201 protein-coding genes, 1 tRNA gene and 3 pseudogenes (2 of these 205 only partly in view) are annotated in these 227912 nt (G+C 66.6%); 83 read left to right on the plus strand and 122 right to left on the minus strand.

The window, feature by feature from the left end; all coding sequences use genetic code 11:
- Together AC5JCN_RS22540 and AC5JCN_RS22545 are read left to right on the plus strand one after the other, a co-directional pair.
- Window positions 1-757, plus strand: partial view of a Gfo/Idh/MocA family protein gene (locus AC5JCN_RS22540; RefSeq protein ID WP_495757330.1) — the 3' portion only. Its footprint begins 251 nt before the window's first position; the window shows 757 of its 1008 coding nt (coding positions 252-1008); its start codon lies off the left edge, out of view; it ends in the stop codon at window positions 755-757.
- Between the two features lie 46 nt (window positions 758-803).
- Window positions 804-1400: an SCO family protein gene (locus AC5JCN_RS22545; RefSeq protein WP_495757331.1), complete on the plus strand. Its 597-nt coding sequence runs from the start codon at window positions 804-806 to the stop codon at window positions 1398-1400.
- Here the strand turns inward: AC5JCN_RS22545 and AC5JCN_RS22550 are convergent.
- A complete protein-coding gene (locus AC5JCN_RS22550) occupies window positions 1345-3246 on the minus strand; it encodes a glycosyltransferase (protein ID WP_495757332.1) in 1902 nt (633 codons plus the stop codon). The genes AC5JCN_RS22545 and AC5JCN_RS22550 overlap by 56 nt on opposite strands.
- 266 nt (window positions 3247-3512) lie before the next feature.
- Here AC5JCN_RS22550 and AC5JCN_RS22555 point away from each other — a divergent pair, with 266 nt between their 5' ends.
- From AC5JCN_RS22555 to AC5JCN_RS22575, 5 genes are all read left to right on the plus strand, one after another.
- Entirely contained in the window at window positions 3513-4220 is a 708-nt protein-coding gene (locus AC5JCN_RS22555) for a transporter substrate-binding domain-containing protein (RefSeq protein ID WP_495757333.1), read from the plus strand.
- Window positions 4221-4328: 108 nt separating this feature from the next.
- A complete protein-coding gene (locus tag AC5JCN_RS22560) occupies window positions 4329-6059 on the plus strand; it encodes a lysine--tRNA ligase (RefSeq protein WP_495757334.1) in 1731 nt (576 codons plus the stop codon).
- A 181-nt stretch (window positions 6060-6240) separates the two neighbouring features.
- Window positions 6241-6540, plus strand: a complete 300-nt coding sequence (locus tag AC5JCN_RS22565) for a hypothetical protein (RefSeq protein WP_495757335.1) — start codon at window positions 6241-6243, stop codon at window positions 6538-6540.
- Window positions 6541-6674: 134 nt separating this feature from the next.
- Window positions 6675-7754 carry a ligase-associated DNA damage response exonuclease gene (locus AC5JCN_RS22570; RefSeq protein ID WP_495757336.1) on the plus strand — a complete coding sequence of 360 codons (1080 nt, stop codon included), beginning with the start codon at window positions 6675-6677 and terminating at the stop codon, window positions 7752-7754.
- Complete coding sequence (locus AC5JCN_RS22575) at window positions 7751-9436, plus strand: cisplatin damage response ATP-dependent DNA ligase (RefSeq protein WP_495757337.1); 1686 nt, start codon at window positions 7751-7753, stop codon at window positions 9434-9436. Before AC5JCN_RS22570 ends, AC5JCN_RS22575 begins: the two co-directional genes overlap by 4 nt.
- 33 nt (window positions 9437-9469) lie before the next feature.
- Here the strand turns inward: AC5JCN_RS22575 and AC5JCN_RS22580 are convergent, their stop codons facing one another.
- On the minus strand, window positions 9470-11101 hold the full coding sequence (locus AC5JCN_RS22580; protein ID WP_495757338.1) for a hypothetical protein: 1632 nt from the start codon (window positions 11099-11101) through the stop codon (window positions 9470-9472).
- A gap of 204 nt (window positions 11102-11305) precedes the next feature.
- Between AC5JCN_RS22580 and AC5JCN_RS22585 the strand changes: the two genes are divergently transcribed.
- Window positions 11306-11971: a response regulator transcription factor gene (locus tag AC5JCN_RS22585; protein ID WP_495757339.1), complete on the plus strand. Its 666-nt coding sequence runs from the start codon at window positions 11306-11308 to the stop codon at window positions 11969-11971.
- A 3-nt stretch (window positions 11972-11974) separates the two neighbouring features.
- On the opposite strand, the gene AC5JCN_RS22590 is transcribed toward AC5JCN_RS22585, so the two are convergent.
- Complete coding sequence (locus AC5JCN_RS22590; protein ID WP_495757340.1) at window positions 11975-12919, minus strand: alpha/beta hydrolase; 945 nt, start codon at window positions 12917-12919, stop codon at window positions 11975-11977.
- A 108-nt stretch (window positions 12920-13027) separates the two neighbouring features.
- On the opposite strand from AC5JCN_RS22590, the gene AC5JCN_RS22595 reads away from it, so the two are divergent.
- Together AC5JCN_RS22595 and AC5JCN_RS22600 are read left to right on the plus strand one after the other, a co-directional pair.
- Window positions 13028-13294, plus strand: a complete 267-nt coding sequence (locus AC5JCN_RS22595; RefSeq protein WP_495757341.1) for a DUF6460 domain-containing protein — start codon at window positions 13028-13030, stop codon at window positions 13292-13294.
- Entirely contained in the window at window positions 13291-14634 is a 1344-nt protein-coding gene (locus AC5JCN_RS22600) for an MATE family efflux transporter (protein ID WP_495757342.1), read from the plus strand. Before AC5JCN_RS22595 ends, AC5JCN_RS22600 begins: the two co-directional genes overlap by 4 nt.
- Before the next feature lie 3 nt (window positions 14635-14637).
- Here AC5JCN_RS22600 and AC5JCN_RS22605 read toward each other — a convergent pair whose 3' ends face one another.
- Both AC5JCN_RS22605 and AC5JCN_RS22610 read right to left on the minus strand, forming a co-directional pair.
- The gene (locus AC5JCN_RS22605; protein WP_495757343.1) at window positions 14638-15729 is read right to left on the minus strand and encodes a quinone-dependent dihydroorotate dehydrogenase; all 1092 of its coding nucleotides are present in this window, start codon (window positions 15727-15729) and stop codon (window positions 14638-14640) included.
- Window positions 15726-16079 carry a DUF952 domain-containing protein gene (locus AC5JCN_RS22610; RefSeq protein ID WP_495757344.1) on the minus strand — a complete coding sequence of 118 codons (354 nt, stop codon included), beginning with the start codon at window positions 16077-16079 and terminating at the stop codon, window positions 15726-15728. Before AC5JCN_RS22610 ends, AC5JCN_RS22605 begins: the two co-directional genes overlap by 4 nt.
- A gap of 147 nt (window positions 16080-16226) precedes the next feature.
- Between AC5JCN_RS22610 and AC5JCN_RS22615 the strand changes: the two genes are divergently transcribed.
- From AC5JCN_RS22615 to pdeM, 3 genes are read left to right on the plus strand one after another with little or no spacing between them, the layout of a single operon-like run.
- The gene (locus AC5JCN_RS22615) at window positions 16227-16859 is read left to right on the plus strand and encodes a S24 family peptidase (RefSeq protein WP_495757345.1); all 633 of its coding nucleotides are present in this window, start codon (window positions 16227-16229) and stop codon (window positions 16857-16859) included.
- A 59-nt stretch (window positions 16860-16918) separates the two neighbouring features.
- Window positions 16919-19474 carry a ligase-associated DNA damage response DEXH box helicase gene (locus tag AC5JCN_RS22620; RefSeq protein ID WP_495757346.1) on the plus strand — a complete coding sequence of 852 codons (2556 nt, stop codon included), beginning with the start codon at window positions 16919-16921 and terminating at the stop codon, window positions 19472-19474.
- A complete protein-coding gene (gene pdeM / locus AC5JCN_RS22625; protein WP_495757347.1) occupies window positions 19471-20202 on the plus strand; it encodes a ligase-associated DNA damage response endonuclease PdeM in 732 nt (243 codons plus the stop codon). Before AC5JCN_RS22620 ends, pdeM begins: the two co-directional genes overlap by 4 nt.
- A gap of 7 nt (window positions 20203-20209) precedes the next feature.
- Here pdeM and AC5JCN_RS22630 read toward each other — a convergent pair whose 3' ends face one another.
- From AC5JCN_RS22630 to AC5JCN_RS22645, 4 genes are all read right to left on the minus strand, one after another.
- The gene (locus tag AC5JCN_RS22630; protein WP_495757348.1) at window positions 20210-20710 is read right to left on the minus strand and encodes a DUF3429 domain-containing protein; all 501 of its coding nucleotides are present in this window, start codon (window positions 20708-20710) and stop codon (window positions 20210-20212) included.
- Between the two features lie 17 nt (window positions 20711-20727).
- Window positions 20728-21486, minus strand: a complete 759-nt coding sequence (locus AC5JCN_RS22635; protein WP_495757349.1) for a TIGR02186 family protein — start codon at window positions 21484-21486, stop codon at window positions 20728-20730.
- Entirely contained in the window at window positions 21483-22409 is a 927-nt protein-coding gene (locus AC5JCN_RS22640; RefSeq protein WP_495757350.1) for a sulfite exporter TauE/SafE family protein, read from the minus strand. The genes AC5JCN_RS22635 and AC5JCN_RS22640 overlap by 4 nt, the downstream gene beginning before the upstream one ends.
- 154 nt (window positions 22410-22563) lie before the next feature.
- A complete protein-coding gene (locus AC5JCN_RS22645) occupies window positions 22564-26070 on the minus strand; it encodes a hypothetical protein (protein ID WP_495757351.1) in 3507 nt (1168 codons plus the stop codon).
- A 239-nt stretch (window positions 26071-26309) separates the two neighbouring features.
- Here AC5JCN_RS22645 and AC5JCN_RS22650 point away from each other — a divergent pair, with 239 nt between their 5' ends.
- From AC5JCN_RS22650 to AC5JCN_RS22660, 3 genes are all read left to right on the plus strand, one after another.
- The gene (locus tag AC5JCN_RS22650) at window positions 26310-28088 is read left to right on the plus strand and encodes an acyl-CoA dehydrogenase C-terminal domain-containing protein (protein ID WP_495757352.1); all 1779 of its coding nucleotides are present in this window, start codon (window positions 26310-26312) and stop codon (window positions 28086-28088) included.
- 76 nt (window positions 28089-28164) lie between these two features.
- Window positions 28165-29373, plus strand: a complete 1209-nt coding sequence (locus AC5JCN_RS22655) for an acetyl-CoA C-acetyltransferase (RefSeq protein WP_495757353.1) — start codon at window positions 28165-28167, stop codon at window positions 29371-29373.
- A gap of 2 nt (window positions 29374-29375) precedes the next feature.
- Window positions 29376-31583 (plus strand): FAD-dependent oxidoreductase, encoded by a 2208-nt coding sequence (locus AC5JCN_RS22660; protein ID WP_495757354.1) that lies wholly within the window; start codon window positions 29376-29378, stop codon window positions 31581-31583.
- A gap of 217 nt (window positions 31584-31800) precedes the next feature.
- On the opposite strand, the gene AC5JCN_RS22665 is transcribed toward AC5JCN_RS22660, so the two are convergent.
- From AC5JCN_RS22665 to mscL, 12 genes are all read right to left on the minus strand, one after another.
- The gene (locus tag AC5JCN_RS22665; RefSeq protein ID WP_495757355.1) at window positions 31801-32319 is read right to left on the minus strand and encodes a VOC family protein; all 519 of its coding nucleotides are present in this window, start codon (window positions 32317-32319) and stop codon (window positions 31801-31803) included.
- 276 nt (window positions 32320-32595) lie between these two features.
- A complete protein-coding gene (locus tag AC5JCN_RS22670) occupies window positions 32596-33090 on the minus strand; it encodes a YciE/YciF ferroxidase family protein (RefSeq protein WP_495757356.1) in 495 nt (164 codons plus the stop codon).
- 88 nt (window positions 33091-33178) lie between these two features.
- Window positions 33179-33436: a hypothetical protein gene (locus AC5JCN_RS22675; protein ID WP_495757357.1), complete on the minus strand. Its 258-nt coding sequence runs from the start codon at window positions 33434-33436 to the stop codon at window positions 33179-33181.
- Between the two features lie 316 nt (window positions 33437-33752).
- Window positions 33753-34031 carry a hypothetical protein gene (locus AC5JCN_RS22680; RefSeq protein ID WP_495757358.1) on the minus strand — a complete coding sequence of 93 codons (279 nt, stop codon included), beginning with the start codon at window positions 34029-34031 and terminating at the stop codon, window positions 33753-33755.
- A 3-nt stretch (window positions 34032-34034) separates the two neighbouring features.
- Complete coding sequence (locus AC5JCN_RS22685) at window positions 34035-34184, minus strand: hypothetical protein (RefSeq protein ID WP_495757359.1); 150 nt, start codon at window positions 34182-34184, stop codon at window positions 34035-34037.
- A 60-nt stretch (window positions 34185-34244) separates the two neighbouring features.
- The gene (locus AC5JCN_RS22690) at window positions 34245-36431 is read right to left on the minus strand and encodes a CHASE2 domain-containing protein (RefSeq protein ID WP_495757360.1); all 2187 of its coding nucleotides are present in this window, start codon (window positions 36429-36431) and stop codon (window positions 34245-34247) included.
- An 82-nt stretch (window positions 36432-36513) separates the two neighbouring features.
- The gene (locus tag AC5JCN_RS22695; RefSeq protein ID WP_495757361.1) at window positions 36514-37239 is read right to left on the minus strand and encodes a Crp/Fnr family transcriptional regulator; all 726 of its coding nucleotides are present in this window, start codon (window positions 37237-37239) and stop codon (window positions 36514-36516) included.
- 180 nt (window positions 37240-37419) lie between these two features.
- Window positions 37420-37758, minus strand: coding sequence for a response regulator (locus AC5JCN_RS22700; protein WP_495757362.1), 339 nt, complete (start codon window positions 37756-37758; stop codon window positions 37420-37422).
- A gap of 145 nt (window positions 37759-37903) precedes the next feature.
- On the minus strand, window positions 37904-38533 hold the full coding sequence (locus AC5JCN_RS22705; RefSeq protein WP_495757363.1) for a response regulator transcription factor: 630 nt from the start codon (window positions 38531-38533) through the stop codon (window positions 37904-37906).
- A gap of 27 nt (window positions 38534-38560) precedes the next feature.
- The gene (locus tag AC5JCN_RS22710) at window positions 38561-39760 is read right to left on the minus strand and encodes a two-component system sensor histidine kinase NtrB (protein WP_495757364.1); all 1200 of its coding nucleotides are present in this window, start codon (window positions 39758-39760) and stop codon (window positions 38561-38563) included.
- Between the two features lie 68 nt (window positions 39761-39828).
- A complete protein-coding gene (locus tag AC5JCN_RS22715) occupies window positions 39829-41037 on the minus strand; it encodes a pyridoxal phosphate-dependent aminotransferase (RefSeq protein ID WP_495757365.1) in 1209 nt (402 codons plus the stop codon).
- A gap of 118 nt (window positions 41038-41155) precedes the next feature.
- Window positions 41156-41578, minus strand: a complete 423-nt coding sequence (mscL, locus tag AC5JCN_RS22720) for a large conductance mechanosensitive channel protein MscL (RefSeq protein ID WP_495757366.1) — start codon at window positions 41576-41578, stop codon at window positions 41156-41158.
- A 233-nt stretch (window positions 41579-41811) separates the two neighbouring features.
- Between mscL and AC5JCN_RS22725 the strand changes: the two genes are divergently transcribed.
- The gene (locus tag AC5JCN_RS22725) at window positions 41812-45318 is read left to right on the plus strand and encodes a PAS domain-containing hybrid sensor histidine kinase/response regulator (protein ID WP_495757367.1); all 3507 of its coding nucleotides are present in this window, start codon (window positions 41812-41814) and stop codon (window positions 45316-45318) included.
- Between the two features lie 144 nt (window positions 45319-45462).
- Here the strand turns inward: AC5JCN_RS22725 and pncA are convergent, their stop codons facing one another.
- The 8 genes from pncA to AC5JCN_RS22765 all read right to left on the minus strand — a co-directional run bounded on the left by pncA (window position 45463) and on the right by AC5JCN_RS22765 (window position 51894).
- Window positions 45463-46092 (minus strand): bifunctional nicotinamidase/pyrazinamidase, encoded by a 630-nt coding sequence (gene pncA, locus AC5JCN_RS22730; RefSeq protein WP_495757368.1) that lies wholly within the window; start codon window positions 46090-46092, stop codon window positions 45463-45465.
- A 106-nt stretch (window positions 46093-46198) separates the two neighbouring features.
- Window positions 46199-46648: an arsenate-mycothiol transferase ArsC gene (locus AC5JCN_RS22735; RefSeq protein ID WP_495757369.1), complete on the minus strand. Its 450-nt coding sequence runs from the start codon at window positions 46646-46648 to the stop codon at window positions 46199-46201.
- A gap of 2 nt (window positions 46649-46650) precedes the next feature.
- Entirely contained in the window at window positions 46651-47148 is a 498-nt protein-coding gene (locus AC5JCN_RS22740; RefSeq protein WP_495757370.1) for a UPF0262 family protein, read from the minus strand.
- 12 nt (window positions 47149-47160) lie between these two features.
- Complete coding sequence (gene hisD / locus AC5JCN_RS22745; protein WP_495757371.1) at window positions 47161-48456, minus strand: histidinol dehydrogenase; 1296 nt, start codon at window positions 48454-48456, stop codon at window positions 47161-47163.
- A gap of 124 nt (window positions 48457-48580) precedes the next feature.
- The gene (locus AC5JCN_RS22750) at window positions 48581-49012 is read right to left on the minus strand and encodes a DUF2948 family protein (RefSeq protein ID WP_495757372.1); all 432 of its coding nucleotides are present in this window, start codon (window positions 49010-49012) and stop codon (window positions 48581-48583) included.
- Between the two features lie 96 nt (window positions 49013-49108).
- The gene (murA, locus tag AC5JCN_RS22755) at window positions 49109-50404 is read right to left on the minus strand and encodes a UDP-N-acetylglucosamine 1-carboxyvinyltransferase (RefSeq protein ID WP_495757373.1); all 1296 of its coding nucleotides are present in this window, start codon (window positions 50402-50404) and stop codon (window positions 49109-49111) included.
- 125 nt (window positions 50405-50529) lie between these two features.
- Window positions 50530-50715, minus strand: coding sequence for a hypothetical protein (locus AC5JCN_RS22760; protein WP_495757374.1), 186 nt, complete (start codon window positions 50713-50715; stop codon window positions 50530-50532).
- Between the two features lie 168 nt (window positions 50716-50883).
- Window positions 50884-51894 (minus strand): Lnb N-terminal periplasmic domain-containing protein, encoded by a 1011-nt coding sequence (locus AC5JCN_RS22765; RefSeq protein ID WP_495757375.1) that lies wholly within the window; start codon window positions 51892-51894, stop codon window positions 50884-50886.
- 327 nt (window positions 51895-52221) lie between these two features.
- Between AC5JCN_RS22765 and AC5JCN_RS22770 the strand changes: the two genes are divergently transcribed.
- On the plus strand, window positions 52222-52734 hold the full coding sequence (locus AC5JCN_RS22770; protein ID WP_495757376.1) for a GFA family protein: 513 nt from the start codon (window positions 52222-52224) through the stop codon (window positions 52732-52734).
- Between the two features lie 52 nt (window positions 52735-52786).
- On the opposite strand, the gene AC5JCN_RS22775 is transcribed toward AC5JCN_RS22770, so the two are convergent.
- From AC5JCN_RS22775 to iolE, 6 genes are all read right to left on the minus strand, one after another.
- Window positions 52787-53881, minus strand: a complete 1095-nt coding sequence (locus AC5JCN_RS22775) for a Gfo/Idh/MocA family protein (RefSeq protein WP_495757377.1) — start codon at window positions 53879-53881, stop codon at window positions 52787-52789.
- A gap of 24 nt (window positions 53882-53905) precedes the next feature.
- Window positions 53906-54727 (minus strand): ATP-binding cassette domain-containing protein, encoded by an 822-nt coding sequence (locus AC5JCN_RS22780; RefSeq protein ID WP_495757378.1) that lies wholly within the window; start codon window positions 54725-54727, stop codon window positions 53906-53908.
- Complete coding sequence (locus AC5JCN_RS22785) at window positions 54727-55848, minus strand: ABC transporter permease (protein WP_495757379.1); 1122 nt, start codon at window positions 55846-55848, stop codon at window positions 54727-54729. Before AC5JCN_RS22785 ends, AC5JCN_RS22780 begins: the two co-directional genes overlap by 1 nt.
- 58 nt (window positions 55849-55906) lie before the next feature.
- A complete protein-coding gene (locus AC5JCN_RS22790; RefSeq protein ID WP_495757380.1) occupies window positions 55907-56893 on the minus strand; it encodes a rhizopine catabolism ABC transporter substrate-binding protein in 987 nt (328 codons plus the stop codon).
- A gap of 78 nt (window positions 56894-56971) precedes the next feature.
- Window positions 56972-57820: a polysaccharide deacetylase family protein gene (locus AC5JCN_RS22795; RefSeq protein WP_495757381.1), complete on the minus strand. Its 849-nt coding sequence runs from the start codon at window positions 57818-57820 to the stop codon at window positions 56972-56974.
- Complete coding sequence (gene iolE, locus AC5JCN_RS22800; RefSeq protein WP_495757382.1) at window positions 57813-58724, minus strand: myo-inosose-2 dehydratase; 912 nt, start codon at window positions 58722-58724, stop codon at window positions 57813-57815. The genes AC5JCN_RS22795 and iolE overlap by 8 nt, the downstream gene beginning before the upstream one ends.
- 122 nt (window positions 58725-58846) lie before the next feature.
- Between iolE and mocR the strand changes: the two genes are divergently transcribed.
- On the plus strand, window positions 58847-60298 hold the full coding sequence (gene mocR / locus AC5JCN_RS22805; protein WP_495757383.1) for a rhizopine catabolism transcriptional regulator MocR: 1452 nt from the start codon (window positions 58847-58849) through the stop codon (window positions 60296-60298).
- A gap of 218 nt (window positions 60299-60516) precedes the next feature.
- Complete coding sequence (locus AC5JCN_RS22810; RefSeq protein ID WP_495757384.1) at window positions 60517-60873, plus strand: DUF3140 domain-containing protein; 357 nt, start codon at window positions 60517-60519, stop codon at window positions 60871-60873.
- 91 nt (window positions 60874-60964) lie between these two features.
- On the opposite strand, the gene AC5JCN_RS22815 is transcribed toward AC5JCN_RS22810, so the two are convergent.
- Window positions 60965-61765 carry a PfkB family carbohydrate kinase gene (locus AC5JCN_RS22815; protein WP_495757385.1) on the minus strand — a complete coding sequence of 267 codons (801 nt, stop codon included), beginning with the start codon at window positions 61763-61765 and terminating at the stop codon, window positions 60965-60967.
- Between the two features lie 6 nt (window positions 61766-61771).
- Window positions 61772-62782, minus strand: coding sequence for an SIS domain-containing protein (locus tag AC5JCN_RS22820; RefSeq protein WP_495757386.1), 1011 nt, complete (start codon window positions 62780-62782; stop codon window positions 61772-61774).
- 147 nt (window positions 62783-62929) lie between these two features.
- Between AC5JCN_RS22820 and AC5JCN_RS22825 the strand changes: the two genes are divergently transcribed.
- Entirely contained in the window at window positions 62930-63679 is a 750-nt protein-coding gene (locus AC5JCN_RS22825; RefSeq protein ID WP_495757387.1) for a GntR family transcriptional regulator, read from the plus strand.
- Window positions 63680-63711: 32 nt separating this feature from the next.
- Here AC5JCN_RS22825 and AC5JCN_RS22830 read toward each other — a convergent pair whose 3' ends face one another.
- From AC5JCN_RS22830 to AC5JCN_RS22850, 5 genes are all read right to left on the minus strand, one after another.
- Window positions 63712-64419, minus strand: a complete 708-nt coding sequence (locus AC5JCN_RS22830) for an amino acid ABC transporter ATP-binding protein (protein ID WP_495757388.1) — start codon at window positions 64417-64419, stop codon at window positions 63712-63714.
- Between the two features lie 98 nt (window positions 64420-64517).
- Window positions 64518-65492, minus strand: a complete 975-nt coding sequence (locus tag AC5JCN_RS22835) for an amino acid ABC transporter permease (RefSeq protein WP_495757389.1) — start codon at window positions 65490-65492, stop codon at window positions 64518-64520.
- 17 nt (window positions 65493-65509) lie between these two features.
- Window positions 65510-66793 carry an NAD(P)/FAD-dependent oxidoreductase gene (locus AC5JCN_RS22840; RefSeq protein ID WP_495757390.1) on the minus strand — a complete coding sequence of 428 codons (1284 nt, stop codon included), beginning with the start codon at window positions 66791-66793 and terminating at the stop codon, window positions 65510-65512.
- Window positions 66794-66901: 108 nt separating this feature from the next.
- A complete protein-coding gene (locus tag AC5JCN_RS22845) occupies window positions 66902-67726 on the minus strand; it encodes a transporter substrate-binding domain-containing protein (protein ID WP_495757391.1) in 825 nt (274 codons plus the stop codon).
- Between the two features lie 940 nt (window positions 67727-68666).
- Window positions 68667-69026, minus strand: a complete 360-nt coding sequence (locus AC5JCN_RS22850) for an SWIB/MDM2 domain-containing protein (RefSeq protein WP_495757392.1) — start codon at window positions 69024-69026, stop codon at window positions 68667-68669.
- A 445-nt stretch (window positions 69027-69471) separates the two neighbouring features.
- Between AC5JCN_RS22850 and AC5JCN_RS22855 the strand changes: the two genes are divergently transcribed.
- From AC5JCN_RS22855 to AC5JCN_RS22910, 12 genes are all read left to right on the plus strand, one after another.
- On the plus strand, window positions 69472-70776 hold the full coding sequence (locus AC5JCN_RS22855) for a porin (RefSeq protein WP_495757393.1): 1305 nt from the start codon (window positions 69472-69474) through the stop codon (window positions 70774-70776).
- A gap of 205 nt (window positions 70777-70981) precedes the next feature.
- Window positions 70982-71632 carry an alpha/beta hydrolase family protein gene (locus AC5JCN_RS22860; RefSeq protein WP_495757394.1) on the plus strand — a complete coding sequence of 217 codons (651 nt, stop codon included), beginning with the start codon at window positions 70982-70984 and terminating at the stop codon, window positions 71630-71632.
- A gap of 134 nt (window positions 71633-71766) precedes the next feature.
- Window positions 71767-73497, plus strand: a complete 1731-nt coding sequence (locus AC5JCN_RS22865; protein WP_495757395.1) for a DeoR family transcriptional regulator — start codon at window positions 71767-71769, stop codon at window positions 73495-73497.
- Between the two features lie 22 nt (window positions 73498-73519).
- Window positions 73520-74755 (plus strand): ABC transporter substrate-binding protein, encoded by a 1236-nt coding sequence (locus AC5JCN_RS22870; protein ID WP_495757396.1) that lies wholly within the window; start codon window positions 73520-73522, stop codon window positions 74753-74755.
- 66 nt (window positions 74756-74821) lie between these two features.
- Window positions 74822-75724 (plus strand): carbohydrate ABC transporter permease, encoded by a 903-nt coding sequence (locus AC5JCN_RS22875; RefSeq protein WP_495757397.1) that lies wholly within the window; start codon window positions 74822-74824, stop codon window positions 75722-75724.
- Window positions 75725-75734: 10 nt separating this feature from the next.
- The gene (locus AC5JCN_RS22880; RefSeq protein ID WP_495757398.1) at window positions 75735-76562 is read left to right on the plus strand and encodes a carbohydrate ABC transporter permease; all 828 of its coding nucleotides are present in this window, start codon (window positions 75735-75737) and stop codon (window positions 76560-76562) included.
- Between the two features lie 15 nt (window positions 76563-76577).
- Window positions 76578-77363 carry an enoyl-CoA hydratase/isomerase family protein gene (locus AC5JCN_RS22885; protein ID WP_495757399.1) on the plus strand — a complete coding sequence of 262 codons (786 nt, stop codon included), beginning with the start codon at window positions 76578-76580 and terminating at the stop codon, window positions 77361-77363.
- A complete protein-coding gene (locus AC5JCN_RS22890) occupies window positions 77363-78133 on the plus strand; it encodes an SDR family NAD(P)-dependent oxidoreductase (protein ID WP_495757400.1) in 771 nt (256 codons plus the stop codon). Before AC5JCN_RS22885 ends, AC5JCN_RS22890 begins: the two co-directional genes overlap by 1 nt.
- Before the next feature lie 2 nt (window positions 78134-78135).
- Entirely contained in the window at window positions 78136-79209 is a 1074-nt protein-coding gene (locus AC5JCN_RS22895; RefSeq protein WP_495757401.1) for an ABC transporter ATP-binding protein, read from the plus strand.
- Window positions 79206-80108, plus strand: coding sequence for an SMP-30/gluconolactonase/LRE family protein (locus AC5JCN_RS22900; protein ID WP_495757402.1), 903 nt, complete (start codon window positions 79206-79208; stop codon window positions 80106-80108). Before AC5JCN_RS22895 ends, AC5JCN_RS22900 begins: the two co-directional genes overlap by 4 nt.
- Entirely contained in the window at window positions 80105-81298 is a 1194-nt protein-coding gene (locus AC5JCN_RS22905) for an ABC transporter substrate-binding protein (protein WP_495757403.1), read from the plus strand. Before AC5JCN_RS22900 ends, AC5JCN_RS22905 begins: the two co-directional genes overlap by 4 nt.
- Window positions 81295-82497 carry a CaiB/BaiF CoA transferase family protein gene (locus AC5JCN_RS22910; protein ID WP_495757404.1) on the plus strand — a complete coding sequence of 401 codons (1203 nt, stop codon included), beginning with the start codon at window positions 81295-81297 and terminating at the stop codon, window positions 82495-82497. The genes AC5JCN_RS22905 and AC5JCN_RS22910 overlap by 4 nt, the downstream gene beginning before the upstream one ends.
- A gap of 116 nt (window positions 82498-82613) precedes the next feature.
- Here AC5JCN_RS22910 and AC5JCN_RS22915 read toward each other — a convergent pair whose 3' ends face one another.
- Entirely contained in the window at window positions 82614-82859 is a 246-nt protein-coding gene (locus AC5JCN_RS22915) for a BrnA antitoxin family protein (RefSeq protein WP_495757405.1), read from the minus strand.
- A 128-nt stretch (window positions 82860-82987) separates the two neighbouring features.
- On the opposite strand from AC5JCN_RS22915, the gene AC5JCN_RS22920 reads away from it, so the two are divergent.
- The 3 genes from AC5JCN_RS22920 (at window position 82988) to AC5JCN_RS22930 (ending at window position 84260) form a co-directional block, all read left to right on the plus strand.
- Entirely contained in the window at window positions 82988-83311 is a 324-nt protein-coding gene (locus tag AC5JCN_RS22920) for an ArsR/SmtB family transcription factor (protein WP_495757406.1), read from the plus strand.
- Window positions 83308-83766, plus strand: a complete 459-nt coding sequence (locus AC5JCN_RS22925; protein ID WP_495757407.1) for an SRPBCC family protein — start codon at window positions 83308-83310, stop codon at window positions 83764-83766. Before AC5JCN_RS22920 ends, AC5JCN_RS22925 begins: the two co-directional genes overlap by 4 nt.
- Before the next feature lie 77 nt (window positions 83767-83843).
- Entirely contained in the window at window positions 83844-84260 is a 417-nt protein-coding gene (locus AC5JCN_RS22930; RefSeq protein ID WP_495757408.1) for a GFA family protein, read from the plus strand.
- A 66-nt stretch (window positions 84261-84326) separates the two neighbouring features.
- On the opposite strand, the gene AC5JCN_RS22935 is transcribed toward AC5JCN_RS22930, so the two are convergent.
- On the minus strand, window positions 84327-85271 hold the full coding sequence (locus AC5JCN_RS22935; RefSeq protein WP_495757409.1) for a shikimate dehydrogenase family protein: 945 nt from the start codon (window positions 85269-85271) through the stop codon (window positions 84327-84329).
- A gap of 36 nt (window positions 85272-85307) precedes the next feature.
- Window positions 85308-85931, minus strand: a complete 624-nt coding sequence (locus AC5JCN_RS22940) for a glucose-6-phosphate isomerase (protein ID WP_495757410.1) — start codon at window positions 85929-85931, stop codon at window positions 85308-85310.
- Between the two features lie 273 nt (window positions 85932-86204).
- Between AC5JCN_RS22940 and AC5JCN_RS22945 the strand changes: the two genes are divergently transcribed.
- From AC5JCN_RS22945 to AC5JCN_RS22985, 9 genes are all read left to right on the plus strand, one after another.
- Window positions 86205-87173 carry a sugar ABC transporter substrate-binding protein gene (locus tag AC5JCN_RS22945; protein ID WP_495757411.1) on the plus strand — a complete coding sequence of 323 codons (969 nt, stop codon included), beginning with the start codon at window positions 86205-86207 and terminating at the stop codon, window positions 87171-87173.
- A 79-nt stretch (window positions 87174-87252) separates the two neighbouring features.
- Window positions 87253-88758, plus strand: coding sequence for a sugar ABC transporter ATP-binding protein (locus AC5JCN_RS22950; protein ID WP_495757412.1), 1506 nt, complete (start codon window positions 87253-87255; stop codon window positions 88756-88758).
- Window position 88759: 1 nt separating this feature from the next.
- The gene (locus tag AC5JCN_RS22955) at window positions 88760-89746 is read left to right on the plus strand and encodes an ABC transporter permease (protein ID WP_495757413.1); all 987 of its coding nucleotides are present in this window, start codon (window positions 88760-88762) and stop codon (window positions 89744-89746) included.
- A gap of 13 nt (window positions 89747-89759) precedes the next feature.
- Window positions 89760-91262 (plus strand): xylulokinase, encoded by a 1503-nt coding sequence (locus AC5JCN_RS22960; RefSeq protein WP_495757414.1) that lies wholly within the window; start codon window positions 89760-89762, stop codon window positions 91260-91262.
- A 123-nt stretch (window positions 91263-91385) separates the two neighbouring features.
- Window positions 91386-92402 carry a galactitol-1-phosphate 5-dehydrogenase gene (locus AC5JCN_RS22965; RefSeq protein ID WP_495757415.1) on the plus strand — a complete coding sequence of 339 codons (1017 nt, stop codon included), beginning with the start codon at window positions 91386-91388 and terminating at the stop codon, window positions 92400-92402.
- A 20-nt stretch (window positions 92403-92422) separates the two neighbouring features.
- The gene (locus AC5JCN_RS22970) at window positions 92423-93949 is read left to right on the plus strand and encodes an FGGY-family carbohydrate kinase (RefSeq protein ID WP_495757416.1); all 1527 of its coding nucleotides are present in this window, start codon (window positions 92423-92425) and stop codon (window positions 93947-93949) included.
- A complete protein-coding gene (locus AC5JCN_RS22975) occupies window positions 93939-94937 on the plus strand; it encodes a sugar-binding transcriptional regulator (protein WP_495757417.1) in 999 nt (332 codons plus the stop codon). The genes AC5JCN_RS22970 and AC5JCN_RS22975 overlap by 11 nt, the downstream gene beginning before the upstream one ends.
- Window positions 94938-94968: 31 nt before the next feature.
- Window positions 94969-95988, plus strand: coding sequence for a deoxyribose-phosphate aldolase (gene deoC / locus AC5JCN_RS22980; RefSeq protein ID WP_495757703.1), 1020 nt, complete (start codon window positions 94969-94971; stop codon window positions 95986-95988).
- A gap of 10 nt (window positions 95989-95998) precedes the next feature.
- Window positions 95999-98389 (plus strand): aldehyde dehydrogenase family protein, encoded by a 2391-nt coding sequence (locus AC5JCN_RS22985; RefSeq protein WP_495757418.1) that lies wholly within the window; start codon window positions 95999-96001, stop codon window positions 98387-98389.
- 3 nt (window positions 98390-98392) lie between these two features.
- Here the strand turns inward: AC5JCN_RS22985 and AC5JCN_RS22990 are convergent, their stop codons facing one another.
- A complete protein-coding gene (locus AC5JCN_RS22990) occupies window positions 98393-99244 on the minus strand; it encodes an SIS domain-containing protein (RefSeq protein WP_495757419.1) in 852 nt (283 codons plus the stop codon).
- A gap of 346 nt (window positions 99245-99590) precedes the next feature.
- Between AC5JCN_RS22990 and AC5JCN_RS22995 the strand changes: the two genes are divergently transcribed.
- From AC5JCN_RS22995 to AC5JCN_RS23020, 6 genes are all read left to right on the plus strand, one after another.
- Window positions 99591-99953 (plus strand): MmcQ/YjbR family DNA-binding protein, encoded by a 363-nt coding sequence (locus tag AC5JCN_RS22995; protein ID WP_495757420.1) that lies wholly within the window; start codon window positions 99591-99593, stop codon window positions 99951-99953.
- Complete coding sequence (locus tag AC5JCN_RS23000; protein ID WP_495757421.1) at window positions 99950-101161, plus strand: adenylate/guanylate cyclase domain-containing protein; 1212 nt, start codon at window positions 99950-99952, stop codon at window positions 101159-101161. The genes AC5JCN_RS22995 and AC5JCN_RS23000 overlap by 4 nt, the downstream gene beginning before the upstream one ends.
- Window positions 101162-101303: 142 nt before the next feature.
- On the plus strand, window positions 101304-102260 hold the full coding sequence (locus AC5JCN_RS23005; RefSeq protein WP_495757422.1) for a metallophosphoesterase family protein: 957 nt from the start codon (window positions 101304-101306) through the stop codon (window positions 102258-102260).
- Window positions 102261-102389: 129 nt separating this feature from the next.
- Window positions 102390-102749 (plus strand): cupredoxin domain-containing protein, encoded by a 360-nt coding sequence (locus tag AC5JCN_RS23010; RefSeq protein WP_495757704.1) that lies wholly within the window; start codon window positions 102390-102392, stop codon window positions 102747-102749.
- A gap of 241 nt (window positions 102750-102990) precedes the next feature.
- Entirely contained in the window at window positions 102991-103719 is a 729-nt protein-coding gene (locus AC5JCN_RS23015; RefSeq protein WP_495757423.1) for a sigma-70 family RNA polymerase sigma factor, read from the plus strand.
- Window positions 103716-104516: an anti-sigma factor family protein gene (locus AC5JCN_RS23020; protein WP_495757424.1), complete on the plus strand. Its 801-nt coding sequence runs from the start codon at window positions 103716-103718 to the stop codon at window positions 104514-104516. Before AC5JCN_RS23015 ends, AC5JCN_RS23020 begins: the two co-directional genes overlap by 4 nt.
- 76 nt (window positions 104517-104592) lie before the next feature.
- Here AC5JCN_RS23020 and AC5JCN_RS23025 read toward each other — a convergent pair whose 3' ends face one another.
- The 8 genes from AC5JCN_RS23025 to AC5JCN_RS23060 all read right to left on the minus strand — a co-directional run bounded on the left by AC5JCN_RS23025 (window position 104593) and on the right by AC5JCN_RS23060 (window position 111748).
- On the minus strand, window positions 104593-105528 hold the full coding sequence (locus AC5JCN_RS23025; protein WP_495757425.1) for a PfkB family carbohydrate kinase: 936 nt from the start codon (window positions 105526-105528) through the stop codon (window positions 104593-104595).
- 12 nt (window positions 105529-105540) lie between these two features.
- Window positions 105541-106311 carry a glutamine amidotransferase gene (locus tag AC5JCN_RS23030; RefSeq protein WP_495757426.1) on the minus strand — a complete coding sequence of 257 codons (771 nt, stop codon included), beginning with the start codon at window positions 106309-106311 and terminating at the stop codon, window positions 105541-105543.
- A gap of 13 nt (window positions 106312-106324) precedes the next feature.
- Window positions 106325-107392, minus strand: coding sequence for a phosphotriesterase family protein (locus AC5JCN_RS23035; RefSeq protein ID WP_495757427.1), 1068 nt, complete (start codon window positions 107390-107392; stop codon window positions 106325-106327).
- An 18-nt stretch (window positions 107393-107410) separates the two neighbouring features.
- On the minus strand, window positions 107411-108364 hold the full coding sequence (locus AC5JCN_RS23040) for an ABC transporter permease (protein ID WP_495757705.1): 954 nt from the start codon (window positions 108362-108364) through the stop codon (window positions 107411-107413).
- Window positions 108365-108429: 65 nt separating this feature from the next.
- On the minus strand, window positions 108430-109227 hold the full coding sequence (locus AC5JCN_RS23045; RefSeq protein ID WP_495757428.1) for an ATP-binding cassette domain-containing protein: 798 nt from the start codon (window positions 109225-109227) through the stop codon (window positions 108430-108432).
- An 88-nt stretch (window positions 109228-109315) separates the two neighbouring features.
- Window positions 109316-110251, minus strand: coding sequence for a substrate-binding domain-containing protein (locus AC5JCN_RS23050; protein WP_495757429.1), 936 nt, complete (start codon window positions 110249-110251; stop codon window positions 109316-109318).
- A 117-nt stretch (window positions 110252-110368) separates the two neighbouring features.
- The gene (locus AC5JCN_RS23055) at window positions 110369-110911 is read right to left on the minus strand and encodes a helix-turn-helix domain-containing protein (RefSeq protein ID WP_495757430.1); all 543 of its coding nucleotides are present in this window, start codon (window positions 110909-110911) and stop codon (window positions 110369-110371) included.
- A 408-nt stretch (window positions 110912-111319) separates the two neighbouring features.
- Window positions 111320-111748 carry a winged helix-turn-helix transcriptional regulator gene (locus AC5JCN_RS23060; RefSeq protein WP_495757706.1) on the minus strand — a complete coding sequence of 143 codons (429 nt, stop codon included), beginning with the start codon at window positions 111746-111748 and terminating at the stop codon, window positions 111320-111322.
- A gap of 91 nt (window positions 111749-111839) precedes the next feature.
- On the opposite strand from AC5JCN_RS23060, the gene AC5JCN_RS23065 reads away from it, so the two are divergent.
- The gene (locus AC5JCN_RS23065) at window positions 111840-112559 is read left to right on the plus strand and encodes an SDR family NAD(P)-dependent oxidoreductase (protein ID WP_495757431.1); all 720 of its coding nucleotides are present in this window, start codon (window positions 111840-111842) and stop codon (window positions 112557-112559) included.
- A 390-nt stretch (window positions 112560-112949) separates the two neighbouring features.
- Here AC5JCN_RS23065 and AC5JCN_RS23070 read toward each other — a convergent pair whose 3' ends face one another.
- Window positions 112950-114692, minus strand: coding sequence for a methyl-accepting chemotaxis protein (locus AC5JCN_RS23070; protein WP_495757432.1), 1743 nt, complete (start codon window positions 114690-114692; stop codon window positions 112950-112952).
- Window positions 114693-115109: 417 nt separating this feature from the next.
- Between AC5JCN_RS23070 and AC5JCN_RS23075 the strand changes: the two genes are divergently transcribed.
- The gene (locus AC5JCN_RS23075) at window positions 115110-116132 is read left to right on the plus strand and encodes a hypothetical protein (RefSeq protein WP_495757433.1); all 1023 of its coding nucleotides are present in this window, start codon (window positions 115110-115112) and stop codon (window positions 116130-116132) included.
- Window positions 116133-116162: 30 nt separating this feature from the next.
- A complete protein-coding gene (locus tag AC5JCN_RS23080) occupies window positions 116163-116306 on the plus strand; it encodes a hypothetical protein (RefSeq protein ID WP_495757434.1) in 144 nt (47 codons plus the stop codon).
- 174 nt (window positions 116307-116480) lie between these two features.
- On the opposite strand, the gene AC5JCN_RS23085 is transcribed toward AC5JCN_RS23080, so the two are convergent.
- The 5 genes from AC5JCN_RS23085 to AC5JCN_RS23105 all read right to left on the minus strand — a co-directional run bounded on the left by AC5JCN_RS23085 (window position 116481) and on the right by AC5JCN_RS23105 (window position 124291).
- Window positions 116481-117845, minus strand: coding sequence for a sigma-54-dependent transcriptional regulator (locus AC5JCN_RS23085; RefSeq protein WP_495757435.1), 1365 nt, complete (start codon window positions 117843-117845; stop codon window positions 116481-116483).
- Window positions 117842-119644, minus strand: a complete 1803-nt coding sequence (locus AC5JCN_RS23090) for a sensor histidine kinase (protein ID WP_495757436.1) — start codon at window positions 119642-119644, stop codon at window positions 117842-117844. The genes AC5JCN_RS23085 and AC5JCN_RS23090 overlap by 4 nt, the downstream gene beginning before the upstream one ends.
- On the minus strand, window positions 119641-120861 hold the full coding sequence (locus AC5JCN_RS23095) for an amino acid ABC transporter substrate-binding protein (RefSeq protein ID WP_495757437.1): 1221 nt from the start codon (window positions 120859-120861) through the stop codon (window positions 119641-119643). The genes AC5JCN_RS23090 and AC5JCN_RS23095 overlap by 4 nt, the downstream gene beginning before the upstream one ends.
- Window positions 120862-120980: 119 nt before the next feature.
- Window positions 120981-122594, minus strand: coding sequence for a hypothetical protein (locus AC5JCN_RS23100; protein WP_495757438.1), 1614 nt, complete (start codon window positions 122592-122594; stop codon window positions 120981-120983).
- Window positions 122591-124291, minus strand: coding sequence for an Hsp70 family protein (locus AC5JCN_RS23105; protein ID WP_495757439.1), 1701 nt, complete (start codon window positions 124289-124291; stop codon window positions 122591-122593). The genes AC5JCN_RS23100 and AC5JCN_RS23105 overlap by 4 nt, the downstream gene beginning before the upstream one ends.
- A gap of 548 nt (window positions 124292-124839) precedes the next feature.
- On the opposite strand from AC5JCN_RS23105, the gene AC5JCN_RS23110 reads away from it, so the two are divergent.
- The 4 genes and pseudogenes from AC5JCN_RS23110 to AC5JCN_RS23125 all read left to right on the plus strand — a co-directional run.
- Window positions 124840-125631, plus strand: a complete 792-nt coding sequence (locus AC5JCN_RS23110; protein ID WP_495757440.1) for a hypothetical protein — start codon at window positions 124840-124842, stop codon at window positions 125629-125631.
- A complete protein-coding gene (locus AC5JCN_RS23115) occupies window positions 125628-125768 on the plus strand; it encodes a hypothetical protein (protein WP_495757441.1) in 141 nt (46 codons plus the stop codon). The genes AC5JCN_RS23110 and AC5JCN_RS23115 overlap by 4 nt, the downstream gene beginning before the upstream one ends.
- Window positions 125769-125783: 15 nt before the next feature.
- Window positions 125784-126749, plus strand: coding sequence for a TAXI family TRAP transporter solute-binding subunit (locus tag AC5JCN_RS23120; protein ID WP_495757442.1), 966 nt, complete (start codon window positions 125784-125786; stop codon window positions 126747-126749).
- Between the two features lie 85 nt (window positions 126750-126834).
- Window positions 126835-127125: pseudogene (locus AC5JCN_RS23125) on the plus strand (winged helix-turn-helix domain-containing protein); the annotation flags it as partial.
- Between the two features lie 88 nt (window positions 127126-127213).
- On the opposite strand, the gene AC5JCN_RS23130 reads toward AC5JCN_RS23125, so the two are convergent.
- From AC5JCN_RS23130 to AC5JCN_RS23160, 7 genes are all read right to left on the minus strand, one after another.
- Complete coding sequence (locus tag AC5JCN_RS23130) at window positions 127214-128218, minus strand: rhamnose ABC transporter substrate-binding protein (protein ID WP_495757443.1); 1005 nt, start codon at window positions 128216-128218, stop codon at window positions 127214-127216.
- A gap of 19 nt (window positions 128219-128237) precedes the next feature.
- Window positions 128238-129284, minus strand: a complete 1047-nt coding sequence (locus AC5JCN_RS23135; RefSeq protein ID WP_495757444.1) for an ABC transporter permease — start codon at window positions 129282-129284, stop codon at window positions 128238-128240.
- Window positions 129281-131872, minus strand: a complete 2592-nt coding sequence (locus AC5JCN_RS23140; protein ID WP_495757445.1) for an ATP-binding cassette domain-containing protein — start codon at window positions 131870-131872, stop codon at window positions 129281-129283. The genes AC5JCN_RS23135 and AC5JCN_RS23140 overlap by 4 nt, the downstream gene beginning before the upstream one ends.
- Window positions 131873-131961: 89 nt before the next feature.
- Window positions 131962-133194, minus strand: a complete 1233-nt coding sequence (locus AC5JCN_RS23145) for an ROK family protein (RefSeq protein WP_495757446.1) — start codon at window positions 133192-133194, stop codon at window positions 131962-131964.
- 181 nt (window positions 133195-133375) lie between these two features.
- On the minus strand, window positions 133376-134980 hold the full coding sequence (locus tag AC5JCN_RS23150; RefSeq protein ID WP_495757447.1) for an MBL fold metallo-hydrolase: 1605 nt from the start codon (window positions 134978-134980) through the stop codon (window positions 133376-133378).
- A 28-nt stretch (window positions 134981-135008) separates the two neighbouring features.
- The gene (locus tag AC5JCN_RS23155; protein ID WP_495757448.1) at window positions 135009-135395 is read right to left on the minus strand and encodes a DUF302 domain-containing protein; all 387 of its coding nucleotides are present in this window, start codon (window positions 135393-135395) and stop codon (window positions 135009-135011) included.
- A gap of 120 nt (window positions 135396-135515) precedes the next feature.
- Entirely contained in the window at window positions 135516-136907 is a 1392-nt protein-coding gene (locus tag AC5JCN_RS23160) for an FAD-binding oxidoreductase (protein ID WP_495757449.1), read from the minus strand.
- 151 nt (window positions 136908-137058) lie between these two features.
- On the opposite strand from AC5JCN_RS23160, the gene AC5JCN_RS23165 reads away from it, so the two are divergent.
- Window positions 137059-138117, plus strand: a complete 1059-nt coding sequence (locus AC5JCN_RS23165; RefSeq protein WP_495757450.1) for an AraC family transcriptional regulator — start codon at window positions 137059-137061, stop codon at window positions 138115-138117.
- Between the two features lie 79 nt (window positions 138118-138196).
- Here the strand turns inward: AC5JCN_RS23165 and AC5JCN_RS23170 are convergent, their stop codons facing one another.
- The 8 genes from AC5JCN_RS23170 to AC5JCN_RS23205 form a co-directional block, all read right to left on the minus strand.
- The gene (locus AC5JCN_RS23170) at window positions 138197-139201 is read right to left on the minus strand and encodes an ABC transporter ATP-binding protein (RefSeq protein WP_495757451.1); all 1005 of its coding nucleotides are present in this window, start codon (window positions 139199-139201) and stop codon (window positions 138197-138199) included.
- A gap of 14 nt (window positions 139202-139215) precedes the next feature.
- Window positions 139216-140046 carry a carbohydrate ABC transporter permease gene (locus AC5JCN_RS23175; protein ID WP_495757452.1) on the minus strand — a complete coding sequence of 277 codons (831 nt, stop codon included), beginning with the start codon at window positions 140044-140046 and terminating at the stop codon, window positions 139216-139218.
- Between the two features lie 2 nt (window positions 140047-140048).
- Window positions 140049-140915, minus strand: coding sequence for a carbohydrate ABC transporter permease (locus AC5JCN_RS23180; protein WP_495757707.1), 867 nt, complete (start codon window positions 140913-140915; stop codon window positions 140049-140051).
- Window positions 140916-141135: 220 nt separating this feature from the next.
- A complete protein-coding gene (locus AC5JCN_RS23185; RefSeq protein WP_495757453.1) occupies window positions 141136-142434 on the minus strand; it encodes an ABC transporter substrate-binding protein in 1299 nt (432 codons plus the stop codon).
- 853 nt (window positions 142435-143287) lie between these two features.
- Window positions 143288-143785 (minus strand): hypothetical protein, encoded by a 498-nt coding sequence (locus AC5JCN_RS23190; RefSeq protein WP_495757454.1) that lies wholly within the window; start codon window positions 143783-143785, stop codon window positions 143288-143290.
- On the minus strand, window positions 143782-144477 hold the full coding sequence (locus AC5JCN_RS23195; RefSeq protein ID WP_495757455.1) for a LysR family transcriptional regulator: 696 nt from the start codon (window positions 144475-144477) through the stop codon (window positions 143782-143784). The genes AC5JCN_RS23190 and AC5JCN_RS23195 overlap by 4 nt, the downstream gene beginning before the upstream one ends.
- A gap of 344 nt (window positions 144478-144821) precedes the next feature.
- Window positions 144822-145220 carry a RidA family protein gene (locus AC5JCN_RS23200; RefSeq protein WP_495757708.1) on the minus strand — a complete coding sequence of 133 codons (399 nt, stop codon included), beginning with the start codon at window positions 145218-145220 and terminating at the stop codon, window positions 144822-144824.
- 24 nt (window positions 145221-145244) lie between these two features.
- Entirely contained in the window at window positions 145245-145673 is a 429-nt protein-coding gene (locus AC5JCN_RS23205; RefSeq protein WP_495757456.1) for a hypothetical protein, read from the minus strand.
- A 143-nt stretch (window positions 145674-145816) separates the two neighbouring features.
- On the opposite strand from AC5JCN_RS23205, the gene AC5JCN_RS23210 reads away from it, so the two are divergent.
- Window positions 145817-146533, plus strand: a complete 717-nt coding sequence (locus AC5JCN_RS23210) for a winged helix-turn-helix transcriptional regulator (RefSeq protein ID WP_495757457.1) — start codon at window positions 145817-145819, stop codon at window positions 146531-146533.
- Between the two features lie 531 nt (window positions 146534-147064).
- On the opposite strand, the gene AC5JCN_RS23215 is transcribed toward AC5JCN_RS23210, so the two are convergent.
- Window positions 147065-148042, minus strand: a complete 978-nt coding sequence (locus AC5JCN_RS23215; RefSeq protein WP_495757458.1) for an adenylate/guanylate cyclase domain-containing protein — start codon at window positions 148040-148042, stop codon at window positions 147065-147067.
- A 400-nt stretch (window positions 148043-148442) separates the two neighbouring features.
- Between AC5JCN_RS23215 and AC5JCN_RS23220 the strand changes: the two are divergent.
- Window positions 148443-148693 (plus strand): annotated as a pseudogene (locus AC5JCN_RS23220) (GFA family protein); the annotation flags it as partial.
- A gap of 119 nt (window positions 148694-148812) precedes the next feature.
- Here the strand turns inward: AC5JCN_RS23220 and AC5JCN_RS23225 are convergent.
- The 10 genes from AC5JCN_RS23225 to AC5JCN_RS23270 all read right to left on the minus strand — a co-directional run bounded on the left by AC5JCN_RS23225 (window position 148813) and on the right by AC5JCN_RS23270 (window position 161789).
- Window positions 148813-150186 carry a class-III pyridoxal-phosphate-dependent aminotransferase gene (locus AC5JCN_RS23225; RefSeq protein ID WP_495757459.1) on the minus strand — a complete coding sequence of 458 codons (1374 nt, stop codon included), beginning with the start codon at window positions 150184-150186 and terminating at the stop codon, window positions 148813-148815.
- 17 nt (window positions 150187-150203) lie between these two features.
- The gene (locus tag AC5JCN_RS23230) at window positions 150204-151322 is read right to left on the minus strand and encodes a M20 family metallopeptidase (RefSeq protein WP_495757460.1); all 1119 of its coding nucleotides are present in this window, start codon (window positions 151320-151322) and stop codon (window positions 150204-150206) included.
- A gap of 36 nt (window positions 151323-151358) precedes the next feature.
- Window positions 151359-153407, minus strand: a complete 2049-nt coding sequence (locus AC5JCN_RS23235; protein WP_495757461.1) for a hydantoinase/oxoprolinase family protein — start codon at window positions 153405-153407, stop codon at window positions 151359-151361.
- Window positions 153408-155168 carry a hydantoinase B/oxoprolinase family protein gene (locus AC5JCN_RS23240; protein WP_495757462.1) on the minus strand — a complete coding sequence of 587 codons (1761 nt, stop codon included), beginning with the start codon at window positions 155166-155168 and terminating at the stop codon, window positions 153408-153410.
- A complete protein-coding gene (gene groEL, locus AC5JCN_RS23245; protein ID WP_495757463.1) occupies window positions 155165-156763 on the minus strand; it encodes a chaperonin GroEL in 1599 nt (532 codons plus the stop codon). The genes AC5JCN_RS23240 and groEL overlap by 4 nt, the downstream gene beginning before the upstream one ends.
- 77 nt (window positions 156764-156840) lie before the next feature.
- A complete protein-coding gene (locus AC5JCN_RS23250) occupies window positions 156841-158169 on the minus strand; it encodes an ABC transporter substrate-binding protein (protein ID WP_495757464.1) in 1329 nt (442 codons plus the stop codon).
- A 51-nt stretch (window positions 158170-158220) separates the two neighbouring features.
- Window positions 158221-159099 carry an ABC transporter permease gene (locus AC5JCN_RS23255; RefSeq protein WP_495757465.1) on the minus strand — a complete coding sequence of 293 codons (879 nt, stop codon included), beginning with the start codon at window positions 159097-159099 and terminating at the stop codon, window positions 158221-158223.
- 9 nt (window positions 159100-159108) lie between these two features.
- On the minus strand, window positions 159109-160032 hold the full coding sequence (locus AC5JCN_RS23260; protein ID WP_495757466.1) for an ABC transporter permease: 924 nt from the start codon (window positions 160030-160032) through the stop codon (window positions 159109-159111).
- Between the two features lie 3 nt (window positions 160033-160035).
- On the minus strand, window positions 160036-161118 hold the full coding sequence (locus AC5JCN_RS23265; protein ID WP_495757467.1) for an ABC transporter ATP-binding protein: 1083 nt from the start codon (window positions 161116-161118) through the stop codon (window positions 160036-160038).
- Window positions 161119-161501: 383 nt separating this feature from the next.
- The gene (locus AC5JCN_RS23270) at window positions 161502-161789 is read right to left on the minus strand and encodes a DUF1330 domain-containing protein (RefSeq protein ID WP_495757468.1); all 288 of its coding nucleotides are present in this window, start codon (window positions 161787-161789) and stop codon (window positions 161502-161504) included.
- 208 nt (window positions 161790-161997) lie between these two features.
- Between AC5JCN_RS23270 and AC5JCN_RS23275 the strand changes: the two genes are divergently transcribed.
- The 3 genes from AC5JCN_RS23275 (at window position 161998) to AC5JCN_RS23285 (ending at window position 164517) form a co-directional block, all read left to right on the plus strand.
- A complete protein-coding gene (locus AC5JCN_RS23275) occupies window positions 161998-162120 on the plus strand; it encodes a hypothetical protein (RefSeq protein WP_495757469.1) in 123 nt (40 codons plus the stop codon).
- Between the two features lie 493 nt (window positions 162121-162613).
- Window positions 162614-163264 carry an adenylate/guanylate cyclase domain-containing protein gene (locus tag AC5JCN_RS23280; RefSeq protein WP_495757470.1) on the plus strand — a complete coding sequence of 217 codons (651 nt, stop codon included), beginning with the start codon at window positions 162614-162616 and terminating at the stop codon, window positions 163262-163264.
- On the plus strand, window positions 163198-164517 hold the full coding sequence (locus AC5JCN_RS23285; protein ID WP_495757471.1) for a tetratricopeptide repeat protein: 1320 nt from the start codon (window positions 163198-163200) through the stop codon (window positions 164515-164517). Before AC5JCN_RS23280 ends, AC5JCN_RS23285 begins: the two co-directional genes overlap by 67 nt.
- A gap of 174 nt (window positions 164518-164691) precedes the next feature.
- On the opposite strand, the gene AC5JCN_RS23290 is transcribed toward AC5JCN_RS23285, so the two are convergent.
- On the minus strand, window positions 164692-165303 hold the full coding sequence (locus tag AC5JCN_RS23290) for a ParB-like protein (RefSeq protein ID WP_495757472.1): 612 nt from the start codon (window positions 165301-165303) through the stop codon (window positions 164692-164694).
- A 268-nt stretch (window positions 165304-165571) separates the two neighbouring features.
- Between AC5JCN_RS23290 and AC5JCN_RS23295 the strand changes: the two genes are divergently transcribed.
- Both AC5JCN_RS23295 and AC5JCN_RS23300 read left to right on the plus strand, forming a co-directional pair.
- Window positions 165572-166018 (plus strand): DUF2147 domain-containing protein, encoded by a 447-nt coding sequence (locus AC5JCN_RS23295; protein ID WP_495757473.1) that lies wholly within the window; start codon window positions 165572-165574, stop codon window positions 166016-166018.
- Between the two features lie 650 nt (window positions 166019-166668).
- Window positions 166669-168258: an alkaline phosphatase D family protein gene (locus tag AC5JCN_RS23300; protein WP_495757474.1), complete on the plus strand. Its 1590-nt coding sequence runs from the start codon at window positions 166669-166671 to the stop codon at window positions 168256-168258.
- A 187-nt stretch (window positions 168259-168445) separates the two neighbouring features.
- Here AC5JCN_RS23300 and AC5JCN_RS23305 read toward each other — a convergent pair whose 3' ends face one another.
- The 3 genes from AC5JCN_RS23305 to AC5JCN_RS23315 all read right to left on the minus strand — a co-directional run bounded on the left by AC5JCN_RS23305 (window position 168446) and on the right by AC5JCN_RS23315 (window position 171781).
- On the minus strand, window positions 168446-169318 hold the full coding sequence (locus AC5JCN_RS23305; protein WP_495757475.1) for a polysaccharide deacetylase family protein: 873 nt from the start codon (window positions 169316-169318) through the stop codon (window positions 168446-168448).
- 115 nt (window positions 169319-169433) lie between these two features.
- Window positions 169434-170567: a phenylacetaldoxime dehydratase family protein gene (locus tag AC5JCN_RS23310; protein WP_495757476.1), complete on the minus strand. Its 1134-nt coding sequence runs from the start codon at window positions 170565-170567 to the stop codon at window positions 169434-169436.
- A gap of 305 nt (window positions 170568-170872) precedes the next feature.
- Entirely contained in the window at window positions 170873-171781 is a 909-nt protein-coding gene (locus AC5JCN_RS23315; RefSeq protein ID WP_495757477.1) for an aldo/keto reductase family oxidoreductase, read from the minus strand.
- A gap of 97 nt (window positions 171782-171878) precedes the next feature.
- On the opposite strand from AC5JCN_RS23315, the gene AC5JCN_RS23320 reads away from it, so the two are divergent.
- From AC5JCN_RS23320 to AC5JCN_RS23330, 3 genes are all read left to right on the plus strand, one after another.
- Window positions 171879-172781, plus strand: coding sequence for a LysR family transcriptional regulator (locus AC5JCN_RS23320; protein ID WP_495757478.1), 903 nt, complete (start codon window positions 171879-171881; stop codon window positions 172779-172781).
- Between the two features lie 490 nt (window positions 172782-173271).
- Complete coding sequence (locus AC5JCN_RS23325) at window positions 173272-173634, plus strand: hypothetical protein (RefSeq protein ID WP_495757479.1); 363 nt, start codon at window positions 173272-173274, stop codon at window positions 173632-173634.
- Entirely contained in the window at window positions 173631-175769 is a 2139-nt protein-coding gene (locus AC5JCN_RS23330; protein WP_495757480.1) for a pyrroloquinoline quinone-dependent dehydrogenase, read from the plus strand. The genes AC5JCN_RS23325 and AC5JCN_RS23330 overlap by 4 nt, the downstream gene beginning before the upstream one ends.
- 956 nt (window positions 175770-176725) lie before the next feature.
- Here AC5JCN_RS23330 and AC5JCN_RS23335 read toward each other — a convergent pair.
- The gene (locus AC5JCN_RS23335; RefSeq protein WP_495757481.1) at window positions 176726-177286 is read right to left on the minus strand and encodes an iron transporter; all 561 of its coding nucleotides are present in this window, start codon (window positions 177284-177286) and stop codon (window positions 176726-176728) included.
- 216 nt (window positions 177287-177502) lie between these two features.
- On the opposite strand from AC5JCN_RS23335, the gene AC5JCN_RS23340 reads away from it, so the two are divergent.
- The 3 genes from AC5JCN_RS23340 to AC5JCN_RS23350 are packed head-to-tail and all read left to right on the plus strand — an operon-like array spanning window position 177503 to window position 179485.
- Entirely contained in the window at window positions 177503-177874 is a 372-nt protein-coding gene (locus AC5JCN_RS23340; RefSeq protein ID WP_495757482.1) for a hypothetical protein, read from the plus strand.
- A gap of 53 nt (window positions 177875-177927) precedes the next feature.
- Entirely contained in the window at window positions 177928-178419 is a 492-nt protein-coding gene (locus AC5JCN_RS23345; protein ID WP_495757483.1) for a DUF1236 domain-containing protein, read from the plus strand.
- Between the two features lie 7 nt (window positions 178420-178426).
- Complete coding sequence (locus AC5JCN_RS23350; RefSeq protein ID WP_495757484.1) at window positions 178427-179485, plus strand: AI-2E family transporter; 1059 nt, start codon at window positions 178427-178429, stop codon at window positions 179483-179485.
- A gap of 151 nt (window positions 179486-179636) precedes the next feature.
- On the opposite strand, the gene cax is transcribed toward AC5JCN_RS23350, so the two are convergent.
- The 7 genes from cax to AC5JCN_RS23385 form a co-directional block, all read right to left on the minus strand.
- Window positions 179637-180719, minus strand: a complete 1083-nt coding sequence (cax, locus tag AC5JCN_RS23355) for a calcium/proton exchanger (RefSeq protein ID WP_495757485.1) — start codon at window positions 180717-180719, stop codon at window positions 179637-179639.
- The gene (locus AC5JCN_RS23360; RefSeq protein WP_495757486.1) at window positions 180716-181669 is read right to left on the minus strand and encodes a YihY/virulence factor BrkB family protein; all 954 of its coding nucleotides are present in this window, start codon (window positions 181667-181669) and stop codon (window positions 180716-180718) included. The genes cax and AC5JCN_RS23360 overlap by 4 nt, the downstream gene beginning before the upstream one ends.
- A 53-nt stretch (window positions 181670-181722) precedes the next feature.
- On the minus strand, window positions 181723-182016 hold the full coding sequence (locus AC5JCN_RS23365; RefSeq protein ID WP_495757487.1) for a hypothetical protein: 294 nt from the start codon (window positions 182014-182016) through the stop codon (window positions 181723-181725).
- A gap of 46 nt (window positions 182017-182062) precedes the next feature.
- Complete coding sequence (locus AC5JCN_RS23370; RefSeq protein WP_495757488.1) at window positions 182063-182527, minus strand: hypothetical protein; 465 nt, start codon at window positions 182525-182527, stop codon at window positions 182063-182065.
- Window positions 182528-182779: 252 nt separating this feature from the next.
- The gene (locus AC5JCN_RS23375; protein WP_495757489.1) at window positions 182780-182953 is read right to left on the minus strand and encodes a hypothetical protein; all 174 of its coding nucleotides are present in this window, start codon (window positions 182951-182953) and stop codon (window positions 182780-182782) included.
- Window positions 182954-183156: 203 nt separating this feature from the next.
- Window positions 183157-183756 carry a DUF421 domain-containing protein gene (locus tag AC5JCN_RS23380; RefSeq protein ID WP_495757490.1) on the minus strand — a complete coding sequence of 200 codons (600 nt, stop codon included), beginning with the start codon at window positions 183754-183756 and terminating at the stop codon, window positions 183157-183159.
- A gap of 57 nt (window positions 183757-183813) precedes the next feature.
- On the minus strand, window positions 183814-185703 hold the full coding sequence (locus AC5JCN_RS23385; protein WP_495757491.1) for a DUF4142 domain-containing protein: 1890 nt from the start codon (window positions 185701-185703) through the stop codon (window positions 183814-183816).
- Window positions 185704-187120: 1417 nt separating this feature from the next.
- On the opposite strand from AC5JCN_RS23385, the gene AC5JCN_RS23390 reads away from it, so the two are divergent.
- Window positions 187121-187852, plus strand: a complete 732-nt coding sequence (locus tag AC5JCN_RS23390) for a DUF4396 domain-containing protein (protein ID WP_495757492.1) — start codon at window positions 187121-187123, stop codon at window positions 187850-187852.
- A gap of 173 nt (window positions 187853-188025) precedes the next feature.
- On the opposite strand, the gene AC5JCN_RS23395 is transcribed toward AC5JCN_RS23390, so the two are convergent.
- From AC5JCN_RS23395 to AC5JCN_RS23415, 5 genes are all read right to left on the minus strand, one after another.
- Window positions 188026-189171 (minus strand): hypothetical protein, encoded by a 1146-nt coding sequence (locus tag AC5JCN_RS23395; protein ID WP_495757493.1) that lies wholly within the window; start codon window positions 189169-189171, stop codon window positions 188026-188028.
- Between the two features lie 492 nt (window positions 189172-189663).
- Window positions 189664-190080 carry a hypothetical protein gene (locus AC5JCN_RS23400; RefSeq protein ID WP_495757494.1) on the minus strand — a complete coding sequence of 139 codons (417 nt, stop codon included), beginning with the start codon at window positions 190078-190080 and terminating at the stop codon, window positions 189664-189666.
- Between the two features lie 51 nt (window positions 190081-190131).
- On the minus strand, window positions 190132-190482 hold the full coding sequence (locus AC5JCN_RS23405; RefSeq protein ID WP_495757495.1) for a DUF1850 domain-containing protein: 351 nt from the start codon (window positions 190480-190482) through the stop codon (window positions 190132-190134).
- Between the two features lie 32 nt (window positions 190483-190514).
- Window positions 190515-192914: a TRAP transporter permease gene (locus tag AC5JCN_RS23410; RefSeq protein ID WP_495757496.1), complete on the minus strand. Its 2400-nt coding sequence runs from the start codon at window positions 192912-192914 to the stop codon at window positions 190515-190517.
- Window positions 192911-193900, minus strand: coding sequence for a TAXI family TRAP transporter solute-binding subunit (locus AC5JCN_RS23415; protein ID WP_495757497.1), 990 nt, complete (start codon window positions 193898-193900; stop codon window positions 192911-192913). Before AC5JCN_RS23415 ends, AC5JCN_RS23410 begins: the two co-directional genes overlap by 4 nt.
- A 200-nt stretch (window positions 193901-194100) precedes the next feature.
- Between AC5JCN_RS23415 and AC5JCN_RS23420 the strand changes: the two genes are divergently transcribed.
- On the plus strand, window positions 194101-195129 hold the full coding sequence (locus tag AC5JCN_RS23420; protein WP_495757498.1) for a mechanosensitive ion channel family protein: 1029 nt from the start codon (window positions 194101-194103) through the stop codon (window positions 195127-195129).
- Window positions 195130-195461: 332 nt separating this feature from the next.
- Here the strand turns inward: AC5JCN_RS23420 and AC5JCN_RS23425 are convergent, their stop codons facing one another.
- The 4 genes from AC5JCN_RS23425 to AC5JCN_RS23440 all read right to left on the minus strand — a co-directional run bounded on the left by AC5JCN_RS23425 (window position 195462) and on the right by AC5JCN_RS23440 (window position 198602).
- Window positions 195462-196178, minus strand: coding sequence for a cytochrome c biogenesis CcdA family protein (locus AC5JCN_RS23425; protein ID WP_495757499.1), 717 nt, complete (start codon window positions 196176-196178; stop codon window positions 195462-195464).
- Window positions 196179-196181: 3 nt separating this feature from the next.
- Window positions 196182-196580: a thioredoxin family protein gene (locus tag AC5JCN_RS23430; protein WP_495757500.1), complete on the minus strand. Its 399-nt coding sequence runs from the start codon at window positions 196578-196580 to the stop codon at window positions 196182-196184.
- Window positions 196581-196879: 299 nt separating this feature from the next.
- Window positions 196880-197338, minus strand: a complete 459-nt coding sequence (locus AC5JCN_RS23435) for a hypothetical protein (protein WP_495757501.1) — start codon at window positions 197336-197338, stop codon at window positions 196880-196882.
- 37 nt (window positions 197339-197375) lie between these two features.
- Window positions 197376-198602: a D-alanyl-D-alanine carboxypeptidase family protein gene (locus AC5JCN_RS23440; protein WP_495757502.1), complete on the minus strand. Its 1227-nt coding sequence runs from the start codon at window positions 198600-198602 to the stop codon at window positions 197376-197378.
- Between the two features lie 198 nt (window positions 198603-198800).
- Here AC5JCN_RS23440 and sorA point away from each other — a divergent pair, with 198 nt between their 5' ends.
- The 3 genes from sorA to AC5JCN_RS23455 all read left to right on the plus strand — a co-directional run bounded on the left by sorA (window position 198801) and on the right by AC5JCN_RS23455 (window position 201621).
- Entirely contained in the window at window positions 198801-200009 is a 1209-nt protein-coding gene (gene sorA / locus AC5JCN_RS23445; protein WP_495757503.1) for a SorA family sulfite dehydrogenase catalytic subunit, read from the plus strand.
- 10 nt (window positions 200010-200019) lie between these two features.
- Window positions 200020-200328 (plus strand): SorB family sulfite dehydrogenase c-type cytochrome subunit, encoded by a 309-nt coding sequence (gene sorB, locus AC5JCN_RS23450; RefSeq protein WP_495757504.1) that lies wholly within the window; start codon window positions 200020-200022, stop codon window positions 200326-200328.
- A 444-nt stretch (window positions 200329-200772) separates the two neighbouring features.
- Entirely contained in the window at window positions 200773-201621 is an 849-nt protein-coding gene (locus AC5JCN_RS23455) for an MFS transporter (RefSeq protein WP_495757505.1), read from the plus strand.
- A gap of 102 nt (window positions 201622-201723) precedes the next feature.
- On the opposite strand, the gene AC5JCN_RS23460 is transcribed toward AC5JCN_RS23455, so the two are convergent.
- Together AC5JCN_RS23460 and AC5JCN_RS23465 are read right to left on the minus strand one after the other, a co-directional pair.
- Complete coding sequence (locus AC5JCN_RS23460) at window positions 201724-203322, minus strand: arylsulfatase (RefSeq protein WP_495757506.1); 1599 nt, start codon at window positions 203320-203322, stop codon at window positions 201724-201726.
- 266 nt (window positions 203323-203588) lie between these two features.
- Window positions 203589-205956 (minus strand): annotated as a pseudogene (locus AC5JCN_RS23465) (arylsulfatase).
- 182 nt (window positions 205957-206138) lie between these two features.
- Here AC5JCN_RS23465 and AC5JCN_RS23470 point away from each other — a divergent pair.
- Window positions 206139-206834 carry a Crp/Fnr family transcriptional regulator gene (locus AC5JCN_RS23470; protein WP_495757507.1) on the plus strand — a complete coding sequence of 232 codons (696 nt, stop codon included), beginning with the start codon at window positions 206139-206141 and terminating at the stop codon, window positions 206832-206834.
- A gap of 129 nt (window positions 206835-206963) precedes the next feature.
- Here AC5JCN_RS23470 and AC5JCN_RS23475 read toward each other — a convergent pair whose 3' ends face one another.
- From AC5JCN_RS23475 to AC5JCN_RS23485, 3 genes are all read right to left on the minus strand, one after another.
- Window positions 206964-208532, minus strand: a complete 1569-nt coding sequence (locus AC5JCN_RS23475; RefSeq protein ID WP_495757508.1) for a DUF6538 domain-containing protein — start codon at window positions 208530-208532, stop codon at window positions 206964-206966.
- A gap of 71 nt (window positions 208533-208603) precedes the next feature.
- Window positions 208604-208678 (minus strand) — tRNA-Thr (locus AC5JCN_RS23480).
- A gap of 198 nt (window positions 208679-208876) precedes the next feature.
- Entirely contained in the window at window positions 208877-209641 is a 765-nt protein-coding gene (locus AC5JCN_RS23485) for an ArsR/SmtB family transcription factor (protein ID WP_495757509.1), read from the minus strand.
- Between the two features lie 223 nt (window positions 209642-209864).
- Between AC5JCN_RS23485 and AC5JCN_RS23490 the strand changes: the two genes are divergently transcribed.
- Window positions 209865-210185: a DUF1127 domain-containing protein gene (locus tag AC5JCN_RS23490; RefSeq protein ID WP_495757510.1), complete on the plus strand. Its 321-nt coding sequence runs from the start codon at window positions 209865-209867 to the stop codon at window positions 210183-210185.
- An 846-nt stretch (window positions 210186-211031) separates the two neighbouring features.
- On the plus strand, window positions 211032-211439 hold the full coding sequence (locus tag AC5JCN_RS23495; protein ID WP_495757511.1) for a hypothetical protein: 408 nt from the start codon (window positions 211032-211034) through the stop codon (window positions 211437-211439).
- Window positions 211440-211593: 154 nt separating this feature from the next.
- Here the strand turns inward: AC5JCN_RS23495 and AC5JCN_RS23500 are convergent, their stop codons facing one another.
- The 8 genes from AC5JCN_RS23500 to AC5JCN_RS23535 all read right to left on the minus strand — a co-directional run bounded on the left by AC5JCN_RS23500 (window position 211594) and on the right by AC5JCN_RS23535 (window position 222623).
- Window positions 211594-212199, minus strand: coding sequence for a trimeric intracellular cation channel family protein (locus tag AC5JCN_RS23500; protein ID WP_495757512.1), 606 nt, complete (start codon window positions 212197-212199; stop codon window positions 211594-211596).
- Window positions 212200-212447: 248 nt separating this feature from the next.
- A complete protein-coding gene (locus AC5JCN_RS23505) occupies window positions 212448-214253 on the minus strand; it encodes a methyl-accepting chemotaxis protein (RefSeq protein ID WP_495757513.1) in 1806 nt (601 codons plus the stop codon).
- Between the two features lie 177 nt (window positions 214254-214430).
- Entirely contained in the window at window positions 214431-216371 is a 1941-nt protein-coding gene (locus tag AC5JCN_RS23510; RefSeq protein WP_495757514.1) for a beta-galactosidase, read from the minus strand.
- Window positions 216371-217471, minus strand: coding sequence for an ABC transporter ATP-binding protein (locus AC5JCN_RS23515; RefSeq protein WP_495757515.1), 1101 nt, complete (start codon window positions 217469-217471; stop codon window positions 216371-216373). Before AC5JCN_RS23515 ends, AC5JCN_RS23510 begins: the two co-directional genes overlap by 1 nt.
- Entirely contained in the window at window positions 217468-219549 is a 2082-nt protein-coding gene (locus AC5JCN_RS23520) for an alpha-galactosidase (RefSeq protein WP_495757516.1), read from the minus strand. Before AC5JCN_RS23520 ends, AC5JCN_RS23515 begins: the two co-directional genes overlap by 4 nt.
- On the minus strand, window positions 219546-220397 hold the full coding sequence (locus AC5JCN_RS23525; protein ID WP_495757517.1) for a carbohydrate ABC transporter permease: 852 nt from the start codon (window positions 220395-220397) through the stop codon (window positions 219546-219548). The genes AC5JCN_RS23520 and AC5JCN_RS23525 overlap by 4 nt, the downstream gene beginning before the upstream one ends.
- Window positions 220397-221311, minus strand: a complete 915-nt coding sequence (locus tag AC5JCN_RS23530) for a carbohydrate ABC transporter permease (protein WP_495757518.1) — start codon at window positions 221309-221311, stop codon at window positions 220397-220399. The genes AC5JCN_RS23525 and AC5JCN_RS23530 overlap by 1 nt, the downstream gene beginning before the upstream one ends.
- Window positions 221312-221393: 82 nt before the next feature.
- The gene (locus AC5JCN_RS23535; RefSeq protein ID WP_495757519.1) at window positions 221394-222623 is read right to left on the minus strand and encodes an ABC transporter substrate-binding protein; all 1230 of its coding nucleotides are present in this window, start codon (window positions 222621-222623) and stop codon (window positions 221394-221396) included.
- Between the two features lie 142 nt (window positions 222624-222765).
- On the opposite strand from AC5JCN_RS23535, the gene AC5JCN_RS23540 reads away from it, so the two are divergent.
- The 3 genes from AC5JCN_RS23540 to AC5JCN_RS23550 all read left to right on the plus strand — a co-directional run bounded on the left by AC5JCN_RS23540 (window position 222766) and on the right by AC5JCN_RS23550 (window position 225393).
- Window positions 222766-223704 (plus strand): helix-turn-helix domain-containing protein, encoded by a 939-nt coding sequence (locus AC5JCN_RS23540; RefSeq protein ID WP_495757520.1) that lies wholly within the window; start codon window positions 222766-222768, stop codon window positions 223702-223704.
- Between the two features lie 122 nt (window positions 223705-223826).
- Entirely contained in the window at window positions 223827-224279 is a 453-nt protein-coding gene (locus AC5JCN_RS23545) for a BLUF domain-containing protein (RefSeq protein ID WP_495757521.1), read from the plus strand.
- Window positions 224280-224487: 208 nt separating this feature from the next.
- Entirely contained in the window at window positions 224488-225393 is a 906-nt protein-coding gene (locus tag AC5JCN_RS23550) for an NAD-dependent epimerase/dehydratase family protein (RefSeq protein ID WP_495757522.1), read from the plus strand.
- Between the two features lie 11 nt (window positions 225394-225404).
- Here the strand turns inward: AC5JCN_RS23550 and msrB are convergent, their stop codons facing one another.
- A complete protein-coding gene (gene msrB / locus AC5JCN_RS23555) occupies window positions 225405-225812 on the minus strand; it encodes a peptide-methionine (R)-S-oxide reductase MsrB (protein WP_495757523.1) in 408 nt (135 codons plus the stop codon).
- A gap of 107 nt (window positions 225813-225919) precedes the next feature.
- A protein-coding gene (locus AC5JCN_RS23560; protein ID WP_495757524.1) for an FdhF/YdeP family oxidoreductase crosses the window boundary here: on the minus strand, window positions 225920-227912 show its 3' portion. 317 nt of this gene lie beyond the right edge of the window; the window shows 1993 of its 2310 coding nt (coding positions 318-2310); its start codon lies off the right edge, out of view — the gene reads right to left on this strand; it ends in the stop codon at window positions 225920-225922.

Here is a 227912-nt window from a genome sequence, read left to right on the forward strand (position 1 = left end):
GATCCAGGCCATGGAGGCGGGCAAGCACGTCCTCTGCGAGAAGCCGGTGGCTCTCAACGCCGAGGAGGCGCGCCAGCTGGTGGACGCGCGCGAGCGGACCGGCAAGATCGTCGCCGAGGCGTTCATGGTGCGCTTCCACCCGCAGTGGCAGAGGGCGCGCGAGATCGCGATGAGTGGGCGCATCGGCGAGGTGCGGTCCATCCAGACCTTCTTCAGCTATCACCTCACCGATCCCGACAACGTCCGCAACAAGGCCGACATCGGCGGCGGCGGTCTCTACGACGTCGGCTGCTACGCCATTCTCACCGCGCGCTACATCTTCGGGGCCGAGCCGCAGCGCGTGGTCGGCGTCTTCGACCGCGACCCCGTGATGGGGATCGACCGCGTCACGAGCGGTCTCGCCGAGTTCCCGGGCGGGCGCCAGCTCAGCTTCTGCTGCGCGACCCAGCTGGTGCCCTACCAGCGCGTCCAGATCTGCGGCACCCGGGGCCGGGTGGAGGTGCGCATTCCGTTCAACGCCCCGCCGAATGCCGTCACGCGGCTGTTCGTCGACGATGGATCCGATCTCGAGGGCGGCGGCATCGTCACCGAGGAAATCGCGCCCTGCGACCAGTATACGCTGCAGGGCGACGCCTTTTCGCGCATGGTGCTGGGCGAGGCGCAGCAGGACTGGCCGATCGAGGATGCTGTCCAGAACATGCGCATCATCGACGCGTTTTTCCGCTCCGGCGAAAGCGGACGCTGGGAGGCGCCGTGACTCGGCCGTGCTGGCCTGGTGCATGTGACCGCCGGATGGAACCGACATGACCTCGCGTGCCGCCCGCCTCGCCCTTCCGCTCCTCGCCTTCCTGTTCGGCGTGGTGGCGCTCGGGCTCGCCATTTACGTCGTCTTCGCGCCGTCAGGTCCGGGCGCGACCCATGTCAGCGCCGTGGGTGGCCCGTTCACACTCGTCGACCAGGACGGGAAGACGGTGACGGAAAAGGACCTGGCCGGGTCGCCATCGTTGGTCTTCTTCGGATTCACCCATTGCCCGGACGTGTGCCCCACGACGCTTCAGGACATCACGCTCATCTACAAGGCGCTGGGACCGAAGGCCGACGGCCTGAAGACCTTCTTCGTCACTGTCGATCCCGAGCGCGACACTGTCGCGGATATCAAGGCCTATCTGTCGAGCTTCGACCCGCACATCCGGGGCCTGACCGGGGATCGGGCCGCACTCGATCCGATGATGAAGGCCTACCGGGTGTTCTCCAAGAAGGTCCCGACCGAAGGCGGTGACTACACCATGGACCATACGGCCCTGGTCTATCTGATGGACAAGAACGGGCAGTTCGTGAACGGCTTCAACCTCTCGCAGCCGCCGGCCGACGCGGCGAAGCAGCTGGAACAGATGATGTGAGGTGCGCCGGGCCGGTGCTTGCTGCCGGGGCGTGGTCGGTCTTGCGCCAGTGGGATGGCGCGGTGAAGAGTTCGACCAGCGCCGTCCACGCCGCCGCCGAGACCAGCAGGTAATACGGTATCAGGAGCAGCGCGTCCGTAACGCCAAAGCGCAGCCCGCGGCGCCGTGCTGCGAGCCATGGCGGCCATATCATCGCGAAGAAGCCGAGCAGCGGCACCGTGCAGGCGAGCGACACCGAGACCGCGTGGAGCACCCGCCCTTCGTCCGCTGATGTTTCCTCCATGAGCCAGAGTGGCAGGGCGACGGTACCGATCGGAAAGAAGAGAGCGGTGCCCGCCGTTCCTGCGGCATGGCTCAGCACGGTGAGGCGATCGGCCAGCCGGTAGCCGCCGAGGCTCTGCCCGGGAGCGAAGCCGTGCACCATCGCCGTCTGCATCCAGCCCTTCAGCCAGCGCGTCCTCTGCCAGAACCAGACGCGCAGGCGGGCCGGCGCGGCTTCCCGCGTCACGGAGGCGAGCGTTTCCGTCCGCAGGCCGAGCCGCGCCAGCCGGAGGCCGAGGTCGGCATCCTCGGTCACGTTCCAGGCGTCCCACGCTCCGGCCTGTTCCAGGACCGCACGCCGGAAGTGGTTCGAGGTGCCTCCCAGCGGCAGCGGAAGCCCGCGCGCCGCAAGGCCGGGCAGGAGAACGTCGAAGAGGACGGCGTATTCCAGGGCAAACATCCGGGCGAGCCATCCGTCGCCGGGATTGTCGATGATCAGCGAGGCCTGGAGGCATGCCAGATCGGGATCCGAGGCGAAGCGTTCCGCCGCCAACCGCAACTGGCCCGGGTCGGGCCGGTCCTCCGCGTCGAAGACACAGACAAGTGTGCCCCGGGCGCTGGCGAGGCCGATGTTGAGGGCGCGCGGCTTGGTGCGCGGTACGCCCGGCGGGCACACGACCACCTCGATGAAGCCGGGGAGACGCATCGCGCGAACCGCGGCGAGGGTCGGCCGGTCGTCCTCTTCCAGCAGGAGCTTCACGTCGAGCCGGGCGCGCGGGTAATCCAGCTCCCGCAGCGCGGCGATGAGCTGCGGCACGATCTCGACTTCCCGGAACAACGGGACGAGGACCGTGTAGTCCGGCAAGTCCCGATCCTTCAGGCGGGCCGGGATCCAGGCTGAACGCGGGGTCACGACGCCGATGATCCGCAGCAACGCCGTCGACAGCAAAAGCAGCGCAAAGAACGCCGCGACGATGTCGCCGACTGCCGGCCAGCGGACGGCGGTCAGCACCAGCGCCAGCATCACGGCGGGAAGGATCATGAACGTGTAGGTCCTTGGCCGGCCGCGGGCAGACAGGCTTGGCGAACGTCCCGCCACCGTCCGCGCTGCGCTGCGCGCGATGCGGCGCTCGTCGCTTTGCCTCAGGGCGGCGGAAAAGGCGGATGGGGTGGATACCGCGATGCGGGCGCCCGGCGGCATGGCCTCCCGGAGCGTGTCGAGCAGGAGCGCGAGCGCACGGCCGCGCGGCGCCAGAACGATGTCGAACCCGGCCTCGCGCGGGTTGCTGCAAGGTGCCGAGCCGGCGGTGCGGGCGGCGCTGGGATCGCCGGGCGGTGCAAGGCGGGGGCACTCGGGCAGGAAAGTCAGCCGCAGCAGCGAAGCGACGGCCCTGTAAAGCCGCTCTTCCGACACGATGCCCTCGTTGACAAGAACGACGTCGAGAGGAACACGAAGAGATGCCGCCAGCGACTCGGCGCGGGCAAGTCCCGGCAGGGAAGCACCGGCGGCGATGGCAGCTGCCTTCAGCGCCGGCGAGGACGCAGGACCGGATTTTCGACGCGAGCCGACCGCCCAATGCAACATGCTGGTCTCCGCTGGCTGGCGGAACGAGGCCCCGGAATGAACGGAACCTCTCGATGATGCGCCGAGTGAGAGCCGCCTTCCACCAACCCGCTCGGAACTGGCGCGCGCATCGGCGCGTGCGCCGGGCTGCCGTAGCGGCCATCGTGCTCGCCGGGATATTTGCGTGGCACGGCAATGCGTTCGCTCCGCGCGCACTCGCCTCGGAATCGGCTTCTCCCGCGATTCCCAACTTCTGGGACCCGTCGCTCCGGCCGGAGAAGCCCGACATGGCGGGCCTGCGTGTCATCCGCTTCATGACCGAGGACGAGTATCCGCCGCTCAATTTCCAGACCGAGGATGGCCGCCTCGCCGGTTTCAACGTCGACCTCGCGCGTGCCGTCTGCGATGTGCTGAACGTGGCCTGCACCATCCAGGCACGGCGGTGGGACACGCTGTTCGAGGCGCTGAAGGAGGGCAGGGGCGACGCGGTGATCGCCAATGTGCGGCCAAGCCCGGCCCTGCGGAAGGACTTTGCCTTCACCTCGCCCTATCTGCGCACGCCGGCCCGCTTCGTCATCAAGAAAGGCGTGCAACTCGATCCGACACCGGAAGGCCTTGCGGGACGCAAGGTCGCGGTGTTGGGCGGCAGCGCGCACGAGGCGTTCCTTGCGTCGTTCTTCCCCAAGGCAGTCGTCGTCGCCTTCCCGGACCTCGAAAAGGCACGCGGAGCCGTGGTGGCGGGCGAGGCCGATGCGGTCTTCGCGGACGGGCTGACGCTGGCGATCTGGCTCAACAGCGACCAGGGCGCGGGCTGCTGCGCCTTTGCAGGCGGTCCCTACACCGAAAGCCGCTACTTCGGCGAGGGCGTCGCCGTCGCCATGCGGCGCAACGAGCCCGTCCTGCGACGGGCCGTCGACTACGCCCTGCAGAAGCTCGCGGAGAAGGGCACGTTCGCAGAAATCTACCTGCGCTACTTCCCGGTCGGCTTCTACTGACGCGTTGTGGCCTGTTGCGCGATTGATTCCCGCGCTTTCGCTTCCTAGTGTGCGCCGCTTCCGCCGGAACGGGTCCGGCGGTCCAACTTCCGTGCGAAAGCCAAACCGATGACCGCGCCCCACGCCTCCCCTGACATGCTCGCGCCCGCAGACCTCGCCGCCGCCGTGGCCGAGTCGCAGGCCTGGCCGTTCGAGGAAGCGCGCAAATTGGTGGCGCGGGTGGAGAGGACCGGCCAGAAGCAGGTGCTGTTCGAGACGGGCTACGGCCCCTCCGGCCTGCCGCATCTCGGCACGTTCGGCGAGGTGGCGCGCACCACCATGGTCCGCCACGCCTTTCGCGTGCTGACGCAGGACCGCATTCCGACCCGCCTCGTCGCGTTTTCCGACGACATGGACGGGCTGCGGAAGGTACCCGACAACATCCCCAACAAGGAGATGGTCGCCAGGTACCTGAACCTGCCGCTGACCAAGGTGCCGGACCCGTTCGGAACCCACCCGAGCTTCGGCGAGCACAACAATGCCCGCCTGCGCACCTTCCTCGACCGTTTCGGGTTCGAATACGAGTTTCTCTCGGCAACGCAGTGTTACCGCGCCGGCCTGTTCGACAAGACGCTGCTGCTGATGCTGGAGCGCTACGACGAGGTGATGGCGATCATGCTGCCCTCGTTGCGCGAGGAGCGGGCGCAGACCTATTCGCCTTTCCTGCCCCTCCACCCTGTGACCGGCCATGTGATGCAGGTGCCGATCGAGGAGCGCGATGCGAAAGCGGGCACGGTGACGTGGCGAGACCCTGCCACGGGCGAGCGTTACGAGACGCCGGTGACGGGCGGGCACTGCAAGCTGCAGTGGAAGCCCGATTGGGCGATGCGCTGGGTCGCGCTCGGCGTCGACTACGAGATGGCCGGCAAGGACCTGATCGACAGCGTCAAGCTCTCCGGCGAGATCTGCCGCGCGCTCGGCGCCGCACCGCCGGAGGGGTTCAACTACGAACTCTTCCTCGACGAGAAGGGCCAGAAGATCTCCAAGTCGAAGGGCAATGGGCTCACCATTGACGACTGGCTGGCCTATGCCAGCCCCGAGAGCCTCGCCCTCTACATGTTCAACAAGCCGCGCGAGGCGAAGAAGCTTTATTTCGACGTCATTCCGCGGCAGGCGGACGACTATCTCTCGTTTCTCGAGCGCTATCCCGGCCAGGCCGTGAAGGAGCGGCTCGGCAACCCGGTCTGGCACATCCATACCGGCAATCCGCCTCTCCCCGAGACGTTGCAGGCCGCAGGGGGCGAGGCGCCGGCGACCAGCGTGTCCTTCGCGATGCTGCTCAACCTCGTGGCAGTGGCGAATTCCGAGGATCCGCAGGTGCTGTGGGGCTTCATCCGCCGTTATGCGCCGGGCGTGTCCCCGGCGGACCATCCCCGCCTCGACCAACTCGTCGGCTACGCGGTCGCCTATTTCCGCGATTTCGTACGCCCGTCGAAGGTCTACCACATGCCCGACGACGAGGAGCGGGCGGCACTTGCCGACCTGTCCGCGACGCTCGCCCCCCACGAGGGCTCGACCGACGCGGACGCGCTGCAGGCCGTCGTCTACGAGGTCGGCCGCCGCCACTTCCCGGACACGAGCGGAAAGTCGAAGAGCCCTGACGGACGGCCCGGCGTGTCCCAGCGCTGGTTCCAGACGATCTACAAGGTGCTGCTCGGCGCCGAGCGCGGCCCGCGATTCGGCTCGTTCATCGCGCTCTACGGCGTGGCAGAGACCCGCGCGCTGATCGAGAAGGGCCTGTCGGGCGACCTGGCCCGCGAGCACGAGGCATTCCTGTCGCAACGCAAGCCTGCTGCGTGACAGCGCACGGCCGAGGCTGCGAGGCAGCGGCGTTCGAGATAGAACGCTGCATGCCGCACGCCTGACTTGTGCCGGTTCAACCCCTGCAATGTGCGGTGCCGCACAGCCCGTTCTTGCCGGACCCCTCATGATCGATCACATGGCCGGATGAGCCGGCCAAGAGATCGACGAGAGGCGCCGCATGACAGCGCAGCACTCCGTGACCGGCTTTTACCGCCGCAGCGCCCCCGGCCTGGTGGCCGCCGTGGTGCTCGCCGCAGCAGCGCTCGCCGCCTGCGGCCCGGCTGAGGCGAGGTGGCAATCCGAATATGGCTGGGGGGTCGCGGGGGTCGCCGCCGGAGCGCTTGCGCTTGGTGCCATCGCAGAAGCCAGCCGCGAGCCCACGCTGATCCAGGAGCCGGCCGAAGAGTGCTACCAGGTCCGCCGCAAGGTCTGGACCGGCAACGCCTGGCGCATCGAGCGGCGCACCATCTGCGAGTAATCGAGTTCGGGCGGTCCCCTGTCCCAGCCCTCCCGACCGCCCGTTCAGGCCCCGCCGTGCCCCGGCGGGGCCTTTTTCTGTCCGGTGCCACGCCTCGCGTGGAAAGCTGCCGCAGGCCGCCCTATGTTGGGTGGATGCGGCCGAGCGACCTCCTCACGCCCACGCCGGCGGGCCTTTATTGCCCTGTCGCGGACGTCCACATCGATCCCGTCCGTCCCGTCGCGCGAGCGCTGATCACGCACGGTCACTCGGACCATGCCCGCTCCGGCCACGGCGCCGTTCTCGCCACGCGCGAGACACTCGCCATCATGGCGGTCCGCTACGGCGAGGATTTTGCCGGTTCGACCCAGGTGGCCGAGTTGCGGCTCCCCATCGGCCTGGGCGGCGTCACGGCCACGTTTCATCCCGCGGGACACGTGCTCGGCTCGGCGCAGATCGCCATCGAGGCGGCCGGGCTGCGGATCGTCGTGTCGGGTGACTACAAGCGCGCGCCGGACCCGACCTGCCTGCCGTTCGAGGTGGTGCCCTGCGACGTGTTCATCACCGAGGCGACCTTCGGCCTGCCGGTGTTCCGGCACCCCGACACGCGCGCCGAAGTCGCCAAGCTGCTCGCCTCGGTCCGGCTCTTCCCGGAGCGCACGCACATCGTCGGCGCGTATGCGCTTGGAAAGGCGCAGCGGCTGATGGCGCTTCTGCGCGAGGCGGGATGGGACCGGCCCATTCACATCCACGGCGCGCTGGAGAAGCTGACCGCCTACTACCAGTCGGAGGGGATCAACCTCGGCGAAGTCACCAAGGTTGGGCTCCGTGAACGGGCCGGGCTGGCGGGCGCCATTGTCGTCTGCCCGCCCGGCTCGATCCAGGATCTCTGGTCGCGCCGCTTCCCCGACCCCGTGACCGCCTTCGCGTCCGGCTGGATGCGCGTTCGCGCCCGGGCGCGCCAGCGGGGCGTCGAGCTTCCGCTCGTCGTCTCCGACCATTCGGACTGGGACGACCTCACCCGCACCATCCTGGAGACCGGGGCAGGAGAGGTGTGGGTGACGCACGGCCAGGAGGATGCCCTGGTGCACTGGTGCATCCAGCGTGGGATCCGCGCCCGGCCGCTGCACCTCGTCGGCTATGGCGACGAGGGCGAGGCGGAGCCGGAGGGCACGCCCGGCGACGCCGCCGCGCCGGGGGCCGATCTCCTCTCGGAGCGTCCGGCCACCCCATGAACCGGTTCGCTGCCCTCCTCGACCGCCTGGCCTACGAGCCCGGCCGCAATGCCAAGCTGCGGCTCATGACGGATTACTTCCGCACGACGCCCGACCCGGAGCGCGGCTTCGCCCTTGCCGCGATGGCCGGCGGACTGAGCTTCGCCAACGCCAAGCCGGGGCTGATCCGCGCGCTGATCGCGGAACGGACGGATCCCGTTCTGTTCGGCCTCTCCTACGACTACGTGGGCGACCTCTCCGAAACGGTCGCGCTGCTATGGCCTGCTCCGTCCGAGACCCCCGGCCCGGGTCACAACCTTCCGCCGCCCAGCCTCGCCGAGGTGGTCGAGCGCTTGCAGACGGTCGGCAAGTCGGAGCTGCCCGGGCTGCTCGCGCGCTGGCTCGACGGGCTGGACGAGACCGGCCGCTGGGCCCTCCTGAAGCTCATCACCGGGAGCCTGCGCATCGGCGTCTCCGCCCGCCTCGCCAAGAGCGCGGTGGCGGCGCTGGGGTCGCTGGTGCCCGACGACGTCGAGGAGGTCTGGCACGGACTCGAGCCACCCTACGAGACGCTGTTCGCCTGGGCGGAGGGTCGCGGTCCGCAGCCCGAGGCGAGCGACCCGGCGCCCTTCCGCCCGCCCATGCTGGCGCACGGGCTGGAAGAGAGCGACTTCGACACCCTCGACCCCGCCGCCATGACGGCCGAGTGGAAGTGGGACGGCATCCGTGTGCAGGCCGTCGGCGGCACGCGGCCGGACGGCAGGCGCGTGGCGCGGCTCTACTCGCGCACCGGCGAGGACATCTCCCGCAGCTTTCCCGACGTCGTGGAGGCCATCGATTTCGACGGCGCGCTGGATGGCGAGTTGCTGGTCGTGCGCGAAGGCCGGGTGCAGAGCTTCAACATCCTGCAGCAGCGGCTGAACCGGGTGGCGGTGTCGCCCAAGATGCTGGTCGAATTCCCCGCCCATGTCCGGGCCTACGACGCCCTGACGCTGGGCGGCGAGGACCTGAGGGCGATGCCGTTCCGCGCGCGCCGGGAACGTCTGGAGGCCTTCTTCGCGCAACCACGCCCGCGCTTCGACGTGTCGCCTCTCATTCCCTTCTCGACCTGGGACGATCTCGCCGCGGCGCGCTCGGATCCGGCCGGAGCCGGGGCGGGCGACGACGCGGCGGCCGTCGAGGGCTGCATGGTGAAGCGGGCGGACAGTCCCTACGTGCCCGGGCGGCCGAAGGGGCTCTGGTACAAGTGGAAGCACGATCCGCACGTCGTCGACGCCGTGCTGATGTACGCCCAGCGCGGCCACGGCAAGCGCTCTTCCTTCTACTCCGACTTCACCTTCGGCTGCTGGCGGGACACGGAGGGAGACGCCGAGCTCGTCCCGGTAGGGAAGGCTTATTTCGGCTTTACCGACGCCGAGCTCGCCGAACTCGACCGCTTCGTCCGGCGCAACACGGTGAACCGCTTCGGCCCCGTGCGCGAGGTGGTGCATGAGCCAGAGCGCGGGCTGGTGCTGGAAATCGCCTTCGAGGGCATCGCCAAATCGTCCCGCCACAAGTCGGGTGTTGCCATGCGCTTTCCCCGTGTCGCCCGCATCCGGTGGGACAAGCCCCCTGCCGAGGCCGACCGGCTCGAGACGCTCGAGCGGCTGATCCGGCGCATTGAGCAGAGCCGCGTGCAAACCGCAACGGCCGACGGCACGTAGACCTCCCGTCCCGGCGGGAGAGCAACCATGGTCCTACGCGTTCTGTTCCTTGTTGCGGCCCTCGCCCTCGGCGCTTCGATCGTCTGGGCCAGTCTCGGCCCGACCGGGCTCCTCGACGCCGTTGCCATCGTGGCCCGCGAGCGCTGGGGCACGGTCATGCTCGTCGACCTCTATGCCGGGTTTCTCGCCGCCGCCGCGCTCTTCTTCCTGGTCGAACGCCCTCTCGTCGCGCTCGCCCTCGTCGTTGCCTTGATGATCCTCGGCAATGTCGTGACGCTGGTCTGGCTCGCCCTGCGCGGATGGAGCCTCCTCTCGCGGGGCCTCGTCAAAGCCGCCTGAGGCCATGCCGGAGGGGCGGATCGCTGCCATGGTCAGGCCTGCGGCGAGCCCGGCGGCGGCTCCCCAGACACCGGCCAGCGGCGCGCCGCCGGGCAGGACGACCCAGCCGGCCTGGACGGCAGCGCCAACCGCGCCTCCCGCGACGAGCGCCGCCCAGGCGGCGGACGGCCCCGCACGGGCTGATAGCAGGCCCGTGAAGACAGCCGGAAGTACAGCGGCGAGCAGCACGGTTCCGGCAGGGTCCCACGCCAGCTGGGCGAGGTCCGGGCGCAGTCCGCCGATGGCCGACGCGGCAACCGCTGCAAGCAGCGTCGCCAGGCGCAACGCAGCGAAGCGGCGTGACAGCGGCGTGTAGCGCGCCGGCGGCCCGGGCAGGTCGCGCGAAACCGCGGCGCCCGCGGCCAGGCAGAGGCCGGCGACCGCGGTGAATGTTCCGGCGAAGGCGAGCACGGCAGGGGCGGCAGCGCCGATGAGCCCGGCGCCGGTGGTCGGCGTCACAAGGTCGAGGATCAGCACCAGCAGCGCCGCGCCGAGCAGGCCGCGGCTCGCGGCGCCCGCGTTGCGTGCCGTGCCGACCGCCATGGCCGTCGACGGAAGCATCGCCGCGAGCAGCGCCGGGACGATCCAGTCCGCGCCCGAGAAGACGGCCGTCAGGTCGGTGCCGCGCAGCACGCCGGCCCTGACGGCGACCGCCGTGAGGATGATGCCGCAGGCGAGCCCGATGATGCCCGACATCAGCGCGGAGCGAACGAGCCCCTTGGCACCGCCGGGAACCACCACGACCGCAACGATGGCGGCGCAGGCGATGGCCGCGACGCCGCGCGAGATGCCGGTGGCGGCACTGACGAGGTCGACGAGGCGCGCCGCGCCGGCGCAGGCGATACCGAGCGCCGCCGCGGCGACGAGCAGCGCCACCAGGGCGGAAAGCGGGCGATGGCCGAAGCGAATGCGCACATAGTCCGCCCAACCCGCCGCCCCGCTCGCCTGCAGGATCCGTCCGCCGGCCACCGCAAGGAGCACGAGGCCCACCGCGACCGGCGCGCCGGAACCGAGGCCGAAGGCGGGTGCGGCGACCATGGCGAAGACGAGCGAGCCGCTCGAGCCGCTGATGCCGCGACCCGCGTCGAGAAAATCAGGGAAGCGCATCGTGCCGCCGGTGATCCCGGCGAGGAGGACGCAGCCGGTCGCGATGATCGTGGCGAGCGTCGCCAGCAGCAGCGGCGAAACGCCGATGCGGTCGAGCACCAGCCCCAGCACCGACGACAGCGCCACGACGAACAGGCCGAGCCCGGCCAGCCTGGCGTGCCCTGATCCCGGCGGGGGCATCACGCTTCTCTCGACTCATGTCCCATGCGGCGCACCTTGGGAGCGCCGGACGACGGGCGCAAGCGGCCGACCTTGCGCAGCATCGGCAAAAATGCGCAGGCGCATACGGGCAAACACGGTTGCGGGACCTGTGCCTTGCGGAACATAAGAAAGAAAAATGCGAAAGCTCAGCGCGCAGACCTGCAGGGGACAACGGGGGAAACCTTGGCCGACGCAAGCGACATCTCGATCCTGATTGCCGACGACCATCCCCTGGTGCGCGGCGCTCTCCGCGAGGCGGTGACGGGCGTGGTCGCCGGCTCCGACGTGCTGGAAGCAGGGACTTTTGAGGAAGTGGCGGGCCATCTCGGCCGCGGCTCGGATGTCGATCTCGTGCTGCTCGACCTCAGCATGCCGGGCGTGCAGGGCTTTTCCGGCCTGATGTACCTGCGGGCCCAGCACCCGGGCACCCCGGTTATCGTCGTGTCCGCCAACGAGGATCGTGGCGTCATCCGCCGCTGCATCGAGTTCGGTGCGTCGGGATTCATTCCGAAGTCCGTGGACGTCGAGACCATGCGCGGCGCCATCCGCACCGTGCTGGACGGCGGTGCCTGGACCCCGCCGGACGTGGATCTCAACGGTCCCGTGGACCGGGAGACGACAGACCTCGTGAAGCGGCTGGGCAGCCTGACGCCGCAGCAGGTGCGCGTGCTGATGATGCTGTCCGAGGGCCTCCTCAACAAGCAGATCGCCTACGAGCTCAGCGTCTCGGAGGCAACCATCAAGGCGCACGTCTCCGCCATCCTGCAGAAGCTCGGGGTGGAGAGCCGGACGCAGGCCGTGATCGCGGCGTCGAAGATCGCCGCGGGACAGCCGGTGCCGCTCGCCTGAGCCTCACGCCGCCGCCAGGAAATCCGTGATCCTGCGTCGCGCTTTCCGGGAGAGCCCGGTCTCGAACGTCGTGAAGACGTGCGCGCCGCCCGGCCACACGGCCAGGTCGGCCCGGTTGCCGGCCGCGGTCCAGCGCGCCGCCATAAACAGGCTGTCGTCGAGCAGCGGATCATTCGTGCCCACCGTAAAGAGCGCAGGCGGCAGGCCCGCAAGGTCCGCGTAGAGGGGCGAAACGTCGGGATCGCGCAGGTCGCCCCCGGCCCGGAGGTAGAATGCCGCGAACTGGAAGATGTCGCGCGTGTTCAGCACCAGCTTGTCGCTGCCCCAGCGCCGGGCGCTGGGAGTGCCAGCGAGGTCGTAGCACCCGGCGTTGAGGTTGGCGGCTGCGAAGGGAACGATCCCGTGCCGGTCGCGCAGGCGCAGCAGCGTGACGACCGAAAGGTGCGCACCGGCCGACTCGCCACCGATGAGCAGGCGTGTGGTTCCGAAACGGGATTGCGCTTCCCGCACCAGCCAGAGTGCCGCAGCCTCGCAGTCGTCTGGCCCGGCGGGGTAGGGGTCCTCCGGCGCCAGCCGGTACTCCACGGAGATGCTGGCGAGATTGCAGGAGGTCGCAAACTCCTCGAGCATGTCGTCATGGAGTTCGGCGCTGCCCACGGTCCAGCCGCCGCCATGGATATGGAGATAGGCCCCCGACGGCTTTTCAGGCGCGACGACACGCAGCGGAATCGGGCCGCCCTTGCCCTCGATCTCGATCATCTGCGCGCGAGGGCTCTTGGGCGCGAACGGGAAAGGGCCGATCCCTTTTTTGCGATTGTCCCTTACAACCTGCGGCGGTACCGACCACATGTCGGGCAGTTTCTTCAGCGTGGCCAGCAGGTCTGCGTTGAAGGCGGCCGTCTCGGCGTCGATAGCGTCGGGCCGGAACGGTTCGGGATCGAGGGACATCGGAGACTCCGGTCGGCGAGGTTGCGTTCGTGGCGGCAACTTGCCATGAAAATCGCGACGGGCGCGACCGGCCGTCTCCGAACCTGAAAGCATGCGGGAAGACGAGGAATGTCGAACACGCTGACGCGCTTGCTGGGCGGACCGCCTGCCGCCGTGGCCATGAAGCTGATCTTCATGTCCATCGTGGTCGGCGCATTCCTGGCCCTGTTCGGCCTGACGCCGCCCGATCTGCTGCGCGGGATCCGCGAGCTCGCCGAACACCTCTACAATCTCGGCTTCGGCGCCATCCGCACAGTCGGCACCTACTTCATCTATGGCGCGGTGATCGTCATCCCCGTCTGGCTCGTGCTCAGGCTGATGAGCGGCCGGAAGTGATTCAAGCGGACACCGGCGCGCCCACACGGGCGCGCAAGGTCGACGCACGCCTCGTCCGGATCGTCACGATCGCGCTGCCGATGATGGCTGCGCATGTCACCGAGCCGCTGCTCGGGATCGTCGATTCCGCCGTCATCGGCCGGCTCGGCTCGGTGCCCCTGCTCGGCGCCGTCGCCATCGGCGCCGTGGTCTTCGACCTGCTGTTCTGGGGCCTCGGCTCGCTGCGCATGAGCACTGCGGGGCTGACCGCGCAGGCCCACGGTGCCGGCGACGACCGGGAGGTTGCCCGCGCGCTGGCCCGGGCCCTGGCGCTCGCCGGAGCCCTCGGCGTGGTGCTCATCGCGCTGCAGGCTCCGATCATGGCGATCGCGTTCCGGCTGATGGACGCCAGCCCTGAAGTGACCGAGGCGGCGCGCACCTACATCGGCGTGCGGATCTGGGCGGCGCCCTTTGCGCTGGCCAACTATGCCGTGCTCGGCGCCCTCATCGGCCGGGCGCGGACGGACCTCGGGCTGATGCTGCAGGTCGGCATCAACGTTGCCAAGATCGGGCTGACGCTGATCGCCGTTCCCGTGCTCGGGCTCGGCATCGCCGGCACGGCGCTGGCCACGCTGATCGCCGAGATCCTGGGAGCGGTCGCCGGTCTCCTGCTGGTGCGGCGCATCGGCGGCTTCTCGCTGGGGTTGTCGTCGGCCGAGATCTTCGACTGGCGGGCGATGCGGCGCATGCTGGCGGTGAATCGCGACATCGCCATCCGCACGGTCACGCTGCTCGTCGCCTTCGGCATCTTCACGTCGAAGGGCGCCCGCGCCGGCGACCTCACGCTCGCGGCCAACGCAGTGCTCTACAACCTCTTTCTCGTCTCGAGCTATTTTCTCGACGGCTTCGCCACTGCGGCCGAGCAGATCTGCGGGCAGGCCGTCGGCGCGCGGGACCGCGCGGGCTTCCACAAGGCAGTTCGATTGGTGCTGGCGCTCAGCGTCGGCACGGGCCTCGCCATTTCGGCGCTGGCCTATGGTTTCGGCGGACTGTTCATCGACGCGCTGACGACGAGCCCCGAAGTGCGCGAGGCGGCGCGGGTGTTCCTGCCATTCGCGGCTGCCGCGCCGATCGCCGGGGCGGCCGCCTTCGCCTTTGACGGCATCTATATCGGCGCGACGTGGACTCGGGCCATGCGCGACCTGATGCTCCTCAGCTTCGCGCTCTACGCGGCCGTGCTGTTCTCGCTCAATGGACTCGGCAATGCCGGGCTCTGGACGGCGTTCCTGGCCTTCCTGGCGGTCCGCGCCATCGGCCAGGCAGCGTTCTTCCCGCGGCTGGCGCGTACTTCCTTCGCCTGAGATTCAGACCGTTTCGGGCGCAGCGGCGAGGGCGGCAGCCCGCCGTCCGACGACCGGGGCGAGGCTGTCGAGCCCTTCGTCCGCGAGCCGCCGCGAAAGGCCGGCGGCGATGTCGCCGGCGAGGCCCGGCCCCTTGAACACCAGCGCGGTGTAGAGCTGCACCAGCGTCGCCCCCGCCTCGATCTTCGTGAAGGCGGTGTCGGCAGAGTCGATGCCGCCGACGCCGATCAAGGGGAATGCGCCCTCCACGCGCACGTAGGTCTGCGCCAGCATGCGTGTGGCGAGCGGGAAGAGGGGCCGCCCGGATAGACCGCCCGTCTCGCCCCTGGCCTCGCCGCGCAATCCGGCGGGACGCCCGATGGTGGTGTTGGAGACGATAAGGCCGTCGACCTTGCGGCGCCGCGCCACGGAGACCACCGCGTCGAGGTCCGACAGCGCGAGGTCGGGTGCGATCTTGACGAGGACGGGCGTTCCCGGTGCCGAACGCTCACGCTCCTCCATGCAGCGGGCGAGGAGATCGTCGAGCGCCGCCTCGTGCTGCAGGTCGCGAAGACCCGGCGTGTTCGGCGAGGAGACGTTGACGGTGAAATAGGAGGCGAGGCCGGCGAAGGCGGCGATGCCGTTCACATAGTCCGCGGCCCGGTCCGTGCTGTCCTTGTTGGCCCCGATATTGACCCCGACGACCCCCTTGGGCCGGGCGGACCTGAGCCGGCGCGCCGCGGCGGCGTGGCCCTCGCTGTTGAAGCCGAAGCGGTTCACGACTGCCTCGTCCTCGGGCAGGCGGAACAGCCGAGGGCGCGGGTTGCCGGGCTGCGGCAGAGGCGTCACGGTGCCGATCTCGACGAAGCCGAAGCCGAGCGAGAGCAGCGCCGCAGGCGCCTCGGCATGCTTGTCGAACCCCGCGGCGAGGCCGACCGGATGCGGGAAGTCGAGCCCGAAAGCGCTGACACGCAGCCGACGGTCGGCCGGGCCGGGTGGGACGGGCGGCATGGCGGCCAGCGCGCGGATGGTCAGGCCATGGGCGGTCTCGGGATCTAGCCGGCGCAGGACCGGCAGCGCCAGGCCGCCCAGGGCGGCCGCGAGCCTCCCGCTCACGCCGCTCCGCCCGGGATGAGATCGGCGGGGAAGGCGTGTTCGCCGTCCGGGCCGAGCGGCAGCGGATCGGTCCGCATGACGGCGCTGATCGGGAGCGGACCGTAGAGGTGCGGAAAAGGTTCGCCGCCGCGCGATTTTTCCCATTTCAGCGCCGGGCCGAGACCAGCAGCTTCGACCGTGACGAGCACGAGATCGTGCTGCCCGGCAAAGTGGCGGCGCGCCGTTTCCGCCACCTGGGTCGCTGTGGAAAAGTGGATGAACCCGTCCGCAAGATCGACGGGGGCTCCGTAGAACACCCGCGCGGCGACGGCCTCTTCCCACAGGCTCTTCGGACAGATTTTAAAGATCATGGTGACCAGACGCTCCCGAATCCGGTTTAAGCGGCCGGAACCGCGGCTGCAACGGCGATTTCCCGGCGCGGCGCACAACCCGGTTGCAATTTGTCAGGAAAGGCTTTAATTCCTTTCTCCGGGACATTGATCCTTCCGGAGTGGTCCATGCTTTCTCACGATCAGATCTGGAGCGCGCTCGACACGCTCGCGTCGCGGTACGGCCTGAGCGCATCGGGCCTGGCCAAAAAGGCAGGCCTCGACCCGACCACATTCAACAAGTCCAAGCGCGTTTCGCCCGACGGCAGGCTTCGATGGCCCTCGACGGAGTCGGTGGCCAAGGTGCTCGAGGCCACGGGTGCGAGCCTGGACGAGTTCATGTCCATCGTTTCCGCGGGAGCCCAGCGCCTCGCGGGCCGGTCGATCCCGCTCCTCGGCTTCGCCCAGGCCGGACAGGGCGGCTTCTTCGACGACGGGGGCTTCCCGGTCGGCGAGGGGTGGGACGAGGTGGTGTTCCCCGAATTGCCCGACGGCAACGTCTACGCGCTCGAGGTCACCGGCGATTCGATGCTGCCGCTCTATCGCGACGGCGACCGCATCATCTGCTCTCCCTCTGCCGCCGTTCGGAAGGGTGACCGCGTCGTGGTGAAAACCACCGAGGGCGAGGTGCTGGTCAAGGAACTGGCGCGCCGGACCGCAAAGGTGATCGAGCTCACCTCCCTGAACCCGCTGCACGAGCCGCGCACCATCCCATTACAGCACGTGACGTGGATCGCGCGCATCCTTTGGGCCAGCCAGTAGCCATGCTGCCCAGCGCCTGCGGGGATGACAGTCAGCCACCGCCGCGCTAGCTCTGGCGGGTGTCAGACGCCGCTGCCGCTTTCGCCAACGACGAGGACGAACTCCCGCCGCTGTTCGCCGACTGGTTCGCGAGCCGGGGCTGGGAGCCCAGGCCACACCAGCGCACCCTGCTGGCCCATGCGCGGGCAGGGCGGTCGGCGCTGCTGGTCGCTCCCACCGGCGCGGGCAAGACGCTGGCGGGCTTCCTGCCGAGCCTCGTCGAGCTGGCCGGCGGCAGGCGCCAGGAAAGCGGGCGGAAGGTCGCGAAGCCCGGCCTCCATACCCTCTACATCAGCCCGCTCAAGGCCCTCGCGGTGGATGTCGCCCGCAATGTCGAGGCGCCCGCCCGCGAGATGGACCTGCCGGTCCGAATCGAAACGCGCACGGGCGACACCCCCGCCCACAAGCGCACGCGGCAGATGGAGCGCCCGCCGGACATCCTGCTGACCACTCCGGAGCAGCTGGCATTGATGCTGGCTCACCGCGAGGCTGCGGACGTGTTCTCCAGCCTCAGGCGGGTGGTGCTGGACGAGCTGCATGCGTTGGTCACGTCGAAGCGGGGCGATCTGCTGGCGCTCGGCCTCGCACGGTTGCGGGCACTGGCGCCGGGCCTGTCCTGCGTCGGTCTCTCCGCCACCGTCCGCGAGCCGGACGAGCTGCGGCGGTGGCTCGTGTCCCAGGTGCCCGGCGTACCCGGGGACGCGCAGCCGATGGGCGATCTCGTCACGGTGGTCGGCGGCGCCAGGCCCGACATCCGCATCATGGAAGGTGCTAACAAGCTGCCGCTGGCGGGCCATACGGCCCTTCACGCCATGGCCGCCGTCTACAGGGCCATCCTCGCGCACCGCACGACGCTGATCTTCGTCAACACCCGCATGCAGGCGGAGTTCATGTTCCAGGAGCTCTGGCGCATCAACGAAGAGGCCCTGCCGATCGCGCTGCACCATGGCTCTCTCGACGTCGGCCAGCGCCGCAAGGTCGAGGCGGCGATGACGGCCGGGCAGTTGCGCGCCGTCGTCTGCACCTCGACGCTCGACCTCGGCATCGACTGGGGCGACGTCGACCTCGTCGTCAACATCGGCGCGCCGAAGGGTGCAAGCCGGCTGATGCAGCGCATCGGTCGCTCCAACCACCGCCTCGACGAACCGTCCCAGGCGCTGCTCGTCCCCGCCAACCGGTTCGAGATCATGGAGTGCCGCGCAGCGCTCGATGCCGTCGAAGCCGCCGCGCAGGACACGCCTGAGCCGCGCACGGGCGGCCTCGACGTGCTGGCCCAGCATGTGCTCGGCATGGCCTGTGCGGGTGGCTTCGACGCGGACGCGCTCTACGCCGAGGTGGCCTCCGCCGCACCCTATTCCGGGCTCGAGCGCGAGGACTTCGACGACGTCGTCCAGTTCGTGGCCACGGGCGGTTACGCGCTGCGAAGCTACGAGCGCTTCGCCAAGATCCGGAAGGGACGCGACGGGCTCTGGCGCGTGGCGAACCCACGTTTTGCCCAGCACTACCGCATGAATGTCGGCACCATCGTCGAGGAGCCGATGCTCAAGGTGCGGCTGGGCCGAGGCCGCCCTGCCCGGGCCGGAATGCCCGCCGCCCCGATCCGCGGCGGACGGGTGCTCGGCGAGGTGGAGGAGTACTTCGCCGAGACGTTGCGGCAAGGCGACACCTTCATCTTCGCCGGCGAGGTGCTGCGCTTCGAGGCGCTGGCGGAAACGGACGTGCTCGTCTCCCGGGCTTCCCCGGGCACCGACCCGATGATCCCCTCCTATGCCGGCGGCAAGTTCCCGCTGTCCACCTTCCTCGCCGACCGCGTGCGCGGCATGCTCGCCGATCCACGCGAGTGGGGCCGCATGCCCGGCGGCGTCTCCGACTGGCTGGAGGCACAGCGGCGAAAGTCGGTGCTGCCGCGGCGCGAGGAGATGCTGGTCGAGACGTTTCCGCGCAGCGGACGGTACTACCTCGTCGCCTACCCCTTCGAGGGCCGCCTCGCGCACCAGACGCTGGGCATGCTGCTGACGCGGCGGCTGGAGCGGGCGCGGCTGAAGCCGATGGGCTTCGTCGCCACCGACTACGGCATCGCGGTCTGGGGCCTGTCGGACATCTCGCTCGCCATCGAGAAGGGCCGGCTGTCGCTGTCCGCGCTGTTCGGAGAGGACATGCTGGGAGACGACCTGGAGGAGTGGCTGGCGGAGTCCGCGCTGATGAAGCGCACCTTCCGGCACTGCGCCATCATCGCCGGGCTGATCGAGCGCCGCTTCCCCGGCCAGGAGAAGACGGGTCGGCAGGTGACGATGTCGACCGACCTTCTCTACGACGTGCTGCGCAGGCACGAGCCCCAGCACGTTCTTCTGAAGGCGACGCGCGCCGACGCCGCCACCGGCCTCCTCGATCTGCGGCGTCTCGCCGCAATGCTCTCGCGCATCAGGGGACGAATCGTGCACAAGGCTCTGGACCGGGTCTCGCCGCTCTCGATCTCGGTGATGCTGGAGATCGGCCGGGAGACGGTTTACGGCGAAGCCTCCGACCAGATTCTGGCCGAGGCCGAGGCCGTTCTGATGGAGGAAGCTGGCGCGTGACGGTGTGGCCCGGACGGATCGGAGACGGCACGGCAGGCACGGAGCCTCCGGTGCGCTCGCTCGCCGTGGGCGGGCTCGAATTCGTCGCCGACGCCGCGGGGGCGCTGTACCTGGAAAGCGAGAGCCTGCTGCTCGTCGCCGACCTGCACCTCGAGAAAGGCTCCGCCTACGCGGCCCGCGGCCAGATGCTGCCGCCCTATGACAGCCGCGCAACCCTCGCGGCGCTCGCCCGCGTGGTCGGCATCTACAACCCGTCCCTCGTCTGCGTGCTCGGCGACAGTCTGCACGACCGTGGCGCCATGGCACGCATGGATCAGCAGGATCTCGCCGCTCTGCGCTCGCTTCAGACGGGACGGGACTGGATCTGGCTCGCCGGCAACCATGATCCCGAGCCGCCGGTGGAACTGGGCGGCAGTGTCTTCGAGATCCTCAGCCTGGCCGGCGTCACCTTCCGCCACACCCCGGGATCGCGGGCGGATGGCCCGGAGATTGCCGGCCACCTGCACCCCGCAGGCAAGGTGCGCGGGCGGGGCAGGGCCGTGCGCCGCCGCTGCTTCGTCTCGGACGGGCGGCGCTGCGTCATGCCCGCCTTCGGCAGCTATGCCGGCGGGCTGAACGTGCTCGACGACGCCTTCGCGCCACTCTTCCCCGGCCGCGACTTCATTGCCCACATGCTCGGCGACGGACGGGTCTACGCCGTTGCCGGCCGCCAGCTCTGGCCTGATTGAGCGCCGTTCAGTACTGCGACAGCGGCAGCATCGCGAGGGCGAAGATCAGCACGGCAACAACCAGCGCCGTCAGTATCAGCCGGAGCGAGCCGTACCAGCGCGGTGTCGTGCCGCGCGAGGCCAGCGCCACGTCGGAGACGCCGAGCACCAGGAAGCAGCCGATCAGCACGACGAGGTCGAGCGGGCGCGGCATGAACAGGGCCAGCCACGCAACCAGCGGCGCCAGCACCGACATCCCGAGCAGCCAGGCCCTGCGGCCGTGATCCCCGTGCATCAGGCCCACGCCCCAGCGCACCCCGCCGAGGAAGGACGCGATGGCCACGCCATAGGCGACCAGGCCGGCGCGTGCGGCGCCCGGCGGCAAGCCCGCGTGCCGCTCCCATTCGAACCAGGCTACGATTGCGAGGGCGGCGAAGGGCACGACGCCCCCGAGGCCGAGCAGCAGCGCCACGGCCGGGATCGTGCGGTCGTCCTTCGGGTCGATATGTCCGGGATGGGTGTGGGTCATGCGGATCTCCGGAAAGGTCAGTCGCGGCGGAAGATGATGCTGGCGAGCCAGCCGAAGGCGATAGCCATCGCGGCGGTGGCGATGCCGTAGACCACGGGGTTGCTGCGCGCGCTGCGCACCACGAGGGCCTCGAATCCCGCCTTGTCGACGAAGAACGCCGTATCGGCTCGCGCCACCTGCACCCCGCCGGCCAGCAGCGAGATGTCGACCGCATACCGACCCACCGGCGCCGTCGCCGGCACCGGGACGGTGGCGCGGAACACGGTAGGCGTGAGGAACCGCACTCCCTCGCCGTCCTCGCGGTAAAGCCCCGCCTCCTTCTTCAGCCGGATCAGGGCCTCCTGGAACTGGACGTCGGGGGAGTCGGTGGCGGTGCTCTCGATGATCGGCTCGATGCCCAACCGGAAGCGGCGCCGGAACTCGATGGTGGTCATCTCCGGCAGGGGCCGGGAGGCGAGCACCGCGATGATCGACGGCACGTCGAAGAACTTGCGCTGGTTGAGGTTGACCCACACCGGCCCGACGCGCTCCTTCTGGCGCACGACGGCGCGCACGCTCGGGCCTATCGACGTGACGACGACGTCGTAGGGCTCGACGCGCGGCCCGCTGGCGCTGTCGCGCTCGATGACGCCGAACACGACGAGCTCCGATCCCGTATAGGTGGAAGTGATGTGCACCTGGTCGCCGGACAGGGTCACGATCATCCGCTCGGCCCGCGCGCCGGAGGCATGCGCCAGGATGAGCCCGGCGGCCAGAAGCAGTGCCCGCAGCCTCATGAGCGCGGGTCCACGATGCCGACGGAGAACAGGTCGTCTGGCCGCACCACGATTTCGGCGACGAAGCGAACGCAGACGGCGAGCACGATGAGCGCGAGCAGCAGCCTGAACTGCTCGCCGCTGATGTTGCGGCCGGCCCGCGCACCGAACTGCGCGCCGAAGACGCCGCCGATGACGAGCAGCATGGCCAGCACCACGTCGACCGAGGCATTGGTCGCCGCGTGCAGGATGGTGGCGGCCACCATCGTGAACAGGATCTGGAACAGCGACGTGCCTACCACCACGGCGGTCGGGACGCGGAACATGTAGATCAGCGCCGGCACCATCATGAACCCGCCGCCGATGCCGAGAACGGCGCCGGCGAAGCCCACGGAGATTGACAGGGCGAGCAGCGGAATGACGCTGACATAGAGCCGGGAGCGATGGAACCGCATGCGCAGCGGAAGGCCGAAGTACCAGGGCCTGGGCCCGGCGCGCCGCCGCGGGGGCACGACGCCCCGCCTCGCCGAGAGGATCGAGCGAAGGCTTTCCACCAGCATCATGCCGCCGACGGTACCGAGCAGCGTGATGTAGGACAGCACGATGACCAGTTCGAGCTGGCCGACGCGCCGCATCGCGTTGAAGAAGAGCACGCCGAGCACGGTCCCGGCGATGCCGCCGGCCAGCAGCACCGTGCCGAGCTTGAAGTCGAGCGCCAGCCTGCGCCAGTAGGCGATGGCGCCCGTCATCGAGGAGGCCGCGATCTGCGCCGCCTCGCTGGCCACGGCCACCGCCGGCGGGATGCCGATGAAGATCAGCAGCGGCGTCATCAGGAACCCGCCGCCGACGCCGAACATGCCGGAGATAAACCCGACCGCGGCCCCGAGCCCCAGGACGAGGAAGATGCTGACGGGCAGGTCGGCTATCGGCAGGTAGATCTGCACGCCATCAATCCGGGTCTCCCGCCCTCCGCAGGAGGTCCTGGCGTGGCGGAACAGCTACACGTCGGCGCGACGAGGCCGCCGCGACGCTGAAGGCATCAACCCCGGCGGGCAGGGCAACGTCAATGCCGCAGAGTGAAGCGTGTCCGGCGCTGCGTCACAGGCGCGCCGACTTCGGCTTATCCTTACGCGCGTCGCCGGTCTGCTCGCGGTCCCAGCCGCCGGGCGGCACGGCGACTTCGTTGGCTGCCGGATCCGGCTTCATGGCGACAAAGCCGTCGACAGCCGCCTTGGCCTTGGCGAGGCTGTCGGGGTCGAGCCGGCTGCCGACTTCGTCACGCTTGCGGGCAGCGTCCGTGTCGCCCTGCACGGCGGCGAGGGCGAAGAACGTCCAGGACTGAGCGAGATCCTTCTCCATGCCGAGCCCGCGCGCGGCGAGAATGGCGAGGTTGTACTGGCTGTCGCGCAGCCCGTAGGCAGCCGCCTTGCGGAACCACTGGCCCGCGGCGGCATAGTCGGGCTTCTCGCCGGCCCCGTCGGCCAGGACGACACCCAGATTGTGCATCGCCTTGACGTTGCCCGCCTCGGCGCCGCGCTGGTACCAGGTGCGGGCGCGGACGAGATCGACGCTCACCCCCACGCCCTTCTCGTACATGCTGCCGATGCGGTACTGCGCCGGCGCGGAGCCGGCCAGCGCGGCCTTCTCGAACCAGGCTGCCGCCAGCTTGGTGTCACGCGTGACACCCTTGCCCTCGAAGTAGCGCGACGCGATCTCGAAGGATGCACCGGCGTTGCCGTCGGCTGCGGCGCGCTGCAGTGACTTGGGAAGTCCCTGCGCCGGCATGGCCGGCACCGGCACCTTGGCCCCCACTCCGTCGAGCGACGGGGCTGCCGTGATCGCGCCGACCGCTTCCGGGTCACGGGATGAGAAGCCCGATCCGTCCGGTCCGGGCGCGGAGGCCTGGAAGCTGCCCGGCTGGCCGTTGGGGGTCGGCTCCAGTGCAGCCGAAGGTGGCGGAGGCGGCAGTTCGCCGGTGGCGTTGGACTGCTTTTCCCCGGCAGGGGGAGGCGAGGCCGGGGCAGCGTCGGGCGCGGGCGCCGCGTCGGGGGCGGCCGGAGCGCTGCCCTGGTCCGGCGCCGGGGCGCCGGCGTCGGGTGCGGAAGCACCGCCGCCGAACAGGCGCTCGCCGAGGAAACCGTTGGCGAGGAGGTTGCGGCCCACCTGCGCCGCAGCGAAGGCGAGCACGATCGCGGCCAGGCCGATCAGGAGCGGGCGGCGATAGCGGCTGGTCGTCGCAGCGGCCTTCTCCCCCGCCACCGCTTCGGCCTCCGCCTTTGCCGCAGGCTTGGCGTCGGTCTTGCCCTTCCGGGCTCCGCTGGTCTGGGCGGCGAGGCGGGCAGCGGCGATGAAGGCGGACTTGCCCGTCTCGGGCGCAGGCATCTCCGGCTCTGGCGCGGTATCCAGCGGGGCGGCAGGGCGCCCCGTCCCTGGCTCGAGCGGAATGTCGGCCGCCGGAAGGGCGGCCTCGGCCACCGGCGGCGTCACCTCCGGAGTGTTCAGGAAAGCGTCGAACGACATCGTGTCGGACGCGGGGGGCGCTTCGACAGGAGCAGCAGCAGGCGCCGGGCGCATGTCCTGGGCAGCGGGGGCAGCTTTTGGCCCGGCGGCGGGCTTCGGTCCGAGCGCACGTGCAGCCTCAGCCGCGGCGAGGGCCGCCGCGATCTTCTGCTGCGCGGTGGGCTGCTCCGGGAGTGCCGGGGCAGCGGCCTCGCCGGGGCCGCGCTCGGCCGCGCTGCGCAGGGCCTCGAGCAGCTTGACGCGGTCGCCGGCCATGTCGGATTCGAGAGCGGCGAGGCGATCGACGATGCGCTCCAGCGTGTCCTGCACCGTGTCGAGCATGGCGCGGGTGCCCGGGTCGGGCTCGGCGACGGCTTCCCCGGACATCGCGGGCATTCCATTCGCCTTGGCGAGGGCCTCGTCGGCCGCCCTGCGGGCTGACGCATCGGCCGCTTCGACGGTGCTGCGCCTCGCCTCCTCTATGCGGGAGAAGAGTTCGCCGACGGATTTCTCCAGTGACAGGACCGCAGCGATTCCGGGGTCGTCCGGCCGGTCCAGCTTCTCGGCAAGCGAGGCGATCTGGGCCTGCAGGGCGTCGAGAGCACCGGAGCCGGCATCGGGCCGGCTCGCCGCCTCGATCTGCTTGCGCATGGCCGACAGTTCGGCCTGAAGCGGCGAGAAGTCCGGCGCGGAGGGGGGAGACTCGACGGCCTGCAGGATTCGCTCGACGCGGCTTGCCAGCGCGGCGAAGCCGTCCTGCTCCGCGGCGGAATCGGTCTCCAACCCCGCGCGAATGGAATCCAGCCGCGTATCGATGCGGTCCAGGACTGCGCCATGGTCGAGCGCCGCGATCCGGGCCTCGAGCGTATCGAAGCGGGCATCGAGCGAAGCCGGGCCGGGAGCATCGCCCTGGTCCGCGAGGCGAGCCCGAAGATCCTCCACGGCTTCCTGCAGGGGGCTGAGCGAGGCGGCGGTGACCGACCCCTCGCCCATTCTGTCCAGCCGTTCGATGACCGCGTCCAGGCGTTCGCCGACAGCCTCGCCGCCGCCAGCCTGCACGCCGTCCACCGTCTTGCGCATGGAGGCGAGCTCGCGATGGATGACCGACACGTCGATGCGGGCCGGCAGGCTCTCGACGACCTTGGTGAGAAAGCCGACATCGCCGCGCAGCGCTTCGACGGCCGGGACGGCGCGCGCCTCCTGCTCGGCATGCGCCTTAACCAGCTGCTCCATGCGGGTCGACAGGCCCTTCACGTCCTCGCGCAGGCCGGTCAGAAGCGGATCCGGGCCCGCAAGGCGCATGCCGATCGCCTCGCCTTCGCCCATGGGGCCGAGCCGGTCGACGAGCGCGCCGAGGGCGGCTTCCAGCCGCTCGATGCGCTGCGCGTCCGCCTCGGTGCCCGTCGAGGGGGCCACGCCCCCCTTGTCGAGCCGTTCGGCGATTTCGACGAGGCGCTGCTCAAGGCCGCGCATCGTCTCATGGATGGGCCCGGTGAACTGTCCGGCCGCCTCGCGGGTGCCGAGGTCGTCGATCCGGCTTTCGAGGCGGGACACCGCCTGGCGGAGCGGCGTCAGGCCCTCGCCGGCGCCCCCTGAAACGTTGCGCTCCAGCATGTCGAGCCGCTGCGTGACGAGGTGCAGCGCCTCGCGCAAGGCCGAGGAGGTTCGCTCCTGTGCGGAGGCGATGGCACCGACCTCGTTGCGCCGTGTCTGGTCGGAGCGCTCGATGAAGCCGACGAGCGCGCCGATGGCGGTGGCCGTCTTCTGCTCGAGAGCATCGTTCCGGTATCGCGACTCCTCGATCAGCCGCTCGATCGAAGGGGTGATGTCCGGCCCCGCCGCATGACGGGCTGCCTCCCGCCCGATTCGGCCCAGGCGCTCGATGCGTTCCGTCAGCTCCTCGCGCTCGGCCTCGTCCCTCAGCCGCCGCGCGCGGCGCCGCGCGCCCTCGTCGGAGGTTTCCGCGATGACCGTGTTGAGCCACTCGCCGAGCGTCATGCCCGCCTTGCGCGCAGCTTCCTTGGCAGTCTCCCTCGTCTCGAGGTCGACGCCCTTCACGCTCCAGGGAATGCTGGGCTTCGTCGTTGCGCTCGTCTGGGGCGGCACTTCGGTCCCCTTTGGTCGAATCCCGATGTGACGGGACTGCTCCTGGCGACGCTGCACCGGCGACCGCTTCGCCGACGCAGGCCGCGTCATGCCCGACTTTTCGCAAACAGAGTAAATAAGCCGTTAAGGCACGGCTGAATCCCGCATCTCAACCATGCGGCAAGGCTCCCGCTTGGGCGGGGAGGAGGGATAGTTTATATGTAAACTGATGCCGCGCCCTGCGGCGCCGGACGACCGCCATGCCCCGCTATACCGCCCCGACGGACGACATGCTCTTTCTGCTGCGGGAAGTCCTCGGCTACGAGGCGCTGGGCAATCTGCCCGGGTTCTCCGACGCACCGCTGGACACGGTGGAGGTCATTCTCGGCGAGGCGGGGCGGCTTGCCTCGGAGGTGTTCCAGCCGCTGAACCGGACCGGCGACGTGCAGGGCTGCACCCGCCATGCCGATGGTCGCGTGACGACGCCGGACGGCTTCCGGGAGGCCTACCGCACCTTTGCCGAGGGTGGCTGGATCGGGCTGTCCGTCGACCCCGCCTATGGGGGGCAGGGACTTCCCTATGTTGTGACCTGCGCGGTCAGCGAGTTCATGGCCTCCGCCAATATGGCGCTCGGCGCTTATGGCGGGCTCACCATGGGCGCCGCCGCCGCGCTCTACACGCATGGGTCCGAGGCGCTGAAGTCCACCTACCTGCCGCGCATGGCGACGGGCGAGTGGACCGGCACCATGAACCTCACCGAGCCACATTGCGGCACCGACCTCGGCCTGATCCGGACGAAGGCCGTTCCGGCCGGTGACGGCTCGTACGCGATCACCGGCACCAAGATCTTCATCTCCGGCGGCGAGCACGACCTCACCGACAACATCGTGCACCTCGTGCTGGCCCGCATCGAGGGCGCGCCGGCCGGCACCAAGGGCATTTCACTCTTTCTCGTTCCCAAGCGGCTGCCCCGGGAAGACGGATCGCCCGGAACGGACAACGGCGTGTCGTGCGGTTCCATCGAGCACAAGATGGGCCTGCACGGGAGTTCCACCTGCGTGCTGAACTATGATGGCGCCAAAGGCTGGCTGGTCGGCGAAGAGAACCGCGGCCTGCCCGCCATGTTCGTGATGATGAACGAGGCGCGGCTCGTCGTCGGCATCCAGGGCCTCTCCCAGTCCGAGGTGGCGCTGCAGAACGCTGCAGACTACGCCCGCGACCGTCTGCAGGGCCGCTCGCTCACCGGCGCCAAGGCGCCGGACAAGCCGGCCGACCCCATCATCGTGCACCCTGACGTGCGCCGGACATTGCTCGGCATCCGGGCCTTCAACCAGGCTGCGCGCGGGCTCATGCTCGGCGCCGCCATGGCCAGCGACATCGTGCACCGCTCGCCCGATGCCGCAGCGCGGCAGGCGGCCGAGGACCGGCTGGGCCTTTTGACGCCCGTCATCAAGGGCGTGCTGACCGACTGGGGTTTCGACAACACGGTGCGAGCACAGCAGATGCTGGGCGGCCATGGCTACATCGCCGAATGGGGGCTCGAGCAGTTCGTCAGGGATGCGCGGATCACGCAGATCTACGAGGGGGCCAACGGCATCCAGGCGCTCGACCTCGTCGGCCGCAAGCTGCCGAAGGATGGCGGGCGCGCCGCCATGGCCTTCTTCGGCGAGGTGGCCGGCTTCGTGAAAGAGGCCGGCGAGGATCCGGCCATGGAGCCCTTCGTCAAGCCGCTGGGCAAGGGGCTTGGCGATCTCCAGCAAGGCACGATGTGGTTCATGCAGAACGCCATGGCGAAGCCGGACAATGCGGGCGCCGGGGCCACGGACTACATGCACCTTTTCGGCCTCGTCGCGCTGGGTCATGTCTCGGCGCAGATCGCCCGGGCCGCGCTGCGCGATCCCGATGCGCCCGGCAACAAGGCCCGCCTTGCCGCGGCGCGCTACTTCGCCGAGCGCGAATTGCCCGGCACCGGCCTGCGGCTCGCGCGGATCACGGCCGGCGCCGACACCGTGATGTCGCTGTCGGCGGACCTGTTCTGACGGGGGGCGCAGGCGCGGCTTGTGCCGCCCTGCGCCGGGGACCATTCTGGCGCGCGCCGGCGCCGAGGAGACCGCGATGACCGAGGCCTACATCTACGACCACGTCCGCACACCGCGGGGACGCGGCAAGCCCGACGGCGCCCTCCACGAGGTGACCGCGCTGGCGCTGGCCGCCCACGTCCTGCGCGAGGTGAAGGACCGCAACGGCCTCGACCCCACCCTCGTCGACGACGTGGTGCTGGGCTGCGTCGATCCGGTGGGCGAGGCGGGCGGCGACATCGCGCGCGCCGCCGCGCTCGTGGCCAACTACGGAAACGGCGTTCCCGGCGTGCAGATCAACCGCTTCTGCGCCTCCGGGCTCGACGCGGTGAACTTCGCCGCGGCGCAGGTGATGGCCGGCCAGCAGGACATGGCGGTAGCGGGCGGCGTCGAGTCCATGAGCCGCATCGGCATCGGCGCATCCGGCGGCGCCTGGCCGGTCGACCCCTCCATCGCGGTGAAGTCCTATTTCATGCCGCAGGGCGTGTCGGCCGACCTCATCGCCACCAAGTACGGCTTCTCCCGCGACGACGTCGACGCCTACGCCGTCGAGAGCCAGCGCCGCGCTGCGGCGGCGTGGGCCGACGGCCGCTTCGACCGCGCCGTGGCGCCGGTGCGCGACGTCAACGGCCTGACCCTCCTGGCCCGCGACGAGCACATGCGCCCGCAGACGGACATGCAGTCGCTCGCCGGTCTCAAGGCCTCCTTCGCCATGATGGGAGAGCAGGGGGGCTTCGATGCCGTCGCCATCGACGCGCATCCCGAGATCGAGGCCATCCAGCACGTCCACCACGCCGGCAATTCCTCGGGCATCGTGGATGGCGCGGCTGCGGTGCTCATCGGCACGGCCGAGGCCGGGAAGGCCGCCGGCTTGAAGCCGCGGGCGCGGATCCGCGCTTTCGCCAATATCGGCTCCGAGCCGGCGCTGATGCTGACGGGCCCCGTCGACGTGACACGAAAGGTGCTGAAGCGTTCCGGCATGGACATCGGCGACATCGACCTGTTCGAGGTCAACGAGGCTTTTGCCGCCGTGGTTCTGCGCTTCCTGCAGGCTTTCGGGGTCGATCGCGACAAGGTCAACGTGAACGGCGGCGCCATTGCACTCGGGCATCCGCTGGGCGCGACCGGCGCGATCCTGCTCGGCACGGCGGTGGACGAGCTGGAGCGTAGCGGCAAGTCGACCGCACTCGTGACGCTGTGCATCGGCGCCGGCATGGGCACGGCCACCATCATCGAGCGGGTGTGATCATGACGGGTTTCACGCAGTTCCGCTTCGAGGTCGATGGCGACGGCATCGCGCTCGCCACCTGGGACATGCCGGGGCGTTCGATGAACGTCATCACGCCGCAGGTGATGGAGGAACTCGCCGGCCTGATTGTCCGGGTGTCGGAGGACACCGCCATCAAGGGCTGTGTCATCGCATCCGGCAAGGACAGCTTCTCCGGCGGCGCCGACCTCGCCATGCTGCAGGGGCTCGGCGCCGAATATTCCCGGCTGCGCAAGGAGCGCGGCGAGGAGGAGGCGATGCGCTTCTTCCTCGAAGAGACGCGCCGCCTGACGCTGCTCTACCGTCGGCTGGAGACCTGCGGGAAACCCTTCGCAATCGCCATCAACGGCGTCTGCATGGGCGGAGCCTTCGAGCTGGCCCTGGCCTGCCACCATCGCGTGGTCTCCGATGATCCCTCCACGCGCGTCGGCCTTCCCGAGGTGAAGGTGGGTCTCTTCCCCGGTGCGGGAGGGACGCAGCGCGTGGCGCGCTTGATGCAGACCGGCGACGCCTTGCAGATGCTGTTCAAGGGCGAGCAGATCCGCCCGGCCGCGGCCCGCAGCATGGGCCTCGTACACGAGGTTGCCCCGCGCGGCGAAATCGTGGAACGGGCGCGGGCCTGGATCCTCGGAGGCGGCAAGGCTGTCGCGCCCTGGGACGAGCAGGGCTACAGGCTGCCCTCCGGCCGCGTTTACTCGCCGGCCGGGATGATGACCTGGCCAGCCGCCAACGCCATCTACCGCCGCGAGACGCACGACAACTATCCGGCCGTGAAGGCGATCCTGCAGTCCGTCTACGAGGGCCTGCAGCTGCCCATGGATCTGGCGCTCACGGTCGAGAGCCGCCACTTCGCCCGCATCCTGCGCTCTCCCGAGGCGGCGGCGATGATCCGTTCGCTGTTCCTCTCCAAGCAGGAGCTGGAGAAGGGAGCACGACGGCCTGCCGGCGTGCCACGCAGCACGCTGCGGCGGATCGGCGTGGTCGGCGCGGGCTTCATGGGATCGGGCATCGCCTACTCGGCGGCGCTCGCCGGGCTCGACGTCGTGCTGGTCGACCGCGACCTCGAGACAGCCGAGAAGGGCAAGGCCCACTCCCACAAGCTCGTGACCGACCAGATCATGAAAGGCCGCGCCAAGACGGCGGACCGGGACGCGCTGCTGGCGCGCATCACCGCCTCGGGCGACGTCGCGGACCTCGCCGGCAGCGACCTCGTGATCGAGGCCGTGTTCGAGGATCCGGCGGTGAAGGCCGATGTGCTCTCGCGCGTCGCAGCCGCGCTCGGACCGGAAACCGTGTTCGCGTCCAACACCTCGACGCTGCCCATTGCCGGGCTCGCCCGGCATGCCGGCCCGGCCGCCCGCTTCGTCGGCATCCACTTTTTCTCGCCGGTCGAGAAGATGATGCTGGTCGAGGTGATCCGGGGGCCGGAAACGGGCGACGTGGCGCTCGCCACCGCGCTGGACTTCGTGCGCGCCATTCGCAAGACGCCGATCGTCGTCAACGACGCGCGCGGCTTCTATGCCAACCGCTGCGTCGGCGCGTACCTGCTCGAAGCCCATCTGATGGTGATGGAAGGCGTGCCGCCCGCCATGGTCGAGAACGCGGCGAAGATGGCGGGCATGCCGGTCGGCCCGCTGGCGCTGACCGACGAGGTCGCCATCGACCTCGCGCTACGCATCCTGGACGCGACCAAGGCCCAGGTCGGGCCTGAGGCCGTGGATCCCAGGCAGGAGAAGCTGCTGCGAGCCATGGTGCAGGAGCATGGGCGCCTCGGACGGAAGAACCGCAAGGGCTTCTACGACTATCCCGAGAAGGGGCAGAAGCGGCTCTGGCCCGGCCTCGCCGGGATCGCCGGGGAGCGGCTGGATCCGGATACACTCGACGTGAAGGAGCTTGGTCGCCGCATCCTGGCCGTGCAGGCCATCGAGGCCGCCCGCGCCGTGGAGGAGGGGATCGTCACCGATCCGCGCGAGGCCGATGTCGGATCCATCCTGGGCTTCGGCTTCGCGCCGTTCACCGGCGGCACGCTGTCCTACATCGACGGCATGGGCCTGCCGGCTTTCGTGGCCATGTGCGAGGCCCTTGAAAAGGCACACGGTCCCCGCTTCGCGCCTCCTGCCCTCCTCCGCGACATGGCGGCTCAGGGGGAGACCTTCTACGGGCGCTTCGCGCCGGCGATGGCGGCCTGAAAAGCGCATAAAGCTTCCAAAAGCCGGGCCCGCCCTTGCCCGGAGCGCGGGTCTTCGGACCCGCCCGGCAGGAAGGTGCGCGTCTGAAGACGCGCGCTCCGGGGATTTGCGCCAGCTCGCATGAGCATCACGAGCCGTGCCCGCCCTTGCCCGGAGCGCGGGTCTTCAGACCCGCCCGGCAGGAAGGTGCGTGTCTGAAGACGCGCGCTCCAGGGATTTACGCGAGCTCGCCCAGCAGGCCGTCGAGATCGAGGCGGCGGGTGACCATGGCGAGCGTGCCGTCGGGGTTCTTCGGCCATTGGCTCTCCGGCTTGTCCCAGTAGAGCTCGACACCGTTCCCGTCGGGGTCGTCGAGGTAGAGCGCCTCGCTGACCCCGTGGTCGGACGCTCCCGTCAGGGGATAGCGGGCCACGACGAGCCTGTTCAGCGCGTCCGCAAGGTCACGCCGCGTCGGGTAGAGGATGGCCGTGTGGAAGAGGCCCGTGGTGCCGCGCGGCGGCGGAGACCCTCCGCGGCTCTCCCATGTGTTGAGGCCGATATGGTGGTGGTAGCCGCCTGCGGAGATGAAGGCCGCCTGGTCGCCGTAGAACTGCTGGACCTCGAAGCCTAGGATGCCGCAGTAGAAGGCCAGCGCCCGCTGCAAATCGGCGACCTTCAGGTGGACGTGGCCGATCCGGGTGCCGGCTGCAATCGGGGGAAAGCCCTTCAGCTGCGGGTTCGCGGTCTGCTCATTCATGGCGGCGTCCTCATTCCGGCTACCGCAATGATGCGGAGCACGAAAGATACGTAAGCTCGCGACGGCCCAGTGGCCAGCATCAACAGCTTGCGCAGGTGCAAGGATCCTCTTGCCATGATCGCCCGGTGCGGTGCGCACAAGCAAACGGGCCGGCATGAAACCGGCCCGTCGTGTCGTTAGAAAGCCAATGCCTCGGTCTACGCCTGTCCGCCGCTTTCGACGAACTCGGCAGGACCTCTCCACCGGCTCGTCCGGTGGGCCGGACGGCCCGGCGATTCAGGCCGCCTTCTGGTTCACGGTCTGCTCGGCGAGCTTGCTGAGCAACTCGTCCGTCTTCTTCTCCTCGGCGAGCGTCTGGTCGAGCAGCTTCACCGCATCCTTCATGCCGAGCTGGCCGGCCCAGGTCTTCAGCGTGCCGTAGCGGGAGATCTCGTAGTGCTCCACTGCCTGGGCGGCGGCGAGGAGGCCGGCTTCCATCGCGGGCGAGCCCTTGAAGTCCTCCATGACTTCCTGGCTCTCCTCGATGATGCCAAGGATGGCCTGGCAGGTCTTGGCACGGGCCGGCTTGCCGAGCTGCTCGAACACCTGCTCCAGGCGCTCGACCTGCTGCTCGGTCTCGTCGCGGTGACGCTGGAAGGCCTGCTTCAGCTCCTCCGATTGCGCAGCCTTGGCCATTTTCGGCAGGTTGCGCAGGATCTGCTTCTCGGCGTGATAGACGTCCTTCAGGGTCTCGAGGAACAGGTCCTCGAGCGTCTTTTCCTTGGCTGCCATGGTGTTGGTCCCTCTTCAGAAATAGAGACCGCTCAACCACAGGCGGGCCAGCCGGTTCCGCGCCCGGCCGGCGAATCACGAATCGTCTTCAGTAGCTTGCGCGCACCACTGCACCGCGCGGCGGGCACGGGCCGTAGCTGCGCCATCCGCCATGGCTCCACTTGCCGCTGCCGGTCTCGCAGGCATCCTCGTAGTCGGCCCGGAGGGGAAGATGCCCTTGTGTTGCCACGGCAGGCCCCGCGAACGAGCCATCCTGCGCAATCACCGGCTGAGCCCAGTGCGGCCCCGAACTGCAGGCTGCCAACATCGGCAAGGCTCCGGCCAGTATCAGCGCGGCGATCCTCATCAGTCATTCTCCCCAAAAAGCCCCGGCCGCAAACGCGGCCTTCGCGCGATCATGCGCGCGCAAGGTGCATTTCCGCAAGCATGCACGAAAGGCTTTCCGGAAGTGCACCATTGACCTCGATCAAAGACGCCTCCGCTGCAGCTTGGCAAGGTAGCCGCAATGGATGGCCGGCGAACTGGATCGCCTCGGCCAAAGGGCCGGAGCGAAGCAGCCGGCCGGTCGTCCAAGCGCTACCATGGCGATACGTCGCCGTGGACAGGGGCGCCCGGCACGGTCTCGGGGGAGCTGTGCCGGGCGTTTCCCTTGTGTGGCTGGATCAGCCCGCCTGCCGCTTGGCGTCGCGCATCGCGGCCTCGAACTCCGCCCAGCGAACGAGGATCCTGTCGTCCCATCGCTCCTTGTCGGCAGAGCGCTCGGCTTCGTCGAGCAGGATCTGCAATTCGGATGCGAGCACGTGCAGGTCCGCCCGAACGTCGCCGATCAGCAGCGTCGTGAGGACGATCCGCAGCGCGCGGTAGTCGACTGGGCGCGTCAGGAACTGGCCGTCCGGGCCGGGACCTGCCGCACCGGCAGCCGGATCCGCGCGATCCGACAACGTCTACTTCTTTCCGGACGGCGCCTTGGCGACGTGCTTGCGCGATTCGGAGCCGGCCTCCATCGCCTTGCCCTCGTGGTTGCCGGCCTTGGCCGGCTTGTGCTCGGCTTTCGACGACGTCTGCTTCGACCCGCTCTGCTTCGTGGTGGCCATGTGAGCCTCCTGCCTTCAGACGCCAGTCAACGCGGCTGGATGGCTCTGGTTGCGCTGGATTCAGGAGGCGACCGGCTCCTTTGCCGCGGGCCTCTCACGCCAGAGCCTGTACAGGCGGCCGTAGGCGGCAGAGTCCAGATGTGACTCGGCCTTTTCGATGAGCTCGTGTGCCGCGTCGTCCGCCTCGCGCACGGCCGCCCATGCCGCGACGTGGTCGGCGAGGAAGGCCATGAACTCCGGTCCGCAGGCCTCCGGGCCGCCGTGCAGCGCGAGAATCGTCGTGTGGTACGACTTGCCCTTCAGGGCCACGTCACCCAGCGGCACGAAGCCGAAGCCCGCCATCGCCGCACGCGAGGCCACCGCCTCGGACGCCACTATGGGCACGCCGTAGACCTTCGAGAGCGGCTCGAGCCGGGCTGCGACGTTCACCGCATCGCCGACGATCGAATAGTCGAAGCGCTGGTCCGAGCCGAGATTTCCGACGCAGGCGGAGCCGGCGTGGAGCCCGATCCCGATCTCGATGGGCGCTGCGGTGCCACCCCCTTCGAAACGGTCGCGCAGCATGGGCAGGCAGTCCAGCATGGCGAGCGCCGCCCTGCAGGCGTTCTCGACGTGGTTGGGATCGTCGAGCGGCGCGTTCCAGAACGCCATCATGCCGTCGCCGAGATACTTGTCGATGGTGCCTCGCGTGGCGAGAACCGCTCCGGTCAGCGGCGTATGGAGCGCGTTCAGGAAGCGCACGACCTCTTCCGCCGACATGGTCTCCGCCCTGGCGGTGAAGTCCCGCAGGTCCGAGAACAGCACGGTGAGTTCACGCGTCTCCCCGCCAAGCCGCAGCAGGCCCGGGTCGGAGGCGAGGCGGTCCACCACTTCCGGCGCGACATAGTGCTTGAACGCCTCGCGAACGGCTCGCCGCTCCGTCTCCGCCAGGCGGAAGCGCAGCAGCGTCCCCAGGACATAGGTCGCGAGAACCGAAAGCGTCGGCACGACGGGGTCGAGCATGTAGCCGAAACGGCTGAAGGCGTACCAGGCGATGGCGAGCGGTACCGCGAGCAGGAGAACGAGTGCCGAGGCGGATGCGAGGGGCCGCAGCCTCCATACGGCGACGCCGACCAGCAGCGAGCCCAGCAGGGTGCCGAGCATCTCCAGCGCCGGCGCAGAGATCGGTCGCAGGAGAGGGGCGTCCGCGAGCATCTGCTCGATCGTCTCGGCGTGAATGTCCACCCCGGCCACCGCGGGGTCGAGCGGCGTGGCGCGGACATCGTTGAGGACCGCGGCGCTTGATCCGACGAGGACGATGCGTCCCGCGATGTCCTCGCGTCCGACCAGCCCCTCCTCGAGCTTCCAGTAGGGAATGTGCCGCGGCACCTGGGCGCCGGCGTAGCGCACCCGCAGGGCCCCGTCCGCGTCCGTCGGGATCGTCACCGACCCGCCGGGCCCGGCGACACGCACGGCCACGACGCCGACCGGCCGGCCGAAGCTGGTCTCGCCGCTGGCGTTGGACGCCTTGATCTGGATGGTCGTCGACCCCAGCGCGACCCGCAGGCACTCGAGTGCGAAGGACGGAACGATGCGGCCATCGACGGCCAGCAGGAGCGGAACGCGCCGCACCACGAAGTCGCGCTCCGCGAGCCAGTTAAAGGCACCTATGCCGCGCGACGCTGCTGCAAGCTCGGGCAGCGGCGAAACGCTCCCGCCGAAGGAGGCGAGAAACGGCAAGGCCCCGTCACCAGCCTGGACGATACCGGCCCTGGTGGGAGGGGGCGGCTTGCCGCCGGTGTCGGAGAGCACGAAGCCCACCACTCCGGCCGTCTCGCGCAGCGCGGCGGCCAGCAGCGTGTCGTTGTCGCCGCCCCCGAGGATCCCGAGCACCTCCTGCTTCGCCGGACCGTCCGGCACCCGCGACAGGATGCGGTTGGGGGAGGAGCGGTCGGGCTCGGCGAGCACGATGTCGAGGCCCACCACCACGGCACCGAGGTCGGTGAGCCGCTTGACCGCTTGCGCGAGCCTGTCGCGCGGCCAGGGCCACTGCCCGTAGCGGGCGAGGGACTCCTCGTCGACGTCGACCACCCGGACGGGAAGGGCGGGATCGGCGGCCCGGGGCGAAAGCTGCTGGAAGCTGTCGAAGACGATGTTGCGGAGCGCCGTTCCGGCGGAGGGCTGCGCCAGGATGACCAAGATCCCGGCGGCCGCGGGAGCGATCACCGCCGCGGTGCGCAAAAGCCAGGAGGGGAGACTGTTCGTCATGCCGCCGACAGGTCCGGCGCAGAGAGCGCCGGCGCCAGTCTAGCGGTAGAGGCAGCGCCGCGACAGCACGCTGCGGTTGAGATCAGTGCGACCCGGTGAGGTGACAGAGGCCGCAGACATTCGCGATGGTGACTTCGTCATGCTTTCCGTAGGACAGCATGCCCTCGCGCTTCAGCTGGGAGAACGCCCTGCTCACCGTTTCCAGCGTCAGGCCGAGATAGTCGGCGATCTCCTGCCGGGTCAGCGGCACGGCGACGGTGGCGCAGTCCTGCCTGCCCCGGGACGCCCCGATGCAGCCCATTCCGCCACGGCCGGGGATCAGCCGCATCAGGAAGGTGGCGACCCGCTCGCGGGCCGACTTGCGACCCAGGAGCACGGCGTGGTCGTGCAGCGCGCAGATCTGAGTCTTCATCCGCTCGGCGATCATGATCTGCAGCGCGGGCGAAGCATCCACGGCCTTGCGGTCATAGGCGACGACGCGCGTCGGGCGCAGCGTCTCGGCGTTGACGTCATGCGTGCCGGTCATGGTCATGCCGAACACGTCGCCCGGGCCAAGGAGCTCGATGATTTGGCGGCGGCCATCGGGCAGCAGCTTCGAGAGCATCACCGCGCCCTCGAGGATCAGGTAGATGCTGCGGGCCCTGTCACCCTCGTCGAAGATCGTCTCACGCGTGTCGTGCTCGACGGTGCGGCCGGTCCGGTCGACCGGATCGGGCAGGTGGGCGTCACGCGTGATGCCGAGGGTCCAGCGCGCATCGTGCTTCGGCGGGATGCGGTCGAGGTCGGAAATGCGGGCATCGAGGGACATGGTGATCTTCCGGAACGTGGCCGGCGGGTAGGGGTGCCCACCGGACCCGAGGGGATCGCTCCCGGGAACGTGATCACGCTAGCGGCTAGCCCAGCCTTCGCCATCTGTTGTGCTGCGTAAGCAGAACTACTCAGCGACGAAAGTCGAAGGTGGAGGCGAGGCGGCTTGGCTTGGCGACGGTCAGACGATCGAGGCGATCGTGGCCGAATTCAACGGCTTGCGCAGGATCTCGACGATCCCCAGCCCGCGCACCTGCTGCTCGATGGCCTTTTGGGGCTGGCCCGAAATGGCGATGACGCGAGGCGGCCGGGCAAGGCCCTGCAGCCACCGGATCACGCGCGCGCCGCTGATGCCGGGAAGGAGAAGGTCGACGATGATCGTGTCGTCGGGACCCGGCGGTTCGGTCGAGAAGAAACTCTCGGCGTCAGGATAGGCGACCACATCCTGGCCCAGGCCGCGCAGGAAGGTGAGCAGGCTGTCGCTGACCCCGGGGTCGTCTTCGAGGATGTGAATGGCCAAAAGGTCACCCGGCTAAGCGGCAGCAGAAGCGGAAATCGGGCCGAGGACAATGTCCCATGGCCGAGGTCGCGTTGATCAGTGTCAATGTTAAAGCCGTATACCGCTTGCAAGCTATCGGTAGTAACCCGGATAAATAGCCACAAAATCAGTTTCTTCGGACGTCAGAGTAAACAATGCGGACGAGATCGGCGGTGTTGCGCGCACCGAGCTTCTCCATGATCCGCGCCCGGTGCACCTCGATCGTGCGAGGGCTGATCCCGAGTTGCCGGCCTGCCTCCTTGTTGGACGCGCCGAGAGCGATGCGTTCCAGCACCTCGCGCTCCCGCGGCGTCAGCTGATCCTCGCCGGCGAAGGGGGCGAGTATGGGATCACCGGACTTCGGGCCGGAATTCCGCTTCGCTTCCAGCGCCTCGCGCACCCGCGTCACGACGGTGTCGGCATCGAAGGGCTTTTCGACGAAATCATGCGCCCCGAGCTTCACGGCCTCGACCGCCATTGGAATATCGCCCTGGCCGGAAATCATAAAGACGATGCCGGGGAAGTGGGGACCGAGCTCGGTCAGCACCTCCAGGCCCGAGCGGCCCGGCATGTGCACGTCGAGGATCACGCAGGCCGGCTGCCTGGACTTCGTCATGGCGAGAAAGGAGCCGCCATCGGAAAAGACCGAGACGCGGAAGCCTTCGAGCTCGAAGACCAGCCGCAGCGCATCGCGGACGGCGGCGTCGTCGTCGACGATGAAGATCTCGCCGTCATGGTCTCCGGGCAGGTTTCCCATGCGCGTTCCCCTGTCTCCCCAGGCCCCTTACCAGGGCCTTTGCGGCCGTTTGCCGGCCTCAGCTTCCAGGTCCGCCGTTGCCAGGGCGACCTCCGCATCGCTTGCGACTGGAAGTTGTACCCGGAACCGAGCGCCCCGTCCGTCTCCACCCGGGTCGACCGTCAGGTCTCCCGCGTGATTCTGCGCGATCGTTCGGGAAATCGACAGCCCCAAACCCATACCCGTCCGCTTTGACGTGGAAAAGGCCTTGAACAGGTTGGGGATGATTTCCGGCTTGAGTCCCGGCCCGTTGTCCTCGACCTCGATGAGGAGCATGTCGCCTGCCTGGCCGGTCCGCACGGTCACCGTGGGATTGTCGGCCGACTTGACGGCCTCGAAGGCATTACGGACCAGGTTGACGACGATCTGCTGCACCTGGACGGGATCGACGAGAGCCTTCGGCAGGTCTCCGCCATAGAGGCGGATCATCCGGCCGGGGGTCTTGATGGCGAGGAGCGTCAGGTCGACCGCCTCGTCGACGATGCGGTTGAGGTCCATCAGCTTGCGCTGCGGATCGCGCTTCTCCACGAAGTGCCGCATGCGCGAGATGATGCTGCCGGCCCGCTCGGCCTCGTGGACGGCCTTGTCCAGCACCTGCCGGAAGAGGTCGGGGTTGCTTGCGGCAGTACCCTTCTCGATCGTCCTGGTCGCGGCCTGCAGGTAGAGCATGATGGCTGTCAGCGGCTGGTTCAGTTCGTGCGCCAGCGCCGCGCCCATCTCGTCCATCGCGGATACGCGTGCCATGTGGACGAGGTCGGCCTGCAGTTCGCTGACCCGCCGCTCGGTTTCCTTGCGCGGCCGCAGGTCGCGCACGATGCCGATGAACTGTCGCCCGGCCATCGTATGGGCCTCACCGACGGACAGTTCGACGGGGAAGACCGTGCCGTCCTTGTGCTGGCCATGCACCTCGCGCCCGATGCCGATGATCTTGCGACGGCCGCTGGCCCGGTAGTTGTCGATGTAGCGGTCGTGCGCCCTGGCATAGTCACCGGGCATGAGCAGGCGGATGTTCTGGCCGATTGTCTCTGCCGGCGTATAGCCGAACAGCGTCTCACAGGCCTTGTTGTAGACCAGAATCTCGCCGCGCTCGTTGATGACGAGGATGCCGTCCACGGCCGTATCGAGAACGCTGATGAGGCGCGCCTCGTGGACGGCGAGATTTGGTGGGCAATCGACGTCTTCTGCCATTCCGCCCGGCTGCTGTGATTTTGTGCGAGTCTGCCCAAAGCACAGGACCGGCGCAAGGGCCCACCAACTCAACCCAATGCACGGGCAAGCCGCCGGGTCGCTTCCTGCAATTCGTCGATGCGCCGGGCGAAGCAGAGCCGGACAAAGCCTTGGCCGCCCTTGCCGAAGCTGCTGCCGGGCGCGAGCCCCACCAGCGCGTCGTCGACAAGGCGAAGGCAGAGCTCGCGCGTATCCTCCACGCCGTCGACCGCGAAGAAGGCGTAGTAGGCGCCGGCCGGCGGCGCCAGCCTGACCCGGCCCGTGGCGAGGAGGCCGGAGCAGACCACGTCCCGCGCTGTCCTGACACGCGCGACCTGTGCCGCGATGAAATCCTCGCCCTCGTCCAGGGCAGTCGCCGCGCCGCGCTGCAGGAACGCCGCTACCCCCGAACTCGAATACTGGACGAGGTTCTCGATCGTCTGGGCCAGGGAAGGATGCGCCTCCAGCCAACCGACGCGCCAGCCGGTCATGGCCCAGTTCTTCGACATCGTCTGGGCGAAGAGGATGCGGTCCTCGGGCTCCATCACGTCGTGGAAGGACGCAGCGCGGTGTGAGCCGTCATGCACGAAGCGGGCGTAGATCTCGTCGGCGATGATCCAAAGCCCGTTGCGGCGCGCGATATCCAGGATGGCGCGAACCTCGTCCAAGCTCGCCGTCCAGCCCGTCGGATTGGCGGGCGAGTTGATGACGATGGCGCGGGTGCGGGGCGTCACGGCGTCGGCCAGCCTGTCGAGGTCGAGGTACCAGCCGCCGTCCGGGCGCGAGGGGTCGAAATTCATCGGCACCTCTACGGGCGTCGCGCCCGAGACGCTGAGCGCCCCGACGAAGTTCGGCCAAGCCGGGCTCGGTACGATCACCTCGTCGCCCACGCCGCAGGCGATGCGCACGGCCATCTGGATGGCGTGCATGCCGCCAATCGTGGCGAAGAACCTCTCCGGGGGGAGATCGCGGCCGTAGAGGCGCGACATGAAGCGAGAGATCGCCTCCCGGTACACAGGGATGCCGAGCTGCCACGTGTAGAACGTCTCTCCGCCGGCGAGTGCCCTTGATGCGGCATCGCAGATGAAGCCGGGTGTCGGCTGGTCTCCCTCCCCGGCCCAGAGCGGGATCAGCCCCTGCCGCCCCCGTCCGTGGTTCATCACCTCGACGATCCCGCTGACCGGGGATCCCAGCGCTTCAGCGCGAACCGATTCCAGAACAGGAGCCGTGGGAGCGGGGACGAAGGAAGATGCGCTCATGACGACCCTGCGGACGAGAAACGGGACCCAGCCTGCGCTTCTGTCACGAAGGCGCGTGCCGTGTCCCGTCAATTCTGTCCATCCGGTCCATCACAGCGAGTGATGGACCGGCATGGCCTCAGGCGCGCCGGGAAAGCAGGTCGCGTATTTCCGTGAGCAGCTTTTCCTCGGTGGTGGGTGCCGCGGGCTCGGCAGGCTTGGCTGCCTCGGCGCGGCGCATCTTGTTCATGCCCTTCACGACCATGAACAACACCCATGCGATAATGAGGAAGTTGATGGCTATCGTGATGAACTGGCCGTAGCCGATGACGGCCCCCGCCTTCTTGGCATCGTCGTAGGCCTGCCCGAGATGGGCGTTGCCTGTCAGCGGAATGAAGTAGTTCGAGAAATCGAGACCGCCAGTTATCGCGCCGATGAGCGGCATGAAGATGTCGCCGACGATGGAATCGACGATCTTGCTGAATGCCGCACCGATGACGACGCCGATCGCGAGATCGACGACGTTGCCACGCATGGCAAATTCTTTGAATTCCTTAAGCACTGCGGAAGGTCCTCCAGTCCGTCCCCGACTCGGATGTCTGCGTATGCAGCTTCCGCGTGTAGCGTAGTCGATGTTGGCGCGCCCGAGAATGTCGGATTTGGCCTTGATCACTGGCAAGGCCGGGCTGATGCCGGGCGGGTTCACCGCCGGGCCGGGTACGTCTTTGTGCGCGCTTCGCCACGCCGGAAGCCCCGTGTAGTCTCCAGAGGGTCGTTGCCGGAGGCTCGTTGTTCATGCTGGGCGGCTGGGTCGTCGTCCTGACGGCGCTCGTCTATCTCTGCGGACTGTTCGCCGTAGCCCACTATGGCGACACGGCCGGACGCCGCTGGATGGCGGGGAGGGCGCGCGCGACGATCTATGCCCTGGCGCTGGGCGTGTTCTGCACGTCCTGGACGTTTTTCGGCTCGGTCGGGTTTGCGTCGCGGTCGGGCATCGACTTCCTGGCCATCTATATCGGCCCCATCCTGGTGGTTCTGCTGGGGCCGCAACTGCTGCAGCGCGTCATCCGGCTTGCCCGGTCCCAGAACATCACCTCCATCGCCGACTTCGTGGCCTCGCGCTACGGCAAGAGCGAGCGCGTCGCGGCACTTGTCAGCCTTATCGCGGTGATCGGCTCGGTCCCGTACATCGCGCTGCAGCTCAAGGCGATCGCAGCCTCGCTCACGGCGGTGCTGGCCTCCACAGGGCAAGGCAACCTTGCCAACGCAGTGCCGCTCTTCGGCGACATGGCGCTCCTCGTCGCGCTGATCCTGGCCGGCTTCGCCATCGCCTTCGGCACCCGCCACGTCGATGCCACCGAGCACCAGGACGGCCTCGTGCTGGCGGTGGCGGCGGAATCGCTGGTCAAGCTCGTCGCCTTTCTCGCCGTCGGCATCTACGTCACCTTCGTCACCTTCAACGGTCCAACGGACCTGTTCTCGCGCCTTGCCGAGCGCGGTGACCTGAAGCCCATCCTCGACCGCAGCGCCGGGTGGGGATCGTTTCTCGCCGTGACGGCACTGTCGGGACTGATCATCCTGCTGCTTCCGCGCCAGTTCCACGTCACCGTGGTCGAGAACCGGGACGAGGCGGATGCGCGCCGGGCGCGCTGGATGTTTCCCGCCTACCTCGTCGCCATCAACCTCTTCGTGATCCCGCTCGCAGTGGCAGGCGACCTGCTGCTTCCCGCCGGCGTCGACCGCGACATGACCGTGCTCGCCCTGCCGCTGCAGCAGGGCGCCTTCGTGCTGGCGCTGTTCACGTTCCTGGGCGGTCTTTCCGCCGCGACGGCGATGGTGGTCGTCGAGTGCGTGGCCCTCGCCATCATGGTGTCGAACGACCTCGTCATGCCGCTGGTGCTGCGGCGCCGGGCGGCGGGGGCAGGCAGCGGCCCGTCTGGCGGCATGGGCGGCATCATCCTCGCCATTCGCCGCGTCGCCATTCTGGCGCTTCTGCTGCTCGCCTACGCCTATTTCCGGGGCAGCGGCGAGGCGGCGCTCGCGTCCATCGGCCTTATCTCCTTCGCGGCCATCGCGCAGATCGCCCCGGCCTTTTTCGGTGGGCTGTACTGGCGGCGTGGAACGAGCCTCGGAGCGACCGCCGGCCTCACCGCGGGCCTCGCCGTCTGGGCAGGCACGCTGCTGGTGCCCAGCATCGCGGGCCCCGACTGGCTCACCGCCTTCGCCGGACTGGGCATCGACGTCGGCCGCACGGCCGGATCCTCTCTCGGCATCGCGGAGATCACGCGCGGCGCGCTGTGGAGCCTCGCCGTGAACACGGCCGCCTATGTCTCGTTCTCGCTGGCAAGGCCGGCCACGCCGATCGAGCGCCTGCAGGCCAGCGCCTTCGTGTCGCCCGACGTGCCAGTGATGGCGCAGGCCTTCAGGCTGTGGCGAGCGACGGTCTCGGTGGAGGACCTGCAGGCGACGGTGGCGCGTTACCTGGGCGTGGAGCAGACCGCTGCGTCCTTCACCGCCTTCGCTCGCAGCCGCGGCCTCGTGCTGGATCCGGCGAAGGACGCCGACATCCACCTCTTGCGATACGCCGAGCACCTGCTGGCCTCGGCCATCGGCGGCTCATCCTCGCGCCTCGTCCTGTCGCTTCTCCTGCGCCGGCGCAACGTCACCAAGAAGACTGCGCTGAAGCTGCTGGACGATGCCTCTGCCGCAATCCAGCACAATCGCGACCTGCTCCAGCACGCGCTCGACCACGCCCGCCAGGGTGTGACCGTGTTCGACCGTGACCTGCGCCTGATGTGCTGGAACCGCGAGTTCCAGGACCTCTTCGAGCTGCCGGCCGAGTTCGTGAGGGCCGGGGTGGGCCTCGACGAGATCGTCCGGTTCAACGCCGCCCGCGGCCTGTATGGCCCTGGCGACCCGGAGGATTTCGTCGCTGCGCGGCTCGAGAGCCTCGTCGGCGAGTCGGACCCGGTGCGCCTGCGCCTGCACACCAGCGGCCTCGTCGTCGAGATCCGGTCCGCCCGCCTGCCCGATGGCGGCGTGGTCACGACCTATACCGACGTGACGCGCAGCGTCGAGGCAGAGGAAGATCTCGAGCGCACCAACGAGACGCTGGAACGGCGCGTGCGCGAGCGGACCGAGGAGCTGATGCGGCTGAACGAGGCGCTGGGCCGTGCCAAGTCCGAGGCCGACGACGCCAACGCGTCGAAGACGCGCTTCCTCGCTGCCGCCAGCCACGACATCCTGCAGCCGCTGAACGCCGCCCGCCTCTACGCGACCTCGCTGGCGGAGCGTGCGGCGGACGGCGACAACGCGGCGCTCGCCCACAACGTCGATGCGTCGCTCGAGGCGGTGGAGGAGATCCTCACCGCCCTTCTCGAGATCTCTCGGCTCGACGCCGGGGCGATGAAGGCGGAGATGTCCGTCTTCCGCATTGCCGACATCCTGTCGCAGCTGAGGCTGGAGTTCGATCCGGTGGCGCGGGAGAAAGGGCTCGCCCTCGACTTCGTGCCGTGTTCGCTCACCGTCCGCTCGGACCGGCGCCTTCTGCGCCGGCTGTTGCAGAACCTCATATCAAACGCGATCAAGTATACGCCGGAAGGGCGCGTCCTCGTCGGCTGCCGCCGCCGGGGCAGCCGCATGCTCATCCAGGTCTGGGATACCGGAATGGGCATCCCGGCCTCCAAGCAGAAGGTCATTTTCCGCGAGTTCCAGCGGCTCGACCAGGGCGCGCGCGCGGCGCGCGGCGTCGGTCTCGGGCTCTCCATCGTCGAGCGCCTCGCGCGGGTGCTCGAGCACTCCGTCACCCTGCGCTCGCAGGCCGGCCGCGGCTCGGTCTTCGCCGTCGAGGTGCCGGTCGCAGCACCTCTGCCCGAAGCAGTCGCGGGCAGTGCCGTGCGCCCGACCGCCGCCGCTCCGCTGGCCGGCCTCGTGGTGCTCTGCATCGACAACGAGCCCTCCATCCTGGACGGCATGCGCACGCTGCTCGGCGGTTGGTCATGCACCGTGGTGACGGCGGCCGATCCGCGGGAAGCGTTGGAGGAACTGAACCGGCGCAAGCTGCGGCCGGACATCATCCTCGCCGACTACCATCTCGACGACGGCGACGGGCTCGACGCCATCACCCGCATCCGCTGGAAGTTCGGCCGCGACCTGCCGGCCCTGCTGCTCACCGCGGATCGTTCGGCCGAAGTGCGCGACGCGGCGGCGGAACGCGAGGTCCAAGTCCTCCACAAGCCTGTGAAGCCCGCCGCCCTGCGCGCCCTTCTCGCGCAATGGCGCACCAAGGTGGCCGCGGAATAGGGGCGAGCCGACGAGGCCGCCGCCGTTCCTGCCCTCATCCGGCGCATTGCCCCGCCTGCGGGAAGAATGAAGGAGCTGAGCGACGGAAGGCCGATGACGGGGCGGCACGGGAGAAGCGCCCTGTCTCTCCGTCAGAAAAAACGCTCACCCCAGCTCTTCGCTGCCGATCATTGCCACCCCGGCCTTGCGCATTTCGGCGAGCGCAGCGTCGAGCGAGCCGCCGAGGTCGATGGCGCGGCAGGCGTCCAGGATGACCGTCGCCCGGAACCCCAGGCGGGCAGCGTCGATGGCGGAATAGGCGACGCAATAGTCGGTCGCGAGGCCCGCGAGGTAGACATCGGTGAGCCCCCGCTCGCGCAGGTAGCCGGCGAGGCCCGTGGGCGTTTTCTTGTCGTTCTCGAAAAAGGCCGAGTACGAGTCGATATGGGTCCGGAAGCCCTTGCGGATCACGAGTTCGACCGGGCCCAGGTCGAGCCCGGGATGCAGGGCGGCGCCTTCCGTGCCTTGCACGCAATGGTCGGGCCAAAGGGTCTGCGGGCCGTAATGCACGTCCACCGTCTCGAAGGGTGCTCGCTCCTCGTGGCTGGCCGCGAAGGAGAGGTGGCCCGTCGGGTGCCAGTCCTGTGTCGCCACCATGTGCGGAAAGACGGGAGCGAGGCGGTTGATGACGGGCACGACTGCATCGCCGTCTTTCACGGCGAGAGCGCCTCCCGGGCAGAAATCGTTCTGGACATCGATCGCGACGAGGACGCTGGCGCTGAGATCGCGGACCATGGGCGGCTCCAGGGGAAACGGTCCACCATGCTAGACCGGAAGCTGGGTCAGTTCACCAGCCCGGAGTTGTCCTTGCGGGTGAAGCCCAGGGCTCCGGGCCGGGCCTCTAGGCGCGCAGCCGGTCCTTGATCTTGCGCACCAGCGAATCCCGGAGGTCGCGATAGGCGTCCATCACCTGCTCGCGCGAGCCCTGCGTCAGCGTCGGGTCCGGCGTCGGCCAGTATTCCACCTCGACGGCGTCGGTGCGGGTCATGTCGAGGGCCCGGTGGTGGGCCTCGGGGCTCATCGTGACGATGAGGTCGAAGTTCAGACCCTCCCAGTCCTCAAGCTCTTCCAGGGTCTGCGGCTTGTGCCTGGAAGCGTCGATGCCGATCTCGTCCAGCGCCGAAACCATGAACGGGTCGAGCTCGCCCTTCCGGGCCCCGGCCGAGCGGATGTAAACGGAGCGGCCGAAGAAATGCTTCGCGATGGCCTCGGCCATGGGTGAGCGAACCTGGTTGAGCGCACACGCAAACAGCACCGCCCCGATCCGCCGGCCGGCCGCCGCCCCGGACATGCCTAGCCTTTCCAGTGCAGGGCAGTGAGGAGGGTGAACAGGCGGCGCGCCGTGTCGAAATCGATCTCGATCTTGCCGCCGAGGCGCTCGATCAGGATGTGCGCCGCCTCGTCGTGCAGGCCGCGCCGGCCCATGTCGATGGCTTCGATCTGGGCCGGGCTCGCTGTGCGGATGGCGGCGTAATAGCTTTCGCAGACCATGAAATAGTCGCGCACCACCTTGCGGAACGGCGCAAGCGAGAGGATGTGCGCGACGACGGGCGAGCCCGTCTCTTCGCGCACGTCGAAGGCGAGCTTGTTCGAGACGAGAGACAGGGCGAGCCGGTATGGCCCGCCATCATGGCCGGGCAGGCCGAAGCTGTTGCTCTCCAGCAGGTCGTAGATGGCGACCGCGCGCTCGTGTTCCTGCTCGGGCGCCCCGCGGCCGATGGAGACCTCGTCGAGCGTCACCTCCACGAGACGGCGGCGTGGATGTCCCTTGCCCTGGCCGTGCCCTCCCATCGCCGTCTCCGCTCATCCGAGATTGAGGCGGATCGCCACGGAACGCGCATGGCCTTCCAGGCTCTCGGCACGGCCGAGCGTCACGGCGGCCGGCCCCAGCGCACGAAGGCTCTCGGGCCCGCAGCGCAACAGCGACGTGCGCTTCATGAAGTCGAGCACTCCGAGGCCCGAGGAGAAGCGGGCCGAGCGCGCCGTCGGCAGCACGTGGTTGGGACCGCCGACATAGTCGCCGATAGCCTCCGGCGTGTGCTTGCCGAGGAAGATGGAGCCGGCATTGCGCACCCGGTTGGCAAACGAGTCCGGATCCTCCGTCTCGATTTCCAGATGCTCGGGTGCCAGCCTGTCCACCAGCGGCACGGCGGCCAGAAGATCCGGGACGACGACGATGGCACCGAAGTCCTTCCAGCTCGCACCCGCAATGGCGGCGCGAGGGAGTGTCGCGAGCTGGCCCTCCACCGCCACCGCGACGGCATCCGCGAGGTCCTCGCTGTCGGTGATCAGGATCGACTGCGCCGCCGTGTCGTGCTCGGCCTGGGCGAGCAGGTCGGCGGCGACCCACTCCGGGTTGGCGCTGCGGTCGGCGACGATGACGACCTCCGACGGGCCTGCGATCATGTCGATCCCGACCTGGCCGAACACCCGGCGCTTAGCAGCGGCGACATAGGCATTGCCGGGCCCTACGATCTTGGCCACGGGCGTGATGGTCCGGGTACCGTAGGCGAGCGCCGCCACGGCCTGCGCCCCGCCGATCCTGTAGATCTCGTCGACGCCGGCGAGCCGAGCGGCCGCGAGGACCAGCGGGTTCAGGATCCCGTCCGGCGTGGGAACGCTCATCACCACGCGCGGAACGCCCGCGACCTTGGCCGGGACCGCGTTCATCAGCACGGAGGACGGGTAGCTCGCGGTGCCGCCGGGAACGTAGAGCCCCGCCGCTTCCACCGCCGTCCAGCGGTACCCCAGCTCGACCCCGGCCGTATCCGTCCAGCGTCCGTCCTGCGGCTTCTGGCGCTCGTGGTACGCCTTGATGCGGTCGTGTGCCAGGCGCAGCGCCGCCAGTTCGTCGCCGCCGCAGGCGCCCAGCGCCTCCTCGATCTCCCGCTCGCCCACCGCCATGCCGGCGCGTGTGAGGTCGACCCGGTCGAAGCGCAGCGTGTATTCGGCCAGCGCCGCGTCGCCGCGTGCCACGACGTCCTCGATGATGGCGCGGACGGCGACGTCGACGTCCTCGGAAATCTCGCGCTTCATGGCCACGAGCCGCGCGAAATCAGCCTCGAAGCTCGACGAGACGGCGGAGAGCCGCAACGGCATGACGCATCCTTCCTGATCCCGCGCCGGGGCGGGCAACCTTCCGAGGGGAACCTAGAGCATGCTGCGAAAAGGTGGAAACCGGCTTTTCAGCGGCTGCACCGGATGGGCGCAGCCATAGGCTTCGTCAGCTTCCGGTGTCGTGGCTGGGACGTGATCCGGTTTCCCAGGCCGGCCCGAGGTCGCGCATGGCCGCTTCCAGGCACTCGACCGTCAGCCGCACTGCGCCGCCACCCGAGAAGTGCAGCGTCACCACCCCGGACGGGGCGTCCGTCTCCTCGAAGGTGATGGCGAGCAGGTTCAGCACCGCATCCGCCGCGTCGGACCGGATCCGGGCGCGCTGTGCCGTCAGCACGCGGTCGAAGTGCAGCCCGGTGCGACGGCGCTGGCGCTGGTTGCGGCGGTCGCCTTCCCAGTCGAAGCGGTTGGCAACGAGAGCGAAGCGTTTCTCGCGCGGGATGAAGGTCATGTCGCCCACCTTCAGGACGGCATCCTGGAGGTGGGCGGACATGATCGCGAGGTCGTCGGTATCGAGGGCGGCGAGTTTCAGCGGTTCCATGGGGCAGGGCGGCTCCTGTAGGACCGACCCTGTAGCGTCGGCGGGGCCAGTGCGCAACGGGCGGGCCGGTGCCCGCGTTCCGGGCCCGTTGGACCCTCAGCGTTCGCCGCTGACGCGCTCCACCTCCGCTCCGCACCGGCCGAGCTTCTTTTCCAGCGCCTCGAACCCACGGTCGAGATGGTAGACGCGGTGCACCACCGTCTCGCCCTCCGCGGCCAGCGCGGCGATGACGAGAGAGACGGAGGCACGCAGGTCCGTCGCCATCACCGGCGCGCCCTTCAGCGCCGTGGCGCCCTCGACGACGGCGAGGTCGCCGTCCAGCCGGATGCGGGCGCCGAGGCGGGCGAGCTCCTGGACATGCATGAAGCGATTCTCGAAAATCGTCTCGCGGATCCTCGAGGTGCCGCCCCCCTTCGTCATCAGCGCCATGAACTGAGCCTGGAGGTCCGTCGGGAAACCCGGAAAAGGCTCCGTCGTCACGTCCACCGAAGAGATGCCGTGCCCGTTGCGGCGCACGCGAATGCCTTCGTTGGTGGCCGTGATCTCCGCTCCGGCCTGCACGAGGACGTCCAGCCCCGACTGCAGCAGGTCCGGCCGGGTGCCCTCGAGCATCACGTCACCGCCGGTCATCGCGACGGCCATGGCGTAGGTTCCCGTCTCGATCCGGTCGGGCAGCACCCGATGCGTACAGCCGCCAAGCGACGTGACGCCGTCGATGATGATGCGCTCCGTGCCGGCGCCCGTGATTTTCGCGCCCATCTTGACGAGGCAGTCGGCGAGGTCCTTCACCTCCGGCTCCCGCGCTGCATTCTCGATCACGGTCGTGCCGCGCGCGAGAACCGCGGCCATCAGCGCGGTGTGTGTTCCGCCGACGGTCACCTTGGGAAAGACGATCTCGCCGCCGCGCAGGCCCTTGGGCGCCCTCGCCACCGCGTAGCCAGCGTCGATCTGGATCTCGGCCCCGAGCTTCTCCAGGGCCATGAGCAGCAGGTCCACGGGCCGTGTGCCGATGGCGCAGCCGCCCGGCAGCGAGACGCGGGCCTCGCCCATGCGGGCGATGAGCGGCGCGATGACCCAGAAGCTGGCGCGCATCTTCGAGACGAGCTCGTAGGGAGCCGTCGTATCGACCACCGAGCTGGCGGACAGGCGGATTGTCTCGCCGCTGTCCTCGGCCTGCCCGATCCGCTTGCCGTCGATGGAGGCGTCGACGCCGTGATTGCCGAGAATCCGCATCAGCAGCCTGACGTCGGACAGGCGCGGCACGTTCTCCAGAACCACCGTCTCCTTCGTCAGGAGGCTCGCGATCATCAAAGGCAACGCGGCGTTCTTGGCCCCGGAAATCGGTATGGAGCCGTTGAGCTTCTGCCCGCCGACGATGCGAATGCGGTCCATGGTCCACCCCTGTCCGGCCGCGGTCACCCGGCGGCATGCGCGCCGAGGCGCGATTCACCCGGCATAAAGCCGAGCATCTCCTGTGAGCGGGGGATTGCGGCGCGGCCAAGGCGCAGCCCTCCGGCTCAGTCCTCACGGTCACCCCCGCCGTCCCGCGCGGGCTCCGGACCTGCCGCCTTGCCCCGGGCCTGCGCCTTGCGGCGCTTCAGGTTCTCGCGCAGGGCGGCAGCCAGCCGGTCCTTGCGCGGGTCGTTCCGCGTTTCCGGCGCGCCGCCCCCGGCCTTGCCGTCTTCCGATCGCTGCCTGCTCATCCCAGCCCCGCTGCGACCCGCACGCATAGAGGATTCGGCGCCCATCAGACAATCGTCCAGAGGAGGTAAGCGCCGCCGGCGATGGACATCGAGGGCAGCGAGCGCGCCGGCGGACGGTGCCACCGTGCAGTTCAGCCCCTCCCAAGCGGACGCGGGCGTCTGTTCTCGTCAGCGCGGGGAGGGCACGCCGGCCCTGATCAGCCGCGAAAAGTCGGCGGACGTATCCGCCGCCTTTGCCCGGGCATCGATGCTGCCGCGTTGCTCCAGCTCGGCCAGCGGAATCCGGGTGTCGACGGCACCGTGGTCGTAGAGGTAGCCGGGCATGTAGCCGTTGACGATCAGCCGCCAGTCGAAGGGGATGGAGCGCCCTGCAGCCCTCACCAGCTTGACGATGGATGTCGTGCAGTTGGTCGTCAGCGAGTTGTAGAACGCCGGCTTCACCGAAAGAGCGTTCGCATCGTCCACATACTCGAGCAGCATCGCGCGGGCAGCCTCCGGCGGCGTGCGCAGGCGGTAGAGCTTCACATCCTCTCCGCGCACATTGCTGCGCACCCGGACGACGTCCCGCTCGTCGGCAGCGATGACCACGAGCGGATTGCTCTTGAAGAGGTCCGCCACGGGCGAAAACTCGCCGTCTCGGGTGCGGCGTACCTCGATCGACCAAGCGAGCTGGTCGCCGTCGTCGAAGCCGAAGCTCATGATCACGTGCGCCATCTCAGGCCCAGCCCAGTAGGACATGAACAGGTCCAGCGAGCGCAGTTTCGTCAGGTCGTAGCTGCGGGTTTCCCAGTTCTCGTCGAATGAACCGTCGGCATGCCAGGCGAAGTCCCGGACATTGGTCAGCGTGAGCGTGTCGCCGTCCACGCGGCCGGTCGTCTGGCGGGCCACGTCGGGAGCCCAATCTGCGGCTGCGACCGGCTCGATCGTCGCCCACCAGCCCAGAACCGCTGCCAGCGCGACCAGGAACGGCACGGCCAAGACAGGACGGCGCCGGGGAAGCGAGGCGGCTGCGAGTGCGCCAGCCGCCACGAACCCGCACGCCACCAGAATTCGAAGCCAGTCGGGGCCGGGGAGCCTGTACCAGAGGGCGAGGCTGCCCCACGCGCAGAGGGGCACGACGACGAGAAGAAACACGAGCAACGAGAAGACGGCGCGAAGCCATCCCAAACCGCCGCGCATGTCCTGCCCCTCCGCCCCGACAGTCGGTGTAGAGCATTTTTGGGCCCGATGCTGTGAAAACGGGCGCAGCCGGGACGTCACAGGCGCCCAGGTATTGTGGCGGCGCATGCTCTTGCCGGCCCAGGGACAGCAAAGCCGACGTCGGCACATTCAGCCTCGCGGGATTGCGACTGTCTGCTGCGCGGTTCAGATCCGGACGTCTTGCCAACATGGCCGGGCTGCCTGACACTCGATCCGACGTCCCCGGGACGCGTAGACCGGCCCGACCCGGCAATCTCCCGCCTTCTCCTTCAGAACCGATCGCAACCTTTTGGACGGAGGCCAGGCATGGACGACGAGCTCTGGCAGGGCGGATGCCAATGTGGCGCGGTCCGCTACGCGTTCACCGTGCGGCCCGACAATGCTTGCCTTTGCCACTGCCGCATGTGCCAGAAGCAGTTCGGCAACTTCTTCGGGTCCTTCGCCGGCTCCCACACGGACCATTTCCGTGTCACGCGCGGGGCGCTGTCGATCTTCCGGAGCTCCGAGGACGCCGAGCGCGGCTTCTGCCGCGACTGCGGCACGCCACTGACCTACAAGGCGATCTCGCGGCCGAGGATTTCGGTGTCGATCGGCTCGCTCGACCGGCACAGCGAAATGAGGCCCGAGTTCCAGTACGGCATGGAATCGTGCGAACCTTGGCTAAGCGAGATCGTCAGCCTTCCCGGCACGCGGACGGGGGACGGCGACAATGGCGAGGGCGACACGCCCGAGCGCTTCGACTTGATCCGCAGCACCAACCGGCAGCACCCCGACCACGCCACATCGACGTGGCCGGTCAACCCCGGCTCGTCCGGCTAGGCAGCATCAATGGCCCGCCGGCCTCTGCAAAGAGCGGATACGGAGCAATAGTTTACGCCGCAGCGCGCCGTGCCATCTCGATCAGGAGGGCCATGTCGCGGCGCGCTTCTGCGGCCACGTTGCGGACGGGAGTGCGGCCGGTCACGGCATCGGAGAAGTGCTCGATCTCGCGCACGAAGGCTTCCTCGTATCCGGGCCGGATGACGGTCGCTTCCATTCGCCCGCCATCGGACCGGCGGCGGACGAGGCGGGTCGGATGGTGGTTCAGATAGGGGGCGGGAAACACCAGTTCGACGATCTCGTCCTCGAAGTAGAAGGCGATACGCTCAGAGTAGTCGGCGACCTTGGGGATTTCGACATGTGTCATGGTCCACAGGGCCGCGCCGCCGCGCAGTCCCACCGCGGCCTGGCCTCCCGCGCCGCCCGCAAACAACGTCGCACCGTGGACGGGTCCGGGGAGAATGCCGAGTACGTCCAGCATGCCGTGGACGGCGTTCACATCGTGTACCAGGGCCGAGCAATAGGCTCCCGCGAACCCACGGAAGACCAGTTCAGACGGCGCAAAGCCCAGTGCGGCTTCCACCTGCACGCGCCTGCGCTCGGCCGTTTCGGCGATCAGTGACTCGGCGACATCCCCACCCGACACCAGGGGATGGTGCGCCACGAAAGGCCACGCGTCCGGGTCGTTCACTTCCACCGACACGTAACGCAGGCGATCGGCCTTGCCGCCGAGCAGATCGAGGCAGGCTTCATAGCTGGGGTCGAAGCGCTTCATGTATCCGACCTGAAGCACGACGCCCTGTCGCGCCTGCGTCTCGGCGAGATCGTCCAGCTCCGCCAGCCCGTAGCAGAGCGGCTTCTCGCAGAAGACGTGAAGCCCGGCCTCCATGGCAGTCTTTGCCAGCGTGGCGTGCCAGGGATCGGGCGCGGCAATGAGCACCGCGTCGAGCTCGAGACCGAGGAGATCGGATGCCTGCGGATAGGTCGGCACGCCGAAGCGCTCGGTCAACGTGGCGCGGACGGCGGGAGAGGGGTCGCTGATGCCGCGCAGGTCGAACCGCTTCGGCAGCTGCAGCAGGTTCGGGATGTGCTCGACTTGCGCGATCAGGCCTCCGCCGATCACGCCGATCCTGAGGCGCTCGTTCATCGCTTCGTCCTTTGGCGTGTCGTTCTAGGAAAGGGCGTTCGGCTGCGCAGCGGAAAGCCGGTCGAGGTCTTCCTGCAAAGTCCTGAGATCCCGCTTGCCTGCCATGAGATCCAGGACCTCGGCTTCCGTGATCTCGCTCTTTCGGAAGGTCCCGTGCGAGCGCCCCCTGTTGAGCAGGGTGAACACGTCGCCGATCGGATAGGCATGGTTGATGTTGTGGGTGATGAAGATCACCCCGATGCCGCGTGCGCGGGCCTGGGCGATGTAGCGCAGGACGATCGAGGCCTGGTGCACACCGAGCGCGGACGTGGGTTCGTCCAGAATGAGCACGCGCGCGCCGTGGTGCACCGCCCGCGCGATCGCGACGCACTGCCGCTCACCGCCGGACAGCGTACCGACTGCCTGCTGTGGATCCCGGACATTGATGCCCATGCGTGCGAGCTCGTCATAGACGATCGCATCCGCCCGCTTCATGTCGATACGCCGGGCGAGGAACCGCCCGATGACCGGCTCGCGGCCAAGAAAGAAATTCCGCGTGATGCTCATCAGCGGGATCATCGCGAGATCCTGAAAGACGGCCGCGATACCCCTGTCGAGCGCCTCGCGGGGAGACTGGAACGACGTCGGCTCCCCATCGACCCGCATGACCCCCGAACTCGGCTGGTGCACACCGGACAAGATCTTGATCAGGGTCGACTTCCCGGCCCCGTTGTCGCCGAGGAGGCAGTGCACCTCGCCCGGCTGGACCGCGATGGAAATGTCCTCCAGCGCGGTGACGACGCCGAACGTCTTCCCCACATGCTCGAGTTCGATGAGCGCGGGTCTTGGGTCGCGGGCCACACTCATCAGCGTGCCTCGGTCGCCTTGCGGCGGATGAAGTTGTTGAACAGGACGGCAAGGACGACCATCAGGCCCAGGAAGACCATGAACCAGTCCGTGTCGATGCCCGTGTAGAAGATCCCCATCTCCACCGTGCCGAAGATCAACGACCCGAACATCGCGCCGATGGCCGACCCGTATCCGCCAGTGAGGAGGTTCCCGCCGATCACCGCCGCGATGACGGATTCGAACTCCTTCTGAGTGCCGCGCAGCGTGTCGGCGGATCCCGTTTCCAGCACCTGGATCACCGCGAAGAGCGTCGCTGCGCAGGCCGTCCCCATGAACAGAAGGATCTTCACACGGCCCACCGGCACGCCGACGTTGCGGGCGGCCTGGGCATCGCCGCCGACGGCGAAGATCCAGTTCCCGAATTCGGTCCGCACCAGGATCCAGGTCGCGAGAGCCGTGAGCCCGAGCCACCATGCCACCGACATCGGAATGCCGGTCACGAGCGGCGTCCCGTCGGCACGGGTCGAGATCCATCCCATGTGGCCGAGCCAGGTGAAGAGCCCGGTGGCGAACTTCCCGCCGAAGAGCGCGACGAAGTCACCTTCCGTCGTGTTCTTTGTGATGTAAGGGATCTGCGTGCGGCCGGTCAGCGCGCGGGTCGTGGCGAGGCTCAGCCCGCGCAGCACGAAGTATCCGGCCAGCGTGACGATGAAGGAAGGCAGGCGCGTGCGCGTCACCAGCAGTCCGTTGGCCGCCCCGACGATGCAGGCGATCCCGAAGGCGATCAGCACGGAGAGCCAGATCGGCAGCTGGAACTGCGTAACGCCGATCCCGATGACGATGCCGGCGAAGCCGATCATGGAGCCGAGCGACAGATCGAACTCCCCGCCGATCATCAGCAGGGCGACGGCGGCGGCCAGAATGCCCAGTTGGGCCGACACCTGAAGGAAGTTGACGATGCCGAGCGCGCTGAACAGCCCGCTGTTTCCGGCAGTGATCGCAAAGAACAGGAACACGAAGATCGTGGCGCCGAAGGACCCGATCTCCGGACGCCTGATCATCCTGCCGAACATGCGTGCGAACCGGCCGGCGGGAGGCGCCGCCTTCGGCGCATCGGTTGGCAGTGCGGCATTCGTCATGGCGGTGGGTCCGTTGTCGCGCGGGAAAGTGCGGCGGCCAGTCGGCCGCCGCCTCCTGTCAGCGGATGCCCTGCTCGCTGAGGGTCTTGATCGGAGCGGCGTCTGCCTTGGTCACGAAGGCAGGGCCGGTCCGGACTGTGTCGGTCGGAAAGGTCTTGTACATCGCCTTGTTGGCCAGGAACACGACGGGATAGTAGCCCATCAGGTATTGCTGGTTATCGATCGCGAACATCATCTTGCCGTTGCCGAGAGCGTCCAGCACCTCGGGGGCGAGGTCGAAGCCGCCGACCTTGATCTTGCCCGAGTAGTTGCGCTCGTCGAGCATCGTCAGCATCGGTCCGGCGAGAGACGTGCCGAGCATCAGGGCGCCATCGGTTGTCGGATGGGCGGAAATGTAGCCTTCGACGCGACGCACCGAATCCGTGGGATCGAGCGTCACGGCGACGATGGACATTTTTGCACCGCTGGGCTTCAGGCCGTCGGCGAAACCCTGGCAGCGCTGGTCGAGGCTGCCGTTGCCGACCTCATGGTTGATGCAGATTGCGTCCTTGACGCCGGCCTTCGCCATGATGTCGCCGGCCTGCTTGCCGTTCTCGTACTCGGATCCGCCCCCGACGAAGAGGTCGAGCTTCCAGGGCTTCACCTGATCCTCGCCGGAGTCGATGACGACGACCGGGATTCCGGCTGCCTTGGCCGCGGCAATCGGAGCTTCCAGCGCGGTCGCGTCCGGGATCGAGACGACGAGGCCGTCGGGCTTCGATGCCGTGGCGGCCTGGATCATCTGGCCCATCTTGACCACGTCGAACGTCGACGGAGCCTGGTATTCGACTTTCACCTTGAGGGCCGCGGCCGCAGCCATCATGCCGTTCTTGACGACGGTCCAGTACTGGTCGTTGGCCTGCCCGTGCGTGACGAACACGATGCGGACATCCTCGGCCTTCTTGGCCTGCGCGCCAGCCGACCCGATGGAGCCGAACACCGCCGACGCCGCCATGGCTGCGCCGAGCATGACCGCCCGGCCTCTATGCTTCATTTTGCTCGACATCAGTTTCCCCTCACTCGGCATTGCTGCGGCCAATCCGGCCATTCCGCCCCACCCGCAGAAGGAGGCGAAAGGCTGCGTTCAAGACGCAATTGGGTCAGGGCTGAAATCTTTGAGGCTGCCCCGCAAAGCAGGGAGCGAGGAAAGCCAGTCCGCCGTGCGGAGCAGGTCGTATTCGTCTGTCCTGATCCGCGCCGATGCGGGCTCGATGACCTCGATCTCGCCGGGCGCATTGGCGTGAAGCGCCATGAAGTTCACGCCCGGTCCGATCTGCGAAAAAAGGTCCCTGTACCGGCTTTCGGCTGGCTGCTCCTGGTGCCATGGGGTCTCCAGCACCCGGTCGACCAACAGCACGTTGCGGAGGGAGAGTTCAGCCGAGCGCGACGTGTAGAATGCCGGATCGAGCGGGCCAAGATTGTGGATCGGCCCGTAGCCCTCGATCGACCTCGGGAACAGGATCGGCACGCCGTACTCCCGGCCGAGCCGGATCGTGATGTCCGCGAACTCCGGGGCCAGGACCGCGCCCATATGGGCGTCGAAATGCGTGGGGGTGAGGCCGGCCCGCAGGAACGTATCGATCTGGGCCCGCAGTTCTGCTTCCACGGCCTGCGGATCTGCGCGGCCCCGGACGTCGGGCACGGTCCGCCAGAAAAAGCCGTTGTCGTCGACAAGTCCGGCCTCGCGCGCAGGTGCGGTGAGCGGCCGCCACCTGTAGTGGCGCTTCTCGGAGGTGATCGTGAGGTGCACTCCGAGCTTGAGCGACGGGTCCCTCGCGCCTTCCTCCGCGATCTCGAGGAACCACGGGCAAGGCACCATCACCGATCCCGAGTCGCAGCGGCCGCTGCGGGCAAGGTCGAGATAGGCCACGTTCGCCCCGTGGCACATGCCGATATCGTCGATGTTGATGATCAGCTTCGGCGTCTCAGCCATTGCCGTGCTCTTCCACGGTGAAGCCGGCAGCCCGGGCGGCGGCTGCAAGATTGCGGTAGCCCATCGTGGCGTAAGTCAGCGGATGAGCCTTCGAGGGATCCTGTTCGGCCTCGACGACGAGCCATCCCGCATAGCCCGAGCCTGCGAGCTTCGGCAGGAGCGTGCCATAGGGGATGGCGCCATCCCCGGGCACCGTGAATATGCCCTCCATGACGGCGCCCATGAAGCTCATGTCGTCGCGACGGGCTCGCGCGAGAATGTCGGGGCGCACGTCCTTGCAGTGAAAATGGACGATGCGCCCGAGATGCCGCTCAATCAGGGAGAGCGGATCGCCGCCGGAGAACGCGCAGTGACCCGTGTCGAAGAGCAGACCGACGGCCTCGCCCGTGTGCGCCATCAGGGCATCGATTTCGGCGTCGCTTTCGACGATCGTGCCCATGTGGTGATGGAAGGCCATGCCGACCCCGAAGTCGCGCATGCGCTCGGCCAGGGCGGTGATCTTCGCGCCGTAGGCGGGCCACTGGTCGGCGGAGAGGCGAGGGCGCTCCGAGATGGGGCGGAAGATCCCGTCGTGCCGGCCGTTCGAGGTGTCTGCGTAAACGACGTGCCTGGCGCCGAGGTCCCTCAGGAGAGTGAGGTGCGGCAGGACGGCGTCGAACTCGGCGTCGATGTCTTTCTCGAGGATGCGGCCGTCGTACCAGCCGGACACGAGCTCGAGATCGTGGCGGGCCAGCACCTCGCGCAACGCACCGCTCTCGCGCGGAAATTTTCCGCCCAGTTCCGTGCCGCGGTAGCCGGCCTGGCGGGTCTCCGACAGGCACTGCTCGAGCGGGGTGTCGCCGCCCAGGGAGGGAACGTCGTCGTTCGTCCACGTAATCGGATTGATGCCGATTTTGACGCTCATCGTCTCCACCCCGGATCTCTGTTTGGGACACTGTCCTCCCGTTCTGACACCCCAGCGAGTGCCAGTTTGTTGCGATTTGAAGGATCCAGTTCTACGCTCCGCTGAGTTGACCAGGGGACAGCATGGCCGGTGAAGGCAGCCTTCAACTGGACTTCCTGATGCTGGACCGGTCAGCGCCTGTCGCGTTGCACAGGCAGCTCTATGACGCCCTGAAGGCGGCGATCACCGGCAGGATCCTTCCGGGCGGCGCGGCACTTCCCTCGACGCGCGGCCTTGCGCAGGACCTTGGCCTGGCGAGGAATACCGTCACCTCCGCCTATGACCAGTTGGTCGCCGAGGGCTACCTCGTCAGCAGCAAGGGTGCGCGCCCGCGCGTGGTTGACCTTCCCGTCGTCACGGCGGGAAGCGCCGACGACCAGCCCGTTCCGGACTGCCAGTCGCTCTCGGAGCGCGGTGCGCTGATGATGCGCCAGCCCGCCCACCATGGCGAACCCGGGCGAATGATCTTTCACCCCGGAATGCCCGACAACGAGCACTTCCCCTTCGGCACCTGGAGTCGGCTGCTGAGCCGCAGGTCGAACTTCGCCGGTGACACGCTGTTCGGCACCTACAACGTTGCGGGACACCCGGCTCTGCTGAGTGCCATCGCCTCCTATGTAAAGGCCGCACGTGGCGTCCGATGCACCCCGGCGCAGATCGTCGTCACGACGGGTGCGCAGGCCGCGCTCGACCTGCTGGCGAGGCTGCTGCTGGATCCCGGCGACACCGTGTGGATGGAGGAGCCCGGCTACTATGGCGCCCAGTCGGCCTTCGTTGCGGCCGGCGCCCGGCTGCTGCCGCTTCCCGTCGACGAGAATGGCTGGCACTTCGACGCGGCGGCAGCACGGAAGCCGCGGCTCATCTACGTCACGCCCTCCTGCCAGCATCCGCTTGGCGCCACCATGCGCATGGAGCAACGCCTCCGGTTGCTCGACATCGCCGAGAGCCGCAACGCCTGGGTCATCGAGGACGATTTCGACGGCGAGTACCGGTTCCAGGGCCAGCCCATTCCGGCCATGCAGGGGTCGGACAACGCCCAGCGTGTCATCTACATCGGCACCTTCGCGAAGATGCTGTTTCCGGCCCTGCGTCTGGGCTTCATGGTGGTGCCCCGCAGCCTGGTCCCCGGCATATCCCGCGCGCTCAGCATCACGGGCCAGTTCGCTCCCCTCCTGCTTCAGGCGGCTCTCGCCGACTTCATCGAGCAGGGCCACATGGCCCGCCATCTCCGGCGGATGCGCCGCATCTACGCCCAGCGCCGGCAGGTTTTCCGACGGCTCTGGGCCGAGGAGATTTCGCCGCTGGCCCGGCTGGTCGACACCGAATCCGGAATCCAGATCCTCGGCTACCTCGGGGATGGACTGAATGATGTCGAAGTCGCTGCGAGGGCTCGCGCTTCCGGCGTCAACGTCTCACCGCTCTCCATCCAGTACCGCCATGGGCCAGCCCGCAACGGCCTGCTCATCGGCTACGCCGCTGCCGACGAGACCACCATGCGGCGCGGCCTCGCCAGCCTGCGGGACGCCATGCGGTAGGCCCCGCTTCGCGCCAGGCATTCCAGTAAGCTCTGATCCTCTACCCCTCGTCCTCCGGCATCGGGCCGCGGGTCGCGTCGAGCTTTTCGACCCGGGGCAGGCTGACCACACGTCCGGACTTCGCAGGCCCTTGTTTGGGTCGAACACGCCGAGCCCGCAGGAACCGCTACGCGGAAGGCCCGTTGCTTGGCCATCTTCGACCAAGGAGCGGGCGTCCCATGACCCAGACCTCACCTGACGAAACGGCCGCCGAGTTCCGGAAGGTCGTCAACATGACCCCGGCGGAACTGGAGCGCTGGCTGAAGACGGAGCAGTCGCGCGAGGTAGGCTGGGCCGACGGACACCAGAAGACGGGGGCAGGAGGACCGGAGTCGGTGGGGCACCATTCCGGCCGCCGCATCGTCGAGATCGCGCACAAGAAGAAGGCCGAGATCGACGATGACGACCTCGCCCACATGCGCAAGGTGATCGGCTACGTGCACCGTCACCTGGCCCAGCGCCCGGCCGGCGATGTCACCGACACCCGCTGGCACCACTCGCTGATGAACTGGGGCCACGACCCGCTGAAGACCTGAGCGGGCGTTCGGGAGCCCGGGCCATAGCGGCAGCAGGGGACCGCGGGCAGCCCACGCAGCCGGGCTCTCCTCGCCAAGGCTTTCCCGGGACCTAAGCCCCAAACGGCTCCGGCGCTTGCGGGAACCCGCCCCAGTGGGTGCATGTGCGGGCCGCCAGCCGGCGGCCTGCGTCGAGGCACTCCCGCAGGGCGCGTTGCTCGAGATGGGCGTGGATGAAACCGGCCGCGAAGCTGTCTCCGGCCCCGAGCGTGTCGACAACCGTGACGGGCAAGGCATCGAGCAAGACGGTGTCCTGGCCGTCCCGCGCGATACTGCCCGACGAACCCCGGGTCACGACGGCGATCCGCGCGCCCTGGCCGAGCAGGCGGTCGAGCATCGTGATGGCCTGGTCCAGCGGCCCGCCGCACGAGGCGAAGGCGATCGCAACTCCGTCCAGCTGCGGGTTCACCGAGATGTCCTGCGAGACCAGCACCCCGGCCTCGCCGAGTGCACGCCGGCACCGTCCATCATCATCGAGCCACCCGACATGGACATGCCGCATGCCGCACAGCACCTCGATCTCGGAGCGGGAGGGTGAATAGCCCTTGCAGGCCCCGAACTCTTCGGCCCCGATGATACGATCGCCGTCCGGAGTGCGCCCGATGTCGGTCCATGCAGTGTCGTGGCCGCGACGAACAATGACATGCGGAACGACGTGATTGTCCCGGATCACGCGAAGCGTTCGCTGCCCGGCCTCATCGTCCCCCACTGCGCCGAAATAGCCTGCGACAAGACCAAGTCGCGCCAGCTGCACGGCCACGTTCAGCGCGTTCCCCCCAACCGTCGAGTGGCCGATCGGGGGCAGGTAGCGATCGATGCAATTGTCCCCGACAGTCGCGACCCCGGCAGACATGGCGGATCAGTAGGCGATGCGCTTGTAGTAGCGGCGCGTGGTGAGGGGGTGGTTGCGCAGCTCCTCGAGATGGGCACTCACCCTTTCCAGCACCGTGGCGAGGAGCGCGGGAACGAGCAACGCGCGGGTCTCGTCGGAGATGCCGGGCAGGGGAAGATCCTTCGTATCGATGACCTCGACGCCCCCCGCCACCTGGCGGGCAAAGTTCTCAACCCGCTCCGCCAGCGGTCTCGTGGAGTCCTCGCCTTTCAGGATGATGACCCTTGCATCGCCATCGACCAGTTCCAGCGTTCCGTGGAAAAAGTCCGAGGCGTGGACCGGCCGGGTGCGGATCCACTGCATCTCTTCCAGGATGCACATCCCGTAGTAGAAGGCCTGTGGCCAGGCCGGTCCGGCCCCGGTGATGATGTGCCATGGCGATGCCGCGATGAAGCCGGCGACGGACTGCGCCCGCGGCTCGAAGGCGGTCTTCGCGGCGATGAGCCCGCGCGGCAGGGCGCCCAGTTCGGCCACGGTCTCCTCCCAGCGGGAGAACTCGCCGCGGTGGGCCATGGCGGCAAGCGCGATGAGCAGGGATTGGACGTAGAAGGATTCACTCGACGTGTCGTCCTCGGCGAAGTTCACCAGCGCGTTCGGCACACGTCCGAGCGGGGTGTCGGCGTGGCCCACCAGCGTGAGCACGTGGGCCCCTCGGGTGAGGCAGTAATCCAGCGCCGCAACGCTCTCCTTCGTCGTACCCGAGAGGGACGGGATGACGACGAGCGCCTTGGGGCCGATCCAGGGCGAGCCGGACAGCACGACTTCCGCCGAGATCTCCAGGATCGCGGGAAGCGTGGATTGTCGGTTCAGGAGCAGGACGGCCGGTTGCATCAGGATGGCGGCGCCTCCCGTGCCGAGGAAGACCACCTTCTCGACCCCCGCCGCCAGCGCGTCGCCAACAATGGCATGAATGCGGGACGCAAGGCCCACGGCGCCGGACTGAATGCTCTCGAACCGGGCTTCGTCGAAATTGAACATCAGGTGCCCCGCTTGCGAATGTTGTCAGACGTCTTATAACTGCCTGACAGGGCGGGACGCAATATCTGGCGTTCCTCCTGCGGCAAAGCTTCAGTCTTGCCGCAAAGGTGGGTCCCGGTACAATCACGGCGCGAGGAGGTGACCGCCTTGGATGGCCTGATTCTGCCAACGCTGCGGACCGAGAAGTCGATCAGCCGTCAGATCAGGGACGCGGTGTTCGACATGATCAGCCGGAACGGGATGAATGCGGGAGACCGCCTCCCATCCGAGGCCGAGCTGTGCGCCGCCTTCAAGGTGTCCCGCCCCAGCCTTCGCGAGGGTCTCGGCTTACTCGAGCAGGAAGGCCTGATCCGGACGCAGCACGGGCGCGGGCGCTTCGTTTCCGCCGCCGCGAGCCTTAAGGTTGCACGGCCGATCACGACCTACGAGAGCATCAGCGTCATGCTGCGCGAACTCGGATACGAAGCGAGGACGCGCGTCCTCTCGGTCCGGGAGGCGCTGGCGGGCAGCCAGCCGGAGGCGCAGGAGGCGCTGGGCTGCCCCGCATCGACGCCCCTCGTCGTAATCGAGCGGGTGCGAGAGGACGGCGACGAGGCCCTGGTCTATTCGGTCGAGACGGTGCCGTCCCGTTTCCTTCCCGATCATCCGCGGCCGGGGCTGTTCGAGGGCTCTCTGAACGACGTCCTCGCCCTGAGCCGCAACAGGCCGATGATGTCGAGGGCGACGATCTCGGCCACGGTCCTGCCGGAGGCCGCCTCACATGCGCTGGGCCGGCCGCCAAAGGAACCCTGGCTGCTGATCACGGAGACCTGCTTCACGGAAGGTGGCGATACCGTGGTTCACGCACGCGACTTCCACCGCGGCGACGTCTTCGCGTTCAATTTCAGCCGGCGCTGAGCCCGTCGCGCCGGACGCCTGTCGCAGCCGGTTCACCTCAGAATCTGCTGGAGGAAGGCCCTGGCCCTTTCCTCCTTGGGGCTTGCGAAGAACGACTCCGGCTCCGCTTCCTCGACGATCCGCCCGCGATCCATGAAGATCACGCGGTCAGCGACCTGCCGCGCAAATCCCATCTCGTGCGTGACGACTGCCATGGTCATGCCGTCGGCCGCCAGTTGCACCATCGTGTCGAGAACCTCCTTGACCATTTCCGGGTCGAGCGCCGAGGTCGGCTCGTCGAACAGCATGATGCCCGGCTGCATGGCGAGCGCACGCGCGATCGCGACACGCTGCTGCTGGCCACCGGACAGTTGCGAGGCGAACTTGTGTGCCTGGTCGGGAATCCGGACCTTCGAGAGGTAGTGCATCGCCCTGTCGTTCGCTTCGGCGTGCGGCAAGCCGCGAACGAGCCGCAACGGCAGGGCGCAGTTCTCGATGACGCTGAGATGGGGAAAGAGGTTGAACTGCTGGAACACCATGCCGATCCGCCGGCGGACCGCTTCCACGACGCCGGGCTCGCGGGTGAGCCTGATCCCGTCGACGTGGATCTCGCCCTCGTCGAAGCTCTCCAGGGCATTGATGCAGCGGATTAGGGTGGACTTCCCGGACCCCGACGGCCCGCAGATCACCAGCTTCTCGCCCCGCGCGAGGGTCAGGTCGATGCCGTGCAAGGCCTTGAACGAGCCGAACGACTTCGACATGCCCCGGATCTGCACGGCCGGCGCGTCGTCCCGGGCCTGGACCGCAATTGCTGAGTGGCCGGACAGCCAATCCAGAAAGTGTGCACCGACGCCCCGCCTCATCGGACGTGCGCCCGGTTGTAATAGCGCTCGATCCGCCCCTGGACGAGCTCCAGGACGATGGAGAGCAGCCAGTAGATGAGCGAGGCAGTGATCATCATCTCGATGTGCCGGAACTCCGTCTGGCCTTGGGTGCGGGCGAGATACATGAGCTCCCAGACGCCGACGACGGACACCAGCGACGAATCCTTCAGCATGGCGATGAACTGGTTGCCGGTCGGCGGGATGATGACCCGCATGGACTGCGGCAGGATGATGCGCAGCAGGGTGCTACCGGGCCGCAATCCCAGAGCCCGCGAGGCCTCCCACTGGCCCCGCGGGATGCTCTCGATCCCGGCCCGGAAGATCTCGGTCATATAGGCGCCGTAGCAGAGCGACAGGGCGGCGATCCCGGCCGGCACGGCATTCACGACGTACCCGAGCTGGGGCAGGCCGAGATAGATGAGGTAGATCTGCATCAGCAGCGGCAGGCCGCGGAACAGGGATGTGTAGAAATTCGCGATGCCCAGCGCGATGCCGTTGGACGAGAGCTTGGCGATCGCTCCCACCAGCGCCAGCACGGATGCGATCGCGATCGACACGGCGGAAATGTAGAGGGTCGTGACGAGGCCCTGGCTTAGCAAAAACCCGATCTTGCGACGGATGAAGCTGAAGCTGAGGTCGAAGGAGTAGAAGAACAGGAGCACGAGCAGCGCCAGCTCCAGCCAGACGACCCAGACCTGCCAGCGCAGGGGCATGCGCAGGACGATGCCGACATTGACGGCGAAGATCACCGTCGCGAGCGCCGCCAGGAGCAGGTTGCGTGTCTCGACGGAATCGGACGCGAGGCCCACGAGCTGGGCGATGCCCTTGCCCAGGGCCGTCGCCCCGACATTCCAGTGCAGCAGGGCAAGGAAGATCGCGATGATGGCCGGCACGAAGATGGCCGGCCGGCTGAGAAGGGGCGGGTAGTCGACGTTGTCGGCGTAGTGCATCGATCGCGTCCTTCCGGCTAGGCCCGGCGCCGCTCGCGGTAGAGATCCATCGCCTGATAGCTCCAGTAGGTCAGCTGCACGGCGACGCGGCCGGCGAGCCCGCCGTTCCAGGCGAGGCCGAACGGGGCGAAGCGGCGGATGCGGTCGCTCTCGCCGGCGATCGCCTCCGCCACCACCGTGCCGCCGATTGCCGTCGTGTTGAGGCCGTGGCCGCCGAAGGCGGTGCAGTACCAGAGCCCCGGCTCGAGCACGCCGATCTGGGGCATCATGTGGCGCGCATAGGACATGAGCCCCGACCAGACCATCTCGACCCCGAGATCCCGGAGCTGCGGGTAGGTCGACACCATGGTCCGGTGCAGGAGGCGGCCGAGAAGGCGGGGCTCCGTGGTCCGGGTCGTGATCTTGCCGCCCCAGAGAATCCGGCGGCCCTCGTCGACGATGCGGTAGTAGTCGCCTGCCCGCCGGTCATCGCCGATCGCCGCTGTCGTCCTGATGGCGCTCGCGACCTTGTCGCGGTCCGGCTTGGTGAGCATCACGTAGGTGGCGATGGGAAGGTAGCTCCGGCGCAGCGCCGGGAGCAGTGCGTCGGTGTAGCCGCCGCAGGTCATGACGACGTCGCGGGCCTTCACCGTTCCCTTTGCCGTCGAGACGAGCCGGGCGGCACCCTGCCGCTCCTGTGTAACCGCCGGAGTCGCTTCGAAAATCCGCCCGCCGAGCCGCTCGATTTCGCGCGCCAAGGCGCGGGCGTAGTTGAGCGGATGGATGTGAAACCCGTTGGGATTGTAGAGCGCCTGGAAGTAACGGTTGGACAGCAGCAGGTCACGGACCTGCTCCGTCGTCCTGTATTCGACCTCGTAACCGAACTCGCGGTGGAGCCAGTCGCGATAAGACTGCAATTCGGCCGGGGCGGGATAGCGAACGGCCGAGAGGATTCCTTGCACCTTGTCGACGTCCGCCATGGCGAGGTCGTCGATGTTCCTTTCTACGATGCCGGCCCCCTCGATGGACATGTGATGGAGCGCGCCGGCCCCCTCGGCGCCGGCGAGCCGCACGATGGAGGAATGGCGCGCCGACCACCCCGGAGAGACGAAGCCGCCATTGCGGCCGGACGCACCCCAGCCGATGCGCTGTGCTTCGAGAAGGCAGACAGACTTGCCCCGGCGCAGAAGCTCCAGCGCGGTGCTCAGGCCGGCCAGGCCCCCGCCGACCACGCAGACGTCGGCTTCGACACTGCCGGAGAGCGTGGCTCGCGGAAGTTCGCGGCCCGCCCCGGCCCGATAATAGGTTTCGATGTAGTCCATTCCAGCCCCGGTCCAGAACATGAGCAGAGAGCGGGGCGGAGTGCCCCGCCGGGAGAAGCCGAAGCAGGGACCGGCCTGTGCGGCCGGCGCCTTGCCCCGGCATCCTGATCAGTTGCTGTAGTCCTGGCCGTACCACTTCTTGGTCAGCGTGCTCAGCGTGCCGTCGGCCTTCATGGCCTTGATGATTTCGCCGAGCTTGGCGGTCCATTCGGCGTCGCCCTTGTCGGCGACGACGACGAGCGGCTCCTTGAAAGCGTAGTCGCCGGGCAGGATCTTCACGGGATAGCCGTTCTTGATCGCTCCCATCGCGGTCTGTTCCGGCGCAATCACCGCGTCGACGCGCGTCCCGTCCCCGAGGCGCAGGTCGTCGAAGGGAAGCATCGAGTCCGCGTACGTCTTGATGTCGCCCGGCTGCAGCGTGTAGTTGATCTTCGGAGCATCCGGTGCATCAATCTGCAGTTGCCGGCGGACGTAGTCCTCGGAGGTGGTGCCCGTTTCCACGCCGATCTTCTTTCCGTTCAGATCGTCACGTTTCTGGGCCTTGCTGTCCTTGTGAACAGCGAAGACGTAGGGGCTGTAGTAGTAGATCCCCGCAAAGTCGAGAACTTCGGCCCTTGGCTTGGTGGGCGTGATCGAGCCTACGGCGACATCCCAGCGGCCATGCCAGTGTCCGCCCGTCATCACTGCCCATTCAGGCGTGTCGAAGCTGGCCGTCGCACCGAGGCGCTTGGCGATCTCCTTCGCGACGTCGATGTCAAAGCCGACGAGCTCGTTCTTGTCATCCAGGAAGCTCTGGGGAGGCCAGCCGCTGTTGGTGGCGACCTTGAGGGCGTGCGTGCTGTTGACCCGGTCGAGGGTCTCGCCGGCCGACGCCGCCTCTACAACCCCGAACAACCCCGCCGCGACGATGGCGCTGGCAAGAAAATGTCGCATGGTGCGCTTCTCCCGATCCCTCGGTGTTCTTGTGTCCTTGTCCCGGCCGGCATTCCCGCCGGGGTTCTGGTTGCGCCACGCGGTGGAACAACCACAGCGAGAATAGTTGTCTATCGTCAGACGTCTTGCAAGCTGGAAGTCTGCCGAGGCTGGTTCTGGCGGTGGGGACGGGAGTGCGGGTTGGTCCCCCGGACCGACGCGGAGCTTCCAGTCAGCAAGAATCGCTGGCGCAAACCGGCGAATGCTGCGCTGTAAGGACGGACGGCCGGCATGTTCGCGCTGAGCAACGGGCGGTTTCAGGTACCTGAGGCATGAGAAAAAACAGCCTTTTCTGCAATCCGCTCACGCCCTTCGATGCATCAATCGGCCGTTAGCTGGAGGTGCAGACATGAAGTCCCTGATCCTGGTGTCCACTATACTTGTTACTTGCGCCGCCGGCTTGAGCCCGAGCTTGGCTTCCACGATGAACGGTAAAGTAAAGCCGATTGGCAACTTCCCGACCACGACAATGGAAATGTGCCCGGCTGCGCCTGTTGGAGAGTATCGGAACAGGGCCAAGCCGTGCCTCTACGTTCCGGAGACGGCAAAAATCACGCCTTGTGCCGTGACCCCCGTGGGGGAGGTCAGGAACCGCACGAAGCCGTGCATGTATATGCCGCGCTAAAGCCGCTGAGAGACATGGCACCCGCCTTTGGCTGACACGGAAGTCGGCCAGGGCCATGGTGCCGTCGCTATCGGGTGTCTCTGGAAAATTTGCATCCCGTCGTAATCAGAGTGCCGGAGCGCTGCCTGACGTAACCCTCTACGTCGGTATCGCTGCGGCACTCTGAGACTTTTTCATGGGCTTGTTGCCCCGATCACCGGCCACCGTCGGTATCATTGCTGCCCGCTGATCAACCCGCCGAGCTTGCGCGAGCAGGGTTCGCGAACGCCACGACCTTCATTTGGCGACGTGCCGGGAGATATGGCTGTTCATCTCGAACATCGTCGCCTTATCCTTCCCAAACACCGCCTTGAGCTTGTCGTCCGCAACGATGGTCCTCTTGTCGGCGGGATCCTGCAGGTCGTGCTTGCGGATATAGTCCCAGATCCGGCTGACGATCTGGGAACGCGGCTGCTTTTCCTTGCCGACCACCTCGGCAAGCTCGGGTGACGGAGTGACCGGCTGCGCCAGCCCGCCTTTTGCCTTACCCGGTGTCGCCTTCTTTGACGGCGCGGTGTCGCTGGCCGCGGACTTCCGCTTTTCCTTGGCTGCCCCGGTCTCCGCACCCTTGCTGTCCTGCTGCTTCTTGGTCGCCATCGATCCGCTCCGTTGAAGATTCACCCGGGCAATGCTTCAGGCTCTCACTCAGTTCAGAGTTGCGTCGCAGATTTTTGGGCCAGCTCATCATATCCGTCGCGCCGGCGGCATGGTTCACCCGCGCTGCGACTTGGCCGCGTGATCGAGAAGCCCCGCACAGACCCGAGGTCAAGCGTGAGAAGGGGCGCGTTGGCAGGATCGGGAACCGTGACGCGCGGCGACAGCAGCGTCGTAAAATACCTAGCATAAACAGATTTGACGATTTTCGAATCGAAGATAAAAAATAACAAGTAAGCAGTTGAACAAAAATAAAATCGCGTCATCCTGCCGCATTATGCTGTTGCTCTGCTACAACTTGTTTTGCCACTGTCGATTTATGACAGACTATGACACTTCGGCTATCTGAGTGGTTGGTACAACGCCCGGACAACAACCGGGGCTGACCATGAGCCGATCTCGCTTTACTCTCGCCGTTGTAGCAACGACGCTTTCCGTGCCAGCTTTCGCTGCCGATCTGCCCTCCAGAAAAGCAGCTCCTGTTGACTACGTCCGGATCTGCAAGATCGGAGACAAGTTTGCCGGGTTTGTCATTCCCGGCTCCGACACTTGCCTCGCGGTTGGCGGACGCGTGCGGTTCGACGCCTTTTACAATGAGCGTTTCTGGGCCTCGCCGACCAATCGCGGTTTCCAGCAGGCGACCCAGCGTTTCAGGGCGCGTGGCTACCTCACGCTCGACGCCCAGACGCCGACCGAGATCGGCGTGGTCCGAACCGCCATCCGCATGTACATCCAGCAAACCACCGGTGGCGCGACGGCTTCGGGTACCGGCGCCGACGGGGCCTATCTCGATTACGCGTTCATTCAGGCTGCGGGCTTCACCGCCGGCCGCTACTTCAACTCGTTCTACGACTTCGCCTACGCCAGTGGCATCAGCCAGAACTCCTATATCGGTGGCGCATCGAACGGCCGCGGTTCGGATACGACCAACGGCGCGATTACGCCGCCGGCCGTCGCCTACACCGCCAAGTTCGGCGACTTCGCCGCGACCATCGCTCTGGAGGACAGCTACTTCCGCCAGAGCGGCGTGTTCCTGTCGCCGGGCGCGCCCACCGTTACTCCCGCCGCGAATGGCGGCACCACTGTGCCGGACCTGGTCGGGCGCATCGAATATGGCGCCGGGTGGGGCGTCGTCGCGCTCACCGGCGCCGCGCACCAGATCCGGCCCAACGCATCCACGCCGGAGGTCGACAGCGAGTACGGCTACGCCGGCCAGCTTGGCGTGAAGGTGAACCTCCCCTTCCTGGCGGCGGGCGACAACATCGTCGCGCAGGTCGCCTACTCGCGGGGCGCGAATGCCTACACCGGCACGGCCACGAATGCGGAGTTCAGCGAGAGCGTGCAGGCGGGAAGCCGCAGGCTGAACACGGCTGACGCCACCGTTGTCGGCGACAGCCTGAAGCTGACACAGGTGTGGCAGGGCTATGCCGGGCTCCAGCATTTCTGGACGCCGACGATCAACTCGACGCTGTATGGGACCTACGCCCAGATCAACCAGTTCGGAAACACCCGAGATGCGGGCATTGCCACGGGCGCCCTGCGCGTCTCCTGGTTCCCCATCAAGAAAACGGAAGTCGGCATCGAGGCCGTGTACACGACCTACACGGACACCCCGGCTGGCTTCATCCGCAACAGCCCGAACGACAACAAGAGCGACTGGCAAGGCCGCATCAGGTTCCAGCGGGACTTCTAGGCGGCGTTCGCAGACGACGGGACGCCGGTGGCGGACCCACGCATGGGGCGCGCCGGCGGCGCGCCCCTGAGCGGTTTGAACGTGCTTCAGCCCTTTCTCACCGGGAGCGACCGGCATCTGCATGCCAATTGTCCGGCGACGTTCGGCAAAGCCTGCAGATCACCTTTGCTTTGCCAGATCCGATCCGCCCGGCAACACTGCCGCGATGGACGCCATCACCTTCCTAGACGACGGTCCCTCCGACGCTCCCGCCACGCTGCTCCTGGCGCACGGCGCGGGTGGCGCGATGGATTCGGCAGGCATGCAATCCATGACCGAGGCGCTCGCCGGGGCCGGGCTCCGGGTCCTGCGTTTCGAGTTCGCCTACATGGCCGCCCGGCGCACCGGCGCGCGCAAGCCGCCGCCCAGGGCCGAGATCGTCATTCCGGAGTACCGGGCCGCCGTCGCCGCCGCGCGTGAACGGCTCGGCTCGGGGCGCCTCGTCATCGGGGGCAAATCCATGGGTGGCCGCGTGGCGTCGATGGTGGCCGACGAACTCCTCGAATCCGGCGAGGTGTCCGGGCTGCTCTGCCTCGGCTACCCCTTCCATCCGCCGGGTCAGCCGGAGAAGACGCGCACGGCCCACCTCGCCACGCTGCGATGCCCGGCGCTGATCGTCCAGGGAACGCGCGATCCCTTCGGCGCCCAGGAGGAGGTGACGGGATACACGCTGTCCCGGTCTATCGAACTGCTCTGGATGCCGGACGGCGACCACGACCTCACCCCGCGCAAAAGTGTCTCGGGATTCTCCGCCGCCGATCATCGGGCGTCCATGGCGGCAGGTGTTCGGATGTGGATCGAAGGGCTGGTCCGGTAAGCGGCGACGCTCGCGTCGGGTGACCTCTCGCACCCTTGCCACGATGATCATAATTGATCAGTTTTCCCGGCTTGACGCGTTTGGGTGAGGGTGAAACTGTCTGTTTCAGTCGGCCTGATCCCTAGTTGTCAGCAATGATCTCTGAAGAACGTGATTTCCTGATCATTTCGATGCTCGATGAGCAAGGGGTCGTGTCTCTGCAGGCGCTCGCACACGCCTGTCCGGACGTCTCATCGGTGACGCTGCGCCGGGATCTCGCGAGGCTCGAGCGGGCGGGCCGGCTCCGGCGAACCCGAGGCGGTGCGATCCGGGTGGAACCGCGGGATGCCTCGTCCACCGCCGAGCGGACTCTCGCGGCGTTACCTGCTCGCCCCGACGCACTGATTCTTCCCCCACTGTCGGGAAGCTGGGCCCAGACGCTCCGGCAGCAGGCCGTGCGAAGCCGTGTGCCGTTTCTCGCCGAGTCCGCCCCGCAGGCAGGCGGCCTCTATCTCGGCCCCGACAACTGGTCGCGCTCGCGCGAGCTTGGCCGGCACGGCGGCCGCGAGGTCGCCGGCGTTTCCGAAGCCGCCGAGATCCTGCTCATCTCGCTCGACGAACTGACCAACGCCACCGACCGGATGAACGGGTTCCTGGCCGGGTTTCGAGAGACCTTTCCAGGGCAGGTGACGGCGCACCAGGTGCAGGGCCGCGGCTTCCTGAAGGACGTGGTCCGCCAGGCACGGGACGCGTTCAGGACGCACCCGGGCATCAATGTGGTCTTCGGCGTGAACGACCACACGGTCCTCGGCGCGCTCGAGATGGCCGAGCGGCTGGGCCGCGACGTGCTGGCCTACTCGGTCGGCGGCGAGGGCGATGCGCTGTTCGACACATTGGCGAGCGGTGGACCGCTGCGCGCGACGCTCGCCCTGTTTCCCGAGGTGGTCGGCCGGGTCGCCATCGACACGGTCTGCCGGTGTTTCGCCGGCGAGGCGATCGGAGAGGCAGTGATCACCCCGGCGGAGGTGCTCACACCGGAAACGCTACCGGACTTCTACCGCCGCGAGGCGGACCGCTGGCGTCTCGACCCCGCCGTGCTGGACCGCATGGCAGCGCCGCACGCCTATTCCGGCCCGCCGCCGGGGGACAGGACGGTCAGCTTCGTCCTGCACTTCCCGTCTCACGACTGGTACCGCAAGCTCGCCGCGGCAATGCGCGAGCGCTGCGCCAGTCTCGGGTTGCGCTTCGAGGCCCGTAACGCCGGCGATCAGGTTGCCGACCAGATTCGCGAGAACCGCCGGCTCATTGCCGCTGGCGTGGCGGCGGACATCGCCCCGCACGAGACCATCCTGCTCGATGGCGGAGAGGCGTCGCGCTTCCTGGCCGAGGCGCTTGCGGCAGAGCCCCGCGACCTCACCGTGGTGACCAACAGCCTCGTCGTGCTGGAGACGCTCGCCGATGCGGCACCCATTAAGGTGCTGCTGACCGGGGGCGAGTTCCAGCCGGCCACCCGCAGCCTCGTCGGCCCGAGCGTCGGAGCGCTGCTGGAGACGATGCGGGTCGACCGCAGCTTTGTGTCGCCGGATGGTGTCTCGCCGGTTTTCGGCCTGTCTTTCCAGGACGAGCGCGCGGCCCTCGTCTGCCGCCGGTTCGCCCTGGCGGCCCGGCAGGTGGTCGTTCTCGCCGACCACAGTGTGCTCGGCTTCGAGGCGCATGTTCAGGCCATCCGCCCGAACCAGTTCCATGCCGTCTACACCGATGCGGGGACGCTTTCCTCGCACCGTCTGGATCTCGCCGCCGCCGGCGTTCGGGTGGTCGTCGCCGACGACGAGGAAGAGGAGGGGCTGGCCGAGGACTTGCGCCAGCCCATGCGCAAAGCAGTCTGAACGGCAAAAAGGGGAGGAAAACATGACAAAGAGGACAAAACGCGTGTCCATCTGGCTCGCGGGCCTCGCATCCGGGACGATGCTGGCCAGCACGGCATTCGCCGAGCAGGTCGTGCTTCGCTTCTGGGACAACCAGCAGACGGAGTCCGGTCTCAGCGAGTATCAGAAGGAGGCCGTGAAGCGGTTCGAGGCGGAAAACCCGAACATCAAGGTGGAAGTCACCACCATTCCCTATCCGGAGTACCAGCAGCGCCTGCTCACGGCAGTGCAGGGCGCCAACGGACCGGACGTCTCGACCGTCGACCAAATCTGGAACGCGGCTTTCGCCGAGGCCGGCGCGATCGCCAAGCTCGACGATCTCGTCAAGGCCGGCACGGTGAAGGCAGACGCCTTCTTCCCCGGCGCCTGGGAGTCGGCGAACTACAAGGGCGCGCTCTGGGGCGTCCCCTTCAACGTCGACGTCTGGTTCTTCGCCTTCCAGAACAAGGCTTTGTTCAAGGAAGCCGGCATCGACCCGGCGACCGTCACCACCTGGGAGGCCCTCAAGGAGGCCGCGCCCAAGCTGACCGACAAGGCCAAGGGCCGCTTCGCCATCGGCCTCACCGGCAACAAGAGCGAGTACCCGGTCGTCATGACCAACTCGTTCATCTACTCGAATGGTGGATCGGTGCTCGACGCGTCGGGCAAGTGCGCGCTGACCCAGCCGGCCGCCATCGAGGCGCTGAACTTCTACAAGGACATGACCGCCTACGCCCCGGCGGGCATCCTGAACGCCGGCAACGAGCCCCTGCGTGAGCTGTTCCTCAACGGCACGCTCGCCATGGAGCTGTGGCCGGCGCTGGAGCAGCCCACGCTGCAGAAGTCCAAGGTCGACTGGGACTTCGTCGCCGGCTTCGCGCCCAAGGGCAAGAAGGCCGTCGGCACGTTCGGCGGCTGGAACCTCGTCGTCTACGAAAACTCCAAGCACAAGGATGCCGCCATCAAGTTCGTGCAGTTCATGACGCGGCCGGACGTGAACGCGGCTGTCGTGGACCTGATCCCGGCCAATGTCGAGGCGGCAAAGGGCTTCCTGCAGAAGAGCCGTTCGCGGCCGGACGTGATCCTGGAGCACCTCAACAACGCCAGGCCGCGGCCGCTCTCGACGCGCTACCTCGAAGTGTCCGAGGCGCAGCAGAACATGGTGCAGAAGATCCTGTCGGGAACGGCCGTCGAGGCCGCCGCGAAGGAAGCCTGCGCCACGATCGACGCGCTGAAGTGATCCCGGCCGGGGCAGCCCTCCCGTGGGGCTGCCCCGCCCGCTAGGGCAGGTTTTGGAGCTCGAGGAATGATCCAGCGCAGGATTGCGCGACACCGCGCCGGAGAGCGCCTGATGGCCTACGGCTTCATGGCGCCGGCGGCCGTGCTCGTGGCGGTCCTGATGTACTGGCCGATGATCGGCACGTTCCGGGAGAGCCTGTTCACCAGCTCCTTCATCAATCCGAACCCGAAATTCGTCGGCTTCGAAACCTACGGCCGGATCTTCGCCGACCCGTCCTTCTGGCAGGTCGTCCGCAACTCGATCGCATGGACCTTCGGGGTCGTCCTCCTTCAGAACGCCGGCGGGTTCCTGATCGCGCTTCTCCTCGACCAGCGGCTGCCGGGGCAGGGCGTCCTGCGCTCGCTCGTGCTTCTGCCCTGGGTTCTGCCGGGGGTTGTAGCGGCCATCCTGTGGCGGTTCATGTTCGACCCGCAACTCGGGCTGATCAATTCGCTTCTGGTGCGCACGGGATTGTCGGAGCACGGCGCCGGCTGGCTCGCCGACCCCGGCACCGCAATGCCGGCCGTCGTCTTCGCCGCATTCTGGAAGGGCTTTCCATTCTCGACGGTGGTCTTCCTGGCCGCGCTGCAGTCAGTGGATGCCGAGCAGATCGAGGCGGCCAAGATCGACGGCGCCGGCCCGCTGCGCCGCCTCATCGACATCGTCATTCCCGCCATGTGGCCGGTCATTGTCGTCAACGTCCTGCTGACGACCATCCTGACCTTCAACTACTTCGACATGATCTGGGTGCTCACGCGCGGTGGTCCGCTGAACGCGACTGCCATTTTCCCGACCCGGATCTTCGAGCTCGGCTTCGGCCAGTTCCGCTTTGGCGACGCGGCCGCTTACGGGTCGATCGCGGTGCTCGTCCTTGTCGTCTTCGTCGCGCTGCTGCTGCTGCTGCAGCGCCGCGCCTCCAGGGCGGGGTGAGACCATGCCCATGGCCCGCCGCTCCCGCGGCCGCATCCTCATGCACCTGCTGCAGATCGCCGTCGCCGCGCTGGTGCTGCTGCCGTTCTTCTGGATGTTCAGCGTCTCGCTGAAGCCGGGCGACGAGCCTTTCGCGACGCCGGCCACGCTGTGGCCCGATCGGCCGACGCTCGAAAACTATGCCCTGGCGCTTCGTCCGGAGTTCCAGCGCTACTTCCTCAACAGCGTCATCGTCTCCGGGCTGACCGTGCTCATCACGGTGCCTCTCGCGCTGCTCGCCGCCTACAGCCTGACGCGATACCAGTTCCGGATCCTGACGGTGTTCCTGGGAGCCGTGATCCTCGCCCAGTTCTTCCCGGCGGGGGCGATGATCATTCCCATCTACAAGATGGTAAAGGCGGCGAACCTGCTCGACACCTACGCCTCGCTCGTCATCGCCTACATCACCGTCACGCTCCCCGTCGCGATCTGGATGCTGCGCGGATTCCTGCTCGGCGTGCCTCGCACGCTGGAGGAATCGGCTGCCATCGACGGCGCCAAGCCGCTGCGGGCCTTCTTCGACATCGTACTCCCGCTGTGCAGGCCCGGGATCGTTGCCACGACGGTGTTCGTGCTGATCGTTACCTGGCAGGAGTTCCTGTTTGCGCTGTCCTTCACGTCAACGAAGGAGATGCGGACGCTGCCGGTCGGCATGAACGACTACATCGGTCAGTACGGCATCCGGTACGGCGAGTTGATGGCGAGCTCCGTCCTCGTCTCGCTGCCGGTGATCGTCGTCTTCTTCTTCCTGCAACGCCAGTTCGTCGCCGGCATCACGGCCGGCGCGGTCAAGGGCTGAGCCCCGGAGTTTCGCATGCCAGACTCCCTGGTCCTCCTGGAACGCGTCGACGAGGCCATCGCCGTCGTCACGCTGAACCGTCCGGACAAGCTGAATGCGCTCTCGACACCGCTGCTGGCAGAACTTGACGCGACCCTCGCGGCGCTCGCCGGTGACGACACGGTGCGCGCCGTGATCCTGACCGGCGCGGGGGAGAAAGCCTTCGCGGCCGGTGCGGACATTGCCGGGTATCGCGGCCGCAACGAGGCGGCGTTCATGGCCTTCCAGATGGAAGGGCGGCGGATCAACGATCGGCTGGAGGCCCTGCCCAAGCCGACCATTGCCGCCATCAACGGATACGCGCTCGGTGGAGGGCTGGAAATCGCCCTGTGCTGTGATGTGCTGGTCGTGTCCACCTCCGCCCGTCTCGGCCTTCCCGAGGGGTTGCTGGGCCTTTCTCCGGGGGGAGGAGGCACGCAGCGCCTGATGCGCTCCATCGGCCGCCACCTCACGGCCGACCTGCTGCTGACCGGAGGACGCCTGAAGGGCGAACGCGCCTACCAGATCGGGCTCGCGGCGGAGTTGTGCGAGCCGGGCGCCCTCAGGGAGACAGCGCTCGCCAAGGCGAGGGCCATGCTGAAGCTCGGGCCGCTCGCGATGGCCGAGATGAAGCGGCTTTTACGCATCGGGCAGGACGCGGCGCTGCCCACGGCCCTCGCCCTGGAGCAGGAGGTGCTGTTCCGCCTCTACTGCTCGGCCGACGGGCAGGAGGGGATCGAAGCGTTCCTCGACAAGCGCAATCCGGAATTCAGGGGGTCATGATGGGTGAGCTGACAGGCCGCGCGGCACTCGTCACGGGAGCGGCGATGGGCATCGGGCGCTCCAGCGCGCTGGCCCTGGCGCGGGAAGGCGCGAGTGTCACCGTAGCCGACCTCGACGCGGAAGCGGGCCGCGAGGCCGTGGCGGAGATCGAGGCCGCGGGAGGCCGGGCCGTGTTCGTCCAGACGGACGTCCGCGAACTCGCGCAGGTGACGGCGGCCGTGGATGCAACGTTGGCCTCCTTCGGGCGCATCGACATTCTCGTCAACAATGCCGCACGCGCCATCGGCGGCGTCGTGGATGCAATCGACGAGGACACCTGGGAAGAGGTGATTTCCACCAACCTCACCAGTGTCTGGCGGGGCATGCGCGCGGCCGTGCCCCACATGCGACGGCAGGGGGGCGGCTCCGTCGTGAATTTGAGCTCGGTCCAGAGCCTGCGGGGCTTTCATGGCTGGGCCGCCTACGCGGCCGCCAAGGGCGGGATCAACGCCCTGACGCAGCAGGCGGCCGTCGATCTTGCGCCGGCCGGGATCCGGGTCAACGCCATCGCGCCCGGCACAATCATGACGCCGCTCAACGAGAAGGTGTTCCGCGAGTCGCCCGATCCCGACGAACTGATCGCGCGCTGGAACGCCGCCCATGCGCTGGGCCGCTTCGGCCAGCCTTCGGAAGTTGCAGATGCTGTCGTCTTCCTGGCGAGCGACCGGTCGTCCTTCATCACCGGGGAGGTGCTGCGGGTGGATGGCGGCCTCACCATCAAGGGGGATTGATCATGGCCTCGGTCACCCTGAGGTCCGTCTCGAAGCGCTGGGGCAGCGTGGTTGGGGTCGAGTCCTTCTCCATCGACATCGCCGATGGCGAGTTCATCGTGTTCCTCGGTCCGTCCGGCTGCGGGAAGACGACGACCATGCGCATGATCGCGGGTCTCGAGGACCCGACGGACGGGGAGATCTTCATCGGCGAACGTATGGTCAACGACCTGTCGCCCGGCGACCGCGACCTCGCCATGGTGTTCCAGAACTACGGTCTCTACCCCCACATGACGGTGGCCGAGAACATCGGCTACCCCCTGAAGGTCCGCAGGATCGCGCCGGACGAGCGGACCCGCCGCGTGCGGGAAGCGGCCGGACGCGTCGAGCTGGAGACCTACCTGGACCGCAAGCCGGCGGCGCTCTCGGGCGGCCAGCGGCAGCGCGTGGCGCTGGCCCGCGCCATCGTGCGCACGCCACAGCTCTTCCTGATGGACGAGCCGCTGTCCAACCTCGACGCGAAGCTGCGCGTCTCGATGCGCGCCCAGCTGAAGCACCTTCAGCGCGAACTCGGGACCACCACCATCTACGTCACCCACGACCAGGTCGAGGCGATGACGCTCGCCGACCGCGTCGTGGTGCTGTCGCAGGGCAAGGCGCAGCAGGTCGGCACGCCGCTCGACATCTACCAGCGTCCCCAGAACACGTTCGTCGCAGGCTTCCTGGGCAGCCCGCCCATGAACCTCATTCCCTGCGAGGCGAGCTCCGGCACCCTGCAGAATCCGGCCTTTTCACTCGATGTCCCGGTCTCTGCCTCCGGGCGTGTGACGCTGGGCCAGCGGCCGGAGGATCTGCGGATCGAGGCCCCGGAGAAGGCCGACATCAGGGCCGAGGTCTTCACCGCCGAGTTGCTCGGCGACGCCACCCTGGTCACCGTGAAGGTCGGCAACGACTTCGTCGTCGTGAAGGCGGACAAGGACTGTCCGGCCCGCATGGGCGACACGGTGGGGATCAGCTTCCGCCGCGAGGCGCTGCACCTCTTCGGTCCGGGCGGCGAGCGGTTGCCCGGGATCCCGGCCATGGGGAGGGCGGCATGACGGCGCCTCGCTTTCCCGCGGCCGGGGCGCCGCTCCTCGATCTGTCCCGCGCTGCAGTCTTCTTCGACGGGCAGTATTCGACCCCGCGCATCCATCATCCCGAAGGGGTCGCCGTGGCGCCGGACGGATCGGTGTGGTGCGGCAATGCCGATGGAGACGTGCTCCGCATTGCGCCCGACGGTTCCGGCGTCGAGAAGGTGGCGTCCACCGAAGGCTTCGTCCTCGGCCTCGCCTTCGACGGGCCCGACACCCTCTACGTCTGCGAGCAGCGAAATGCCGCCGTTCTGCGGGTCGACATCCCGACGGGCCGCCTGACACGGCTAGAGACGGAGGGCGCAATCCGGATCCCGAACTACCCTGTCGTGGATCCCGCACGCCGGGTTCTCTATGTCAGCGACAGCATCGGCTTCGGCGAGCAGGGGCCCGGCGTCTGGCGCTTCGATCTCGCGTCCGGCCGCGGACGGCTCTGGTGCCGGGATCCGATGGATTTCGCGAACGGCATGGCGCTGTCGCCAGCGGGCGACGCCTTGTTCGTCGTGGAGACGTTTGGCCGGCGCGTCAGCCGGATCTCCATTGGTGCCGACGGCGAGGCTGCCGGACGGACCAGCGCGGCCACGGACCTGCCGGGGCTGCCGGACGGCATCGCCGTCGACGGGCAGGGTGTGCTGCACGTGTCCTGTTACGAGCCTTCGCGCGTTCTCAGGATTACGGCCGAAGGCAAGGCCGTGGTGCTGATCGAGGATCCGCACGCGACGCTGTTGTGCCATCCCACCAACATCGCCTTCGACGGGTCCGTGCTCTACGCCGCCAATCTCGGCCGCTGGCACATCACGCGGATCGAGACGGACACGCATGCCGAACCGCTCGCCGGCAGGCTCGGCCGGGAGAAGCACGCATGAGCACGATCCGCCTGCGTGGCATGACGTGGGACCACCCGCGCGGCTTCGACCCGCTCGACAAGGGTGCACCCGGCTTTGCCGCCGCGCATCCCGGCATCGAGGTGAGCTGGACCCGGCGCAGCCTGCGGGACTTCGGCGTCCAGCCGGTGGAGGATCTCGCCCGAAACTTCGACCTGATCGTCGTCGACCATCCGTTCTGCGGCCGCGCAGAGGCGACCGGCTGCCTCCTGAACCTGGAGCCCCTGCTCGGCGAGGCCTTCTTAGCGATGCTGGAAAAGCAGAGCGTGGGACCCTCCACCCGGTCCTACCGCTTCGGACGCGGGGTTTGGGCGCTGCCCACCGACTCAGCGGCGCAGGTTGCGAGCTACCGGCCCGACCTCTTGGCCAGTCTCGGCCGTGAAGGCCCGCCGCGAACGTTCGGAGACATTTTGCAACTCGGACGCGACGCCAGGAGGCGAGGGCTCTTTCTCGCCATGCCGGCCTGCCAGAGCGACGCGGCCTGCCTCGTCGCGACCATGAGCGCCAACATGGGGACGCCGATCAGGCCGGACACGCCGTTCCTCCTGCCGGAGGATGTGTTCGAAGCCGTGCTCGACCGCCTGCGGGAGATCCTGGCGCTCGCCCATCCCGCATCGACCGGCTGGAACCCCATCAAGACCTACGACGCGATGAGTACGGGCGACGACATCGTCTACGTGCCCTTCGCCTTCGGCTATTCCAACTATTCACGCCTCGGCGTGGCAAAGCCGATCCGGTTCACCACCATCGCTGGCCCGGGGCCGGATCCGGCGGCCGGCGCGATTCTGGGGGGAGCGGGCTGCGCGATCTCCTCGTCCTGCGCGAACGTCGAGGCCGCGGTCGCCTATCTCCGCCATGTACACACGCCGGGACACCAGGCCGGCGACTACTTCGCCTTCGGCGGCCAGCCCGGGCTGCGCGCGGCCTGGACCAGTGCCGAGGTGGACAGGCAAGCGGGCGGGTTCTTCTCCGGAACCCTGGAGACCCTCGACAAGGCCTGGTTGCGCCCCCGCTTCGACGGCTTCATCCATGCCTTCGAGCACATGGGAGACCTCGTCCATCGCTTCCTCGCCGGGGATGGCAAGGCCTCCTCCGTGATCCAGGACGCCAACGACACCTACGCGCGCGCTGTCGAACGCGCCTCACTGAAACGAGCGGACCCATCGCCATGACCAAGGCCCTGCAAGACGTCACCGTCCTGGACTTCAGCCACCTCCTCCAGGGCCCCTTCGCGACCCAGCTCCTCGGCGACATGGGCGCCAACGTCATCAAGGTGGAGCGTCCCGGCCAGGGTGACCTGTTCCGGACGATGACGTTCAAGAACCGCTGGGTGGGCGGGACGGAGAGCCCGAATTTTCTGGCCTGGAACCGCAACAAGCGCTCGCTTGCCGTCGACCTGAAGGCGCCGGAGGCGAAGGAGATCCTCTACGAGATCGGGCGCAAGGCCGACGTCGTCGTGCAGAACTTCCGTCCGGGCGTGCTGGCCAAGCTCGGCTTCGGCTACGAGGACTTCAAGGCCATCAATCCGCGGGTCATCTACTGCTCGGGGTCCGGCTATGGCGACAGCGGGCCGTACCTGTCCCGGCCGGGGCAGGACATGCTCATCCAGGGCCTGACCGGCCTCGCCGCGGCCACCGGGCGGGCCGACGGGCCGCCGGTTCCCGTCGGCGCCGGCTTCGCCGACCAGGTCGGCGCGATGAACATGGTCTACGCCATCCTCTCCTCCCTCTACTGGCGCGAGCGCTCCGGGTTGGGGCAGGAGATCAAGATCGACCTGATGTCCGGCCTCCTGCAGCACCAGAACCAGGAGATGGTCTGGGTGATGAACTTCAACGAGAACTTCGCCCGCCCGAACTCGGGCATAGGCCATCCCGGCATGGACGCACCCTTTGGCGTCTACCCCACGAAGGATGGCTGGGTGACGATCGCGATGAGCCCCTTCAAGAAGCTGGTGGGCGTGCTCGGCGAGCCCGAACTGCTGGAGTACGACAGCCCCGAGATCCTTTTCTCAAAGCGTGACGAGGTGTGGGAGAAGATCGCGGCCGAGACGCGCAAGTGGATCAGGAAGGACCTCCTGGACGCCATGCTGGCAGTCGACATCTGGTGCGGCGAGGTGAAGTCCCATCTCGAGGTCCCGGAGGACGAGCAGGTTCGCCACCGCGGCGTCATCACGTCCTACGAGCACCCGAAGGCCGGGACCGTGAAGGTGGTCGGACCCGTCGTCCAGCTCAGCGAGACGCCTCCGGCCATCGAACGGGCTGCTCCCCTCGTCGGGCAGCACTCGGCCGAGATCCTCGCCGAGTTCGGCTTTGCTCCGGACCGGATCGAGGACTTTGAAGGCCGCGGCGTAATCGGAGTGGCGAAGGACTGAGGCGTGGTCCCACCAGGAGACGCCACTGTGGCGTAGCGTCCGTCCCAAGCCGGGGGGCAGCGGTTCTGATCTAGTCTGAGGCCATCAAGGCCTGGTCGCGAGGACCGATCGTGCGATCACGCCCGGCTGGCCACGTAGTGTCGCAGGGCGTCGTTGATGCGCTCCTGCCAGCCCGGACCGTCCTCCTGGAAATGCGCGAGCAAATCGCTGTCGAGCTTGATCGACACCTGCTCTTTCGAAACGGGGATCGCGCGCTTGGCTTCGCGCACGGGATCGGGCGCTGGCGGGGAAGCCGGCTTGAAGACGGCTTCTGCAATCGAAAGGGGATCGGTCGGCCGGCGGCGAATGGGTGGGTTTGCCATGCGGGTCTCTCCAGGGAAGCGGGCCACCGATACAGCCCGGCCGTGCATCCGGGAATGCTACAGCGCCCTGACCGGACGAACAAACAATCAGCATTGACTCATGAATTAGTCGAAGCTAATCTATTTGCATGCTCGATCCCGTCGACACCGTCATGCAGGCCCTGGCCGTTCCCACCCGCCGCGCGGTGCTGGAGCGCATCATCGGCTCGGGTGAGATCACCGTCGTCGAGCTGACCCGCGGCAGTGGGGTCACGCAGGGCGCCATTTCCCAGCATTTGAAAGCGCTGAGGCAGGCAGGTCTCGTTGCGGAGCGGCCCGTGGGGCGCAATGTCTACTACCGCGCACGGCCGGAAGGGCTGGAGCCTTTGGTGGACTGGATGAGCCACTACGGCGCGTTCTGGCGCGAGCGCTTCGCCGATCTCAGCACTCTCCTGAAGGACATCGATCCATGAGCGAAGCCGCAACTGCCACGCGGGAGATCGTGGTCGAGGAGACGTTCCCGCACCGGCCGGAGACGATCTGGCAGGCCTTGACCACGGGCGACCTCATTGGCCGCTGGTTCATGGCGCCCACCGGGTTCGCGCCCGTGCCGGGAACGCGCTTCACCTTCCAGACCAAGGCTGGAGGCGCCTGGGACGGTGTCATCCATTGCGAGGTCCTGGAGGCTGTTCCCCACGAGCGGCTCGTCTACAGCTGGCGCGGTGGGCACCCCGACAACACTGGCTATGGCGCGCCCCTGGACACCACCGTCAGCTGGACCCTGACCCCGACGGCGGAGGGGACGCGCATTCGCCTCGTCCATGCCGGCTTCGTCGTGCCGCGCAACCAGTCGGCGCTCGAGACCATGGGCAACGGCTGGAAGAAGGTCGTGCCGGCCCTGGGCAACGCTGTCGCGGGGCAGGACTGACGGCGCGCCCCCGGCGCAAGTCGTCCGGACGCCCCGTTGGGCGCTCGGCGAAGGTCAATCAGACTGAGGAGACTGCCATGAGCGACCCCTTCACCGGCGGCTGTTCCTGCCGCGCCGTGCGCTACGAGATCACGGCCGAGCCAATCTTCATGAATCACTGCCAATGCCGCGACTGTCAGCGGGTGAGCGGCACCGGGCACGGCTCCTACCTCACCTTCCCTTCACGCGCGCAGGTGACGGTGACGGGCGAAGCGAAGCGGCGGGAGATCGTCGCCGACAGCGGCGGCGTAAAGAGCCACGCCTTCTGCCCCGCGTGCGGCTCGCCCGTGTTCCTGACCTTTGCCGCCATGCCCGACCTGTTCACGATCCATGCCGCGAGCCTCGACGACCCGGCCCGCTTCGCGCCGCAGGTTGTGACCTACGCGTCGCGTGGGCACGCCTGGGATTACCTCGACCCCAGTCTCCCCCGCTTCGAGACGATGCCCAACGCCTGAACCCGCGCAACATCGGTTTGACGTCGCGATCAGGTCCGACCGGCGGGAGATGAGCATCGTCCAGGCTCAGGCCTCGGCTGCAACCGCCGACAGGGCGTCCAACCCGGGGCCGGCGGTCGGCACCGGCACGTGGAACACCTCGCCGATTACCTGCGTCCAGCCGAAGATGAAGTAGGTCCAGCCATCGACGATGGTGAGCGCCCGGGCTGCCGCCTGGGCGCGCGCCTGAGCGAGAAAGACGAGATCTCCGCGGTAGTTCAGCTCCCAGACGATCCCGTGTTCAGGAAACCTTGCGCCATCGGTGAGAGGCGAGCCGGGAGCGTCCTTGCCCAGCCCGGTAGCGTTCACGACCACCGAGCCCGGCTTCAGGCCCGAGACGATGGTGTCGTTCTCCGCGGCGGACCGGACGAGGTGGTAGTCGACGGGCACCGTCGCACTCATCTCCTCGTGCACGCGCCTGATCTCGGCCAGCCGCGGTGCATTTACGTCCGCCACGATGATGCGCGACGGGCGGTCGGCCGAACGCCGGGGCTGCATGAGGTGCCACGTCATTGCGATGGCGGAGCCCCCGGCGCCGAGCACGAGGAATTCCGCGCCGGTGCACGCGAAGTGGCCGTCGGGGAGGAAGCCATCGAGGGCCAGGCCGGACGTGATCGGGTCCTTGGCATGGCAGACGAGACGGCCCCCCTGCTTGGAGATGCAACTCGTCTCCTCCATCAGCGCTGCCAGCGGGTCAACCTCGTCGAAAAGATCCCGGCAGGCCTTGAACAGGTCGATCTTGTGGGTCGTGACCAGTGCGCCGAGCGACAGGGGATCGCTGGCGATGAACTCGACCGCGCCGCGGTACGAAGCCGGGTCTGCGTGCAGCGGGAAGTCGATCCCCCTGATCTCGGCGTCGCCTATGCCCAGACGCTCCGCCCAGCGGGGGAAGACACGCATGATGGAGCTCTTCGTCGTCGTCACCCCGATGAAGTAGAGGGTTGGCCGGGTGGCCGGAGTGTAGGACGTCACGAGACCTGCCTTCATGTTTGAGGGTGAAGTTCGGCCTCAGCCGCGCTTGGCGAGGATTGCCTCCACCAACTCCGGCGGTCGCTGGCGGTAGCTGCGGTTTTCGACCGCCATCCAGCCGGACTTGCCGTCGTCCACAATGCGGCTTCGCATTCCGCCGGCCGTCTCGATGATGGTGTAGTCCTGCCCGGAATCGGCGGGGTAGGCGAAAGTCATCACGAGTTCGCCGGGGCCGGTATTGACCGACCGGTGGATCCAGTAGGGCGGGACGTAGCACATGGTCCGCGGCCCGATCTCGACCAGGCGGATCTCCCCCGCCGGCGATTCCAGCAGCATGAGCCCGGTGCCGCTTTCACCGTAGTACATCTCCGGACGGTTCGGGTTGGCGTGGATGTGGCCGCGGGTCATGAAGAACTCCCGGCCCACCTTGCCGGGGAGCATGCGCGTAACGCCAATGATCATGTCGCCAGGATCACTGGACGGCTTGTAGTCCGTCACCTCGTAGACGACCGTGTCACCGAGTGCGCCGAGTGCCCTCTGGTAGGCGTCTCCGTCCTCGTACAGCCCGTCCAGGTCCTTGAGTGTCTTGACGTAGCGGTTTGTCGCTCCACGCAGCTTACCGTTCTGCACGTCCACGACGCAGATGCCGGGCTCACGCATCATGCTGCTTCCTCCCCTGAAAGACGCAACCAGGATAGCTCCCACATGTAGTTATGCTACATAATTCTCGCAGCAGAGACTTGGCAGCCGCTCCGATGTGAATGCATCTCACGTTTGCAGCGCAGCATCGCATCTTGTGCGACGCAATATTCTCACATCGGTGCGATGATTGCACAAATTTAGAATTTGCAGAGGTTGACTGCCGGTTATGCCTGTTCTTACGCTACACCACCCGTTGCACACACCCTCCAAGATGGAACGGGAAGGAGGATCGCCATGAAGCTGAAGATCGCGGGGCTGCTCGTTGCGACGGCGCTGGCCGCTGGGACCGTCGGATCTGCCCAGGCGGCCGACTGCAAGGTCGGCGTCGCCATGTACACGCTCAACGCCCCCTATTTCGCCGCGCAGGTCGCTGCCGCAGCGGACCAGGCCAAGAAGGCTGGCTGCGAGGTGTCGACGTCGGACGGTCAGAACGACATGGGCAAGCAGATCTCCGACGTGGAGGACATGCTGTCCAAGGGCATCAACCTGTTGATCCTCAACCCCCGTGACCCCGAGGGCCTCGTCAGCACCGCCAACGCCGCGACGGCCAAGGGCGTCAAGGTCGTGGTGATGGATTCCAGCATCAACACCAAGGCCAACGTCGTCACACAGGTGCGCTCGTCGAACGACCAGAACGGCTATCTCGTCGGCCAGTGGCTCGCCAAGACGATGCAGGGCAAGCCGATGAAGATCATCCTGCTCTCCGGCGACAAGGGCAACGAAGTCGGCCGTGACCGCCGTCTCGGCGTGTTCAAGGGCGTGGTGGAAGGTCAGCTCACCAACGAAGGCAAGTCCGGCTTCACGGTTGTCGGTCAGGGCTGGGGCGGCTGGGCCGACGAGGGTGGCCTGAAGGCCATGGAAGACCTCATCACCGCTCATCCCGATGCCAACGTCGTCCTCGGCGAGAACGACTCGATGGTCCTCGGCGCGATGAAGGCGCTGAAGGCGGCCGGCAAGTCTGACATGCTCGTGCTCGCCGCGGCCGACGGCCAGAAGGAGGCGCTCGCCGCCATCAAGGAAGGCAAGTACGGCGCGACGGGCCTCAACGATCCCGACCTCGTCGCACGCACCGCCGTCGATGTCGGCCTCAAGGCCCTCAACGGCACGCTGCCGGGCGACTTCCCCAAGCTGTACCTGACGACGCCCGCGGTCATCACCAAGGAAAACGTTGAGCAGTACTACAAGCCCAACGCGGTTTTCTGAGGCAGTATTCCGGTCCAGCCGGCAGTGAAGGTGACGGCGGCGAACCCGCCGTCACCCTTTCCCTCGAGAACAGACGGACATGACCGATCTCGTCAGACTGACCGCGATCACCAAGTCCTTCGGGGGCGTCCAGGCGCTCAAGGGGGCGGACTTCACGGTCGGTCCCGGCGAGGTGCATGCGCTGCTGGGCGAGAACGGCGCCGGCAAGTCGACCCTGATGCGCATTCTCGGCGGCGAGATGGAGCCGACCAGCGGCGAGATCGAGATCGGCGGGGAGAAGGTGGTCTTCCGCGATCCGCGTGACGCCCGCGCCCTCGGTATCGCGGTCATCCATCAGGAACTGGCGCTGGCTCCCGATCTGACCGTGGCCGAAAATATCTTCCTCGGCGAGTTGCCCCCGGTGATCTCGTGGGGCTCGCTCAACCGGCGCGCCGCCGATCTCATCCGGCGCCTCGGCTTCTCCATCGACCCCGCGCAGACCGTCGGGCGTCTCGCGGTCGCGCACCAGCAGGTTGTCGAGATCGCCAAGGCCCTGTCGCGCGACGTCAAGATCATCGTGTTCGACGAGCCCACGGCCGTGCTCTCGGCCCAGGACGCGGAGCGCCTGCACACGATCATCGGCTCGCTCCGTGCACAGGGCGTGGGCATCGTCTACATCTCACACCGGCTCGAGGAGGTCTTCAAGATCGCCGACCGGATCACAGTCATGAAGGACGGGCTGGGCGTCGGCACGGTGCCGGCGTCCGGCGTCACCATTGACCAGGTCATCCGCATGATGGTCGGCCGTTCGCTCGACGCGATGTTCCCCGACCGCGCCGAACGGACGATCGGTGCCGAGCGTCTCAGCCTGCAGTCGGCCTCGGCGGGTCGCATGGTGAAGAACGTCTCGCTCAGCGTCAGGGCAGGGGAGATCGTGGGGCTGGGCGGCCTTGTCGGCTCCGGCCGGACCGAGGTGGCCCGGCTGATCTTCGGTGCGGACAGGCTGGCGAGCGGGTCCGTCGTGCTCGACGGCAAGCCCCTGAGGCTGCGTTCGCCTCGCGATGCCGTGAAGGCCGGCATCGGCCTTCTGCCGGAAGATCGCAAGCAGCAGGGCGTCATCCTCGACAAGCCGATCCGCGTGAACGCCACGATGGCACGCCTCACCTCGGTGGTGAACGCCCTCGGCTTCCTGCGCACGGGTGCGGAACGCCGCCTCGTCTCCGATCTCGGCAAGAGCCTGCGCTTGAAGGCCTCCAGCATCGAGGCACCCGTGTCGAGCCTGTCCGGGGGCAACCAGCAGAAGGTGGCGCTCGCCAAGTGGTTTCATGCCGATGGCGAGGTCATCCTGCTGGACGAGCCGACGCGCGGTGTGGACGTCGGTGCGAAGACCGAGATCTACGCGCTCATCAACCGGCTGGCCGAGGGCGGCAAGGCCGTACTGGTGATCTCGTCCGAGCATCAGGAGCTGTTCGGCCTGTGCGACCGCATCCTCGTCATGGGCGAGGGAGAGATCCGCGGCGAGTTGCTGCCGCCCGACTATTCCGAAGAGAACCTGCTTTCGCTGGCCATGATCCGGCGGACCGAGAGCGCAGAGGCTGTGAGCTGACATGACAATCGCTGCGGAAAACCCGGAACACCGCTCGCGCATCAGCGTGGCGGAGGTCGTCCAGCGGTTCGGCACGCTCGGGATCTTTCTGGTCCTGGTGGTGGTGGCGAGCCTGTGGTCCAGCAGCTTCCTGACCGCCAACAATATCCTCAACGTGCTGAGGCAGGTGGCTTCGGGGGCGGGGATCATGGCGGTCGGCATGCTGTTCGTCATCCTGACGCGCGGCATCGACCTGTCCGTGGGCTCGATCTCGGCGCTCGGTGGCGTCCTGGTCGCCTACTTCATCGCCAACTCCGGATACGGCACCGGGGTGAGCATCGTCCTCGTCCTGCTCTCCGGGGCTGCCTGCGGCCTCGTCACGGGGTTCTTCGTGGCCTATCTGCGGCTGCCGTCCTTCGTGATGTCGCTGGCGATGATGGCCATTGCCCGCGGCCTCTCGCTGATCATTTCGGCCGGCCGGCCCATTCCGCTGGGTGATGGTGGCGCGGCGCTCGACAGTTTCGGGTCCGGCTTCCTGTTCGGGATTCCGCAGCCGGTCATCCTGATGTTCGCGGTGTTCATCGTCGGCGGCGTCATCCTCAAGTTCACGCAGTTCGGCCGCATCATCACGGCCATCGGCTCGAACGAGGAGGCGGTGCGGCTCTCCGGCATTCCCGTCGCGCGCTACGTCATGGCGGTCTACGTGATTTCCGGCGTGCTCGCTGCGGTGGCGGGGATCATCTCGTCGGCCCGGACGGGAGTGGGGTCCGCGCAAGTCGGCGTCGGCGCCGAACTGAACGTCATCGCGGCGGTCGTGATCGGCGGTGCCAGCCTGATGGGAGGCCGCGGCGGCGTCATCAACACGCTGCTCGGCGCGCTCGTGATGGGCATCATCGCCAACATCATGAACCTCGCCGGCGTGCCGGGTTACCACCAGCAGGTCTACATGGGCCTCATCATCCTCGTGGCCATGCTGATCCAGTACTCCACCGGTTCTCTGAAGCACTGAGCGGATCCAGACGATGCCGCGCGACCTGACACTGGCGATCGACGTAGGCACCGGCAGCGCCCGGGCTGCGCTCGTCGACATGTCGGGGCGCATCCTGCACATCGCCAGCCGCGAATACGCCCAGATCGTCCCGGCGTTCGGATGGGCCGAGCAGCGGCCGGACGACTGGTGGAACGGCGTCGCGCACTCCACGCGCGCCGTGCTGGACGCGGTGGACGGCGCCGGCGACCGGATCGCCGCGGTGTGTGCCTGCGGCCAGATGCACGGAACCGTGCTCATCGACGAGGCGGGTGCCCTGACGCGCACGACCGCCCCGCTGTGGAACGACAAGCGCACCGTCCCCCTCGTCGAGGCGTTCGAGCGCGAGAACCCCGCCGCAAGCTACCTCGGCGCGACGGCCAACCCGGCCGCGCCGGCCTGGCCCGGCTTCAAGATGGCATGGATCCGGGAGAACGACCGGCCGGCATGGGACGCCGCCGCCACGGTCCTGATGCCGAAGGACTACGTGAACCTGAGGCTGACGGGCGAGCGGGCGATGGATCCCGGCGATGCCTCTTGCAGCTTTCTCATGGATCCCCGGAGCTTTTCGTGGTCGGCGGACATTGCCGGCCGGCTCGGCCTCGATACCCGGAAGCTCCCGCCCATCCGCAACGGGCTCGACATACTCGGCACAGTGACGGCTGAAGCCGCCCGTGCGACGGGGCTGCCGGAGGGCATCCCTGTCCTGGTAGGCGGGGCCGACTACCCGGTGGCGCTTCTGGGGTCTGGCGCATGCAGCCCCGGTCTCGTCTCCGACGTCACCGGTACCTCGTGCATCCTCACCCTGATCGCCGAAGCGCCGCTGATCGATCCCGAAATCTGCAACGTTGCCACCGTCGAGGGGCACTGGGGCCCGTTCGTCCTGCTGGAAACCGGTGGAGACGCGATGCGGTGGGCCCGCAGGGCCTTCCACGAGCGGGCGCTCGGCTATGAGGAGATCGTCGCCAAGGCAGCCGAGGCTCCGGCCGGGAGCGATGGCCTCTTCTTCCTGCCCTATCTCGCGGGGGAGCGGTTGGGCGAGCACCGCAATGCGCGGGCGCAGTTCTTCGGCCTAGGCGCAGCCCACGGGCTTGCGCACCTCCACCGGTCGGTGATGGAGGGCGTCGCCTTTGCGGCCGCCCGGCACCTCGGCATCATGCAGCGTGCCACAGGTCAGCGGATTGATCGGGTCATCGCCTCCGGCGGAGGCGCGAAGACCGAGCTCTGGCTGCGCATCAAGGCCAGCGTCTATGGGGTTCCCGTTCTTGTTCCGCGCGAGGCGGAGTGCGGCGTAATCGGCTGCGCCGCCATGGCCGCGACGGCGGCTGGCCACTTCGCATCGCTCGAGGATGCCGTGGCTGCGCTCGTGCGACACGAGGCAGAGATCGCGCCCGACCCCGAATGGGTCGACCGCTACGCGCGGATGCAGCCCGTCTTCGACCGTCTCTATCATCATAGCCAGGCCCTCTACGACGATCTCGACAGTATCGCGCAATGAACCGGACGCCCGGCTTTGAAATGGAAAGTGGCTGTGCTTAGTTTCACAAATGGGAGCAGTACGCACAAATGTGCTAAGGTGGTTCAACGCCACAGTGCTCCGTAAGGGTTGGAGAAGACCGATATGCGTGCCGCAGTGATGCATTCGCCCGGGGACATCCGGATGGAGGACGTGCCCAAGCCTTCCGCCGCGCCGGGCGAGGTGCTTCTCCGTGTGTCCGCCGTCGGGGTCTGCGGGTCGGACCTGCCGCGCATGCTCACAAAGGGCGCGCACCGGATGCCCATCATCTGCGGGCACGAGTTTTCAGGGCATGTCGCGGAACTCGGCGATGGCGTGGAGGACTTCGCGGAAGGCGACCTTGTCGGGGTTGCCCCGATGATCCCGTGCCGCGTCTGTGACCAATGCGCGACCGGCAATTTCTCGCGTTGCCGCGACTACGACTATTTCGGCAGCCGCAGGGACGGGGCCTACACGGAGTTCGTGGCTGTCCCCGTCGGCAATCTCCTGCGGGCGCCGGCCGGTGCCGACCCACGCGCCGTGGCGATGACCGACCCGGCCTCCATCGCGCTCCACGCCATCTGGAAGGCCCCGCCCACCGTCGGCCAGCGCGGCGGCGTGATCGGCTGCGGCCCCATCGGGCTTTTCGCCATCCAATGGATGAAGCTGATGGGGTGCTCTGAGGTGGTCGCGGTCGATGTCTCCGAGCGCAAGCTCGAGATGGCGCGCGAGGCCGGCGCCACCCACGCCTTTCTCGTCACCGACGCTCCTCCGCCCGGCCTGCTCTGCGATATCATCGTCGAGGCTGCCGGCCATCCCTCGTCGATCAACCTGGCGGCTCGCCTCGCTGCGCCTGGCGGCCATGTCGTGTTCATCGGCATCCCGGTCGGCGAGGTCCCCCTCGAGAACAGGACATTCCAGCACGTCCTGCGCCAGGAGGTGTCCCTGCACGGCGCCTGGAACTCCTTCGGCGCTCCCTATCCGGGACCGCAATGGCATGTGACGCTGGACAAGCTCTGCTCGGGCGAACTGCGGTGGGAGTTCATGATCACCCATGAACTCGGGCTGGAGGAATTGCCGGGCATGTTCGAGACCTTCAAGGGCAAGAACGACTTCTTCTCCAAGGTCATGTTCCGGCCCTGAGGTCGGGGCGGGAGGACCACATGGCAAGGCTCCTGGGCCTGGACTTCGGCACCGGCGGCGTCCGCGTCGGGGTATTCGACCTCGACCGGCGCGCCGTGCTGGGCGAGCGGGAGGAGGCCTATGCCACCCGTTTCCCGCGGCCAGGCTGGGCGGAACAGTCCCCCACCGACTGGTGGGACGCCGCGGGCCGGGCCACCCGCGCACTGATGCGCGATCTCGGCGGGCCGGAAATCCTGGGGATCTGCGCGGCCACCACGGCATCGACGGTCGTGGTGTGCACGCGCGACGGCGTGCCGCTGCGCCCGGCGCTGCTGTGGATGGACTGCCGGGCCGCGGCGGAGGCCGACGCCACGGCCCGCTCCCGCCATCCCGTGATGGCCTATTCGGGCGGCGGCGACGCGGCCGAATGGCTCGTTCCCAAGGCCATGTGGCTCGCCCGCAACGAGCCCGACACCTATGCGCGGGCGCAGGTCATCTGCGAGTGCCTGGACTACGTCAATTTCATGCTGACCGGACACTGGGTCGGGTCGCGCATGAACGCCACCTGCAAGTGGAACTACGACTCGGTCCGCAAGCGCTTCTACGACGAGGTGTTTGCCGAGTTCGGCGTACCGGACCTCGGCAGCAAGCTGCCGCGAGAGATCGTGCCGGTCGGCGGCGCCATCGCCAGCCTCAGCGCCGGGGCCATGGATCATCTCGGGCTCAGCAACCGGCCCGTCGTCGCGCAGGGCGGCATCGATGCCCATATGGGCGTCCTCGGTGCCGATACGCTGGCGCCCGGCGACCTTCTGTCGATCGGAGGTACGTCAGTCGCCAGCCTGTTCCAGCTGGCTGAAGAAGCACCGGTCCCGGGCTTCTGGGGTCCGTACCCGCATGCGCTGGTCGATGGCTACTGGCTGGTCGAGGCCGGCCAAGTCTCGGCGGGGAGCGTGCTGTCGTGGTGGTCCCAGGACGTGTTCCGCCTCGATGCCGCCGGGCTCGCTGAACTCTGGCGCGAGGCAGAGGCGCTGCCCGTCGGCGGGTCCGGTCTTCTCTCGCTCGACTATTTCATGGGCAACCGCACGCCCTTCCGCGACCCGCTCCTCCGGGGAGCCGTGGTGGGTCTCTCGCTGTCGCACGACCGGGCCGCGCTTTACCGCTCCGCGGTGGAAGGCGTGGCGCTGGCGTCCGCCAACGTCATCCGGCACATGCAGGCGCTCGGCACGCCCTGCAGGCGGATCGTGAGTTCGGGCGGCTACGCCAAGAACCGTCTCTGGCTGCGCGCGACGGTGGACGCCATCGGCATGCCGGTCCAGCTTTCGTCGAACGCCAACCTGACCATCGTCGGCACCGCCGCATCGGCAGCGGCGGGCGCCGGTCTCGTGGCCGACCTGTTCGAGGCCGCCTCTGCCGTGGTGCAGCCCACGACGACCATAGAACCGGACCCTGCTGCCCACGCCATCTATGCGGAGATGCTTGCGGAGTACCTGGAACTGACCGAACTTCTCGCGCCGGTCGCGCGGCGCCTGGCCGAGCGTCAGCTGCGGAGACCGAACCATGTCGGTTGAGAACATCGATCGCGAGGTCCAGTTTCGGGGACTTTCGCCCGAGCAGCGCGAGCTGCTGATGATCCAGGTCGCGAAGCGATACTACGAGCTGGACATGACGATGGGCGAGCTCGCCAAGGAGCTCGGCCTGACCCGCTGGCAGGCCAGCCGGCTGCTCGGAGAGGCCCGGGAAACGGGCATCGTCCGCATCGAGATCGTCCCGCGCGCTCCGCGCAAGCCGGATCTAGAGAGCCGCCTCGCAAAACAGTGGGGACTGCGGGACGCGGTCGTCGTGCCCGTCACGCAGGACCTCGACGCAGCGCTCCAGCTCGACCGGGTGGCCCAGGCCGCAGCGAGGCTTCTCGCCGGGCTCGGCCGGATTTCGCTGATCGGCGTCTCTTGGGGACGCACCATGAGCGCGGTCGCGCATCACCTTCCGCCCTTCTGGAACGAAGGCATGGAGGTCGTGCTGCTGAACGGCGCTACCACTGTGCGGTCCACCGCGGCGCAGACGAACAATGTCGCCGAGCGCTTTGCCCAGTCGGCGAGCGGGACGGCGACGCTGCTTCCCGTGCCGGCGATCCTCGGCCAGGCGGCGACACGGACCGCTCTCGAGAACGACCCGACCCTGGCCGGCGTGCTCGCCATGGCGGCGCGGGCCCCGGTAATCTGCTTCGGCATGGGCGCGATCAGCCCCGACAGCGTGCTTGTCCAGTCGGGCTTCCTGTCCGAAGCGGAAGCCGAGGACCTGCAGGCGAAAGGCGCGGTTGGCGACATCCTCAGCCGCTTCATCGACGAGGACGGCGCCATCGTCGACGCCGATCTCGACGCCCGTACCATCGGCCTCGAACTTTCCCGCTGCCGCGACCGCGATCTCTCGATCGGGGTTGCGGCCGGCCGGGCCAAGCACCGTGTTGTGCGCGCCTGCCTGCGCGCCGGCTACGTCAACGTGCTCGTCACGGACGAGCAGACCGCCCTCTTCCTCCTCAACGATGCGGACCATGGATAGAACCGGAAAGACCCGCAGGCCGGCGGCCAAGCTGCCCGACGCCTCACCGCCTCTCAGCGTCGTGCTCCCGGCCGGCAGCGAAGTGTCGCTGTCCAACGCGCCGCACCGGCGAAACGAGGGCACGCCGCTCCGCGTCGACTGGTTCGACGCGGTGCAGGTCAATCTGTCGGCATCGGAGCGCCGCGCCGGAACGCTGGGCACGCGCAGGACGGTGAAGAAGGAATACCAGGCCGCTTGGCTGGTGAAGGCTCTCCAGTGCATCGATCTGACGACGCTTGCCGGAGACGACACGCCGGGCCGCGTCCAGCGGCTCTGCGCCAAGGCCAAGCGGCCCTTGCGCTCCGATATCGTGGAAGGGCTGGGGCTCGCCGACGAGCCGCCCTTGGTGGGCGCGGTCTGCGTCTACCCGACGATGGTAGGGCCGGCCGTGAAGGCGCTGGAAGGCTCGGGCATCCCGGTCGCCTCCGTCGCGACCGGCTTCCCGGCCGGCCTCACGCCGCTGCCGCAGCGCCTGGCCGAGATCCGCTACGCCGTCGACATGGGGGCGCGCGAGATCGACATCGTCATCCACCGTGCCCAGGTGCTCACCCAGGACTGGGCCGGCCTCTACGACGAGATCAGGGCCATGCGGGAGGCTTGCGGCGACGCTCACCTGAAGGCGATCCTCGCGACCGGTGACCTGCGCACCCTCCGCAGCGTCTACAAGGCCAGCATGGTCGCCATGATGGCGGGCGCCGACTTCATCAAGACGTCGACGGGCAAGGAGGACGTCAACGCCACGCTGCCGGTCAGCCTGACCATGGTGCGCGCCCTGCGCGACTATGGCGAACTGACGGGCGAGGCCGTCGGCTTCAAGCCCGCCGGCGGGCTGCGCACGGCCAAGGACGCCGTATCCTGGCTCATCCTGATGAAGGAGGAGCTCGGTCGCCGCTGGGTGGAGCCAGACCTGTTCCGCATCGGCGCGAGCTCCATGCTCAACGACATCGAGCGCCAACTCGAGCATTTCCTCACGGGCCGCTACTCGGCCTCCTCCCACCACGCTCTCGCCTGAGGAGCCGCCCGTGCCGACCGTCAGGGACGTTCTGAAGACCATGGACTACGGCCCGGCGCCGGAAGCCGACACCCATGTCCGCGACTGGATCGCGAGCCACGCCGACGGCTTCCGCCATTTCATCGGAGGCGAGTTCGTGCCCTCCGCCGCCGACGGCGCGACCTTCGAGGTGGGGGAGCCGGGCCGCGGAACGCCGCTCGCCCGTGTCGCCCAGGGCGGCGCGGCCGACATCGATGCCGCCGTACAGGCTGCGCGGGCAGCCTACCCCGGCTGGTCTGCCACTCCGGGCCATGTCCGCGCCCGCTACCTCTACGCCATCGCCCGGCACGTCCAGAAGCGTGAGCGCTTCCTCTCGGTGCTGGAAGCGATCGACAACGGCAAGACCATCCGGGAGACGCGCGACATCGACGTGCCGCTGGTGGCCCGTCATTTCTACCACCACGCCGGCTGGGCCGAGCTTCTGGAGACCGAGTTTCCCGGCTACCAGCCGGTCGGCGTCTGCGGGCAGATCATCCCGTGGAATTTCCCGCTGCTGATGCTCGCGTGGAAGATCGCGCCGGCCCTTGCAGCCGGCAATACGGTGGTGCTGAAGCCGGCCGAGTTCACGCCTCTGACGGCGTTGGCGTTTGCCGGCATCTGCCGCGAGATCGGCCTGCCGCGGGGCGTGGTCAACGTCGTCTGCGGCGATGGCGCGACCGGCGCGGCCCTCGTCGAGCATTCCGGCGTCGACAAGATCGCCTTCACCGGCTCGACCGAGGTCGGCCGCATCATCCGGAAGGCCACGGCGGGAACGGGCAAGAAGCTCTCGCTGGAACTCGGCGGCAAGTCACCGTTCATCGTCTTCGAGGATGCCGACATCGACGGCGCGGTCGAGGGCGTCGTCGACGCCATCTGGTTCAACCAGGGCCAGGTGTGCTGCGCCGGCTCTCGCGTCCTCGTGCAGGAAGGGATCTCGGAGCGCTTCCTCCAGAAGCTCCGGCGTCGCATGGACACGCTGCGTGTCGGCGATCCGCTCGACAAGTCCTCGGACATGGGCGCGATCGTCGCGCCGGAGCAGCTCGAACGGATCCGGACCCTCGTCGGCAAGGGCGTCGAGGAGGGCGGTACGCTCTGGCAGTCCGCTTGCGCGCTTCCGGCGGGCGGGACCTACTTCCCGCCATCGATCTTCGTGGACGTCTCGCCGGCATCGTCGGTCAGCGAGGTCGAGATCTTCGGTCCCGTGGCGGCAACCATGACGTTCCGGACGCCGGAGGAGGCGGTCCAGCTCGCCAACAACACGCGCTACGGCCTCGCGGCCTCGATCTGGTCGGAGAACATCGACCTGGCGCTCGAGACGGCGGCTCGCGTCAAGGCCGGCGTGGTCTGGATCAACTCGACCAACATCTTCGATGCGGCTGCCGGCTTCGGCGGCTATCGCGAGAGCGGCTTCGGTCGCGAAGGCGGGCGCGAGGGTCTGTACGAGTACCTCGTTCCGGGCTGGGAGAAGGCCCTCGGCGATGTCGGGCAGTTGGCGACGCCGGCCTTCGACACGGCCTTTGGCGATCCCGTCGAGGCGCCGGGGGTCGTCGCCATCGATCGTACCGCGAAGCTGTATGTCGGTGGCAAGCAGGCCCGGCCCGACTCCGGCTACAGCTATGCTGTGAAGGGCCCGTCGGGGACGATCGGGCTCGCGGGCCTCGGCAACCGCAAGGATGTCCGCAATGCCGTTGAGGCGGCGGCCAAGGCCGGCAGCTGGGGCGGGCTTGCCGGCCACAACCGGGCGCAGGTGCTATACTTCATCGCCGAGAACCTCGAGGCGAGGAAGGACGAGTTCGTCGGCCGCCTTCGCTCCATCGGCCAGACCGCGGAGCGTGCGCTGGCCGAGACCGAGACCGCGATACGCCGCACCTTCTTCTATGCTGCCTGGGCGGACAAGTTCGATGGCAGGGTGCATGCGACCCGGTCGCGCCACCTCACGGTGGCGCTGCAGGAGCCGTTCGGGGTAATGGGTGTGCTTTGCCCCGACGAGGCGCCGCTGCTCGGGTTGGTGTCGATGGTGATGCCCTGCATCGCAATGGGCAACCGCGTCGTTGCCGTTCCGTCGCAGCTGCATCCGCTCGCCGCGACCGACTTCTACCAGGTGCTCGATACGTCGGACGTGCCCGGCGGGGTCGTCAACATCGTCACGGGTCCGCGCGAGGAGCTGGCGAGGACGCTGGCCGACCACGACGATGTCGCAGCGCTCTGGTACCACGGTCCCCGCGAGGGAGCCGCCGCCGTGGAGAAGGCCTCGGCCGGCAATCTCAAGCCGGTCTGGGCGTGCCGGGACGTAAACTGGCTGTCGGACGGCGAAGGGCAGGGGGCAGACTATCTGCGCCGGGCCACGCAGGTGAAGACGATCTGGGTCCCCTACGGCGAGTGAGCGTCAGAGCCGCTCGCTCGATCGCAGCTCCCGCAGGCGCTTCTTCATCTGCCGGAAGCGATCGACGTGTGCCGCGTCGCGGCGCAGCGCAACGGCCGTAGAGAGGATGTCGACGACCACGAGCGCGGCGATCCTCGAGATGGTCGGCGTGTAGATGTTGGTGTTGTCCAGCGCCTCCACGACCAGTGTCACGTCGCACTCGCGGCCGAGTGGGGTCTGCGCCCCGGTGATCCCGATGACCTTCGCGCCGTTCTCGCGTGCGGTGCGCGCGATCTCGATCACCGACCGGGTCGACCCGGTGTTCGAGATCACCACCGCGACGCTGCCCGGCTTCAGCATGGCCGCTGCGATGAACTGCTGGTGGGAATCGGACTGAGCGCCGCAGGGCACGCCGAACAGCGGAAACTTCTGCTGGGCGTCCGCGGCGACGATACCGGATGCCCCGAAGCCGAAGAACTCGATCGCCGTCGCCTGTCCAAGCAGGTCCACCGCCCGCGCCACTGCTTCTTTGTCCAGGTGGGTGCGGGCCCAGTCCAGGCTCGTGAGCGTGTAGTCGAAAATCTTGTCGACCACCTCTGAGGGTGGATCGGAATCCGCGAGCACGGAATGGGTGGCCGGTGTTCCCAGGGCAAGGCTGTGGGCGAGGCGAAGCTTGAAGTCCTGGAACCCCTCGCATCCGATCGCCACGCAGAAGCGGATGACGGTGGGCTGGCTCACATCCGCACCGAGCGCCGTCTCGGCCAGCGTCATGCGCACGATCCGCTTGGGCTCCGCCAGCACCAGATCGGCCACCTTCCGCTCGGACTTCCGCAGCGTGGAATGCGCCGAGCGCGCAACTTCGAGGATGTTCTGCATGCCCCGGTCTGAAAAAGCGACCGGGCGTGCCTCGGGCAGGGTCTGCGGATCAACCATGGGCGCGAGACTAGGCTGGAACGAGGTTGGCATCCAAGGGCGAAGCATGCGGGGTCGTTGCGATGCGGGGCGACGAACCGACGGCCTGCGCGAAAAGCACATCGCTCAAACGTGCACGCGGCAAGGACGGGTCAGGGACAGAGCGCCCGATGGTGCCGGATTGTTGTCAGCGTGCAGGCGACTATGACCACCTCTTCCCGTTGCAGTAAGCTGCAGCGGCGGGAAGGCCCGGATTCCAGGGTACGATCGGTTCGGCCGACCTCGCAACGGAGTCGATCGGGGAGGATCCGTGACCTGGGACGACGTGGTGGCTCTTGCAAAGCAATTTCCCGGGGTCGAGGAAGCGACGAGCTATGGAACCCCCGCGCTGAAGGTAAGGGGGAAGCTGCTGACGCGGCTGAGACCGGAAGATTGCAGCCTGACCCTTCACGACGTGCCCCGAGACGAGCGCGAGATGATGATCGAGGCCGACCCGGAGCTGTTCCACACGACGCCGCACTACACGGATTATCCCATCGTGCTGGCGCGCCTTTCCCGGCTGACACCTGACCGGCTGCGGCCATTCGTCGACAGACGCTGGCGATCGATCGCCGGCAAGCGGCAGATCGCGGATTACGACATGGCGCGAGGGTCGGACGGGGCGAGGCGATGATCGGCGGGTCCGTGGGCAGGGTGTTTCCCGATCCGGCCGACCTGATCGACTGGCTCATCCGGTCGGCGACCGCGAGTGAGGACGGGCAAGCCCTGCTTTCTGGGTTCTGCGAGGCGCTCGCCGGCCACGGCGTGCCCATCTGGCGCGCCAACATCGCCACGCCCACCATCGATCCGAACTTCCGGTCCCTGAGCTTCACCTGGCACAAGCGCGATGGAAGCTCGATCTATGCTCAGCCGCACGGACCGGAAGGCGACCGCATTTTTCTCCGCAGCCCGGTCAACCATTTGGTGCAACTCGACCAGCGCGCCGGACGATGGCGGATCGCACAGGGCGAAGGCTGCGCCGAGTTCACGCTGCTCGACGAACTCCGGTTGCAAGGCGGTACCGACTACCTGCTCCGCACCGTCCCTTTCGTCGCGTCGACGGCCCTGATGGGCGCCGCGATCTCCTTTACGACCGATCAGGCCGGAGGTTTCACCCAGGCAGAGATCGACCACCTCGACCGCTTTGTTCCCGCGCTGGGCTTGGCGGCCTACAGGCTCAATCTGTCCCGCACATTTCGCGACGTGCTGGGCGCCTATCTCGGCGAAATGAGCGCCGGCCGCGTGATCCAGGGGATGGTCCGGCGCGGCGAGAGCGAAGTGATCGAGGCCGCCATCCTGCTCGCCGACCTCAAGGGCTTCACGACCACCGCGGACCGGGAAGATCCGCTCGCAGTCGTGCGCACCCTGAACGCGTCGCTCGACGCCCTGGGATCGGCCGTGACCGGGGCAGGCGGCGAGATCCTGAAGTTCACCGGTGACGGCTTCATCGCCATCTTCCCTTGCGCTCCAGCTGGCGCGTCCGAATGCGACAGGGCGCTGGACGCGGCTGTCGAGGCGCATGCGCGCCTGACCGGCCTCCACGGTGGAGAGAGCCCCGCCGGAATGGCGTTTGCCGTCGACATCGCACTGCATTTCGGTGCGCTGGTCTACGGGAATGTCGGCACGTCCCAGCGCCTCGACTTCACGACGATCGGGCGAGCCGTGAACGAGGCAAGCCGGATGGAGAAGCTGTGCGATGAACTGGGCGTGAACTTGGTCGTCTCCGACCGCTTCGCGCGACGATGCACCCGGCCCTTGCGTGATCTCGGCACCTTCGAGCTGCGCGGCGTCTCCGGCAGCGTGCGGCTCTTCGCGCCAGGCGAACCCGGCAATCCCCAGTAGGGGAGAACGCCGCCACTCCAGCCTTCTTCACCGTTCCGTGACCGCTGGGCCGCTCCGTCGAGGCTCGGCCAGGGAATAAACGGGCCGGTCCGCCGGTCTGGATCTGCGTGGGGATGATCCCACACCTGATCCGGAGGCGGAGATGACCGATAACCACAGTGACGACGGCGAACAACGCGAAGGGCTCGATCGCCGCGGCTTCCTCGAATGCATGACCTGGGCGGGAACAGGCGTGCTCTGGACCCTGAGCTCCGGCCTCCCTCTTGGGATGGGGCTCGACCGTGCCCTCGCCGGGGAGGTCGCCCCGGCGCCTTTCTCGTTTCTGCAGATCAGCGACAGCCATGTCGGCTTCGACAAACCGGCCAATCCCGACGCGCTCTCGACATTGCGCGAAGCGGTGGACCGCATCAGGGGCCTGCCATCCCGGCCGTCCTTCGCCATCCACACGGGCGACATCAGCCACCTCTCGAAGGAGAAGGAATTCGATGATGCCGAACAGCTCATCAAGGCCATCGGCGTGCCCGTGTTTTACGTGCCCGGCGAGCACGATCTGCTCGACGAGGGCCAGGGCCAGGCCTATCTCGACCGCTTCGCAAAAGGCTCCCGCGGCGCAGGCTGGTACAGCTTCGACAGCAACGGCGTCCACTTCATCGGCCTCGTCAATGTCGTGAACCTGAAGGCGGGCGGCCTCGGCAATCTCGGCGCCGAGCAGCTCGAATGGCTGGAGAAAGATGTGGCCGGGCTGTCCTCCAGCACCCCGGTCGTCGTCTTCGCCCATATCCCGCTGTGGTCCGTCTACCCGGAGTGGGGATGGGGCACTGCAGACGGAGCCCAGGCGCTCGGCTATCTCGCACGCTTCGGGTCCGTCACCGTGCTCAACGGTCATATCCACCAGGTGATGCAGAAGGTGGAAGGCCGCGTCGCCTTCCACACCGCCCGCTCCACGGCGTTTCCGCAGCCCGCGCCCGGAACGGCATCCTCGCCCGGCCCGATGAAGGTGCCAGCCGGCGAGCTGCGCAAGCTCCTCGGGATCGCAACGGTGGACTTCGTCCAGGGCGGCGCCCCCCTCGCCATCATCGATCAACCCCTGATGGGCTGAAGCCCAGGAGGGCGGACGCGAGGCCGCGTCCGCCCCCACCCAGAACTGGAGCTCGTCATGTCTTTCCGCTTTACCGTCTGTCAGCGGTCGCGCCTGGTCCGGCGCGTCGTCATCGTCACCGTCATGGCCATGAAGTGGTTTCTCGTTCCGGCCTGCGCCGAGGAGGCCCGTGCCGTTCCCACCCCGAAGGAGATCGTCGTTACGATCGACAATTTCTCGTTCAATCCGCCTGAAGTCACAATCACGCCGGGCACGACGGTGACCTGGGAGAACCGCGACGACATTCCCCACACTGTCGTGGAAACGGGAAAGAGCTTCCGGTCGCACGCGCTCGACACGGGCGACCGGTTCTCGTTCACCTTCGCCGGCGCGGGAGACTTCGCCTATTTCTGCTCGCTCCATCCGCACATGACCGGCATCGTGAAAGTGCAACCGCCGCCGGGAGGTGCTGCTGCAGCGAGCATGGGCGGGGGGCACGCGGTGCCATGACCTACGATCCCGCTGATTTCCGGACGAGTTGGTGTAGCATCGCAGCCGGTTGCCTGATCTGGGCCGTCTTGCTGGCCGGCATTGCCGCAAGGGATGTGGCTCCCCGCTTCGGACCGGGCGAGCGTGCCGGTTCGGTCACCGTGACCTCGAAGCGGGAGCACTTCAGGGAAGCGGGGGCCAAGAGCGCGCCTGTGCTGTGCGCGAGCCTGGGGAGGTCCTCGTGACGTTCGGGAGACCAGCGATGGACCTTGCCGTGACGGCATGGGTGACTGGCGTGCGTGGGCCTCATTCTCCATGTCCCCGCCACCGCATTGCCTTTGTGCCCAGTCAGCTGTCCTTTCCCGCGGTCTCGGCGATGGTGGCCTGGGTGTTTGGAGCGCGGCGCAAGCGCGCTACGCCGGAAGGCCTCGCGGGCAACCCGTCGACGCTGTCGCGCTTCGAGCAGCAGGTCCTGCCGCATCTCGACGCCGCCTACACCCTCGCCGTGTATCTCTGCCGCGACCGGGACGCGGCGGAGGATGTCGTGCAGGACGCGTTCCTGAGGGCCTTCCGGGGCTTCGCCGGTTTCCGTGGAGACAATGCCCGGGCGTGGCTGCTCACCATCGTGCGCAACTGCCACCTCTCGTGGCGGGACGAACTCCGCCGGAGGTCGTCGGTGATGTCCGGCTCCGCTGATGGCCAGGGAGGCGACGAAGTGGCACACGGCCACGAGATCCCCGCGGACGATCCCGATCCCGAGACGATGCTCGTCAACGCCGGCGAGGCGGACGCCGTCCGCGCCGTCCTCGACGGCATGGCAGACGAGGCCCGCGAGATCCTGGTGCTCCGCGACGTGGAGGATCTCTCCTACCGGGAGATCGCGGACGTGCTGGACGTGCCGCTGGGCACGGTGATGTCGCGGATATCCCGGGCCCGGAAGGCGTTCGCCGCACGCTGGCGCTCAAGCATGGCCGCAGGAGAACAGCCATGAGCGGCGAGGCCGGACAGCGCCCCTGCGAAGACCGTGAATCCCTGCTGAACCTCTATGTCGATGGCGAACTCGACGTCGCACATGCACTGGAATGCGAGGCCCACATCGCACATTGCGCCAGCTGTGCGCGCCGCGTGGAAGAGCTGCGATCGGTCAAGCGAGTTCTGTCGGATCCAGGCTTCCGCCTCGCCGCGCCCGGCGCGCTGAGGTTGCGCGTCGCCAATGCCGTCGCAGCGGAGGCGGGAACGGTCGCGGCCCTGACTCACCGGACCGCTTCGGCCCCGCGCCTCGGCCTCGTCGACCGCTTGGGGCGATGGGGCCTGGCCCCCGCGCTGGCAGCACTGGTCGTTGCCGCGGGGCTTTTCCTCGCGCCCCCACGCGGCGACGCGACGCTCCAGTCGGAGCTGGTGGGAAGCCATGTGCGATCGCTTCTGGCCAGTCACCTGACCGACGTCACGACCTCGGACCAGCACCAGGTCAAGCCGTGGTTCAACGGCAAGGTCGATTTCTCGCCACCCGTCATCGACTTGGCCGCCCGCGGCTTCCCCTTGCAGGGCGGACGGCTCGATTACGTCGACCGGAAGGTCGTGGCCGCGCTCGTCTACAAGCGAAACGGCCATGTCATCAACCTGTTCGTCTGGCCGGGCTCCGGCGCGCGGACGAAGGCCGCGGCGGAGGAAGGTTACAGCATCCTCTCCTGGGAACAGGCAGGCCTCCAGTTCTGGGCCGTGTCCGACCTCAACCCGACGGAGCTGCGCGAATTCCAGGAGGACTACGCCGAGGCCGCGCCGCGCTGAAACTGTCCGGCGCGGCCGTGGACGTTACGCCGCCAGTGCGCGGTGGGAAGGCAGCGTACCCTCGTAACGGAGCCGGTCAGGCTGTCGTCCTCCGCGGATCCGCACCGGCGAGCAGCGCATCGATCTCGGCGCGGGAGGGACAGGCGCCGGACGTCCCCGGCCGCGCCACGGACAGTGATGCCGCGGCGATCGCCACGTCGAGGGCGAGGCGCACCTCCTTGCCCCGCGCGAGCAATCCCGCGAATACGCCGCAGACGACGTCGCCCGCCCCCGCGGTGTCCGTGGCGCGAACGCCGGGGCTTGCCGTGCGGTAGATGCCGCCGGGATCGACGAGGACGGCGCCACCGGCGCCGAGTGTCACCACCACCCCGCCGGCGCCCATCGTGATGAGGCGCCTTGCGCTTCCCGCCGGGTCGGCGTGCTCCGTCAGCATCTGGGCTTCGCCCCGGTTGGCCACGATCCAGGTGACGAGCGGCCAGGGCATCGACGCGACCGTGGCAATGGGGCTCGGGTTGAAGATGGTCACCGCACCGCGCTCGTGGCCCAGCGCCAGGCAGGCTTCGGTCACGTCCGGCGACAGGTTTCCTTGCATGACCAAAATGTCGCCCTCCTCCAGGGCCGCGTCCAGGGCAGGCGTGGAGAGCGGATCGTAGGCGGCGGCGCAGTCGATGGAGCTGACGATCAGGTTGTCGCCTGCAGCATCGACGAAGATCGTGGAACGGTCCGTCTCCAGGTCCATGGCCGTCAGCGTCGCGTCTGTGATCGCCTCGGCAGCCAGCAACTCCCGGATGCGGCGGGCGCCGTCATCCTTGCCGAGGGCGGCCCACAGCCGCACGTCGGCGCCGGCCCGCGCCGCGGCGACGGCCTGGTTCAGCCCCTTGCCGCCGAGATCGTGGTGCAGGCCGCTGGCGACGAGCGTCTCGCCCACGAGCGGGAAGCGCGGCATGCGCCAGGTCGTGTCGATGCCGGCGTTGCCCACCACGTGGACGAGAGGGTGCCTGCCGGGTCCCATGCCGGAATGCCGTCAGCGCGCCGCCGTGGCCCAGTCGAGGGCTGCGGTCCAGAGCCGGCCGTAACCCTCCCAGGCACAGGATTCCGGGGGCAGCCAGTGCGGCCCGATGTCGGAGGTCCAGGCCACTGTCCGGCCGCGTCCGGCGGTGCCGGTGACCAGAAGGGGCAGGGAGCCATACGCCGTGGAGACGGTCGCCAGCACCTGCGCGCCAGGCTTCGCCACCACCTCGTTGAAGCCGAGCAGGAAAGGCCACTCGCCAGGGACGGCGGCGAGGATCGGGTGGTCGGCCGGCCCGGTGAGGACGGGCTGGAAGCCCTCCGGCACCTCGACCCGGTCGTCGACGGGAAGGCAGGTGACCGGCAGGACCTGCTCCACGGGAGACTTGTGATAGCGGGCGCCACCGTTGATGCCCTGGAAGCTGTAGTAGCCGCCGAACATCAGCAGGGCGCCGCCATTCTCGACATAGGTCTTCAGCGCGGCAAGGCGGTTCGGCGTGCGGCGGCTGTGGATCCATGTGTCGGGATGGAGCAGCAGGGTGTTGGAGCCGAGGTCCGACAGGATCACGGCGTCGTAGGCGGCCAGGGCCTCGGCCGTCTGGGGGAAATCCCGCTGGGCCTCGTGCGCAGGCATAAAGGTGACGTCGTAGTCGCCGCCCTTCATGGCCGCGAGGAATTCGTTGGCGCCGGTATGGTAGGTCACCGTGGGAAACTGGTCGAAGCCCTTGATGTGAGTGGCCGTGGACACCCACGACTCCCCGGCGAGCAGAACTCTTTTCTTCGTCATGACAGCCTCGCGGTCATGCTGCGTCGGAGAAGACGCGGCGGGGATTGCTCTTCATGAGCAGGTCGATCGTGCCCTGGTCCATCCCGTGGCGCTTCAGGCGCGGCACGAAGTGGCGCAGGATGTAGCCGTAGCCGAAACCGCCGAAGCGGGTCAGCATCATCTTCAGGAACACGTCCTGGGAGAGCAGCAGGCGATCCCCGTAGCCCTTGTCGACCAAGCGGACGATGGCCCTGGCATTCTCCTCGTCCGAGGGGCTCTGGGCGCGCTGATCGGCATAGTAGTAGTCCATGCCGATCATGTCGTACTCGAGGAAGGCGCCGCGGTCGGCGAGGCTCGCCTGATAGGCGAGGTCGTCGTGGCTGGGGTTCATGTGGCAGAGGATGGTATGCCGGAGGTCGGCTCCCTCGGCCTCGACCACGTCGAGCACCTCGTGTCCCCTGCGCTCCCAGCCCGGCAGGTGGATGGACAGGGGAACTCCGGTCAGCCGTGCGGCCCTCGCCGCACCGCGCAACGACTTGCGCTCGGCCTCCGTGAAATCCTTGGAGACGCCGATCTCGCCGATGAGCCCCGCCATGATCTCGGGCTGCTCGTCGCCGCCACCGACGTCATGCACGATGACGCGGGCGATGTCGTCGACATCCATGGTCTTGACGTCGTCGGGGTGTGAGGCCTCGAGATAGTAGCCCGAACCCATGACCACGTTCAGGCGGGTGCGCCTGGAGATGCGCGCCAGAGCCAGGGGATCCCGGCCGATCCCGAAGCAGGTGGGATCGACGACCGTGTGCCCCCCGAGATCGGCAAAGCGGTTCAGCTCGGACAGTGCGAGGTCCACGTCCAGCAGGAAGCAATTGTCGCGGTTGAGAAAGGGATTCATCCGCAACTCGCCGATGATCTCCATGGAGACCGGCTGCTCCGCGATGGCGATCTCGGATGCACAGCAGGGGCGCTTCCACCAGCTGGATGTGTCCAGCAGGATGTGCTCGTGCATCAACGTTACGCCCATGGCCTCGACGGGGATGGGGCCGAGAACTGTCATCACCGTTCCGGAACGAACCCCGACGGCGGCTCTGGTCGATGTCATCGCGGTGGCTCCGGAGGCTCAGCGGGTCTTCGAGGCGCGCCTGAACAGGCGGAAGTTCAGCCAGATCGCGCCGAGGATGATGAACCCGGTCACGATCGGGGAGAGGAAGGGCGACATGTGCGACAAGATCAGCCCGTTCGCGATCACCGCGACCGTGAGGGCGCCGAGAATGGTGCCGACCACCGTGCCGCGGCCCCCGAACAGGCTGGTGCCGCCCAGGACCACCGCTGCGATCACGTCGAGTTCGAAGCCGAGGCCGGCGTTGGAAGAGCCAGATCCGAGCCTCGCGGTCAGGATGACGCCTGCCAGCGCCGCCGAGGCGCTGGAGATCATGTAGACCGCGAGACCCGTGCGGCGGATGTCGACGCCGGCCCGGCGAACCGCCTCGGCGTTCGAGCCCATCCCGGTCACGTAGCGCCCGAACCGGGTGGCGTTGAACACGATGTACACGACCGCGAGGACCGCCATGGCGAGGAGCGCCGGCAGCGGCAGTCCGAGGATCCAGGCCCGGCCGATGTCGCCGAAGCCACTGGCCGGATCCACGGGGATGGAATAGCCCCCTGTCAGCAGCAGGGCGAAGCCACGGATCACGGACAGGCCAGCCAGCGTCACGATGAAGGCGGGGACGCCCTCATAGGCGATGAAGAACCCCTGGATGGCGCCGATCATGGCTCCGCAGAGGAGCATGGCCACCACGACTACCGGCCAGGGCAGGCCTGCCTGGAGCAGGGTGGCCGAGAGCGCGGAAACGAGGGCGATCACGGACCCGACCGAGAGGTCGATGCCGCCCGTGGTGATCACCAGCGTCATGGTCGCGGCGACGATCAGCAGCGGCGCGGACTGGCGCAGGATGTTGAGAATGTTGTTCGACGTGAGAAAGCTCTGCGTTACCAGCGCGAACAGGATGCAGACGGCCGCGAAGAACAGGGCGATCGAGGCGACGCCACCAAGCGCCACGAAGCGGTCGCGCAGGGTGAGGTGGCGCGTCCGCGAGGACCCGGCCGGGCCCGCATGCAGGTTCGGATCGGCCTCGACGCTCACTGTGCCGCTCCCGTATCCGTCGCCGCGTGGCGGGCCGAGCGGGCCGTGAACTTTCGGCCGACGATGAGGTTCACGACCTCCTCGATGTCGGTGTCCGCGATCCGGCGTTCGGCCACGCTGCGCCCCTCGTACATGACCTGGATCCGGTCGCAGACCAGGAACAGGTCCTGCAGCCTGTGCGTGATGAGGATCACGCTGACCCCGCGCTGGCTGACGGTGCGGATGAGTTCGAGCACGGACTCGACCTCTGCCACGGCCAGAGCCGCGGTCGGCTCGTCCATGATCAGAACGGAGGGATCGAAGGACGCGGCGCGTCCGATGGCGATGCTCTGCCGCTGCCCGCCGGACAGGTTCTCCACCTTCAGCCTTGTGTCGGGGATCACGATGCCGAGCCGCTCCAGCATGGCGCGTGCATCCGCGTGCATGCGCCGGCTGTCCATGAAGGGCAGGCCGAGGATGGATCGGTGCGGTTCCCTTCCCAGGAAGAGGTTGCCGGCGACGTCGACCGTGTCGCAGAGCGACAGGTCCTGATAGACCATCTCGACCCGCTGTGCCCGCGCATCGGCCGGGGAGGAAAAGCTGACGGGGCGGCCGTCGATCTCGATCGTTCCGCTGTCGGGGATGATCGCGCCGGACAGCACCTTGCTCAGCGTGGACTTGCCCGCGCCGTTGTCGCCGACGAGGCCCAGCACCTCGCCCGGCTGCAGCACGAGGTTCACGTCCTGCAGCGTCTGGATGGCACCGAAGCGCTTGCTGATGCCGGTCATCCTGACCCGCGGCGGGGCAGTGCTCATGGAAGCCACTCGGTGGGACGGGACGTCGGAGCATGCCCGCGGCGGGAGCTCGACCCCGCCGCGGAAGATTGTAGTGTAGGCGACGCGCTTACTTGAACATCGCGCGGAACTTGTCCGCATTGGCCTTTGTGACGATGGTCACGGGCACGTTGATCACCGCGGGCACCGTCTGCCCGCTCTTGATCTTCATGATCGTCTCGACCGCAACCTTGCCTTCCGTGTAGGGGTCCTGCTGCACGACGCCGACGACCCAGCCCTCGTCAAGCCCCTTCAGGGACTGGGCAGTGAGGTCCCAGCCGAAGACCTTGATGTTTCCCGTCCGCTTCTGCGCCGCGACGGCGGACACCGCGCCGATCAGGGCGGGCTCGCCGGTCGCGTAGATGGTCGACATGTCGGGGTTCGCGGTCATCAGGTTCTCGCCCGCCGAGAGCGCGACGTCCTGCTTGTTCTGGCCGTCCACCGTGTCGAGGAACGTGACCTTGGCGCCGCTCTCCTGGACAGCCTTCTTGAAGCCGTCGAGCCGCTGGTTCTGGATGAAGGAGTTCAGCGCGCCGACGACGCCGATCTTGGCGCTGCCGTTCATCTCCTTCTTCACGTAGTCGGCGTAGAACTTCCCGATCTCGACGCCGGCGGCGGTATTGTCGACACCGACGAAGGCGGCGTTGTCGCCGTTCGGAATCTGGGCGTCCACGGCAATCACCGGGATGCCGGCCTTCTTGGCCGCGGAGATAGCCGGCTTCACGCCGTTGACGTCGATGGCGATGATGATGATGCCGTCGACTTTCTGGACGATGTAGTTCTCGATCGCGTCGTTCTGGGAGCTTTCGACGTTGTTGGCGTTGTGAATGACGAGATCGACGCCCGCTGCCTTGGCGGCTTCCTTGGCGCCATCGTTGATCTGGTTGAAGAACAGGGCCTGCTGGTTGATCGTCACCAGGGCGATCGTCTTCGCCTCGGCGGATACTGCGGCAATCGTCATGGCCGCGGACGCGGCAAACAGCGCAAGTTGCTTCCTGATAGACATGGCTCTTTGTTCCCCTCTCTGCCCCGCACCGGGGCGCCATTCGGCCACTCGCAGGGACTGAAAGGAAGAATTCAAGAGCCTTGAAAGCCTGTCAAGGCTCTTAACCTGAGCAGAAGGCTAGAATGTAGGCGGTGTATTCACCCAGAAGATGCTGGCCTCGGCAGACCCGACGTTGCGGTAGTGGTGGGGGCGCTCCGACTTGAACACGAAGCTGTCCCCGGCGCTGAGCAGGTAGGCCCGGTCGTCGATCGTGAGCTCGACGTCGCCGGCTATGACGTAGCCCACTTCCTCGCCAGCGTGCTGGATCGGGCCTGCGCTCTGGCCGCCTACGGCCATGTGGTGGATGTTGCACTGGAGAAGATGCCCGGCGGAATACGGGATCACCCGCTCCAGGGTAATGCCGTCGCCGCGGCGCAACGGATCAAGCGTGATGAAAGGGCGCGAGCCACGGCGGAAGATGATGCCTTCCTCGCCGTCGGTTTCCTCAAACATCCAGCCGATGTTTGTGTCCAGCGCCTGCACGAGGCGATGCAGCATCGGCAGGGAGGGCGAGGCCTTGCCGTTTTCCACTTTCGACAGCAGGCTCTCCGAGCAACCGGCAGCATCGGCGAGCGCCTTCAGCGTCATGCCCCGCATCTGGCGTGCCAGCCTCAGGCGCATACTGAGCCGGGCCGGAAGTGCTCGCTCCGCCGCAGCACCGGATCGGTCGTGGGTATTCAATGGTGGTGATCCTCGACGTCCACTGCCGACTATATAACGTCCTGCCCAATCAGCCAGACGCTAGCACACGGACGCTTCGCGTCCGCTTTGCCCGGCTCAGCTGCGTCTCGCCGGTTCGCGGGGAGTAGCGCCGCAGATGCTCGACCGGTCATCAGCCAAACTGCACAGCTACAACGTCTGCGTCCTCGACGAGGTCGACGTCGTCGAACCGAACGATCGTGTCCCGGGCGTCCGGCCTCGGCCGCAGAAAGCCGGGGCGGGTCGGCCGGCCGGACGTCACGGCCGTGACAGAACCCCGAAGCCGACATCCTTCATGGTTGATCCATCGCCGGTTCACTGGCGACGATCTCAGTTGTGCTTTCGGTCGAACGCGTCCTGCGCGGCTTCCAGCTCGGGGCCTCGCGTGAGCGCCCAATCATAGAGCGCGACGAACGGCTCGCGCAGCGAGGCGCCCAGCGGCGTGATCGTGTACTCCACCCCGACGGGCGTTGTGGGCAGCACAGTGCGCTTGATCAAGCCATTTCGCTCCAGGCGCTTCAGCGCGTCCGCCAGCGCCTTGTGGGTGATGCCGTCGAGCCGCCGCATGATTTCGTTGAAGCGGGACGGCCGCATGCACAGCACCGTCAGGATCAGCACCGACCACTTGTTGGCGATGTGCTCCAGGATAGGCCGGGTCCGCCGCGCGTCGATCAACGCCTCATCGGTCGCGTCCCGAACGGAGGGGCGCCGCCCTTCTGGTTCAGTTCCACACTGGGGCACCGGCTTCGGCATCGATATACTCTCCGATATCTACGCTAAACATAGTGCGTAGTTGACCGTAGATCTACAAAATATATCTATCAGCTCATGGTCCCCAGAGGAGATGGACATGGGCACACTCGACGACAAAGTCGCCGTCGTTGTCGGCGGCGCGGGCGGCATCGGCAGCGCCATCACGGCGCGCTTGGGAGAGGAAGGCGCGCGCGTCTTCGCCACCAGCCGTGCGGCATCGCCGCAGGCTCCGGCCGAGGGTAACGTCCGCGCGGTCCGGGCCGACGCGTCGAGCCGCGCCGATCTCGACGAAGTGTTCCGGACCATCCACGGCGAGACGGGCCGGGTCGACATCCTGGTCGTCAACGCCGGCCTGTCGGAATTCGCGACACTCAGCGAGGTCGGTGAGGACCACTTCAACCGGACATTCGGCCTCAATGTCGGGGCGCCGCTCTTCGCGGCGCAGAAAGCGGCCGAGCTCATGCCGGCGGGCGGCGCGATTGTGCTGATCGGCTCCATCGCGGGCGACATCGGCACAAAGGGCTATGGCGTCTACGGGGCCACCAAGGCGGCCGTACGTGCCTTCGCCCGCACCTGGGCCAACGAACTGGCGCCGCGCGGGATCCGGGTCAACGTGGTCAGCCCGGGTCCCATCGACACTCCCATGATGGCCGCCGCATCGGACGAGGTGCGGACCAGCCTGACCGGGCTGATCCCGCTCGGGCGCATGGGGCGACCGGAGGAAGTCGCGGCGGCCGTCAACTTCCTGGTCGGCTCCGAAAGCACCTTCATCACCGGCGTGGAACTCTGCGTCGACGGCGGCATGGCCCAGGTCTGATGTCCTCGTGGCAGCGGTCCCGGGCATCGTGACGACGAAAGGCGCGATCGCCGCGTCCACGCCGATCGAGGATTTTCTCCACCACGTGGGCGTGATCCTCGACCGTATGCGACCAACGCCCTCATCGGCGGTGCAGGGTGCACGCAAGAGTCGTGGCGTATATCGCCGCGTTCGTTCGGAGCGACGCCAGCCCTGAACAACGGCTTGCCGGCGCGGATGTCGAAGCGCAAGCCCTGCACGAGCCCGCTGCAGGGCGATGAATCAAGAAACCTCAGCTCCAAATCACCGACGTGGTAGCCGGTAGAAGGGTGCAAGGCAGACGCACGCGCCAGCAAACTGCTGAAGTATAGAAATTCCTCCTGTGCTTCGGCGCCCAACCGGTGGCGCCGTTCAGGCTATCCGACGCATGGGTGTCTGGTGCTTGCCCGCCTGTGGCATGTCTTCCTGCGGCCGATCGTCAAGCGAAGTTTGAAAGCCGGAGATGAGCAGATCCAACTGTTCTATGTGTTCGGTCAGGCTTGCCGCCGAAGCTGAACTCTGCTCAGCGAGGGCTGCGTTTTGTTGGGTGATTTCGTCCAACTCCGAAAAGGCCCGGCTCATGCCGACGATGCCGCTCGCCTGCTCGTCGGTCGCGATCGAGATGTCGCTTACGGTCGCAGACACCTCACGTGAGGCCGCTACTATCTTGGTCAGGGCCTCGCCCGCCCTGCGCACAAGCTTGACGCCTTCTGCGACCTCCGCTTCAGAGGTGGCAATCAGGAGGGTGATGTCCTTGGCGGCCGAGGCCGAGCGTTGCGCCAGCGTGCGAACTTCCGACGCGACGACCGCGAAGCCCTTCCCTGCCTCACCTGCGCGGGCCGCTTCGACCGCTGCGTTGAGCGCGAGAAGGTTGGTCTGGAACGCGATCCCGTCGATCACGTCAGTGATGTCGGAAATCTTTCGGCTGGCCTGCTCGATCCGCACGATGGCGTCGACGGCCTCACCGACGACGAGCCCGCCATTACCGGCCTCGGCCAGAGCCTGTTCCGACAGGTTTACTGCTTGGCGGGACGACGTTGCTGCGGCCTTCACGGACGAAGAGAGTTCTTCGGTCGTGGAAACGGTTCGTTCGAGGGATGTGGCCTGCTGCTCCGTCCGGCGGGCGAGTTCGCTGCTGCCCGAGGCAATTTCCGCCGCCGACGCCAACGTTGTCCGGGTTGCGCCACGTACGGAATGGACGACGTAGGCGAGGGTGTCCAAAAGGGCGTTGACGCCGGTGGCCAGTTCGCCGATCTCGCCTTCGAGGTCCTCGGTCGGCACCCGCCGGGTAAGGTCCTTCTGTCCGGCTGCGGCCACGAGGTCAGCGGTCTTGTGGACCACCGTCTCCATCATTCGATTTAGCCGGACCTTCTGGGTAACATCGGTGGCAAACTTGACAACCGAGCAGGGACGCCCGTCTTCGTCAAGGATCGGATTGTAGCTCGCTTCAATGAAGACCTCACGGCCCCCCTTGCCGATCCGACGATACTGGGCCTTGTCGAGTTCGCCACGGCGGAGACGCTCCCAGAAGTGGCGGTAGTTTTGATTGTCCCGTTCGATCGGGTCAACGAACATCCGGTGGTGCTGACCTTTCACCTCGTCGAGGCTGTAGCCGAGAGCGTCGAGAAAATTTCGATTGGCGGTGATCACACGCCCATCCAAATCGAACTCGATGACGGCCTGGACCTTGTCGACGGCCGCCATGCGACTCTCCAGTGCAGCGTCGCGTCGCTTCTGTTCGGTAATGTCAGCTGCGAACTTGATGACCTTGATCGGTTTTCCCCGGCCGTTGAGAACCGGGTTGTAAGTTGCCTGGAGCCAGATGGCTTTTCCGTTCTTTGCAATCCTGCGGAACCGTCCCGCCTGGAATTCTCCCTCCTCCAGGGTGTGCCAGAAGTGCCGATAGTCAGCAGACCCCCGGGTTTCAGTATCAACGAAGATGCCGTGCGGCTTTCCCTTTATCTCGTCGAGCGTGTAACCCACGCAATCCAGGAAGTTCGCGTTGGCAGTGAGGATCGTCCCTTCCGGCGTGAACTCGATCGTCGCCAAGGCGCGATCAAGGGCTGCGCTCAATCCGGCGTTGGAGGGTTGAAACATTCCGGAGTGCCAAGACATGGTGAGCTCTTCGCCGGTGCATCTGAGGAGGCCGAATGCCGACTTGCGAGATGGTTGGATCCGCCTTTTCCAAATGCAAGTCTGCGATTGAAATCTTGCGACCGGCACTCTAAAATCCGATTAAGGCGTCGATTTCCATCGGAATGTTTGTCGTCCACGACAAGCAAGTGATGGATCGAATAGTGCGTACTAAGCTAAAGTGCGCAAGCCGGTTTTGTCGAACACGTAACCATCGGCTCAAATGTGAACTTTCCGAGCTCCATATCGGCGAAGGGATCGTGTGTTCGGGGATAGACTTCGCTGCTGCAATGGTGTCACGGCGGAGAATGGCAAAGACCTCACCGGACAACTCCTGAGATCGCCGTCCCCAATCCAAGCGAAAACCGTCAGCCCATTCAACCTTAGCAGGGGACCGAGATGCCGAACCAAGAAAGGCCCTCAATCCCCGTTCCCGAAAGCTATGTACCGCCGGCGGGTCGACGGCATTTAGCGACTACCGGGGAAACCTGGATCACACTCGCCAACCGCGTGGGGATCGATCCCTGGGACCTCATAGAGTTCAATTTTCCCGGCCTTAAACTCGTCAAGCAGCGCAACTATCAGCAAGCGACACGGCAGGTGAACTGGTACCTCGCCAACTACGTGGGCTGCCAGGCGACGTCGCTTGACCGCGAGAACTTTGCCTTTTCTTCCGGTACAATGGGAGGGAAAGGGAGCTGGCGAGGAGGGATCATTTATCTTCCCCCAGGGACTCCTTCGCCAACCCCTGTTCCGTCTCCGCAACCCGCTGGGCCTGCACCCCAGAAATCCCCAAGTCCACCTCGATGTGAAGCAAATCGACCCGACTATTCGCGCGTGCTGGACAAGAGAGAGCAAGATCTCCTGCTGAACGTTTTCGGCCCAACACTTCCCTCGTGGGATTCAATCGCGATTACAAACGGTCTGGGAGGGAGCGGGAGACCGTGGACGAACGACGGGCCATTTTTCAGGGGCAGCAATTCCATGGTTCCAAATATGAGGTACGCTATAAATATTGGCAACGTTGCTTTTAGTGACCTGACATCGACGAGCGCTACGTTTGGCCTCTTGTGCGACAACTTCGGCAGAATTTGCGACCTTCTCGTGCATGAGATGACTCACGTATGGCAGGCGTTCAATGACTCGAACTGGACGATGGCGCGATCTGCATGGGCGCAAACCGTAGGTGCCGGCTACGACTACACGCCCGGCGATCCTTGGGATTCGTACAACGTCGAGCAGCAGGCGCACATCGTTGAAGACTGGCACAAAAACAAGGACAGTTCTCCGAAAATTGCCGAGCAGATTTATCCTTATGTCCGGCTGGTAATCCGGTCCGGACGTCTGAATTACCCCCGCGGCTTGGATCTGGCCGCCCTCACCAAAGACCTTCGAGATCTGCGCGCCAGGGGTTTTGACTAGCTTTTGCCTGCAAACGGATAGACCAGCAATGTGCGATACGCCACGTGCGGCGGCGTCGAGAACGCAATCACCAATAACTGGACCGCGAAGGTCGAGGCGCTGAACGACAACAGCAACGACTACGCCTTCAATTCCAAGAAAGGCAATGGAGGCAGCCTCGTCCGCGTCGGCTAGACTACAAGGTCTGAGCCTTGTGGCTGGGCGTCTTGGCTGGTCCACGGCGGCTGGGGGCGGTTCCCACCGGCAATGCACCTCAACCCGGCTCATGGCTCGGTGCAAGGCGCACCACGTCCAGGTCAGGTTTGCGCGGCGAGAAGCGCTCGCGCGGTTGATGGAGGCCAGACCGCATCATCCCCGATGTTCCTGCCGGTCGAGACCATGCTTGCGCATCTTCTCGTAGAGCGTGCGGCGGGGGAGGCCGAGCGCCTCTGCGGTAGCCTGGATCGAGCCGCGATGGTCCTTCAGCGCGCTCTGGATCAGCAAGGCCTCGAAACGGTCGACCTGCTCCGACAGGCCGCCGCCCTTTGTCTCTCCGGCGTCCAGCGCCGGACCCGGGCGGCGGCCGAGGCCGAGCGCGAAACGCTCCGCAACGTTGCGTAGCTCGCGAACATTGCCGCGCCAGTCGCGCGTCATGAGGCCTTCCACGTCCTCCCTCGCAATGTCTGGCATCGGCCTGCCCGCCTGCAGGGCGAACTCCCGGACGAAAGCCTCGAACAGGACCGGAATATCCTCCCGCCTGTCGTTCAGCGGCGGCAGGCGCAGCTCGGCGACGTCGAGCCTGAAGAACAGATCCTCCCGGAACTCGCCCCGGGAGGCGGCTTCGAGAAGGTCCGTCTTGGTCGCGGCCACGACACGGATGTCGACCTTGATCTCGGCATTGCTGCCCAGCCGCACGATCACACGCTCCTGCAGCATGCGCAGGAGCTTGACTTGCAGCTTCAGCGGCATGCTCTCGATCTCGTCGAGGAACAGGGTCCCTCCCTTGGCATATTCGACAAGGCCGATCCGGCGCTGCCGCGCGTCGGTGAAGGCGCCGGGCTCGTGGCCGAACAGCTCGCTCTCGAACACCGTCTCGGGCAGCGCGCCGCAATTGATGGCCACGAAGCGTGCCCGCGCCCGCGTGCTGCACTCGTGCAGGGTGCGGGCGACAACCTCTTTCCCGGTCCCGGTTTCGCCGTGAATGAGCACCGTGGCGTCCGTGGCGGCGATGGCGGCGATCTCCTCGCGCAGCGCCTTCATGCCGGCCGAGTGTCCGATGAGCCGCCCGGCGATGCCGGCGCGGTCTGCGAGCTGCGACTTGAGGCGCCGGTTGTCGAGCACGAGGACGCGCTTGTCCCACGCCCGTGTCACCTTGCCGACGAGGTCGTCGACATCGAAGGGACGCTCGATGAAATCGTAGGCGCCGGACTTCATGGCCTGCACGGCGGTCGCGACCTCGCCATAGGCCGAGATGACGATGACCGGCAGGTCGGGATCGAGCGTCATGGCCTGGACCAGCAGGGACAGGCCGTCCAGTCCCGGCATTTTCAGGTCTGTGAGCACGATGCCGGGAAAGCCGAACGGACCGGGCTCGTCCTGGATCGCCCGCAGGCCGTCCATGCCGCCCAGCGCGCCGCGCACCCGGAAACCGGCGGGCCCGAGCGCCTGCTCCACCCGCCTGATGTTGCCGACGTCGTCGTCAACGACGAGGACGACACGTTCGGCATCGCTCATGCCACATTCTCCTGGCGCAGGTCGGGAATGATCAGCCGAAAGGTCGAGCCGACGCCCGGCACGCTTGCGACGCTGATGTCGCCGCCGAGCAGCCGCGCCAGCTGGCGGCTGATCGGCAGGCCGAGCCCGAGGCCGACACCCGGCCGCGTCGTCCCGGCGGTCTTCTCGATGCGGCCGAACTTCTCGAACACGAGGTCGAGCTTGTCGGCCGCGATGCCGCGTCCGGTATCGGTGACGTCGAGAACGAGGCCGCCATCATGGCGTTGCGCCGACAGGGTCACCGATCCCGTGTCGGTGTACTCGACGGCATTGACGAGGAGATTGGTCAGGATCCGCGTGACGATGCGCTTGTCGGTGGCGATCTCCAAAGCGGGGTCGACCTGGAAGCGCAGGGCCAGTCCCTTGCCCTCGGCCATCGGGCGCGTCACGCGGGCGGCCTGCAACGCCAGCGCAGCGACCGCCTCCTGACGAAGCGTCACGCTCACCTGTCCGGCCTCGATCCGGGACATGTCCAGGAGTTCGTCGATGAGGCCGAGCAGATGGGTGGCGTTGGCCCGCATCATCTCGACCGCGCTTGGCGCCGCACCGAGAAGGTCGGCCTTCTGCAGATCGGACAGGAGCAGGTTCGCCTCCTCGACGATGGCGGCAGCGGGCTTGCGCAGGTCGTGGCTCATGTTCTCGAGGAACTGCGCCTTGGCTTCGTTCGCGGCCTTCAGGAGCGCGCGCTGCTTGCGGTTCGTGATGTCCGTGTAGGTTGTCACGAAGCCGCCATCCGGCATCGGTGCCCGGCGCACCTCCACCGACGTACCATCCGCCCGATCGACGTCGAACTGCGGCGGGTTGAGGGTGCGCGCCCGCTCGACGAGGTCGTTCACCTGCGCCTCGGCGGAGCCGGGTCCATAGTCGCCGCGCGCCGCATTGAAGCGGATCATGTCCTTGAAAGTCAGGCCCTCGCGCAGCAGGCCGTCGGGATAGCGGTAGAGGGCCTGAAACTGCGGGTTCCACGCGACGAGGCGCATGTCGGGATCGAACACGCTGATGGCGTCCGACATGCTGGTGAGCGTCGTCTCGAGATGGAGGGTCTTCGCCCGGAGCGAGCGGATCATGTCACCGATGCCGGTGGAAAGGTCCTCCAGCTCGGCGACGCCGCGGTAGGCCGGCGGCTCGCCCTTCGCCGAGTCCGACGCGATGCTAGCGATGGGCTTCACCACCGCCTGCCGGACGCCGGCGAAGAGCAGTCCCGCGACCGCGGCCAGCACCAGCGCCGTGCCACCATAGATGAGGCGCACCTGACGGATGAGCGCGTCGAAGGCGGAGGAGTCCTTCGCCACCACGATGCGCCAGTTCCACGGGGAGAAGACGGAAGAGGCGACGTAGTAGGAGCGGCCGGACGGAGCCTGCACCGGGCGTGCTCCCTCAGGGCCCGCGCTTCCCTTGATGGAGGCGGCGTCTCCCTCCGGCAGGCCAGTTTCGAAGTCCGGGCTGCCAGGACCCTCCACGACCAGTCCGACGCCCTGGTCGCGGGCGAAAGCCTCCAGCCGCAGCCTTGCGTCGAGCTGGTAGATGGCCTGGGCGCGCGCGTTCTCGACCCGGCCCTCCCTGTTCTGGCGATCCACCTCGGCATCGGCGAGGGTCACGGCGCCGTGGCGCAGCGCCTCCAGCGTCTGCCTTATGCTCGCATCTGCGTAGGACGACACGGTCCTGAGCACGAGGCCATAGAGGGCCAGGCCCGCCAGGAGCACGAAGGCCAGGATGGGAGCGAGGACCACGACCTGCAGCGAAGGGCGTATCCTCTTCACGGGATCGGCCCGAAGATAGGCGCCGCGGTGCGGATCTCGGCCGGCCAGACGATTTCCTTCCGCCCATTCTGCCATTGCACGATCATGTCCAGCCGCTTCATCTGGATCCCCGTCCGGTCGACGGCGAAGCGGCCGAGCACGGTGTAAAGGTCCAGGTTGCCGAGGCTGTCGCGCAAAGCGTCGCGGTCGGCGGAGCCGGCCTGCCTCGCGGCGGCCGCCAGGATCTCGCCGGCGGCGAAGGCCGCTGCCGCCTGGTAGGACGGCTCCATGCCATAACGCGCCGCGAAGGCAGCGGCGAATTCGCGCGAGCGGGGATAGGCGAACGAGTCGTTCGGCTCCCAGACGGACGTCCCGAAGGTCCGCTCCGCAAGGTCGCCCGCCTGGATCCGCCAGTCTGGCAGGGCAGGGCCGATCGTCGCGAAGTAGGCGGCGGGCGTCCAGGCCACCGCTGCGATGGCGCGGCGCACGCGCAGCGCCTCGTCCATGTAGCCGGCCACGACCACGAGGCCGACACCCGCCCTGCGCATGCGCGACACCGCGTCGGCAAGGCTCGCGTCGCTGCCGACGGGCTCGTCGAACGCAATCCTGAGCTTCAGGAACGGCGCCCATTTCCGCGTGCCCTCGGCGATGTCGCGCGAGAAGCTGTCCTCCGCCGAGAGCAGGCCGACCGTGCCGATCCCCGCGTCATAGGCCAGGCGGAGCATCCCCTGCGTGTAGCGGCTGGCCGGCGTCAGTATGCCGAACAGGTTGCGATAGCCCTTGCGGTACACCTCGTCAGCCGCGGCCCCCGGCGCCAGCATCGGGACGCCGGCATCCTCGGCGATGGGCGCGACGGCGCTGGTGAGATCGCTGGAATAAGGCGCCAGCAGCACGTCGAACGCCCGGTTGGCCACGTAGCGCGTGTAGATGGCCCGCGCCCGCGACGCATCCGATCCGTCATCTTCCAGGACGAGGTCCACCGGTCTGCCGAGGACACCTCCGGCCGCGTTCACCTCGTCGCGCCACAGCTCCAGCGCTCGCTTCTGCATGGCGGCTGGCAGGGCGTATTGGCCCGTCAAGCCGAGGGAGAGGCCGATCCGGAATGGCTCGGCGGCCTCCGCGGTCGCGGTGGTCAGAGCAAGCGCGCACAGGGCCGTGAGCACCGACAGGCCGGTCGTTGCGCGACGCCAGCACTGCTCCACCTCGCCGTGGAACCATGCCAGAAGCGCCCTCCTCACCGGCCGCCGAGCCGGCCTTCCACATCCACGGAAGTCCAAGTCCACCGAAGCGTGCCTTCCTTCCCGCGGCTGCGTGACAAACCCGGCGAAGGAGCGTTCTCCCTCTCGCGCCGTCCTGCTCATTGCCGTCCCAGGCCCGAGGATGGACGCAATGGCGGGGCGATCAGCACGGAGGAACAGCTGAGGACCGATTGGTGCCTTCGGCTCAGCTCGTCCATGACGAACCCCATGGTCCAGTCCTGCCGCGAAAAGGGGGAGACGGGGCGCATCGCCGCCCGGCACAGGTCTTCCGTCGGGATAGAGACGAGGTTGACGTTGCAGGCGAGCGGATCCCTGGCCGTGTCGGACTCCTGGGCAGCAGGTTCAGAGCAAGCCAGCAAAGCCCTGCAGGACTGTTCCGAAAGCTCGCGCTCCCTGGCGGCACGCCAGGCTGCGCCATCGAAGTAGTTCCACCCGCCAAGAACCGGGAGAAGCGCCCTCCGACAGAGATCGCGCACATCGAGAGACTCCAGCTGACGGGCGGCGACGGACTTGACCGGTTCCGTTCGCATCTCGACGGACAAAAACCGGCAGGTCGTCTCTGTGAACCCGCGCTTCCTCGCCACCACGACCGCTTCGTTCTGCGACTGGTTCCATTGACCGGAGTAGCCCTGGATCGCCAGCCGGCAGAGGTCTGCGGCATTGAGGGCGTCCAGCGTCCCGGTTACCCGAGGTGGTGGCTTGGCCGGACTGACGAGAGTCGGAAGCGCGACCGTCGGGTTGACGAGTGCCGGAACCGAGACGGTCGCCTGGGGCGGGTAATCTTCAAAGGCAGGCCTATGGGACAGGGCTCCGATGGCGACAAATGCCCACAGGATCGCAATCCCGGTACAGCGTCCCACCTTCTCCGGGATTGTGGAATGAACCGAAAGCCAGCGCGTCGCACGAGCGAGGAGCCATCCGAAAGCAACGAACAGGAATGCGACGACGAGGCCAATGCCAACGATCACCCGGAGTGCATTCGCGACAGGCTGGCCAGATCCGACCGAATCCAACACCACGAGCGAGACCGGGAGAGACAGAAGCGCCGCGGCGAGGAAATACGGGAGGCGGCTTGCCGGCTTAGGCAGACGCGGCGCAACCTCGGTCGGCGCGTTGCTCAATGGCGGAGGAGAGTGGAAATCGACGATGGCGCGGACATACTTCGCGCCCGCTTCGTCTCGTTTCCAGTCATGCGTCCACCCGAACGCTTTGATGGCGGGTGCCGCCAGCGGGGCGGAGCGCGGCAAATGGCAAGCGACGATTTCCGAGACTGCCACTTCAACCGACCGCACCCTATCCAGGGTCATCCTGGGTAAAAGGGCTTCGATGGCCGAGAAAATCTGTCGCATCTCGCTTGCGAGGCCGGGCTGGTCTTCTGCGTGCACGCGGTGGGCAAGGGCAACGATGAGCCTCCGGATCTCCTCGTCGTCGACCTGCTGCTCCACCATGGTGGAAGCATCGGCGGTCCAGGTGCCGGCCCGTTCGACTGGGACGACCTCGGGGCGATCATGATCTGCCCAACCCGGAGGTCCGCCTTGGAGCGTGTCCACCAGGGCCAGGGCCGACTCATAAGCCTCGCGGAGAATTCGGAAGCCGTCCGGGTCATCCTCGGGATTTGTAACCTTCAGCCGTGCTGCATAGGCGCGGCGAACGAGCTCGCGGTTTGCCGTCGGAGCCATTCCGAGAATCGGCCAGGGGTCGCTCTCGATCATTTGGCCCGTCTCTCGAGTTCGTCGAGCTCGCTGAGGAGGAGGGCCCGTGCCCTCTCGATCTCCTTCGGATCCTGACGGTTCAGGACATGCTCGAAAGACACGAGGAGTTGCCGCACGGCCGTGCGCTCGGCGCCCAGCGTTGTTTCGAAGCAGCGCTCAGCCCTTGCGACCGCCGCCCGGTTCGCTTCGTTTTCGCGCGGATGCAGCTTGTATCCGGCTAGGATGGCGCGTCGCCTGGCGACCTCCTCGGGCGACATCTCCTCGTCATTCACGATGACGAGCTGGCGCGTGACGCCCGTCTGCGGAATGCTGACGTCCACCTCCAGGATGCCGTTGATGTCGTAGGTGAACCGGATGTCGACGGCCACCCTTCCGGACGACTCCGGCGGGACAGGAACCTCAAGGCTTCCGATCTCGACATTGTCCTCCAGCCTGACGGATTCTCCCTGGAAGATCGTGATGTCGACCCGTGTCTGGTTGTCTCGGACCGTGCAGAAGCGGCGCTCGCGGCTGGCGGGTACGGTCGTGTTGCGCTCGAGGATCGGGGAGAACACTTCGCGCTCAGACAGCTCCTCGCCACCGCCCTCGAGCATGCCAACCCCCAGCGAAAAGGGGCACACATCCGTGAGGACTACCTCCCTGAGTGCAGCGTCGCGCGACTTGAGGCCGGCCTGCACCGCTGCGCCGAGCGCCACAGCCTCATCCGGGTTGACAGCCGTCGAGGGGAAGCGTCCGAACATGCGCGTGATGGCGCGCCTTACGATGGGCATCCGCGTCGCGCCGCCGACCAGCAGCACCTGGTCGAGCTCGTGGATCCCGATACGGCCATCGTTCAGGGCGCGGAGCACCGGGGCTCGCATCCGGGTGATGATGTCCTCCGACAGCGTCTCGAAACGCTCAGCCGAGATGGGCATTTCGATGGTGCGCCCCCGCTCGACAACGGACATGACTGTCTCGTTCTGTTCGCTCAGCCTCCGTTTGGCAGCTTCCGCAGCGACCCGCACACGGGCCGCGAAGGCGGGATCGCGCTCGGCCTCCAACGTCAGTGCAGGTCCGCCGCGCGCCAGAAAGTTCGTGAAGAGCAACTCGTTGAAATCCTGGCCGCCGAGACGGCTGTCGCCGGCGGTCGCCCTCACCTCCATCACGCCCTCAAAAACTTCCAGGACGGAGACGTCGAAGGTGCCGCCTCCGAGATCGAAGACGAGGAACTTGTGCTGCCTGTCCAGCTGGTTCACGCCGTAGGACAGGGCTGCAGCCGTGGGTTCATTGACCAGCCGCTCCAAGGTGAGGCCGGCGAGCTCGCCCGCCCGCCGCGTCGCCTTGCGCTGCCGGTCGTTGAAATAGGCGGGGACGGTGATGACGGCCTGGCTCACCGGCTCGCCGAGAAAGGCCTCCGCGTCGGCCTTCAGGCTTCGCAGGACGAAGGCGGACAATTCTTCTGGCAGGAACTCCTGCTTCCCGAGCCGAATCGTCCGTCCTGTCGCCATGTAACGCTTGAAATGGGTCGCGGTCCGCTCGGGATGCGTGGTCGCGCGATCCAGCGCGGCGGCGCCCACGAGGATCTCTCCCGTCGTGTCGACGCTCACGGCCGACGGCGTCAGCACCGAGCCGAGCCGGTTTGGAACGAGGACGGCCGCACCGTCCTTCCAGACGCCGACGGCGCTGTTGGTCGTCCCAAGGTCTATTCCGACGATCATGGCTCTGGTCTCTACGTCCAGGACCGGCCGGCGCGAGCGGCGTTGCGCAGCTTGGCCGCGACCCGATACGCATAGCAAGTCGAACTTGAGCGTAACTTCAAGCACCGGACATGCCAGCGGCTCCCGGCATCGGGGAAATGAAAGAAAAATCCCGTCCCGGCAGTCGGTTGAGGAGAAGGGCGCACCGCGCGCGCAGGACCGCCCGGTGACGGATTCTGCCGATCGCGAACCGGGCAATAGGCAAGATCCTGCACAGTCCCGCGGGACCCGCCGGGCTTTCCGCCGGCGAGTCCGGTGTTGCGGCGCGTGGAAGAAGATCGGGCCGGTTCCTGCACCGGCGATCCGGGAGATCGGCAGATTTCTGCCTGGCAGCCGTTCCCATCGCGGCGGCCACCGATCTTGATGCCTTCATGAACCGCTTGAAAATTTTGACGAAATCATTCCCGCCGGAGGTGCCGGCCCACCTTGGCACTGCCATTGCGCAGGAGGTGGCACGGTCCCGCGCCAGCCCTGGCGCTCCGGTTGGACCGGTCCGTGGGGAGGAAAGCATGGACATCGTCGCGCTGTTCCGAAAAGGCGGCATGGCCAGGGTTCAGCAGGTCCTGGCGATCCGGTTTGCGGCGATCGCCTGCGTCGTCGCCGCGCTCGCATTGTCGGCCCCGATCATCTGGTCGGCGGCATCGGCGGGCGCCGGGCTCGTCGCCCTCGCGATCATGGCCGTCGCGGGAACCGCCGTCTTTCAGTCGATCCCGCTCGCGATGCAGGTGATCGAGACGTTCGTGCTGAAGTTTCGCAAGCGCGTCGCGGCCGCCAACCCGGTCGAGCAGCTCCAGCATGAATGCATCCGGCGCGAGCAGCGGCTCGCGGCCTTCCGCAATGCGCTCGGCACCATCGGCGGCCAGATCGAAACGCTCGGCCAGATGATCGAGGAGCGGCGGCACGCCGACCCCGCGCACGTCCTCGATCGCCAGTCGAGAGCGCTGGACAGGATGACGCGGTTTCACGCCGCGAATGTCGAGCGCCTCGACGAGGCCCAACTCGCACTCCAGACGTTCCGCCATCACGTCCAGCAGAAGATCTTCGAGTGGGAGTTCGCGCGCAGCGGCGAGGCCGTCCTTGCGGCCCTGAACCCCGGTGAATTCGAGAACCTCGTCCAGGATCTGCTGACCGACTCGGCGCTCCAGTCCGTCCAGAAGCGCTTCAACACGGTCTTCTCCGAACTCGACATCCAGATGCGCGCCATCGGCTCGCCGACGCGCCGGCTTCTCGATGCCGAGAGCCGCGTCGGGTTCGACGCGCTCGGGCTGGCCCGGACGGATCCGAGAGTGAGGCGGCCATGACCTTCTGGACCGCTCTGCGCTGGGGCGCCACCGCCGCCTTCCTGGCGCTCCTCGTCCTCGGCTGGGCGGCAACCCGCAAAGCCCAGGGCCCGACGGACGGCCAGACCATCCGCATCGCGCCCGAACTTCACCGCTAGTCACAGGAGGACATCATGCTTCGTTACATAGTCGCACTGGCTGCAGCCAGCCTGGCCTTCGTCTCCTCTCCGGCGGCGCTTCGCGCACAAACGGCCGACGACGGATGTGATCTGAGGATAGCAGGCGGTCCCAGCGGCAAGGTCTACGCCCTGATGATCCGCGACATGCAGGCCGCCTGCGGATCAACGGTCCGGATCTGCGCCCTGCCGTCCGCCGGCGGTACGCAGAATCTGTCCCTCCTCGCGGCAAACGAGGCTGACCTCGGCATCGTGCAGGTTGACGTGCTGGAAGCGATGAGGGTCGACGACAACATTGCCGGCCTGCAGGCGGTAATGCCGCTTCACAACAATTTGCTGCATGTCCTGGCCCTGGTGGATGGGTCGCTCGTCGGCGCGACGGTCGTGGGAGGCGTGGCTCTTCCCTACACGGGCGAGCATAAGATCGTGCGCCGCTTTTCCGATCTCAAGGGGCTGAAGATCGCCGCCGTTGGGACCGCCCAGCAGATGGCGCGCTCGCTGGAAGACCAGCTGGGCTACGGCATGACGATTCTGGCGGCCGATACGGACGAGCAGGCCATTGCCCTGCTTCGCGCCGGCGAGGCGCAGGCCATCTTCACTCTCGGCGGCTGGCCGCTGCCGGCGATCTCCCGCATCCCGGCAAGCAGCGGCCTCGCCCTTGTCGATTACGACCTGACCCCGCAGGTACCGAACCTCGTCGTCAAGCGGACCTACCAGAACCTTGGTGCACTCAACCTGAAGTTCCTCGCCACGCCCAATGTGCTGGTGACGCGGCCCTTCAAGCCGGACGGCACGATCGGCAGCCAGGTCGGAGCCCTGAAGACCTGTCTGCTGCAGCATCTGCAGGACTTCCAGGAAGGCCGTTACCAGGCTGGCTGGAAGGAGATCTCGGACCCGGCGGCGACCTTCGGCATCAAGCCTTTCCCTGCGAAGGCAGGCTCGAGTGCGGCGGTGGTCAGGTGAGCGCGCGGGGCCGGCCCGCCGGAACGGGCCACGCGACCTGCGGCAGCGCGACGATCCTGTCGAGGATTCTTGGACTCGTCGGTACCGCGCCGGAGGACTGGAGGTCGACGTGCCCGCCCATCGTGTCCCGATGGACGGCGCAGCCGTCCGACTGACGCCGCGGGAGTTCGACCTCCTCGCCTTCCTCGCCCGGCATGCCGGCAGGGTCGTCACGCACCGCCAGATCCTGAAGGCGGTCTGGGGCCCGGCGCACGAGGACGACACCCAGTACCTGCGCGTCTATGTAGGCCAGCTCCGCGCCAAGCTGGAACGCGACCCGGACGATCCCGCCTTGATCGTGACCGAGCCCGGGATCGGGTACCGGCTGGGGGGATAGCAGACGGAGTAACATCCGCCCGGACCGGCGCACTGTCTGCGCCGGTCCTGATCACGCCTGACCGATCAAAGCGCAGCAGAGTGCAGGCCTAGAACTTGAACTCGTTGACGTTCTTCGGCGTCACGATCTGCGCCGGTCCGAGCACCACCTCGCCCTTTGCACCGACCTTGTAATCACCCAGCCGTCCCGCCTTGAACGACTCGCCGTCCTTGCCGGTCAGTTTGCACTGCGCGACGGCTTGGGCCGCGTAGTACGTCAGGTAGCCGAGATCCTTCACGTTCCACCAGATGTCCTGGACGGTGCCGTTCTCGATGTATTTCTTGATGAGCGTCGCGGGGGCCAGTCCGGTCAGCTTGACCTTGCCGAGCGATCCCGCCTGCTCCATGGCACGCGCCGCGGCAGGCAGGCCGATGCCGGCGGGGATGATGATGCCCTTGAGCGACGGGAACGCCTGCACGAGGGCGAGCGCCTGCTGCTGGTTCACCTGCTCGCTCTCCTCGCCATAGGCGACCTGGACGAGCTTCATCTTGGAGTACTTGGGCTCCTTCAGGCGCGCCTTCATGAAGTCGACCCAGGCATTCTGGTTCGTCGCGGTCGGCGTCGACGAGAGGATGGCGAAGTCACCCTCGTAGCCGATCATCTGGCCCATGCTTTCCAGCATCATCTCGGCAAGGCTGTCGCCCTTCGCCTGATTCAGAAACACCGTGCGGGCGTCGGCGGAAACGTCGGAGTCGTAGGAGATGACGCGCACGCCCTGCTTTGCAGCGCGCTTGAGCGCCGGGGCGACGGCGTTGGCATCGTTGCCGGCGATTGCGATTACGTCGACCTTCTGCGCGACGAGGTTGTTGATGAACTCGATCTGGGCCTCGGCCGTCGCCTGAGACGGCGCCTGCTGGATCACCTTCCCGCCGATCTCTCCCATCGCCTCCTCGGCTCCGGTCTTGGCGACCTGGAAGTAGGGATCGGTGTCGAGCTTGGGCAGCAGCCCCACCGTGACCGGCCCGCTTGCGCATTGCTGTGCGAAGGCGCTCGCGCTGAAGAGCAGGAGGGACCCCGTCGCGATAACGGGCACGAGCCTGCGGATGATCGTCATGGTGCGTCTCCTCTGGTGTTCAGTTCGGGGGTGTTCGGGAGGGTCCCGGCCGGCCGCCCGAATTCGGTCCGCCGGGTTGCAGAGAACGAAAGCGCCCTGCCAGGGCCGACCACGACCCTTCGGCGAGGTTGCTGGCGAGCAGCGAGCCGATCAGCAGCAGGCCGATCATCACGCCCTGGGCATCGCCGCCGATCTGGTTCAGGCCGAGTACGTTGCGCAGCGCCGCCACGAGCACGAGCGCGAGGAAGACGCCTGACAGCTTGCCCCGCCCGCCGAAGACGCTGATGCCGCCGAGCAGCGCGACCGTGATCACGTCGAACTCCAGGCCGAGCGCGTTGTTTGCCCGGGCATTCGCCAGACGCGCCGTAAACACGATCCCGGCCAGTCCGGACACGAGGCCGGACAGGACGAAGAGGCCGAAGCGGATCCGCGCGACGTTCACGCCCGAATAGAGCGCGGTATCCGGGTTGCCGCCGATGGCGTAGATCCGCCGCCCCAGCGGTGTCGCGTGGAGCACGAGGGCGAAAAGCGGAGCCAGCACCAGAAACGGGACGATGGTCCAGGGCAGGGCGGAATCGAGCACGGTGTCGATTCCGAAGTCGGTGAAGCTGTCGGGGAAGATGTTCACGGACGCCGAGCCGAGCGCGATGTAGCCGAGGCCCCGGAACATGGCCAGCGTGCCCAGCGTGACGACGAGGGACGGCAGGCCGAGCCCGGCGACGAGCACGCCGTTGAGAGCGCCGCAGAGGACGCCGCAGAGCAGGCCGGCCGCGGTGGCGAGGGGAAGCCCGGTCCCGGCCTGGATGCAGAGCCCGAACACCACGCTCGACAGCGCCAGAATACTTGCGACGGAGATGTCGATCTCGCGGGCGATGATCAGCAGCGTCATCGGCAGCACGATGAGGGCGCGCTCGGCGCTGCCGGCGATCGCCTGCGAAATGTTGAACGAGGTGGCGAAGGTGTCGAGGTGGAGGCAGGCATAGGCGAGCACGGCCGCTGTCAGGCAGAACAGCAGCCCGTCCCAGCTCGCGACCATCCGGATCAGGCGTGCACCCGCGCTCGTCATGGCGCGGCGCTCCTCCGGCGCGCCGAGCGCCGGGCGACATACGCATCGACTGCGATGGCCACGAGGATGACGAGGCCGTAGACGCCCTGCAGCCAGAGCGGATCGACGCGCACGAGCGTCAGCCCGTTGCGGATGATCAGCAGAGTCAGCGCACCCAGCAGCACGCCCAGCACCGTACCGGAGCCGCCGCGGATGGCGACACCCCCGACGACGACCGACGCGATCACGGTCAGCTCGTAGCCGGTGGCGACCCGCGCATCGATCGTGGCGTAGCGCGATGCCCAGAGTGCCCCGTCGAGACCGGCCAGCGCCCCTGCCAGGACGAAGGCCGCGAGCACGAGCGGCCCGGCGCGGATGCCGATCAGCCTGGCCCCATCAGGATTGGATCCGATCGCGAACAGCTCGCGCCCGACCTGGGCCCGGCGGAGCAGCAGCCCCGCCGCAGCCATCACGGCGACAGCGATGAGCAGGACGGCGGGCACGCCGAGCACCGACGCCGTCGTGAGGTCGAGCCAGTCCTGGGGCACCTGGTCCGCGCTGATTTGATGGCCGCCGGCCCAGATCGAGTTCAGCCCGCGGTAGACGGAGAGCGTTCCCAGCGTCACGACGATCGACGGCACCCTGCCGATCGTGACCACCAGGCCATTCACCAGCCCGCATCCGGCCCCGAGGAGAAGGGCGACGAGCACGCCGAGGAGGACAGGTGCATCTGGATGCGTATGCATGAAGGCGGCCGAGCCGTAGGCCGTCAGTCCGATGACGGAGGCGACGGAGAGGTCGATGTTGCGGGTGAGCATGACCACCATCTGGGCGACGGCGGCAATCACCAGCAGCCCTGCGTCCATGGCGAGAGAGGACAGGTTCGCCCCGCTGAAGATGCGGGGATTCAGCAGCGCGACCGGGACGACGACGACCGCGATGGCGCAGGCGAGTCCCCATTCGCGGCGCGCCAGGATCTGCCGGAGCACGGAAGGAGCCGACGCGTCCTCGCGGACCTCCGCGTCCGGGCTGGCGGGTCCTTTGTCTCGCGGTGGCGCGGCATCGATGTCGGTGGCTGCGCGGATGATGCGGGACTGGTCGATGTCTCCGCCCGATAGGGTCGCGGCGACCGATCCCTCGCGCAGGACCACGACGCGGTCGCACATCCCGATCAGCTCGGGGAGCTCCGACGAGATCAGCAGGATTGCGATCCCCTGGCGCGCCAGTTGCGCGATCATGGCGTGCACTTCGGCCTTGGTCTGGACGTCGATGCCCTGCGTGGGCTCATCGAGGATCAGGAGACTCGGCTGCGTCGCGAGCCATTTGGAGAGCACCACCTTCTGCTGGTTGCCGCCGGACAGCGTCTTCACGGGCTGGTCCAGGCTGCGGAACCTGAGCTTGAGCCTCGTGAGGTGCGGCTCGACCAGGGCGAGCTCGCGCTTGCGCATGACCAGCCCCGCCAGCGTCGCCTCGGCGATGACGGGCAGTGACGCGTTCGCGAGGATGGGGAAGTCCATCACGAGGCTCTGCCCGAGCCGATCCTCCGACACATAGGCGATACCGGCCTGCATGGCCTCGGCCGGAGATGAGAACGCGCAGTCCTGTCCGTGCAGGCGAACGGTTCCGGCTGTCCTCTGGTCGATGCCGAACAGGACCCGCGCAATCTCGGTCCTTCCGCTCCCGACGAGGCCGCCGAGCCCGACCACCTCTCCCTTGCGCACCGTCAGCGATACGCCACGAAAAGCGGGCTCTCGCGACAAACCTTCGACCTCGAGCGCAATCTCTCCGAGTGCCGCTTCCCGGGCGGGATAGACAGTGCTCAGCGGGCGGCCGATCATCATCTCGACGGCACGGTCGCGGCCGAGGTCTGCCGCGCGCTCCACCCCGATCAGGTGACCGTCGCGCAGGACCGCAATGCGGTCGGCGATCCGGAAGATCTCGTCCATGCGGTGGCCGACGAACATCATCGCCACGCCGCGCCGGCGCAGCTGGTCGACGACCGCGAAGAGCTTCTCGACCTCGCGCTGCGACAACGCGGCGGTCGGCTCGTCCATGATCAGGACGCGCGCTTTGGACGACAGGGCCCGGGCGATCTCGACGAGTTGCTGCTCGGACGTCCTCAGCGCGCCGAGGCGCTGGTCCGGGCGGCAGGCCAATCCCACCGTGTCCAGCAGCGCCTGAGTCTCGGCCGACATCGCGCTGTCATCGAGCAAGCCGATCCGGGTCAGCGGCGCATGGCCGATGAAAATGTTCTCCGCCACCGAGAGGTCGGGGAAAAGACCGGGATGCTGGTGCATGACGCTGATGCCCTGCCCCTGGGCATCGAGCGGCGAGGCGAGGTCCGTGGGCTTGCCGCCGATCTCAACCGTGCCCTCGTCCGGGCGGTACACCCCGGCGAGCAGCTTGACGCAGGTGCTCTTGCCGGCGCCGTTTTCTCCCAGCAAGGCGAGGACTTCGCCTGCACGCAGGTCGAAGCTTGCGTCGCGCAGTGCGACAGTGCCGCCGAAGACTTTGGTCGCGTGCGAGAGGCCTGCCGCCACGTCGCCCGGTGTCCTATCCACCTTGGAAGCGAAATGGTCTGACTTCGCCTCGAGCGACACGCGCGTCATTGGGCATCTCGCTCCCGGACAGATTATTAAAGCAATTTGTTATATTGAGCGAGTGAGGTCCGTCAAGCGCGACCGGGGCAGGGCCAGCTTCAGACGGGGATCAGGGGAGCCGGACGCCGGTGCTCCAACTTCTGCAGAATGTTGCTGTCCGGCGAGAAAAGGGCGTAGAGCGGCAGGATGGCGCCCCCTACCGCTGCAGCATGCCTCCCAATCGTGCCGACCTCGATCGCCGGCGCGAACAGTCCTGCGGGCATGATTGCACCAAACCGCTCATTCACCGCCCGAACTGTGCGCTCAAGAATGGCGCGGGGCAGGATTCCGTCGATCACGATCGCCTCCACGTCGACAACCGCGATCGACCCTACGATCGCCTGTGCCAGTGCATCGGCGCAGTCGTCGATCCACTCGCCCAGATAGGGCTCGGCAGCGTCGCCCAACTCCACAAGATCGTTGGCCCGGTTGATCGCGACGCCGTTGGACCGGAGATGTTTCATGAGCACGTATATCGAGGCGCGCCGCAGGAGGATCTCGAAAGGCCCTTGTGGACGCGGCACGGTCGAAAGGCGCGAGGGTCCTACCGGATAGGGTCCATAGGCAGCCGCGTTGCCGTTCGGCCCCGTCTCCAGATTGCCCTTCAGGATCAGCCCTCCGCCGATGAAGGTGTTGATCGACAAATAGATCCACGTCCTGAACTGGCGACCGCGCCCATAGACGAGCTCTGCCGTGGCCGCTGCGGATGCGTCGTTCTCGAAGAAGACGCGCAGATCAATTCGCTCCTTCAGATGCGCCTTCAGGTCGAAGTTCATCCAGGAGTTGGCGATGGCGGGCGGAAAGCCGAGTTCGTCTGCCCATCCCCCCAGAAAATACGGCATGGCAACGCCGACGCCAACGATACGCTCGCGCAGGGCGGGCGGCAGAGAAGCCGCCAGCGTGTCCACGTAGGACGTCGCGAGCCGGCCGATGCTGCGCGGCTCGGGGTGGTCGTACTCGAAGGATTCGAGCCGCCTCACGCTTCCCGTGAAGTCCACGAGGACCGCGTCCAGCGCCCGCCTGCCGACGTGCAGGCCGATGGCGAATGCCCCGTCCGGAGCAGGGCTGAACATCACCGAGGGCTGGCCGACCAGACCCGTCCTCCGGCCCCTCATCTCGACGAGGCCGGCAGCTTCCAGCCCATCCACGATGCCCGCCACGGCTTGCGGCGTGAGGTGTGCAGACCGGGCCAGATCCGCCTTGGATGCGCTGCCGAGGCGACGCAACGCCTCGAGGACGACGCGCTCGTTGTAGCGTCTCACCTGGACCGAATTGCTGCCCTTGCGTGTCATCGCGGATCCCTGAAGCGGTTCCCCGAAACTGGCTCAGCTCAAGCTCAACATCAGTTTCTGAGCTCGACAATAAATTCATCCAATTGCATTATCAATTGGACTGAAAGGAGCGGGGACGGCAACGGAGGCCGTGTGCTGCTGGCGGGTGAGACCTTTGTCGACACGCAGACCGTAACGCTCGTCAGGACCGGTCCAGGTCCGCGGGCCCGTCATCCGCGAGCGCGCGCCTGATCTTCCGGATCACGGCGCGACGTGCACGCTCGTCGGCGGCCGCGCGGACCGCTTCGTCGATGTCGATCATCAGCCTCGACAGGTCGTTGTGCCAATCGAGCCGGGCCACCTGTTCGGGTGCCATGCGGCGGGGAGCCTCGCTCTCGGCAGCGCCGTCCGGCGTCAGGGCGAAGACGGCGTCGAGCGCGGGGACGACGACCTGTCCGGGTCGGAGGAAGGCCGAAACCCTCCTGCCCAGACCTGCAATGGCCGCCTCCTCGCCATGGACGAGGAACAGGTTCGCCCGTATCGGGAGGCGTCCCTTGACCCAGGCCGTCAGTTCCCCGGCATCGGCATGGCCGGAGTAGAGGTCGAGGGACCGGATGCGGGCGCGCACTTCGATATCCTCGCCCTGGATGCGGACGCGGCTCGCGCCGTCCTGAAGAATGCGCCCCAGGGTGCCCTGCGCCTGGAAGCCCACGAGAAGAACCGTGCCGTCCTTGCGCCAGAGCCAGTCCTTGAGGTGATGCCGGATGCGGCCTGCCTCGCACATGCCGCTCGCCGCCATGATGACATGGAAGCTGCTCACCCGGCCGATGGCCTTGCTCTGCTCGACGGTTTCGGTGAAGCGCACGCGGGGCGAATTCAGGGCAGATACGAGCGCTTTCCCGTTCTCGATGCCATTCGCATGGGCCGCGAACACCTCGCTCGCCCGTGTCGCGAGCGGTGAGTCGATGAAGATCGGTGCGTCGGGAACGTCTCCTTCTTCCATCAGGGCCACGAGATCGAGGAGAAGTTCCTGCGTCCTCTCGACTGCGAAGGCCGGGATCAGAAGCGCCCCGCCATTTCCGTGCCGTGCGGCGATCACCTCGTCGCGCAGCAGGGCACGGCGCCGCCCGGGGTCGACGGTATCTCGCAGCGTGTCACCGTAGGTGGATTCGCAGACGACATAGTCGATGCCGGCGGGCGCCTCGGGATCGAACTGGAGCAGCTTCTGGGCAGGGCCGAGGTCGCCCGAGAACAGCAGGCGCGTCAGCCGGCCCTCGTCCGTCACCTCGAGTTCCACCGAGCAAGACCCGAGGAGGTGGCCGGCGTTCCAGAGCCGGGCGCGCACGCCCGCGCAGGCGTCGAACCACTGCCCCACCTCGTGGCGCCTGAAGACACGCAGGCATGCCTTGGCGTCCTCGGCCGTGTAGATCGGCTCGACGGCGGCGGCCCGGCCTCGGCGGGCATTGCGCCCGTTGAGCTGCATCACCTCCATCTCCTGGATGTGCCCGGAATCCGGCAGCATCACCGAGCACAGGTCCGCAGTGGCCGGCGAGGAATGCAGGGGTCCAGCGAAGCCCTCTTTGAACAGTCTCGGGATCAGCCCGCTGTGATCGATGTGCGCGTGGGTGAGCACCATGGCATCGACGGACGCGGGGCGGAACGGGAACGGCCTGTAGTTCAGCTCCTTTTCCGTCTTCGACCCCTGGAAAAGACCGCAATCCACGAGCAGGCGCGATTGATCCGATTCCAGCAGGAAACAGGACCCGGTGACGCCCTGCGCGGCGCCGTGGAAGTGCAGGCGAAGCATCTCCGGATCCTTCCGTCTTGGTCGTCCGTCAGACGGACGAAACGACACGGGCGAGGCGCGCTCCGACCTCTTTCGCGATGCCGTCGAGCGTGGGATTGCCGATCGCCTGCATGGCGGCAGCCGGGTCGATCGCGGCCACCTCGACGTCGCCGTCGCCGATCTCATGCACCACGACGTTGCACGGCAGCATGACGCCCACCCTGGGTTCGGCGGTGAGCGCCGCGTGCGCGAGTGGCGGATTGCAGGCTCCGAGGATCCGATAGGGCGGCACGTCCTCGCCGAGCTTTGCCTTCAGCGTGGCCTGGATGTCGATGTCGGAGAGCACGCCGAAGCCTTCAGCCTTGAGTGCCTCGACAACCCGCGCGACGACCCGATCAAACGGGCCGTGTACGGTCCGATGGGATGTGTATTCCACGGGAGCCTCCATGCGTGACGCAGCGCATCCTGGCCGTCTCCGGAACGCTTTGCATTGATCGGTCACAAGGTGGGTTGCGGCCGGGCAGGGCCCGAGGCGATCAGCCCGGCGCGCTTCCCGTCAATGAACCGGGGTGCCCGCCGGCGGGATGTTCTGGTTGACGTGGAAGACGTTGTCGGGGTCGTAGACCCGCTTGATGGCGCGCAAACGCTCGAAATTCCCGCCATAGCTGGCCTGCACTCTGGCGGCGCCCTCGTCGTCCATCATGAAGTTGACGTAGGCGCCCTCCCCAGCGTGGGGATGGATGTCGGACCAGTATGCCCTCGCCCAGGTCTTCAGCGCTCCGGCCTTCTGCGGATCGCGATCGACACCGGTGATCACCATCGACCATCCGCCGCCGCGTGCCGACCATGCGGTCTCCCGCGGGCCGACCCGCGCCGCGGCTCCATCGATCGGATAGAGATGCATCAGGGAGAGCTCGCTGGGCGTCCTCGATGCGTGGTCGAGATGAACGGCAATGGCCGCGTCCGTCAGCTCTGATACGAAATCTCCCTTCCAGTACCACTGCAAGCCGGCTGGCAGCAGGCCGTCGAAGAGGCTCTGCAATGCCGGAAACGGCATCATGCTCCGCCAGTCTATGAGGGGCGCCGGCATGGCCGAAATGATCGGCCGCATGGCGTCATGGCCCGCATCCTCCGGACCGTTGAAGCAGGTGAACAGGCCGCAGACGCGCGTTCCCCAATGCTCGCGCGGGAAGGGGTCGGTGGACGGAACGGTCTTCAGGCCAAGGAAGCAGCCAAGTTCCTCCGGCGCCCTGGGGCAAAAGTCACGATAGGCCCTCAGCAGGTCGCCGGCATAGCTCTGGTTCCACAGCACTGGACCGGCGAACACCGTCGAGACGGGATGGGCCCTGAACAGGAAGCTGGTTACCACGCCAAAATTGCCGCCGCCTCCCCGGAGCGCCCAGAACAGGTCGGGATGCGACTGAGAGTTCGCGGTGACAAAGCTGCCATCCGCCAGCACCACATCCGCTTCCAGAAGATTGTCGATCGTGAGCCCATACTGACGGGTCAGATATCCCGTGCCTCCACCAAGCGTCAGCCCCGCGATGCCTGTCGTCGATACGATCCCGGCCGGGACGGCCAGACCGAAGGCATGGGTTGCATGGTCGACGTCGCCCTGTGTGCAGCCGGGGCCCACGCGCACGGTGCGGTCGGCGGGATCGACGCGGACGCCTGTCATTGCTCCGAGGTCGAGGCAGACTCCATCGTCACAACTGCCGAGACCCGGGCCGTTGTGCCCCCCTCCGCGAACCGCGATGTCGAGGCCGTGTTCGCGCCCGAAGCGGACGCCAGCGATCACGTCTGCCACGTCGGCGCAACGGGCGATGAGACGCGGGCGCTTGTCGATCATGCCGTTGTAGAGCTTGCAGCTCCGATCATAGTCGGCTTCGCCGAACTTGATCGTTGTGCCTCTGAATTGTCCGGCAAATTCAGCGATGGCGTCCTTCATGGCGGACCTCCCTTGGTGACCATCGAAAGTTAGGAGCCTTGCCGGGGTGGGTGTATGCTCGCGCGTCCGCCATCCTTGCTCCCCCGTCCGGCGCTCGCCGTGATTTCGGTATGCATATCGCCGCCAAACTCTTTCCGTGCGGAGTTGGCCCATGGACGTGCTCTCGGAAGTGCTTCAGACGGTCAGGCTGAACGGCGCCATTTTCTTCGACATGGTGTTCTTCCCGCCGTGGGTAGGACAGTCCCCGCCGACGGCGTCTATCGCGGGCTCGGTGATGCCGCGCTCCGAGCACGTCATCAACTTCCATGTCCTTCTAGAGGGATCGTGCTGGGCCGAAAGCACCGAGGCGGGAGAGGGACCGGTCCGGCTGTCGGAGGGCGACGCGATCATCTTTCCGCGGGGCGATGCCAACGTTCTGAGTTCGTTGCCGGGCATGCGCGCCGATCCTGACTACGCCCTCTACTACAAGCCCAATGACAGGCAGCTTCCATTCGTGCTGCACCAGACCGGCAGCAGCGGGGCGCGATGCCACTTCGTCTGCGGTTATCTCGGATGCGACGCGCACCCCTTCAACCCGCTGCTCGACGCTTTGCCCCGGGTGCTGCACACCACGTACGACGCATCCCGCAGCATGTGGCTCGGGCTGATCAAGCTGGCCTGCGACGAAAGCAACACGTCGCGCAACGGCGGAGAGACGATCCTGGCCAAGGCAAGCGAGCTGATGTTCGTGGAAGCCGTAAGGCACTATGTCGAGCGTCTTCCGGAGCACTCGGGAGGTTGGCTGAGCGGACTGCGGGATCCGCATGTCGGCAAGGTGCTGCAGATCATTCACAGCCGGCCCAACGAGCACATTCCTCTGGCCGAACTGGCGCGGAGCGTCGGCCTGTCGCGGACGGTCCTGGCGGAACGCTTCGCGCACTTCATCGGGGTCGGACCAACCCACTACGCCTCGCGATGGCGCATGCAGCGCGCCGCCCAGTTGCTGGATCACGCCGGCATCAGCATCGCCCAGGTCGGCGCCGAGGTTGGCTACGAGAGCGAAGCTGCCTTCAACCGCGCGTTCAAGCGCCACGTGGGGCGTCCACCGGGTGAGTGGCGGCGCCATCGCGCACCGGTAAGGTTTCCCATGCAAGCCGAAGAGCTAAGAGCGAGGCAGCCCCCGAGTAACGCACCTGAAGTTTTGGATCACGGCCCGGAGCCGGCGTCGTAATAGTCCCGTTCAAAGCGTCCTGCAGGATGCCAATCGCGCTGACGGGGTGTTCGGGCTGCTCGACGATCCCGTTGAGAGATCAGTTCCTGATCGCCAAATTGTTCTTGTCGAACCGGTGAATGCGATCGGGGTCCGGCTGGAGCTTCACGACATCGCCGGTGACGAACCCGAGTTCTCCCGCGGCACGGACGGTGATCTGTCCGGCATCGCTGTCGACGTAGAAGAACGTGTCGCTGCCGAGATGTTCAGCCAGGGCAATTCGTCCCGGCCAGCCCGGGCCATCCTTTGCCACCTTGATGTGTTCGGGTCGCACCCCGATCGTTGCTGCCTGATACTGCGACGTGGCGGCAGGCTGGGTGATCAGGTTCATCTTGGGAGATCCGATGAACCCGGCGACGAAAGTGTTCGCCGGCCGCTCGTAGAGCTCGAGCGGCGAGCCGAACTGCTCGACCTTGCCGGCGCTGAGCACCACGATCTTGTCCGCCATGGTCATGGCCTCAACCTGGTCGTGGGTCACGTAGACGGCGGTGGTCCCGAGGGTTTTCTGCAGGGTCGCGATCTCCAGCCGCATCTGCACGCGCAAGGCGGCGTCGAGATTGGAGAGCGGCTCGTCGAACAGGAAGGCCTTCGGCTCACGGACGATCGCCCTGCCGATTGCGACGCGCTGCCGCTGGCCACCGGAGAGCTGCCCGGGGCGTCGGTCGAGATATTCAGTCAGGTTGAGCTTGGCTGCAGCGGCCTGTACCTTCGGTGCGATCTGCTCCTTCGACATGCCCGCCATCTTGAGCCCGAAGCCGATGTTCGAGCGCACCGTCATGTGCGGGTAAAGCGCATAGGACTGGAACACCATCGACAGCCCGCGCTGTGCTGGCGGCAGGTTGGACACGTCCACGCCGTCGATCAGGATCCGCCCCGACGAGATGTCTTCAAGACCCGCGATCAGCCGCAGCAGCGTGGACTTTCCACATCCCGAGGGGCCGACGAAGACGACGAACGACTTGTCCTCGATCGTCAGGTCGATGCCTTTGATGATGTCGATCGACCCAAAAGACTTGCGGACGTTCTGGAGGACGATGCTGCCCATGGGGGACCCCTGACTTACTTGACGGCGCCGAAGGTGAGGCCTCGCACGAGCTGCTTCTGGCTGAACCAGCCGAGCACCAGGATCGGCGCGATTGCGAGGGTCGAGGCAGCCGAGAGCTTCGCCCAGAAGAGGCCTTCCGGGCTCGAGTAGGAGGCGATGAAAGCCGTAAGAGGCGCTGCGTTCGACGTCGTCAGGACCAGCGTCCAGAACGCCTCGTTCCACGCCAGGATAAAATTGAGCAGAAGAGTTGAAGCGATCCCGGGTATCGCCATCGGGGTGAGGACGTAGATCAGCTCCTTGCCGATCGTCGCCCCGTCCATCCGCGCCGCCTCGAGAATGTCCTTCGGAATTTCCTTGAAGTAAGTGAACAGCATCCACACCACGATGGGGAGGTTGCCGAGGCACAGGAGTCCGACCAGGCCGGTTCGCGTGTCGAGCAGTCCCCAGTCGCGGAAAAAGAGGTAGATGGGAACCATGACGCCGACCGGCGGCATCATCTTGGTGGACAACATCCACAGGAGGGTACCCCGCGTGCGCTTGCTGGGCGCGAAAGCCATGGCCCACGCTGCGGGAACGGCGATGAACAGCGCCAGAAGGACCGAGCCGCCCGCGATGATGATCGAATTCATCGCGTGGTGGAGATAGTCGCTCCGCTCCTGGACGATCCCGTAGTTCTCGGTAGTCCATTGGAAGAAGAGGAACTTCGGAGGAAGCGAAAACGCCTCCAGTTCCGTCTTGAAGCTCGTGAGAACCATCCAGATGATGGGAAACGAGATCACCAGACCGACGAGCCAGGCTGCGACGGTGACGACCGCTTGCCGGGCCGGAGTGACTGCGCGGGCCATGCTCAGGCGTCCAGGTTCTTGCCGACGAGTCGGACGAGGAAAAACGCGACGACATTGGCCAGGATGACGGCCACGAGGCCGCCAGCAGACGCGGCCCCGATGTCGTATTGCTTCAGCGCTGCCGAATAGATGAGGAAGGCGAGATTGTTTGTTCGCTCACCGCCGCCCGTCGTCACGTAGATTTCGGCGAAAACCGTCAGAAGAAAGATCGTCTCGATGAGAATGACCACGGTGATCGGCCGAGCAAGATGCGGCAGAACGATGTAGACGAACTTCGAGAAGGCGGGCGCACCGTCCATCTCGGCTGCTTCCAGTTGTTCGCCGTCGAGTGACTGAAGCGCGGTCAGCAAGATCAACGAAGCAAAGGGCAGCCACTGCCATGCGATGATCAGAATGATGGCGAGCAGCGGGACATCGGTGAACCAATCGATCGGCTGCAGCCCCAGCGACGTCGCGATCCACGCGAAGAACCCCGATACGGGGTGCATCAGGAGGTTCTTCCATACCAGCGCACTCACGGTCGGCATCACGAAGAACGGGGAGATGACGAGGAGACGCACGAAGTTGAGGCCGACGACGGCCTGGTCCATCAGCAACGCCACAAGAGTGCCGAGCACCGTCGTGATGAGGAGGACTGATCCGACGATGACGAGGGTGTTGACGAGGGAGCGGACGAAGGCGGGATCGGTGAGGAAGTAGGTGAAATTGCCAAAACCAGCAAAGCTGGTCGTGCCGGCATCGAGCAGATTGTAATTCAGGAACGAAAAGTAAATTGTAGCAAGAAGCGGGACTATTGAAATTAGAAGAAGCAACGCAACGGCAGGAGATACGAGAAAGCGGCCGAGTGTCTGTGTCTGCTGCGTTGCCAAGAGCTCGTCCTCCACAATTCCTTCGTCCCACCGGCGAACAAGATTCTGAAAATGGGTTTCGGCTCTCCCGAGTTGGACAAGGCATGAGGCACGGCGCTCATGCTCCCGTCGGCCATGACCGGAGATCAACGTGGACGGTCAAGAGCGGTTTCAGAGACCCATCCGGCTTTGAGGCCGGATGGGCAGTTCGTCAACGCGCTGTCTGCGCGCGTGGGAGGACCTACTTGATGTAGCCGGCCCGCTTCATGTCGCGTTCGACCGCGGTCTGAGCATCCGCAAGTGCGCCATCAACGGTCGAGGATCCGGCCAGCGCTGCCGAGAAGAACTGGCCGACCTTCGTGCCCAGCCCCTGGAACTCGGGTATGGCGACGAACTGCACGCCGACATAAGGCACCGGCTTGACTGTCGGATGGTTCGGATCAGCCGAGTTGATCGAGTCCAGCGTCAGCTTGGCGAAAGGAGCCGCCTCGGTGTACTTGGGATTGGCGTACAGCGACTTGCGCGTGCCGGGAGGCACCTGCGCCCATCCCTCCTTCGAGGCGACCAACTCCGCATACTGCTTGTTCGTGGCCCATGCGATGAACTTCTCTGCCGCATCGGCCTTCTTGGTGCCTGCCGGCACCGCGAGCGACCACGCCCAGAGCCAGTTCGCATTCTTCCCGAGGCCCTTGTTGGGAGCGAGCGCGAAGCCGACCTTGTCGGCCACCTTCGAGTCCTTCGGGTTGGTCACGAAGCCGGCTGCCACGGTGGCGTCGATCCACATCCCGCACTTGCCGGAGTTGAACAGTGCGAGGTTCTCGTTGAAGCCGTTCGAGCTCGCGCCGGGAGGGCCGGCCTCCTTCATCAGATTGACGTAGGTGGTGAGGGTGTCCTTCCACTCCGGGCTGTTGAACTGCGGCTGCCACTTCTCGTCGAACCAGCGCGCGCCGAACGAATTCGACATGGCCGTCAGGAAGGCCATGTTCTCGCCCCAGCCCGCCTTGCCGCGAAGGCAGATGCCGTAGGTGCCGCTGGCCTTGTCGTTGAGCTTCTTCGCGGCGTCGATCACGAAGTCCCAGGTCGGGGCCTCCGGCATCTTCAGGCCGGCTTTCTCGAACAGGTCGGTCCGGTACATGATCATCGAGCTCTCGCCGTAAAACGGCGCTGCATAGAGCTTGCCGTCGACGGAGAGGCCCGAGCGGATGGCCGGGAGCAGGTCGTCGACGTCGTAGTCGGCGCCGAGCTTGTCGAGTGGAACGAGCCAGTTCTTCTTGGCCCAGATCGGAACTTCGTACGTTCCGATCGTCAGGACGTCGTACTGGCCGCCCTTGGTCGAAATGTCGACCGTCACCTTCTCGCGAAGGACGTTCTCCTCCAGCGTTACCCACTTCACGTCGATACCGGGATTTGCCTTGGTGAACTCACCGGTCAGTCCCTGCATCCGGATCATGTCACCATTGTTGACGGTGGCGATCGTGAGGGTCTCGGCTGAAGCGGCTGATGCGGCGACAATGCACGCGGTGCCCAAAAGGGCAGACATGATCCGGTTCATAGGTTTCCTCCGACATGAGTTAGAACTCTCATGTTGAACGTACGCTCACACCGTCTTCCCGGCCTGTCAACGACGGAGGAAGCCGCTGCCGGCCGGCCGAAAGTGGTCGAACCCGAAACCATTCCGGTCTCCACCCGGCCGGACAAGGCAAGGCAGATCCTGGAAGCTACAGATGCCTTGTCGAGACGAGAGGCGAACGCGGCGGCCCTTTCCGACTACCATGTAGCCCCGCTTCGCGCTGCGTCGGGTTGCCGCGCGCACCTTCCACGTCTGCGAAGTGTCCTGCGAGCCAGTCGTCGGCTACGTTCCGGTGGCTGGCACCGAGCGCTGCGCCGTCGGTGCCGTAAAGCGTGGATCTGTCATCGAGCACGGCTTTGCGATCGCAAATCCCATGCCCGGGCCTGCCGCGGCGGCGACACACAGCCTCGAAAGTCCGCTCAGGATCGCCTGCTTACTTCGGGATCAAGGGAGCGAGCACGGGAGCCATGAGCACCTCGAGCAACCCCAACGCACCAGCGTCGCGCCTCGTCCAGGCAAACGGCGCCGGTCAGCTGGCTGATTGCCCTGACGGAACTCGGCGGGAACACGCCGGCGGTAGAGGTAGACGCCCGTCTTGGCGTACTTGATCGGCCTGGCAAGGAAAGGACCATGTGTACCACCCCTGTGGACCAAGGGGGCGCTCACCGCCACCCGGCCATAGTGCGCCGTTCGGGCCGTCATGCCAGAGAGGATCAGCTGATCGCGCCAGCGGAAGGCATCGTCACGTGTAACGAGGCGCGGGTCGCGGTGCCCTATGAAGTCGCAGAAGGCATTGTCTTGCGCCGTCGCGGTCGTGCCGCACCTAGCGCTTGATGCGATGGCGCCAGATGCCGAGCACGACGTTGGCGGTCCCGATGGCCAGCAGGACCCACATGGTGCCCGTCGCGCCCGCTGAGACGCCTTCGAGCTTGGACGGGTCGAGGCGGCCAGCAAGGACTTCAGCACTCAGCCGGGCCTCATCCTGGAGCGGGGCCATCGCATGCAGGCCGCCCGCGAAGAGCGGAATGCCAGAAGCCGCCTTGATCAGGGCCCAGCCGGCGCTGCGGTATGCAGGAACGATGGCCATGGACACGAGGCTTGGAACGAGCGTCAGCAAGAATGAGGGGAAAAAGATCCAGTTCGCGATGAGGCCCATCGCGCCACAGATGAGCCCGTAACTTGCCACCGAACTCGGTGGAGGCACGACGCTTTCCAACACGAGAAGGCACGCGAGCGAGCCGATGAAGCCGATCGCGCCCATCGTGTGGAGGAATTTGAGTAGCCGCTGCAAATTGTTCCGAGAGGTGTTGTGCTCGATCATCTGAGGCTAGAGCAGGCTTCAACCCTTGTGTATCGCGAATTCGAACGCCAGCGCGCTGGCGATCCAAGATCCCTGCCAGAGACGAGCGCTGTACCAAGCGCGTGGGGAAGAGCGGCGAAGGCGACGATGTCCGGATCACCCCCCGCCAGTGCCGGATGGTCAAAGCGTGCCAGGCCGACGAAGTGCTCATCGAACAACCCGGTCTTCACGGCTGCTTCGGGCGGGACCGGAAAGACTCCCAGCGCGATGTCGACCTCGCCGCGTGCGAGCATCCGGTCGACCTCGTCCTTATCGTACCCGACCACGTGGAGGTCGGCTCCGGGAGCCTCGGTCCGGAGGTCTGCGACCAAGTCCGGCAGGAGCACATGGGCGATGTAGTCAGTCGCCGCAACCGTGAAGGTCTGGGCTGCGCCACGCGGGTCGAAAGCCAGTTCGGCGCCGAGGGTGGCGCGAAGGTCCCCCAGGGCCGCCATGATCCCCGGCGCGAGAAGCAGGGCCCGGGGCGTTGGCTGCATCGCGCCCGCGGACCGGACGAAGAGCTCGTCGCCGAACAGCACGCGAAGCCTGCGCAGCGCGTCGCTCGTCGCCGGTTGCGACAGCCCCAGTCGCCGGGCCGCACCAGTAACGGACCGCTCGGCGAGAAGCGCCTCCAAGGCGATGAGGAGATTGAGGTCGTTCCGGGTCAGATCCATCAGGAATTCGGATAAACATTATCCAGACCACCGATTAGCATCCTGGGGTGTCACACCCAAGTCTACGGGCAACCGAGAGGAGGTTGGCCCATGGAGATGCCGCAGCGGAGACCGATTTTCACGATCGCTTTTTGTTCACGGGCCATAACTTGACAGACCAGTTCTGACCCTGAGCGAAGGTCCCCCAGGTCCGCTGTCGTAATCCGAAGTTAGGCCATCGCGCGAAGCGTAAGGTCAGCGCGGCCTCGGGTGATCTCTCTATGGCCGTTTTCTTGGGCCGTTGCGTGCCGAAGGCGCTGGCCAACGTCATCTGGCCGAGCGAAAATCGAGGGCCAATCTACTCGCTACAGGCTGGATAGGGGCATGGTTCGCTTGGCCGTGACCTCTATCTCGATCTTCATCCTGGGATCCAGGAGACCGGCCACGATCATTGTGGCGGCCGGCAAGGCCTCCCCCAGCCGCCGCCGCAGAACGGGCCAGCACGCCGGGAAGTCCGATGCGACGGGCAGGATGTATCGGACCCGAACGACGTCACTGAGAGTCGCGCCCGCCTCACGGAGAGCAGCCTCGATATTCAAGAACGTCTGCTCTGCCTGCGCCGCAACGTCGTCCTCGATCATCATGGTCTCGTAGTCGAACCCCGTCGTGCCGGAGACGAAGATCCAGTCCCCGTCCACCACGGCTCTGGAGTAGCCGATTTCCGCCTCGAAGCGGGATCCTGAAGAGATGAGTCGTCTCATAATTGATCTCCCGTTGTCTGGGCCGCATCAGCTCTTTCCGGCGTAGCTCCAGCGGTAGTGCGGCTCCCGCTCGCCGCGCGCGAAGCGGATCGCGTCGACCGTGTCCACCATCAGCGAAACCATGTTTGTGGCAAGCAGCAGCAGGAGCCATCGGGCGAGCGCCGGGTCGGTGCAGATCGTGTCGATCCGGGTCGCCATCCAGGCGAACATGGGAAGCCAGAGCACGTGAGTCGTACCCAGCACGCGCGTGAAGCCGATGCGCCCGTAGAGGACGGTCTGGGCGAGGACGGCGGCCAGCGTCACCGCGAGAACCACCTGCGCCTCGATATGCGCGATGAAGAAGAGGCAGGCGAGGTTTACGGCGACTAGCCACACGCACCAGAGGCGCGGGATGAGGCGGAACCGCAGGAATACCACGCCGAAGATTTCCAGGATCGAAATCAGAAACCGCGTCATCGTTCACTCCGTCTGCGCCGGCCAATCCAGCGGGGGTGAACTCGTAGCCGCCTTGAGATCGGATCTCGTACTGCGGCGGACGCAGGAATGAACTACGCTTGGCGTAGTTGACGGGAGAAGACGCGCGGCAGGAGAATTCCCCTATGCGGCGCTATGGACAGTTCTGCCCCATCGCGAAGTCGGCCGAGATCATCGGCGATCCCTGGTCGATCCTGATCGTGCGGGAGCTCCTGCTCGGGAGCAACCGCTTCAACGCCTTGCAGCGAGGGCTTCCCCGCATCTCGCCGACGGTCCTGAATACCCGCCTCAAGGAGCTGGAACACCGGGGCGTGATCGTCAGGCGCCCGCTGAACGGCCAGCGCGGTCACGCCTATCACCTCACGCCCGCGGGACGCGAACTGTCGACCATTGTCGAAGCTCTGGCCGTGTGGGGCATGCGGTGGGCACGCGACGAAATGGAACCTGAGGATGTGGACGTGTCCTTCCTCATGTTTGATGTGCAGCGCCGCATTGACCGATCTGCCATGCCGGATGGCGAGACGGTGCTGTGCTTCCAGTTTCCCGACTTGAGCAACAGGCAGTTCAGGCAGTGGTGGGTGATCATCGGCGAGGATGACGTGGACCTCTGCTACGAGAATCCCGGCAAGGATGTCGACTGCTACATCACGGCGTCTGCACGGGAGATGATAAAGATCTGGATGGGCGACATCGCACTGCATGGAGCCATGAGAGATGGAATTGTCCAGCTCTCGGGAGACCGTCAGCTCTGCCGTACATTTCCTAAATGGTTCGCGCTGTCTGGCGCGGCGAAGATCGTCAGGCCCACCTCAGCGGAGAGGTCAGGGCTGGACTACACCTGAGCACTGTAACCCTCGCATCCCCACTGCTTCGGTCTGGGAGCAGCGCGCTCCGGCCCAGACACTCGCGTTCCGCCGGAGGCTGGCGGCGTCAGGCATGCCGGAGGCGCTCCGAGGTGCGCTGGCAGAAGCCAAGGACTGCTGCGAGGAGGGCCGGAAGCGTTCCCAAGCCCACTTGCGGGCGGTAACGGCAGCGGAGGCCGGCTGGTCCTCGCGCAGTCCGATATCGGCGGGGCGCGAAGCGGACGCAGGCGCATGAGTTCCGATCCTGCACGAGTCGCGCAACTTTCTGGCCCTGCCCGCGTCCCGAGTCGAAAGTGCGGGACAATGAACGAGTCACTCGGCCACCTGGGAGCCTTCCTCGGAGTGGCCGGTGCGCTGCCCTATGTGGCGGGCAACATGCGCGGCCGCGTGCGCCCGCACCTCTTTACATGGCTGGTCTGGGCGTTGGTGGCGGCCGTCAACGCGGCGGGTCAAATTGGGGAAGCGGCTGAACCCGGAGCCTGGATAACGCGGGGCGGAATTCAAGGTGCATCAGTCCTTGCCGAACGACCGAAGTGCATCGTTTCCAGCGATGACCCGCCCAAGCAGTGTTCTCAACAGGATGCGCTCGTCCTCCGAGAGGGACGTCATCACACCGTCCTGCGCGGCTTGCGCGAGCGGTCGCAGGCGTGATCGGGTCTCCGCACCAGCAACCGTCAGCGAAAGTCCTTCGCTATCTGCGTTTCTACGTCGCTCCAGAAGTCCACGAGCGACAAGGTCTTGGACCAGTCGGCCCACTCTTTCCTCGGGTAAGCCGAGCCAATGGGCAATTTCACATTCGCCAAGGCCAGGCCTGTCCTCGCATGTGGCCAGCACAGGCGCCTCCAGATAATCTAGTCCGACTTCCTGTTCAGCCTGTCGGATCGCGTCGTACACCACGTCAAAGAAGCGACGAGCCAAGTGGATTTCCTGATCCCGATGTGTGTTCGGAAGCGAATTCGCAGGGGCGGCACGTGGGACCGCCCGAAAGATCGTCACTGGCTCCGGGATGTTCTTGAGGTACCTAGGTCCCTGCTCCTCGAACTCGACGGAAGATCCAACACGGACCATCTCATGCACTAGCCCGGAGAGGTGCACGGTGCCCTCGCGGGCTGTCGCCTGGATCCGCGCGGCGATGTTGACAGCATCACCGAGCAGGTCTCCTTCCCTCTCTTCCACTTCGCCCGCATGCAGGCCCATCCTGAAATTGGCGCGACGGTCCTCGATCAGCTGCGCGTTCACCTCAAGCGCACGCTCCTGAATCTGGAGGGCGCAAGCAAGGCCATTAGTTGCGGTGGGGAAGGCAGCCAAGATGCTGTCGCCTGCCGTGTTTGCAACCGCGCCCCGGTGTTGCGCGATCAAGTTGAAGGCGAGATCCCGAAGGACGCGCATTATTCTCAGCGTCGCGGGTTCGTCCGCGCGCATCAGCCGGGAATATCCAGCGATGTCCATGTGAAGCACAGCCACGATCCGCCGCTCGCCAAGGCTCATGGGGTTTTCCGCACTCCGGACTGCCGTTCACTTTGGATTGAGACGGGAGAAACGTCACGAGAATACCTAACACCTAGCGCCGCGGCATAAGCTCCGGAAGCTGCTTGCTCTGCTCGGCGTTGTTTCGTTGTCCGCTTCTAACCACAGTGGACGAGTCCGCTCCTGGCGCTAGGCGGAATTGAACGAAAGATTCTGACCCAAGGCTGACCACGGCAAGGTCTGCTACCGAGCAGCCGGATGACAATGTGCGTGCTGGAGCCGACCAAGTCAGCCGAGGCGCGTGCTTGAGTTCGAACCGCAACTCCAGTGCCACGCTTCACCGTGAACGTTCGATCTGTTTAGCGTATCCATCTTCAACGCACTCCCCGACGGTTTCGGTGAGGCGCTGGATCAGCCGGCCGCCCTGTCGGGCGAGGCGGCGCGGCGCGACATCGTCGCCGACAGCGGCGGCGTGAAGTCACATGCCTTCTGCCCCGGATGCGGGTCCCCCGTGTTCCTGACCTTCGCGGCAATGCCCGACGTCTTCACCGTGCATGCCGCGAGCCTGGACGACCCGGAACGCTACAAGCCGCAGGCTATACGGCCAGCGGCCATGCATGGGACAGGGTGGATCCCTCCCTTCCCGCATTCGAGCGGATGCCGCCTGCCTGATTCACATCGGATTGGAGGAGCGGCGAGCAGACCTCGTGAAGGTCCACCTTGGGTCAAGTTCGGGCGGATCAGCGGTTCAAACAGAAGGTTTCAGTTGGGTCAACTCTGCGCCGCGTGGTCTAGCACCAGCGGGCGTCCACCTCGGACAATGCCTCGTCGAAGACCCCCATCGCGAAGTCGATTTCGCCTTCCGTGATCGTGAAGGGCGGGCCGATCTTGATCGTGTTGGGAACGAAGCCGCCGAGGAAGAGGCCTCGCTTCGCGCATTCCCGCGCGACAAGATTGTTTGGCTCCTCAGCGATCGCGCCCGTGAAGCCGGAATACCTGTCCTCGCGGACGATAGGGAGATGGTCCCGGTCCACGAGGTCCACCGCGAAATAGAGGCCGTGGCCGGCGATGCGTCCGATGCAGGGATGCTTGCTCCGCAGGGTCTCGAGCCTGGCTTGGAGGTAGGCGCTGCGCCGCCGCACTATCGACAGGATGTCGACCTCGAGCATGAATTCGAGGTTGCCGACGACGGTGGCGCAGACGAGCGGATGGCCGTCCCAGGTGCTGCCGCTCCACCAGCGCGCGCTGTCGAAGAACTCCGCGATCGGCTTGCTGGCCACGATCCCTCCTGCCGGAAGGGCCGAGCCGTTGATGCTCTTGCCTACGGTCATGAGGTCGGGAGTCATGCCGGGCTGGAGCTGGTAGCCGAACCACTCGCCCAGCCGCCCGAACCCGCACAGGACCTCGTCGTCGATCCAGAGGAACCCATGCTTGAGGCTGAGCTCGCGCAATTCTCGCGCGTAGTCGGGATGCGGGGAAAGCCCGCCGGCGCCGAACATGGGCTCGGTGATCACTGCTGCGATGTTCTGCGGCCCGACCGCCCTGATGATGTGCTCTGTCGCCTCCAGCGAGGGTAGGCTGCCATTGCTCCTGAAGTCCTCGAACTCCGGCGGCGGGATTGGGATGAAGCCGGCGACCGGAAAGCCAGGCACGTCGCGGATCTCCCGGCCTCCGCCCGGCGGAGTCACATTGTTGCGGTATCCCCTGAGAAGGGATGCGCCCACGGTGACCCCGTGGAAGGAGTGGGCCTGCGTGAGAATGACCTGCCTGCCCGTGTAGAGCCGCGCCATGGAGATGGCGACGTCCACCGCCTCCGTCCCCGAGGTGAGCAGCCGGAAACGGCCGGCCCAGCCCCCGTCGCCGCCCAGAATGTCCTCGATGATCAGCTTGGCGGCCCTGGCCCGGTACTCGTTGGCCATCCCGAAATAGACGTGGCCGTACCGTTCCATGGCCTTGCGCAGCGCGTCGAAGGCGCCGGGATGGCGATGTCCCATGCTGTCGGAGATCAACTGGCTCTGGAAATCGAGGAGCCGCCGGCCGTCGGACATCGTGAAATAATTGCCGTCCATGGATTCGACGGCATCGAATCTGTAGTCGTCGCGACCCTGGACGTTGTGCAGGTAGTACTTGCGGTCCCAGTGCTCGATGTCGGCCCAGTTCACCATGGCAGACCTCCTGGCGGTCAGTCCCGGCAACAGTGCCGGATAATGTCCGCGTAGATTGTTCGCGCCTCGTCGATGCGGTCGATGAAGCAGAATTCGTCGGTCTGGTGCGCCTGGGCCATCTCGCCGGGGCCGATGACGACGGTTGGAACGTCTCCGAGCGCATAGGTCAGGATGGAGGCATCGGTGAAATAGGGGGCTCCGCGCGGCACCGGCTGTGACCCGACGGCCCGGACCAAGGCGGCTTTCACTGGTTCGATTGCCGGGTGGTCGGGGGCGGTGGAAAAGCCCGGCACGTCGGTCACGGCGGACACGCTTGCCTCGATCCCGAGAAGATCCTGCACCCTCGCGATGAGATCGGCGTGGCATTCCGTCGGGATCGTGCGGAAATCGACGGTGAATGTCGCGCTGTCGGGAATCGAGTTGATGTTGAGGCCACCTGAAATGGTCGTCACCGCGAGGGTCGACCGTCCGAGCAGGGGATGATCGCCAGTGTCGAAGCCGAAGCCCTCCAGACTCCTGATCCAGGCCGCCGCCTTGTAGATCGCGTTGTCACCCAGGTCGGGCATCGAGGAATGCGCCGTCTTGCCCGATGCCGAGATGACCAGGCGCAGGGACCCCTTGTGGGCGAGGATCATCTCGTTGGAGGACGGCTCGGCGACGACCAGGAGGTGGGCGGGCTCCAGCAGGCCCGACCTTGCGAGATAGGCGGCGCCTTCGCATCCTGTCTCCTCGCCCGCCGTGATCACGAGCAAGATGCCCCGCGACAGGGCCTGGTCCTTGACCTCGATCACGGCGTCGACGAAGGCCGCGACCCCCGCCTTCATGTCCGAACTCCCTCGCCCGAGGAGCTTGCCGCCCGCGATGTCGCCGCAGAACGGCTCGAACTGCCAGTCCTTCGTTCCGAGAGGGACGACGTCGACATGGCCCGTGAAGCAGAGTGGCGGTTTGTCTGCTGGCCCGGGCAAGCGGGCGACCAGGCTCGGCCGACCCGGTGCGAAGGACGAGACCGTGCAGGAGAGACCCGCTCCCTCCAGGAGAGCCGAGAGATAGCCGATGGACCCGGCTTCGTTTCCCGGGGGGTTCATGCTCTCCAGCCTGACGAGGTCCTGGGCTAGTCTTACGGCCTTGCTCGTCACTACACCCTCCGGTTCTCTTGCTCGGCCCGTTCCCGGTCACGCCTCTTCGGTGATCCGAAGGAAGCCGTGCCGGTCCACCCGGACGGCTTGGCCCCGCAGGACCATGGTCGTCGAGGTGGGTTCCTCGACGATCATCGGTCCGGACAGGAGCGCGCCTGGAGGCAGCAGGTCCCGCTCGTAGACCACCGCCTCGTGCCGGCCATCGTCACCGAAATCGACGACGCGCCGGCCCTTGAACGCGGCGTCGATGGAGCGGCCGGCCGCACCCAGCGGTCGGATCTCCGGCTTCGGCACGCGCGCCTTCGCCCGGAGCCGATAGGTGACGAACTCGACGGGAGTGCCCTCGAGGCGGAACGTGTAGGTCTTCTCGTGCACGTCGTGAAACGTCGCCAGGATCGAGTCGACGGTGGCCGTCGACAGGTCGACGGGAACCGTGACGGAGTGCTCCTGCCCCAGGTAGCGCAGGTCGCAGGAGAGCCGGGTTGCGATCGTATCGCCCGCAGCGCCCGCGTCGCGCGCGAAATACTCGGCGGCCTGCTCCTCCAGGGCGGCAAACAGCGCATGGATGTCGGACAGGCTCGTCGAGGCGGCCAGCGACAGTTTTGTCCGCACGAAATCCCGCCTCGGCTCGGTCGCGAGCATCCCCCATGCCGAGAACAACCCGGGATAGAGCGGGACGATAATCTCTTTGACGCCGAGGTCCCGCCCGAGCACGCAGGCGTGCATGGGCCCGCCGCCGCCTCCGACCACGAGGCTGAAGTCGCGCGGATCGTGGCCGCGCTGGATGGAGATGAGCTTCAGCGCGTTGATCATGTTCGCGTCGACGACGCGCAGGATCGAGACCGCGGCCTCCTCGACGCTGGTCCCAAGCCGCTCTGCGATGGGTCGAAAGGCCGCCTCGGCCTTGGCCCTGTCGAGCGTGAACTTGCCGACGGCGAAGTATTCAGGGTTCACGACGCCGGTGATGAGCTTGGCATCGGTGACCGTCGGCAGTGTGCCGCCTCGGCCGTAGCAGGCCGGCCCGGGATCGGCCCCGGCGCTCAGGGGGCCGACGCGCAGCGCGCCTGCGGCGTCAAACCAGGCGATGGAGCCGCCGCCGGCCCCGATTTCGATGATGTCGACCACCGGCGTGCGGACGGGGTATCCGAAACTGGTCCGCGTCCACTCCAGCTTGTACTCCGTCGTGATGTCGACGGCTCCGTCCTGGATCGTCGAGCATTTGGCGGTCGTCCCTCCAATGTCGAGATAGATGACGTTAGGCTCGCCGACCAGCTCGCTGACGAGGGCGGCGCCGTTCACCCCAGCCGCCGGACCGGATTCGATCAGCGTGATGGGGTGCTCCTTCGCCCAGTCAAAGCTCGCCGTTCCCCCGTTGGACTGCATGGCGAAGTAGGGGCCGGCGCAGCCGATGTCGGCCAGCCGGGACTCCAGCCGCCCGAAGTAGCGCTGCACGATAGGCTGGACATAGGCGTTGAGCACGGCCGTATTGGCTCTCTCGTACTCGCGCCATTCCCGCGTGATCTCGCAGGAGGCCGTGACCGGAATGTCCGGCAGCAGTTCGCGCAGGCGCGCCGCCGCCTTCAGCTCATGCTCCGGGGCGGCGTAGCTGTGCAGGAAGAGGATGGCGATGGCCTCCACTCCCGCGGACCGGCATGCCTGGGCGATGCCGTCGAGGTCCTCCAGCATGAGCGGCTGGAGGACGTCGCCCTTCGCATCGAGACGCTCGCGCACCTCGAACCGGAGCGCGCGAGGCACGAAGGCCTCCTCCTTCCGGAACCGCAGATTGTAGAGGTCCGGGCGGTTGCCGCGCGCGATCTCCAGCACGTCGCGGAAGCCCGCCGTCGTCACCAGCGCGGTCTTCACGCCCTTGCGCTCGGTGATGGCGTTGATGACGGTCGTCCCGCCATGGACGAAGAAGTCAATCTCCGCCGTGTCGATGCCCGCCAGCCCGATCGTGTCGGCGATGCCCTGCGTCAGATCCCTGGGAGTCGTGAGCGACTTCGCGACGCTGAGGTCGCCGGTGTCCTCGTCGTAGTAGACCAGGTCCGTAAAGGTGCCCCCGATGTCTGTCGCCAGCCGTCCCATCTATGCCCCGCCCTTTCCAGACCTCGCCTGGGCCGTCGCCTTCAGGTCGATGGCGCCACCTCGGTCGAACGACACGCCGTAGGTGCTCGCGGCCTCGGCGGCCGTCATGTAGCCGCCTGCCACGTCGGCTTCGACCTCTTCCGGCGGGCGCGCCGAGGGATCGCCGAAGCCGCCCCCGCCACCCGTGACGAAGGTCACCCGGTCGCCCTTTTTCAGCGACAGCGTCGGCATCCGCGCGCCGTGGATGGTCTCGCCGTCCTTGACGATCTCCAGCCGGTTGCAGGATCCCTCGGTCCCGCCCGCCGCTCCCCACGGCCGCTCGATCGAGCGGCCGAAGCTCGCGCTCAGGATGGCGTCGGGGGAGAGGATCTCGTATTCTCGGACTGACCCGAAGCCGCCCCGTTTGCGCCCTGCGCCCACGCCGCCCGCGACATTCAGCGCGTAGCGATGAACCCTCAGCGGGAACTTGGCCTCGAGCAGCTCGATCGAATAGTTGAACGTGTCGCCGTTCGTGATGGCGCTGACGACGCTGGCGCCGTCGCGGTCCTCGGTGGCGCCCCATCCCACCATGCCGGGCTCGACGAGAACAAACGGCTCGCCGCCGTCCTCGCCAGCCGTTCCGGCCAGCACCGACACGCAAAGCGAGTTGCTGGATCCGGCGCTGACGCGCTCGGGAAGGACAGGGGCCAGCGCCTTCCAGACCAACTCGGAAGCATGGCCCGTTCCTTCGTAATACCATCCGACGGGAGCGGGCAGCACGGCAGTGAAGACGGTTCCGGGAGGGGCGACGACCTCGAGCGGTCGGAACCATCCGTCATTCGAGGGGGCCTTGGGATCCACGACAGCCTTGAAGACCGTTTTCACTGCCGAGACGAGCGCGCCGCGCGCGCAATTCACCGGACCGGCCAGCTGCGGCGAGGAGCCCGTGAAGTCGGCGATCATCCGGTCGCCGGCGATGGTGACCTTAACGCAAACGGGAAACCGCTCGGCCGAGATGCCGTCGCCGTCCACCCAGTCGGTGGCTTCGTAGACCCCGTCCGGCATGGCCGAGACCGCCTGACGGCTGAGGCGCTCGCTCGTCTGGAGGATGTGGTCGAAAGCGCCGGTCAATCGATCCACGCCGTATTTGGCGGCGATCTCGCCCAGCCTGACGTCGGCGATCCTGACGGACGCGATCTCGGCGTTCAGGTCGCCCAGCGACATGCCGGGCAGCCGGACGTTGCACTCGATGATGTCGTAGATCGCATCCTGCCGGACGCCGCGATCGTAGAGCTTGAGCGCGGGGAACCGGATCCCTTCCTGAAAGACGTCGGTCGCGTCAGGAGGGAGGCTTCCCGGCGTCTTCCCGCCCACTTCGCTCCAATGGGCCAGGGCGATGGCGAAGCCTACGAACCGGTCCTGGATGAAGACGGGCTTCATCACGGCCACGTCGCACAGATGCGTACCGCCCTCGTAGGGGTTGTTCATGATGAAGATGTCGCCGGGGTGGATGTTGGTCCCGAACTTCCGGAGCACGGCGCCGATCTGGGTCGAGAAGGTGCCGGTGAAGACCGTGATCCCGTTCGTCTGCGCGACGAGCTGCCCGGACGGGTCGCAGATGCCGCAAGCGAAGTCGAGCACCTCGTAGATCACCGGGCTCATCGAGCTTCGCGCCAGGACGAGCCCCATCTCGTCGACGGTGGCGAGCAGCTTCCCGCGGATGATTTCCAGCGTGACCGGGTCGGTGCCTTTTGCGCCCGGTGGAGTCAGGTGATGCGTCATGGGCGTGTTCCCGGTCGTGAGGGGCGCTGGCCGCGCGCCAGGATCAGGCAGCCGACCCGCGCGACTTGCTCAGCGAGCGAGGAGGCGTGGGCGAGGGCTGTCGCCACCACGTCGTGCGGGTCGACGAGCGACATTCCGTGGGCGTCGGGCACGATCCGTCCCCGATCGGCGTCGAAGCCGGCGCCTGCGCCGGTGGCCAGGAGGTCCTGCTGAAGGCGGCCCGGCCCCCGATCGCTTCCGCGCGCCAGATGCCGGAAGGGTTCGGTGAGGGCGGCGGCATAGGCCGAGGCGACAGGGTCTCCCGGCCGGCTCGCGCGAACGGCCGCTGCCGCATGGACCAGACTCGTTCCGCTCCCCGGAACGACGCCCCCCGTCATCGCCGAGCGGGCGGCGCTGACCATGCTTTCGGCGCGGCGGTGGCGCTCCTTCCACATGGACTGCGTGGGCGCGCCCACCCGGATGTTCGCAACGCCCGCCGCGAGCCGGGCGAGGCGTTGAGAGAGCTTCCCCTTGTCGTAGGTCTTGTCCTCGCGAGACACGGCTTCCCTGAGCTGGCGCACCCTTGCGGCCACGGCCTCGTCCGCCCCGTCTCCCCCGAGGATGCGGGTGGACGCGCTGCCGATCTCGATCATGTCGGTCCCGCCGAGGTCGTCCCTGCGGGCTCCCGAGGGCAGGCGGCCCGTCCGCGAAGAGAGAACCTGACCCCCCGTGAGGATGGCGAGGTCGGCGGTCATCTCGTGCCGGTACGTGCCGGAGCCGGGCCCTTTGACGGCGGCGCACCGCACGATCCCGCCCCGGTGATTGGCGACCAGCATGGCCATGGCCTGGCCGACGACGTCTTCAGCGATCACGGCGAGGGGGCGGTCCTCCGCGCGGGCGATCTCCAGCGCGGGCAAGACGTCGGCGGCGGATTCGAGCCGATCCTCGCACAGCAGGACGAGGGGCCGGTCGAGCTTGAGGCGCGTCGTTCCCTCGTCGGCGAAGTCCCGTGACAGGAAGCCCCGCTCAAACTCCACGCCCGTGCTGTAGAGCGCCGTCGTGTCGACCGACTGGTTGAAAGAGACTGTGACGATGCCGTCGGGCCCGACCTTCAGCACGGCGTCGGCGACGATGTCGGCCAGCTCCAGGTCGTCGTCGCCCGCCCGCGCGCACAGCATGGCGATGAGATCGCGCGAGATGGCGGGTCGGCGTTGCTCCGTCAGGCTGCCAAGGGCCGTGTGGCGCGCGGCGCCGAAACCGTCCGCGATGCGGCCGGGATCATGGCCGGCGGCCTTAAGACGCGAGGCGGCGCCCGACAGAGCGGCGGCGAGCAGAATGGCCATCGCCGTCCCGTCACCCGTCGCGTACTGGACGCGCGTGGCGGCCTCCTTCGCCAGCTCCAGCCCGATCCGGCTGAGCGATGCGTCGAGCTCCAGGTCGCGAACTGCGACGAAGCCGCTCTTGGTGAACAGCGGGAAGTCGTTCGTCCGCTCCATCGCGACGAGGCGGCCGCGCGGCCCGAACGTGATCCCGGCGAGCTGGCCGGCGAGGGCGAGGCCGCCGTCGAGCGCCGTCGCGGCCTTGTCGCCGAATAGGATGTCCTTTGTTTCGCGCATGAGTAAGCCGCCCTGATCCGAGGGACGAGGGCGGACCCAGGCCGAAAGGCCAAGGCCCGCTTCTTTCGTCGTCGGCGTCAGGCCGCCACGAACCGGTTCCAGCCCTGGATGTAGTCGGTCACGTGCTCGGGCCAGATGTTCCAGAACGCCACGTTGGCGAAGCGTCTCTCGCGGGGGCCGGTGTCGCGCCCGGCGCCCTCGTACCAGTGGCGCCACTGTTCCGGGGTCAGGTATTTCTTCACGGTGGCGCTGGCCGGCGAGTAGTAGCCCTGCGTCGCGTCGACCGAACCTCTCCAGCCCTCGAGGCACCAGTCCATGTAGGCCATGACGACCTCGGGATCGGCGGCTTTGTTGCTCATCGTCATGCCGTAGTACCAGGCCGAAGTTCCCTCCCACACGTCGACATAGACGCAGGGTACGCCCTGGGACTTCACGTCCTCGACGACCGGGTTCCAGCAGTCGATGGCCCAGACCTCGCCGGAGGTGAGGAGGTTCACGGCCTCGCCGTAGTTGGTCCAGATCAGGCGGAAAACGCCGTCGCGCTTGGCCGCGATCAGGAATTCGATGACCTCGTTGACCTCGTCGGGTTGCAGATCGGAAAGCGAAACCTTGGGCGCGTCCATCTTGCCGTTCTTGACGAGGTAGGTCGCGGCGCGCGGCGGGCCGATCAGGTCATCGTTCTGGATCGCCGTCTTGCCCTTGAAGGTCATGTCGCGCCACTTGGCCTCGTAGAGGACGCCAAGCGTGTCGGGGATCCCGTAGTCCTTCTGACCGGACGCGAACTTCTGCGGAAGGATCCCGAGCGCGTCCGTGTTGTAGATCTGCGGGACCATCAGGAACGAATTCTTCTTCTCGTCCCAGTAGACGGCCTTCAACGGCCAGCCGCTCTTCGGGTCCGAGGCCGGGTTGCCGGCGTCGGTGAACAGGGCGTCGGCATACTTCCAATTGGTGATCTTCTCGATCGGCACTGGGGCGGCGACCTCGCCATCCTTCAGTGCCGGCGCGCGGAACGAGTTGGTCTCGATCATCGCGAAGGTCTCGTTGCCGCCCGTGAGGAAGCGCTGCACCGATTCCGACAGGCTCGAGGCGGTTCCAGTCACCTCGAAGCCGGAGACTTCCTTGAACTTCGTGAAGAAGCGCTCCTGAACCGACACTCCGGTGCCAATGATGTTTAGGGGTTTGGTCTGCTTGATGCCCGCAAACCGGGGGGCGAAGGCGTCCCCGGCCTCCGCGGGTCCGATCGCCCCCAGCAGGGGCGCGGCCGCCGCCGCCGTGCCGGCCGCCGCAGCGGCGGCGAGGAAGGCCCGGCGGCTGAGCGGCTCCTGCTTGGCGCGCGCCCGTTCACCCTGCACTTCCAGTTGGTTCATGTAAGCTTGGTGCCTGACCTCGATGTGCTTGGAGTCCATCTCAAATCCCCCTCTCAGTGGCCCTCGTTCACGTCAAAGAATTCGTGGAGTTCATGTCGCGTGTTCTTCTTGTCCAACGAAGCGCACGCGCCTCACTTCCTTGGTCAGAAAGTAAACCATGAGGATAATTACCAGGATCGAGATCGCGGTGACGATCGTTCCCATCGCGTAGAGGCGCGGCGTGACACGCACCGTCGTGGCGCCGAGGATCTCAAGCGGGAGCGTGTTCTCGGCCCCATTCACGAGGAAGGTCCGGGCGAACTCATCGAACGACAGGGTGAAGGCGAACAGAACTGACGCCGTGATGCCCGGCTTCACGATGGGAAGCGTAATCCGGAAGAAGGTCTGCGCCGGCGACGCCCCCAGGCACATCGCGGCGTGCTCGATCGACCTGTCGAACCGGTTGAAGACGGCGAGCAGAATGATGAAGCAGAACGGGAAGGACCAGACGACATGCGCCAGCAGCGCCGTCGAGAACCACGCTTTCTGGACGCCGGCGTATTGCCAGACCAGCGCATGGCCGAGGCCTAGGGCGACGCCGGGGATGATGATCCCGAGCAGAAAGATGTTGAAGACGATCCGCTCGCCGCGAAACCGCGTGCGAAACGCTTGGGCCGCCATCGTGGCGAGGACGGTCGAGATGGCGGCCGTCATCAGCGCTAAGGCCAGGGACCGCCATGCTGGCGGGCCCAGCCGGCCCATATACTCGCCGGTGGACTTGGCGGAGCCATCCGGGTCGAAAAGGCGGCCGTACCAGCTCAGGCCCGGGTCCTTCAGCGGGAAGGTCGGTCCGCCGTCGGCGCCCTGGAAGGAGAGGATCGCCATCACCACGGTGGGGCCGTAGAGCAGGAGAACGAAGACGGCAAAGTAGAGGCCCAGTCCGATCTTCAGGGGCGAAAGGCGGGTTTCCCGGCTGGCGTAGTCGGCCATGGTCGCCCCCTAAATCTGCTGTCGCAGGTCCGCGACCCGCAGGATCGCGAGCGCGACGGGAAGCGTCACCGCGACGATGACGACGGCGACGACGGAGGCGAGCGGCCATTGCAGCGCGCCCTGGTTCTGCAGGAGGACATTGGCCAGCATCGAGGCCTTGCCGCCGCCGATGAAGCGCTGGATGGCGAACTCGCCCATCATCACGACAAAGACGAAGAGAACTCCGGTCGCCAGGCCCGGCCTGGTCAGCGGCAGGATGACGCGGGTGAAAGCCTGCCATCGGCTGGCGCCGAGATCCCGCGCCGCCTCGATCACCATCGGCGGGATCTTCGACATCGAGAAATAGATCGGCCCGATCATGAAGACCGACCAGATCATCGCCATGGCGAAGATCATCGCAGGACGCGAGTAAAGGAGGATTTCGGCGGGCTCGTCGATGATCCCGACGCCCATAAGCGCCGTGTTGATGAGCCCGTTGCGCCCGAGCAGTGGCAGCCAGGCGATCATCCGGATAAGCGCGCTCGTCCAGAACGGTACGATGCACAGCAGGAGCAGAAACAGCTTGGCCCGCTCTCCCTTGACCTGGAAGGCGATGAAATAGGCGGCCGGGTAGGCGATGAGCACCATTAACGGCAGGAGGATGAGACCCACCTGCAGGGTGAAGACGACGGTGTCGAGATAGGTCCCCGTGGTGAAGAACGTCGCGTAGTTCTTGAACGAGAAATCCGGCCGCATGCCGTAGGGCAGGGCCTTCCAGAAGGAGAAGACGAGGATCGAGCCGAGGCCCAGCAGCGTCCCGACGAGCATGACCGTCGTCGGCAGGACGAGCAGCAGGATGGCGCGCCGGGTTTGCTGACCCTCCAGGCTGCGGGTTCCGTGCGTCCGGCCCGTAGCCGCGGAGACTTCCAGGGGAACGGACAGGTTCTCGGACATAGCCTAGGCCGCCAGCACGAAGGCGTTCCCGGTCTTCCAACCGAGGCGGACTGGTGATCCGATGGGCAAAGCGGCGAGGCGTCCGGCGTCCTCGAACCTGTCGAGCCTCACCAGCCGGCCATGACCGACCTCGACGTTCAGCTCCACGTGGGAGGTCTCGAACAGTGAGAAGGCGAGCCGGCCTTCCAGCGCCGTGTCGTAGGCTGGGCTGGCGTCCAGCAACTCGACATGGTGGGCAGGACAGACGACCCAGCACGCCGAGTCCCGGCGCAGATCCCCGTTTTGCGCCCGCGCCCTCAAGGGGCCGATATCGGTCTCGACGGTGGCGACGCCGTCCTCCTGCCCGACGAAACGTCCCGGAATAACGTTGTTCTTCCCCACGAACTGCGCAACGAAAAGCGATGCGGGATGCTCGGCGACCGATGCGGGCGGGCCGACCTGCTCGATGCGCCCTTTGTTCATGATCACGACCTGGTCGGACAGCGCGAACGCCTCCGACTGGCTGTGAGTGACGTGCATGAAGGCGATGCCGAACTCGCTGTTCAGGCGCTTGAGGACGCGCACCATGCGCTCCCGCAGATTGGCGTCGAGCGAGCCGAGCGGTTCATCGAGGAGCAGCACGTCCGGCCGCGTCACCAGGGCCCGGGCCAGCCCGACGCGCTGCTGCTGCCCGCCGGACAGCTGCGTGACGGGCCCGTCGGCCAGGGAGGCGATGTCGACCGCCTCCAGGATTGCGCCGACCCGCTTTTCCTGCTCGGCGGCCGGCACACGACGCATCTGCAAGCCGAACACGACGTTCTCGCGGACAGTCATGTGGGGAAAGAGAGCGAAGTGCTGGAACACCATCGCCGTGTTGCGGCGATGGGGCTCCAGCTGCGTGCAGTCGCGCCCGCCGATTTCAATGCGTCCGGACGTAGGGCTCTCGAAACCCGCCACCATCCTCAGCGTCGTCGTCTTGCCGCATCCGCTCGGCCCGATGATTGAGACGTATTCGCCGGGGTTGATGTCGAGCGCGACATTGTCGATAGCAGTCACCCCGCCCGGGAAAGACTTGCAAAGCCGCGATAATCTGACTGCTGGAGCCATCAGGGTCATCCCACCCTCTCTTTCTCCAGAATAAAAGAATGTGACGGTGGGTCAACGAGAGGGGTTGCCTATAGATTCGCCATGGCAGAATCGTTGGCGATACATATGAGTAAAAAAACGTCGATCCGAAAGCATATCCACGATTGGATACAGGTTTGTATACAGTTGTGGTTCCAGCGACCTGCTGTAGCTCTGTCTAATCACCTGAGAAGGTTGGTTATTTACGCTCCCTTGCAGCGGTCTCGGCCCCTGTCTCGCACCTGGCGTTCCGTGCAATCTGGAGACTGTACGCTGCTTTTTTGTGCGCCCCGAGTGTCCGCTTCCCTGGTGCAGGTCAGGAGACCCTCCAACCGGTCACGCTTGCGCGGATCGCGCGGCGCGCCTCATGCCTCCTCCATCACGATGAAATCGAAATCGCAGGCCTCGTTTCTCAAAGATTCGAGGGCCTTGTACTCCGGGCTTTCAAAGCATCTGTTGCAGGCGTCAAGGTCAGGAAACCTGAAAATCGCGGCCCGGACATGTCTGTGCGAGCCCGTCACAACGCCGGTCACTCGGCCTACCGCCAGGCGAATACCGCCATAGGATTCGAGAATCGGGCCGGAGAGAGCGACGTACTCCTGAAGCTTCGATGCATCACGGGGTGTGCCGTGCGAGATCAGATAAGCGGCCATCTGCGTCGTCTCCTTGCAAGCGGCCGTGTTGGCCGACCCGACCCAGTGGGCAAGCAAACGGCGCACCAAGCCGTCCGCGACCGCCAAGGGCGCCCGCCGGACGCCGTCTGCCCGGGCTTCCTCAGGGCCGTCATTGACCGACCGGCGGCAAAACCTATCGAATGACCGCCTCGCCTTGCGATCGGCCAGAGCCGCCCGACTCGTGCCGATGGTGCGGGAACGCCGCTACGCCGAGATCGCCCGCTCCGTTCTCTTTTTCGCCGACCATTCGGAGGCGTCCTACATCGCCGGAGCCGTCCTGTCCGTCGACGGCGGTATCGTGCTCGCCTGAGCGGCATATCCGCAGCTGCCGCGCGCATCCTTCGTCGCCTCGGGGCCGAGACGCGGATCTACGACTCCTCCGGCCGGCCTCTGCCGGACGATGCCCCTGCGGACCGCCCGAAGTTCAAGGCGCTACGAGACCTTCCGACCTAGTTGGAGGGCATGGTCTGGTGCTCGCCGGAACGGCACGGCTCCATGACCGGAATCATCGTCATGCGACGCGAGGCCAGCAAACCGGGCCGCTGCGATGCCTAGGCGTCCGTCCAGTAGCACCCCTGGGATCGGATGCAAACGTCTGCTTGTGGCGCAAGCATATCGGTCGGCTCTTGGCGCTAGGCCGAAGTTCCGCTCATGGTCATGAGCGCCGGTTCGCTTGTGTCGTACTCGCGCCATCAGCGGAACCTGCATCTCGTCGCAAAAGTAGAACCTCGTCAGGGCCGCTTGCAGCAGCTTCACCCGAAATTGCCAGCGGCAGCGTGACGCCACTGCGGTCCCGGTGCAGAATGTGCCTATCCGCGCTTTGGTTGGATGGGAGCGGGGTGGCAGTGTCTGCCCAACGCAAACTTGTCGGCATCTTGGCGGCTGATGTCGTGGGCTATACGCGGCGCGTGGAAACAAACGAGGCAGCTGCGCTCGCTGACCTGCAATCGTTCCGGACGGATATCCTGGTCCCTTCCGTGGCATCGCATGATGGTCGGATCGTCAAGCACATGGGCGACGGCGTGCTCGCCGAGTTTGGATCGATCGTCGACGCCGTCCGGTGCGCCGTCGCCATTCGGGATGCTGTCTTCACGGGGAATGGGAGCCGCCCCGTGAACGACCAGCTGCGAATACGGCTCGGCGTTCACCTCGGCGATGTCGTGGCAGATGGCGATGACATCCTCGGAGACGGTGTGAATGTCGCAGCACGACTGGAGCAGAATTGCCCTCCGGGAGGACTGCTGATTTCGGGGGAGGCCTATGATCAGCTCGCCGGAAAGATCGCGGTCTCTTTCCGCCCTGCCGGAGAGCAGCGCTTCAAGAACCTGAGCCGACCCATTCGAACCTATCTCGCCGGCCAGTGCCAGCGGCGCCAAGCCGACGATCCATGCTGCGGGTCGGCTCCGCGGCCGCGTTGGTCGCGGTCCTCACGATTGGCGGAACCACGCTGTTGAGAATGAACTCAGGCCGCGGCGTGGTATCGCCGGCTGCGGCAAGGCCCAGCCTCGCCGTGTTGCCCTTCGAGAATGCAACGGGCGACGCCGCCCAGAAATACTTCTCGGAAGGGATCACCGACGACATCCTCATTGCGTTGGGCCGTTCACCTCTCCTGACCGTGATTGGCCGCAACACGAGCTTCGCCGCACTGGAGCCGGGCGAAACTCCGGCCGAGGTCGGGCGGCGGCTTGGCGTCAAGTTCGTCCTGGCCGGCCGCGCGCAGCACGCCGATCAGAGGGTCCGGGTCAGCGCTGTGCTGGTCGGGATCGAGACCGGGTCGATTATCTGGTCCGACAAGTACGACCGCCCCCTCACCGACGTCTTCGCCGTCCAGGACGATATCGCGGGGGCCATCGCTGCGAGGCTCCTGTCGAGAGTTGAGGCCGCAACGGTCTCCGGAACGATGGGGCGGCAACCGGCCGACTTCTCCGCCTATGAAGACGTGCTCCGCGCCCGGGAGATCCGGTATTCCGACGCAGGCAAGGAAGCCACTCTGCGGGCAAGGCGCCTTCTGGAAGAGGCTGTCAGGATCGACCCCGGCTTCGCCCTTGCGCATGCGGAACTGGCCTACACCTACTACCGCGAGTTGTCCCGGCGGTGGGCACCCGAGAACGCCGCTGTATCCCTTGCAACCGGTACCGCGGCGGCGGAACGCGCACTGTCGCTCGATCCGGGTCTTGCATTCGCCAATGTCACCTTTGGCAATCTGCGCCTGATCGCACGCGACTACGCCCAGGCAGAGAAGTTCGCCCGACGCGCCACCGAACTGAATCCAAACGATCCCGAAGCGCATGCAGGGTTGGCCAATGTGCTGCTTTCGATCAACAGGGGGGAGGAGGCGTTGGCCTCCATCAACCGAGCGATCCAGTTGGATCCGCTCTATCCTCCATTGTTCGACAATTACAGGGGCCGCGCGCTGCTGCTGACCCGGCGGTTCGACGAGGCCATCTCGGTGCTGTCCGACTGCACCCGCAGGCTACCCGACTCGTGGCCGTGCAACCTCTATCTCGCCGTTGCATACCATTATGCGGGCCAGGCCCAAGCCGCCCGCGATGCGATGCAGCGCGCCATGAGGATCGCACCGTTTAAGTCACTGGACGAATACAAGGGTACGACCACGCTACAGCCGGGTCCAGAAACCGATATCATCATTCGGGCTCTTCATGACCTCGGGTTGCCCCAACAGGGAGATTCCAAGGGCAATCCGTAGGCATCGCCCACTGGCCCGAAGGCCGGAGAGCCGAACTGCGGGAACAAGGGGCATGGGCGTCGAACAGAACTGAAGGCGCGAACACGGCTTTCCCGACCTGCGGCCGGCCGTGGCACGAAACAAGCTCCAGCCGCAGTCCCTTGGGTGGCTTTCAACGAGGGCCGGCTGGAGAACTCAGCGGGAGCACCACCCCGGCAGATAGGCCGCGTCCGCGGTGCGGGCGAGTGTAAGGGCCTTTTCCAGCGCGGCCCCAAAGTCTTTTTCCACGAGGGCCGCCTTGATACGACACCGCAGGAAATCTGCCCAAAGGAACTCGCTGTAAAGGCTCATGTCCTTGGCGTAGCCTCCGACCCGGCGCAGCTCTCCGGCCAACGATCGGAAAGGGTCGTCGGTGAGCCCCTCGAGACGCTTCGGAATGCTCTTCCATGTGTGAGAGCTGCCATTCCGGTCGTAGGCATGCATCCAATTCTTGTGGGCCATCACGAACCAGAATGCGTCCTTCTTCAGGCCGCTGAGATCGGCGACCGTCGAAACGAGAACCCGCCCGACGCTCTCCTCGAGCAGCGCCAGTGCCAGGTGATGATGATCCACGATGAAGTACTGGCCCCTTGGGCCCAGGACAGCCGGAATCATGTGAGAGCCGAGAAACTTGCCGCCCTTCGTCTGTTCCCCCGCAAGTGTCTCTCGCCAATGCCTGCGCTTCTCGTCGACCTCTCGGCGGCCGACTGTCATCTGCGTCGGGCGCAAGTCTTGGAGCGCGACCGGTTCCAGGACAGGATCAATCATGTGTGCTCCCGAACGGTTTCGCCCAACCCTCATCAAGAGAATGGACCCTTTGACATTCAACCGCGAGCTTTGCCTTCGTTGAATCGCATCCCACCGCGAAGACGACGGAATCATGGCTCCATGCCCCCGGCAACGCCGCCTCTTTGAACGACGTCTGGCCCGATCGCCCATCTCCCTTCGCGCGGAGAGCCAAAGGAGGACTGGGGCATTGATACCGTTTACTCGGGATGGCTATCGATCAATGCTCGAGATCAAGGAACATGTCGTCATGCTTAGGCCCAGCATCCAGGCCGTCCTCGTCCTCGCCGCTCTGGCTGTCCTTGGTTCGGCCTCAGCGCGTGCGGCAGACCCGATCGCGGGTGTCTGGGAGCAGGTGGACGAGGATGGCGAGGTCGGAGCCCTCATTACCATCACGGACCGAAACGGCGTAGTCGAAGGCGTGATCAGCAAAGTCCTTCCGCAGAAGGATCCGGTTCCCGACACGTGCGAGAAGTGCAGTGGCGCGAAGAAGGGCGCCAAGCTGATCGGGCTCAGGATCATCGAGAACATGCGCCGCGACGGTGACGCCTACACTGGCGGCAGCATCACCGATCCGGAGAACGGCAAGGAGTATACTGCCCGCCTGAAGCTCTCAGCCGACGGCCGTACACTCGACGTGCGCGGCTATATCGGCACGCCCTTGCTTGGCCGCTCGCAAACCTGGCGCCGGCACTGAGCCTCCCCCCAAGTGCGATAGAAGCTCCATTCCGTGTAGCTGCGGAACGGCGTCCGGCCGCGAACCGGACACGCGAGCCGTGTCTTTTCAATGGCTTGCCAAGACGGCGCCGTCTGGCACGGAGGTTGCGGACGGGTCGACGGGATCCAGCCCGGATCCAATCGGACACTGAACGTGCAAATTGCTCCGACAATCCTGTGCGACTTCGACGGCACGGTCACGGTCGATGACACCACGGACGCCGTGTTCTCCCGTCATGGCGTTCTACGTCAGCATGCGTGGGAGTGCCGACTACTACGTCGTTCGTCCACGTAAATCGAGACAACTGAACGCGTGCGAAATCTTGTGGAATTGGCTGCGTGGTCGCGTCGGCGTTTGAGGGGATGCCGCCCGCTTGATCCGCGCCGATTTGGAGGCGCGGAGAGCAGACGTTCTGGAGGGCCGGTATAGGTCAGTAGCGCCCCCGATAGTTTTCGCCCTTCAGCAAGCGGCCCCCGAAATGCGCGGCGCGTCGGATGCTGCCCTCTAGCACTGCGCGCCCGCCGAGTTCGCGGCCGACCGTCCTGATGTCGACAGCCTTGCCCTGCGCGTCACGAGAGGTTTGCGAGGGCGTGTAAATGTCGCTCCGTAACGCCACGCGAGGCCGAACCATGCCCGAAAGCCCGATCCTGACTCGACGCGGCTTCCTTGCCGCGAGCTCCGTCATCGCCGGCGGCGGTACGTTGGGCGGCGTCTTCGCCCCGGCCGTGAGCCGCGCCGGCGACAGGCCCGCCGCGACGCTCGGAGTGCAGTCGGGTGACGTGACGTCTTCCTCGGGCGTGGTCTGGACCCGTGCTGACCGGCCCGCCCGCGTCTGGATCGAGGCCGCGACGACCGACAGCTTCAAGGACGTCGTGAAAACCGTATACGTCGATGCCCTCCCCGATGCCGACCTCACGGCCAAGCTCGTCCTCGACGGGATTTCTGCGGGGCAGGACGTATTCTACCGCGTGCGGCTGCAGAACCTCTTCGAGCCCGCCATCATCGGCGAGCCCATCATAGGTCGGTTCCGGACCGCGCCGGCTGACCGGCGGTCCGTGTCTTTCGTTTGGTCCGGCGATACTGCCGGCCAGGGCTGGGGCATCGACGAGGCGCGCGGCGGCATGCGGACCTACGCGACCATGCTGAAGGCGCAACCGGACTTCTTCATCCACTCGGGCGACAACATTTACGCCGACGGCCCTATCCAGGCCGAGGTGAAGCTCAAGAACGGCGAAGTCTGGAAAAACGTCGTCATCGAGGAGAAGGCCAAGGCCGCCGAGACGCTGGACGAGTTCCGTGGCAACTGGCGCTACAATTTGCTCGACCGGAACGTGCGCGACTTCTATGCGGCTGTGCCGTCCTTCATGCAGTGGGACGACCACGAGGTCACCAACAACTGGTATCCGGACGAGCCACTGACTCGCGCCGAGCATCAGCGGAAGAAATACGTCGAGAAGAACGCGATGATTCTCGCGGCGCGCGCCTCACGCGCGTTCCATGAATACACACCAACACGCGTCGAACCTGCCGAGCCGGGCCGGGTCTTTCGCAAGGTGTCGTATGGTCCGCTGCTCGACGTGTTCATCCTCGACATGCGGAGCTACCGCGGAGCGAACGGCGAGAACCGCCAGGAGACTTATGGTCCGGAGTGCTACTTCCTGGGCCCGCAGCAGGTCGCCTGGCTGAAGCGGGGGCTCACGGATTCTGCGGCAACTTGGAAGGTGATCGCCGCCGACATGCCGCTCGGGCTGATCGTGACCTATGATTCGGACCGCAAGTTCGGCAGCGAGGCCGTGGCGCAGGGCGACGGCCCGCCTCTCGGCCGCGAACTCGAGATCGCAGGGATCCTCTCCTTCATCAAGCACGCGGGTATCAACAACACGGTCTGGCTCACGGCCGACGTGCACTACACAGCCGCGCATTACTACGACCCGAACAAGGCGCAGTTCCAAGACTTCGAGCCGTTCTGGGAGTTCGTCTCCGGTCCCCTGCACGCTGGGACATTCGGTCCGAACCCGCTCGACAACACTTTCGGGCCGCAGATCAAGTACCAGCTCGCGCCAACACCCGAGCAGAGCCAGAACCTGCCACCGAGCGAGGGCCTTCAATTCTTCGGCCACGTCGCCATCGATGGCTCGAGCGAAGCGATGACGGTGACCCTCAAGGACGTCGCCGACAAGGCTCTATGGTCGGTGGTCCTTGAACCTAAGCGGGGGTGACGGTCGAAAGAAGGGACGACCCTCAAAGCGGCGGCGTGCTCGAAAGTCCTGGATGAAAGCAGACCTGCGGCAGGTCCGCTCAGGGTCAGGAGCTCTGGTTTGCTGATCTCGCGGCCATGAACGCGGCAACCCTCGGCCGACTCAGGATCCGTGCCTAGGGCCCGCGCACCCGGCTAAAGCATGTAGCCTAGCAAAGTGGGCCGCTTGCTTCCGCGACGATCCTTTCGTGAAGCTCCGCGATCTCAGGAGCGATAACCGGTCCGGCGGCCTTGCGGGCCGCAGCCAGCTTTTGCTGGTAGACGAGGAACTTGCTACTGACGAACTTTCCGACCTGGTCGTAGGCTGGATCCGATAGGACCTCCTGAAGCGAAACGAACGTCACGCCTTCCTGCACCAGTCTCTCGAACAGACGGTCGGCCACGACCGCGAAGAACGGGACGGTATGGCCAAGTCCGATGCCGGGCACGTCCCGGCCGAACGCTCCGCAGAGCGTCTCGTGGTCGTAACGCACCTGGGCGACTGTCGCCTCAACGAAGTCGCGCTCCAGGCGCTCCATGGCATCGGTGTCTCCGCGTTCCAGCGCATAGCGCCATGCCCGGTTCCAGAGCCACTCGTGCCACCAGGTCGTAACGTCCGCCGCGACATAGCCTTTGGCGCGCAAGTGGTCGGCAACTTGCGAACGCTTGGGCTCCGTATCGCCCCAATGGCAGAGCGTGTAGCGGAAGACCTTGGTCGGCGCTTGGGCGATCCAGCGCCATAGGGCATCGTCAGCCTTGTCGATCTCCCAGCAGTAGCGCTCGGCCCCGATGTCGGTGAGGACGGGATGGTTGTGGGTGTGGTTGCCCACGTGGTGACCGGCTTCAACCCACTCGTCCATAACCTTGCCCAGGCCTGGATTCATGTCGAGCGCCCATGAATTCCCGAATCCCCAAGAGCCTCTCGCGCCGTGGCGGTTCAGGGCTGCCCCGATGTCGCGCATGATCGACGAGACACTGAAACCGGGCGGCGGTTCGGACCGAGGCCAATGGGGAATGTCGTCGAGGGTGAAAGCAAGGCGCACGGCTGCCTCCGCCTATCGGTTCAGACGCGCAGTGTAGTGCGAAGTACGTCAGCTTAGCCAAGCGAACGTACGCGATTGGACCGGGCGTGACCCGCATCGAAACGATGGGCCACGATCACGCGCTAGGCATAATCATGGGGGAAGCGACGCATGTCCCATGACACCGAGGCAGCAGCCCTGTTTCGGGGTGGCAGTTGAAGTACTCACATTGGCTGCCAGCAGGCAGAACGAAGACCTCGTGCCAGGTGCGCAGCTGGTTGTCAGGTCCGAAGCGACGATGCCGCGCCTTCGCGCCAAGATAGATCGCCCGGTGAGTTGCGTGCCCCTCCGCCCAACGCTCAAGATCGGAGAGCGACTGGAAGACGCCGAGAGCATGTTCTTCCGGTTCGGCATCCCCGTCGGCGTCGACCGTGCGCATGAAACGCATGCACAAGCAGCCGCTCGCGACGCTTTCCGTCGCGAGATAACGCATCCCGCCATGGAGTGCGGCTCTAAGACTGTCATCGTAGTCCGCCCGTTGGACCGGATCCATCATGGCCCAACTCGCCCCGCCGCGGATCACTAAGATGTTGCCGGGCAAGTTCACGAGCCACCGTTCGCCAAAGCCCTTCCGGCCGGCAAGATCCGCAAGGGGAGCTGTGCCCTCGGGCTTCAGCGGATCAATCGCTGCGGCGAGCAGCCGGTCGCGCATAGCTCCGTAGTATCCGCAATACGGAGTCGGATAGAGCGGAACCTCGGGACAGAGCCCCAGGCCCCGCGGAAAGTCCCGCCAGTAGGAAGTTTCGCATCTGTCCCAGGGCACATGCAGGACCTCGCGCCAGCATCCGTGCGGGCCAAGCAGCCGCGCCGGGTCGTTCCACCATGCCTCGGCATCTTCGTCGTCGGTCCAGCGTTTGAACCGATTGCTGTCCGGCCAGTACGCCCCGAAAACGAGAGTGGCTCGCGAGTGAGGGAGCACGACTTCACTACAATCAACGGAACTCGGACCCGACGGATGGTTACGAAGGTAACGCGCTGCCCAGTCCAGCAGACTATGGCTTCGGAGATCGTCGGGGCGGTCCGCTTCGGCGCCAAAGAAGGCGACAGACAACCCCGCGGACTTGCCCAGCACAGACCCTCGCTGCACAGCCGGCACGAAGCCTGGAGGCCGACGTAGCGGAAACAGGCGCTCGCTCGGCCCCAATACTTCGGACGGAGCCTCGTTCAAGAACCTTGGGCGTCGATCCTGACAGTCGTTGATGGTGGACACAGGAAAATCCGAAACGGTTTGAACCTGAAAGTACAGATCTCTTAGTTCTCGTCAGCAGCATACGCGCGTCGGCAGAGGATCTGACGCCTGGCTTCAGCGAACAAGCTGAGATGCGCAGCTTCCGCTACGCGTCAAAATCGACCGGCGGGCGCAAATCGCGCCTGCCTTCGAAAACTTTCAGATCTTCTCCAGCTCTGACATCTAAAGCGCGTCGTCGACCTCAATACCATGATACCGGACGGTGCTCTCAGGCTTTCCACCGTTCACCGGCTGCCCTTTGACGGCGGTCCTGTTCCAAGCCGCCTTCATCGAGACTGTTGGCTGCCGTGATCCCCAACCTGGCGCTCTGAACGGCGTTCGATGTCGTCGAGAATCGACAGGGCTGCACCGTCGAGGACGACGTTGGCCGCCGCGAGGTTTTCGCGCAAGTGGGCGCGCGAGGACGTTCCGGGGATCAGCAGGATGTTGGGCGAACGCTGCAGCAGCCAGGCCAGCGCTACCTGCATCGGCGTGGCTCCGAGCCCAACTGCGACATCCGACAGCACCGACGATTGCAGGGGCGAGAAGCCACCCAGCGGAAAGAACGGGACGTAGGCGATTGCGTCCCGCGCGAGCGTATCGACGAGGGCGTCGTCCCCCCGATGCGCCAGGTTGTATTGGTTCTGCACGCAGGCAATCTCCACGATCCCACGAGCCTCGTCCACCTGCGCCGCGGTCACGTTGCTGATGCCGACGTGGCGCAGCAGGCCCTTGTCCTTGAGGCGCGCCAGCGTCTCGACCTCGCGGCCGATCGAGCCCTCCGCCGGGCCATGGACGTCGAACATGGCGCGGAAGTTCACGGCGTGGAGCTGCTCCACGCCGAGGTTGCGCAGGTTGTCGTGGATTGCCGCCACCAGTTCGTCCGGCGCGCTGGCCTTGATCCACGAGGCATCCGGGCCGCGGCGCGCACCGACCTTGCTCACGAGGGCGAGGCTTTCCGGATAGGGGTGCAGCGCCTCGCGGATGATCTCGTTCGTGATATGTGGGCCGTAGAAATCGCTGGTGTCGATATGATCCACGCCGGCGTCGACGGCTTCTCGAAGAACCGCGATCGCCTCCGAGCGGTCGCGAGGAGGACCGAAAACGCCTTTCCCCGCGAGTTGCATGGCCCCATAGCCCATGCGGTTCACAGTCCGGCTGCCAAAGGCAAAGGTGGCGGGATCGGAGGTCGTCATGGCGTGTCTCCTTGATTGGTGATGGGCAGGAAATAGGCCGGTTGCGGAACAACGATAATCCCGCACAATGTGCACAGGCCGTGCGGGAACCCGGACAATGATCGTGAGCCTCTCCGATCTCGATGCATTCGTCGCCGTTGCACGTGCAGGCGGGTTCCGACGTGCAGCCCGGGCCACGGGCGAGAGTGCCTCAGGCCTGAGCGAGGCGGTGCGGCGCCTCGAGGCGCAGCTAGGTGTTCGCCTGTTCAACCGGACCACCCGCACCGTGGTGACGACAGAGGCCGGAAAGAGCCTGCTTGAGCGGCTGGGCCCGGCCTTGCGGGAGGTCGAGGCTGCGCTCGACGTGATCAACGGATTCAGGGGCCGCCCGGCCGGAACGCTGCGGCTGAACGTGCCTGTCAGCGCGGCGCGCCTGGTGCTGCCGGGTGTCATCCCCGGCTTCCTCGCGGCGTTTCCCGAGATCCGCCTCGAGGTGATCGCCGAGGACACGTTCGTGGACCTGCTGGCGGCCGGTTGCGACGCCGGCATCCGTTACGACGAGCGGCTCGAACCCGACATGATCGCCGTTCCCATTGGACCCCGCATGCAGCGCTTCGCCACCGTCGCGTCTCCGGCCTACCTGAAGCACCACGGACGACCCCGCGAGCCACGGGATCTGCTGAACCACGCCTGCATCCGGGTGCGCTTTCCCAACCGGGCGCTCGCGCCGTGGGAATTCGAGCGCGACGGTGAGACCGTGCTCGTCGATCCGCCCGCCGCCCTGGTCGTGCAGCCCGGCGGTGCGGCGGACCTCGCCGTCGATGCGGCTATTGGCGGTTGCGGCATTCTCTCCCTGTTCGAGGACTGGGTGCGGCCACAGCTCGAGCGCGGGCAACTTGAGCCCGTGCTGCCAGACTGGTGGGTCAGCTTCTCCGGCCCCTATCTCTATTATCCCGGCCGCCGCCTCGTACCGGCTCCGCTGCGCGCGTTTGTCGACCACATCCGGCAGGGCACCGGCTGACGGCGCGACGGGGGTCCCTCGCGATGCAGGCACTCGACGGCGTCTGCATCGCGCCAAGAGCAGTCATGACCGCCTACGCCGCAAGCTGACATTCTGAGCCGCGACGTGGGCTCGCCCAACTCGTCAGCTCCCAAGCATCAGTCCAGCGCCGTTTCCAGAAGCTGTCTGAAATGGCCGGCCCAGCAGGCGCCGGGACACCATGGCGAAACAACACTGCAGGGGAGTTGCTGACTCAAGTCGACCGGCCTGATGCGTAGCCTGGGCTGCGGGAAAAGAGCAGGGCGAGATTAGTGCTCAGGTTTGTTCGTGCTTGAGGAAGCCATAAGGTGACGGCGTGCGAACACGTCTCAATCGAATGCGTTCGCGGGCGTACCGTAATCAATGCCTCTCAAGCTGGGCCGAGGAACCAGTCCTCCAACCCTGAAGTTCAGCTCTAGGGAGTTGCGGGCCGCCGCACCCTCCCGGCAGTACCGTTTGCGGAGGCAGTAAGTTGAACGCGCAAGCCCGCTGGCCACTTGGTCCGCTGATCATACTTCTCGCCGCTACCGTGGGCGTGGCGCTGAGCCTGTACTCCTATCTCGCGCCCCTGACCGGAGTGACAGGCACGCCCGGAGCCCTGCTAGTCATCGGTTCATGCCTGGCGCTCGTGGCCGACGGGTTCATCCTCGCGCGTGCCCGGGAGGGCTCGGTGTTCTGGGTCTTCTGGATCCTCGGGGTCCTCGGCGCGATCGGCACCATCGCCGCCGCCGCCTTCCTCCATTCCTGGTGGCTGGTCGCAGCCAGCGTCGTCGCTTTCTGCGGACTGCTCCTCACGCTCGGGACGCGGAACCAGCCGAGGGGAGCCTTGGCATGACCGTGGCGTCGCTAGTCCGTGCCGCGCCCGCTGTGGCATTTGCCGCCGGATTAATTCTGCTGGGCACGCCTTCCCTGGCGCAGAACGACGACGGCGATCCGGCGGCCCGCTCCGGCGGGGTCACGGGCGGTCAACAGCAAGGTCCGCCCCCCACCGGCGGCCAGCAAGGCGCGCCGGGCGCGGGAACGGGTGCTGACGCGGCGCCCGGCGCTGCGGGGGGTTCGGCCAATGCCGATGCCCAGCAGCCGTCGGGAAGGTTGCCGGAGTCCAAGCCCATCCCGCTGGTGGCCGGCCAGCCCGTCTGGAACACCTTTCACGGCCAGCTCAACGCCCAGAAATATTCGCCGCTGACGCAGATCACGGCCGACAATGTCGCTTCGCTGAAGAAGGCATGGGAGTATCACACAGGCGATGTCTCGGACGGGACAGGCCAGCTGCCGACCTCCGTGTGGTCGGCGACCCCGATCTTCGCCAATGACACGCTCTACATCGGTACGCCCTTCTACCGCGTGATCGCCCTCGAACCGGGTACGGGAGCCGTCAAATGGGCCTTCGATTCCAAGTCGACCCTCAAGGCCCTGACCCAGCCCGCGCTCAAGAACAGGGGCGTCGCCTACTGGCAGGCGGCCAATCCGGTCGCCGGCGAGCCGTGCCAGAAGATCGTGTACCTCGGCACCATGGACGCCCAGCTCTTTGCGCTGGATGCGGACACGGGCAAGCTCTGCCCGAGGTTCGGAAAGGGCGGGGTCGTCAACGTCAACCAGTGGAACGACGTCAACAACAAATACCCGCTGTCGCTGCTGCAGCCGCCGACGGTGGCCGGCAATCACCTGATCCTGGGCTGGGCCGGCAAGGACTGGGCCTATGCCGAAGCTCCTCCCGGCACCGTGTTCTCGCTCGACCCGCAGACCGGCGAGCGGCAGTGGTCCTTCGCGGCGCTGCCCAGGGAGATCGCGCCGCGCACCGGGACCGCCAATGTGTGGACGGCCATGTCGGTGGACGAAGGACTCGGGCTCGTCTACCTGCCGGTGTCCAGCCCCTCGCCCAACTACTGGGGCGGCAACCGCACTGAAAAGATCCCGCTCGCAACCTCGACGACGGCCCTCAATCTCGAGACCGGCGAGGTCGTGTGGTCGCGCCAATGGGTGCACCACGACATCTGGGATTACGACATCAACTCCGCCCCCACTCTCATGGACATCACTGTCGGCGGCAAGCAGATCCCGGCCCTGATGCAGGCCACCAAGATGGGCTTCCTCTTCGTCGTGGACCGCCGCACCGGACAGGACGTCTGGCCCATCGAGGAGCGGCCGGTCCCCGGCGGGGACGGCACCGTCGAGGGTGAGGTCTACGCGCCCACGCAGCCCTTCCCGACGAAGCCCGCGCCGTTGCTGGACCAGTCGAAGAAGCCGGGCATCTGGAGCGTCGCCAACATCGCCGGCTTCGGCGAGTGCTCGCGGCTGTGGGACAAGCTCTGGTACCAGGGCATGTACACGCCTCCGACCCACAAGGGCGAGGGTGCCTTCACCTACCCGGATTCCGCCGGCGGGGTGCAATGGGGCGGCGTTGGATACGATCCCAAGGGGCAGGTCGCGATCGTCAACTTCTCGCACGTCGTGCAGTACATCAAGCTGTACCCCCGCGACGAATATGAGCGGCTCGCGAAGGGATCGGGCAACGAGCAGGGCTACTACCCCCAGGAGGGCGCGCCCTACGGCATGTCGCTCAACAACGCGCTGAACTGGCTGGGAATGCCGTGCTGGGAGCCGCCCTTCGGCGAGATCGCCGCGATCGACATGACGACCGGCGACGTCAAGTGGCGCCGCCCCATCGGCGCTTCCCAGAAATGGGGGTTCTACATGCCGGAATCGCTGGGATCCGTCACCATCGGCGGACCCGCCGTGACAGCCGGCGGAGTGATCTTCATCGGCGCCTCGATGGACGCCAAGGTCCGCGCCTACTCTCTTGCCGACGGGCGGGAGCTCTGGTCGGATATCGTCCAGGCTCCGGCTGTCTCGAACCCGGCCGTTTACGAGTACAAGGGGCGTGAGTACGTCGCCTTCGCCGCGGGGGGAAACACCATCCTTAAGGACCAGGTCGGGGACCAACTGGTCGTGTACGCCCTGCCCCGATAGGAGAGCGGATCCAACCGAACCGTACACCAGCACATCAGGGTGCCGGACTACGCCTGTCGAGCCTCACGCGCGGCCACGCCTCGCCGAGAGCGCTCCTTACGGTCCTGAAGGTCATGCGTCGGCGCGCGAACGGAACCTTGCGGCTAACGCATTCGCGCATGTGCCGAAATCGCGATCCTCGCGAAAAGGATTGGGGCGGCTGCCGCTGCCAGGCGACGAGAGTCACGGGGAATTCTGCCGCCACAGATCCGGCCTGCTGTTACGCGCCCGCCCACGCGGAGCTGCACAGCTCGGCCGAACGGGACCGTTCGTCCGGCCCAGTCCCCTACCGGTACCGGCGACGGGGGGTGCCACTAGTCCTCTGCTCGGAAGGTGGGCGCATTCTTCAGCTGATCTTCCGTCACCCGAAGTACGACATGGTCAGGATCGCCACCCCGTGTGATGAACGCGTCCCGCCTCGGACGTGAGCGAGAATCGGACTTCGTCCGGACCGCCCCCTCCCGGCGGAGATACCTGGACGCCCGCGGTGAATACCGGGTCAGTGGGGGCGAGGATTGCTCCCAGGAGCAGTGCCTGTCCCAGCGAGAAGCCCAAGAGGATGTGGGCCGCTCCTGCGACAAGCCGATCGCGGCAGGTATGCCAAGGCCGAGCAGCCGGAATGTGCTGGCCCAGGCCCGAACCGCGAAGGATCGGTGGATGCGGAGTCCGGCGCCCATCGCGGCGAGGACGAGCGCGACCTCGGTCAGTGTTTCCGCGGTTCTCAGTGTTCTTAGATGGCAACGTCCTGCAGCACGAAGTGGAACAGAAGCCAACCCACTCCGACAGCAACCATGGGCCAGGATGTCGGAATGCGCTCAAGTAAACAGGGGAAGCCATGCCGCGCCGAGCGCCAGGACGGCCAATGCGAGGAAGAGAGGTGTGGCTTCCGGCATCGGAGCGCGGTCAAGCGGCGGCCGTCAGCTCCGTCCGTCAGGCAGGAAACCAAGGCCGATCGGTCCAAAGCTGGCCTCGACCGGACTGAGGTATCGGCACCCATTGACCTTGTCGTGCCGCGCGAACGTCGGCGGAGAAATCCGCGTCAGGATGGTGATCTCCCGTTCGGCGGAGACCTGAACGTTCCTCCCGTAGTGGTACAGGGTGGGATGCCAGAGAAACGGGAGCTCACATGCGACGAGCTGTCCCCCCTTGGCGTCCGCGATGGAGATGTGAACGGTGAGCCCCGGGACGAACCGGCCATCCGCTGCATCGCGTACCGCGATCTCGACGTGAAGGTTCTCACCCGCCGGCTCCTGCCAGAGAAGGGCACCATCGGTCCAGACGTGTAAACCTTCGGCTTTCTCCAGGGCGAGGCCGACGAGATAATCGCCTGCGGGTTTCGCTTCGCCATAGGCGGCGACTAGATCCGTCATGTGCTTCAGAGCGAGACCGTAGGCGGCTCCCTGCGCGCGGGCGAGTGCAAGGCCGACACGCCCTGCTTCTTCGCTCGGTTCGGCCGGTGGAACATGGCGCTCGCTCATTTCTGTTTCCTTTCCGCCGCGGTCCGGTGAAGAGGGCAAGAGCCCTGGTCGGGTAACGCGGCGAGCGTCGGATCGGCGACGAACTTGATCCTTCGGTGCGAAAACTTCGTCCACAGGCGAACCATCCATCGCATGGCGATGCGAACATCGGGCGGGGGTGGCCGTTCGGCTGGTCCGTGCGCGCATTCGTGCACGTCTCGACCACGGAGAAACCCAATGATGAAGCTCGCACTCGCGGCATCGCTCGCGGCGTTCGCATTGGCAGGATCGCCTGCGCTCGCCCAATCGTCCGCCAATCAGTCGGGGTCCGGCTCGTCGGCCAAGGCCACTCCCGGACAGGCCGGTAATCCCCATGCCATGACACCGGACAAGCTGCGGCAGACCCTTCAGCAGGCCGGCTTTCAGAACATCACCATTCTCGACGCCGCCTATCTGGTCCAGGCGAAATCAAAGGACGGCGACACCGTCCTCATGATGATCAACCCGCCCGAGTCTGTGACCGGCTCGATCGCTTCGGGGTCCCAAGGGGACATGAAGGCCGGTCAAGGCAACTCCGGCCAGAGTGGAAGCAGCAGCAACAAGCAGTGACATCGTGAAACGCCCCGCCCCAAACGGGCGGGGCAACCTCCAGGAAGCGTTTCATGAACCGGATGCTCGTCCTTCAATTCGCCCTCTGCCTGGCGATGGTCACTTGCGGTCATGCCCGGGCGGAGCCGCGCGAGCGATGCGAAAGCATGATCACCATCCTCCGGCGCGTACCGTCGTCGGACGCCGCCGCGGCACTCAAGAGCATGGATGTCGAGAGACGCCGCCATCGCTATGTCGCCTGCGCGCACGCCGGCACGCCGGCGTTGCAAGCCGCCTTGCAATGGAAGCCCCTCGATCGGGCCACGCAGGATAGGATAAGGCGGGCAGTGCGGAGAGCTCCACTGGCAAAAGCCGGGAAAGCGGGCACCTGGGATGTGGGCGACGTCGTGCCTCGGTCCGTTCCGCTTCAGGGCTTGCCGCGCGATATGCTGGGCGATGTGCCCAGGATCACCAGCTACCGCTTTTTCGTCTCTGGCCGAGAGATCGTAGTGGTAGAGCCCAGCACAAGGATCGTCGTTCAGAAAATCGCGGGACGACGGAGCTAGTGGCGCGATGGGAGCACCCCGGTTCAGGTCGGCCACTTGGTTCAACGAAGACGCCCGTTTCATACGACGACTGCTGATTGGGATCGCGCTCGGCACGCTCGTCTATCTTGTGTGGCTGTCATCCGACGTTCTTCTCCTGTGCTTTGGCGCGGTTCTTGTTTCCGTCCTTCTCCAAGGTTTGGCCGGACAGATCGGATCACACCTGCCCATTGCACGATCGTGGTCATTGACGCTGGCCGTGATCCTGTCCGGCGCAGCCGTGGCGCTCGTTCTCGCTCTCTTCGGGACCGAAATCGCAGGACAGCTCTCTGACGTGTTCTCCATTTTGCCCGGCGCGGTGGATGCGGCAGGCGAGCGGTTCGGTGTCCACCATGCCAGTCAGCTTCTGGCGTCGTCGGTATCCGGTCCGTCTCATGCCAGCATTGTTTCGAGGGCAGCCGGTCTGGGCTATGGCGTCTTCGGTGTGCTCGCCGATATCGTTCTCGTCATCGTTGCCGGCATTTACCTGGCCGCAGACCCCGAAGTGTATCGCAGGGGTGTCGTGAAGATGGTCCCTCACGAGCACCACGAGGACGTGGCCGAGGCCATGCGCCTGACCGGCGCCGCGCTGCGGATGTGGTTCGTGGGCCAGCTCGTGACCATGGCGCTCGTCGGGTCCATCTCCGCCGCGACCTACTGGCTGATCGGCCTTCCCTCTCCCCTTGCGTTGGGGGTGATCGCCGGAACAACGAACTTCATCCCCTTCGCCGGGCCGATCCTGGGCGCGATCCCGGTATTGGTCCTCGCAAGCCTGGTGGATGTCCAGACCGTGCTTTGGGCGGTCGTAGCCATTTTTGTCATTCAGCAGCTCGAAGGAAATGTCATTACGCCACAGATCCAGAAGCGGGCAGTGATGCTGCCGCCGGTCGTCGTGCTGTTCTCCTTGACGGTCAGCACGGTCATTTTCGGTTGGGCCGGCTTGATCCTCGCCGTTCCGCTGACAGTTTCGTGCTCGGTAGCGGTCAAGAAGCTATGGATGCGCGATACGCTCGGTGAATTTACCGCCATTCCCGGAGATCCGGACTAAGGCGCTCACGCGCTCCCAACCGTCCGGACCGGTTCGTTGTGGATTGTCTGACCGACTCACCTCTCGGACCTGATCGCGTTGGTTTCAGCCTCGCGACTCCATCTGGTCTTACTCTCCTCGCCGATGAGTCACCACGCGCCGCGATCTCCGATCAGGTAGATGCGCCCGATCCAGGAGCCAGGAAAAAGAACGCGAGCCCAAAGAGCAGGTAGACGCCGACGAGCAGAACGCCCTCGAACCAAGTCGTCTCTCCATCTCGTGCGATGGAATTTACGATGAAAGCGGTCGAAGCTATCGCGAAGAGGTGCAGCGGGTTGGAAAAGACCAGATTCATGGGTTGTCCCAACGCCCAGGAGACAATCACCAGCAGCGGCGCCAAGACGAGGGCGACTTGGATGGCGGATCCGATGCATATCTGGAAGACAAGCCCCATCCGGTCTTCGTGCGCGAACCAGATTGCGGCGAACAGATCTGCCGCCGTTCCGACGATCGCCAAGACTATGACACCGAGGAACATCGGCGACAGATGGAGCGAGCTTGAGGCTTGCTCGAGCGCCCCGGACAACAGTTCCGCTTCGAACGCGATCGCTGCCGTTGCGCCAACCAGAACAGTCAGGGACAGCGCGACGCTCCACTCTGCGCCGCCGGCGGGCTCTTCGGCAGAAAATACATCGCGATGGGTGACCAGTGTGAAGCCGAGATTTGCGAGGTAGAGGAGGAGCAGGACAACTGAGACCCCCAAGCTGACTTCCTCGTCTGACAGACGGAGCGAAGCGTCGTGGCCAGAGCTGCGAGTCGTAAGGTCGAACACCGCGGGCAACAGAAGAGCGATCAATACGAGGATCAGCATGCTCGACAGCAGGCCGGCTCGTTCCGGTTTGAAACGCTGGCGCTCGCGTGTCGCGCCGCCGACGACGATCGCGAGGCCCAGACCCAGCAGGCTCGTACCCATGATGGATCCGGTGATCTGGGCCTGAACGACGTCGGCATGCCCGCGCATCAATACGAAGAGAGCCAGAACAAGCTCGGCGATGCTTCCGAAGGAGACGGTCAGAAGTCCTCCGACTGCCGGCCCCAAGTGAGCAGCGAGCTGTTCGGTCGACCGCCGGACCCATTTTGCCAGCGCCGCTATCGCGACCGCGCTGGTCGCGAAGACGATCAGAGCGGAGGCGCCAAGGAAGTACTTGACTGCGATAGAGATCGGAATGAATGCGAGCAAGCCGGCGAAGATCATGTCGATCTCTGTACTTGCGCCGGATCGATCCGATCGGCTTCGGTGATCGAGCGCGTCCGGGCATCTTTCTCGCGCAGACGCGCGGCTTCGATTTCGGCGCCGCCGAGGACGACAGAGAACGAGAGCCAGAGCCAGAGCATGAAGGCCACGACCGTGCTGAGCGAGCCGTAGGTCACGGCGAGGCTCGCGAAGCGGTTCACGAACCACGAAAAGCCAGCCGAGCCGATCACCAGCACAAACGCTGCCCCGAGATTGCCGACCGAAAGGAATGGCAGACGTTCGTCTCTGCCGTTCGGCGCGTAGCGATACAGGGCACCAAGTGCAAGGGCCAAGAGCGCGTAGAGAAATGGCCATCTCAGGTAGCTCACCCAGGTGAGCGATGTTCCCGATACGCCCGGCAATGAATCCAAGTAGGGCAACGCCGTGACGAGCGCCATGATGGCGACCGTCAAGAGGATACCTGCTGCTGTAAAGGCGAACGTCATGGCGGCGAGCCAAACGAAGCCGCGGCTCTCGGTCCGATCGAAAATGGCGTTCAGCGCAACGAAGAGAGCCTTCACGCCACTGTTGGCGCTCCAAAGCGCAAGCAAGAGGCCGAAAAAGGGTGCAGTTGAGCTGAGGAGGCCTCCGGCATTGTGGCTACTCGCATCGTGGGCAAGCCTGATGGACATGGCCTCCGTCAGAATGGCGCGCGTACTGTCCGGCAGAGAGGAAGAGAAGGACTGCAGCGCCGCTTGCACTTTGTCCCGACCAAGAAGGATGCCGCCCAGCCAGACAAGCACGCCCACGCCTGGAAAAGTCGCCAGGACGGCCCGAAACGCCACGCCAGAGGCAATGATGGACCCGTTGCCGGCGCGGAACTCTGCTGCGGCGTCGCGAGCGACGCAGACCCAGGAATGCCACCGCCAATGCCACCGCCGCCCGAGAGCAGGTTCCAATTCACTCGTCATGGCCCACCGCGACCGGAGCCAACCAAGGCGACTGCCGCCCTCGAAGGCCAATCTCAGTCACACGTGCGCTTCGTCGTTGTCGACGACTGCTCGGCACTGTTCTCGTGGTGAACGGTTGCGGAGCGGCAATCGGTGCTGCCGGTCGCATCATTGTCATGGTCGGTCACCGCGCTTCCGCCGGCGGCGCCCGCTGCGCCGCCGATCGCAGCGCCAACCGGGCCACCGACGACAGCTCCAGCAACTGCTCCCCCAGCGCCACCAATGGCCGCGCCAGCCTCACTGGCGGTGGCGAGACCGGGCGCTGCTACGAGAGTAAGGAGCGTGATCAGTCGCAAAGCGGTGTTCATGGCTGCATCTCCTGGACACTTTAACTGGTTCCGGTCGCGGACCCGTTCAGCCGAGCAGGAACAGAAGCGGGATTAGAATTGCTGCCCCACCTCCCAACCACAGCACGGTCCTCAGATGCGGATAGGGGTCGGCCAGGTGCTTCACGCCTGCAGTGACTTTGGCCGCGGTCATCGTGGCGCCATTCATGCACGAGCATAACAACCGGTGAGCTTGCGGCTCGGACAGCTCGAAAAACTCCATTCCATCGCCCAGGCGGTCGCTGGCGAGACCTGCCTCCCGGAGCAGCGGGTCTTCGTAGGCCACCGTCAAAGGTGACTGGTTGGCGCGCATTTCCTTTCGCTCTTGTTCGGTCCTGAACTCGATCTCGCCGAGAGACTGCAAACGGCGACCGGGATCGCGCTGCAGAAGTTCTGCCCATCGCGAAAGACGTTGTTGCCGAGTGAAAAGCGTTTGGTGTGCCGCGCGGACATCCGCGAGGCGTTGCAGTTCGTCGTATGTCCTGTGTTGCATGTCGTGCCCTCCGTTCGGATCGCGGGAAGACCAGAGCGGGGTCAATTCGCCAGAAGCACCACGGTCGCGCGGACACGGATGAAGTCGGTTCACTAGCGACCCAACTTTGCAACCGACGGAGACTGCCCCCCGGAGCAGTACGGGCGCGATCGCGGCAGATTGGCTGGACAGCGCGAAAGCGGCAGAACGACACGCCGGCCGCACGGCTGGCCGCCCCTTTTACGTTGCGCCCAGCGTCACCGAACCGCCTTCTTAAATGATCGCTACAGCATCGAGTATGCTCAGAAGAAAAATCACAACGGCGATCCCAAGCAGGACGAACGATGCTGCCTTGGCGAGAGTAGCAAAATTTTTAAGAGCTACTGAATACCCAAGCGCGCTCGCTAAAAGCGCACTAGCGAGCAGCACGATGCCGAGTTCGAGCATGGTGTGCCACTTCTCCGAAAGCGCGCTGCGCAACCGGCGAGATCATAAGACCTTGCCAGCATTGAAGGAGACAGGGCAGGGCCGAACGGCCGATGCGGTACAGCGTCAACCGCCTTGGGATCCCGCGTCCTACAGAGTTTGTTCACTCGACAGCAGACCTCGATCCGGCTTGGCTTAGGTCGTCGCCCGTGGGCGGGCTGGGCCTATAGAGGCCTCGGCAAGTTGTGCTGCCGACAGTCCGCCAAGAGCTGCTCGGGCGACCGCAGGGGGCTAGCAAGATCTGGAGCCTTGCCGTCACGGCCTGCTGCGTCGCGTGAACCCTCCGCCCTGCGCGCGCCGAAGACTGACAGCGACCCGTCGGTCTCCAACACGACGGAGATGCTTTCGTCGAGGCCCGTGCGGCCACTGGCTCGGATCGCGGCCATGATCTCATCCGAAGTGATGCGTTCTCGGCGCATGGCTTGCTGGATCTCGGCGCCACGGTGCACGAGCAGCGTGGGCGTGGATTTCACCAGTTGCTCGAAGCTCTTCCAACGAACGGCCAGCCACGTCACCGCAAATTGAAGCAAGACCAGCAAAGCCAACCCGAGCACGCCTTCGGCAAGAGGTGTCGACTTCGACAGCATGGTCGTGGACAGTGCCGAGCCCAGAGCAATCGTGACCACGAGGTCGAAGGCGTTCATCTTGGAGAGCGTGCGCTTGCCCGTTGCGAGCAGAAGACCCACGAGCGCCACGTAGGCGAAGGCTCCGACGATGAGCACGCGGCCCAGTCCTCCGAAGCTCTCGAACATCATGTCCGGCATGAACTGATCACCCTAAAGGTGAACAGGGCCGCACGCGGCGGCCCTGTCCTCAGGCGGTTACTGCCACAGGCGCAAATCGGCCTGCTCGGTGCCGTTCACCCGGCGCATGCCGGCGGACTGGCTGCGGTAGTTGTCCATGCTCTCGATGTCGTTCTCGGTCACCCCGCGAATGACGAGCCGGTCGCCGCGCAACCAGAAGCGGTCCATCGGGAAGGCGGCGCGGTCGCGCCCGATCCCGAGGAAGCCGCCATTGCCGACCACGAGGAACTTGCGTCCCTGGCCGTCGACAAGCACTCGGTCCACCTTGCCAAGGTCCTCGCCCTTCGCGTTGTAGACATTCATGTACTCGAGTCGGCTCACCGCCATGGCCCGCGTCTGCGCCGCCGCGCCTGCTCCGACCGTCCCGGTCGTCTCGGTGTCTCCGGCGTTGATCCGTGAGCGCAGGTCGGTCCTGTCGGCGGCGCTCATCGAGGTCGGAGCAGACTGAGCTGATCGCGCCTGGGCAGCGGGTGCAGGCGTCGCGGCGGTGGCGGCGGAAGCCTGCCGGTTCTGGCCCGCGGCTCCGACCTGTTCGTTCTGCGCGGTCTGGTCATTCTGACCCGCCTGATCCTGTGTGCTGTTCATGGCCTCGAACGTGACCTTCGGCTGCCCCTGAGGCTGGTTCACGACCACCCGCGGCTGCGCGCGCTCGTAACGGACTTCAGGCTCGCCCTGTGCCTGCTGGACCTGCACGTCCGGCTGCGACTGCGGCTTAAGGACCTGGACGCTCGCCTGGTCGCGCTGCACCTGAACCTGAGGCTGCTCCCGAGGCTGGACCACCTGCACCTGAGGCTGCGGCTGCCGCACCTGCACCTGCGGCTGCGCCATGGCCACGTTCACATCCGGCTGCGGCATGCGCACGATGATTTCGGGCTGCGGGATGTCGATCGTCACGGTGGGCTGCGGCTGCCGCACCGTGATCTGCGGGCGAGGCTGCCTTACGGTGACGTCGGGCTGCGGCTGGCGCACGGTGACCTGCGGAGCGGCCTGATCGACGCGCACCTGGGCCGCGGACTCCTGGACAACGATCCGAGACGGGTCCCCTTGCTCCTGCGCCTGGCCAGCCTCTCCCGGCGTACCGGCCGCTCCTACGCGGTCAGGCGGCAGTGCCTGCTGGAGCTGCTGTGCCATCTGTAGGTGTTCTCGAAGGGTAGGCAGAGTCTGCGAGGCGAACTGCTTCAACTGGCTGTCCTGGGCAGAACGCGAGAAGCCTTCGTAGAGCTGTACGGCATCCTGGTGAGCGGTGAGCTGGGCCTGGACGTATCGCCTGTCGAACACGGGTCCCTTCGCGTTGCGCAGCCCCTGCATCGTCTCGGTGTGCTGCTGATCGAGGTCGGTGGGGATCTGCTGCCCCTGGGCCGCGCTCTTGAGACGCTCGCCCGCCTGCGTGTGGTCCTGGATCATGCGCTGCGCAAACTGCTTGACCTGCTGGTTCTGCGACAAGGCGAGGCGAGACCGCTCTTCGGCGGCCCTTCTACGCTGGGCAATGTCGTTCGCAATGAGCATGGCCAACAGGAACGCAAGAGCGAGGCTGGTGGCTCCTCCGGCCAGAAGGAGTATGATCCAGCGTCTTATTGGCCCATCGAGAGTTTCGACTGGGATCCCGAAATGGACCGTCCAGCCCTCCGTGCGCGGGAGAAAGCGAAGGACCGTTTCCATCTCGAGACCCTCGATCGTCCGCCCGGCATAGAAGCCGTCGCGACCTCCCGAGATGGCCTGCAACGAAGATGGAGCCGCGAGCCGGCCGGCCTCGAACTCCTCCGCCACGGTCCGAGCCACGATCTTGCCCGAACCATCGACGATCGCGCCAATCCAGTCGTCAGGGGCTCCGGCATGCCGCAGAATGCCGCTGATCTGGCTGGGATTGAGCCCAATGGTAAGGACGTAACGGAGATTCCCGTCGCGCATGACGGGTACCCTGAGCGGAACCAGTCGGCGTCCTGATAGCGGCCCGACCCCGCCGATTCCTCCTATGGCGGGAGATTTGGTGCGGATGACCTCGGCCAATGACCTGGGATCGGCGTCTGCAGAGAGCGATGCGCCCAGCGGTCGCAAAAGGTTGACGATTTGGGTTCCGTCCGGAGTCGCAAGCGAAACGGTTTCCCACAGTGGGCGGCTGCTTACGAGCCTTGAGGCCGTTCGGTAGAAGCGGTCGAGGTCGCCCGAGTCCAGAGACGTGGAAGCTGCGAGTGTCTGCGCTATTTCGAGTTCCTTGCCGAGTTCGGCTGACACTTTCTGTGCGACCTGCTCGGACGTCTTGAACGCCAGGTCGCGCGCCTCGGTCCGGCTACGGCCGGCGGCGAGAAGGCCAGCCCATCCCGTCAACAACAGGACCGGGATCACTGCAGCAAGGGCGACGAGCAGGAGAACCCGCCGCTCACTTTCTCCTGCCGGCCGAGACGGTCGTGGCGCCTCCTGAACATCCGGCCCCGCGTACGTGGGGCGAACCGCCGGTTGGAGCGGCCCGGGGTCCCGGCGAAAGGCTTTGACGTTCTGGGTCACGAGCCTCGCGGCTCTCTTTATCGCTGTCCCATGGATACTTCTGCTTTCGCGTTGTTGAACGAATCTGGGGGCGTCGAACGACGGGTCGCTCCCGCGTCGGCGTTTCTGGCCGCCAATGCTACGGCCATGTCGTGAACATCCTTGTCAGCGTATTCGCCAGGAGTTCCCCGCGGCGGCAATACTTGGCGGACTTCGCGTTGTCCAGTTCTCGTGATGGACACGCGGTAGCAGGCGCCCGTTGGCCCGAAACTGACGAAAGTCGCACCACAGTCCCGCGCGATTGTGAAATCATCAGGATTAGGAGTCATGGCCGACCCTCCAGCTGTTTGTTGAATGCGCGACGGAGAGGTTTGTTCAGACCTGTCCAGTCAAAACTGGCACCCGTTCATTGCTGGCGACGGGAGAGGCGGAAAGATACGTTTGGAGTCCGATCGCTCATCGCGTCTTGCGAACCCCGCGCAACAATCTCCAACAAGCTAGACAGAGACGACCGAGCAGCCCGCCGGTGCGCTGGACCGAGCGCAGGCCCCCGCGAATGTCCGTACGCGCGCGGACTCTCGCGGACTCTTATGCGGGACGTGGCGGAACAGGCTCCCTGCCGCGAGGTTCGGAGTTGATCAAAGTGGCCGGAGGATCGGACGGCAGCACGTCGCTTGCCGCGCGCAGCCCACTTCGTTTCGGCTCACATGGTCGCCACTTGACGCTGATCCTGATCGCTTCACGACGAGATGAGCAGGGTCAGCCGTACCAGTTGAGCTGTTAGGCGAGCGTCCGGGCTAGAAGCAACTCGACGCCCGGCCGTTCGGTTGAGAAGGCCGCGACAATGATCCCGTCCTGGCTGCACTGGCTCGCCATCTGCTCGCTCGCCCTCGGCGGAGCATGCGCTGCCGGGGTCGCGCTCGACGTGTTCCGCCATCCGCAGCGTATGTGGATCATGAACCTAGTCTGGCCCCTCACAGCTCTGTTTGGAACCGTTTTCTGGACGTGGGGCTATGTGCGTTTCGGGAGACTCTCCACGGAGGAGGCCGCAGCGGATGCCAAGGTTCGCAGCGACGACCCGCCAGGCAAAAAGAAAGGTTTCGGCTGGAAGGTTGCAGAAGGTGCCTCGCATTGCGGCGCGGGCTGCACGTTGGGCGATATCGTGGCGGAATGGCTCGCCTTCGCGGTTCCCGCAGTGGCCGTGGCCTTTGGTTGGCAGTGGCTTTTCCCGGAGAAGACCTTCGCGGTCTGGGTCTTGGACTATCTGCTGGCCTTCGGGTTCGGCATCGTGTTCCAGTACTTCACCATCGCTCCCATGCGGAACCTGGGCGTAGGCGACGGGCTGAAGACGGCACTGAAAGCCGACGCGCTGTCCCTAACTGCATGGCAGGTGGGGATGTACGGCTTCATGGCACTTGCGAGCTTCTATCTTTTCCGGCGCCTGATGGGGGTCAGGCTCGAAGTCGCCTCGCCCGAATTCTGGTTCATGATGCAGATCGCCATGATCTGCGGATTTGCGACCAGCTATCCGGTGAACTGGTGGCTGATGAGGCGTGGTCTCAAGGAGGCGATGTGATGATCAAGCGTGGCCGGAGCCGTTGTTAATACTTCAGAGACACCGTACCGCTGCAGCTGGAAGGGCCAGGCGAGCCTGGCCGCCGCGCCTTTGACGATGACGGCGTTTAAACGCCCGCCATACTTTCCGCTGATGGGCCGGACGGGCGCGGCCCACCAGCGTCGATCGAGCCGCTACTGGTTCGAGCTTCCGCCGCCGATGTCCGAGGGCTCGGAGCCGCCGCCGCTGGAACCGCCCAATCCAGAAACTCCCGACGAGGAAGGCTTGGTCGACCCTGTCGATTGATCCTCGTTTCCGGAACTACCCTGGCTGCTGGCGACGCGCTTGTCGATCCTACCATTCCGGCCGTCAATCCACAGCGTGTAGTCCTTGCCGCCCTGAGAAGCATGGGCCTGATAACTGGCGCCCTGCTGCTGGACCTCTCCGATGTTTTCCCAACCTTGGTCGTCGAGCATCGCCTTGACTTGGTCGGTCGACATGTGGCTTGGCTCGATCACATAGCCGTTGCGACCATCGACCCGCAGGTTCACCTGAGAGCCATACCAATCCGCCGAGCCGACCCAGGTATCGCCTTGGCGATGGAGATCAGTGAGATCGGAGTAGCCGCGGGCCTGGAGCATTGCGCGAAGCCTGCGCTTCCCGATGATGGAACCATCGCCGACGATCCGCCCTTGGCAGCCGGCGGCCGGGTCGCTTCCATTCCGGCAATCGTCATTTTCGTCGTAGCTCAGGGGTTGGCTCGGATAGGATCGTTCCTGTGAAGAAGCCTTTCGGCTGCCGTTTGGCGAGTTGGGCGGATCGACGATCATCAGCACCGTTCGCCCGTCCTGGGTCTTCGCTCTGACGAGATATGTCGTATCCAGGATACGGATGTTTCGAAGGCCAGATTGGCGCAATTGGTCAGTCAGCACTTGGCGCGGGGCAGTCGACGCACGGGAACTCCAACCGCCATCGTCGTTGCCGTCTCCGTAGTTTTCGCTGACGCGTGCCGGCATGTCGGCACGGGCTGACCGGTTCCTGGGATCCTCGTCAGGGTACCAGCTTCGGAATTCCCGCTCGTTCTGATCGCTCATCCAATCCGAGTAGTTCTGCGCATCGGCCTCATTGCCGCTCCAGCCGGGCCTGTCGCTACGGGCCTGGGTAGCGCTGGCGGACGGGCGGAACGTCGGTCCCACATCATTCGGCCGGTTGACCCAGCCGCGGTCGGAGTTCTGCTCAGCAGACAGTCTTCCGCCGTCACGTTCAGTTTGCGCCTGGGTGATCGCCGTTCCGCCCAGCAACAGGACAGCTGCAAGTCCAAAGCAAAGATGTTGTCGCATTTGATCGTCTCCTGTCGTGCAGCCCGGGATCGACTAGCAGTCTGTCGAGAGCGCCGGACTCAGGAGCGAAGGACGTGACGGGTGGGTTGGTTTCGCGAAAGCTTTCGAGAGTGTCCGGTGCCGGACAGGATTCCGCCGTAGGTCGATCCTCGTCGATCCGGTTCAGCGGAGCCGAGGACGCCACGGGCGTCTGAGCGAACTCAGATTAGGCCGTAGGGTGAACGGACGACGCGGGTCGGACGAACCCAATTGACGGTCCGGCGCCGCCCCTGGCGTATCAGGATGCGTGTCCTGACGTCTCGTTACGCAATGGCTTTTTTAGAGCGTCCGATGCTTGGTGAATGCGCCTATTGACGTCACCGAGATCGGCCGGAGTGAGCCCGCCTGATTGAGCCGTTTCGCTAATCCTGACCAACTGCCCGGCCAGGGCTGGCGCCCATGCTTGCCCCGCAACGGCAGTCGCCAACTGACCGATCACGTCGGCCATCCGGATCAGGATTGCGGGGTTCGAGCCGCCTGCCTGCCGCAATGCGTCGAAAGCGGCAGCAACGAGTCCGGCCGGATCGGACCGGTCGAGAAGGACACGGACCGCACCGTCCGTGTCGCTGAGGACGGCAGCGGGCTCGCCGTAGCGTGCGCCACGATCACCTGCGGGATCCCGCTCCCGCCAGCGCCGGCGAACCACTTGTCCGTGATCCAGACTGACGAGACGAAGCCGATCGGGGTCAGGACCAGCGGAGCCAGCGGCCAGTGCATCGCCAGCGACCGGAAAAGGTCCTGGGCGACGTCCGAGAGGCGGGCAAGGACCACGGCGGCGGCACCGACCAGCAATCCGCCAGCGATGAAAACGGCCTGGCGCGACCAGTGAACCTGGACTGGCTTGAAGAACTTCGTCCAGAGATCGCGCATCGCTCGTGCTTCGCACGGCAACGGCCACGCCTCAAGCGAAGGCGCTGCCGTTCATCGGTCGGGCACCTTGCATGCTTCGAGTTCGATGGGGTCGGCGTCCGGACCTACCCAACGGGAAAGCGGTGCACATGAACCCTCCATACAGAGGGACCAGTCCCGCGTCGCCCCGGATCGCCGGAGAACGATCGAGGCGAGCGGCTGGAGCGAAGGCGTCCAACGCCATCGCCCTTGCGACAGGCGGGCTCCTTCGGGCGGGTCCATGCCGGCCCCGCTGCCCTGCACGCTCGCCTCGGCAATCACGAGGCCGCGGGGCGTGATCCGCCAGTCCTCGCGCCACTCGGTCTTCTCGACTGAATGGATCCAGACCAGGGCAAACGCGGCCACCCCGGCGAGCCTCGCCACGGCCGCTCCTCCGGCCAGGATGCAAAGCGCACTCACCCGGCGGCCTGCCCGGCCCTGCCGCCTCGGGCACTCGCAAGGTGAGCGGCGACAAGCACCGCTGCGAGAGCGAGCCCGAGCAGGTCTCCAAGAAGAGCGGGATGACGCTGGAGCATACCACCTGAATGCTCGAGCAGGATGACAGGCGCGGGCACCGGAATCGCAATAAGCGCGGCCGCGACGGCCGCGGCGAGACGCATGGGAATCGAGAGTGGCGAGAGCAGGAAGCCGATGGAAGCCGCGCCCCACAGGAGGATGGCGATCAGGGCCTTGGCGACGATCCATGCCACCGCAGCGACATAGGCCGCTCCTTCTATACCGGGCACCGGCTGCAGCATCAGGGCAGGATCATAGACGGCCATGAAAGGCAGCACGAAGCCTGGGAGGGCGATCCTGACCGCCTGGAAGCCGATCCGGAAGCCGCTTTCCCGGGCGATGGGCGCGGCGGCGAAAGCGGCAAGGGCCACCGGCGGCGTGAGGTCGGCCATGATGCCGAAATAGAAGACGAACATGTGACTGACGATGAGCGGCACGCCGAGTTGCAGGAGCAGGGGCGCCGCGAGCGAGGAGGTGATGATGTAGTTCGGAATGGTGGGGATGCCCATCCCGAGGACGAGGCTCACCACCATGGTGAGCAGCAACGCCAGAACCATCGAGCTCCGGCCGACCTCGAGGACCCAGGCGCCGAAGATCGTTCCCACCCCGGTCAGCGTCATCGTGCCCACCACGATGCCGACCATGGCGCAGGCGATGCCGACCGGAATGGCCTGGCGCGCTCCATCCGCCAGCGCCTCCCGGCAGGCGACCACCGTCTCGCGGCCGCCCTGGACGAGTGCGCTTGTCAGAATGAGGGCCGTCACCACGAGCAGGACCACGGCGATGCCGAACCGGAAAAAGGCGGCACAGGCAATGCCGAGCGCGATCCAGAAGGCGACGCGGACGGCCGCCGGGCCAAGGCCCGCGGCGATGGTTCCGCCGAGGATGAGGACGACGGTGAGCGCAAGCCCAACGGAGCCGGAATAGAGCGGCGTGTAGCCCGCGAAAAGCAGGTAGACCAGCACGGCCAGCGGCAGGATCAGGTGCCAGCGCTCGGCCAGCGCCCGGCCGGCTTTGGGCAGCATGTCACGGGGCAATCCCACCAGTCCGCGCTTGCCTGCCTCGAGATGCACGGACCAGAAGGCGGCGACGTAGTAGAGGATGGCGGGCACGATGGCCGCCTGGACGATGGCGGCATAGGGCACGTCAATGGTCTCGGCCATGATGAAGGCCACTGCCCCCATGACCGGGGGCATGATCTGCCCGCCCATCGAGGCCGTCGCCTCCACGCCGCCCGCAAAGGCCGGCGCGTATCCGAAGCGCTTCATGAGGGGGATGGTGAACTGGCCGGTCGAGACCACGTTGGCGACGCCCGAGCCGGAAATTGTGCCCATCAGCGCGGAGGCGAACACCGCCACCTTCGCCGGCCCGCCGCGGGTGCGGCCGAAGAGGCTCATGGCGAGATCGGTAAAGAGCTGGATCATGCCGGCACGCTCGAGAAACGAGCCGAACAGGATGAAAAGGAAGATATAGGTCGCGGACACGGCGGTCGGCGTGCCGTAGAGGCCCTCGGTCCCGTAAGCCATCTGATCGACGACCTGCTCCAGCGAGAAGCCCCGATGGTCGAGGGGAGCGGGTAGCCACTGGCCGAACACGCAGTAGGCGAGGAAAAGACCCGCCACGATCGGCAGCGCCGGGCCGAGGAACCGCCACGCCACCAGGAACACGAGGGCAATATTGACGATGCCGATGGTCATGTCGGTCGTCGTCAGGTCGCCTGCCCGGTTGATCAAATCGACATAGAGCCACCACTGGTAGAAGCCGACACCAAGTCCGGCGAGGCCGAAGCCCCATCCGGCGACGAAGCCGGGCTGGCCGGCGGCGCGGTGATTGGCGAGAAGGGCCGAGGCCACCAGCACGAGGAAGCCCACGTGGACGGCGCGCAGCACCTGGCTCGGCACGCCCCCGGAATAGCGCGCGAGCAGCGCCAGGACGACGAGGCAGGGCACGAAAATCGCCAGGGCTCCAGCCGACGGCCTCCCCCTCGCGACCAGTACCCCGATCCATCCCGCCCAAAGTGCGAACCCTGCGGTGAGCAGATGCAGGAGCGTGATGCCAAGGAACGGCCGATCCAGCGGCACGCCGAACGCCGTGCTGACCTGGAACAACGAGAAGGCGATGGCTATGCCGTGCAGCAGCTTTCCGCCGTGCCCAGAGCCAAAGCCCGGCGGCAAGCCATGCTCCGGATCGAGGTCGGCCGGTGGCGACGCCGCTCCCGCGAGGTCGATGTGGACGGCCCCCGTCGCGTCGTGCTCGGCTCGTCCGGACTTGCCGCCGTCCGGGCCCGCGCGCCCGGTCACTGCGCGATGCCCTGCTCCTTGAAGTACCGCTCGGCTCCGGGATGAAGCGGCACGGGCATTCCCGTCAGGGCGCCTTTCAGCGTGATGCCCTTGCCGGCGCTGTGCGCGGCAGCGATCTCGGGCAGGTTCTCGAAGATGGCCTTGGTCATCCCGTAGACCAGGTCGTCCGAGAGGTCCGAGCGGGTGACGAGATAGTTCACGACGGCAGCGGTCGGCACGTCCGTCGTCTGGCCGTTGTATGTGTTGGCCGGAATGGTCGCCTTGACGTAGGGCTGGCCGACCTTGTCGACGACCTCGGGAGGGATCTCGACGGCGACGATGTCCACGGATGCGGCGAGATCGCGAATGGACGCGACGCCGAGGCCGGCGGACTGCAGCGTGGCATCGAGCTGGCGGTTCTTCATCAGTTCGACGGATTCCGCGAAAGGCAGGTACTCCACCTTGCCGAGATCCGAATACGAAATCCCGGCTGCCTGCAGGATGGCCCTGGCGTTCAGCTCCGTCCCGGACTTCGGCGCGCCGACCGAGAGGCGCTTTCCCCTGAGGTCGGCGAGCGTCCTGATACCGCTGTCCTTGGACGCGACCACCTGGATGTAGTTCGGGTAAATGGCGGCCAGGCCGCGCAGCTTGCCGAGCTTGCTCTTGAACCCGGCCTCCTCGTTCCCGGCCCACGCGAAGGCGAGGCTGTCACCCAGGGTGAAGGCAATCTCGCCCTTGCCCTGCTGGAGAAGCGTGAGGTTCTCGACAGACGCCTTCGTCGCCTGCACCGAAGGGCGCGATCCCGGGATCTTCTCTCCGAAGATCTTCGAGAGCGCCACGCCCATCGGGTAGTAGACCCCGGACGTGCCGCCCGTCAGGACGTTGATGAAGTCCTGCGCGGCGAATGCCCTGCTGGGCAGCGCTGCGAAGGCAAGCAACAGCGTTGCGCATCCGAGAACGGCGCGGCGGCGGGAATCATGGGGCTCGGTCGCGAATGGGCTGTGCACTGGATATCCTCCTGAAGCTCCCGCCCGCGCCTTTCGCAGCCGTTTTGGGCGCGGCCGGACCATTCTGGCCCAACCGAAACGAGTGGCAACCGCGCCTGGATCCCTCGATGCCCCTCGCCTGATGCCGTACCGGGCGGCCCGGTGACCGCCCTGGCCTGTTTTGCCGGCTGGCATGGCTCGATCCTCGAGGAACGATCGTGGTGCCACGAGGGTTCGGGGCGACCGCCCTTTTCGAGGATTTTGACGTGCTGCACTTCGCCGAACCCGTGGTCCAGAAGATCGAGGGGCTGATCGAAGGATTCTTCTGGCTCCTGCCCAACCTTGGCATTGCAGCTGTCGTGTTCCTCGCCTTCCTGGCCGCCGGGTCCGTCGTGCGACGGACGGTTCTCAGGATTTCGCGTCGGCGTCATCGCGACGACCTTGGTGGACTGCTCGCGGGCGCGGCGCGGTGGAGCCTGATCGTTCTCGGGCTCCTGGTGGTCGCCACGATCGTCTTCCCGTCGATCAAGCCGGCGGACCTGCTGTCTGCCCTCGGCATCGGAACCGTCGCCGTCGGGTTCGCCTTTCGCGACATCCTGCAGAACTGGCTTTCGGGCCTTCTCATCCTCTATCGCCAGCCCTTCAAGCGAGGCGACCAGATCAGGTCGGGCGAGTTCGAAGGGACGGTCGATGCCATCGAGGCGCGGGCGACCCTCATCCGCACCTATGACGGCCAGCAGGTGGTGATCCCGAATTCGGACATCTACACGCGCGCCATCACGGTTCGTACCGCCTTTCCGGCACGGCGATCCCAGTGCGACGTCGGCGTCGGCTACGGCGATGACATCGGCCACGCCTGCGAGGTCATCGTGAAGGCCATGCAGGGGATGGACGGGGTGGCAGCCGATCCCGCGCCGGACGCGCTCCCGTGGTCGTTCGACTCGTCGTCCGTGACGATCAGAGCCCGGTGGTGGTCAGGGTCGAGGCGTTCTGACGTGGTGCATGCCCAGGCGAGGGTCATTCCCGCAATTCGTGGCGCGCTTGCCGAGGCAGGGATCGACATGCCTTTCCCGACGCGCGTGGTGTTGCTGCACGACCAGACAGAGGACATCGACGGGGACCGCGCGCGGCAGCGCGAGGGCTGGCCGGCGCACGGAACGCCTCCCCGGCCGCGTCACCTCAACGATGTGCACACCACGGTCGTCGGCCGCAAGGAACGAGAAAGCGTCGAGCGAGGGAACGGCAGCTAGGTCCGGCAAACCGGACGAGAACATCGACCATCTTGCTGCGCATGAGGCTGACAGCCGACCGTAGAGGAACGCCTTGCTGGGAAGAGGGCGCGGCAATTTCAGGCTACGGCGGTGCAAGCGCTCCGCAAATGCGCTGACCGCCGAAGTGGCCAAACGCCTGTCCGCATGGCTCGACATGCATGGGCCGCTCCCGGCGGCTGGCCGCTGGGTCGACGTTGCTGCCGAGATCGCCGTTTCCGCTACCGCGCTCGATCCTGCGGATGACAGCAATGGTCAGCACAGGCGGGGCTCCAGCGATGTATCAGCTGCCCCTGCAAGCGCAGCTGTCGGCGTTAGAATCGGGTGCTCAGCATTGTCAGCCAGTCCGGCGCGGCCTCGACCGCCCATGCCTCGATGGCCTTGTCACGGCCGCTGAGGACCAACAGGCCGACGAGGATGAAGCCGACGCCCAGGACACGTTTCAAGACCGTCCCCGTGGCGAGCATGCGGCTGCGCCACCGCACCATGACGGTCCGTGACACCAAGCCGAGCAAAAGCAGGGGCACGCCGGCCCCGATCCCGAAGGCGAGCATGGTGGCGGCGACGGCCGGCAGGTTCTCGGCCCGCGCGGCCATGACCGAAGCGGCGCCCAAGGTCGGACCGACACACGGGCTCCACACCGCCCCGAGCAGGAGGCCGACGGCGAACTGGCCGGAAAGGCCCGAGGTCGAGAACCCACCCGCATGCCGCTCCATCCAGTCGCCCACCGGTCCGCCGGCGGCTGCAAGGCGAACCTGGGCGGCGGGCACGAGCAGCACGCCGCCGATCAGGATCATCACGAGCGCTCCCGCCGAGCGGAACGCGTCGCCGTCGATGCCCAGGGCGAACCCGGCCGTCGCGAGGAACAAACCGATGGCGGTGAATGACAGGGCAAGCCCCCCGGCCAGTGCGGCAGGGCCCCAGCCGTGCTCGCTGCTAGCCGCCCCGAGGACCACAGGCATGATCGGAAGCACGCACGGGGAGAGCGTCGACAGGACGCCCGCCAAAAGTGCCAGCAGGAGGGTCGCCACGGGTCAGATTGCCTTGGCGAGCAGGGCTTCGATGGCGGCGGGATCCGTCTCGCCGGTCGAGCGCCCCATCTCCGTCTGCCCCTTGTAGACGATCAGCGTGCTCTGCTTCTGGACGCCGAGTTCCTTGAGCACGTCCTTGCGGCTGTCGAAGTCGACTTCGAACACCGCCATCTTCGCGAACCTCGGATCGGTGGCGAGCCCGGACAGGATCGGCTTTTGCGCCTTGCACGTCGGGCACCAAGGTGCGGTCACCTTCACGAGAATGGGCCGGCCCTGCTTGCGTGCCGTGTCAAAGGCCTCCTGTGAGAAGCTCGATGCCTCCCCGGCCGAAGCCGCGTTGGCCGCCATGCCCGAGAAAAGGGCCATTGCGGCCGCCAGAACGTGCCGCCTGTTTATCGTCATGGTCGTTTCCCACTCACTGCCGCGCGCAGCCTGATCGGCTGTGCATCGTGTTCGGCGGGCGGGTCTTGAACGTTACGCCCCTCACGCCCTCGTGAAGGCGTACGGCTGTCTATGTCCGGGAGCGCGGGAGCGTCAGCCGGGCGACCGCGGGAAGGCTGAGGCCCTGAACCACAACGCTGAACAGGTACGCCCATTCCTCAGCTGGCGAGCAAGCAACGTTCCTCGTCGCACTCATCAGGACGGGTGTCGGCAGTCGCAGCAGGTGCAAGGCGAGGCTTGCGGGCCGAAAGGCCCGGCGGTCATTCCGGATTCCGTGTCGCCGCGACGCGCGGGGGATCATCCCTCTTCGCCAGGCATCTCGTCGCGAACTCGTCGGCATAGCCGGCGAGGTCGAAGGACAGGTCCTCCGTATCCCAGGTGAGGATGCGGGCCCTCCCGCAGATCGCCTCCGACGCTTGGCCGTCCGGGTCCGCCACAACCTGGAGAAGCCTGATCCGGGCGGAGCACCCGCCCGCCGTGCCGCGATAGACCTGCAGGTCGATCCGGAAGCCTTCCCGGGCGTGCCTGTCCACGGCGAAGCCCTTGCGCACGAGGGTGAAACGAACGGCATCGACGGCGTCCGATGGGCGGACACCGCAGGCACGCATGTCGGACGTAACCGCATCCGGACCCCGCACGAAGGCGCGCTCGAACGCGGCGGCCGGGGTGCCGCTGGCGGCGAAGATCCCGAGGACGGCAAGATAGGCACAAGGTCGCACGGGTGATCTCCTTCCCTCCGGACGGTCCTGGAAGACCTCAGCTCGATCCACCGAACCGCTGCTCCACTTCCGACACCAGATCTCGAAAGCCCTGCTTTGTGAGTTCAAGTGCCGCGTCGGCCGCCTGTCCCACGAATCCGGCGCGCTCCACGTCCGCTCCTGCCACCAGCGGCGCCTCGGCGATGGTCCTGCCGTCCTGGCGCACCACGATCTGGCCGACCGCTTCGCCGGACCTCACAGGCGCCCGGAGCGGGCCCTCGTACCGCGCGCGCAATTTCAAAGGCGGCCCCGACTTCTCGACGACGATATCGAGGCCATGAGGCAGCACCAGAGGCACTGTTGAGGCCGAGCCAGCGAAGACTTCGGCTTCGGCGACGGCAGCCTTCGCATCGAAGAGATGCCGGACCTCGAAGTTGCGGAAGGCCCATTGGAAAACCCGTGCGGAATCCGTGGCCCGATCCCGTGCCGTCGAATAGCCCGCCAGAACGGCGATCACGCGCCGACCCTGCTGCACGGCCGAACCGACGAGCGAATAGCCCGCCTCCTCGAGGAAGCCGGTCTTGAGGCCGTCGGCGCCCGGCACCGTGTCGAGGAGCGGGTTGCGGTTGCGTTGGCGGATCTTGTTCCAGGTGAACTGGCGCTCGGCGAAGAGGGAATACTCCGCCGGATGCGCCTGTACGAGGTGCCTTGCCAGGATCGCGAGGTTGCGGGCCGAAATTCTCTGGTCTGGATCGAAATAGCCGGTCGGATTGGCGAAATGGGTCGAGGTCATGCCAAGCGCGGCGGCCCTTTCATTCATCCGGGCCACGAATGCCTCGGATGAACCGGCGAGCGCCTCGGCCAGGGCGATGGCCGCGTCGTTGCCGGACTGCACGATGACCCCACGCAGCAGGTCGATCACCGGTACGGACGAGCCCACCTTCGCGAACATCGTCGAACCGCCCGAGCCGGCTCCTCCCTCCTGCCAGGCACGACGGGAGATCGGAACCTCGTGGCCGGGCTGCAGATCCCCTCTCGACAGGGCTTCCAGAGTGAGGTCGATCGTCATCAGCTTGGCGAGACTGGCGGGCTGGAAAGGCGCGTCCGGAGACTTCTCCAGAAGAACCGAGCCGGTCTCTCCGTCGATCACGATCGCGTTCCTCGCCCGCGTGTCGAAGGCCGGCGCCTCCGCTGCCGGTGCCCGCCCCGACGCCGTGGCGGCGACCGCCACGAAGAGAAACGCGAGCGGGCCGCTGCGATGTCCGATCGGGGTTGAACTCTTCATCGCCAGGCCCCTGCCGAGTCCCGCCAAGACAACGTACAGGCAGCGATTCCGATGCAGCGGAGCTCGGCCACGCGGCGTCTCTCGGTCCGCTCAGGGGCGTGTTCCATCGCCGACACAGCGTTGATCGCAGTCCGTGATGCTGAAAGGATCGGACGCAATCAACGTGGAACGCGGGGGCGTGGAACGGAGGAGGCGGACATGGACCGGCGGCGATTCCTGCAGGGCCTCGGGCGCGGCACGGCGGCGCTGGGGGTGAGCGCATGGGCCGTTCCATGGGCGAGGGCGGCAGAGAGCGTGGCCCTCCCGTTCGGCGCCGGAGAGCGGGCCATGGTCGCCTACCCGCAGAAGCGCCCCCTCATCCAGATGACGGCGCGCCCGCCGCAGCTGGAGACGCCATTCTCCGTTTTCGACCAGGGTGCGATCACGCCGAACGACGCCTTCTTCGTCCGCTACCATCTGGCGGACATTCCCTTGAGCATCGACCCCGACACCTTCCGCCTGGACGTGAAGGGCCACGTCGAAAAGCCCCTTTCCCTGTCCATGGCGGAAATACGCGCGATGGAACCCGTCGAAATCGTCGCGGTGAACCAGTGCTCGGGCAACAGCCGCGGCTTTTTCGAGCCGCGGGTGGCCGGCGGCCAACTCGCCAACGGAGCCATGGGCAATGCGCGATGGCGGGGCGTTTCCCTCAAGGCGATTCTCGACCGGGCCGGAGTCCAGGCTTCGGCGAAGCAGGTGACTTTCGGCGGGCTGGACGGCCCGGTGCTCCCGGCCACGCCGGACTTCGTCAAGGCGCTCGACCTCGACCATGCCCGCGATGGCGAGGTGATGGTGGCCTACGCCATGAACGGCGAGGATCTCCCCTTCCTCAACGGCTTTCCGCTGCGCCTCGTGGTGCCCGGCCACTACGGCACCTACTGGGTGAAGCACCTCAACGAGATTCAGGTGGTCGACAGCGTCTTCGACGGATTCTGGATGCAGACCGCCTACCGGATCCCCGACAATGCCTGTGCCTGCGTCGAGCCCGGCAAGGCCCCGGCGAAGACGCGGCCGATCGGGCGTTTCGACGTGCGCTCCTTCATCACCAATCTCGGAGACGGGGCGGCCGTCCGGGCGGGGGAGGATGTCGTGGTGCGGGGTATCGCGTTCGACGGCGGGTACGGCATCACCGACGTGCTGCTGTCTGCGGATGGCGGGCAGACCTGGGCGGCAGCCACGCTCGGGCAGGATCTGGGCCGCTACTCGTTCCGCGAGTGGCAGACAACAGCCAGGCTTGCGGCGGGGGAGCACGTGCTGAAGGTAAGGGCGGTCAACCGCATCGGCCAGTCGCAGCCGGCACAGCCGCTCTGGAACCCTGCCGGCTACATGCGCAACGTGATCGAATCCGTCCGGGTCATGGCGGCATGAGGAGGTGACCATGCGGAACGCCCTGATCATCGCCACGGTCGCTGGCCTTGTCCCCGTCGCCGCCGGGATCGCGCTGGCTGCGCCGGTTACCTACCAGCTTCCGGCCGAGGCGGCCCAGCTCCGCCCCGGGCCGGGCCTGGAGACGGCGCGGAACAATTGCTCCGCCTGCCACTCGGCCGACTACATGGCCATGCAGCCGCCCGGGAAGGGCAAGGCCTTCTGGGAGGCCGAGGTGGCCAAGATGATCAAGACCTACAAGGCTCCGATCAGCGACACGGACGCCAAGGTGATCGCGGAGTATCTGGCGGAGGCCTACTGAGCTGGGCGCGGTCGCCTGGATTCCGGCCCGGTTCGGAACACGCCAGGAGATCAATGGCAGATCTTGCGCCACACCGGTCGGGGTCGGTGCTGACGCCGGACTCCAGGACACCCGAAGCGCCGCTGCCCGAAGTTACAAACGCAGCGGACCATAGTTCCGCCTGGGTTTGTGGGTGATGGACGCTCTTACGTATCGCTCGGAGAGTAGAGCGAATGAGCACCACGTCAGTTCGTCTTCTGCGTATGCGTTCTCCAGAGCACCATGTTGTCTGATGAAATTGTCGCATGCGTCGGCAAACGTCTCACCGGAAGCGCTTCCTAGAAGCTGCCATGCTCCGGGACCGATTTCTACCCACAAGGCTTCCATGCTCGCCTCCTGAATCGAGAGCGCGACCAGAATCGAAATGGTATCGCGCGTAGGCAGAGCCAAGTCGGGAAGAACCCGGTGCGTGTCGGGGTTGTCCTGACAGCGACTAGGGGTCGAGCGTTCCTCGACCGCGCCGAGCGGGCGGAGGTCGTTCAGCTTCGGTTCGCGGGGGCGGGGTTCGGAGCCCACGCAATTGGACAACGGGGGTCGCCGCTGCGCGAGAGCGGCGCGCGGGTCGCGCTCCTGTCCCTCGCCGTCGAGGCCGCCGGCCTGAGGATAATCGGCTTTTCGAGCGGCATCGCTACGGCCGAGGCGGGGGCGCTGCTAGTGGGCTTCGGCTACTCGCTCGTCTACCCCGGCTTCGGCGCCGAGGCGGTGCGCGCCGCGCCTCGGGAGAGCCGAGGGCTGGCGATGGGGATCTACACGGCCTTCCTCGATGTCGCCCTCGGACTGGGGACGCCGGCGCTCGGCTGGATCGCGGGCGCGGCGAGCCTCGGCACCGTGTTCCTCGTGAGCGTGGCCGTCGTGCAGTTCGCCGCGCCGGCCGGCCTCATTCTGCTCCGTCGCAGCCCCGCTCGGACCTCACCAGCGCAACGCCGACGACCTAGGTCGGACAATGGAGGCTGCGCCACGTCGTGGAGTCGCCGCCGGCGTGAACGTCCTACCGTCAGGTTTCGGAAGTCGGGTGATCTCAGACGACGGCGCCGCGTGGGGAGCGCGGGAGAGGATCGGGGCCAGGTATCGCCCCACCGATGCTGCCCCGGGCGTTGCGGACGAGGGCGGCGCCGGAGTGCCATCATCCCCCAATTGGATGGCACTGAGCCACGGACCGAAGCAGAACTAGCCAACTTCTGCTTAGGGTCAGGAGCACGCGTTCGCACAAGTCCGCTTCGCGCCAACAGCAGACGCGGAAACCCTTGCGACTAGAGGTCCGCTTGGTCCCGCGAGCGGCGTCTCGTGCGGAGGGCTCGCTCTCCGGCTAGGTTGCCATCCCAGATATTTCGCCAGCGAACTCGCGCCCACCCCCGCTTACTGCCCCAGGCCGATGTCCTTGGGCGGAAACTTTCGGAATGTGGCGGCGTGGCCCTTCATCTCGGCGGCCAGCGAGGCGGTCCAGGCGTTCAGGCGGTGGCCGACCGTGTAGGATTCCTTGGGGTCGATGTAGAGGTTGAAGATCCAGGGCGCCAAGCCGACATCGGCGATCGTCGACATGTCGATGTTGAGGTTGAGCTGCTCGGCATTCAGCACCTTGAGATGGATCTTGTACTCCTTCATGCGCATCGCCATCAGGGTCCTCTCGTTCCACATGAAGACCTTGTCGCGGGCCGACTTGCCGTTGTCGGCGAGCAGGAACGGGGTCTGGTCGATGCCGTCGATGTAGCGGTCCGTTGGGATCTTGTCGGCTGCGCCAGCAATCGCGAGCGACGTGTTGAAGAGGTCCATGAGGTCGAACAGGTCGTCGCTCACCTGGCCGGGCGTGATCATGCCCTTCCAATAGGCGATCCCCGGGACCCGCACGCCGCCTTCCCATGTGGTGCCCTTGGCGCCGCGGAAGGGCGTGAAGCCGCTGTCGGGCCAGCTGTCCATCTGCGGGCCGTTGTCGGACGTGATGAAAATGAAGGTGTTCTCCAGCTGCCCCGTGTCGGCGAGCGCCTGCACTATCTCGCCGATATAGGCATCCACCTCGACGACGGAGTCCTTGTACTGGAACTTGCTGGCGCTCTTGCCCTTGAACGCCTTGGCGGGGAACGTGTCCGCGTGGACCTTCATGAAGGCGTGCTCAAGGAAGAAGGGCTGGGTGCCGCCGGCGAACTCCTTGATCTTCTGGATCGTGAAGTCCTTCAGCATGCCGTCGCTCTCGGCGATGTCCTCGATGCCCTTCGTCTCGCGCACCACCGTCTCGGTGCCGTCCTTGAGGGCGTGGACTAGCGAATCGCTCGCGCCGATGCGGCGGTAAGCCGCGAGCTTTTCGGGGTCGAGCACGAGGTCGGGGTAGCGGCGCTCGTCGAATTGCTGGGTGATCTCCTTTTCGGCCGCATAGTAACCGTAGAACTCGTCAAAGCCGACCTCGTAGGGGCGCATGCCCGGCAGCTCGCCGACGTGCCATTTGCCGGAGAGCACCGTCCGGTAGCCGCTCTCGCTCAGAAGCCTCGGCAGCGAAACCTCGTCCGCCCAGGGGTTCTTCGAGAGGGTGTCGCCGGCGAGGATTGGCCTGGTCAGCCCGGTGCGCACCGGCAGCCGCCCGGTCAGGATGGCGGAGCGCGTCGGTGTACAGGTCGGCTGCGAATAGGCCGAGGTGAGTTGGATGCCTTCATGGGCCAGCTTGTCGATGGCCGGCGTGGCGGCGCCGATCGCGCTTCCCCCGCCATAGACGCCCGGATCGCCCCATCCCATGTCGTCGATCACGAGCCAGAGGATGTTGGGGCGCCGGCCTTTCGCCGCCAGCAGCTGCTCCAGCTTGAGGTTCGCCGCCTGCTCCTGGGCCGGCAGCGGGACGGAGGGCTGCATGGTCGGGTTCCTGGCCACGGCCGTGCTCAGGGCGGAGGCCTGCGCATAGCACAGGCCCATGGATCCGAGGAGGCCGATGATGGCGATCGCTGCACGGCGGCTGGCATGAAGGAGCAGCATGGAGGTCGACCTCTATTTTCGGCGCGCGAGAACGCGTTTCCGGGGAGCCGGCGCAGGCAGGCCGCCGCGGGAATGGCGGTCGGTCAGGACCCTGGCCGTTCAGCGCCTGGTCGGGATGGCGGGACCGGTTCCGCCACCCCCTCTGCCCGGCGCCATCACCTTGGAGGAGCGCACCGGCGGCTTGAAGGGTTCGAAGTCTCTTCATGGAGCTCTCCCCTTGCTGATCCACTGCGTGGATCGGCTGCGCCTAGTACGGCCGTATTCTGTCATTTCAGGTCCACGGTGACGGCCGCGATCCGCCCGTCGAAGGCGAAGGGGCGGCGGTCGAAGTAGTCGAGCGAGACTGGCGAGCCGAGGTCCGTGCCGACGTCGAGCGTCTCGCTCGCCGAGAAAGCTCCCGGCACCGTGCGTTTCACATCCACCCGCATCGCCTCCGCCCCGTCGACGGCGATCGCGACGTCTGCCGCAGCGGCAGGCCGGGCGATGGTCGTGTCGACGGTAAATCGGTGCTTTCCGGGTGGCATCGGCTGCGGCGAGCGGCCGACGTACCGCTCGATCATCATCATGTTGTACTCGTAGACGAGCGAGCCCTTGTCCATGTAGAGCGACAGTCCCCCTGCGACCCCACCGAGCGCGTAGAGGACGCCCGAGGCCTGCGGGCCGACGTCAACGTCGAGCACAACGAGGTTGCTCTCGCGGCCGAGGCCCGGCGCCGCGAACTCGGGCAGGCGCGTGGTCGAGGCGTCGAACGTCCAGTGCCGGTAGGGCACAGCGATGCGTTCCTCGGGATGAAGCCGCGTCCACAGGCCGGCGCCTACCGGGAAGACCTTGTTTGCCTCGGCCTCCTTGAGGAACAGCGCCTTCATTTCCGCCAGTTTGGCGGGCTCCTCGTCGGCGAGGTCGGTCGACTCCGAGAAGTCCTTGCGGACGTCGTAGAGCTCCCAGCGATCCTTGTTCGCGTCCCATGTGGCCAGCCCCGGACTAACCGGCAGCCAGGGCACGAGCGGGCCGAAGGTGGCGGCGACCCAGCCGTCGCTATAGATCGCGCGACTGCCGTTGTTCTCGAAATATTGCGTGTGCTTTCGGCCGGGCGCGGCGGCGTCGGCGAAGGTGTAGGCCATGCTGACCCCGTCGATGGGATCCTGCTTCTCGCCCGAGACCACCGCTGGGGGCGTGATGCCGAGTACCTCGTAGATCGTCGGAACGATGTCGTTGACGTGGTGGAACTGGGCGCGCGGCGCCGCGTCGTGCTTGATCCCCTTCGGCCAGTCGATCACCAACGGGTTGCGCGTGCCGCCGAAATGGGAAGCGACCAGTTTGGTGTGGCGGAAGGGCGTACCGCCCGCCCAGGCCCAGCCGGCATGGTACATGTTGTCGGCCTTGGGTCCGCCGAGCGCATCGAGACCTCCGATGCCGTCGAGCGCCGCTAGCTGCTGGGCAACGGTGTTGGAGATCTGGTTCTGGGCCAGGAGCTCGCTGATGCTGCCGTTCTGCCCCTCCGCGCTCGAGCCGTTGTCGCCGAAGACATAGAAGACCAGCGTGTTCTCCCTCAGGCCGAGCTGGTCGATGCCGTCGATGAGCCGGCCCACCTGCACGTCCGTGTGCTCGACGTAGCCGGCGAAGACCTCCATCAGCCTTTCCTGGAACGGCCTCTCGGAGGCCGGGATGCTGTCCCAGGCGGCCATGGTGTCGGCGCGCTCGGTGAGGTGTCTCTTGCGGAATCCAGCCGATCGCCTTCTGCCGCAGGATGACGCGCTCGCGGTAAGCGTCCCAGCCCGTGTCGAACTTGCCCTTGTACTTGTCGGCCCACTCCTTGAAGACGTGGTGCGGCCCGTGTGCGCCGCCCGGCGCCCAGTACATGAAGAACGGCTTATCCGGCGAGAAGGCCTGGCGCTGATGCAGCCAGGCGAGTGCCTTGTCGACCATGTCCTCGGTGAAGTGGTACTTCGGGTCGTGCGGCGGCTCGACGGCACGTGTGTTCTCGAACAGGCGCGGCTCGTATTGGGAGGTCTCGCCGGCCAGGAAGCCGTAGAAGTAGTCGAAGCCGTAGCCCGTCGGCCAACGGTCGAACGGCCCCATCGCCGTCGTCTCGGTGGCCGGCGTGTTGTGCCACTTGCCGAAAGCCGCGGTCTTGTAGCCGTACTGATGCAGCACCTCGGCGACGGTGGCCGAGCTCTTTGGGATCACGCCGGTATAGCCGTCCCAGTCCAGAGCACGCTCAGCGATGGTACCCGAGCCGACGCGCTGGTGGTTGCGGCCGGTGAGAAGCGCCGCCCGCGTGGGCGAGCAGATCGAGGTCGTGTGGAACGTGTTGTAGCTGATCCCCTCATTGGCGAGGCGCGTCAGGGTGGGCGTCGCGATTTCGCCGCCGAATGTGTCGGGCAGCCCGAATCCGACGTCGTCCAGGAGCACGACGAGGACGTTGGGCGCGTCCTTCGGCAGGTGGTCCGAATCGGCCCGTCGGACGTGCCTGGAGTCCTGCAGCGTCGGCCCCGCGATGCTTGCCGAGGGGACCGGCGGGAAGGGAAGTACGGCGCCAGAGCCAGCTTCGGCGGCTTGGGCCGCGGCGGGGCATGCTGCGGCAAGAGCAAGGAGGCCCGAACGCAGGACGCAATGCAGTGCACGCCATGACATGGCCGGCGTCTCCGTTCACTGTGGGTTCGCTGCTCGTTCGAAGACACCCGGCGAAAGGCCGCGACCAATCAGCCGTCGACACGTGCCTTGCACCTGATCGAACTCAACCCGCAAAGTCTGAGCTTGGCTAGCACAACCTCATGCGTGAGATTGTTCGCGCGCGAACGGTCTCGGAGAGCGACATGAATTTTTCGGGGGCCCGGACCATCGCGGGGGGGCGGGGATGGCTGAGCCTCACGCCGGCCTCGTTTCGCGATGCCGTGCTGGAGCGGAGCCAATTGGTCGAGACTGATCCAGGAGGAGTCATCTATCAAGTTGGAGACGCGCCGGGAGGCCTCTACGGGCTTCTATCGGGCAGCCTGGGCATCTCCATCGCGCCCGGCGAGAACGGTCCCTATCTGGCCCACTTCGCGCAGCCGGGCACCTGGTTCGGCGAAGGTGCGGTCATCACCGGCCGACCGCGCCAGGTCGGGCTGACCGCGACCAGCGCCTGCCAACTCCTGCACCTTCCCCTGCACAGCCTGAACGAGATCCTCGGCAACGATCCGACGGCGTGGCGATCCGTGGCGCTGCTCACCACCCTGCACCTCGACGTCGCCATCGGCGCCGCGGACGACCTGATGATCCGCGGCCACCTCCCGCGCTTTGTCGCCATCCTGTTGCGCCTCGGCGGCTGCCGGTCGCACGGACCCACCCCGGAGGTGTCCGTCGAGGTTCACGTGAGCCAGAGCGACTTGGCCCACATGGCGAATGTCGGCCGGACGACCGCCAACACGATGCTCCGCTCGCTGGCTCGAGCAGGCCACATCGAGCACTCCTACCGTCACATCCGCATCCTCACTCCGAGCGCGATGCGAGCCATGCTGCGGGAGAGCTAAACGGCCAGATTCGGACCTCCGGCTGCGTGCAAGGGAAGGTCCGCCTTGGGTCAGGACCGGCCAAGCCTCTCGCTCGACGGTGTAAGGCGTCTGGCCGTCTTTCGCCGAGCCCTGCGCAAGGACCAAATTTCAATTGGGCGAGGGATACGGTGGCACCTTGCTGACCTCCCTCAGCGCCACGCCGGGCCAGAGGTCCCCGTAGCGCTGGCCCACCGTCGCAGGCGCATGACCAAGAATACGGTCGCAGATCCCTTCCGGCATTCCGACGTCGCGGGCCACCGACCTGAACCGGTGCCTCCACGCATGGTTAGGATCGATCGTCGGATCCTTCACCCCAACTTCACGAACCCACTTGGCGAGCTTCGAGCCCATCTGCGCGTAAGCGGGATCCCTTCCGCCTCGACTTGACGACGGGTCGTAGAAGAGCGGCCCCTTCCCGCAACGTGAGACAAACTCGAGGAAGCCTTGTTCGATGAGGTGCGGGTGAAGTGGCACGTCGCGGGCTTCGTAGCCCTTCTGGTTGCCAGCTTCCGGCGTGATCGTCAGCATCCATACTGGCTCCCCGCCGGGCGTCTCAACGGCCTTGACGTGACGCCCACAAGCTTGGGTGATTTCGTTCACCCGGGCGCCGGTGTAGGCGCACAACCACGGCACCCAGCGTCGCGCCGCCGCGTGATGCTTGGACGTGCGAGGGCCGACCGGCTTGGTCGTCTTCGACAGGATCAGCCGCGCCTCTGCCAGGGTGAAGCCTTGCTCGCGGAGCTTGACCTTCTTCGTCTTGGCGATCGTGACGGCCTCCGCCGGGTTGGCGGCAATGCGCCTGTTCGCGACCGCGAACGTGCAGACCCGCTTGAGCGCGGCGAGATGGACCTTGCGAATGGTTTCGTTGTCCAGGCCCGACTGGATTAACGATTCCTTCCAGCCGATCACGTCATCCGCCGTTACGTTGGCGAGGTCGTCGTGGCCGAGGTGCCCTCGGAAGCGGTCCAACACGGGCTTCCAGCGCTTGACGGTATTGGGCGCCGGTTTGGCTTCGGCGACGTAGGCACCCCAGATCTCGCCGATCCGCGCCGACCTTTTCGGGGATGCCCATGCAGGAAACGACGCTGCCACGGCATCGGGCGTGTAGTCGCCTTCGGCCGCACGACGAAGGCGCATCGCGGCGGCGACGGCGGCCTTGGACGCGAGCTGGGCCGCTTTCTGAAGGGCGTTGGAATCGACTTCCAATCCTTCCGCGGCCAGCCGACGGCGTAGCGCGTAACGCAAGCGCGCAACGACTGGGGATTCGCCTGTCAGGCCTGCTTCGGGACGCTGGACGTCCAAGGTTTCGATCGATGCCGGTCTGGCGAGCGCCTCCCAGCGGGAAGGATCGCCCGGCTCGTCCTCGTGACGCGCGACCGTGTCGCGGTAAACCTCTCCGGCAAGCGCAACGAGCTGCTTGTGGGACAACTCGATCCGTTCCTTGGCCGCCTCAATGCCCGCCCGGCTTTCAAGTGCCTGCCACTTTGCCTCAACGTCGGCGTGGATCTCCGCGTGACGGCGCTTGGCTTCGACAGGGTCCTTGGTGCCGAGGCTCCGCTTCTCCTCCCGCTTGCCGACAAGGGCGCGAAGCCGGTCGGGGACGCGCCGGCGGTAGAGGTAGACGCCCGTCTTGGCGTACTTGATCGGCCCGGGGCATGAGAGGACCACGTGTACCACCCTTGTGGACCAAGGTGGCGCTCACCAATCCATGCCTGGCCTCAAGTTTCGGTAATCCTTCGCAAAAGGACTGGTGCTGCCGGAGAGGATTGAACTCTCGACCTCTCCCTTACCAAGGGAGTGCTCTACCACTGAGCTACGGCAGCATGGCCGCGCGGGGCGGGCCGCGGACGGCGTGCTTGTGCGATGCAGGGGCGGCTTTGTCAACCTTCTGCGATGCCCGTGGTTGCCGCTGTGTTCCCGGCTCGCGGATCTGATCCGCACTGGTCCCGGGCGGGCTGCGGCACCTCTCGACGTCGTAGCAGGCGAAGTTGCATGTACGGCACCCGTCCGACCGGATCGGGTCAGGGCAAGGCCCGTTCCAACAGGGCGGCATCGGCCTGCGTGAGGCTATCGCCCGCTTGCACATCCATCGTGACGAGCAGCGAAGTCCGGAGGGCAAGACGGCCCTTCGGCGTCAGCGTGACGGTTCGTCCTGATGACCGTCCCAGCCAGCCCTTCTCGAAACACAGGGTGCAGATGGCGGCGCCCACGGCGCCGGCCAGGTGGGGACGCCGCTCGCTCCAGTCGAGACACGGACGGCAGAAGATTCCGGGCCCGCGGGCCTGGTCGGGGTTGATCCGCGCGCCCAGGCCGACGAGATGATCGATCCCGGGCCGCGTCAGCGCCGCGCCTTCCATGGAAAGCTCGAGAAATCCGCGCTGGACGAGACCGTCGGAGATCTGGACCGCAAGGCTGCCGGCGAGATGGTCGTAGCACGTGCGGGCGAACCGGAGCGCGGGGTCGCGGGGGCCGACCACGACCGGCTTCGATGAACGCCGGGCCGCCGCCAGTTCGTCTGAAAGGGTCCAGAGCTGCTCGATGATGCTCGCCACCGCCGGCGAGGAGATCCGGAAGTACCGGTATCGCCCCTGCTGGCTCGCCGTGATCAGGCCTGCGCCGCTGAGCTTCGCGAGGTGGCTGCTCGCCGTCTGCGGCGCGACGCCGGCGCAGCGCGCCAGTTCTGTCGCGGTCAGTGCGCGGCCGTCCATCAGCGCATCGAGTATGCTGGCCCTGGCGGGGTCGCCCATCAATGCAGCCAGGACCGCGAAGTCCGTGGTGCTGCCCATCGATCCCTCCGTTCAGTGCCCGCCAGCATAGGCGGCCCCGCAGGCGCGTCGCTACGAGCAAGATCGAAACGCTCGCGCAGGCCACCGCGGTAGTCCTCGGACGGGACCATGCGAGGTTGCCATGACACCGAAACTCCAAGTCCACACTACGCCCGGCTCGGCAGGGGTCCGCGACCCGGCCGGACGGTCTAGCGGCGCCACACGTTCGAGGAGCCGGGTGCCCATGCCCGGCATCGTCCCGTTCGCACGGGCAATAACGAACGGCGCCACGACGGCTCCCACGGCGGGTGCGTCCCTCCGCCTGCAAAGCGTTCGCCTCGTCCGAATCGTCGTTTCCGTCATCGCATGGCTGCGGCCGGGTTTGCAGCGTCTGGTTGCGGAGGCCCACACCAGGCGCGCACTGATGAAATTGGATGACCGTGCGCTCAAGGACATCGGGCTGAGCCGGTCAGACATCGACTGCGTGTCGAGAGCACTGGGGAAGCGATCTGAGTTCGATGCGCGTGGGGAGGGAAAGGGGGCGTTCCATCGTCGACCAATATGACTGACGAGAGGCGGATCGCTGCTGCAGGTCAGCCTTGGTTCGTCCCGACTGGTTGGGAAACCGCACATTTCTCTCGTCCCGCATTTTGGAGCTGGACCACCGCAAATCCGGACAGAATGCCGGACTTGTCCGCCCTAGGCCCGCGGCGGGGCAGCTTCGGGAGGCTTCGAAAGCACCCAGCGGTTGGACAGCCTCTGCGCGAAGACTGACTATCCGTTACAGACAGAAATCGGCGCTTTCTCTGAATTCAAGATCGGAGTACAGTCACATCATGACTGTTTGGTATTTTGTAGAAGAGTGCTTTGTATTCGGAGTATCTGCCAGAAGCGCATGCCAAATCACAGAAACAGAAGATCTGGAGAGCGAAATGCGCAGGAGGCTCTTTGGAAATCATACGCGACCAGCTATGAAAGTTCGCACGGCAGGCCCGCATTGGAGCAGCGGCCGGCCGGCATCCCAGTCATCGGGCGGACATCACACGCCCTCGGTGCCCTCCGGGTCACCCGCGAAACGTGACGTCCCCGGCAGCATCGTCGACCAGGAGACTGTGCTGGAGAGACCCGCAGGTGCCGGTGGAGCGGTCACCGATCTCGTGGGCTTTGCGTTCGTTCACATGGATTGAAGACTGGACAAGGCGCAGGACTTTCCACGGCCCTTTTGTCTGCCTAAAGAATTCAGTGAATGATCCAATGTCTTAAGTTTGGCGTGGCTCGTTAGACGCGGCGGTCGAGGCATGTCCGGATAATATCCGCAATTGATTTCGACGTGTGTGCGTGTCGTGTGGCATCGCACATCGCAGGGTCGTATTTCATTGGACAATGGGTTTTACGATCAAGGGAGAACGCCATGAAGGCCTATCTCTTCGTCTTCGCTGTCTGGCCTGCCGCACTCTTGGCCACCGCTCTCAGCATTTCACTTGCGCCGCCGGATGCCACGCGGGAAGGGCAGATTGTCCTGGAGAGGGCGCCGTTCTGTGAGTTCTTCGTCGTGAAGTCGGGAAACTACTACGTCTTCGTCGCCGACAGGGGTGGCTGGGTGATCGCGCTTGCGGGAGGAAACATCGTGTCGGGACCGTTATTCGCGGTCGGTCCCCGTGAGGTCTGGATCGACAAGCGCGCCCGCCTTCAGGTGCAGATCAAAGGCTGGGTGATGAGCTGGACGTCTGCCATGAACCGTTTCGACGAGGAATGCGATCCGAATGCGACAAACCCGTTCGGATCGGGAGCCGACTTCCTTCATGCTCCTCTTGGTTAGCCGTTGCATGTCCGGTCTTGCAAGATCAGCCGGGTGCTGATCCGGGCAGGTCAGGCATTGCGGCTGCATGAGGGCTGGTGCGGGGGCTCGCGTGGGTCACGAGCCACGTTGCCGGCCTGAGGGGCGCCGTCGTGCATCTGCACGCCTGCAATGGTCAGCGCGGTTCTGCAAGCGGCAGATGCCAGTTCTGCTTGAGTGAGAGCAGCCGCAGGCCGATGGCAAGCGTGGCGCCGAGCGGCGCGCCGATGATGTCGGGCACCCCCATCGACGCTCCGAAAGCCAGCAGTGCGGCTCCCGCAAGGGCGGCGAGTGCGTAGATCTCGCGGCTCAGCACCATGGGCGTACGGGCCGTGAGCACGTCCGCCGCGATCCCGCCCCCGATGGCCGTGATCATCCCCAGAAGGGCGGCCATGGGCGGCGACAACCCGGCATCGAGCGCCTTGCGGGCGCCGAGCACGCAGAACAGGCCGAGGCCGATCGCATCGAACAGCGCGACCGGGCGCGACAGACGCACGATCCAGCGATAGGCGAAGAAGCAGCTGGCTCCGGCGGCCACGGCGAGTGCCAGCGGATACCAGGTGAGAAGTGCTGCCACGGGCGTCGCGCCGATCAAGACATCGCGCAACATGCCGCCGGAAACGGCCGCGACAAAGGCCAGGAAAACCACGCCGAACGAATCCATCCGGTTTTGCACCGCCCTGACGCCCCCGCTTAGTGCGAAGGCAAACGTCCCGACGGCGTCGAGCATGGTGACCAGCACTGTCCTGCTCCTTGATGTCTGACCCGTACTTGCGGCTGACCCGGCGGCGTTTCGACGTCGTCTGCGCCGCTTATCAGGTGAAGGTCAAGCCCAAGTCGCTTTCATCGCACTTTCCGGCATGCTCCACGCCGATGGTCGCCATCTTCCTCGGCCCGGCAGCGGGCGAAGCTTCGATTGGCAGAAGGGGTCACCTTCGCGGCGCTGCACCAACCGACGGCCGTGCTCGCGCGCCAGACTTCCGGCCGCCTTCAGCTGCCGGGAGAAATTGCAACCATCCGCTTCACTTCGGAGCGCACGCGCTCCCCGAAACGGGACGTCGTCGCAGAGACTGCGTCGGCTGAAACGGCCACGGCAATGGCGCTTTGGTGAGCGGAAGAGGAGGCGCCCTGAACCGCGGTGATGGACTGCACGACGCTGTGCATGCTCGTGGCCATCTGCTCGCTGGCCCGCGACAGTGCGACCGTCGCCTCGTCCTGCTCGCCCAGGGCGTCGTTGACGCGGTCAGAGACCGAATTGAGATCGCCGACGATGTGGAGGATGCCGTTCATCGCATCCTGAGCCCCGGCGGTGCGCTGCTGCAGCAGCGTGATGCGCCGTCCGATATCGGCCACCGCCTGCTCTGCAGCGCCGGCGAGCGATTTTACTTCGGTCGCAACGACAGAAAAGCCCCGCCCCGCCGCTCCAGCTCGCGCGGCCTCGATCGTGGCGTTCAGGGCCAGCAGATTTGTCTGCTGCGCAATACTGCTGATCAGCTTCAGCACATGGTCGATCTGCCGTGTCGCCAGCGACAATGCGTCCATTTCGCCCTGTGCCAGCGCGGCGTGCGATGCGGCCCGTTCGCTGATCACGGCCGTCTGGCCGGCCGCTCCCCGCATTGAAGCGATCGACTCGCCGAACTGGGCAGCGACGTCGGCCACAGTCGCGGAGCAGTCTGACGCCTCGCGGATCAAGGTGGCGATGTCCAGCGACGATTGGTGCGTCTGCTCGCTGTCGGCCCTGATCGACGAGGCGGCCCGAGAGAGCTTTTCGACCGCCATGGTAACTTCGACGGCGAGGCCGTTCAGCTCGGCGTCGAAGTTCTGCGCGGCCTCGCTGATACGGGCCGCTTGGGCCAGGTTGCGGCGGTGCTCTTCCATCCGTTCTTCGGCACGTCGGGCTTCCGCCTCGAACGCGCGCCGCTCCGCCGCCAGCACGGTCTGAGTTTGCCGGTTGATCAGGCGCAGAACCGTCCAGCCCAGCGAAAGCAGCAGGACGAGCGCGAAGGCGAGCCCCCAGGCCATGCGGCCGATGATGGCAAGTCCGGGCCGGCGCACGGACCATGACAGCTCGGCGACCAGGCGCTGGTTCAGGTCGCGGACCACGAGCCCCGGTTCGCCGGCCGCGAGCCGCAGGTCCTTGTAGTCGAAGACGGTGCCGATTTCGGACAGGAAGGAGGCATCGATGTCGAACACCGCGACGAGGATGGCCGGCGGCGCGAGCGCCTGTCCCGGCAAAACGTCCGGCACGATCGTTTCGACGACCACGATCGCAGGCAGGTCTCCGAGCCTGCGCACGTCGGAGATCGTCCGATGCTCGGCCGTTTCGTTGTTTCCCAGAGCGATGATGGTGGACTGTACCTGCGCCACGAGGCCGCTTGCGCTGTTTGAGCCGCGGACAGCCTCGATCATGTCCGCTACCGCAGGACGGACGATGCTTTCGAAGGAGCCCTCGCGCGGGAATTCCATCAGCATCGTCCCGGAATTCATTGTGACGAAGACGCCGTCATAGCCCAGCAGGCCTTTCAGGTATTCGCCGTAGAACTGCCGCATCCAGCTCCGGCTGGGCTCGATGACGGTGTTTCTGTACGCATCACCCCATACGGTCTGCATCTTCAGTTCACGCGAGAGCGACAGGCCCTTGTAGCGCAGAGCCCGCAGCAGCCCCTCGCTCTGCCTGTTCAGGGCGATCTGGTCGGTCTGCGCGCCCGACCACGCGAGGGACAGCGCAAGTACGATGATGGAGGCGAAGAGCAACGCTCCGATACTGGCCGGCACGACGTTCTTGACGAATGCCACGCCGTTCCCCCGCCTTGTGGCAGGATTCGGAAGGACCTGTCGCAGTGCTCGTCGCATTCCTCCATCTGAAACACGACGGCTGAAGGCTGGGTTAAGCTTGCAGGCCACGCGATTGCCTGCATGACTGGTATTCACGAACGCATGGTTGAGTTTGTGAGGTTTCCAGATCCGGCCCGGCTAATTGCCGTCGTCACGCCAGACGGTGACACCACGCGGCTGGACGGGATTGCTGCCGAGAAGCGGATTGCCTGGCAGGGGGGCCTTCCACGGGTCCGTGCCATAGTTGAACGCGAAGCGCAGCGGGCCGAGGCGCCTCAGGCGCACGGCCTCGGGCAGGTCCAGGACAGAAAGACCTGCGTGCGTCGCGGCGTGGCGCAGCAGGACGGCCAGGGTGGGGAGATCTGGCCAGAACCCGACATAGATCCGGCCGCCGCTGGATACGATCGCCGGCCGCCCGTCCTCGAACACGGACAGCGGCGCCGCGTCGCTCTCGATGTGCTCGACCCAGCGCTCCGCGGTGCCCGAGATGGTGCCCGACACGCGCTTCGTCACTCCCGGCCGGAGCGAAGACACTTCGGTTATCCGCAGGGGTAATTGGTCCTGGAGCACCCCGGGGGGAAGCCCGTCGGGTATCGAGAAGTTGCGTGTCTTCGACCCGGTGCGCGGACCGAACACGACCGTTGCATCCGCTGACGCGAAGGCAGATGCAGCTGCATCCGTGAGGATCGGCAGGCTCGGAGCGACCACCAGCTGGTAGCCGTCGAGGGGCGCGCCCGGGCGTACGATGTCGATGTCGAGCCCGAGCCGCCGCAGCGCCTCGTACCAGCGGAAGACGAGCTCGACATAGTCGAAGGTCAGGCCCTGCGGTTGCGTCTGGCACACCCAGGCGGCCTGGTAGTCGTAGACGAGGGCGACCTGGGCCCGCGCCGATGCCGGAAGGGTCCCCAGCGTGGCGAGATCTTCGGCAGCCTGCCTGGCCTCGTGACCACCGGGGGAGAGCTCCTGCAGGCTGGGCAGGTTCAGCCCGGCATGCATCTGCTCCTGACCCCAGGGCGCTTGCCGCCAGCGGAAATAGCTCACCACCTCCGCGCCATGCGCGTGCGCCTCCAGCGTCCACAGCCGCACCATTCCCGGCGCGGGAATGGGGTTGAATGGCGCCCAGTTCACCGGCCCCGGCTGCTGCTCCATCACCCAGAAGCGCCCGTTTCCAACCGCCCGGTAGAGATCGTGGTGAAACGGGGCAATGTCGGGATGCGAGGTATCGTGCCACTGCCGGCGCTCGGCGTCGCTGAAGGGGAAGCGCTCGACGAAGCCGATGGGGTAGGAGTCCCAGGAGGCGAGGTCGAGATCCTCGCCGACGTCGAAATGGTCGAACTCCGTGAAGAAGCCCATGTAGTTGTGCGTGATCCAGCGCCCCGGAGAATGGCGCCTGATGATCTCGACCTGCAGGCGGTTATAGGCCCGCACCTGCTCGGACGCGAAGCGGCGAAAATCCAGCCGCGCCGCCGGGTTGGCCTCGGTGACGGTCAGGTTGGGCAGGGACACTTCCTCGAAGGTTCCGACCTCCATCGACCAGAACACCGAGCCCCACGCCTCGTTCAGCATCTCCGGGGTCTGGTAGCGCCGGCGCAGCCAGCTGCGGAATGCGGCGGCGTCGACGGCCCCCCAGGACAGCACGGTGTCGTGGCAGCCATACTCGTTGTCGGTTTGCCAGCCTGCGAGGCCGGGGTGGCCGCCGTAGCGCTCGGCCATCGCCTCGACCACGCGCGCGCTCTCGCGAAAGTAAACCTCCGACGAAAAGCTGTAGTGGCGTCGCGAGCCGAAGCCTCGCGGACGCCCGTCCTCTCCCACGGGCACGATCTCGGGATGTTCGTCCATCAGCCATTTCGGCGGCGTCGCCGTGGGCGTTCCCAGCACGATGCGGAGCCCCGCGCCGCTCAGCACGGCGAAGGCCCGGTCCATCCACGCCCAGTGCCAGTCGCCGCGGCGCGGCTCCAGCCTGGACCATGCGAACTCGCCGATGCGGACGAAATCGATGCCGAGGCCGCGCATGCGCCGGGCATCCTCCACCCAGAAGCGCTCCGGCCAGTGTTCAGGGTAGTAGCAGACGCCCAGCATCAGTCTTCCAGTCTCGCATTCAGGATCGCGGCACCGCCCTCGTCGAACAGGTGGCAGGCCTCGGTGGGAAGGCTGCAGCGGCGGACCTCTCCGACGCGGCCCTTGGCAAGCCCATCGGCACGGACGGCGAGTTCCACTCCACCCTCCAGCGACAGGTAGAACATCGTTTCCGAGCCCAAATGCTCGGCGAGGCGCACAGGGCCGCCGAGCACCCCGGATCCGTCCGCGTCCATGCGGACGTGCTCGGGGCGGATGCCGAGCGTGACTCTGCTGCCGAGCGGGAGGTGGCGTGATGGGCTCGGCAGAGTGACGGACGAGCCGCCCGGGAGCGACACGGTCATGCCTGCGGCGTCGCTGGACACGACCTGTCCCGGCAGGAAGTTCATCTTCGGTGAGCCAATGAACCCGGCCACGAAGACGTTGCGCGGCCGGTGGTACAGTTCGAGAGGCGACCCCACCTGCTCGATCGTCCCTCCGTTGAGCACGACGATGCGGTCGGCCATCGTCATGGCCTCGACCTGGTCGTGCGTCACGTAGATCATCGTCGCCGCGAGGCTCTGGTGAAGCTTGCCGATCTCGGTGCGCATTTGCACCCGCAATGCGGCATCCAGATTGGACAACGGTTCGTCGAACAGAAACACTTTCGGCTCGCGCACGATGGCGCGCCCGATGGCCACGCGCTGGCGCTGGCCTCCCGAAAGTTGCGACGGCTTGCGATCGAGCAGGGCGCCGAGCTGCAGCATCTCCGCCGCCCGGCCGGTTCGCTTCTCGATCTCGGCGCGAGGATGCCCAGTCATCCGCAAGCCGAAGCCGATGTTGTCGCGGACGGTCATGTGCGGGTAGAGCGCGTAGGACTGGAACACCATGGCTACGCCGCGCTGGGCGGCGGGCACATCGGTCATGTCCGCTCCGCCGATCTGCAGGTTTCCCGTCGTGATGTCCTCGAGCCCCGCGATCATGCGCAGCAGCGTTGACTTGCCGCAGCCGGACGGGCCGACGAAGACGCAGAACTCGCCCTCCGCGATGTCGAGGTCGACGCCCTTGATGATCTCGACAGCGCCGAACGCTTTGCGGACGCTTCGCAAATTCACATGGGTCATTCCCCGTCTCCCTCGATCCGGGTGATTTCCAGCACGCACCCGCTCTGCGGCCGCAGCATCGGCAGCGGCAGTCCCGAGGCGGTGAGCATCGCGGCCGATACGGCAGTCTCCCCGCCCAGAAACTTGCGCTGGGCGGCGCTGACGCGGACGAAATCTGGCGTGGCCGGTGTGCAAGTTGCAATCCGCCACTCGCCTCCGCCGGCAAGGCCGGCAGGCAATCGCAGCGGGGGAGGCTGCTCGCCCATCATCTGTGGGCCCTGGGCCATCACCAGGACGATGGTCTGGTTGTCCGACGCCCCCCAGGCATAGCGGCCGTCGATGGGCTCCAGATGGAACTGTCGCCCTTCGTGCGTAACGGGGCGCAGCCGCTTGTGAAGTGCGATCCAGCCCTGAAGGCAGGCCCGCTCTTCATCGGTCAGCTTGGTTGGGTCCAATTCGATGCCGAAATGGTAGGCAAAGGCGACGAGCGCACGAAAGTCCAGGCTGGCACTGCGGTGCGTCTGGTGGTTGGGCGACGCGGACACATGGGCGCCGAGGATCTCGGGCGGGAAGAAGAGGCGCGCACCGCGCTGGATCTCCAGCCTCGCCAGCGCGTCCGTGCCGTCCGATGTCCAGATGCGGTGCGTGCGGGCGAGGACGCCATAGTCGGCCCGTGCCCCTCCCGAGGCGCAGCTCTCGATCTCCAGATAGGGGTGAGCGGCGCGGATCCTGTCCATCAGGGCGTAAGCGGCGCGGGTCTGGGCAGAGACGAGGGTACGTCCCATGGCATCGGCCCCAGGCGCGAGGTCGCGGTTCATGTCCCACTTCAGGTAGTCGATCGGCGTCGCGTTCAGCACCAAGTCGAGCGCGTGAAACACGTGGTCGGCGACCTCCTGCCGGGCGAGATCGAGGACCAGCTGCTTGCGTGAGCGCAGGGCCGCGCGACCCTGCACGCCCAGCACCCAGTCGGGGTGAGCCCGGTAGAGATCGCTGTCGGGGTTCACCATCTCGGGCTCGACCCAGAGGCCGAACTGCATGCCGAGGCCGTGGACGTGGTCGGCGAGGGGTTTGAGGCCGTCGGGGTACTTGGTTTGGTCGATGGTCCAGTCGCCGAGGGACGTCGCGTCGGAGTTGCGCCGTCCGAACCAGCCATCATCGAGCACGAAGCGCTCGATGCCGAGCGCGGCCGCCGCGTCCGCCTGCTCCATCAGCGTCGGCAAATGATGGGCGAAATAGGTCCCCTCCCAGGTATTCAGCATCACGGGGCGTGGGGTGATCGCGCCGCCCGGCCAGGTCATCAGGGCCTTGAGGCGGCTGCGCAGTCCCTCCGCGTCCGGTGCGAAGAAGGCGAGGGGGCTGCTATACGCCTCGCCCGGCCCAAGCCGCATCTCGCCGGGCCCGAAGAGTTCGCCGAGGTGGACGAGCCGCCTGCCGTCGTCGAGCCTCTCGATCGCGACGACGTGGTTTCCGCTCCAGCCGAGATGTGCTGCGAGGCTGCCCGCAGGAGAGGAGAGAATGACGCCGGGGAAGCGGTCGTGTGACGTTCGTCCGCGCCGGTTCTCCTGAAGCCAGAGGCTGGCAAGCAGAGGCTCGCGTCCGGTCTGGAACTCGCGGCCCCACATGCCGGTGAAGCTGGTCAGCTCGGCCGGTCCCTCCGGAAAGATCATTGCCCCCGCCATGCAGCGGTCGAGGGTGAAGACGCCGTCGCCCGTGTTCGTCAGGATGGTGCGAACGGATAGGGCTCCGTCGGAGATCGAGAGGTCGAAGGCGAGGTCGATCTGTGCGACCTCGTCCCGGCCCGACAGCCTGCCACTGCCCTGGTCGCCCTCGAAGCGCCAGTTGCCGAAGGCGAGCACGCTTGCGGCCCCGTCACGGTGGCCAGAGAGGCCCGGCCATCCGAAGGAGCCCATGCCGTGGACGGGCAGCAGCGTGGCGGATGGCACGTCGGCGTCCATGCCGCTGTCGCGGGTGGCCCGTTCTCCGGCCCAGCGGACGCCGGTGGCATCCGCACCGAACGCCAGGATCTCCGGCATGCCTTCCTGCGGCAGGGCCAGGGCGAGCGCCAGCGCGCCATCCGAAAGGTGCAGCGTGCGGGTCATCCCTTGGTCGCCCCGAGGGTGAGGCCGGCGATGAAGTGCCGCTGCATCAGGAAGAACATCGCGACGGGCGGCAGGGCGGCGACGATTGAGCCGGCCGACACGAGGTGCCATGCCGCGACCCACTGACCGTTCAAGGAGTTCAGGCCGGCGGTGACGGGCATGGCGTGCTGGCCCTGCACCATGACGGTGGCCCAGAAATAGTCGTTCCAGACAAAGGTAAAGACGAGAACGGCGAGGGCCGCGATGGCCGGGCGCATCAGCGGCAGAACGACGTGCCGGAAGATCCTCCACTCGGAAACGCCCTCGATCCTGGCGGACTCAATGAGGGCGAAGGGCAGGGTCTTGATGAAGTTGCGCATGAACAGGGTGCAGAACCCGACCTGGAAAGCGGAATGGAACAGCACGAGCCCGAGGACCGTGTCGTAGAGCCCGGCACGGACGCTGAGATCCCGCACCGGCACCATCAGGATCTGGAAGGGGATGAAGTTCCCGGCGACGAAGATGAAGAAGATCCACAGGTTGGCGCGGAACCGGTAGGTCGACAGCGCAAACCCCGTCAGGCACGAGAGTGCGACGGCGAGGATGACGGTTGGGATGGTGATCTTGAACGAGTTCAGGATGTAGAGCCCGATGGGACTGTCGCGGAAGACGGCGCTGTAGTTTTCGCCGCCCGCGAAGTAGCTGGGCCACCCGAAGTAATTGCCCGCGGCGAGGTCGCCTGCGGGGCGCACCGACGTCACCGCCACCCCGATCAGCGGGATAAGCCAGATCACGAGCGCGATGGGCAGCAGGATCTGGTAGCCGGTGCGGACTGCGGGGCTGGCCTTCTGGATGGGAGAGGGAAACATCAGCCGTTCCTCTCCTGCTGCAGCATGCGCGCGATGAAGAAGGTGATGAACACAAGCATGATGAGGAACAGCACCACGGCAATGGCCGCGCCGTAGCCCATGCGGAACCCGTATTCCGACAGCGCCTGCTCGTACATGAAGTAGGAGAGCACGCGGGTGGAGCCGTAGGGGCCGCCATGGGTCATGACGGAGACGAGGTCGAAGGAGCGCAGGGCGCCGATCACGGTCACCACCACGGCGATGAAGGTGGCCGGGCGCAGCTGCGGCAGGACGATGTGCCAGAGCATCTTCCAGCCCAGCGCATTGTCGAGCCGCCCGGCCTCGACCAACTCGGGGTTGATGGCGTTGAGACCGGTGAGATAAAGGATCATCACATAGGCGATCTGCGGCCAGAGCCCGGCCGCGATGATGCCGTAGGTGGCGTAGCGCTCGTCGGCCAGGATGGCCACGTCAGAGCCGGTCAGGCCCTTGATGACCCCGGACAGAAGCCCGAAGTCCGGTGCGTAGAACCACGTGAACATCAGGCCGACGACGACCTGGCTGATGACGAAGGGAAAGAAGAACAGCGACTTGTAGAGCCTGATGCCGAAGACGGTCTGGTTCAGCAGCAGCGCGATCGCCAGTCCTGCCGGTATCGCCAGCAAATAGAGCACCAGCCACAGCACATTGTTCTTCAGCGACGTGTAAAAGCTGTCGTCCTGGAACAGCTCGGCGTAGTTCGCCAGCCCGATCCAGGTCTTCTCGCCCAGCCCGTCCCATTCGTGGAAGCTGATCCAGATGGACTGGCCGATGGGCGCCACGACATAGACGGCGAAGAAGATCAGCCCCGGGGTGAGGAAGAGCCAGGGCGCCAAGGCATACTGCGAACGGCGGCGCCGGGGAGGCGACGCCGGTGCGAGGCCGCTGGTCTTCATGGATCCACCCTCCGGCGAGGCGTCCCGGCCGAGGCCTGCCGGCCCGCGTACCGCCGGAGCGGCCGCGGGCCGGCCAGTGTCCTCACTTGTAGACGCGGGTCCGCACCTTCTCGAGGTCGGCGAGGATGGCGTCCTGCTGCTCCGGGCGGACCATGAACTTCTGGAAGCCTTCCATGCCCGCCTTCGCCATCTCCGCCGGCGCGTCGCGGTCGAAGAATTGGGCGAGGCCCGCGGCAGTGGAAAGCGTCTCGAAGCCGGCGCTGAGGAACTTGTCCTCGGGCTTGGGCGCCTTGTTGTTGACCGGCAGTTGCCCCAGCGTCGCGTTCATCTTGGCCTGCACCTCGGGCGAGGAAATGAAGGCGAGGAACTTGCGGGCGTCGCCCTTGTTCTTGGCGCCGGACGGGATGTGGAACGTGTCCGTCGGGGCATCCTCCGCGCGCGCCACTCCAGCGGTGATCTCCGGGAAGGGCAGGAAGCCGATCTGTTCGGCCTTGAGGCCGCCGGCCATCATCGGAGCCACGGCGAAGTTGCCCATCAGGTACATCGCCGCCTTGCCCTGGACGAAGAGCGGGATCGCGTCCTGCCAGTCGAGTGCGGCGTGGTTGGCGACGAAGTAGCCGGGCTTCACCAGTTCGCCCCACTTGTCGAACACGGCCTTCACGCGCGGGTCGGTGTAGGGCACCTTGCCGGAGGCGAGGTCCATGTGGAACTGGTACCCGTTGGTGCGCAGGTTCAGGTAGTCGAACCAGCCTGCCGTCGGCCACAGCGCCTTGGTGCCGATCGCAAATGGCGCGATTCCGGCGGCCTTCAGCTTCGCCGAGGCAGCGACGAGTTCAGCCCAGGTCTTCGGCGGAGTGATGCCGTTCGCCTGGAAAATGTCGGCGCGGTAGTAGATGCCCCACTGGTAGTAGGTGTAGGGCACGCCCCACTTCTTTCCGTCCATGGTCATGGAGGGAGCCGCCGACTTCAGCGACTCATCGAGGCCGTTCTGCGTCCAGACATCCGTGACGTCCTCGAACAGGCCGGCCTTCACCTGCGGGCCCATGCGGTTTCCCGCGTACCAGGCCGCGATGTCTGGCGGGTTGGCCTTCAGGAAGTTGTTGATGGCGGCCTTGTAGCCCTCGTGGTCGAAGTTGTTCCACTTCACCTTGACGTCCGGGTTCGCCTTCTCGAAGTCGGCGATCACCTGCTCCATCGCCTTTTTCGGCGCGGGATCGGAGTGGTCGGAATTGATGATGAGTTCGCCGGCAAAGGCAGACGAAAGGGACAGGACGGCAGCGAGCGTCAACGTCCCCATGATCTTGAGGCGCATGTGAATTCCTCCCTCGGGCCATCGGAACGGTGGCGCCGGAACCGGCCGCGCTTTTCTGAAGGCGGTCCTTGGCGATTGACGATGCGCCGGCGTGGACTACGCTTTCTACCGTATTCCCGGCCTTCAATTCCGGATTCCTAAGGTGGCCGCCTTGGTTCAGGTCAGCACCTATTCAGACGAGAGCATCTCGATCGAGGACGGCATCGGGCGCAAACACCCGATGGTTGTGTTTGGCAACCACAGGCTGTGCGCCGGCCACCGGCTGGCTGTGCAGCGAATGCCGGGCCCGCACATGCACAGCCAGGTAGAGATCAACGTCCTGCTCAGCGGCCGCATGACATACTGGCTCGACGGCGGGCTGATACGGCTGCAGGACGACGCGATCGTCATGTTCTGGGGCATGGCACCGCATCAGGTCACCGAGGCGTCGGACGACGCCCAATTCGCGTGCTTCTACCTGCCGCTGGCCATGGTGCTGTCCCTCTCCCGCGCCGCCCGTCTGCGCGACGCCGTCCTGCGCGGCGGGATGATCGCGGCGCGTTCCGTCGCGCCGTGGGAGCGCGACGTGTTCCTCCGCTGGCGGCGCGAGCTGATGAGCGGCGACGAGGCCCTGGAGGCCGTCGTGCGCGACGAGCTCGTGGCCCGCCTCCAGCGGCTGGACCACGAGGGCTGGCAGGACCTCCGTCACGCGGCGGCTCCTGCGTCCGCCGCGCCGGGCTTCGACGCCGAGAGGCTCTCCTCGCTGGAGGCCATGACCCGCTTCATCGGCGAGGACGGCTTGCGCGCCGTCCAGGTCAGCGATGTCGCCAGGGCGGCGGGCCTGCATCCGAACTACGCCATCTCGCTGTTCAGGAAGGCGTTCGGGATCACCATCAAGCAGGCTCTCACTCGCCACCGTCTCGATGCCGCCCAGTCGCTGCTGTTGTCCACCGACCTGTCGATCACCACCATCGCCTTCGACTGCGGCTTCGGCTCACTGTCCAGCTTCTACGAGGCTTTTGAAAAGCGCTTCTCGGTCAGCCCCGCCACCTTCAGGAAGACCATGCTGAAGCGGGCCAATGCAGTTCCGGCAGCATCCTGAAGCGAGCCTTCGTCCGCGTGCCGGTCCGGTATCGAAGCGACAAAGAGGGGCCTTCGCGTTGTGACTTGCCTTAAGCTTGTCTCATGCACTCTGCAGCGGTTGGCGCGACAGGTATTGGTGACATGGGCCTTCTCATCCGCGCGGTGTATCTGAGCGAGGTCAACATTGCGAGCGGTGACCTCCTCCCCCAGCTGCGCCTGATCCATGACGTCGCCACCCGCCGGAACGCGTCGAAGAACATCACCGGGGCTCTGCTTTTCTCAGACCGCTTCTTCGTCCAGGTGCTCGAGGGAGCTCGTCTCGGCGTCACAGAAACGCTCGGGCGTATCCTCTGCGATCCACGGCACGACAATATCCGACTGAGCCTGGTGCAGGAGGTTTCCTCGCGCATGTTCCCATTGTGGAGCATGCGCCTTGTCAATGGCGACCCGGTTTTCAGGGTCATGTACGAACACAAGACCTTTGATCCCACTCTCGCCACGGCGACCGAGCTGCTGGACATGGTCGTGCGAGGCCGCCGCATTCGCCCGGCCGACGATACCGTGGCGGCCTTCGCAACGGCACGCGCACGCTGACGAGGCCTGCCGGCCGGGCCCACCGTCCAGACGCAGGCGAACGAACGGCGCGGGTCAGGCGTGCGGCGAAGGCGCATGTGCCAGTCGCGTGCGGGGATGTTCTGAGCGCCTGAAGGCGCTATGTGGCTCTCGGAACGGCGCGCTAGTGCATTCGCCGCGACACGACGGCTCGCCGCGATCCGGCGGCCGCAAAGGGATGGGCTACGTCATGAGCAAGCGAATTCTCTTCACCGGCGGCACCGGCAAGGCCGGGCGCCACATGCTGCCCTGGCTGCTGGAACGCGGCTACAAGATCCTGAACTTCGACCTGAAAGCCTTCGACCATTCCGGCATCCCCACCCTCGTCGGCGACATCACGGACGAGGGCCAGGTGTTCAATGCCATGACCATGCACTTCGGCTTCGACGGGTTCGAACAGGGTCGCCCGCCGGCTCCGGTGGACGCCGTCGTGCACTTCGCCGCCGTGCCGCGTGTGCTGATCAACCCGGACAACGAGACGTACCGGGTCAACGTGATGGGCACCTACAACGTCATCGAGGCGGCGATGAAGCTCGGCATCCGCAAGGTGATCGTCGCGTCCAGCGAGACCACCTACGGCGTCTGCTTCGCGGAGGGCGACCGGGACTTCAAGTGCTTCCCGCTCGAGGAGGACTACGACGTCGACCCGATGGACAGCTACGGCCTGTCGAAGGTGATCAACGAGCAGACGTCCCGCGCCTTTGCCGCACGCTACAACGCGGACATCTATGCCCTGCGCATCGGCAATGTGATCGAGCCGAACGAATACGACCGCTTCCCCGGCTATGCGGCCAACCCGCCGTCGCGCAAGCGCAACGCCTGGAGCTATATCGACGCCCGCGACCTCGCGCAGATCGTCCATCTCGGCCTGGAGAAGGACGGGCTCGGCTTCCAGGTGTTCAACGCCACCAACGACACGATGACCGCCGACCAGCCGACCGCCGAGTTCCTCGCCCGCTGGTGTCCCAACACGCCGGTCACCCGGCCGATGGGCGAGCACGAGGCTCCGCTGTCCAACCGGAAGATCCGCGAGGTGCTCGGCTTCAAGGAGGAGCACGATTGGCGGCGCGAGGTTGCCGCCCTCGGCAAGGCCTGATCCGGGGCGCCCTAACCGGCCGCCTTGGGCTCGAAGTTGAGCGCGACGCCGTTGATGCAGTAGCGCAAGCCGGTCGGCGGCGGGCCGTCCGGGAACACGTGCCCGAGATGCGAGCCGCAAGTCGCGCAATGCACCTCGGTCCGCACCATGCCGTAGCTTTGGTCCGTCTCCGTCTCGACCGAGCCGGGGACGGGATCGTTGAAGCTGGGCCAGCCCGTCCCGCTTTCGAATTTGAGCTTGGACTCGAACAGCGGGCTGTCGCAGCCGGCGCAGGTGAAACGGCCCTGCCGATGCTCGTGCAGAAGCGCGCAGCTTCCCGGCCGCTCCGTGGCATGATTGCGCATCACCTCGTACTGCTCCGGCGTGAGCAGCCGCCGCCACTCCTCGTCGCTGCGCGTCACCTTGTAGGGCTTGGTCATCGCTTTCCTCCTGAATTTTGCGGCAGCATCGACAGAACGGGGCTGCCGGTCAAACAGGGAAGTGCCCGGGCGAGGTCCCGCTGGTGCAGAGGTCTGCGCGAGCTACCTCAGGTGCGGATGCGCACCGGCACCGACTTGTAGGCGGGCGTCTTCGAGCGCTCGTCGTGCAGCCACAGCGGCACCAGCGGATTGAGCTCGGGAAAATAGCCTGCGACGCACCCGTCGGGCAGGTCGAACGGCACCACCTCGAGCCCGCCGACAGCCCTGTCGGCGCCGTCTGCCGCATCGCCTACCAGGGACACCCGCTGCCCCGGCGCAAGCCCGTGACGACCGATCTCGGCGGGGGACATCAGCAGCACGTCGCGCCGCCCCGAGATGCCGCGGAGGCGGTCCTCGTAGCCGTAGATCGTGGTGTTGAACTGGTCGTTGCTGCGCAGCGTCACCAGCCGCAGGCGCCCTTCGGCGTCGGGAACGCCAGCAGCGCAGAGCGTCGTCGGCGGAGTGAACTGGGCTTTGCCGTCCTTCGTCTTGAAGATCCTCTCGCGCGCGGCATTGCCGCGGTAGAACCCGCCCGGCGTGAACATGCGCTTGTTGAAGTCGTGGAACTCGGTGGGGTAGGTGCGCTCGATCTCGTTGCGGATGAGCCCGTAGTCGCCAACCCACCTGTCCCAGTCGACCTTGGGATTGGGCGGAAGCGTCGCCTTGGCAAGACCGGCGACGATGGCGGCCTCGGACAGCAGATGCTTGCTTGCGGGTGCATGGGTCGACCGGGAGCCATGGATGCAGCTGAGGCTGTCTTCCATGGTGACGACCTGCCCGCCACCCGCCTGCTTGTCGACTTCCGAACGCACGAGGCAGGGCAGCAGCCACGCCTCCTCGCCGACGACGAGGTGGCTTCGGTTGAGCTTCGTGGCGATCTGCACGGTCAGTCGCATGCGGGTCCAGGCGGCTTCGACGGCCGGATAGTCGGGAATGGCGCGCAGGAAATTCCCGCCGAGCCCGATAAACGCGTGCACATTTCCCGCCAGGATGCCCTCGCAGGCTTCGACCGTGTTCATTCCCTTTTCGCGGGGCGGCTCGAACCCGTACTGCTCGGCGAGCTTGTCGAGGGGAACCAGCTCGGGCTTCTCGCTGATCCCGACGGTGCGCTGGCCCTGTACATTGGAATGCCCGCGCACGGGGGAAATCCCGGCTCCCTTTCGCCCGATGTTCCCCCGCATCAGCAGCAGGGAGACATAGGCCGCGATGTTCTCGAAGCCGTGGGAATGCTGCGTCAGTCCCATGCCGTAGATGCCGATGACACTCTTCGCCTCGAAGTAGGCGCGTGCCGCCTCCTCCAGAGCCGACCGGCCGAGGCCGGACTCACGCGCGATATCGGCCCAGGACGTCGCCTCGACCGCCTGCCTGAAGGCGTCGAACCCGGAGGTGAAGCGCTCGATGAAGTCGACATCGAGCAGCCTTTCTGCACCGGAGATCCAGCGCGACCCGTCCTCCTCCAGAAGGCACTTCGCCATGCCGGTAAGGACCGCAATGTCGCCGCCAGGGCGGACCTGATGGTTTTGGTCAGAGATCCGCGTCTCCGCGCCGGTCAGCATCTCGGTCGGGCTCTGCGGGTTCGTGAAGCTCTCAAGTCCCTTTTCGCGAACGGGATTGAAGGTGACGATCTTGACGCCGCGCCGCACGCAATCCTGCAGCGTGTGCAGGAAACGCGGGCTGTTCGAGCCGGTGTTCTGGCCGAAGAAGAAGATCGCGTCGCAATGGTCGAAATCGTCGAGGACGACGGTGCCCACCGGCACGCCGATCAGGCTCTTGAGCGCGACGGACGTCGTTTCGTGGCACATGTTGGAACTGTCGGGCAGGTTGTTGTGCCCGTAGAGCCTTGCGAACAGCGCGTAGAGATAGGCCGTCTCCAGGCTGGCGCGGCCCGAGGTGTAGAAGATCGCGGAGCGCGGCTCGATGGCCTTCAGCGTTGCGCCGATGGCCGAGAAAGCCTCCTCCCATTCGCATGGAACGTAGCGGTCCGACGCGCGATCATAGCGCATCGGGTGCGTCAGGCGACCGAGCTGCTCGAGGTCGTAGTCGCTCCAGGTCCGCAGCTCG

It is taken from the genome of Alsobacter sp., from assembly GCF_059501845.1.

Excerpts from the sequence above, each read along its gene's own strand:
- AC5JCN_RS22545 (WP_495757331.1), top strand. The coding sequence starts at position 804 with ATGACCTCGCGTGCCGCCCGCCTCGCCCTTCCGCTCCTCGCCTTCCTG.
- AC5JCN_RS22550 (WP_495757332.1), bottom strand. The coding sequence starts at position 3,246 with ATGTTGCATTGGGCGGTCGGCTCGCGTCGAAAATCCGGTCCTGCGTCC.
- AC5JCN_RS22555 (WP_495757333.1), top strand. The coding sequence starts at position 3,513 with ATGGCGGGCCTGCGTGTCATCCGCTTCATGACCGAGGACGAGTATCCG.
- AC5JCN_RS22560 (WP_495757334.1), top strand. The coding sequence starts at position 4,329 with ATGACCGCGCCCCACGCCTCCCCTGACATGCTCGCGCCCGCAGACCTC.
- AC5JCN_RS22565 (WP_495757335.1), top strand. The coding sequence starts at position 6,241 with ATGACAGCGCAGCACTCCGTGACCGGCTTTTACCGCCGCAGCGCCCCC.
- AC5JCN_RS22570 (WP_495757336.1), top strand. The coding sequence starts at position 6,675 with ATGCGGCCGAGCGACCTCCTCACGCCCACGCCGGCGGGCCTTTATTGC.
- AC5JCN_RS22575 (WP_495757337.1), top strand. The coding sequence starts at position 7,751 with ATGAACCGGTTCGCTGCCCTCCTCGACCGCCTGGCCTACGAGCCCGGC.
- AC5JCN_RS22580 (WP_495757338.1), bottom strand. The coding sequence starts at position 11,101 with ATGCCCCCGCCGGGATCAGGGCACGCCAGGCTGGCCGGGCTCGGCCTG.
- AC5JCN_RS22590 (WP_495757340.1), bottom strand. The coding sequence starts at position 12,919 with ATGTCCCTCGATCCCGAACCGTTCCGGCCCGACGCTATCGACGCCGAG.
- AC5JCN_RS22595 (WP_495757341.1), top strand. The coding sequence starts at position 13,028 with ATGTCGAACACGCTGACGCGCTTGCTGGGCGGACCGCCTGCCGCCGTG.
- AC5JCN_RS22610 (WP_495757344.1), bottom strand. The coding sequence starts at position 16,079 with ATGATCTTTAAAATCTGTCCGAAGAGCCTGTGGGAAGAGGCCGTCGCC.
- AC5JCN_RS22615 (WP_495757345.1), top strand. The coding sequence starts at position 16,227 with ATGCTTTCTCACGATCAGATCTGGAGCGCGCTCGACACGCTCGCGTCG.
- AC5JCN_RS22630 (WP_495757348.1), bottom strand. The coding sequence starts at position 20,710 with ATGACCCACACCCATCCCGGACATATCGACCCGAAGGACGACCGCACG.
- AC5JCN_RS22635 (WP_495757349.1), bottom strand. The coding sequence starts at position 21,486 with ATGAGGCTGCGGGCACTGCTTCTGGCCGCCGGGCTCATCCTGGCGCAT.
- AC5JCN_RS22650 (WP_495757352.1), top strand. The coding sequence starts at position 26,310 with ATGCCCCGCTATACCGCCCCGACGGACGACATGCTCTTTCTGCTGCGG.
- AC5JCN_RS22655 (WP_495757353.1), top strand. The coding sequence starts at position 28,165 with ATGACCGAGGCCTACATCTACGACCACGTCCGCACACCGCGGGGACGC.
- AC5JCN_RS22660 (WP_495757354.1), top strand. The coding sequence starts at position 29,376 with ATGACGGGTTTCACGCAGTTCCGCTTCGAGGTCGATGGCGACGGCATC.
- AC5JCN_RS22665 (WP_495757355.1), bottom strand. The coding sequence starts at position 32,319 with ATGAATGAGCAGACCGCGAACCCGCAGCTGAAGGGCTTTCCCCCGATT.
- AC5JCN_RS22670 (WP_495757356.1), bottom strand. The coding sequence starts at position 33,090 with ATGGCAGCCAAGGAAAAGACGCTCGAGGACCTGTTCCTCGAGACCCTG.
- AC5JCN_RS22675 (WP_495757357.1), bottom strand. The coding sequence starts at position 33,436 with ATGAGGATCGCCGCGCTGATACTGGCCGGAGCCTTGCCGATGTTGGCA.
- AC5JCN_RS22685 (WP_495757359.1), bottom strand. The coding sequence starts at position 34,184 with ATGGCCACCACGAAGCAGAGCGGGTCGAAGCAGACGTCGTCGAAAGCC.
- AC5JCN_RS22690 (WP_495757360.1), bottom strand. The coding sequence starts at position 36,431 with ATGACGAACAGTCTCCCCTCCTGGCTTTTGCGCACCGCGGCGGTGATC.
- AC5JCN_RS22695 (WP_495757361.1), bottom strand. The coding sequence starts at position 37,239 with ATGTCCCTCGATGCCCGCATTTCCGACCTCGACCGCATCCCGCCGAAG.
- AC5JCN_RS22705 (WP_495757363.1), bottom strand. The coding sequence starts at position 38,533 with ATGGGAAACCTGCCCGGAGACCATGACGGCGAGATCTTCATCGTCGAC.
- AC5JCN_RS22710 (WP_495757364.1), bottom strand. The coding sequence starts at position 39,760 with ATGGCAGAAGACGTCGATTGCCCACCAAATCTCGCCGTCCACGAGGCG.
- AC5JCN_RS22715 (WP_495757365.1), bottom strand. The coding sequence starts at position 41,037 with ATGAGCGCATCTTCCTTCGTCCCCGCTCCCACGGCTCCTGTTCTGGAA.
- AC5JCN_RS22725 (WP_495757367.1), top strand. The coding sequence starts at position 41,812 with ATGCTGGGCGGCTGGGTCGTCGTCCTGACGGCGCTCGTCTATCTCTGC.
- pncA (WP_495757368.1), bottom strand. The coding sequence starts at position 46,092 with ATGGTCCGCGATCTCAGCGCCAGCGTCCTCGTCGCGATCGATGTCCAG.
- AC5JCN_RS22735 (WP_495757369.1), bottom strand. The coding sequence starts at position 46,648 with ATGTCCGGGGCGGCGGCCGGCCGGCGGATCGGGGCGGTGCTGTTTGCG.
- AC5JCN_RS22740 (WP_495757370.1), bottom strand. The coding sequence starts at position 47,148 with ATGGGAGGGCACGGCCAGGGCAAGGGACATCCACGCCGCCGTCTCGTG.
- hisD (WP_495757371.1), bottom strand. The coding sequence starts at position 48,456 with ATGCCGTTGCGGCTCTCCGCCGTCTCGTCGAGCTTCGAGGCTGATTTC.
- AC5JCN_RS22750 (WP_495757372.1), bottom strand. The coding sequence starts at position 49,012 with ATGGAACCGCTGAAACTCGCCGCCCTCGATACCGACGACCTCGCGATC.
- murA (WP_495757373.1), bottom strand. The coding sequence starts at position 50,404 with ATGGACCGCATTCGCATCGTCGGCGGGCAGAAGCTCAACGGCTCCATA.
- AC5JCN_RS22760 (WP_495757374.1), bottom strand. The coding sequence starts at position 50,715 with ATGAGCAGGCAGCGATCGGAAGACGGCAAGGCCGGGGGCGGCGCGCCG.
- AC5JCN_RS22765 (WP_495757375.1), bottom strand. The coding sequence starts at position 51,894 with ATGCGCGGCGGTTTGGGATGGCTTCGCGCCGTCTTCTCGTTGCTCGTG.
- AC5JCN_RS22770 (WP_495757376.1), top strand. The coding sequence starts at position 52,222 with ATGGACGACGAGCTCTGGCAGGGCGGATGCCAATGTGGCGCGGTCCGC.
- AC5JCN_RS22775 (WP_495757377.1), bottom strand. The coding sequence starts at position 53,881 with ATGAACGAGCGCCTCAGGATCGGCGTGATCGGCGGAGGCCTGATCGCG.
- AC5JCN_RS22780 (WP_495757378.1), bottom strand. The coding sequence starts at position 54,727 with ATGAGTGTGGCCCGCGACCCAAGACCCGCGCTCATCGAACTCGAGCAT.
- AC5JCN_RS22785 (WP_495757379.1), bottom strand. The coding sequence starts at position 55,848 with ATGACGAATGCCGCACTGCCAACCGATGCGCCGAAGGCGGCGCCTCCC.
- AC5JCN_RS22790 (WP_495757380.1), bottom strand. The coding sequence starts at position 56,893 with ATGTCGAGCAAAATGAAGCATAGAGGCCGGGCGGTCATGCTCGGCGCA.
- AC5JCN_RS22795 (WP_495757381.1), bottom strand. The coding sequence starts at position 57,820 with ATGGCTGAGACGCCGAAGCTGATCATCAACATCGACGATATCGGCATG.
- iolE (WP_495757382.1), bottom strand. The coding sequence starts at position 58,724 with ATGAGCGTCAAAATCGGCATCAATCCGATTACGTGGACGAACGACGAC.
- mocR (WP_495757383.1), top strand. The coding sequence starts at position 58,847 with ATGGCCGGTGAAGGCAGCCTTCAACTGGACTTCCTGATGCTGGACCGG.
- AC5JCN_RS22810 (WP_495757384.1), top strand. The coding sequence starts at position 60,517 with ATGACCCAGACCTCACCTGACGAAACGGCCGCCGAGTTCCGGAAGGTC.
- AC5JCN_RS22815 (WP_495757385.1), bottom strand. The coding sequence starts at position 61,765 with ATGTCTGCCGGGGTCGCGACTGTCGGGGACAATTGCATCGATCGCTAC.
- AC5JCN_RS22820 (WP_495757386.1), bottom strand. The coding sequence starts at position 62,782 with ATGTTCAATTTCGACGAAGCCCGGTTCGAGAGCATTCAGTCCGGCGCC.
- AC5JCN_RS22830 (WP_495757388.1), bottom strand. The coding sequence starts at position 64,419 with ATGTCGAAGTCGTTCGGCTCGTTCAAGGCCTTGCACGGCATCGACCTG.
- AC5JCN_RS22835 (WP_495757389.1), bottom strand. The coding sequence starts at position 65,492 with ATGCACTACGCCGACAACGTCGACTACCCGCCCCTTCTCAGCCGGCCG.
- AC5JCN_RS22840 (WP_495757390.1), bottom strand. The coding sequence starts at position 66,793 with ATGGACTACATCGAAACCTATTATCGGGCCGGGGCGGGCCGCGAACTT.
- AC5JCN_RS22845 (WP_495757391.1), bottom strand. The coding sequence starts at position 67,726 with ATGCGACATTTTCTTGCCAGCGCCATCGTCGCGGCGGGGTTGTTCGGG.
- AC5JCN_RS22850 (WP_495757392.1), bottom strand. The coding sequence starts at position 69,026 with ATGGCGACCAAGAAGCAGCAGGACAGCAAGGGTGCGGAGACCGGGGCA.
- AC5JCN_RS22855 (WP_495757393.1), top strand. The coding sequence starts at position 69,472 with ATGAGCCGATCTCGCTTTACTCTCGCCGTTGTAGCAACGACGCTTTCC.
- AC5JCN_RS22860 (WP_495757394.1), top strand. The coding sequence starts at position 70,982 with ATGGACGCCATCACCTTCCTAGACGACGGTCCCTCCGACGCTCCCGCC.
- AC5JCN_RS22865 (WP_495757395.1), top strand. The coding sequence starts at position 71,767 with ATGATCTCTGAAGAACGTGATTTCCTGATCATTTCGATGCTCGATGAG.
- AC5JCN_RS22870 (WP_495757396.1), top strand. The coding sequence starts at position 73,520 with ATGACAAAGAGGACAAAACGCGTGTCCATCTGGCTCGCGGGCCTCGCA.
- AC5JCN_RS22875 (WP_495757397.1), top strand. The coding sequence starts at position 74,822 with ATGATCCAGCGCAGGATTGCGCGACACCGCGCCGGAGAGCGCCTGATG.
- AC5JCN_RS22880 (WP_495757398.1), top strand. The coding sequence starts at position 75,735 with ATGGCCCGCCGCTCCCGCGGCCGCATCCTCATGCACCTGCTGCAGATC.
- AC5JCN_RS22885 (WP_495757399.1), top strand. The coding sequence starts at position 76,578 with ATGCCAGACTCCCTGGTCCTCCTGGAACGCGTCGACGAGGCCATCGCC.
- AC5JCN_RS22890 (WP_495757400.1), top strand. The coding sequence starts at position 77,363 with ATGGGTGAGCTGACAGGCCGCGCGGCACTCGTCACGGGAGCGGCGATG.
- AC5JCN_RS22895 (WP_495757401.1), top strand. The coding sequence starts at position 78,136 with ATGGCCTCGGTCACCCTGAGGTCCGTCTCGAAGCGCTGGGGCAGCGTG.
- AC5JCN_RS22900 (WP_495757402.1), top strand. The coding sequence starts at position 79,206 with ATGACGGCGCCTCGCTTTCCCGCGGCCGGGGCGCCGCTCCTCGATCTG.
- AC5JCN_RS22905 (WP_495757403.1), top strand. The coding sequence starts at position 80,105 with ATGAGCACGATCCGCCTGCGTGGCATGACGTGGGACCACCCGCGCGGC.
- AC5JCN_RS22910 (WP_495757404.1), top strand. The coding sequence starts at position 81,295 with ATGACCAAGGCCCTGCAAGACGTCACCGTCCTGGACTTCAGCCACCTC.
- AC5JCN_RS22915 (WP_495757405.1), bottom strand. The coding sequence starts at position 82,859 with ATGGCAAACCCACCCATTCGCCGCCGGCCGACCGATCCCCTTTCGATT.
- AC5JCN_RS22920 (WP_495757406.1), top strand. The coding sequence starts at position 82,988 with ATGCTCGATCCCGTCGACACCGTCATGCAGGCCCTGGCCGTTCCCACC.
- AC5JCN_RS22925 (WP_495757407.1), top strand. The coding sequence starts at position 83,308 with ATGAGCGAAGCCGCAACTGCCACGCGGGAGATCGTGGTCGAGGAGACG.
- AC5JCN_RS22930 (WP_495757408.1), top strand. The coding sequence starts at position 83,844 with ATGAGCGACCCCTTCACCGGCGGCTGTTCCTGCCGCGCCGTGCGCTAC.
- AC5JCN_RS22940 (WP_495757410.1), bottom strand. The coding sequence starts at position 85,931 with ATGATGCGTGAGCCCGGCATCTGCGTCGTGGACGTGCAGAACGGTAAG.
- AC5JCN_RS22945 (WP_495757411.1), top strand. The coding sequence starts at position 86,205 with ATGAAGCTGAAGATCGCGGGGCTGCTCGTTGCGACGGCGCTGGCCGCT.
- AC5JCN_RS22950 (WP_495757412.1), top strand. The coding sequence starts at position 87,253 with ATGACCGATCTCGTCAGACTGACCGCGATCACCAAGTCCTTCGGGGGC.
- AC5JCN_RS22955 (WP_495757413.1), top strand. The coding sequence starts at position 88,760 with ATGACAATCGCTGCGGAAAACCCGGAACACCGCTCGCGCATCAGCGTG.
- AC5JCN_RS22960 (WP_495757414.1), top strand. The coding sequence starts at position 89,760 with ATGCCGCGCGACCTGACACTGGCGATCGACGTAGGCACCGGCAGCGCC.
- AC5JCN_RS22965 (WP_495757415.1), top strand. The coding sequence starts at position 91,386 with ATGCGTGCCGCAGTGATGCATTCGCCCGGGGACATCCGGATGGAGGAC.
- AC5JCN_RS22970 (WP_495757416.1), top strand. The coding sequence starts at position 92,423 with ATGGCAAGGCTCCTGGGCCTGGACTTCGGCACCGGCGGCGTCCGCGTC.
- AC5JCN_RS22975 (WP_495757417.1), top strand. The coding sequence starts at position 93,939 with ATGTCGGTTGAGAACATCGATCGCGAGGTCCAGTTTCGGGGACTTTCG.
- AC5JCN_RS22990 (WP_495757419.1), bottom strand. The coding sequence starts at position 99,244 with ATGCAGAACATCCTCGAAGTTGCGCGCTCGGCGCATTCCACGCTGCGG.
- AC5JCN_RS23000 (WP_495757421.1), top strand. The coding sequence starts at position 99,950 with ATGATCGGCGGGTCCGTGGGCAGGGTGTTTCCCGATCCGGCCGACCTG.
- AC5JCN_RS23005 (WP_495757422.1), top strand. The coding sequence starts at position 101,304 with ATGACCGATAACCACAGTGACGACGGCGAACAACGCGAAGGGCTCGAT.
- AC5JCN_RS23010 (WP_495757704.1), top strand. The coding sequence starts at position 102,390 with ATGAAGTGGTTTCTCGTTCCGGCCTGCGCCGAGGAGGCCCGTGCCGTT.
- AC5JCN_RS23015 (WP_495757423.1), top strand. The coding sequence starts at position 102,991 with ATGGACCTTGCCGTGACGGCATGGGTGACTGGCGTGCGTGGGCCTCAT.
- AC5JCN_RS23020 (WP_495757424.1), top strand. The coding sequence starts at position 103,716 with ATGAGCGGCGAGGCCGGACAGCGCCCCTGCGAAGACCGTGAATCCCTG.
- AC5JCN_RS23025 (WP_495757425.1), bottom strand. The coding sequence starts at position 105,528 with ATGGGACCCGGCAGGCACCCTCTCGTCCACGTGGTGGGCAACGCCGGC.
- AC5JCN_RS23030 (WP_495757426.1), bottom strand. The coding sequence starts at position 106,311 with ATGACGAAGAAAAGAGTTCTGCTCGCCGGGGAGTCGTGGGTGTCCACG.
- AC5JCN_RS23035 (WP_495757427.1), bottom strand. The coding sequence starts at position 107,392 with ATGACATCGACCAGAGCCGCCGTCGGGGTTCGTTCCGGAACGGTGATG.
- AC5JCN_RS23045 (WP_495757428.1), bottom strand. The coding sequence starts at position 109,227 with ATGAGCACTGCCCCGCCGCGGGTCAGGATGACCGGCATCAGCAAGCGC.
- AC5JCN_RS23050 (WP_495757429.1), bottom strand. The coding sequence starts at position 110,251 with ATGTCTATCAGGAAGCAACTTGCGCTGTTTGCCGCGTCCGCGGCCATG.
- AC5JCN_RS23055 (WP_495757430.1), bottom strand. The coding sequence starts at position 110,911 with ATGCGCCTGAGGCTGGCACGCCAGATGCGGGGCATGACGCTGAAGGCG.
- AC5JCN_RS23065 (WP_495757431.1), top strand. The coding sequence starts at position 111,840 with ATGGGCACACTCGACGACAAAGTCGCCGTCGTTGTCGGCGGCGCGGGC.
- AC5JCN_RS23070 (WP_495757432.1), bottom strand. The coding sequence starts at position 114,692 with ATGTCTTGGCACTCCGGAATGTTTCAACCCTCCAACGCCGGATTGAGC.
- AC5JCN_RS23075 (WP_495757433.1), top strand. The coding sequence starts at position 115,110 with ATGCCGAACCAAGAAAGGCCCTCAATCCCCGTTCCCGAAAGCTATGTA.
- AC5JCN_RS23085 (WP_495757435.1), bottom strand. The coding sequence starts at position 117,845 with ATGAGCGATGCCGAACGTGTCGTCCTCGTCGTTGACGACGACGTCGGC.
- AC5JCN_RS23100 (WP_495757438.1), bottom strand. The coding sequence starts at position 122,594 with ATGATCGAGAGCGACCCCTGGCCGATTCTCGGAATGGCTCCGACGGCA.
- AC5JCN_RS23105 (WP_495757439.1), bottom strand. The coding sequence starts at position 124,291 with ATGATCGTCGGAATAGACCTTGGGACGACCAACAGCGCCGTCGGCGTC.
- AC5JCN_RS23110 (WP_495757440.1), top strand. The coding sequence starts at position 124,840 with ATGGACATCGTCGCGCTGTTCCGAAAAGGCGGCATGGCCAGGGTTCAG.
- AC5JCN_RS23115 (WP_495757441.1), top strand. The coding sequence starts at position 125,628 with ATGACCTTCTGGACCGCTCTGCGCTGGGGCGCCACCGCCGCCTTCCTG.
- AC5JCN_RS23120 (WP_495757442.1), top strand. The coding sequence starts at position 125,784 with ATGCTTCGTTACATAGTCGCACTGGCTGCAGCCAGCCTGGCCTTCGTC.
- AC5JCN_RS23130 (WP_495757443.1), bottom strand. The coding sequence starts at position 128,218 with ATGACGATCATCCGCAGGCTCGTGCCCGTTATCGCGACGGGGTCCCTC.
- AC5JCN_RS23135 (WP_495757444.1), bottom strand. The coding sequence starts at position 129,284 with ATGACGAGCGCGGGTGCACGCCTGATCCGGATGGTCGCGAGCTGGGAC.
- AC5JCN_RS23140 (WP_495757445.1), bottom strand. The coding sequence starts at position 131,872 with ATGACGCGCGTGTCGCTCGAGGCGAAGTCAGACCATTTCGCTTCCAAG.
- AC5JCN_RS23145 (WP_495757446.1), bottom strand. The coding sequence starts at position 133,194 with ATGACACGCAAGGGCAGCAATTCGGTCCAGGTGAGACGCTACAACGAG.
- AC5JCN_RS23150 (WP_495757447.1), bottom strand. The coding sequence starts at position 134,980 with ATGCTTCGCCTGCACTTCCACGGCGCCGCGCAGGGCGTCACCGGGTCC.
- AC5JCN_RS23160 (WP_495757449.1), bottom strand. The coding sequence starts at position 136,907 with ATGAAGGACGCCATCGCTGAATTTGCCGGACAATTCAGAGGCACAACG.
- AC5JCN_RS23165 (WP_495757450.1), top strand. The coding sequence starts at position 137,059 with ATGGACGTGCTCTCGGAAGTGCTTCAGACGGTCAGGCTGAACGGCGCC.
- AC5JCN_RS23170 (WP_495757451.1), bottom strand. The coding sequence starts at position 139,201 with ATGGGCAGCATCGTCCTCCAGAACGTCCGCAAGTCTTTTGGGTCGATC.
- AC5JCN_RS23175 (WP_495757452.1), bottom strand. The coding sequence starts at position 140,046 with ATGGCCCGCGCAGTCACTCCGGCCCGGCAAGCGGTCGTCACCGTCGCA.
- AC5JCN_RS23185 (WP_495757453.1), bottom strand. The coding sequence starts at position 142,434 with ATGTCTGCCCTTTTGGGCACCGCGTGCATTGTCGCCGCATCAGCCGCT.
- AC5JCN_RS23190 (WP_495757454.1), bottom strand. The coding sequence starts at position 143,785 with ATGATCGAGCACAACACCTCTCGGAACAATTTGCAGCGGCTACTCAAA.
- AC5JCN_RS23195 (WP_495757455.1), bottom strand. The coding sequence starts at position 144,477 with ATGGATCTGACCCGGAACGACCTCAATCTCCTCATCGCCTTGGAGGCG.
- AC5JCN_RS23205 (WP_495757456.1), bottom strand. The coding sequence starts at position 145,673 with ATGACGCGGTTTCTGATTTCGATCCTGGAAATCTTCGGCGTGGTATTC.
- AC5JCN_RS23210 (WP_495757457.1), top strand. The coding sequence starts at position 145,817 with ATGCGGCGCTATGGACAGTTCTGCCCCATCGCGAAGTCGGCCGAGATC.
- AC5JCN_RS23215 (WP_495757458.1), bottom strand. The coding sequence starts at position 148,042 with ATGAGCCTTGGCGAGCGGCGGATCGTGGCTGTGCTTCACATGGACATC.
- AC5JCN_RS23225 (WP_495757459.1), bottom strand. The coding sequence starts at position 150,186 with ATGGTGAACTGGGCCGACATCGAGCACTGGGACCGCAAGTACTACCTG.
- AC5JCN_RS23235 (WP_495757461.1), bottom strand. The coding sequence starts at position 153,407 with ATGGGACGGCTGGCGACAGACATCGGGGGCACCTTTACGGACCTGGTC.
- AC5JCN_RS23240 (WP_495757462.1), bottom strand. The coding sequence starts at position 155,168 with ATGACGCATCACCTGACTCCACCGGGCGCAAAAGGCACCGACCCGGTC.
- groEL (WP_495757463.1), bottom strand. The coding sequence starts at position 156,763 with ATGCGCGAAACAAAGGACATCCTATTCGGCGACAAGGCCGCGACGGCG.
- AC5JCN_RS23250 (WP_495757464.1), bottom strand. The coding sequence starts at position 158,169 with ATGGACTCCAAGCACATCGAGGTCAGGCACCAAGCTTACATGAACCAA.
- AC5JCN_RS23255 (WP_495757465.1), bottom strand. The coding sequence starts at position 159,099 with ATGGCCGACTACGCCAGCCGGGAAACCCGCCTTTCGCCCCTGAAGATC.
- AC5JCN_RS23260 (WP_495757466.1), bottom strand. The coding sequence starts at position 160,032 with ATGTCCGAGAACCTGTCCGTTCCCCTGGAAGTCTCCGCGGCTACGGGC.
- AC5JCN_RS23265 (WP_495757467.1), bottom strand. The coding sequence starts at position 161,118 with ATGGCTCCAGCAGTCAGATTATCGCGGCTTTGCAAGTCTTTCCCGGGC.
- AC5JCN_RS23270 (WP_495757468.1), bottom strand. The coding sequence starts at position 161,789 with ATGGCCGCTTATCTGATCTCGCACGGCACACCCCGTGATGCATCGAAG.
- AC5JCN_RS23275 (WP_495757469.1), top strand. The coding sequence starts at position 161,998 with ATGGTGCGGGAACGCCGCTACGCCGAGATCGCCCGCTCCGTTCTCTTT.
- AC5JCN_RS23280 (WP_495757470.1), top strand. The coding sequence starts at position 162,614 with ATGTGCCTATCCGCGCTTTGGTTGGATGGGAGCGGGGTGGCAGTGTCT.
- AC5JCN_RS23285 (WP_495757471.1), top strand. The coding sequence starts at position 163,198 with ATGCTGCGGGTCGGCTCCGCGGCCGCGTTGGTCGCGGTCCTCACGATT.
- AC5JCN_RS23290 (WP_495757472.1), bottom strand. The coding sequence starts at position 165,303 with ATGATTGATCCTGTCCTGGAACCGGTCGCGCTCCAAGACTTGCGCCCG.
- AC5JCN_RS23295 (WP_495757473.1), top strand. The coding sequence starts at position 165,572 with ATGCTTAGGCCCAGCATCCAGGCCGTCCTCGTCCTCGCCGCTCTGGCT.
- AC5JCN_RS23300 (WP_495757474.1), top strand. The coding sequence starts at position 166,669 with ATGCCCGAAAGCCCGATCCTGACTCGACGCGGCTTCCTTGCCGCGAGC.
- AC5JCN_RS23315 (WP_495757477.1), bottom strand. The coding sequence starts at position 171,781 with ATGACGACCTCCGATCCCGCCACCTTTGCCTTTGGCAGCCGGACTGTG.
- AC5JCN_RS23320 (WP_495757478.1), top strand. The coding sequence starts at position 171,879 with ATGATCGTGAGCCTCTCCGATCTCGATGCATTCGTCGCCGTTGCACGT.
- AC5JCN_RS23330 (WP_495757480.1), top strand. The coding sequence starts at position 173,631 with ATGACCGTGGCGTCGCTAGTCCGTGCCGCGCCCGCTGTGGCATTTGCC.
- AC5JCN_RS23335 (WP_495757481.1), bottom strand. The coding sequence starts at position 177,286 with ATGAGCGAGCGCCATGTTCCACCGGCCGAACCGAGCGAAGAAGCAGGG.
- AC5JCN_RS23340 (WP_495757482.1), top strand. The coding sequence starts at position 177,503 with ATGATGAAGCTCGCACTCGCGGCATCGCTCGCGGCGTTCGCATTGGCA.
- AC5JCN_RS23345 (WP_495757483.1), top strand. The coding sequence starts at position 177,928 with ATGAACCGGATGCTCGTCCTTCAATTCGCCCTCTGCCTGGCGATGGTC.
- AC5JCN_RS23350 (WP_495757484.1), top strand. The coding sequence starts at position 178,427 with ATGGGAGCACCCCGGTTCAGGTCGGCCACTTGGTTCAACGAAGACGCC.
- cax (WP_495757485.1), bottom strand. The coding sequence starts at position 180,719 with ATGATCTTCGCCGGCTTGCTCGCATTCATTCCGATCTCTATCGCAGTC.
- AC5JCN_RS23360 (WP_495757486.1), bottom strand. The coding sequence starts at position 181,669 with ATGACGAGTGAATTGGAACCTGCTCTCGGGCGGCGGTGGCATTGGCGG.
- AC5JCN_RS23365 (WP_495757487.1), bottom strand. The coding sequence starts at position 182,016 with ATGAACACCGCTTTGCGACTGATCACGCTCCTTACTCTCGTAGCAGCG.
- AC5JCN_RS23370 (WP_495757488.1), bottom strand. The coding sequence starts at position 182,527 with ATGCAACACAGGACATACGACGAACTGCAACGCCTCGCGGATGTCCGC.
- AC5JCN_RS23375 (WP_495757489.1), bottom strand. The coding sequence starts at position 182,953 with ATGCTCGAACTCGGCATCGTGCTGCTCGCTAGTGCGCTTTTAGCGAGC.
- AC5JCN_RS23380 (WP_495757490.1), bottom strand. The coding sequence starts at position 183,756 with ATGCCGGACATGATGTTCGAGAGCTTCGGAGGACTGGGCCGCGTGCTC.
- AC5JCN_RS23385 (WP_495757491.1), bottom strand. The coding sequence starts at position 185,703 with ATGCGCGACGGGAATCTCCGTTACGTCCTTACCATTGGGCTCAATCCC.
- AC5JCN_RS23390 (WP_495757492.1), top strand. The coding sequence starts at position 187,121 with ATGATCCCGTCCTGGCTGCACTGGCTCGCCATCTGCTCGCTCGCCCTC.
- AC5JCN_RS23395 (WP_495757493.1), bottom strand. The coding sequence starts at position 189,171 with ATGCGACAACATCTTTGCTTTGGACTTGCAGCTGTCCTGTTGCTGGGC.
- AC5JCN_RS23400 (WP_495757494.1), bottom strand. The coding sequence starts at position 190,080 with ATGCGCGATCTCTGGACGAAGTTCTTCAAGCCAGTCCAGGTTCACTGG.
- AC5JCN_RS23430 (WP_495757500.1), bottom strand. The coding sequence starts at position 196,580 with ATGACGATAAACAGGCGGCACGTTCTGGCGGCCGCAATGGCCCTTTTC.
- AC5JCN_RS23440 (WP_495757502.1), bottom strand. The coding sequence starts at position 198,602 with ATGAAGAGTTCAACCCCGATCGGACATCGCAGCGGCCCGCTCGCGTTT.
- sorA (WP_495757503.1), top strand. The coding sequence starts at position 198,801 with ATGGACCGGCGGCGATTCCTGCAGGGCCTCGGGCGCGGCACGGCGGCG.
- sorB (WP_495757504.1), top strand. The coding sequence starts at position 200,020 with ATGCGGAACGCCCTGATCATCGCCACGGTCGCTGGCCTTGTCCCCGTC.
- AC5JCN_RS23460 (WP_495757506.1), bottom strand. The coding sequence starts at position 203,322 with ATGCTGCTCCTTCATGCCAGCCGCCGTGCAGCGATCGCCATCATCGGC.
- AC5JCN_RS23470 (WP_495757507.1), top strand. The coding sequence starts at position 206,139 with ATGAATTTTTCGGGGGCCCGGACCATCGCGGGGGGGCGGGGATGGCTG.
- AC5JCN_RS23485 (WP_495757509.1), bottom strand. The coding sequence starts at position 209,641 with ATGGGCAGCACCACGGACTTCGCGGTCCTGGCTGCATTGATGGGCGAC.
- AC5JCN_RS23490 (WP_495757510.1), top strand. The coding sequence starts at position 209,865 with ATGCCCGGCATCGTCCCGTTCGCACGGGCAATAACGAACGGCGCCACG.
- AC5JCN_RS23495 (WP_495757511.1), top strand. The coding sequence starts at position 211,032 with ATGAAGGCCTATCTCTTCGTCTTCGCTGTCTGGCCTGCCGCACTCTTG.
- AC5JCN_RS23510 (WP_495757514.1), bottom strand. The coding sequence starts at position 216,371 with ATGCTGGGCGTCTGCTACTACCCTGAACACTGGCCGGAGCGCTTCTGG.
- AC5JCN_RS23515 (WP_495757515.1), bottom strand. The coding sequence starts at position 217,471 with ATGACCCATGTGAATTTGCGAAGCGTCCGCAAAGCGTTCGGCGCTGTC.
- AC5JCN_RS23520 (WP_495757516.1), bottom strand. The coding sequence starts at position 219,549 with ATGACCCGCACGCTGCACCTTTCGGATGGCGCGCTGGCGCTCGCCCTG.
- AC5JCN_RS23525 (WP_495757517.1), bottom strand. The coding sequence starts at position 220,397 with ATGTTTCCCTCTCCCATCCAGAAGGCCAGCCCCGCAGTCCGCACCGGC.
- AC5JCN_RS23530 (WP_495757518.1), bottom strand. The coding sequence starts at position 221,311 with ATGAAGACCAGCGGCCTCGCACCGGCGTCGCCTCCCCGGCGCCGCCGT.
- AC5JCN_RS23535 (WP_495757519.1), bottom strand. The coding sequence starts at position 222,623 with ATGCGCCTCAAGATCATGGGGACGTTGACGCTCGCTGCCGTCCTGTCC.
- AC5JCN_RS23545 (WP_495757521.1), top strand. The coding sequence starts at position 223,827 with ATGGGCCTTCTCATCCGCGCGGTGTATCTGAGCGAGGTCAACATTGCG.
- AC5JCN_RS23550 (WP_495757522.1), top strand. The coding sequence starts at position 224,488 with ATGAGCAAGCGAATTCTCTTCACCGGCGGCACCGGCAAGGCCGGGCGC.
- msrB (WP_495757523.1), bottom strand. The coding sequence starts at position 225,812 with ATGACCAAGCCCTACAAGGTGACGCGCAGCGACGAGGAGTGGCGGCGG.